The organism is Sphingomonas sp. 320_CC, from assembly GCF_059691795.1.
Genome location: NZ_JCAWAE010000001.1, coordinates 1,027,864 through 1,236,287, shown reverse-complemented (window position 1 = coordinate 1,236,287; position 208,424 = coordinate 1,027,864). Strand labels below are relative to the sequence as shown.

General features: G+C 65.9%; 197 protein-coding genes, 6 tRNA genes and 1 pseudogene (1 of these 204 running past the window's edge). 103 read left to right on the top strand and 101 right to left on the bottom strand.

What is annotated here, in order from left to right; all coding sequences use genetic code 11:
* Window positions 1–2 precede the first annotated feature (2 nt).
* A tRNA-Arg gene (locus AC59GX_RS05735) sits at window positions 3–76 on the bottom strand.
* 50 nt (window positions 77–126) lie between these two features.
* Window positions 127–203 (bottom strand) — tRNA-Arg (locus AC59GX_RS05730).
* 94 nt (window positions 204–297) lie between these two features.
* Here AC59GX_RS05730 and AC59GX_RS05725 point away from each other — a divergent pair.
* Window positions 298–807, top strand: a complete 510-nt coding sequence (locus AC59GX_RS05725; RefSeq protein ID WP_426280620.1) for a hypothetical protein — start codon at window positions 298–300, stop codon at window positions 805–807.
* 40 nt (window positions 808–847) lie between these two features.
* Here AC59GX_RS05725 and AC59GX_RS05720 read toward each other — a convergent pair whose 3' ends face one another.
* From AC59GX_RS05720 to hemB, 3 genes are read right to left on the bottom strand one after another with little or no spacing between them, the layout of a single operon-like run.
* Window positions 848–3,088, bottom strand: a complete 2,241-nt coding sequence (locus tag AC59GX_RS05720) for a spermidine synthase (RefSeq protein ID WP_426280622.1) — start codon at window positions 3,086–3,088, stop codon at window positions 848–850.
* The gene (locus AC59GX_RS05715) at window positions 3,081–3,620 is read right to left on the bottom strand and encodes a GNAT family N-acetyltransferase (RefSeq protein WP_426280624.1); all 540 of its coding nucleotides are present in this window, start codon (window positions 3,618–3,620) and stop codon (window positions 3,081–3,083) included. Before AC59GX_RS05715 ends, AC59GX_RS05720 begins: the two co-directional genes overlap by 8 nt.
* Complete coding sequence (gene hemB / locus AC59GX_RS05710; protein ID WP_426280625.1) at window positions 3,617–4,609, bottom strand: porphobilinogen synthase; 993 nt, start codon at window positions 4,607–4,609, stop codon at window positions 3,617–3,619. Before hemB ends, AC59GX_RS05715 begins: the two co-directional genes overlap by 4 nt.
* A 92-nt stretch (window positions 4,610–4,701) precedes the next feature.
* Between hemB and AC59GX_RS05705 the strand changes: the two genes are divergently transcribed.
* Window positions 4,702–5,586 carry a diacylglycerol/lipid kinase family protein gene (locus AC59GX_RS05705; RefSeq protein WP_056062698.1) on the top strand — a complete coding sequence of 295 codons (885 nt, stop codon included), beginning with the start codon at window positions 4,702–4,704 and terminating at the stop codon, window positions 5,584–5,586.
* A gap of 263 nt (window positions 5,587–5,849) precedes the next feature.
* Here AC59GX_RS05705 and AC59GX_RS05700 read toward each other — a convergent pair whose 3' ends face one another.
* Window positions 5,850–6,470, bottom strand: coding sequence for a peptidylprolyl isomerase (locus AC59GX_RS05700; protein ID WP_426280626.1), 621 nt, complete (start codon window positions 6,468–6,470; stop codon window positions 5,850–5,852).
* A gap of 114 nt (window positions 6,471–6,584) precedes the next feature.
* Here AC59GX_RS05700 and AC59GX_RS05695 point away from each other — a divergent pair, with 114 nt between their 5' ends.
* The 6 genes from AC59GX_RS05695 to AC59GX_RS05670 are packed head-to-tail and all read left to right on the top strand — an operon-like array spanning window position 6,585 to window position 11,721.
* Window positions 6,585–7,490 (top strand): ATP-grasp domain-containing protein, encoded by a 906-nt coding sequence (locus AC59GX_RS05695; RefSeq protein WP_426280627.1) that lies wholly within the window; start codon window positions 6,585–6,587, stop codon window positions 7,488–7,490.
* Window positions 7,490–8,506 carry an LLM class flavin-dependent oxidoreductase gene (locus AC59GX_RS05690; protein ID WP_426280628.1) on the top strand — a complete coding sequence of 339 codons (1,017 nt, stop codon included), beginning with the start codon at window positions 7,490–7,492 and terminating at the stop codon, window positions 8,504–8,506. The genes AC59GX_RS05695 and AC59GX_RS05690 overlap by 1 nt, the downstream gene beginning before the upstream one ends.
* Window positions 8,503–9,237, top strand: coding sequence for a methionine ABC transporter ATP-binding protein (locus AC59GX_RS05685; RefSeq protein ID WP_497301190.1), 735 nt, complete (start codon window positions 8,503–8,505; stop codon window positions 9,235–9,237). The genes AC59GX_RS05690 and AC59GX_RS05685 overlap by 4 nt, the downstream gene beginning before the upstream one ends.
* Window positions 9,234–9,896 (top strand): methionine ABC transporter permease, encoded by a 663-nt coding sequence (locus AC59GX_RS05680; RefSeq protein ID WP_426280630.1) that lies wholly within the window; start codon window positions 9,234–9,236, stop codon window positions 9,894–9,896. Before AC59GX_RS05685 ends, AC59GX_RS05680 begins: the two co-directional genes overlap by 4 nt.
* 22 nt (window positions 9,897–9,918) lie before the next feature.
* Window positions 9,919–10,713, top strand: coding sequence for a MetQ/NlpA family ABC transporter substrate-binding protein (locus AC59GX_RS05675; RefSeq protein WP_426280631.1), 795 nt, complete (start codon window positions 9,919–9,921; stop codon window positions 10,711–10,713).
* Between the two features lie 39 nt (window positions 10,714–10,752).
* Entirely contained in the window at window positions 10,753–11,721 is a 969-nt protein-coding gene (locus tag AC59GX_RS05670) for a magnesium and cobalt transport protein CorA (protein WP_426280632.1), read from the top strand.
* Window positions 11,722–11,998: 277 nt separating this feature from the next.
* On the opposite strand, the gene AC59GX_RS05665 is transcribed toward AC59GX_RS05670, so the two are convergent.
* Together AC59GX_RS05665 and AC59GX_RS05660 are read right to left on the bottom strand one after the other, a co-directional pair.
* Window positions 11,999–12,988, bottom strand: coding sequence for an NADP-dependent oxidoreductase (locus AC59GX_RS05665; protein WP_426280633.1), 990 nt, complete (start codon window positions 12,986–12,988; stop codon window positions 11,999–12,001).
* Between the two features lie 141 nt (window positions 12,989–13,129).
* Window positions 13,130–14,515: a DUF2171 domain-containing protein gene (locus AC59GX_RS05660; RefSeq protein ID WP_426280634.1), complete on the bottom strand. Its 1,386-nt coding sequence runs from the start codon at window positions 14,513–14,515 to the stop codon at window positions 13,130–13,132.
* 236 nt (window positions 14,516–14,751) lie between these two features.
* Between AC59GX_RS05660 and AC59GX_RS05655 the strand changes: the two genes are divergently transcribed.
* A tRNA-Ala gene (locus tag AC59GX_RS05655) sits at window positions 14,752–14,827 on the top strand.
* A 115-nt stretch (window positions 14,828–14,942) separates the two neighbouring features.
* A complete protein-coding gene (locus AC59GX_RS05650) occupies window positions 14,943–15,359 on the top strand; it encodes an HIRAN domain-containing protein (RefSeq protein WP_426280695.1) in 417 nt (138 codons plus the stop codon).
* A 22-nt stretch (window positions 15,360–15,381) separates the two neighbouring features.
* Here the strand turns inward: AC59GX_RS05650 and AC59GX_RS05645 are convergent, their stop codons facing one another.
* Complete coding sequence (locus tag AC59GX_RS05645) at window positions 15,382–16,140, bottom strand: competence/damage-inducible protein A (protein ID WP_426280696.1); 759 nt, start codon at window positions 16,138–16,140, stop codon at window positions 15,382–15,384.
* Window positions 16,141–16,191: 51 nt separating this feature from the next.
* On the opposite strand from AC59GX_RS05645, the gene map reads away from it, so the two are divergent.
* Window positions 16,192–17,019: a type I methionyl aminopeptidase gene (gene map / locus AC59GX_RS05640; protein ID WP_136189713.1), complete on the top strand. Its 828-nt coding sequence runs from the start codon at window positions 16,192–16,194 to the stop codon at window positions 17,017–17,019.
* 2 nt (window positions 17,020–17,021) lie between these two features.
* Here the strand turns inward: map and AC59GX_RS05635 are convergent, their stop codons facing one another.
* Window positions 17,022–17,420, bottom strand: a complete 399-nt coding sequence (locus tag AC59GX_RS05635; RefSeq protein ID WP_426280697.1) for a DUF1842 domain-containing protein — start codon at window positions 17,418–17,420, stop codon at window positions 17,022–17,024.
* Window positions 17,421–17,620: 200 nt separating this feature from the next.
* On the opposite strand from AC59GX_RS05635, the gene purL reads away from it, so the two are divergent.
* The 4 genes from purL (at window position 17,621) to bfr (ending at window position 22,940) form a co-directional block, all read left to right on the top strand.
* Window positions 17,621–19,849 carry a phosphoribosylformylglycinamidine synthase subunit PurL gene (purL, locus tag AC59GX_RS05630; RefSeq protein ID WP_426280699.1) on the top strand — a complete coding sequence of 743 codons (2,229 nt, stop codon included), beginning with the start codon at window positions 17,621–17,623 and terminating at the stop codon, window positions 19,847–19,849.
* A 969-nt stretch (window positions 19,850–20,818) separates the two neighbouring features.
* Window positions 20,819–22,069: a DUF418 domain-containing protein gene (locus AC59GX_RS05625; RefSeq protein ID WP_426280700.1), complete on the top strand. Its 1,251-nt coding sequence runs from the start codon at window positions 20,819–20,821 to the stop codon at window positions 22,067–22,069.
* 81 nt (window positions 22,070–22,150) lie between these two features.
* Window positions 22,151–22,321 carry a (2Fe-2S)-binding protein gene (locus AC59GX_RS05620; RefSeq protein ID WP_426280701.1) on the top strand — a complete coding sequence of 57 codons (171 nt, stop codon included), beginning with the start codon at window positions 22,151–22,153 and terminating at the stop codon, window positions 22,319–22,321.
* A 103-nt stretch (window positions 22,322–22,424) separates the two neighbouring features.
* The gene (gene bfr / locus AC59GX_RS05615) at window positions 22,425–22,940 is read left to right on the top strand and encodes a bacterioferritin (protein ID WP_426280702.1); all 516 of its coding nucleotides are present in this window, start codon (window positions 22,425–22,427) and stop codon (window positions 22,938–22,940) included.
* A 69-nt stretch (window positions 22,941–23,009) separates the two neighbouring features.
* Here bfr and AC59GX_RS05610 read toward each other — a convergent pair whose 3' ends face one another.
* The 10 genes from AC59GX_RS05610 to secG form a co-directional block, all read right to left on the bottom strand.
* Window positions 23,010–23,450, bottom strand: a complete 441-nt coding sequence (locus AC59GX_RS05610; RefSeq protein WP_426280703.1) for an Hpt domain-containing protein — start codon at window positions 23,448–23,450, stop codon at window positions 23,010–23,012.
* A gap of 84 nt (window positions 23,451–23,534) precedes the next feature.
* The gene (locus AC59GX_RS05605) at window positions 23,535–23,744 is read right to left on the bottom strand and encodes a sulfurtransferase TusA family protein (protein ID WP_497301186.1); all 210 of its coding nucleotides are present in this window, start codon (window positions 23,742–23,744) and stop codon (window positions 23,535–23,537) included.
* 14 nt (window positions 23,745–23,758) lie between these two features.
* Window positions 23,759–25,144, bottom strand: coding sequence for a ribosome biogenesis GTPase Der (gene der / locus AC59GX_RS05600; protein ID WP_426280705.1), 1,386 nt, complete (start codon window positions 25,142–25,144; stop codon window positions 23,759–23,761).
* A 194-nt stretch (window positions 25,145–25,338) separates the two neighbouring features.
* Entirely contained in the window at window positions 25,339–26,664 is a 1,326-nt protein-coding gene (locus tag AC59GX_RS05595; RefSeq protein ID WP_426280706.1) for an outer membrane protein assembly factor BamB family protein, read from the bottom strand.
* Entirely contained in the window at window positions 26,661–27,401 is a 741-nt protein-coding gene (locus tag AC59GX_RS05590; RefSeq protein WP_426280708.1) for a tetratricopeptide repeat protein, read from the bottom strand. Before AC59GX_RS05590 ends, AC59GX_RS05595 begins: the two co-directional genes overlap by 4 nt.
* Window positions 27,402–27,473: 72 nt before the next feature.
* Complete coding sequence (gene panB, locus AC59GX_RS05585; RefSeq protein ID WP_497301183.1) at window positions 27,474–28,334, bottom strand: 3-methyl-2-oxobutanoate hydroxymethyltransferase; 861 nt, start codon at window positions 28,332–28,334, stop codon at window positions 27,474–27,476.
* A gap of 48 nt (window positions 28,335–28,382) precedes the next feature.
* Window positions 28,383–28,817, bottom strand: coding sequence for a hypothetical protein (locus AC59GX_RS05580; RefSeq protein WP_426280711.1), 435 nt, complete (start codon window positions 28,815–28,817; stop codon window positions 28,383–28,385).
* Between the two features lie 199 nt (window positions 28,818–29,016).
* A complete protein-coding gene (locus AC59GX_RS05575; protein WP_426280712.1) occupies window positions 29,017–31,458 on the bottom strand; it encodes a TonB-dependent receptor in 2,442 nt (813 codons plus the stop codon).
* Window positions 31,459–31,580: 122 nt separating this feature from the next.
* Complete coding sequence (pyrG, locus tag AC59GX_RS05570) at window positions 31,581–33,215, bottom strand: CTP synthase (RefSeq protein WP_060526950.1); 1,635 nt, start codon at window positions 33,213–33,215, stop codon at window positions 31,581–31,583.
* 85 nt (window positions 33,216–33,300) lie between these two features.
* Window positions 33,301–33,696 (bottom strand): preprotein translocase subunit SecG, encoded by a 396-nt coding sequence (secG, locus tag AC59GX_RS05565; RefSeq protein WP_056050855.1) that lies wholly within the window; start codon window positions 33,694–33,696, stop codon window positions 33,301–33,303.
* A gap of 246 nt (window positions 33,697–33,942) precedes the next feature.
* On the opposite strand from secG, the gene AC59GX_RS05560 reads away from it, so the two are divergent.
* The 8 genes from AC59GX_RS05560 (at window position 33,943) to eda (ending at window position 41,311) form a co-directional block, all read left to right on the top strand.
* On the top strand, window positions 33,943–34,275 hold the full coding sequence (locus AC59GX_RS05560; protein WP_136191419.1) for a MarR family transcriptional regulator: 333 nt from the start codon (window positions 33,943–33,945) through the stop codon (window positions 34,273–34,275).
* Window positions 34,250–34,621: an SH3 domain-containing protein gene (locus AC59GX_RS05555; RefSeq protein WP_426280713.1), complete on the top strand. Its 372-nt coding sequence runs from the start codon at window positions 34,250–34,252 to the stop codon at window positions 34,619–34,621. Before AC59GX_RS05560 ends, AC59GX_RS05555 begins: the two co-directional genes overlap by 26 nt.
* Window positions 34,618–35,541: an N-acetyl-gamma-glutamyl-phosphate reductase gene (argC, locus tag AC59GX_RS05550; protein WP_426280714.1), complete on the top strand. Its 924-nt coding sequence runs from the start codon at window positions 34,618–34,620 to the stop codon at window positions 35,539–35,541. The genes AC59GX_RS05555 and argC overlap by 4 nt, the downstream gene beginning before the upstream one ends.
* Window positions 35,542–35,586: 45 nt before the next feature.
* On the top strand, window positions 35,587–37,050 hold the full coding sequence (zwf, locus tag AC59GX_RS05545) for a glucose-6-phosphate dehydrogenase (protein WP_426280715.1): 1,464 nt from the start codon (window positions 35,587–35,589) through the stop codon (window positions 37,048–37,050).
* A gap of 48 nt (window positions 37,051–37,098) precedes the next feature.
* A complete protein-coding gene (gene pgl, locus AC59GX_RS05540; RefSeq protein WP_426280716.1) occupies window positions 37,099–37,803 on the top strand; it encodes a 6-phosphogluconolactonase in 705 nt (234 codons plus the stop codon).
* Between the two features lie 2 nt (window positions 37,804–37,805).
* The gene (gene edd, locus AC59GX_RS05535) at window positions 37,806–39,620 is read left to right on the top strand and encodes a phosphogluconate dehydratase (RefSeq protein ID WP_426280718.1); all 1,815 of its coding nucleotides are present in this window, start codon (window positions 37,806–37,808) and stop codon (window positions 39,618–39,620) included.
* 117 nt (window positions 39,621–39,737) lie between these two features.
* Window positions 39,738–40,706 (top strand): glucokinase, encoded by a 969-nt coding sequence (gene glk, locus AC59GX_RS05530; RefSeq protein WP_056486103.1) that lies wholly within the window; start codon window positions 39,738–39,740, stop codon window positions 40,704–40,706.
* Complete coding sequence (gene eda, locus AC59GX_RS05525; protein WP_426280719.1) at window positions 40,703–41,311, top strand: bifunctional 4-hydroxy-2-oxoglutarate aldolase/2-dehydro-3-deoxy-phosphogluconate aldolase; 609 nt, start codon at window positions 40,703–40,705, stop codon at window positions 41,309–41,311. The genes glk and eda overlap by 4 nt, the downstream gene beginning before the upstream one ends.
* Window positions 41,312–41,462: 151 nt before the next feature.
* On the opposite strand, the gene mltG is transcribed toward eda, so the two are convergent.
* The 6 genes from mltG to fabD form a co-directional block, all read right to left on the bottom strand.
* Window positions 41,463–42,431, bottom strand: a complete 969-nt coding sequence (mltG, locus tag AC59GX_RS05520) for an endolytic transglycosylase MltG (RefSeq protein WP_426280720.1) — start codon at window positions 42,429–42,431, stop codon at window positions 41,463–41,465.
* 71 nt (window positions 42,432–42,502) lie between these two features.
* The gene (gene fabF, locus AC59GX_RS05515) at window positions 42,503–43,765 is read right to left on the bottom strand and encodes a beta-ketoacyl-ACP synthase II (protein WP_333921841.1); all 1,263 of its coding nucleotides are present in this window, start codon (window positions 43,763–43,765) and stop codon (window positions 42,503–42,505) included.
* A 121-nt stretch (window positions 43,766–43,886) separates the two neighbouring features.
* Window positions 43,887–44,123 (bottom strand): acyl carrier protein, encoded by a 237-nt coding sequence (locus tag AC59GX_RS05510; RefSeq protein ID WP_031393971.1) that lies wholly within the window; start codon window positions 44,121–44,123, stop codon window positions 43,887–43,889.
* A gap of 77 nt (window positions 44,124–44,200) precedes the next feature.
* Entirely contained in the window at window positions 44,201–44,938 is a 738-nt protein-coding gene (gene fabG, locus AC59GX_RS05505) for a 3-oxoacyl-[acyl-carrier-protein] reductase (protein WP_426280721.1), read from the bottom strand.
* Window positions 44,939–44,941: 3 nt separating this feature from the next.
* The gene (locus AC59GX_RS05500; RefSeq protein WP_426280723.1) at window positions 44,942–45,370 is read right to left on the bottom strand and encodes a GxxExxY protein; all 429 of its coding nucleotides are present in this window, start codon (window positions 45,368–45,370) and stop codon (window positions 44,942–44,944) included.
* 33 nt (window positions 45,371–45,403) lie between these two features.
* Entirely contained in the window at window positions 45,404–46,363 is a 960-nt protein-coding gene (gene fabD, locus AC59GX_RS05495; RefSeq protein WP_426280724.1) for an ACP S-malonyltransferase, read from the bottom strand.
* A gap of 200 nt (window positions 46,364–46,563) precedes the next feature.
* On the opposite strand from fabD, the gene AC59GX_RS05490 reads away from it, so the two are divergent.
* The 4 genes from AC59GX_RS05490 (at window position 46,564) to rplI (ending at window position 48,353) form a co-directional block, all read left to right on the top strand.
* Window positions 46,564–46,923 carry an RcnB family protein gene (locus tag AC59GX_RS05490; RefSeq protein WP_426280725.1) on the top strand — a complete coding sequence of 120 codons (360 nt, stop codon included), beginning with the start codon at window positions 46,564–46,566 and terminating at the stop codon, window positions 46,921–46,923.
* Window positions 46,924–47,083: 160 nt separating this feature from the next.
* A complete protein-coding gene (rpsF, locus tag AC59GX_RS05485; RefSeq protein WP_056050884.1) occupies window positions 47,084–47,518 on the top strand; it encodes a 30S ribosomal protein S6 in 435 nt (144 codons plus the stop codon).
* A gap of 2 nt (window positions 47,519–47,520) precedes the next feature.
* Window positions 47,521–47,745, top strand: coding sequence for a 30S ribosomal protein S18 (rpsR, locus tag AC59GX_RS05480; RefSeq protein WP_031393978.1), 225 nt, complete (start codon window positions 47,521–47,523; stop codon window positions 47,743–47,745).
* Window positions 47,746–47,756: 11 nt separating this feature from the next.
* Window positions 47,757–48,353, top strand: coding sequence for a 50S ribosomal protein L9 (rplI, locus tag AC59GX_RS05475; RefSeq protein ID WP_056050886.1), 597 nt, complete (start codon window positions 47,757–47,759; stop codon window positions 48,351–48,353).
* 397 nt (window positions 48,354–48,750) lie between these two features.
* Here the strand turns inward: rplI and AC59GX_RS05470 are convergent, their stop codons facing one another.
* From AC59GX_RS05470 to recR, 3 genes are all read right to left on the bottom strand, one after another.
* Window positions 48,751–50,202 (bottom strand): DNA recombination protein RmuC, encoded by a 1,452-nt coding sequence (locus AC59GX_RS05470; protein ID WP_107962929.1) that lies wholly within the window; start codon window positions 50,200–50,202, stop codon window positions 48,751–48,753.
* Window positions 50,203–50,651: 449 nt separating this feature from the next.
* Window positions 50,652–51,176: a peptide deformylase gene (def, locus tag AC59GX_RS05465; protein ID WP_426280727.1), complete on the bottom strand. Its 525-nt coding sequence runs from the start codon at window positions 51,174–51,176 to the stop codon at window positions 50,652–50,654.
* A gap of 46 nt (window positions 51,177–51,222) precedes the next feature.
* The gene (gene recR, locus AC59GX_RS05460) at window positions 51,223–51,819 is read right to left on the bottom strand and encodes a recombination mediator RecR (RefSeq protein ID WP_056052820.1); all 597 of its coding nucleotides are present in this window, start codon (window positions 51,817–51,819) and stop codon (window positions 51,223–51,225) included.
* Between the two features lie 53 nt (window positions 51,820–51,872).
* Here recR and fmt point away from each other — a divergent pair, with 53 nt between their 5' ends.
* Together fmt and truA are read left to right on the top strand one after the other, a co-directional pair.
* Entirely contained in the window at window positions 51,873–52,799 is a 927-nt protein-coding gene (fmt, locus tag AC59GX_RS05455; RefSeq protein ID WP_426280729.1) for a methionyl-tRNA formyltransferase, read from the top strand.
* Entirely contained in the window at window positions 52,796–53,536 is a 741-nt protein-coding gene (gene truA, locus AC59GX_RS05450; protein WP_426280730.1) for a tRNA pseudouridine(38-40) synthase TruA, read from the top strand. The genes fmt and truA overlap by 4 nt, the downstream gene beginning before the upstream one ends.
* 69 nt (window positions 53,537–53,605) lie before the next feature.
* Here truA and AC59GX_RS05445 read toward each other — a convergent pair whose 3' ends face one another.
* Genes AC59GX_RS05445 through ilvD form a run of 4 tightly spaced genes read right to left on the bottom strand, consistent with a single transcriptional unit; the run spans window position 53,606 to window position 58,395 of the window.
* Window positions 53,606–54,814, bottom strand: coding sequence for a class I SAM-dependent RNA methyltransferase (locus AC59GX_RS05445; RefSeq protein WP_426280732.1), 1,209 nt, complete (start codon window positions 54,812–54,814; stop codon window positions 53,606–53,608).
* Window positions 54,811–56,289, bottom strand: coding sequence for an NAD(P)H-hydrate dehydratase (locus AC59GX_RS05440; protein WP_497301175.1), 1,479 nt, complete (start codon window positions 56,287–56,289; stop codon window positions 54,811–54,813). The genes AC59GX_RS05445 and AC59GX_RS05440 overlap by 4 nt, the downstream gene beginning before the upstream one ends.
* Window positions 56,286–56,693, bottom strand: coding sequence for an invasion associated locus B family protein (locus AC59GX_RS05435; protein WP_426280735.1), 408 nt, complete (start codon window positions 56,691–56,693; stop codon window positions 56,286–56,288). Before AC59GX_RS05435 ends, AC59GX_RS05440 begins: the two co-directional genes overlap by 4 nt.
* Entirely contained in the window at window positions 56,674–58,395 is a 1,722-nt protein-coding gene (gene ilvD, locus AC59GX_RS05430; protein WP_426280736.1) for a dihydroxy-acid dehydratase, read from the bottom strand. Before ilvD ends, AC59GX_RS05435 begins: the two co-directional genes overlap by 20 nt.
* Between ilvD and AC59GX_RS05425 the strand changes: the two genes are divergently transcribed.
* Window positions 58,394–58,522 carry a hypothetical protein gene (locus AC59GX_RS05425; RefSeq protein ID WP_426280737.1) on the top strand — a complete coding sequence of 43 codons (129 nt, stop codon included), beginning with the start codon at window positions 58,394–58,396 and terminating at the stop codon, window positions 58,520–58,522. The genes ilvD and AC59GX_RS05425 overlap by 2 nt on opposite strands.
* Window positions 58,523–58,731: 209 nt before the next feature.
* On the opposite strand, the gene AC59GX_RS05420 is transcribed toward AC59GX_RS05425, so the two are convergent.
* The 7 genes from AC59GX_RS05420 to dapA form a co-directional block, all read right to left on the bottom strand.
* Window positions 58,732–59,082 (bottom strand): response regulator, encoded by a 351-nt coding sequence (locus AC59GX_RS05420; RefSeq protein WP_426280738.1) that lies wholly within the window; start codon window positions 59,080–59,082, stop codon window positions 58,732–58,734.
* A gap of 49 nt (window positions 59,083–59,131) precedes the next feature.
* The gene (locus AC59GX_RS05415) at window positions 59,132–61,507 is read right to left on the bottom strand and encodes a hybrid sensor histidine kinase/response regulator (protein ID WP_426280740.1); all 2,376 of its coding nucleotides are present in this window, start codon (window positions 61,505–61,507) and stop codon (window positions 59,132–59,134) included.
* Window positions 61,508–61,797: 290 nt separating this feature from the next.
* The gene (locus AC59GX_RS05410) at window positions 61,798–63,840 is read right to left on the bottom strand and encodes a M13 family metallopeptidase (RefSeq protein WP_426280741.1); all 2,043 of its coding nucleotides are present in this window, start codon (window positions 63,838–63,840) and stop codon (window positions 61,798–61,800) included.
* A gap of 145 nt (window positions 63,841–63,985) precedes the next feature.
* The gene (locus AC59GX_RS05405) at window positions 63,986–66,052 is read right to left on the bottom strand and encodes a M13 family metallopeptidase (protein WP_426280743.1); all 2,067 of its coding nucleotides are present in this window, start codon (window positions 66,050–66,052) and stop codon (window positions 63,986–63,988) included.
* Window positions 66,053–66,134: 82 nt separating this feature from the next.
* The gene (locus tag AC59GX_RS05400) at window positions 66,135–66,704 is read right to left on the bottom strand and encodes a DUF2062 domain-containing protein (protein WP_426280744.1); all 570 of its coding nucleotides are present in this window, start codon (window positions 66,702–66,704) and stop codon (window positions 66,135–66,137) included.
* A gap of 3 nt (window positions 66,705–66,707) precedes the next feature.
* Complete coding sequence (gene smpB / locus AC59GX_RS05395) at window positions 66,708–67,190, bottom strand: SsrA-binding protein SmpB (protein WP_055879372.1); 483 nt, start codon at window positions 67,188–67,190, stop codon at window positions 66,708–66,710.
* Window positions 67,191–67,577: 387 nt separating this feature from the next.
* The gene (dapA, locus tag AC59GX_RS05390) at window positions 67,578–68,462 is read right to left on the bottom strand and encodes a 4-hydroxy-tetrahydrodipicolinate synthase (RefSeq protein WP_426280745.1); all 885 of its coding nucleotides are present in this window, start codon (window positions 68,460–68,462) and stop codon (window positions 67,578–67,580) included.
* A gap of 102 nt (window positions 68,463–68,564) precedes the next feature.
* On the opposite strand from dapA, the gene AC59GX_RS05385 reads away from it, so the two are divergent.
* From AC59GX_RS05385 to AC59GX_RS05370, 4 genes are all read left to right on the top strand, one after another.
* Window positions 68,565–70,550 carry a lytic transglycosylase domain-containing protein gene (locus AC59GX_RS05385; protein WP_426280746.1) on the top strand — a complete coding sequence of 662 codons (1,986 nt, stop codon included), beginning with the start codon at window positions 68,565–68,567 and terminating at the stop codon, window positions 70,548–70,550.
* A 72-nt stretch (window positions 70,551–70,622) separates the two neighbouring features.
* On the top strand, window positions 70,623–71,099 hold the full coding sequence (gene greB / locus AC59GX_RS05380) for a transcription elongation factor GreB (RefSeq protein WP_426281102.1): 477 nt from the start codon (window positions 70,623–70,625) through the stop codon (window positions 71,097–71,099).
* 234 nt (window positions 71,100–71,333) lie between these two features.
* Entirely contained in the window at window positions 71,334–71,714 is a 381-nt protein-coding gene (locus tag AC59GX_RS05375; RefSeq protein ID WP_426280747.1) for a DoxX family protein, read from the top strand.
* Window positions 71,715–71,724: 10 nt separating this feature from the next.
* Window positions 71,725–72,489 carry an NYN domain-containing protein gene (locus AC59GX_RS05370; RefSeq protein WP_426280748.1) on the top strand — a complete coding sequence of 255 codons (765 nt, stop codon included), beginning with the start codon at window positions 71,725–71,727 and terminating at the stop codon, window positions 72,487–72,489.
* Between the two features lie 129 nt (window positions 72,490–72,618).
* On the opposite strand, the gene AC59GX_RS05365 is transcribed toward AC59GX_RS05370, so the two are convergent.
* The 6 genes from AC59GX_RS05365 to AC59GX_RS05340 form a co-directional block, all read right to left on the bottom strand.
* Window positions 72,619–74,016 carry an MATE family efflux transporter gene (locus AC59GX_RS05365; RefSeq protein ID WP_426281104.1) on the bottom strand — a complete coding sequence of 466 codons (1,398 nt, stop codon included), beginning with the start codon at window positions 74,014–74,016 and terminating at the stop codon, window positions 72,619–72,621.
* A gap of 588 nt (window positions 74,017–74,604) precedes the next feature.
* On the bottom strand, window positions 74,605–77,412 hold the full coding sequence (locus AC59GX_RS05360) for a valine--tRNA ligase (protein ID WP_426280749.1): 2,808 nt from the start codon (window positions 77,410–77,412) through the stop codon (window positions 74,605–74,607).
* Between the two features lie 135 nt (window positions 77,413–77,547).
* Window positions 77,548–78,123, bottom strand: a complete 576-nt coding sequence (locus AC59GX_RS05355; RefSeq protein WP_426280751.1) for a DUF2497 domain-containing protein — start codon at window positions 78,121–78,123, stop codon at window positions 77,548–77,550.
* A gap of 35 nt (window positions 78,124–78,158) precedes the next feature.
* Window positions 78,159–79,688, bottom strand: coding sequence for a TolC family outer membrane protein (locus tag AC59GX_RS05350; protein WP_426280752.1), 1,530 nt, complete (start codon window positions 79,686–79,688; stop codon window positions 78,159–78,161).
* A 10-nt stretch (window positions 79,689–79,698) separates the two neighbouring features.
* A complete protein-coding gene (locus tag AC59GX_RS05345) occupies window positions 79,699–80,352 on the bottom strand; it encodes a protein-L-isoaspartate O-methyltransferase family protein (protein ID WP_253072502.1) in 654 nt (217 codons plus the stop codon).
* 343 nt (window positions 80,353–80,695) lie between these two features.
* Window positions 80,696–81,718 carry a helix-turn-helix domain-containing protein gene (locus AC59GX_RS05340; protein WP_426280753.1) on the bottom strand — a complete coding sequence of 341 codons (1,023 nt, stop codon included), beginning with the start codon at window positions 81,716–81,718 and terminating at the stop codon, window positions 80,696–80,698.
* Between the two features lie 231 nt (window positions 81,719–81,949).
* Between AC59GX_RS05340 and AC59GX_RS05335 the strand changes: the two genes are divergently transcribed.
* Window positions 81,950–82,023, top strand: a tRNA-Cys gene (locus AC59GX_RS05335).
* Between the two features lie 622 nt (window positions 82,024–82,645).
* A complete protein-coding gene (locus AC59GX_RS05330; protein WP_056062442.1) occupies window positions 82,646–83,164 on the top strand; it encodes a general stress protein in 519 nt (172 codons plus the stop codon).
* Window positions 83,165–83,488: 324 nt separating this feature from the next.
* Here AC59GX_RS05330 and AC59GX_RS05325 read toward each other — a convergent pair whose 3' ends face one another.
* The 3 genes from AC59GX_RS05325 to AC59GX_RS05315 all read right to left on the bottom strand — a co-directional run bounded on the left by AC59GX_RS05325 (window position 83,489) and on the right by AC59GX_RS05315 (window position 84,451).
* Complete coding sequence (locus tag AC59GX_RS05325; protein ID WP_082441427.1) at window positions 83,489–83,716, bottom strand: hypothetical protein; 228 nt, start codon at window positions 83,714–83,716, stop codon at window positions 83,489–83,491.
* Window positions 83,716–83,907, bottom strand: coding sequence for a hypothetical protein (locus AC59GX_RS05320; protein WP_426280780.1), 192 nt, complete (start codon window positions 83,905–83,907; stop codon window positions 83,716–83,718). Before AC59GX_RS05320 ends, AC59GX_RS05325 begins: the two co-directional genes overlap by 1 nt.
* 139 nt (window positions 83,908–84,046) lie before the next feature.
* Window positions 84,047–84,451, bottom strand: a complete 405-nt coding sequence (locus AC59GX_RS05315; RefSeq protein ID WP_426280781.1) for a BLUF domain-containing protein — start codon at window positions 84,449–84,451, stop codon at window positions 84,047–84,049.
* Between AC59GX_RS05315 and AC59GX_RS05310 the strand changes: the two genes are divergently transcribed.
* A complete protein-coding gene (locus tag AC59GX_RS05310; protein WP_426280782.1) occupies window positions 84,438–85,049 on the top strand; it encodes a hypothetical protein in 612 nt (203 codons plus the stop codon). The genes AC59GX_RS05315 and AC59GX_RS05310 overlap by 14 nt on opposite strands.
* A 377-nt stretch (window positions 85,050–85,426) precedes the next feature.
* Here the strand turns inward: AC59GX_RS05310 and AC59GX_RS05305 are convergent, their stop codons facing one another.
* On the bottom strand, window positions 85,427–85,870 hold the full coding sequence (locus tag AC59GX_RS05305; protein WP_426280783.1) for a (deoxy)nucleoside triphosphate pyrophosphohydrolase: 444 nt from the start codon (window positions 85,868–85,870) through the stop codon (window positions 85,427–85,429).
* Window positions 85,871–85,901: 31 nt separating this feature from the next.
* Here AC59GX_RS05305 and AC59GX_RS05300 point away from each other — a divergent pair, with 31 nt between their 5' ends.
* Both AC59GX_RS05300 and AC59GX_RS05295 read left to right on the top strand, forming a co-directional pair.
* On the top strand, window positions 85,902–86,105 hold the full coding sequence (locus tag AC59GX_RS05300; protein ID WP_056486192.1) for a Flp family type IVb pilin: 204 nt from the start codon (window positions 85,902–85,904) through the stop codon (window positions 86,103–86,105).
* Window positions 86,106–86,231: 126 nt separating this feature from the next.
* Window positions 86,232–86,405, top strand: a complete 174-nt coding sequence (locus tag AC59GX_RS05295; RefSeq protein ID WP_426280784.1) for a Flp family type IVb pilin — start codon at window positions 86,232–86,234, stop codon at window positions 86,403–86,405.
* Window positions 86,406–86,505: 100 nt separating this feature from the next.
* Here AC59GX_RS05295 and AC59GX_RS05290 read toward each other — a convergent pair whose 3' ends face one another.
* The 4 genes from AC59GX_RS05290 to AC59GX_RS05275 are packed head-to-tail and all read right to left on the bottom strand — an operon-like array spanning window position 86,506 to window position 90,334.
* The gene (locus AC59GX_RS05290; RefSeq protein WP_253072144.1) at window positions 86,506–87,453 is read right to left on the bottom strand and encodes an acetyl-CoA carboxylase carboxyltransferase subunit alpha; all 948 of its coding nucleotides are present in this window, start codon (window positions 87,451–87,453) and stop codon (window positions 86,506–86,508) included.
* Window positions 87,454–87,484: 31 nt separating this feature from the next.
* Complete coding sequence (locus AC59GX_RS05285) at window positions 87,485–88,384, bottom strand: tyrosine-type recombinase/integrase (RefSeq protein ID WP_426280785.1); 900 nt, start codon at window positions 88,382–88,384, stop codon at window positions 87,485–87,487.
* Window positions 88,381–90,216 carry a serine/threonine-protein kinase gene (locus AC59GX_RS05280; protein WP_426280787.1) on the bottom strand — a complete coding sequence of 612 codons (1,836 nt, stop codon included), beginning with the start codon at window positions 90,214–90,216 and terminating at the stop codon, window positions 88,381–88,383. The genes AC59GX_RS05285 and AC59GX_RS05280 overlap by 4 nt, the downstream gene beginning before the upstream one ends.
* Entirely contained in the window at window positions 90,200–90,334 is a 135-nt protein-coding gene (locus AC59GX_RS05275; protein ID WP_258191373.1) for a hypothetical protein, read from the bottom strand. Before AC59GX_RS05275 ends, AC59GX_RS05280 begins: the two co-directional genes overlap by 17 nt.
* 103 nt (window positions 90,335–90,437) lie before the next feature.
* Between AC59GX_RS05275 and AC59GX_RS05270 the strand changes: the two genes are divergently transcribed.
* From AC59GX_RS05270 to AC59GX_RS05260, 3 genes are read left to right on the top strand one after another with little or no spacing between them, the layout of a single operon-like run.
* Window positions 90,438–91,001, top strand: a complete 564-nt coding sequence (locus tag AC59GX_RS05270; protein WP_426280788.1) for a shikimate kinase — start codon at window positions 90,438–90,440, stop codon at window positions 90,999–91,001.
* Window positions 90,998–92,098, top strand: coding sequence for a 3-dehydroquinate synthase (aroB, locus tag AC59GX_RS05265; protein ID WP_426280789.1), 1,101 nt, complete (start codon window positions 90,998–91,000; stop codon window positions 92,096–92,098). Before AC59GX_RS05270 ends, aroB begins: the two co-directional genes overlap by 4 nt.
* A complete protein-coding gene (locus AC59GX_RS05260) occupies window positions 92,098–92,238 on the top strand; it encodes a DUF2256 domain-containing protein (RefSeq protein WP_121904050.1) in 141 nt (46 codons plus the stop codon). Before aroB ends, AC59GX_RS05260 begins: the two co-directional genes overlap by 1 nt.
* An 89-nt stretch (window positions 92,239–92,327) precedes the next feature.
* Here the strand turns inward: AC59GX_RS05260 and AC59GX_RS05255 are convergent, their stop codons facing one another.
* The 7 genes from AC59GX_RS05255 to radA all read right to left on the bottom strand — a co-directional run bounded on the left by AC59GX_RS05255 (window position 92,328) and on the right by radA (window position 98,140).
* On the bottom strand, window positions 92,328–92,654 hold the full coding sequence (locus AC59GX_RS05255) for a DUF423 domain-containing protein (RefSeq protein ID WP_426280791.1): 327 nt from the start codon (window positions 92,652–92,654) through the stop codon (window positions 92,328–92,330).
* Window positions 92,651–94,414, bottom strand: a complete 1,764-nt coding sequence (locus AC59GX_RS05250; RefSeq protein WP_426280792.1) for a cation:proton antiporter domain-containing protein — start codon at window positions 94,412–94,414, stop codon at window positions 92,651–92,653. The genes AC59GX_RS05255 and AC59GX_RS05250 overlap by 4 nt, the downstream gene beginning before the upstream one ends.
* The gene (locus AC59GX_RS05245) at window positions 94,414–94,845 is read right to left on the bottom strand and encodes an iron-sulfur cluster assembly scaffold protein (RefSeq protein ID WP_426280793.1); all 432 of its coding nucleotides are present in this window, start codon (window positions 94,843–94,845) and stop codon (window positions 94,414–94,416) included. The genes AC59GX_RS05250 and AC59GX_RS05245 overlap by 1 nt, the downstream gene beginning before the upstream one ends.
* Entirely contained in the window at window positions 94,842–95,408 is a 567-nt protein-coding gene (locus AC59GX_RS05240; protein ID WP_497301164.1) for a CvpA family protein, read from the bottom strand. Before AC59GX_RS05240 ends, AC59GX_RS05245 begins: the two co-directional genes overlap by 4 nt.
* Before the next feature lie 59 nt (window positions 95,409–95,467).
* Window positions 95,468–96,028, bottom strand: a complete 561-nt coding sequence (locus AC59GX_RS05235; protein WP_426280796.1) for a YkgJ family cysteine cluster protein — start codon at window positions 96,026–96,028, stop codon at window positions 95,468–95,470.
* 48 nt (window positions 96,029–96,076) lie between these two features.
* Window positions 96,077–96,409: a hypothetical protein gene (locus AC59GX_RS05230; protein WP_426280797.1), complete on the bottom strand. Its 333-nt coding sequence runs from the start codon at window positions 96,407–96,409 to the stop codon at window positions 96,077–96,079.
* Between the two features lie 360 nt (window positions 96,410–96,769).
* On the bottom strand, window positions 96,770–98,140 hold the full coding sequence (radA, locus tag AC59GX_RS05225) for a DNA repair protein RadA (RefSeq protein WP_426280798.1): 1,371 nt from the start codon (window positions 98,138–98,140) through the stop codon (window positions 96,770–96,772).
* 103 nt (window positions 98,141–98,243) lie between these two features.
* On the opposite strand from radA, the gene AC59GX_RS05220 reads away from it, so the two are divergent.
* The gene (locus tag AC59GX_RS05220; RefSeq protein WP_426280799.1) at window positions 98,244–99,395 is read left to right on the top strand and encodes a glycosyltransferase family 4 protein; all 1,152 of its coding nucleotides are present in this window, start codon (window positions 98,244–98,246) and stop codon (window positions 99,393–99,395) included.
* A gap of 136 nt (window positions 99,396–99,531) precedes the next feature.
* Here AC59GX_RS05220 and AC59GX_RS05215 read toward each other — a convergent pair whose 3' ends face one another.
* Genes AC59GX_RS05215 through AC59GX_RS05205 form a run of 3 tightly spaced genes read right to left on the bottom strand, consistent with a single transcriptional unit; the run spans window position 99,532 to window position 100,390 of the window.
* A complete protein-coding gene (locus tag AC59GX_RS05215) occupies window positions 99,532–99,825 on the bottom strand; it encodes a DUF2218 domain-containing protein (RefSeq protein WP_426280801.1) in 294 nt (97 codons plus the stop codon).
* On the bottom strand, window positions 99,822–100,247 hold the full coding sequence (locus AC59GX_RS05210) for a PadR family transcriptional regulator (RefSeq protein WP_404969304.1): 426 nt from the start codon (window positions 100,245–100,247) through the stop codon (window positions 99,822–99,824). Before AC59GX_RS05210 ends, AC59GX_RS05215 begins: the two co-directional genes overlap by 4 nt.
* 8 nt (window positions 100,248–100,255) lie before the next feature.
* The gene (locus AC59GX_RS05205) at window positions 100,256–100,390 is read right to left on the bottom strand and encodes a hypothetical protein (protein ID WP_426280802.1); all 135 of its coding nucleotides are present in this window, start codon (window positions 100,388–100,390) and stop codon (window positions 100,256–100,258) included.
* Window positions 100,391–100,642: 252 nt separating this feature from the next.
* Here AC59GX_RS05205 and AC59GX_RS05200 point away from each other — a divergent pair, with 252 nt between their 5' ends.
* The 4 genes from AC59GX_RS05200 (at window position 100,643) to AC59GX_RS05185 (ending at window position 103,266) form a co-directional block, all read left to right on the top strand.
* Complete coding sequence (locus AC59GX_RS05200; protein WP_426280803.1) at window positions 100,643–101,962, top strand: replication-associated recombination protein A; 1,320 nt, start codon at window positions 100,643–100,645, stop codon at window positions 101,960–101,962.
* Window positions 101,959–102,300, top strand: coding sequence for an MmcQ/YjbR family DNA-binding protein (locus AC59GX_RS05195; RefSeq protein WP_426280804.1), 342 nt, complete (start codon window positions 101,959–101,961; stop codon window positions 102,298–102,300). The genes AC59GX_RS05200 and AC59GX_RS05195 overlap by 4 nt, the downstream gene beginning before the upstream one ends.
* The gene (locus AC59GX_RS05190) at window positions 102,284–103,159 is read left to right on the top strand and encodes a hypothetical protein (protein ID WP_426280805.1); all 876 of its coding nucleotides are present in this window, start codon (window positions 102,284–102,286) and stop codon (window positions 103,157–103,159) included. The genes AC59GX_RS05195 and AC59GX_RS05190 overlap by 17 nt, the downstream gene beginning before the upstream one ends.
* Before the next feature lie 31 nt (window positions 103,160–103,190).
* Window positions 103,191–103,266: transfer RNA gene (locus AC59GX_RS05185), tRNA-Thr, on the top strand.
* Between the two features lie 171 nt (window positions 103,267–103,437).
* On the opposite strand, the gene AC59GX_RS05180 is transcribed toward AC59GX_RS05185, so the two are convergent.
* Window positions 103,438–106,458 carry a TonB-dependent receptor domain-containing protein gene (locus AC59GX_RS05180; RefSeq protein WP_426280806.1) on the bottom strand — a complete coding sequence of 1,007 codons (3,021 nt, stop codon included), beginning with the start codon at window positions 106,456–106,458 and terminating at the stop codon, window positions 103,438–103,440.
* A gap of 246 nt (window positions 106,459–106,704) precedes the next feature.
* On the opposite strand from AC59GX_RS05180, the gene AC59GX_RS05175 reads away from it, so the two are divergent.
* The 6 genes from AC59GX_RS05175 (at window position 106,705) to nagE (ending at window position 115,091) form a co-directional block, all read left to right on the top strand.
* Window positions 106,705–107,727, top strand: a complete 1,023-nt coding sequence (locus tag AC59GX_RS05175; protein ID WP_426280807.1) for a glycosylasparaginase — start codon at window positions 106,705–106,707, stop codon at window positions 107,725–107,727.
* Window positions 107,728–107,729: 2 nt separating this feature from the next.
* Window positions 107,730–108,524, top strand: a complete 795-nt coding sequence (locus AC59GX_RS05170; RefSeq protein WP_426280808.1) for a copper homeostasis protein CutC — start codon at window positions 107,730–107,732, stop codon at window positions 108,522–108,524.
* A gap of 81 nt (window positions 108,525–108,605) precedes the next feature.
* The gene (locus AC59GX_RS05165; RefSeq protein ID WP_426280810.1) at window positions 108,606–109,682 is read left to right on the top strand and encodes an SIS domain-containing protein; all 1,077 of its coding nucleotides are present in this window, start codon (window positions 108,606–108,608) and stop codon (window positions 109,680–109,682) included.
* Window positions 109,679–110,821 (top strand): N-acetylglucosamine-6-phosphate deacetylase, encoded by a 1,143-nt coding sequence (gene nagA, locus AC59GX_RS05160; protein WP_426280811.1) that lies wholly within the window; start codon window positions 109,679–109,681, stop codon window positions 110,819–110,821. Before AC59GX_RS05165 ends, nagA begins: the two co-directional genes overlap by 4 nt.
* Before the next feature lie 74 nt (window positions 110,822–110,895).
* A complete protein-coding gene (gene ptsP, locus AC59GX_RS05155; RefSeq protein ID WP_497301161.1) occupies window positions 110,896–113,391 on the top strand; it encodes a phosphoenolpyruvate--protein phosphotransferase in 2,496 nt (831 codons plus the stop codon).
* Window positions 113,388–115,091 carry an N-acetylglucosamine-specific PTS transporter subunit IIBC gene (gene nagE, locus AC59GX_RS05150; protein WP_426280813.1) on the top strand — a complete coding sequence of 568 codons (1,704 nt, stop codon included), beginning with the start codon at window positions 113,388–113,390 and terminating at the stop codon, window positions 115,089–115,091. The genes ptsP and nagE overlap by 4 nt, the downstream gene beginning before the upstream one ends.
* A gap of 140 nt (window positions 115,092–115,231) precedes the next feature.
* Here the strand turns inward: nagE and galA are convergent, their stop codons facing one another.
* Together galA and AC59GX_RS05140 are read right to left on the bottom strand one after the other, a co-directional pair.
* Entirely contained in the window at window positions 115,232–118,144 is a 2,913-nt protein-coding gene (gene galA, locus AC59GX_RS05145; RefSeq protein ID WP_497301159.1) for a beta-galactosidase GalA, read from the bottom strand.
* Window positions 118,145–118,163: 19 nt separating this feature from the next.
* Window positions 118,164–118,901, bottom strand: a complete 738-nt coding sequence (locus tag AC59GX_RS05140; RefSeq protein ID WP_426280815.1) for a GntR family transcriptional regulator — start codon at window positions 118,899–118,901, stop codon at window positions 118,164–118,166.
* Window positions 118,902–119,152: 251 nt separating this feature from the next.
* Between AC59GX_RS05140 and AC59GX_RS05135 the strand changes: the two genes are divergently transcribed.
* The 9 genes from AC59GX_RS05135 to AC59GX_RS05095 all read left to right on the top strand — a co-directional run bounded on the left by AC59GX_RS05135 (window position 119,153) and on the right by AC59GX_RS05095 (window position 133,667).
* A complete protein-coding gene (locus AC59GX_RS05135; protein ID WP_426280816.1) occupies window positions 119,153–121,474 on the top strand; it encodes a beta-N-acetylhexosaminidase in 2,322 nt (773 codons plus the stop codon).
* Window positions 121,474–124,059, top strand: a complete 2,586-nt coding sequence (locus AC59GX_RS05130; RefSeq protein WP_426280817.1) for a beta-mannosidase — start codon at window positions 121,474–121,476, stop codon at window positions 124,057–124,059. The genes AC59GX_RS05135 and AC59GX_RS05130 overlap by 1 nt, the downstream gene beginning before the upstream one ends.
* Window positions 124,056–126,590 (top strand): glycoside hydrolase family 3 C-terminal domain-containing protein, encoded by a 2,535-nt coding sequence (locus AC59GX_RS05125; protein WP_497301156.1) that lies wholly within the window; start codon window positions 124,056–124,058, stop codon window positions 126,588–126,590. Before AC59GX_RS05130 ends, AC59GX_RS05125 begins: the two co-directional genes overlap by 4 nt.
* Window positions 126,591–126,601: 11 nt before the next feature.
* Entirely contained in the window at window positions 126,602–128,032 is a 1,431-nt protein-coding gene (locus AC59GX_RS05120; protein ID WP_426281105.1) for a glycoside hydrolase family 125 protein, read from the top strand.
* The gene (locus AC59GX_RS05115; RefSeq protein ID WP_497301154.1) at window positions 128,029–130,326 is read left to right on the top strand and encodes a GH92 family glycosyl hydrolase; all 2,298 of its coding nucleotides are present in this window, start codon (window positions 128,029–128,031) and stop codon (window positions 130,324–130,326) included. The genes AC59GX_RS05120 and AC59GX_RS05115 overlap by 4 nt, the downstream gene beginning before the upstream one ends.
* Window positions 130,327–130,344: 18 nt before the next feature.
* Window positions 130,345–132,267 (top strand): alpha-L-fucosidase, encoded by a 1,923-nt coding sequence (locus AC59GX_RS05110; protein WP_497301152.1) that lies wholly within the window; start codon window positions 130,345–130,347, stop codon window positions 132,265–132,267.
* Between the two features lie 51 nt (window positions 132,268–132,318).
* On the top strand, window positions 132,319–132,612 hold the full coding sequence (locus tag AC59GX_RS05105) for a DUF1330 domain-containing protein (protein ID WP_426280821.1): 294 nt from the start codon (window positions 132,319–132,321) through the stop codon (window positions 132,610–132,612).
* 129 nt (window positions 132,613–132,741) lie between these two features.
* The gene (locus AC59GX_RS05100; protein ID WP_056062329.1) at window positions 132,742–133,038 is read left to right on the top strand and encodes a hypothetical protein; all 297 of its coding nucleotides are present in this window, start codon (window positions 132,742–132,744) and stop codon (window positions 133,036–133,038) included.
* Between the two features lie 77 nt (window positions 133,039–133,115).
* Window positions 133,116–133,667 (top strand): glycine zipper 2TM domain-containing protein, encoded by a 552-nt coding sequence (locus AC59GX_RS05095; RefSeq protein ID WP_426280822.1) that lies wholly within the window; start codon window positions 133,116–133,118, stop codon window positions 133,665–133,667.
* 142 nt (window positions 133,668–133,809) lie between these two features.
* Here AC59GX_RS05095 and AC59GX_RS05090 read toward each other — a convergent pair whose 3' ends face one another.
* Window positions 133,810–135,921, bottom strand: coding sequence for a prolyl oligopeptidase family serine peptidase (locus tag AC59GX_RS05090; RefSeq protein ID WP_426280823.1), 2,112 nt, complete (start codon window positions 135,919–135,921; stop codon window positions 133,810–133,812).
* 149 nt (window positions 135,922–136,070) lie between these two features.
* Between AC59GX_RS05090 and AC59GX_RS05085 the strand changes: the two genes are divergently transcribed.
* Window positions 136,071–137,465 carry an MFS transporter gene (locus AC59GX_RS05085; RefSeq protein ID WP_426280824.1) on the top strand — a complete coding sequence of 465 codons (1,395 nt, stop codon included), beginning with the start codon at window positions 136,071–136,073 and terminating at the stop codon, window positions 137,463–137,465.
* A 352-nt stretch (window positions 137,466–137,817) separates the two neighbouring features.
* Here AC59GX_RS05085 and AC59GX_RS05080 read toward each other — a convergent pair whose 3' ends face one another.
* Window positions 137,818–139,557, bottom strand: coding sequence for a DUF885 domain-containing protein (locus AC59GX_RS05080; protein ID WP_426280825.1), 1,740 nt, complete (start codon window positions 139,555–139,557; stop codon window positions 137,818–137,820).
* Window positions 139,558–139,682: 125 nt separating this feature from the next.
* On the opposite strand from AC59GX_RS05080, the gene AC59GX_RS05075 reads away from it, so the two are divergent.
* Complete coding sequence (locus AC59GX_RS05075; RefSeq protein ID WP_426280827.1) at window positions 139,683–140,507, top strand: alpha/beta fold hydrolase; 825 nt, start codon at window positions 139,683–139,685, stop codon at window positions 140,505–140,507.
* A 141-nt stretch (window positions 140,508–140,648) separates the two neighbouring features.
* Here AC59GX_RS05075 and AC59GX_RS05070 read toward each other — a convergent pair whose 3' ends face one another.
* Together AC59GX_RS05070 and eno are read right to left on the bottom strand one after the other, a co-directional pair.
* Complete coding sequence (locus AC59GX_RS05070) at window positions 140,649–140,975, bottom strand: FtsB family cell division protein (protein WP_055878455.1); 327 nt, start codon at window positions 140,973–140,975, stop codon at window positions 140,649–140,651.
* A 24-nt stretch (window positions 140,976–140,999) separates the two neighbouring features.
* Window positions 141,000–142,280 (bottom strand): phosphopyruvate hydratase, encoded by a 1,281-nt coding sequence (gene eno, locus AC59GX_RS05065; protein WP_426280828.1) that lies wholly within the window; start codon window positions 142,278–142,280, stop codon window positions 141,000–141,002.
* Between the two features lie 175 nt (window positions 142,281–142,455).
* Here eno and AC59GX_RS05060 point away from each other — a divergent pair, with 175 nt between their 5' ends.
* The 5 genes from AC59GX_RS05060 to AC59GX_RS05040 all read left to right on the top strand — a co-directional run bounded on the left by AC59GX_RS05060 (window position 142,456) and on the right by AC59GX_RS05040 (window position 144,447).
* A complete protein-coding gene (locus tag AC59GX_RS05060) occupies window positions 142,456–142,944 on the top strand; it encodes a hypothetical protein (RefSeq protein WP_426280829.1) in 489 nt (162 codons plus the stop codon).
* A gap of 4 nt (window positions 142,945–142,948) precedes the next feature.
* Window positions 142,949–143,302: a phage holin family protein gene (locus tag AC59GX_RS05055; RefSeq protein WP_243649696.1), complete on the top strand. Its 354-nt coding sequence runs from the start codon at window positions 142,949–142,951 to the stop codon at window positions 143,300–143,302.
* Window positions 143,299–143,571, top strand: coding sequence for a hypothetical protein (locus AC59GX_RS05050; protein WP_056062302.1), 273 nt, complete (start codon window positions 143,299–143,301; stop codon window positions 143,569–143,571). The genes AC59GX_RS05055 and AC59GX_RS05050 overlap by 4 nt, the downstream gene beginning before the upstream one ends.
* A gap of 104 nt (window positions 143,572–143,675) precedes the next feature.
* Window positions 143,676–144,155, top strand: a complete 480-nt coding sequence (locus AC59GX_RS05045; protein WP_497301146.1) for a hypothetical protein — start codon at window positions 143,676–143,678, stop codon at window positions 144,153–144,155.
* Window positions 144,156–144,219: 64 nt separating this feature from the next.
* Window positions 144,220–144,447, top strand: coding sequence for a DUF4170 domain-containing protein (locus AC59GX_RS05040; RefSeq protein ID WP_056051043.1), 228 nt, complete (start codon window positions 144,220–144,222; stop codon window positions 144,445–144,447).
* 388 nt (window positions 144,448–144,835) lie between these two features.
* On the opposite strand, the gene AC59GX_RS05035 is transcribed toward AC59GX_RS05040, so the two are convergent.
* The 5 genes from AC59GX_RS05035 to carA form a co-directional block, all read right to left on the bottom strand.
* Window positions 144,836–145,486, bottom strand: a complete 651-nt coding sequence (locus AC59GX_RS05035; RefSeq protein ID WP_426280833.1) for a rhomboid family intramembrane serine protease — start codon at window positions 145,484–145,486, stop codon at window positions 144,836–144,838.
* Between the two features lie 5 nt (window positions 145,487–145,491).
* A complete protein-coding gene (gene greA / locus AC59GX_RS05030) occupies window positions 145,492–145,968 on the bottom strand; it encodes a transcription elongation factor GreA (RefSeq protein ID WP_056052861.1) in 477 nt (158 codons plus the stop codon).
* A gap of 75 nt (window positions 145,969–146,043) precedes the next feature.
* Entirely contained in the window at window positions 146,044–149,376 is a 3,333-nt protein-coding gene (gene carB / locus AC59GX_RS05025; protein WP_426280836.1) for a carbamoyl-phosphate synthase large subunit, read from the bottom strand.
* Window positions 149,376–149,612 carry a hypothetical protein gene (locus AC59GX_RS05020; RefSeq protein WP_107961792.1) on the bottom strand — a complete coding sequence of 79 codons (237 nt, stop codon included), beginning with the start codon at window positions 149,610–149,612 and terminating at the stop codon, window positions 149,376–149,378. The genes carB and AC59GX_RS05020 overlap by 1 nt, the downstream gene beginning before the upstream one ends.
* A 3-nt stretch (window positions 149,613–149,615) precedes the next feature.
* Window positions 149,616–150,932: a glutamine-hydrolyzing carbamoyl-phosphate synthase small subunit gene (gene carA, locus AC59GX_RS05015; RefSeq protein WP_426280837.1), complete on the bottom strand. Its 1,317-nt coding sequence runs from the start codon at window positions 150,930–150,932 to the stop codon at window positions 149,616–149,618.
* 141 nt (window positions 150,933–151,073) lie between these two features.
* Between carA and AC59GX_RS05010 the strand changes: the two genes are divergently transcribed.
* From AC59GX_RS05010 to AC59GX_RS04980, 7 genes are all read left to right on the top strand, one after another.
* A complete protein-coding gene (locus AC59GX_RS05010; RefSeq protein ID WP_426280838.1) occupies window positions 151,074–151,541 on the top strand; it encodes a GatB/YqeY domain-containing protein in 468 nt (155 codons plus the stop codon).
* Window positions 151,542–151,603: 62 nt separating this feature from the next.
* Entirely contained in the window at window positions 151,604–152,089 is a 486-nt protein-coding gene (locus AC59GX_RS05005; RefSeq protein ID WP_426280839.1) for an endonuclease domain-containing protein, read from the top strand.
* On the top strand, window positions 152,080–153,942 hold the full coding sequence (gene dnaG / locus AC59GX_RS05000) for a DNA primase (RefSeq protein WP_497301141.1): 1,863 nt from the start codon (window positions 152,080–152,082) through the stop codon (window positions 153,940–153,942). Before AC59GX_RS05005 ends, dnaG begins: the two co-directional genes overlap by 10 nt.
* On the top strand, window positions 153,942–155,969 hold the full coding sequence (rpoD, locus tag AC59GX_RS04995; protein WP_056062280.1) for an RNA polymerase sigma factor RpoD: 2,028 nt from the start codon (window positions 153,942–153,944) through the stop codon (window positions 155,967–155,969). The genes dnaG and rpoD overlap by 1 nt, the downstream gene beginning before the upstream one ends.
* 145 nt (window positions 155,970–156,114) lie before the next feature.
* Window positions 156,115–156,975, top strand: coding sequence for a macro domain-containing protein (locus tag AC59GX_RS04990; RefSeq protein WP_497301139.1), 861 nt, complete (start codon window positions 156,115–156,117; stop codon window positions 156,973–156,975).
* A complete protein-coding gene (locus AC59GX_RS04985; RefSeq protein WP_426280842.1) occupies window positions 156,975–157,526 on the top strand; it encodes a TIR domain-containing protein in 552 nt (183 codons plus the stop codon). Before AC59GX_RS04990 ends, AC59GX_RS04985 begins: the two co-directional genes overlap by 1 nt.
* A gap of 16 nt (window positions 157,527–157,542) precedes the next feature.
* Complete coding sequence (locus AC59GX_RS04980; RefSeq protein ID WP_426280843.1) at window positions 157,543–158,082, top strand: pseudouridine synthase; 540 nt, start codon at window positions 157,543–157,545, stop codon at window positions 158,080–158,082.
* A 973-nt stretch (window positions 158,083–159,055) separates the two neighbouring features.
* Here the strand turns inward: AC59GX_RS04980 and rplS are convergent.
* Window positions 159,056–159,448: a 50S ribosomal protein L19 gene (rplS, locus tag AC59GX_RS04975; RefSeq protein WP_031395442.1), complete on the bottom strand. Its 393-nt coding sequence runs from the start codon at window positions 159,446–159,448 to the stop codon at window positions 159,056–159,058.
* The gene (gene trmD / locus AC59GX_RS04970; RefSeq protein ID WP_426280847.1) at window positions 159,445–160,176 is read right to left on the bottom strand and encodes a tRNA (guanosine(37)-N1)-methyltransferase TrmD; all 732 of its coding nucleotides are present in this window, start codon (window positions 160,174–160,176) and stop codon (window positions 159,445–159,447) included. Before trmD ends, rplS begins: the two co-directional genes overlap by 4 nt.
* A gap of 108 nt (window positions 160,177–160,284) precedes the next feature.
* Between trmD and AC59GX_RS04965 the strand changes: the two genes are divergently transcribed.
* Window positions 160,285–161,190, top strand: a complete 906-nt coding sequence (locus AC59GX_RS04965; protein WP_426280848.1) for an NAD(P)/FAD-dependent oxidoreductase — start codon at window positions 160,285–160,287, stop codon at window positions 161,188–161,190.
* A 27-nt stretch (window positions 161,191–161,217) separates the two neighbouring features.
* Here the strand turns inward: AC59GX_RS04965 and rimM are convergent, their stop codons facing one another.
* From rimM to ffh, 4 genes are all read right to left on the bottom strand, one after another.
* Window positions 161,218–161,721, bottom strand: coding sequence for a ribosome maturation factor RimM (gene rimM / locus AC59GX_RS04960; protein ID WP_426280849.1), 504 nt, complete (start codon window positions 161,719–161,721; stop codon window positions 161,218–161,220).
* Window positions 161,696–161,836, bottom strand: a complete 141-nt coding sequence (locus tag AC59GX_RS04955) for a hypothetical protein (RefSeq protein WP_165895105.1) — start codon at window positions 161,834–161,836, stop codon at window positions 161,696–161,698. The genes rimM and AC59GX_RS04955 overlap by 26 nt, the downstream gene beginning before the upstream one ends.
* Before the next feature lie 234 nt (window positions 161,837–162,070).
* Window positions 162,071–162,499 (bottom strand): 30S ribosomal protein S16, encoded by a 429-nt coding sequence (gene rpsP, locus AC59GX_RS04950; RefSeq protein WP_056062272.1) that lies wholly within the window; start codon window positions 162,497–162,499, stop codon window positions 162,071–162,073.
* Between the two features lie 67 nt (window positions 162,500–162,566).
* Window positions 162,567–164,108, bottom strand: a complete 1,542-nt coding sequence (gene ffh / locus AC59GX_RS04945) for a signal recognition particle protein (protein WP_497301134.1) — start codon at window positions 164,106–164,108, stop codon at window positions 162,567–162,569.
* 323 nt (window positions 164,109–164,431) lie between these two features.
* On the opposite strand from ffh, the gene AC59GX_RS04940 reads away from it, so the two are divergent.
* From AC59GX_RS04940 to AC59GX_RS04925, 4 genes are all read left to right on the top strand, one after another.
* Entirely contained in the window at window positions 164,432–166,057 is a 1,626-nt protein-coding gene (locus tag AC59GX_RS04940; RefSeq protein ID WP_497301133.1) for a putative bifunctional diguanylate cyclase/phosphodiesterase, read from the top strand.
* Between the two features lie 294 nt (window positions 166,058–166,351).
* Window positions 166,352–167,599: a tRNA (N(6)-L-threonylcarbamoyladenosine(37)-C(2))-methylthiotransferase MtaB gene (gene mtaB, locus AC59GX_RS04935; RefSeq protein WP_426280857.1), complete on the top strand. Its 1,248-nt coding sequence runs from the start codon at window positions 166,352–166,354 to the stop codon at window positions 167,597–167,599.
* Window positions 167,596–168,531, top strand: a complete 936-nt coding sequence (gene ftsY, locus AC59GX_RS04930; protein WP_426280859.1) for a signal recognition particle-docking protein FtsY — start codon at window positions 167,596–167,598, stop codon at window positions 168,529–168,531. Before mtaB ends, ftsY begins: the two co-directional genes overlap by 4 nt.
* A 182-nt stretch (window positions 168,532–168,713) precedes the next feature.
* Window positions 168,714–169,331: a septation protein A gene (locus tag AC59GX_RS04925; protein ID WP_426280860.1), complete on the top strand. Its 618-nt coding sequence runs from the start codon at window positions 168,714–168,716 to the stop codon at window positions 169,329–169,331.
* Window positions 169,332–169,449: 118 nt separating this feature from the next.
* On the opposite strand, the gene AC59GX_RS04920 is transcribed toward AC59GX_RS04925, so the two are convergent.
* The 6 genes from AC59GX_RS04920 to AC59GX_RS04895 all read right to left on the bottom strand — a co-directional run bounded on the left by AC59GX_RS04920 (window position 169,450) and on the right by AC59GX_RS04895 (window position 175,417).
* Window positions 169,450–170,064 carry a superoxide dismutase gene (locus tag AC59GX_RS04920; protein ID WP_107952266.1) on the bottom strand — a complete coding sequence of 205 codons (615 nt, stop codon included), beginning with the start codon at window positions 170,062–170,064 and terminating at the stop codon, window positions 169,450–169,452.
* Between the two features lie 101 nt (window positions 170,065–170,165).
* Window positions 170,166–170,963: an SDR family NAD(P)-dependent oxidoreductase gene (locus tag AC59GX_RS04915; protein WP_426280862.1), complete on the bottom strand. Its 798-nt coding sequence runs from the start codon at window positions 170,961–170,963 to the stop codon at window positions 170,166–170,168.
* Between the two features lie 13 nt (window positions 170,964–170,976).
* The gene (locus AC59GX_RS04910) at window positions 170,977–171,741 is read right to left on the bottom strand and encodes an SDR family oxidoreductase (RefSeq protein ID WP_497301130.1); all 765 of its coding nucleotides are present in this window, start codon (window positions 171,739–171,741) and stop codon (window positions 170,977–170,979) included.
* Between the two features lie 119 nt (window positions 171,742–171,860).
* Window positions 171,861–172,904 carry a phosphotransferase family protein gene (locus tag AC59GX_RS04905; RefSeq protein WP_426281107.1) on the bottom strand — a complete coding sequence of 348 codons (1,044 nt, stop codon included), beginning with the start codon at window positions 172,902–172,904 and terminating at the stop codon, window positions 171,861–171,863.
* Window positions 172,905–172,921: 17 nt separating this feature from the next.
* Window positions 172,922–174,004 carry a Zn-dependent alcohol dehydrogenase gene (locus tag AC59GX_RS04900; RefSeq protein WP_426280865.1) on the bottom strand — a complete coding sequence of 361 codons (1,083 nt, stop codon included), beginning with the start codon at window positions 174,002–174,004 and terminating at the stop codon, window positions 172,922–172,924.
* Between the two features lie 129 nt (window positions 174,005–174,133).
* Entirely contained in the window at window positions 174,134–175,417 is a 1,284-nt protein-coding gene (locus tag AC59GX_RS04895) for an acyl-CoA dehydrogenase family protein (RefSeq protein ID WP_426280867.1), read from the bottom strand.
* 156 nt (window positions 175,418–175,573) lie between these two features.
* Here AC59GX_RS04895 and AC59GX_RS04890 point away from each other — a divergent pair, with 156 nt between their 5' ends.
* Entirely contained in the window at window positions 175,574–176,818 is a 1,245-nt protein-coding gene (locus AC59GX_RS04890; protein WP_426280869.1) for a TetR/AcrR family transcriptional regulator, read from the top strand.
* 212 nt (window positions 176,819–177,030) lie between these two features.
* Window positions 177,031–177,315, top strand: coding sequence for a hypothetical protein (locus tag AC59GX_RS04885; RefSeq protein ID WP_426280871.1), 285 nt, complete (start codon window positions 177,031–177,033; stop codon window positions 177,313–177,315).
* Window positions 177,316–177,399: 84 nt separating this feature from the next.
* Here the strand turns inward: AC59GX_RS04885 and AC59GX_RS04880 are convergent, their stop codons facing one another.
* The 3 genes from AC59GX_RS04880 to AC59GX_RS04870 all read right to left on the bottom strand — a co-directional run bounded on the left by AC59GX_RS04880 (window position 177,400) and on the right by AC59GX_RS04870 (window position 180,813).
* Window positions 177,400–178,701, bottom strand: a complete 1,302-nt coding sequence (locus AC59GX_RS04880; protein ID WP_426280872.1) for a spinster family MFS transporter — start codon at window positions 178,699–178,701, stop codon at window positions 177,400–177,402.
* Between the two features lie 672 nt (window positions 178,702–179,373).
* Entirely contained in the window at window positions 179,374–180,105 is a 732-nt protein-coding gene (locus AC59GX_RS04875; protein WP_426280874.1) for a hypothetical protein, read from the bottom strand.
* A 93-nt stretch (window positions 180,106–180,198) separates the two neighbouring features.
* A complete protein-coding gene (locus tag AC59GX_RS04870) occupies window positions 180,199–180,813 on the bottom strand; it encodes a glutathione S-transferase family protein (protein ID WP_426280875.1) in 615 nt (204 codons plus the stop codon).
* A gap of 74 nt (window positions 180,814–180,887) precedes the next feature.
* On the opposite strand from AC59GX_RS04870, the gene AC59GX_RS04865 reads away from it, so the two are divergent.
* From AC59GX_RS04865 to AC59GX_RS04845, 5 genes are all read left to right on the top strand, one after another.
* Complete coding sequence (locus AC59GX_RS04865) at window positions 180,888–182,465, top strand: class I adenylate-forming enzyme family protein (RefSeq protein WP_426280876.1); 1,578 nt, start codon at window positions 180,888–180,890, stop codon at window positions 182,463–182,465.
* Window positions 182,462–183,238 (top strand): thioesterase family protein, encoded by a 777-nt coding sequence (locus tag AC59GX_RS04860; RefSeq protein ID WP_426280878.1) that lies wholly within the window; start codon window positions 182,462–182,464, stop codon window positions 183,236–183,238. The genes AC59GX_RS04865 and AC59GX_RS04860 overlap by 4 nt, the downstream gene beginning before the upstream one ends.
* A 126-nt stretch (window positions 183,239–183,364) precedes the next feature.
* Complete coding sequence (locus AC59GX_RS04855; RefSeq protein WP_426280879.1) at window positions 183,365–183,877, top strand: EF-hand domain-containing protein; 513 nt, start codon at window positions 183,365–183,367, stop codon at window positions 183,875–183,877.
* A gap of 67 nt (window positions 183,878–183,944) precedes the next feature.
* The gene (locus tag AC59GX_RS04850; RefSeq protein WP_497301345.1) at window positions 183,945–184,664 is read left to right on the top strand and encodes a response regulator; all 720 of its coding nucleotides are present in this window, start codon (window positions 183,945–183,947) and stop codon (window positions 184,662–184,664) included.
* A gap of 24 nt (window positions 184,665–184,688) precedes the next feature.
* On the top strand, window positions 184,689–186,053 hold the full coding sequence (locus AC59GX_RS04845; RefSeq protein WP_426280880.1) for a sensor histidine kinase: 1,365 nt from the start codon (window positions 184,689–184,691) through the stop codon (window positions 186,051–186,053).
* A gap of 121 nt (window positions 186,054–186,174) precedes the next feature.
* Here AC59GX_RS04845 and AC59GX_RS04840 read toward each other — a convergent pair whose 3' ends face one another.
* From AC59GX_RS04840 to AC59GX_RS04825, 4 genes are all read right to left on the bottom strand, one after another.
* On the bottom strand, window positions 186,175–187,470 hold the full coding sequence (locus tag AC59GX_RS04840) for an MFS transporter (protein ID WP_426280882.1): 1,296 nt from the start codon (window positions 187,468–187,470) through the stop codon (window positions 186,175–186,177).
* A complete protein-coding gene (locus AC59GX_RS04835) occupies window positions 187,470–189,608 on the bottom strand; it encodes a M3 family metallopeptidase (RefSeq protein WP_426280883.1) in 2,139 nt (712 codons plus the stop codon). The genes AC59GX_RS04840 and AC59GX_RS04835 overlap by 1 nt, the downstream gene beginning before the upstream one ends.
* Before the next feature lie 103 nt (window positions 189,609–189,711).
* Window positions 189,712–189,891 (bottom strand): hypothetical protein, encoded by a 180-nt coding sequence (locus AC59GX_RS04830; protein ID WP_497301125.1) that lies wholly within the window; start codon window positions 189,889–189,891, stop codon window positions 189,712–189,714.
* Window positions 189,892–189,947: 56 nt separating this feature from the next.
* The gene (locus AC59GX_RS04825; protein WP_426280886.1) at window positions 189,948–190,664 is read right to left on the bottom strand and encodes a Crp/Fnr family transcriptional regulator; all 717 of its coding nucleotides are present in this window, start codon (window positions 190,662–190,664) and stop codon (window positions 189,948–189,950) included.
* 131 nt (window positions 190,665–190,795) lie between these two features.
* Between AC59GX_RS04825 and gntA the strand changes: the two genes are divergently transcribed.
* On the top strand, window positions 190,796–191,482 hold the full coding sequence (gntA, locus tag AC59GX_RS04820; RefSeq protein WP_056051135.1) for a guanitoxin biosynthesis heme-dependent pre-guanitoxin N-hydroxylase GntA: 687 nt from the start codon (window positions 190,796–190,798) through the stop codon (window positions 191,480–191,482).
* Entirely contained in the window at window positions 191,475–192,062 is a 588-nt protein-coding gene (locus AC59GX_RS04815) for a DUF1989 domain-containing protein (protein WP_426280887.1), read from the top strand. The genes gntA and AC59GX_RS04815 overlap by 8 nt, the downstream gene beginning before the upstream one ends.
* Window positions 192,063–192,066: 4 nt before the next feature.
* Here the strand turns inward: AC59GX_RS04815 and AC59GX_RS04810 are convergent.
* From AC59GX_RS04810 to AC59GX_RS04800, 3 genes and pseudogenes are all read right to left on the bottom strand, one after another.
* Window positions 192,067–192,552: pseudogene (locus AC59GX_RS04810) on the bottom strand (cell wall hydrolase).
* Window positions 192,553–192,825: 273 nt separating this feature from the next.
* Window positions 192,826–192,910: transfer RNA gene (locus AC59GX_RS04805), tRNA-Leu, on the bottom strand.
* A 66-nt stretch (window positions 192,911–192,976) separates the two neighbouring features.
* Window positions 192,977–194,485, bottom strand: a complete 1,509-nt coding sequence (locus AC59GX_RS04800; protein ID WP_497301123.1) for a YifB family Mg chelatase-like AAA ATPase — start codon at window positions 194,483–194,485, stop codon at window positions 192,977–192,979.
* A 122-nt stretch (window positions 194,486–194,607) separates the two neighbouring features.
* On the opposite strand from AC59GX_RS04800, the gene AC59GX_RS04795 reads away from it, so the two are divergent.
* The 10 genes from AC59GX_RS04795 to dapE all read left to right on the top strand — a co-directional run bounded on the left by AC59GX_RS04795 (window position 194,608) and on the right by dapE (window position 202,973).
* A complete protein-coding gene (locus AC59GX_RS04795; protein WP_497301121.1) occupies window positions 194,608–194,919 on the top strand; it encodes a hypothetical protein in 312 nt (103 codons plus the stop codon).
* Window positions 194,920–195,006: 87 nt separating this feature from the next.
* A complete protein-coding gene (gene rpmH / locus AC59GX_RS04790; protein WP_031393806.1) occupies window positions 195,007–195,141 on the top strand; it encodes a 50S ribosomal protein L34 in 135 nt (44 codons plus the stop codon).
* A gap of 5 nt (window positions 195,142–195,146) precedes the next feature.
* A complete protein-coding gene (gene rnpA / locus AC59GX_RS04785; protein WP_426281110.1) occupies window positions 195,147–195,554 on the top strand; it encodes a ribonuclease P protein component in 408 nt (135 codons plus the stop codon).
* Between the two features lie 204 nt (window positions 195,555–195,758).
* On the top strand, window positions 195,759–196,004 hold the full coding sequence (yidD, locus tag AC59GX_RS04780) for a membrane protein insertion efficiency factor YidD (RefSeq protein WP_056062193.1): 246 nt from the start codon (window positions 195,759–195,761) through the stop codon (window positions 196,002–196,004).
* Entirely contained in the window at window positions 196,001–197,710 is a 1,710-nt protein-coding gene (gene yidC / locus AC59GX_RS04775; protein ID WP_497301119.1) for a membrane protein insertase YidC, read from the top strand. The genes yidD and yidC overlap by 4 nt, the downstream gene beginning before the upstream one ends.
* A gap of 59 nt (window positions 197,711–197,769) precedes the next feature.
* The gene (gene yihA / locus AC59GX_RS04770; RefSeq protein WP_056052878.1) at window positions 197,770–198,387 is read left to right on the top strand and encodes a ribosome biogenesis GTP-binding protein YihA/YsxC; all 618 of its coding nucleotides are present in this window, start codon (window positions 197,770–197,772) and stop codon (window positions 198,385–198,387) included.
* Window positions 198,388–198,588: 201 nt separating this feature from the next.
* Window positions 198,589–200,019, top strand: coding sequence for a S41 family peptidase (locus AC59GX_RS04765; protein WP_426281111.1), 1,431 nt, complete (start codon window positions 198,589–198,591; stop codon window positions 200,017–200,019).
* 146 nt (window positions 200,020–200,165) lie between these two features.
* Window positions 200,166–201,179: a phosphatase PAP2 family protein gene (locus tag AC59GX_RS04760; protein WP_426280894.1), complete on the top strand. Its 1,014-nt coding sequence runs from the start codon at window positions 200,166–200,168 to the stop codon at window positions 201,177–201,179.
* A gap of 10 nt (window positions 201,180–201,189) precedes the next feature.
* The gene (locus tag AC59GX_RS04755) at window positions 201,190–201,861 is read left to right on the top strand and encodes a glutathione S-transferase (protein WP_426280895.1); all 672 of its coding nucleotides are present in this window, start codon (window positions 201,190–201,192) and stop codon (window positions 201,859–201,861) included.
* Window positions 201,858–202,973, top strand: coding sequence for a succinyl-diaminopimelate desuccinylase (gene dapE, locus AC59GX_RS04750; RefSeq protein ID WP_497301116.1), 1,116 nt, complete (start codon window positions 201,858–201,860; stop codon window positions 202,971–202,973). Before AC59GX_RS04755 ends, dapE begins: the two co-directional genes overlap by 4 nt.
* Before the next feature lie 220 nt (window positions 202,974–203,193).
* On the opposite strand, the gene AC59GX_RS04745 is transcribed toward dapE, so the two are convergent.
* From AC59GX_RS04745 to AC59GX_RS04735, 3 genes are read right to left on the bottom strand one after another with little or no spacing between them, the layout of a single operon-like run.
* Entirely contained in the window at window positions 203,194–203,820 is a 627-nt protein-coding gene (locus AC59GX_RS04745) for a Smr/MutS family protein (protein WP_497301114.1), read from the bottom strand.
* The gene (gene mltA, locus AC59GX_RS04740) at window positions 203,795–205,156 is read right to left on the bottom strand and encodes a murein transglycosylase A (RefSeq protein ID WP_497301112.1); all 1,362 of its coding nucleotides are present in this window, start codon (window positions 205,154–205,156) and stop codon (window positions 203,795–203,797) included. The genes AC59GX_RS04745 and mltA overlap by 26 nt, the downstream gene beginning before the upstream one ends.
* An 11-nt stretch (window positions 205,157–205,167) precedes the next feature.
* Entirely contained in the window at window positions 205,168–205,812 is a 645-nt protein-coding gene (locus AC59GX_RS04735) for a Tim44/TimA family putative adaptor protein (protein ID WP_426280902.1), read from the bottom strand.
* Window positions 205,813–205,980: 168 nt separating this feature from the next.
* On the opposite strand from AC59GX_RS04735, the gene secB reads away from it, so the two are divergent.
* The 3 genes in view from secB to trpS are tightly spaced (at most 26 nt apart) and all read left to right on the top strand, a layout consistent with a single transcriptional unit that may run on beyond the window.
* Entirely contained in the window at window positions 205,981–206,493 is a 513-nt protein-coding gene (gene secB / locus AC59GX_RS04730) for a protein-export chaperone SecB (protein ID WP_056062172.1), read from the top strand.
* Between the two features lie 26 nt (window positions 206,494–206,519).
* The gene (gene murJ / locus AC59GX_RS04725; protein ID WP_426280903.1) at window positions 206,520–208,085 is read left to right on the top strand and encodes a murein biosynthesis integral membrane protein MurJ; all 1,566 of its coding nucleotides are present in this window, start codon (window positions 206,520–206,522) and stop codon (window positions 208,083–208,085) included.
* A gap of 9 nt (window positions 208,086–208,094) precedes the next feature.
* A protein-coding gene (gene trpS / locus AC59GX_RS04720; protein ID WP_426280904.1) for a tryptophan--tRNA ligase crosses the window boundary here: on the top strand, window positions 208,095–208,424 show its start. 678 nt of this gene lie beyond the right edge of the window; the window shows 330 of its 1,008 coding nt (coding positions 1–330); it begins with the start codon at window positions 208,095–208,097; its stop codon lies off the right edge, out of view.

Sequence of the window (208,424 nt, the reverse complement as noted above, 5' to 3'; positions counted from 1 at the left end):
GGTGCACCCAGAGCGATTCGAACGCCCGACCCTCAGATTCGTAGTCTGATGCTCTATCCAGCTGAGCTATGGGTGCATCGCCGTCCGGTGACCGGTTCGACAAGCCCGCCGTGAAGCGGAAAATCCTGGTGCACCCAGAGCGATTCGAACGCCCGACCCTCAGATTCGTAGTCTGATGCTCTATCCAGCTGAGCTATGGGTGCACTGGAGGGGCGCTGATAGCAGGCATTTTCGGGGGCGCAAGGGTTTGCCGCGATAAAGTTGTGTCGGGAGGCGCGGACGCATAGAGCGGCGGGCATGAAACTCGCCGCTCCGCTCCGTTCGCTGTCGCTACTCGCCCTGCTCGCGGCGTCCGCGTGCAGCAAGGATACCACCGCCTATCCGTCGCTCGGCCTGCGCCCGGTCGAGAAGCTCGGATTCGCCGAGCCCGAGGTGAAGTCCGCGGTAGCCGCCCCCGATCCGGCGCTCGATGCGGATATCCAAACGATCTCGGCCAAGCTCGATGCGATCGCCACCGGCTTCACGCGCGATGCGGCCAAGACCGAGGCCCTCGCACGGACCGCACGCGGCGGCGCGGTTGGCAGCGACGCGTGGCTCGCCGCGCAGACCGCTCTCGCCGGACTCGACGACTGGCGCGCGCAATCGTCGGCGCTGGTGACCGACATAGAACAACGCGCCACCGACCGCGCCGCCAAGCTGCAGCCCGACTATCCGGCACTGGCCGCGATCCGCGACAAGGCACAGGCAGAGAACGATCGCCAGGGCGCCACGATCACCCGCATCCAGGCTAGCCTCCCCGCCGCCTGATCCGCTGCTGATCCTCGCCCGACAGGGGAGGATCAGACGGCTAGAACCCCTTCAGCAACGGCAGGATCGTCGAATAATCGTCCGTCCATGCCGTGAAGCCCTTGCGCGGCACCAGCGGTGCCCACTCCGGATCACCCGACTGCAACGCAGCGATCGCACGCGGATCGCGCGACAAAGCCACCCAGTCCGACGCCGACGCCCGATCGACCAGCACGCTCGACGGACGGTATTTCAGCTCGACCGCAGTCCACCCGCCCTCGCGCGCCGCCGCCGCGATCACCGGCTCCAGATCGATGAACCGGTTGGAAATATGCACCAGCAACAGGCCGCCCTGCGACAGCACCCGGCCATAGGTCGCGAACGCCTCGCGCGTCATCAGGTGCATCGGCACCGAATCCGAAGAGAACGCATCGAGCGCGAGCAGGTCGAGACTATCCGCCGCATCATGCGACAGCGCGATCCGCGCATCGCCCATCCGGATCTCGGACTTGGGCAGGCACCGGGACAGATAGGTGAACTGCCCGGTATCGCGCGCGATCCGCACCACCGCCGGGTCGATCTCGTAGAACCGCCAGCGCTGCCCCGGCCGCGCATAGCAGGAGAGCGTCCCCGTCCCCAGCCCGACCACACCGATCCGCGCCTGCGGGCCGTATAGCGCGGGCGCGGCTTGCATCGCCTGCCCGACGCCCGATCCTGCCGCGTAATAGGTCGTCGGCGTCCGCTCGCGCTCAGGGGAACCGCGCAACTGGATGCCATGCACCGTCGTCCCATGATCGAGCTCGCGCGTGCCGCCGTTCGGCCCCGGCTCATCTCGCACGGTATAGACGCCGAAATAACTCCGCACCCGCGCGCCCGGATCGAGCGAGAACTCGAGCGACCGATACCCGCCGAACAGCACCAGCGCCCCCGCCAGCACGACCATGTACGGCCGCCGCGCGCCGATCGCGACGAATCCGATCGCGGCTATCACCAGGAACACGAGGCCCTGGCGCCCCTCGCCGAACACGCCATCGGGATTGCCGATTCGCAATGCGGTAAGGATGACCAACGCGCAGACGATCGCGAGCAACGCGACGTGTTTCGCTGGCCCCTTGCCCATCCACAGCGCGCGGAACCGTCCGAACAGATAAATCTGCGGCACAAGCGCGCCCGCCGCAAGGATCAGCAGTGGATACTCATACGTCCAGTCGAACACCACGGGCGCCACCAGCGCAGCGAACACCCCGCCGAGCGCCCCGCCTGCCGACATCGCGAGATAGAATCCGGTCAATCGATCCGGCGCCGGCCGCTTGCGGTACAGCGTCGTGTGCAACGCAACCGAGATCATGAACAGCAACACCAGCGCGATCCCCGCGCTGAAGAACGGCCGCTCGTTGACCCCGCCCATGATGATCCCGCCGAACAACAAAATCGTGATCGGCGCGATCCGCGTCAGCAGGTCGGCAAGCCAGCGATCGTTTGCAAACGCCACGCTGAAACTCAGCAGGTACAGCCCGAGCGGGATCACCCACAGCAGCGGCATCGCGACGATATCGGTGGTAATATAGGTCGACGTCGCCAGCATCATCCCCGACGGCACGAGCGCCAGCGCAATCCAATGCGCGATCCGCCGCGCGCCCGGCGGCGCGCTGGTTGCGGCAACATGATCGACTGCTGCGGTCTTCGGCAGACGCGTGGCGCAGGCGAGCACCAGCACGATCAGCAGCAGATACCCGCCGCTCCACAACAGGCTCTGGCCGTGCACCGCCATCAGCGGCTCGACCAGCAACGGGTACGCGATCAGCCCCGCAAAACTGCCGAGATTGGACGCGGCATACAGCGCATAGGGATCGCCGCCGCCACTCGCCGCGCTGAACCAGCGCTGGATCAGCGGTGCCTGCGCGGATACCGCAAAGAACAACGGCCCGATCGACAGCCCGAGCAGCCACGGCACCCAAAGCGCAGGCAACGCGTCCGCCGGAAGGTCCATCGCGATCAACCCGATCGGCAACCACAACGCCGCGACGATCAGCACGCCCAAATGGATCGCCGCCTGCGCCCGCGGCCTCACCCGCCCAAGCCAATGCGCATACGCATAGCCCGCGAGCAGCAGCGCCTGGTACACGAGCATCGCCGAGTTCCACACCGCCGGCGCGCCACCCAGCCGCGGCAACGCCATCCGCGCGACCATCGGCTGGACGAGGAACAGCAGGAAAGATCCGGTCAGGATCGTCGCCACGAACATCGTCCGGCACCAGCGCGCCATCAGCGGCTGGTCTTCGATCGATACGGTCTCAGACATAAGCGGGGCGGTCGATCCGGTAGAGAATATGGCGGCGAAGCGGGTCGCCAGCGGTGAGCTTCGGATGATCGAAATCGCCATCGACCACGCGGGTCATTCCGAGCCGCTCCATGAGCGCGCGGCTGGCCGTGTTTGCCGGGACGGTGATCGCCCAGACCGTCGGCAAGTCCATCTCACGCCAACCCCAGGCGAGGGAAGCCTCCGCTGCCTCCCGTGCATAGCCCTGCCCCCATTCGCTCTGGACGAGACTCCAGCCAATCTCGGGTTTCCCCTCGATCGGCGTACCGACCGGGCCCGGCTTGATCCCGCACCAGCCGATGAACGCGCCGGTATCCCGTCGTTCGAGCGCCCAGAAGCACGCGCCATAGTCGGCGAACATCGCCTTCTGGCGTGCCACCACCGCGACGGAGTCGGCCAGCGTCGGCGCCGGCCCGAGATACGCCATCACCGCCGGGTCGGCGCACATTGCATGATGCAAGGCGGCATCGTCATCACGCCAGCCGCGCAAGATCAGCCGTTCGGTCTGGATCATCCGCCGAGCAATTTTGCCGCATGCGCCGCGTGATAGGTCAGCACGCCCGAGCAGCCTGCGCGCTTGAACGACATCAGCGTCTCCAGCACCATCACGTCGCGCTCCGCCGCACCCGCCGCGACGGCGTGCTCGATCATCGCGTATTCGCCCGACACCTGGTACGCGAACACCGGTACCTCGAACGCCTGTCGCACGCGGACGATGATGTCGAGATACGGCAGGCCGGGCTTGACCATCACCGTGTCGGCGCCCTCCGCCAGGTCCATCGCGACCTCTCGCAAGGCCTCTTCGGCGTTGGCGTTGTCCATCTGGTACGTCTTCTTGTCGCCCTTCAGCAGACCGCGCGAGCCGACCGCATCGCGGAATGGACCGTAGAACGCGCTGGCGTACTTGGCGGCGTAGGACATGATCTGGACGTTGTGGTGCGACTCCCCCTCCAGCGCGCTGCGGATCATGCCGATCCGGCCGTCCATCATGTCCGACGGCGCGATGATGTCCGCGCCCGCGTTCGCCTGGTTGAGCGCCTGCGCGACGAGCATCTCGGCAGTCGTGTCGTTGACGACATAGCCCGCCGCGTCGACCAGCCCGTCATGGCCGTGGCTGGTGTACGGATCGAGCGCGACGTCGGTCAGCACGCCGACCTCGGGCACCGCGTCCTTCAGCGCGCGGATCGCCTGGCACATCAGATTGTCGGGGTTGAGCGCTTCGCGACCGTCCTCGGTCCGGCGATCGACCTGCGTGTACGGGAACAGCGCGATGCACGGGATGCCGAGGTCGCGCGCCTCGCGGCCGCGCGCGACGATCCCGTCGACCGACCAGCGCGACACGCCCGGCAGGCTGGCGATCGGTTGCTCGACGCCGGCTCCTTCGGTGACGAACAGCGGCCAGATCAGGTCGGCGGGAGTCAACACGGTCTCGGCATGGAGGCGGCGGCTCCAGGCGGAGGCGCGGGTGCGACGGAGGCGAAGCGCGGGATAGCTTGCGGTCATGCGGCGGGCTTTGCGGGATGCGCGACGACGGATCAAGTTTTACGGGCAAAGCGTTACGGGTGCGAAACCGCATGCCGTGCGTTGGGGGCCTTATGTCGAACGATACGATCACGTCCGCCGCGCTCGTCGTCAACGCCAAGTCGCGCAAGGGCCAGAAGCTGTTCAAGCGCGCATGTGCGGCGATGTCGGGGCTGCCCTATGAGGTCGACGCGCATGCGGTCGAGGACCCCAAGGACCTCGAGGCGACGGTGCTAAGGGCGCTCGCGAAGAAGCCGGACTTGCTGATCCTCGGCGGCGGCGATGGCACGGTCAGCGGGCTGGTCGACCTGATGGTCGGGCACGACGTGATCCTGGGCGTCCTGCCGCTCGGCACCGCCAACAGCTTTGCGCGCACGCTTGGCATTCCGCTGAATATCGAGGGCGCGGTGGAGGTGATCCGGACCGGCAAGCCACGTCGCATCGATCTCGGCATGATCGACGGCGATTATTTCGCAAACTGCGCCGCGATGGGCATCAGCCCGAAGATCGCCGAGACGGTCCCGCACGGCCTCAAGAAGGTCTTCGGCAAGGTCGGCTATCTGGCGTGGGCGACGTATCAATACATGCGCTTCCGCCCGTTCACGCTGATCGTCGGCGAAGGCCCGACCGCGGTGAAGATCCGCGTGGTTGAGGTGCGGATCTCGAATGGGCCATATCATGGCGGCACCGAACTGGTCGACGCAGCCGCAGTCGATTCGGGCGAGATCGTGGTGCAGGCGGTGATGGGGCACGTGAAGCGGCGGCTGGTGCAGAACTGGTATGCCAGCGTGTTCCGGCTCGAGTCGCGCCACGAGAAGGTGCGGGACTTTCGGGGCAAGAGCCTGAAGATCAACACGATCCCCCCGCTGCCGATCTCGATCGACGGCGAAGTGCTGGCGAAGACCCCGGTGACGGCGAAAGTCGCGGCCGGAATCATCCGGGTTATGGCACCGGCCTGAAGGCGCGCACGACTAGCCGCACCGCCCGGTTACTTGTTCTCCCGCGAAGGCGGGAGCCCAGTCTGGGTCCCCGCCTTCGCGGGGAAACAACATTGGGTCGCGATAAGCCGCCTCACCAGCCACCACCCCGGCGAAGGCCGGGGCCCAGTTGGAAAGGTCGCAGTAACGACGCGCAGCGCTCAGTTGGCGACGTCCCCCAACTGGGCCCCGGCCTCCGCCGGGGTGGTCGATGAGAAGCGTGATTGCACTCTATCCGACGCCCGTTACTTCACTCGCCGCACGGTCAAAATCTTAACCGGCGCAGCGATCATCTGCCCCTTCATCACCCCCACCCCGGCAGTCGGCGAGGTCGGCGCAGCAAGAATCCGCTTCACAACGTCCATCCCCTCCACCACATGCCCGAACGCCGCAAACCCCGCCGTATCCCCACTCCCCGCCGGATTAGCATCGAGCGACAACACCGGCCCGACGGTAATGAAGAAGTCCGCCGTCGCACTCCCCGGCGCAAACCTTGCCATCGAGATCGTCGCGTCGACATGCGACAACCCGGTCTGGCTAGTCGGCTCGTGCTTCACCGGCGGCAACAGACGCTTCACCTCGCCCTGCGGCCCGCCCTGGATCAACCCGCCATCCGCCCCGAGCTTCATCGCGCGGTAGAACGTCACCCCGTCGAGCCGCTTCTGGTCGACATAGCGCAGGAAGTTCGCGGTCGTCAGCGGCGCGCGCTCCTTCTCCAGCGCCAGCGTGATCGGCCCCTCGCTCGTCGTCATCACGATCGAGACCGTCGCCGGGACGACAGGCGAAGGCGCCGGCGGAGCCTCCTGTGCCGAGACGGAAACGGCGCCGAGAACGGCAAGAGCGAGCGTGACGAATCTGGAGATCATCCGCCACGCTACCGCGTCCTCCCCTCGCTGTCAGCGGCCCCGCGACGCGATATTGCGCGCGGCAAAGTTTTGCTTGGGTTTGCACGCCCGCACGCAATGCGTATCCGGTGAGCGATGACCGATCTCGCCATTCTCTACGAGCACCCGCTCTGGTTCGAACCGCTGTTCGCCGCCCTCGACCGCCGGGGCGTCGCGTTCACCCGCGCGACACCCGACGGCTTCTGGAACCCCGCCGACCAGAGCGCCCCCGCCCCCGCCGTCTTCAACCGCATCGCGATGTCGAGCTTCCTGCGCAACGACGAGCATCCGATCTTCGACACGATGGCGATGCTCGATCACTGGCACCGCACGGGTGCGCGCGTGGTAAACGGCACCGACGTTCTCGCGATCGACGCCTCCAAGGCGCGGCAATTGTCGCTGATCGCCTCGCTCGGCCTCGCGATCCCCGAGACGCGCGTCGTCCACCGCGCCGCCGACGTCGTCCCCGCCGCGCAGACGCTCCGCTTCCCGCTGGTCGTGAAGGCGAACATCGGCGGATCGGGCGCGGGCATCATCCGCTTCGACAGCCTCGAAGAATTGCGCACCGCAGTCGCTGACAGCGGCCTCCCAAACAGCGTCGACGGCGTCCTGCTGGTCCAGGAATACGTCCCCGTCCGCGACGGTGCGATCACCCGGATCGAGACGCTAGACCGCAAGTTCCTCTACGCGATCGATGTCGCGGGCGGCGGCGCGTTCGATCTCTGCCCGGCGGATGCGTGCGTCGTCCCCGGCTCGGGCATCAGGATGGCCGCGGTCGAGCCCTCGCAGACCTTGAAGGACGCCGCCGAAGCGATCGCCCGCGCGGTCGATCTCGACGTCGGCGGAGTCGAGGTCATGATCGACGACCGCGACGGCGTGGCACGCTTCTACGACATAAACGCGCTGTCGAACTTCGTCGCCAAGCCCCTCGAAATGCTCGGCTGGGATCCGCACGACCGCCTCGTCGATTACCTGATCGAACAGATCGAGAAGGCCCGCTGATGCGCTATGGTTACTGGACTCCCGTCTTCGGCGGCTGGCTTCGCAACGTCCCCGACGAGGGGATGGAGGCGAGTTGGGCGTACACCAAGGCGCTCACGCAGAACGCCGAGCGCTGGGGCTATGACCTGACGCTGATCGCCGAGCTGAACCTCAACGATATCAAGGGCATCGAACAGCCCGCGCTCGATGCGTGGTCGACCGCGGCCGCGCTCGCGGCGGTGACCGACAGCATCGAGCTGATGGTCGCGGTCCGCCCGAACTTTCACCACCCCGCACTGTTCGCCAAGGCCGCGGCGAACATCGACCGGATTTCGGGCGGGCGGCTCGCGCTCAATGTCGTGTCGTCCTGGTGGGCGGACGAAGCGAAGCAATACGGCCTCCAGTTCGACCAGCACGACGATCGCTACGCGCGGACCGCCGAGTGGCTGACCGTCGTCGATGGGTTGTGGACGCAGGAGCGCTTCGACTTCGCGGGCCAGTTCTACACCACCGAACAGGCGATCTGCTCGCCCAAGCCCGTCAAGCGCCCAACCGTCTATGCCGGCGGCGAAAGCGAGAAGGCAAAGGCGATGATCGCCGCGCAGTGCGATGCGTACGTCATGCACGGCGACCCCGCCGACGCGATCGCGCCGAAGATCGCCGACATGGCGGCGCGACGCGAAGCCGCTGGCGGCGCGCCGATGCAGTACGGCATGGCCGCCTACGCAATCGTCCGCGACAGCGAGGCGGAGGCCAAGCGCGAGCTCGACCGCATCACCAGCGTCACCGAACTCCCCGCCGGCTATGCGAATTTCGACCAGTGGTTGTCGGGCACGCAGCTCGAACGCGAATTGAAGATCCAGGAATATTCCGTCTCCAACCGCGGCCTGCGCCCCAATCTGGTCGGCACGCCCGAGCAGTTGAAGGAGCGCGTCGCCGAGTATGAAGCGGCCGGTCTCGATCTGCTGCTGCTCCAGATGAGCCCGCAGGCCGAGGAAATGGAGCGGTTCGCCGCGCAGGTCATGGGCACCGCATGATCCGCCTAACTGACGTCGTTAAAACCTACCCGGCAAGCGACGCGGCTGCCCTCGACGGCGTGTCGATGGAGATCCCGGCGCGCGGCGTGTTCGGGGTCATCGGCCAGTCCGGCGCAGGCAAGTCGACGCTGATCCGCCTGATCAACGCGCTAGAACGCCCGACTTCGGGTCGGGTAGAGGTCGATGGCGTCGACGTAGCCGCGTTGTCCGCGGCGGACCTGCGCGCGCTGCGCCGCCGGATCGGCATGATCTTCCAGAACTTCGGCCTGCTGTCGTCGCGCACGGTCGCGGCAAACGTCGCGTTCCCGCTCGTGCTCGCGGGTGTATCCAAAGCTGAGCGCGAGACGAAAGTCGCCGCACTGCTCGACCGCGTAGGCCTCGCCGATCACGCCACCAAATACCCCGCCCACCTCTCCGGCGGCCAGAAACAGCGCGTCGGCATCGCCCGCGCGCTCGCCACCGACCCCGACATCCTGCTCTGCGACGAAGCCACCAGCGCGCTGGATCCCGAAACCACCCGCTCGGTCCTGACCCTCCTCCGCAACCTCAACCGAGACCTAGGCCTGACGATCGTCCTGATCACGCACGAAATGGACGTCGTTCGCTACGTCTGCGACCGCGTCGCCGTGCTCGAGCGCGGCCGCATCGTCGAGACCGGCGAGGTCACCGATATCTTCGCCAACGCCGCCCACCCGGCAACGCAGCGCATGCTGGCGGCGCTGGCGGCATGAGCTTCTTCGCGAACATCGACTGGTCCGACATCGGCCAGGCGTGCCTCGACACGCTGATCATGCTCGGCGGATCGCTGATCCTCACGATCGCATTCGGCCTGCCGCTCGGCGTCCTGCTCTACCTCACCGGGCAGGGCCGCCTGTCGCAGAACCGCGTCGCCAACGCTGTGCTCGGGATCATCGTCAACATCCTCCGCTCGGTGCCGTTCATCATTTTGCTGATCGTGATGATCCCGCTCACCGTGATGCTCGTCGGCACCTCGCTAGGCGTTGCCGGCGCGATCCCCCCGCTCGTCGTTGGTGCTGCGCCGTTCTACGCGCGCCTCGTCGAGGGATCGCTCAAGGAAGTCGACCGCACCACGATCGAGGCCGTGCAGGCGATGGGCGCCACCACCCGCCAGATCGTCACCGGCGCGCTGATCCCCGAGGCGCTCCCCGGACTGATCGCCGGCGCCACCGTGACCGCGGTCGCGCTCGTCTCGTTCACCGCGATGGCGGGCGTGGTTGGCGCAGGCGGGCTCGGCGATCTCGCGATCCGCTTCGGCTATCAGCGCTTCCAGACCGACGTCATGGTCGTCACCGTCGTGCTGCTGGTCGTGCTCGTCCAGATCATCCAATATGCCGGCGACGCGCTCGCCCGCCACTTCACCCGCCGCTGATCTAACGCCGCTAGGAACCGCCATGAACCGCCGCATTTTGCTCGCCTCGTTCTCGCTGCTCGCGCTCGCCGCCTGCGGTGGCACCAAGACCAACGACGGCAAGACGCTGACCGTCGCCGCGACGGCGGTCCCGCATGCCGAAATCCTGGAATCGATCAAGCCGACGCTCGCCAAGGAAGGCGTCGACCTCCAGATCCGCGTCTTCAACGACTACGTCCAGCCTAACCTCCAGGTCGAGCAGAAGCAGATCGACGTCAGCTATTTCGAGACCAAGCCGTATCTCGACGAGTTCAACGCCTCGCGCGGCACGCATCTGGTGACCTATGCTGGCGTCCACGTCGAACCGCTCGGCGCCTATTCGCGCAAGTGGAAGTCGATCGCGGAGATCCCCAACGGCGCTACCGTCGCGATCCCGAACGAGCCGAGCAACGGCGGCCGCGCGCTGCTGCTGCTGCAAAAGGCCGGGCTGATCACGCTCAAGAATCCGACCAACCCGCTTGCGAGCCTCAACGACATCGCCACCAACCCCAAGAACCTGCAGTTCAAGGAACTGGAGGGCGCCACCCTGCCGCGCACGCTCGGCGAGGTCGATCTTGCGCTGATCAACACCAACTACGCGCTCGACGCGAAGCTCAACCCGGTCCGCGATGCGCTCGCGATCGAGGACAAGAACAGCCCCTACGTCAATTTCGTCGTCGGCCTGCCCGGCGGCGAGAAGGATCCGCGCGTCGTGAAGCTGATCGCCGCGTTGCGCAGCCCGGCGACCAAGACCTTCATCGAGCAGCATTATCGGGGTGCGGTGCTCCCGGCGTTCTGATACCGGCGCGAGCCCAGTAAGCGTAATCCTCGAGGCTCCATGACGGTCGTCGCCGCGTATCTCTATCGCCATGGCAAGCGCGTCCGCGCGGTCTCGATCGACGAAAAGGTCGATTGTCCCGCGGATCGCTCCGAGTTCGTCTGGATCGGCATCTGCGACCCGACCGACGCCGAGATGCGGACGCTGAAGGAGCAGTATAACCTGCACCCACTGGCGGTGGAGGATGCGATCAAGGCGGACCAGTTGCCCAAAGTCGACGTCTATGGCGACCAGTTGTTCGTCGTCGCCCGCACCGCACAGCTGGAGCAGGACAAGATCGCATACGGCGAAACCGCGATCTTCGTCGGGCACAGCCACATCATCAGCGTCCGCCACGGCTCGGCACGCTCGCACAAGGCGTTGCGCGAACAGCTCGAAGCCGCGCCCACCTTGCTGATCAACGGCGTCGATTACGTCCTCCACGCGATCCTCGATTACGTCGTCGACGGCTATCTCCCGATCGTCGAGAGCATCGAGGACGAGGTGCTGGCGATGGAGCAACGCACGATCGACGCATTCCTGGGCCGCGACGAGATCGTCCGCATCTTCGGGCTCCGACGCGAGATGATCCGCTTCCAGCGTATCTTGGGGCCGATGGGCGAGGTCGCAGGCAAGATCGTCCGCCTCGACCTGCCGTGCATCGACGCCGAGGCGAAACCGTATTTCAGCGACGTGCTCGACCACGTCCGCCGCGTGCAGACGATGGTCGAGGGCCTGCGCGAAGTCCTGACGTCGGTGTTCGAATTCAGCAACCTGCTCGAACAGCAACGCACCGGCGCGATCACCCGCCAGCTCGCCGCCTGGGCCGCGATCCTCGCCGTGCCTACCGCGATCGCCGGGATCTACGGCATGAACTTCGAGAACATGCCCGAGTTGAAGACGGAGTACGGGTATTTCGTCGTGCTGGGCGTGATCGCGGTCGTCTGCGCCGCGCTGTACGTGAAGTTCAAGCAGGCCAAGTGGTTGTAGCGGAACCGATCACCCACTCCGTCATGCCGGGCTCGTTCCGGCATCCACCGATCCGCATACTCGCCAGCCGTCGATACGCGGCACGGTGGCCCCCGGAACTAGTCCGGGGTGACGCGGGAATGCAGCCGTCCCTCTACTGCATCCTCCCCCGCCAGGGGGAGGTGGCTGGCCCTTGCCAGACGGAGGGGGAGGTAAGGGATAACTGTGGTTGCGCGTTCCTCCCCCTCCGTCACCTTCGGTGCCACCTCCCCCTGGCGGGGGAGGATCGAAGAGCAGCTCAAACCTTGACGAGCATCTTCCCCGTATTCCCACCCGAGAACAGCCCCAGGAACGCATCCGGCATCGTCTCGAGCCCCTCGTGCACCGTCTCCTGCCGCTTCAGCGTCCCCGCCGCCAGCATCCCGCCCATGTCCTTGTAGAACTCCTCGGCGCGATTCATGTAGTCGCTGACGATGAACCCGCGGATCTGCACGCGGTTACCGATCAGTCGCGCGAGGTACTTCAACTGCGTCGCCGCGCCGCTGTTGTACACGTCGATCATCCCGCAAACCGCGAACCGCGCATGCATCCGCGCATGCGCCAGCGCCGCGTCGAGATGCTCGCCGCCGACGTTGTCGAAATACACGTCGATACCCTTCGGAGCAGCCTCGCCGAGCGCCTTCACCACCGGCACGTCGCTCTTGTAGTCGATCACCGCATCCGCACCGAGCGACTTCACCCACGCGCATTTCTCCGCGCCGCCGGCCGAACCGATCACCGTCATGCCCTTGGCCTTGGCGACCTGCACCACGGTCGATCCGACCGCACCCGCCGCCGCCGATACGAACACCGTGTCGCCAGTCTTGGCTTCGGCAACCTGGAGTAGCCCGAAATACCCGGTCATCCCCGGCATACCGAGCTGACCCAGAAACGCCTGCGGAGGCACGTCGAGCGCGGGCAGCTTCTGCACCTGCGCGGCCGGCACCACCGCCTCGTCGCGCCAGCCCGCCATATGCAGCACCATGTCGCCGACCTTGATGCCGTCGTCGTTGCTCTCGACCACTTCGCCGACCGCACCGCCCTGCATCGCCTCGCCCAGCGCGAACGGCGGGACATAGCTCTTCACGTCGTTCATCCGCCCGCGCATGTACGGGTCGACCGACAGCCAGCGATTGGCGATCCGCACCTCGCCGGCGCCGAGCGTCGACTGGTCGAGATCGATCATGGCGAAGTCGGTATGCTTCGGCATGCCTTGCGGACGTGCCTTCAGGCTCCATGCACGGGCCATAAACTTGCTCCTGTCTTGATTATTCGTGTTGCGGGTATGGCGAAACGCACACCCAACGCAACCTGCAAAAAGGCCCGGACGTTTCCGCCCGGGCCCCTTTCCGGCTGACATCATGCGACGCCAGCCAACGCTTTCAACCAGTTAGTACGTGGTCGAACCCGACTTGCCGAGCGTGTCCGACGTCGTACCAGTGGTGGTGCCGCCGGTCGTCGTGCCCGTGGTCGATGCCGTGCCAGTACCCGATGCCGTGCCGGTCGCCGTGCTGCCCGTCTGCGAGCTCGAAGCATAACCGCTGGTGCCAGCATCCTTCTTGTCGCCGCCGGTGCGATCACCGTACTCGAACATCGCCGAGTTGCGCTCTTCTTCCTTCCACGCCGCCTTGGCTTCGTCGGCCGACTTCGACAGCGTCACCTTGCCGTCGACGGTCTTGATCCAGCGCGACGGGATCGAGTGGTGCACGCCGCCTGCATCGCGGTCGTTCTTGGTCAGCAGGATCCGGTCGCCCTTCACCTTGTCGACCGTGCCGACATGGCTGCCGTCAGACCCGACGACTTCCATATGCTCGGTGACCTGCGACAGCGAACTGCGCTGGCCCTGGCGCTCATTGCGCCACGACGAGAACTCGGTCTCGAACTTCGAGCGGTTCTCGTTCCGATACTCGTCATAGTCACGGTCGAGCGCCGCGATCTGCGAGCTCCGCCAGCCATGATAATGGTCGTCATGCGTGTTCGACGAGCGATTGCCGAACGCACGATTGTCCGAGTTGCCATAGGACCGCTCGTCATAGCGTGCATCGGCTTCGCGGCGACGCTCCGCCTCGTCGTCACCGAACCACGAGCGAACTTCGTCGCCTGCGCGCGCGATGAAACCGCGATCGTCATAATCATAGCCCTGTGGCTGACGACCATAGTCACGCCCCTCGTTCCGGCTGCCGCCACGCGAAGAGTTGCGGTTGTCGTCATCGGCATCGCGGTTGCGACCGACGTCCTCGAAGCGACGGCCATCCGATGCATAGCTGCCATGATATTCGGTATCGCCCGAACCCTGGCTGCGCTGGCCGTAGGACTGCTGGCCATAGCCCTGTCCAGACCGCTGCTGGCCGTAACCCTGCTGACCGTAACCCTGCTGGCCGTTACCCTGCTGGCCGTTACCCTGCTGGCCGTTACCCTGCTGGCCATAACCCTGCTGGCCATAACCCTGGCCCGATCCCTGGGCGTAGCGCGACTGGCCGTAGCGATCGCCGCCCGATGGCTGCGAGCGGTCATTGTGGCCGCCATAATAATCACGACCGCCCTGCTCGCGACCATATTGGTCGCCGCGTCCCTGGTCGTCACGCCCCTGATATCCCTGGCCGCGGCCGCTGCGGTTATCGTCGCGGTCATATTCGCCGGCGGCTTCATATTCGCGCGCGCTGGAACGACCATAGCCGCCACCGTCCGCGCGGAAATCGCGACCATAATCGTTCGAGTTCGGCCGACCGTAATAGTCGCCCGACTGGCGATCTCGGGTGTTGCGTTCGTAGACCATAGGAACCTCCTAATTGCTGTCCTGCGGTTGCCGGGTTCGTCGATAGCAAGCCCGTACATTCCGAAGTCTACAAGCGCCAAACTGGCGGAATGTTCCTGCGATCGCGGCGACTTGACGGCGACCCGACGCTCCGTTGCGACGACGCGCCGGAGGGAAGTTCGAGCCGTCTCACCAACCCGGTTGCAAGGCCCAAATCGAGCCGCTAGATCACCATCTTGGCCTATGGCCAACCGCGCGGGGCCGTAGCTCAGATGGGAGAGCGCTGCAATCGCACTGCAGAGGTCCGGGGTTCGATTCCCCGTGGCTCCACCACGCGGCATAGCAACAGTAAGTCGACGAGCATCCAACACGTCGCGGGCGTAAGCTTCACGCCGCGTCTGCCATGCGTGCGCCTTTCATGCGCGCAGTTGCCACGCTATCGTGGGGCATGGACGAATTGACGTGCAACGTGGTCGGCATCGACTTCCCCAACGCGGACAAGAGCAAGAGCAACCGCCGCATGGAATTGATGCTCTGCGCTCCCGGCGAACCCGTCGACGTGCGTCGCGAACCGAAGAACCCGCATGATACGAATGCGGTGGCGGTGTTCAGTGGGCGCGGCGTGCAGATGGGCTATCTGTCCGCCGAACGTGCGCCGCTGATCGGACGACGGATGCAGGAGGAGGAGCATGTCGCCATATTCCAGGCTCTGGTCGGCAGCTACGGCTATGTCCGCATCCGCTTCGGCGGCGGCGCACCGAGACTGCCGGATCCCGAAGCGCCCACGCCGTCACAGCCCCGCCCGACGTCGTTCGATCCCGACGCGTTCTACCCCGACCCCGAGGGTCCCGAATGGGGCGCGTGACGCATCCCTCCAATGAGATTAACTAGATACCCTGTGCGGTGACCACGCGACCCGTCGCTTCCAGATCACGCGTCAGGTCCGCGAGGCAGCGATCGACCAGCGCCTCGTCCGAACTCCGCACCACGAAGTTCGCGCCCGTCTTGCCATCGCGAAAGAACGGGTAACTCCCGATCGCGACGCCTTCATGCGTCTTCTCCGCATCGCGCAGGATGTCCGCGACCTCGCTCTCCGCGACCCAGCACCCGATCGTCTTCGACACCACCGGCCGCCCCCCCTCCAGCGTCCCCGTCAGCGCATCGAGCATCCCCGCGGTAATATGCGGCACACCCGCCATGATGAAGATGTTGCCGATCTTGATCCCCGGCGCACCGGACACCTTGTTGTCGATCAGATCCGCCCCGACCGGCACCCGCGCCATCCGCGCCCGCGCTTCGGTCAGCCCGCCACGCGTCGCATAATACGCCTCCAGCACCGCCATCGCCCGCGGATGATGCTCGACCGCGACGCCCAGCGCCTCGGCGATCGCGTCCACCGTGATGTCGTCGTGAGTCGGCCCGATCCCGCCGGTCGTGAACAGGTAATCGTTGCGCATCCGCAAGATGTTGACCGCCTCGACGATCGCCTCGGTCTTGTCGGCGACCACGCGCACCTCGGCGAGGCGGATGCCCTGCACGTTGAGCCAGGCCGCGATCTGCGCGACGTTCTTGTCCTGCGTGCGGCCCGACAGGATCTCGTCGCCGATGATCGTCAGCGCGGCCGTCCAGATGCGTTCCTCTACCATGCCCCTCGCATAGCCTCGCAAAACCGCGCCCGCCACGCTATATCGCGTTGCATGACCGAATATGTAACCGTCACCTCGGACCAGCCCGACGCGCGCACCGGCGCCATCAAGCTGCACGGCCCCGCCGCGTTCGCCGGCATGATGAAGGCGGGCAGACTCGCCGCCGAGACGCTCGACATGATCGTGCCGCACATGGTGCCGGGCGTGACCACCGCCGAGATCGACCGGCTGATCTACGACTTCATCGTCGCCGGCGGCGGCGTCCCAGCGACGCTCGGCTATCGCGGTTACACGCACAGCGTCTGCATCTCGATCAACCACGTCGTCTGCCACGGCATCCCAAGCGAGAAGACGCTGAAATCGGGCGATATCGTCAACGTCGACGTCACGCCTTTGTTGGACGGCTGGCACGGCGACACGAGCCGAATGTACCTGATCGGCGACGTGCCGATCAAGGCGCGCCGCCTCGTCGAAGTCACCTACGAGTGCCTGATGATCGGCATCGAGCACGCCAAGCCCGGCAACCGCATGGGCGACGTCGCCAACGCGATCCAGCGCCACGCCGAAAAGCACCGCTACGGCGTGGTCCGCGATTTCTGCGGCCACGGCGTCGGCCGCCTGTTCCACGACGCCCCCGAAGTCGTCCATGTCGGCAAGCCCGGTACCGGCCCCGAGCTTCGCCCCGGCATGATCTTCACGATCGAGCCCATGATCAACATCGGCCGCCCCGACGTGAAGCTGCTCGACGACGGCTGGACGGCGGTCACGCGCGATCGCTCGCTGTCCGCGCAGTTCGAACATTCGATCGGCATTACGGAAGACGGCTGCGAGATCTTCACGCTCAGCCCCAAGGGCTACACGCAGCCGCCTTACGTATAGCGTCAGCCTGCGGACACGTTCTTCACCGTACAGTCGGTGATGACGTGGCCGCTATATTCGAACGAACCCTTGCCGTTCCAATCCTTGGCCACGGCCAGCGCGGCGCTGAAGTGGGCGAGATACGATCCGATTCCGGGTGGTGGTACCGAAACAACATATTGGCCGGCGACGTGCACGAGCAAGGTGTCGTGCCCGAACCCGGTATGCAGGATCGCACCCGTGACATGGGGAATGACGGTCGTGCCGTAAGGTGGCGGCAATGCTTGCGTGATTTGCGCCGATCCGGAGATTTGTCCGGTCGGGGCATTCACGCCGAGATCGAGATGAAGCGTCGGCGCGCCTGCAAATCCGCCATGCTTGACGTCCAGCTTTACTTGGTAATATCCAACCGGCTCGGTCATGAGTATTTCCTCCTCCGGATCCATCCTGATCCGTTACTGGAGTTCCTCACGGGACGACTGTCGAGTCCAGCGGGATTGGGTCCGAAACGAACCGGTCGAGACGTGTATGGACTGACCCCGAAACCTTTTACGCGGCTCCGCCACAGGAATCTGACGTACAAAGGGTGACGCGGACCGCCGTCACCGCTATCTGCCGCCCCATGACCGAGATCACACCGCAGATCGTCGCCGACCACGGCCTGTCCCCCGAAGAATATGAGCGCGTCCTGCGCGCCATCGGCCGCGAGCCGAACATGGTCGAGCTCGGCATCTTCTCGGTCATGTGGTCCGAGCATTGCAGCTACAAATCCAGCAAGATCCACCTGATGAAGCTGCCCACCAAGGGCCCCCGCGTCATCTGCGGCCCAGGCGAGAATGCCGGCGTCGTCGATATCGGCGACAACCAGGCGGCGATCTTCAAGATGGAGAGCCACAACCACCCGTCCTACATCGAGCCCTATCAGGGCGCAGCAACCGGCGTCGGCGGCATCCTGCGCGACGTCTTCACGATGGGCGCGCGGCCGATCGCCAACCTCAACGCACTCCGCTTCGGCCGCCCCGATCACCCCAAGATGCGCCACCTGATTTCGGGCGTGGTCCACGGCATCGGCGGCTACGGCAATTGCGTCGGCGTTCCGACCGTCGGCGGTGAAGTGAACTTCCACTCGGCATACGACGGCAACATCCTGGTCAACGCGATGACCGTCGGGATCGCCGACCAGGACAAGATCTTCTATTCGGCAGCTTCGGGCATCGGCAATCCGATCGTCTATGTCGGCAGCAAGACCGGCCGCGACGGTATCCACGGCGCGACGATGGCGAGCGCGGACTTCGGCGAGGATTCGGACGCCAAGCGCCCGACCGTGCAGGTCGGCGATCCGTTCACCGAGAAGCTGCTGATCGAAGCGTGTCTCGAACTCATGGCCACCGACGTGATCGTCGCGATCCAGGACATGGGCGCCGCCGGCCTTACCTCGTCCGCGGTCGAGATGGCGTCGAAGGGCGGCGTCGGCATCGAGCTGACGATGGACGACGTGCCGCAGCGCGAGACCGGCATGACGCCGTACGAGATGATGCTCTCGGAATCGCAGGAGCGCATGCTGATGGTCCTCAAGCCCGGCCGCGAAGCCGAGGCCGAGGCGATCTTCAAGAAGTGGGAGCTCGATTTCGCGGTGATCGGCCGAGTCACCGACACCGGCCGCATGGTGCTGAATTTCAAGGGCGAGACCGTCTGCGACATCCCGCTCGGGCCGCTCGCCGACGAGGCGCCGCTGTACGACCGCCCGCACGTCCCGACGCCCAAGCCCGCGCCGCTCGCCAACGCGCCGCACAGCAGCGACATCGCCGCCGACCTGCTCACGTTGATGGGCTCGCCCGATATCGCCTCACGCCGCTGGATCTGGGAGCAGTACGATCACATGGTCGGCGCCGACACGGTGCAGCGCCCGGGTGGCGACGCCGCGGTCGTCCGCGTCCACGGTACGCAGAAGGCGCTGGCGATGACCACCGACTGCACGCCGCGCTACTGTTTCGCCGACCCGGTCGAGGGCGGCAAGCAGGCGGTCGCCGAAGCCTGGCGCAACCTGACCGCGGTCGGCGCGCTGCCGCTCGCCGTCACCAACTGCCTGAACTTCGCCAACCCGCAGCGCCCCGAGATCATGGGCCAGATCGTAGGCTGCCTCGAAGGCATGAGCGACGCCTGCATCGCGCTCGATTTCCCGATCGTCTCGGGCAACGTCTCGCTCTACAATGAATCGAAGGCCACGGGCGGCGGCTCGGCGATCTTGCCGACCCCGGCGATCGGCGCGATCGGGTTGCTCGCCGACTGGCAGAAGAATGCGACGATCGCGTTCAAGGGCTCGGGCGACATCATCCTCGCGGTCGGCACGCGCGGTGGCCATCTCGGCCAGTCGCTGTGGCTGCGCGAGTGCCACGGCCGCGAACAGCTCGACGCCGGCCCGCCGCCGCCGGTCGATCTCGCTGCCGAGCGCCGCGTCGGCGACCTGATCCGCGAAGCGATCGCGTTGGGCCAGCTGACCGCGGTCCACGACGTGTCCGACGGCGGCATCGCGGTGACGCTCGCCGAGATGGCGCTGGCCGGCGGAATCGGCGCGATGATCGACCGGAAGCAGCCATTCGACTGCGCGCGCTCGTTCTTCGCGGAGGACCAGGGCGTCTACATCGTCACCGTCGACGATCATTCGCTGCTCGACTTCCTCGGCGCGGCCCATGCAGCGGACGTCGAGGCCGAACCCCTGGGTCGCACCGGCGGCAAGCGCCTGATCTTCGAACGCCCCGACCGCGACGACGTCATCGCGTTGGATGCGCTGCGGACTGCGCACGAGGGGTTCTTCCCGAAGCTTATGGGGGTCGACGCAGCACTGGCGTGATGGGTTCGGCCGCGGTGGCCTACCGTTCCTAGATCGCCCCCGCCCCGCTCCGCCCCAACGCAAAGCAAAGCAAAGCAAAGCAACCACCCCGGCGGAGGCCGGGGCCCAATTGGGATGGCCGCAGTAACGAAGCGATGCCCGCAGCCATGATCGTCCCCCAATTGGGCCCCGGCCTTCGCCGGGGTGGTCGCCCTTCTGGATGAGGCACGAATACGAACCACAGTATGTTTCCCCGCAAAGGCGGGGACCCAGTCTGGGCTCCGCCTTCGCGGGAGGACAAGGAGCGGAGAGATGTCGTTCGATCAAGCTCAAGTAGGACGCGGCGACCCCCCCCCTCCGTCATCCCAGCGAAAGCTGGGATCTCCCGCACCGGGCTGCAGCGGCAGCAAACGGGGATACCCCAGCGTTCGTTGGGGTGCCGGGGCGGATCGGCTTCAGGGGCGACACCCGAGGAGGACAACAAGCGAGGTATTGCGCAGGGACGACAGGTCAAGCAGATGTCCTACCGGCTGGCCCACGCACCAAGCCGCGAGGCTTCTGACGCCGAGATGCCCCTCAAAGCGGACTGTCCTACACCACCCCGATATGCCAGCGTCGAACCATGACCGAAGCATTCCAAACCTACAGCGCTACCAAGACGCGTCGACCCGGTCCAAGCGTCGATCGAGCACCACCTGTATCGGGCCGGCCCGGCCGAGGCAGCCACGCTTGCAACGCCGCCGAGCGCGATCATGCCGTCTTCCAGCGTGTACGACGGCCTCACGAAAATGCTGCGCGAGCGTCTACACTTCCTATACTTCACTTTTCCCGCAGCCCCCCCGCCCCCGCCAGAACCGCCACGCTCGACCTCATCCGTGGCGTCGCCGTCACCAGCAAGCCCGCCGTTAGGATTGCCTCAACCCAAGCGATACGACGCTCTCACGAAACGCCGCGCGAGCGCCTGTACTTCCTATACTTCACTCTGCCCGCATGACCCCCGCGCCCACCAGAATCGCCACGCTCGACCTCATCCGTGGCGTCGCCGTCATGGGCATCCTCGCCTCAAACATCGCCGCATTCGGCTTCCCCGAATTCGCCTACATGACCCCCGCCTCGATGGGCGCGCCGAGCACGCCCGACCTGATCGCCTGGACCACGACCTTCATCGTCATCGACGGCAAGATGCGCGGGTTGTTCTCGTTCCTGTTCGGCGCGTCTATGCTGCTGGTCATCGACCGGGCCGAGGCGAGCGGCGAAGACCCGGCGACCGTCCACCTGCGCCGCATGGCGTGGCTGTTCGTGTTCGGCATCGCACACCTGTACCTGCTGTGGTGGGGCGACATCCTCGCGCACTACGCGCTGGTCGGCGCGCTCGCGTACATGTTCGCGCGGTTGCCGGTCCGCTGGCTGATCGGCGTCGGGCTCGCCTGCATCGCGCTCCAGACGGTCGAGCTGACGACGCTCGTCGCCTACACGTTCGACCTTCACGCCGCCGCGCACCGGCCGGGCGCAACGGCGCGGGTCTTCACGAACTGGCAGCTGTTGGCGGATCAATTCGGCCAGCCCTCCCCCGCCTCCGTCACCCGCGAACTTGCCATCGGACGTGGCGGATGGCGCGATCTGGTCGCGTGGCGTTGGACGCACGGCGCTGGGCCGATCACGTCCCTCACCGCCACTGGTCCGGAGACGCTAGGCTTCATGCTGTTCGGCATGGCGGGGCTGCGATCGGGGTTCCTGACGGGGGAATGGTCGCGGCGACGCTACACCGTGATTGCGGTCGTCGGAATCGGACTCGGCTGGATCTGCTATGCGGCCATCGCGGCGTTCGACATCGCCCACGGGTTCGACGCGCGCTATGTGGCGCTGTCGTGGCTCGCGCTCGCAACCCCGCTTCGGCCACTGACGATCATGGGGTACGCCGCGGCAATCATCCTGCTCGCACGGCCCGGCGGCTGGTTGACGGCCCGAGTCTCGGCGGCAGGTCGAATGGCATTCTCCAACTATCTCGGCACGACCGTCCTCTGCACCACCCTGTTCTACGGGTACGGCTTCGGGCTGTACGGCACATTGTCGCGAGCCCAGCTCTATCTGGTCGTCGTACCGGTTTGCCTGCTGATGCTTCTATGGTCGAAGCCGTGGCTCGACCGGTTCCGCTACGGTCCGCTCGAATGGCTATGGCGCAGCCTCTCCCGCTTCGCGTGGCAGCCGATGCGCGGTTCGGCATTCACGGCCAGCCGATGACGCTATTTGCGAATAAGACGCAAAAGGGCTTGCGAGTGGTTCGCATTATCCGTATCCCGTGCTTACAGCTAGGGAGTTCCCATGGTCGTCTGCGTTTGCAATGCCATACGAGAATCCGACGTTCGCAACTGCGCACGCGGCGGTTGCACTACACCGTGCCAGGCCTTCCGCTCGATGGGTCGGAAACCCAAATGCGGCCAGTGCACGTCGATAGCGCGAGCGATTATCGACGACGAACGCGCCGCTGCATAAGCGTCGCAACAGCTAGAAAAGCCCGGAAAACTGCCATTTTTTGGGGTTGTGCTAATCTGTGTCAGCCCGCTACATGTCTGTCAGAGGTGACGGAGATATGGCCATGCGCGGCGACCCCCAAGTAATCGAATTCCTGAACGAGGCGCTCAAGAACGAGCTGACCGCGGTCAATCAATATTGGCTCCATTACCGGATGCTCGAGCATTGGGGCGTTTACAAGCTCGCCCAGTACGAGCGGATGGAATCGATCGACGAGATGAAGCACGCCGACTGGCTGTCGGAGCGCATCCTGTTCCTCGACGGCCTGCCGAACTTCCAGCTGCTCGGCCGCCTTCGCATCGGCGAGACCGTCGAGGAAGTGCTGAAGTCGGATCTGGCGCTCGAAGTCGAGGCCACCGTCCAGCTCAAGGGCGCGATCTCCTACTGCGAAGAGGTCAAGGACTATATCAGCCGCGACCTGTTCGCCCGCATCCTCGCCAGCGAGGAAGAGCATGTCGATACGCTCGAGCGCCAGTTCGAGATGATCGCGCGGATGGGTATCCACAACTACATCCAGCTCAACTCGATCTCGGAACATGATTCGCCCAAGGCGGGCGCGGCGCCGCATCTGAAGGGCTGATTCACCCCCCTGTCATCTCGCTGAAAGGTGAGATGACAGGGCTGCATTATCCGTCAGTCTGGCGACGAATTATTCCCCTCCGAACCCAGTCGGTACGGCACGACGCCCAAACCCACCGCCCGCAACGGGCTTGCGCACTGCGACCGGGTTGGCCTCGCGCTCCAGCAGCGTCAGCGTCTCGACGAAAAGCGGCCGTAACCGGACGATATGCTCCAGCGCCTCGTCGGGCGTGTCCTGCATTTCCAGGCAATCGCGCGCAATCGTCTCGATTGCCTCCGCCAGATCGGCAAGCGGCTCCGCCCCGAACTGCCGCGCTTCACCCTTCAGCGTATGCGCGGGTATCACCATGGCTGCAGCATTGAGCGTACGCATCGCCGCCTCGATCGCAGCAACCGACTTCACGCCGTCCTCACGAAAATATCCGAGGATGCGGCCAAATCCCGCGCCGAGTTCGTTGCGCGCCTGCACGAACGCGGGCCAATTGATCAGGGTGCTTCCCTCGAACGCCACTGTCGCCTTCTCCCGTTAAGCAAATAGCGCCATGAAGGTCAGAGCCGTATCATACATAACCAAGGTAAACACAGTGTTGAAAAACTAACGACAAGTTACGACAAAGACTGAAATAGATACATCCAAAACGATTTCTATTGTTGCATTGGCGGACGCCGCGACCGCCGCGAGTTCGGTCGGGGCTTGAGGGTCATCCGCTGTCACCTCGACGCGGGTCGCACCATTCCGTAACGCGCGGGCGAGCCGCATCGCAGGCCAAGGACAACGCATGCCCCTGGCGTCGATACGGACCACGCCCGACACCACGCCTAGTGGCCGCCGCCGCCCTTGCCGTCGTCGTACGGATTCTTCGGCGCGCGGAACATCAGGCGCACCGGCACCGCGCCGAAGCCGAGATCCTTGCGCATCGAATTGACCAGATACCGCTCGTAGCTTGCCGGCAGCTGATCGACGCGCGTGCCGAAGATGACGAAGCTGGGCGGTCGCGTCTTGACCTGCGTGACGTAGCGCATCTTGATCCGCTTGCCACCGGGAGCGGGCGGCGGGGTCGCTTCGATCGCGCGCTCGAACCAGCGATTGAGTTCGCCGGTGCCGACACGCTTCGACCACGCGTCGCGCGTGTCGAAGCAGGCCTGGAGCAACTGGTCGATGCCCTTGCCGGTCGCGCCGGACACGGTCATCACGGTAACGCCCTTGACCTGGCTTAAGCCGTCTTCGAGAGCGCGCTTGACGCCGTTGAACAGCGACGATGCGCTCTCGGCGATGTCCCATTTGTTGAGCGCGATGACGAGTGCGCGGCCCTCCTGCAGCACCCTGTCGGCGATGCGGAGATCCTGCGCCTCGAGACCCAGCGTCGCGTCGAGCAGCAGCACCACGACCTCGGCGAAGTCGACCGCATGCAGCGCGTCCTCGACCGACATCTTCTCGAGCTTGTCCTGCACCTTGGCGCGCTTGCGCATGCCCGCGGTGTCGATCAGGCGCACTTTCCGCGCCTCGCCACCGGTCGGATGCCAGTCGTAGTCGACGCTGATCGAATCTCGCGTGATGCCGGCTTCGGGGCCGGTGATCATGCGATCTTCACCGAGAATGCGGTTGACGAGCGTCGACTTGCCCGCGTTCGGGCGGCCGACGATCGCGAGCTTCAGCGGGCCCTCATATTCATTGTCGGGCTGTTCCTCGGGCGGCTCTTCCTTGCCTTCGAGTAGCGGGAGCAGGCCTTCGAACAGGTCGCCCATGCCTTCGCCGTGCTCGGCCGACAGCTGGACCGGGTCGCCGAAGCCTAGCGCGAGCGATTCGAGGATACCGTCTTCGCCCGCGCGACCTTCGGCCTTGTTGGCGACGAGGATCACGGGGACGTCAGCGGTGCGCAGCCAGCGCGCGATCTCTTCGTCGAGCGGCACGATGCCAGCGCGCGCATCGAACAGGAACAGCGCGACATCGGCTTGTTCGACGGCGGCTTCGGTCTGCTGGCGCATCCGGCCGGGCAACGTCTGTGCGTCGTGGTCTTCATAGCCGGCGGTGTCGATGATGCGGAATTCAAGACCGATCAGCGACGCATCGCCTTCACGGCGATCGCGCGTGACGCCAGGCCGGTCGTCGACCAGCGCGAGCTTCTTGCCGACGAGGCGGTTGAAAAGAGTCGACTTGCCGACATTTGGGCGGCCGACGATCGCGACCACGGGGAGTTTGGACATGGCGTGCCCTTAGCGCGTGTCGCGCGAAAGGTCACCTAGTCCCTCGCCCTCCGGGGAGAGGGAGGGAGGAGCCTTAGGCGACGGAAGGGTGAGGGGTAGTTGGGGCAGGTGATCCTAGCCTCACTCCCCTCACCCTTCCCACCGCAAGTGCGGCGGGCCCCTTCCCTCTCCCCGGCGGGGAAAGGGGGTTTCGGTTACCTGTACGCGGTGACCTTGCCCTTCTGGTCGAGCGTGTAGAGCGTCGAGTTCGCGACGATCGGCGGCAGCGAGAACGGGGTCTTCGTCTCAATCGTCGAGCTTACCGTGCCGTCCGTCGGCGAGACGAAATTGATCTCGCCGCGCGAGTTGGTCAGGACGAGGCGGTTGCCAGCCAGGATCGGGCCGAACCAAGTGACGGCGTTGCTACGCTTCTTCTCGTTCTGAAACCGCTTCAACTGGGCGATCCAGCGAGCCTTGCCGTTCGAACGAGACAAGCAGACCAGCTTGGCATCGTCGGTCACCACGAACAGCCACTCGCCCGCGATCCAGGGGGTCGAGATGCCGGCGAAGTTCTGCTCCCACAGACGCTGTCCGGTCGACAGTTCGAGTGCGACCATGCGGCCGCCTTGCCCAACGGCATAGACGCGGCCGCCATCGATGACCGGTGCGGCGTCGATGTCCGACAGGCTCGACACCGACGTCGTGATCGAGGTGCGCGACAGCGCGTCCTGCCACAGGATACGGCCGTTCTCGTAGCGATACGCGCTGAGTTCGCCGCTGGAGAAGCCGGCGACCACGGTGCCCTGGCTCACGGCGGGTGCCGCGACGCCGAACACGCCCTGCGTCTCGAGCGTGCCCGACTGGACCCACTGAACCTTGCCGTCGGCCTGGTTGAGCGAGAAGACCTGATTGTCCTGCGTAAGGACATAGACCGCGCCATTGGCAACCGTCGGCGAGCCGCGGAGCGGCGCGCCGGGCTTGGCGCGCCAGAGAATCTTGCCGTCCGCCGCGCTCATCGCGACGACGTCGCCGACACCGTCGGTGGCGTAAAGCTTGCCGTCGTCATAACTGACGCCGCCGCCGAAGCGTGCCGCCTTGTTGAGCTTGCCCTCGGTGATCCCCGCGCTCCACAGCGCGGCGCCGGTGTCGGCGGTGAAGGCATGGATCGTCGCGGTGACGTCGGTGACGAACAACTTGCCGTCGGCAACGACCGGGGCTGCGCCGAGACGTTCGCGGTTCGAGCCACCGTCGATACCGGCCTGCCAGAGACGCTTGGGCTGGTCGCCGAGCGCGAGCTGACCCATCGACTTGGCGGGGTTGCCGCCGGGCTGGGCCCAGGCGTCGTTGACCGCAGGCGCCGGCAACAGGACCTGGACGTCGGCGATCGTCTTGTCGGTCTCGACCTCGTTCTCCGACACCAGGATCGACACGCGGTCGCCGAGCGTCGGCGTCTTCTTGTTGCCGCCGCCCTTGAAAATCCCGCAACCGCTGAGCGCCACCAGCGCGGCAACGGCCACCGTCACCCGATATGTCTTCATCATTGCGCCTTGGTATCCTCGTTTGATGCAGCCGGAGTGATAACCCTGGCAGTAGCGCCCGTGCTGGCAACAGCGTCCACACCCAGTACGCCAGCCATCTGAACAGCGCGTTGACGGATCGTCTCGGGCACGCCGGTATCGCGCGCGATCTGGCCGAACATAGTCCCCGCCTGCTGGCGCTGGTTCATGCGGAGATAGGAGATCGCAACCATCTCACCCGCGCTACCGAGCCACGGACCGCCGGGCACCGCCAGCGGACGAAGCCGCTCGACGACGACCTGCGGCTTCAGCGTATCGAACTCGGCCGACGTCTGGCGAACCAGCGCGAGATCGCGGAACGGCTTTGCCAGCGACGTATCCGCAGCGATCGAACCGAGCTTGGCAGCAGCCCCCTTCAGGTCATCCTTCTGAAGAAGGACATCGGCCTGCGTGAACAGCGCGAGTGCGCGGTAGCCGTCGCGGTTCGACTTGGCGAGTTCGGCCAGCGGCTTCGACGCAGCCGCGGCGTTGTTCGCACCGAGCGAATCGTAAGCGGCCTGAAGCTGCTCGCCCTCGACACCAGCGGCCTCGCTGTTGTGATGCTGCCAGTACAGGAAGCCAGCGAGTGCGGCGAGTGCGGCGACGACGCCAACCACGACCCATTTGCCCCAGTTCGTCCAGAACCCGGCGAGCTGGTCGCGTCGGAGTTCTTCGTCGACCTCACGCAGGAATGCTTGATCGGTTTTCGGCGGGAGGGCCAAGGAATGCTCCGGAAATAGTGAGGGGGTGGGCGGCGCGGACCTTAGCCGCGCCGGAACCGAAACGGAAGCGGATCAATCCTTGGGCGCGTAGACCTGCTCGGCGCCCGGAAACGCGCGGCTTCGCACATCGTCGGCATAGGTCTGCGTCGCGGACGAGATCGTATCGGCGATATCGGCGAACCGCTTCACGAACTTCGCGGTACGCTCGAACATGCCCAGCATGTCCTCGGTCACCAGCACCTGGCCGTCGCACTGCGCGGATGCACCGATGCCGATCGTCGGGCAGGCGATGGTGTTGGTGATCTCGATCGCGATCGGCTCGACCACGCCCTCGATCACGAGCGAGAATGCGCCCGCCTCGGCGATGCCCTGCGCGTCGGCGACGATCTTGGCGGCTTCCTCGGGCGTTCGACCGCGCGCGCCGTAGCCCCCGAGCACGTTGACCGCCTGCGGGGTGAGGCCGACATGGCCCATCACCGGAATGCCGCGCTCGGTCAGGAACTTGACGGTAGGCGCCATCGCGATACCGCCTTCGAGCTTCACCGCCGCTGCGCCCGTCTGCTTGAGCAGATACGCCGCGCTCTCGAACGCCTTTTCGGGCGAAGCTTCGTAGCTGCCGAACGGCATGTCGATCACCACCACCGCGTGATAGCTGCCGCGTACCACCGCAGCGCCGTGCGCCGCCATCATGTCCAGCGTTACGGGCACGGTCGATGGCAGGCCGTAGATCACCTGCCCCAGGCTGTCGCCGACCAGCAGCATGTCGCAGTGCGGGTCGAGCAACTGCGCTGTCCGCACGGTGTAGGCGGTGAGCATGACGAGCGGCGTCTTGCCCTTCTGGCGGCGGATCGCGGGGATCGTCAGGCGCTTGAGCGGCGCGGGCGTCGGGTTGGCGCGACTCGTCGCGGTGTCGAGGGTGTAGGTCGTGGACATAGCGGCGCTAATAGCGTGCGGCGTCGCGCTCGCCCAGTGTCGTGCGCGTCATACTGCCCAGCCCTTCAGCCGCGCATGGCCGACGAGCCAGAGCGTGAACGCCGCGACCGCGATGATGACGAAGGGCAAGCCCAGCGTCTCACTCGCGCCCTTGTGCGCGACGATGTCGGTCGAGGCGAACAGCCAGCCGAACTGCGCGATCGTCGCCACCAGCGACGCGATCAGGAACGGACGCGCACTGGCGCGGCGCATGAACAGCAACACCGCGCCGACGAGCCCCGTTAGCACCGCGACCGCGAACAGTGGGTCGTACCAGTTGGGCAACGCTGCATAGAGCGCGCGGTCATAAGCGCTCGCCTGCCCCATCGCATCCGCGCCGAGCCTGAGCTGTTGCAGGCACATGAAACATCCGACGAGTCCCCAAAGAACGAGCACGCCTGTCGTCATGCGAAACCACAAGGGCCCCTGTCGTACGAAGAACATGTCGCCGCCCCTGCCTGTTACTGGTCGACAGACTGCGCTCCGCAGAGGCCGTGCGCAAGAGGTCGCCGATACGCGGCAAGATGCCGTAGATCCGGAACCGGAGGGACATCGGGAGCTTCCGACTGCGACGTCCCTCCGGGCCGTATTCGAGAGGTATCGCGCTCAACCTGAACGCGTCGTGACGACAGACGCGCGGCGATCAGAAAGATCGCGACACGGTCAGGCCATAGGTGCGCGGATCCCCGGGCTGTCCCACGACCAGGCCTGTGCTGCCGGACTGGAGCGCGAGCACTTCGTAATAATTATGGTCGAACGCGTTACGCACCCAGCCGAAAACGTTCCAACTGTCCTTCGCCTTGAATCCCAAGCGGAAGTTGCTGAGCGCATAGCCCTTGATGTCGGTGTACAGCGATCGCGACGGGTTGGACGAGAAGGTCGACCGATAGCTGCCGTCATAGCCGAGATACAGCTGGCCATCGACGCCGCCAATCGTGGCTGGCAGATCGTATTCGGCGCCGTAAGAGAAGGCCCATTTCGACACGCCGGGCAGGCGCTGACCGGAGATGTCGCAATTGGCCGGGCTGACCGTCCCCGTCCCTGCCGGACCAGGCAGGCTGGTCGCGGTAGGGGCAGAGCCTCCCGACAGCTCAGGCGGGCACGGCGCATCGACGAACTTCACGTATTTCGCGTCGGTATAGGCTCCGTTGGCGTAGACGCTGAACCGGTCGGTGGGGCGGAAGGCCGAATCGAACTCCAGACCGCGAGTCCGCACCTTGCCGGCATTGGCGAGATAGCCGCGCAACACGCCGAGCTGGCCGTTGGTGACGGTCGCTTGGTAATCGCTGATCTCGGTCCAAAAGCCGGCGAGGTTGAGCGTCAGTCGGCGATCGAGGAACTGCGTCTTCAGGCCCAGCTCGTAGTGATTGACCTTCTCGGGTTTCACCGTGGCGGCCGATAGGATCGGATTGTTGCTGCCGTCGAGCGGCAGGCCGGACAGGTTGATCCCGCCGGATTTGTAGCTCCGCGCATAGGTCGCATAGGCGTGGATGTCGGAAGTCACGGTGTAGGCCGCCGTAATGTCGCCCGACAGGTTCCAATTGTCGAAATCGGGCTGATAGCTCTGCGGCGCGAGCACACCGCGCTGGTCGTTGAATCTTGCATCGCTGGTGACGAGTTCGCCGGCACCGGTCGTCACGACCGAGACGTAATCACCCTTCTTCTTGTCGTAGTTGAGCCGCAGGCCCGGCGTGATCTGGAACCGGTCGCTAACGTTCCAGGTCAGCTTGCCGAACAGCGCCGCGCTGGTGTTCTTGAAGCCGATCGTGTTGCGCGCGGTCAGGCCGTTCAGCGTCGCCGGATTCTTCCCGCCCGTGCTGGTCGGGTTGAGCAGGAAAGCGCTGGCCGCCGGCCCCTGGACCTGAAGCCCTTGCGTATCGATCGTCTGGTAGAAGTAGAATGCGCCGAGCACGTAATCGAGCGTGTGCTTGCCGTTCGAGGCGATCCGCAACTCCTGGCTGTACTGCGTCTGCTGCGACGGATTGGCAGACACGGTGGTGATCGGCAGGCCGATAAAGTCGCGATCGTTCGACGGATCCCAATGCCAGAACCGCCATGCGCTAACCGACGTGATCGTGGCCGCGCCCAAATCCAGATTGCCGAGCAACGAGACGCCACCCAGTTCCTGCTTTGCACGCAAGGGCGTATCGACATCGGTCACCCGGTCGAACGCGTTGGTCGATGGTACGACATAGCCCTGCGCGGCAGCGAGCGCGGCATATTGCCGGATCAGCGGCCGCTGAGTCGCGCCGGTGCGAACGTAATATTGCACGCAGCAATCGGGGTTCTGCTGGCCGTAATCACCCGACAGGGCGAAATCGAGCGTCTCGGTCGGCTTCCAGTAGAGCTGTCCGCGGACGCTCTTATTGTCCTGCGCGTTGAGGTTCTTGCCGGTCACGACGTTGTGGATCGTGCCGTCGCGCTCGGTCACCGAGGCGGACAACCGGATCGCGAGCTTGTCGGGGATCAGCGGGCCAGACACCGACGCCTTGGCCTGGATGAACTGATAATTGCCGGTCGTGAGCTCGATCCGCGCCTCGGGCGTGAAGCTGGGTTTCCGCGTCGTGATGTTGATCGCGCCAGCGGTGGTGTTCTTGCCGTAGAGCGTGCCCTGCGGCCCGCGAAGGACCTCGATCCGCTCGGTATCGGTAAAGTCGAACGTCGCCGAGGCGATCCGGCTGTAATAGACCTGGTCGACATAGATGCCGACGCCCTGCTCGATCCCGTCGTTGGTCAGGCCGAACGGTGCGCCAAGGCCGCGAATGTTGGCGGCGGAATTGCGCGGGTTCGTGGAGTAGAATTGCAGCGTCGGCTGAAGCTGCGTCAGGCGGCTGACATTGTACGCGCCGGTCTCGGCGAGCGCGGTGCCACCGATGACGGACATCGCGATCGGCACGGTCTGGATCGTTTCGGCGCGACGGCGCGCGGTAACGACGACGTCCCCGCCCCCGCCCTGCTGCTGATTGCCGAGGCGACCGTTGGCCTGTGCGTCAGCCTGCTCGCCGGCGGGCGTCTGCGGCGGAACGGCCGGCGTTGATACGGTAGCGGCCTGACCGGCAAGCAACAGAGCAAGCGTTAGCGACATGAATGTTTCCCCTAAACCTTGCCGCGCAAAGTCTAGTAATTCAGGGGATATTCAATGCGAGCATGTCTTGGGAGGCGGAAAGCGTGACTTGTCCCCCTCCCTCGCCGGGAAAGGAGCGGTGTTCAGACCAACCGGCTCTGCTTGACCGCGGCCTCGATGAAGCTCGCGAACAGGGGATGCGGGTCGAACGGCTTGGACTTCAATTCCGGATGGAACTGAACGCCGACGAACCAGGGATGGTCGGGACGTTCGACGATCTCGGGAAGCGTGCCGTCGGGGGACATGCCCGAGAAGACGAGGCCGCCCTGTTCGAGCGCTTCCTTATAGCCGGTGTTGACCTCGTAGCGGTGACGGTGACGCTCCGAAATTTCGGTGCCGCCGTAGATCGACGCGACGACGCTGTTGCCGTCGAGCTTCGCGTCATACGCGCCGAGCCGCATCGTGCCGCCCATGTCGCCTTCGGCCGCACGGGTTTCGAGGCCTTCGCGGCCCATCCATTCGGTGATCATGCCGACCACGGGTTCGTCGGTCGGGCCGAACTCGGTCGACGACGCATTCGGGATGCCGGCAAGATCGCGGGCACCTTCGACGCAGGCCATCTGCATCCCGAAGCAGATCCCGAAATACGGGATCTTCCGCTCGCGGGCGAACTTCACGGACGCGATCTTGCCTTCCGCGCCGCGTTCGCCGAACGCGCCGGGGACGAGGATCGCGTCGCAGGGCTCGAGCTGGCCGGCGATGTCGCTTTCGGCGTTCTCGAACAGCTCGGCGTCGATCCAGCGGACGTTGACCTTCACGCGATTCGCGATGCCGCCATGGACCAGCGCCTCGTTGAGCGACTTGTACGCATCCTGGAGCCCGACATATTTGCCGACCACGCCGATCGTGACTTCGCCTTGCGGATTGGTCAGGCGGTCCATGATCTCGGTCCAGCGCGACAGGTCGGGCGCCTCGGCGGGCTCGATCCCGAACGCACGGAGCACTTCGATGTCGAGGCCTTCGCCGTGATACTGGAGCGGCACCGCGTAGATGCTCTTCGCGTCCAACGCGGGGATGACCGCGCTGGCGGGGACGTTGCAGAACAGCGCGATCTTGGCGCGTTCCGACGGCGGCAGCGGATGCTCGCAACGGCATACGAGTACGTCGGGCTGAACACCCAGCGCCGCGAGCTCGCGGACCGAATGCTGCGTCGGCTTGGTCTTCAGCTCGCCGGCGGCGGCGATGTACGGGACCAAAGTCACGTGGATGCTGATCGCGTTGCCGCGGCCCTCCTCGTTCTTGAGCTGGCGAATCGCTTCGATGAACGGCAGCGATTCGATATCGCCGACGGTGCCACCGATCTCGCAGAGGATGAAATCTATGCCGTCGGTCTCGGCGCGGGCGAACGCCTTGATCGCGTCGGTGACGTGCGGGATGACCTGCACGGTCGCACCGAGATAATCGCCGCGACGCTCGCGCGTGATGATCTGCTGATAGATTCGACCCGAGGTCACATTGTCCGACTGGCGCGAGGGAACGCCGGTAAAGCGCTCGTAATGACCAAGGTCGAGATCAGTCTCGGCGCCGTCGTCGGTGACGTAGACCTCGCCGTGCTGATACGGCGACATCGTGCCGGGATCGACGTTCAGATACGGATCGAACTTCCGAATCCTGACGGTATACCCGCGTGCCTGGAGGAGAGCGGCAAGCGATGCCGCCATGAGACCTTTACCGAGCGACGAAACCACGCCCCCGGTGATGAAAATGTACCGAGCCATGGGAAGAGTCTCGTAGCGTGTGTTGGGGACGAACGACAAGAGCCCCGCGGATCACGCAGGGGCCTTTTATCGGCGAATGGAGTGTTTAGTTGGCTAGCGGGACCGCGCCGTTGTCGGCCGGCTTGGTCGTGCCGGCTGGTACACCGGCATTCTCGGCGCCACCGGCGAACGGTGCCGCGTCGCCCTTGGGCTGCGCGGTCGGAACGGCCGTTGCCGCCGCCGGGGTGCGGGCGAGCGACGTGTCGATCGTGGTGGTGCGGTGATTCGCCGCGAGGACCGCGAGCAGGATCGAGAACAGCACGAACATCGTCGCGAGAACGCCGGTCGCGCGGGTCAGGAAATCGGCTGCGCCGCGTGCCGACATCAGGCCCGACGGACTGCCGCCCATGCCCAGACCGCCGCCTTCCGAGCGCTGCATGAGGATCACCGTGACGAGGGCGGCCGCGATGATCGCGTGGATGACGAGCAGAAAGGCGAACATTGCGCGGAAAACCCCGGAACTTTTGCGAAGGCGCGCACATAGGCGACGTCGCGGTTTCGATCAACCGGGCGATCGACCGCGGCGCCGGCTCCGCATATCGCAAACCAATCGCAAAGCTACGGAAACATGACGTCCGGGCGGCGTTGAGACCCCGTAATGACGCTCATGACTGGGTATCGTGCACATAAATTCAGATGGCGGATCAACGCTGTGGCATCAATGGCAGCCAATACCTTATCGACCTGGATGACCGCTCTGGTGGATTATGTCCGCTCGGGCGAACCCGATCTGACCAATCGTCAGATGGCGCTTCTTCTGCTCGTATATCTCAAACCGGGGCCGCATACGGTGCGCGGCCTGGCCCGTGCTCTGAACGTATCGAAGCCAGTCGTCACGCGCGCCTTGAACAGATTGGGTGCCCTCGGCTATCTGCGCCGTCAACGCGACGATAGCGACAAGCGCAACATCTTCGTCGCGCGCACGACCGAAGGGGCAGATTTTCTTGAAGAGTTCGGGCAATTCATCGGCGACGGCCCCGCCCCAGCCAGCTCCAATGGGCGCGCAGCCGCTCACGCTTGAGCCGTTCGACGACCAGGCCCGCACGAGCTTTTCGCTGACGGGCCGCTCGGTCGACCTCGACCCGCGCACCCATGCGGTTCGCCGCGATATCGCCGACATTCGTCTCGCCGAATACGTATTCGCTCCACACTATGCCGTGCCGATGATACGGCCCGTCACGCGCACAGCTTTGTTGCGCAGCGGACGAGACGAAGCGAGCGATACGATGGTCGACCTCAACCCTGGCGACAGTTTCGAAGTGCTGGAGATTGCTGGCGTTTCTGCCTGGGGCGTTGCCCGTCCTAGCGGGCTGGTCGGCTATGTCGCAGCCGAAGCGCTCGATCTTTCGGCGACGGACGCGGCATGACCACGGTCTTCATCGATGGCGCGGTCGGCACCACCGGGCTCGAGATCCGCGAGCGGCTTGCCGGGCGGACCGACATCACGCTGGCGCTGCTGCCTGAGGATCGTCGGAAGGATCCGGCGGCACGGCGCGAGGCGCTGAACGATGCCGATTTCGTCATCCTCTGCCTGCCGGACGAGGCGTCGCGCGAAGCCGTCACGCTGATCGACAATGCGCGCACCCGCGTGATCGACGCATCGAGCGCACACCGCGTCGCTGCCGGCTGGACCTACGGCTTCCCCGAACTGCCTGGTCAGGCCGAGAAGGTAGCGACCGCGATGCGCGTGTCGAACCCCGGCTGCTACCCCACCGGTTTCCTCGCGCTCGTCGCGCCTCTGGTCGCGGCCGGTCTCATCCCCGCCGACCTCCCGCTGAGCGTCAACGCGACCTCGGGTTACTCGGGCGGTGGCAAGGCAATGATCGCGGCGTTCGAGAATGGCGAGCCGGCGACGGCCTTTCGCGCCTACGCGCTAGGCCTCGCGCACAAGCATATCGCGGAGATGACGCAGCATGCGGGTCTCGAGCACGCGCCGATCTTCGCGCCCGCTGTCGCCAACACCTACCGCGGCATGGTGGTCGAAGTGCCGTTGCACCTCCACGCCCTGCCCGGCCGGCCTACGCTCGCGGCGATCGAAGACGTACTGCGCGCCGCATTCGATGGCTCGAAGCTCGTCTCGGTTGCCCCCGGCGATAGCGGCTCGGTCGATATCGAGGAGAATGCAGGGACCGATCGACTGACGCTGCGGGTCTGCGGCAACGATGCCGTCGGCCATGCGCGGCTGGTCGCGACGCTCGACAATCTGGGCAAGGGCGCCGGCGGTGCTGCGGTCCAGAACCTCAACATCATGGCCGGGGTCGATCCCGTAGCCGGCCTCGTTTTCTAGGACCGGCGTTTTCCGCCCGGTCCATCGCCAAATCCAGGAGCTTCCATGCACCGTAATCCCGTAGCCAAGCTGCTCCTGTTCGGCGCGACCGGCGATCTCGCGCAGCGCATGCTGCTGCCGTCGCTCTATGGCCTGCACGCCGACGGGTTGCTGCCCGAGGAACTGACGATCACCGGCGCCGCGCGTCACGAGCATGACGACAAGGATTACCGCAAGTTCGCCAAGAAGGCGCTCGACGAGTTCCTGCCCGAGGATCGCAAGGACGAAGGCGCGATCGGGACGTTCCTCGACCGGATCTTCTATCAGCCGACCGACCTATCGGACCCGGCGAGTTTCCAGCCGCTGGCGGACAAGATCGGCGATATCTCGGGCGGTCTCGCGATCTATCTGTCGACCGCGCCCTCGCTGTTCGAAGCGGCAATCGAGGGACTGCACAAGGTTGGGCTTGCTGGCGAGACCGTACGCGTCGGGCTCGAGAAGCCGCTTGGCTACGACCTGGAGACGAGCCGCGAGATCAACGACTCGGTGGCGAAGGCTTTTCCGGAGGACCGGACCTATCGGATCGATCATTATCTCGGCAAGGAGACCGTCCAGAACATCCTCGCGCTGCGCTTCGGCAATTCGTTCTTCGAGCCCGTCTGGAACGCGCAAGGGATCGACAACGTCCAGATCACGATCTCGGAGACCGTCGGGCTGGAAGAGCGTGCGGGCTATTACGAAACCGCGGGTGCACTGCGCGACATGGTCGCCAACCACATGCTGCAGCTGCTCGCGCTGATCGCGATGGAGCCGCCCGCGCGCTTCGAGGGTACGGACGTCCGCGACGAGAAGTCGAAGGTGTTTCGCTCGCTGCGCATGATCAAGCCCGAGGAAGTTCCGCACGTCACGGTCACCGGCCAGTATGGCGAAGGCGCGGTGAAGGGGAAGTTCGTCAAGAGTTACTCGGACGAACTCGGCCAACCGTCGACCACCGAGACGTTCGTCGCGATCAAGGCGCATGTCGACAACTGGCGCTGGCAGGGCGTGCCGTTCTATCTGCGCACCGGCAAGCGCATGGCGACGCGCCGCAGCGAGATCGCGATCCAGTTCAAGGCGGTGCCGCATTCGATGTTCGCGGGGCGTGGCGGGCTGTTGCAGCCCAACATGCTGATCATCCGCCTGCAGCCGGAGGAATATATCCAGCTGCTGGTGATGGCGAAGGAGCCGGGGCTCGATCGTGAGGGCGTCCGCCTGCGCGAAGTGCCGCTGAACCTCAGCATGGATGCCGAGTTTGCAGGATCGCGTCGGCGGATCGCGTATGAGCGTCTGCTGCTCGACCTGATCGAAGGCGACCAGACTCTGTTCGTGCGGCGTGACGAGGTCGAGGCGCAATGGACCTGGATCGACGCGATCCGCGATGGCTGGAAGGCCAACGCGATGAAGCCCAAGAGCTACGCGTCGGGCAGCTGGGGTCCGTCCGCCGCGATCGCGCTGACCGAACGCGACGGCGTGACCTGGCAGGACGACTGAGTTTTCGGGGAGGGAACACCCCTCCCAAAGGTTTCAAGGAAAGATCGAATGACCGAAATCGAATGGTGGGAATATGACGACGCGGGCGAGCTCGCCAACGCGGTCGCAGGCGATATCCAGTTCGTCATCGAGAGTGCGCTCGACGCGCGCGGCTCGGCGGTGATCGCGCTGGCGGGCGGCAAGACGCCGTTCGTCGCATATGAGAAGCTTGCGCAGGCGAAGCTCGACTGGAAAAAGGTCACGATCATCCCCGGCGACGAGCGGATCGTGAAGCTTGGCGATCCATTGTCGAACGTGACAGCGCTGGCGAAAATCTTCCTCCCCAAGGGCGCGCGCGTGAAGCCGATCGTTCCCGAGGCGATGTCGGACTACAAGGCGGCCGGTCGTTCGGCGGATGCGCTGATGCAGGACCTGCACTGGCCGCTCGACTTCTGCCTGCTCGGCATGGGCGGCGACGGGCACACCGCGTCGATCTTCCCCGGCCCCGATTACGATGAAGCGCTGAGTGGTCCGAAGGAACGTCGCGCGCTTGGCGTGATGCCCGATCCGCTGCCGCCAGAGGCTCCGCTGGCGCGCGTAACGTTGTCGGCGGCGGCGATCGCATCGTCGAAGGCACTGATGATCATGATCACCGGCGACGCGAAAAAGAAGGTCCTCGAAGTGGCGATCGAACAGGGCCCGTCGTCGTCCTACCCGATCGGCCGCGTGCTGGCCGAAGTCGAACTGCCGGTCGACGTGCACTGGGCGCCGTGACGATGCTGAACGCCGTCGTCTCCACGGTTACCGACCGGATCATCGAACGGTCTCGCGACAGCCGTGCCGCCTACCTCGCGCTGATCGAGCGCGAGGCGGCGGCGCAGGTCCGGCGTCCGGGCCTGGGCTGCGCGAACCTCGCGCATGCCTATGCCGGGACCGAGGAAGACCGCGATGCGATGAAGGCCGATGCCGGCATGAACATCGGCATCGTCACCGCGTATAACGACATGCTGTCGGCCCACGCGGTCTATTATCGCTACCCGGAGCTGATGAAGATCTGGGCGCGCGAAGCGGGTGCGACGGCGCAGGTCGCGGGCGGCGTACCGGCGATGTGCGACGGCGTGACGCAGGGCTATCCGGGCATGGAGCTGTCGCTGTTCAGCCGCGATACGATCGCGCTGAGCACGGCAATTGCGCTGTCTCACGGCACGTTCGAAGGCGCTGCGCTGCTCGGCATCTGCGACAAGATCGTGCCGGGTCTGCTGATGGGGGCGCTGCGCTTCGGGCATCTGCCGATGGTGCTGATCCCCGGCGGGCCGATGCCGACCGGCTTGCCCAACAAGGCGAAGGCCGCGGTTCGCGAGAAGTTCGCGGAAGGGTTGGTCGGGCGCGACGAGCTGCTCGAGGCCGAGATCGGCGCGTATCATTCTAAGGGCACGTGCACCTTTTACGGCACCGCAAACACCAACCAGATGATGATGGAGGTCATGGGCCTCCATATGCCGGGCGCGGCGTTCGTCAATCCAGGTACCAAACTGCGGCAGGAACTGACGCGGGCGGCGGTGCACCGGCTGGCGAAGATCGGCGCGCGCGGCGATTCGTATCGACCGCTCGGGCACTGCGTCGACGAGAAGGCGATCGTGAACGCCGCGGTCGGCCTGCTCGCGACGGGGGGCTCGACCAACCATTTGCTCCACGTGCCGGCGATCGCTCGCGCGGCGGGGATCATCATCGACTGGGAGGATTTCGATCGCCTTTCCTGCGCGGTCCCGCTGATCGCTCGGGTCTATCCCAACGGCTCGGCGGACGTGAACGCGTTCGAGGCTGCCGGGGGCATGCCCTATGTGATCCGCGAACTGCTCGGCGAAGGGCTGTTGCACGGCGACATCATGACGATCGGTGGCGAAGACCTGTCGGCCTATGCGAAGACCGCGGTCGTCGAGGGCGACACGCTCGGCTGGCGCGATACGCCGGACAGCGGCGACGAGACGATCCTCCGTCCCGCGACGGCACCGTTCTCGCCGGATGGTGGCATGCGGATTCTCGCGGGCAATATCGGCCGTGCGTGCATCAAGGTGTCCGCGGTCGAGCGCGAGCGGTGGATCGTCGAGGCGCCCGCGATGGTGTTCGACGACCAGCTCGACGTGATCGAGGCGTTCAAGCGCGGCGAGTTGGAGAAGGACGTCGTCGTCGTCGTCCGGTTCCAGGGGCCGCGCGCAAACGGCATGCCGGAGCTGCACAAGCTGACGCCGCCGCTGGGGGTGTTGCAGAATCGTGGATTCAAGGTGGCGCTGGTCACCGATGGCCGAATGTCGGGTGCGAGCGGGAAAGTGCCGTGCGCGATCCATTGCTCGCCCGAGGCGCTGCTCGATGGCGCGATCGGGTTGATCCGTGATGGCGACATGATCCGGGTGGATGCGGTCAACGGTACGCTTGAAGCGCTGGTCGACGCGGACGAGTGGGCGACGCGCCGGATGGTCGCGATACCGCCGCCGGTGAGCGGTATGGGCCGCGAGCTGTTCGGCATGTTCCGTGGGCTTGCCGACGAGGCTGAAAAGGGCGCGTCGGCAATGCTGGCGGGGGCGGGGCTTTAGGATCCTTACCGACCGTTCGTCCTGAGCGAAGTCGAAGGACCGCCCGCTTGGGGCCATGTCCTTCGACTGCGCTCAGGACGAACGGATACTAAGATATCGAGGATCGGGAGAGATGACATGGAAATCGTAGCGGCAGATATCGGCGGGACGCACGCCCGCTTCGCGATTGCCGAGGTCGAGAACGGCCGCGTCGTGTCGCTCGGCGAGCCGGCGACGCTGAAGACCGCGGACCACGCATCGCTCCAGACCGCGTACCAGGCGTTCGAGGCGGGGCTCGGACGCCCCCTCCCCCGCGCGCTCGCGATCGCGGTCGCGTCGCCGGTCGCGAACGACGTCATCCGGCTGACCAACAACCCGTGGATCATCCGCAAGTCGCTGATCACCGAGCGCTTGAAAGCGGACCAATGGGTGGTCGTCAACGATTTCGGCGCGGTCGGCCACGCCGTCGCGCAGGTGCCCAGCAGCGACTTCATCCACCTGTGCGGACCCGATACGCCGCTGCCGTCCGAGGGCATCACGACGATCTGCGGCCCCGGTACCGGGCTCGGCGTCGCGCAATTGCTACGACGCAAGGACGGGTATCAGGTTCTCGAAACCGAGGGCGGTCACATGGACTTCGCCCCGCTCGACGGGATCGAGGATGCGTTGCTCAAGCGGCTGCGCAAGACCTTCACGCGCGTATCCGCCGAGCGCGTCGTCGCCGGGCCAGGCATCGTCGCGATCTACGAGACGCTTGCCGCGCTGGAGGGCCGCGCGGTCCCCAGCCATGACGACAAGACGATCTGGACCGAAGCGATCGACGGCACCGATTCGATCGCGCTCGCCGCGCTCGACCGGTTCTGCCTCGCGCTCGGCGCGGTTGCGGGCGATCTGGCGCTCGCACAGGGCGCCAAGGCGGTCGTGATCGCAGGCGGGCTCGGCTTCCGGATCAAGGATCGCCTGATCCGCTCGGGCTTCGACCAGCGCTTCGTCGCCAAGGGTCGCTTCCAGGGCATGATGGCGGCGATGCCCGTCAAGCTCATCACCCATCCCCAGCCCGGCCTGTTCGGCGCCGCGGCCGCCTTCGCACAGGAACATACCCAATGACCGCAACTATCGCAGACATCATGCAGACCAGCGCCGTCATCCCGGTGCTGGTGATCGAGGACGCGGCGCTTGCTCGCCCGCTCGCGGAAGCGCTGGTCGCCGGCGGCCTGCGCGTGCTCGAAGTGACGTTGCGCACCGGCGCCGCGCTGGAGGCAATCGCCGAGATGAAAAAGGTACCGGGCGCGATCGTCGGTGCCGGTACCGTCGTCAACACGCAGCAGTTCGCGCAGGTCCGCGATGCGGGTGCGGAATTCATCGTGTCGCCGGGGCTAACCGAACGCCTCGCCACGCCGATCATCGAGAGCGGCATTCCGTTCCTGCCGGGAATCGCCAACGCGGCGGATATCATGACCGGGCTCGACCTGGGTCTGTTGCACTTCAAGTTCTTCCCGGCCGAGGCGAATGGCGGGTTGAAGGCGCTCAAGGCTCTGGCCGCGCCGTTCTATCAGTGCAGCTTCTGCCCGACCGGCGGGATCACCGAAGCGAGCGCGCCCGAGTGGCTGGCGTTCAAGCCTGTGCTCTGCGTCGGGGGTAGCTGGGTGACCGGCGGGACGATGGCCGAGATCGAGATCAAGGCGCGGGCGGCTAACGCTTTGCGGGGGTAAATCCTCCCCGGCACGGGGAGGGGGACCGCGACGCGTAGCGGCGGGGTGGAGGGGGAGTGCCACGAGCGTACCTAGTCGCCACTCCTGGTACGCTCGCGGTGAGCCCCCTCCACCATCCTGCGGATGGTCCCCCTCCCCGTTCCGGGGAGGATTACATCTCGCCGCGGGCTTTGCGGATGGCGTACCACTTCTTCACGTTGGCGTTGTGTTCGGCCAGCGTGTTCGCGAACACGTGGCCGCCGGTGCCATCCGCGACGAAATACAGCGCCTGGGTCTGCGCCGGGTCCAGCACCGCGTCGATCGAGGCGCGGCCGGGGTTGGCGATCGGGCCGACCGGCAGGCCGGCTTCGGCATAGGTGTTGTAGCCGTTCTTCGCGTGCAGCTCCGAGCGCAGGATGCGGCGACCTAGCGGGCGGCCCTTGGTGATCGGGTAGATCACGGTGGGGTCCGCCTGAAGCGGCATGCCGTTGCGCAGGCGATTGCCGTAGACCGCGGCGACGGTGCGGCGTTCGGATGGCTTGCCGGTTTCCTTCTCGACGATCGAGGCTAGGATGATCACCTGTTCGGGCGTCGTCACCGCTATGCCGGGCTTGCGCGCGGCCCAGGCGGTGGCGAGGTAAGTCTTCATCGCCGTCTGCATCCGCGTGACGACCGACGCGCGGGTGTCGCCGGCCTGGAAGGCGTAGCTGTCGGGGAGTATCGAGCCCTCCGCCGGAACGGGCACCGAGCCGGTCAGACCGTCGGCCTTCCCCAGCGCATCGTGGACGAGGACCGAAGGATAGCCTTCGGGGACGACGACGAGGCGCTGGACGACCTTGCCGCCCTGCATCAGCTTGAGGATGTCGGACTGGCTGGCGTGCGGTGCAATGCGGTATTCGCCCGCCTTGATCGGATCGCCCGAGCCGAAGGCCCGCGCATACAAGCGGAAGCGGCGGGCCGAGGGGATCGCACCGGCCTTTTCGAGTTCGGTGGCAGCGCCGGCCAGCGTGCTGCCTTCGCCGATCTGCACGGTCAGCGTGCGCGGGGCCGGGCCTGCCCCGCCCCAGCCTTGTACGACCAGGAACAGCGCTACGACTGCCGCCAGGCCTAAGACGAGTCCGAAACAGCCGACCTTGCGCATTGGTACTCCTTGGATCCCCGCGAAGGCGGGGACCCAGACTGGGCCCCCGCCTTCGCGGGGGAACAAGGTTTTTAGCGGACCTTCGTCATGACCAGCGACGCATTCGTGCCGCCGAAGCCGAACGAGTTGTTCAGCACCGCGCGGACTTCACGCTTCTTGGCCACGTGCGGGACTAGGTCGACCCCCACGCAGCTGTCGCTCGGATTGTCGAGGTTCAGCGTCGGCGGGACGATCTGGTCGCGCAGCGCGAGGATGCAGAAGATGCTCTCGACCGCGCCGGCACCGCCAAGCAGATGCCCGATCGCGGACTTGGTCGACGACATCGACAGACCCGAGATCGCATCACCGAACAGGCGGCGGACCGCGCCGAGTTCGAGCTCGTCACCCAAAGGCGTCGAGGTACCGTGTGCGTTGATGTAGTCGATGTCCTCGAGCTTGAGGCCCGACTTCTTGATCGCCATCTGCATCGACCGGAACGCGCCATCGCCCTCCGGATGCGGCGCGGTCACATGGTATGCGTCGCCCGACAGACCGTAGCCGATCACCTCGGCATACATCTTCGCGCCACGTGCCTTGGCGTGTTCGTACTCCTCGAGCACCAGCACACCCGCGCCCTCGCCCATCACGAAGCCGTCGCGGTCCTTGTCATAGGGACGCGAAGCCTTTTCGGGCGAGTCGTTGAAGTTGGTCGACAGCGCGCGGGCCTGTGCGAAGCCAGCGATGCCGAGCGGGCAGACCGTGCCCTCCGCGCCGCCCGCGAGCATCACGTCGGCGTCGTCCATCGCGATCATCCGCGCTGCATCGCCAATGGCGTGCGCGCCGGTCGAGCAGGCGGTGACGACCGCGTGATTCGGACCGCGCAGGCCGTATTTGATCGAGACCTGACCGGAGATCAGGTTGATCAGACGACCATGAACGAAGTGCGGCGAGACGCGACGCGGGCCCTTGGTGTGGAGCACGATCGATTCGCTCTCGATGCCCGGCAGTCCGCCGATGCCCGAGCCGATCGAGACGCCAGCACGCCAGCTCTCTTCGAGCGTCATCTCGGTCAGCCCGGCGTCCTCGAGAGCCTGGCCGGCAGCGTCGATGCCGTAGATGATGAACGGATCGACCTGGCGCTGGACCTTGTGATCGACGCGCTTGGCCGGATCGAAGCCATACTCGTGGTCGGCCGGTTTCACCTCGCAGGCGATGCGGCACACCTGGTCCGACGCGTCGAAGCGCGTGATCGGGCCCGCTCCCGACTTGCCGGCGAGAATATTCGCCCAGGCCGTTTCAACATCCGCCCCCAGAGGGGTGACCAGGCCTAGCCCGGTTACGACGACACGCCGCATGGCTTCAAACTCCGTCTGCTCTCAAAACGAAACGGCTCCCCGCCCTCTTTGCCCAAGGACGGGGAGCCGCTCAAATCACACCCTTCAGGGCAGGTCCAAAGGTTTGAACCCTAGACCCTGATCAGGCCTTGTGCTCATCGATGTAGGTGATCGCGTCCTTGACGGTCGCAATCTTCTCGGCGGCATCATCCGGGATCTCGACACCGAACTCTTCCTCGAACGCCATGACGAGTTCGACGATGTCGAGGCTGTCTGCGCCCAGGTCGTCGATGAAGCTCGCGTCCTCGGTCACCTTGTCGGCTTCGACGCCGAGATGCTCGACGACGATCTTCTTCACGCGGTCAGCTGTCTCGCTCATGGTAGTTCCCTCTTCAAATCTGGGGGTTTTCGGTATTTCCTGAACGCACCTAGAACGCGGTAGTTCAGCGCGCAAGTTCAGATCATCGCCATCCCGCCGTTCACGTGCACGGTTTGTCCCGTGACGTACCCGGCTTCGCGGCTAGCGAGGTACACGATCGCCGCGCCGATGTCTGCGCCTTCGCCGAGGCGGCCGGCCGGAATCTTTGCGGTGAGCGCGGTCTTCTGCGCGTCGGGCAGCGCGTCGGTCATCGGCGAGGTGATGAAACCGGGCGCGACGCAGTTGACGGTGATGGCGCGGCTGGCGAGCTCCTGCGCCATCGATTTCGACATGCCGATCAGGCCGGCCTTCGATGCGGCGTAGTTCGCCTGGCCGGGGTTGCCGGTGACGCCGACGATCGAGGTGACCGAGATCATCCGGCCGAAGCGTGCCTTCATCATCGGCTTGGCGGCGGCGCGCATGAGGCGGAACGCGGCTTCGAGATTGACGCGGATGACGCTGTCCCACTCGTCGTCCTTCATCCGCATCGCGAGATTATCGCGGGTGACGCCGGCGTTGTTGACGAGGATGTCGAGCTTGCCGAGCTTCTCCACCGCCTGGGGGACGAGCGCGTCGACGGCAGCGGCGTCGGAGAGGTTGCAGGGGAGCACGACGTGGTCGCCGTTCAGGGTGGCGCGGAAGGCTTCGAGCTTGTCGGCGTTGGAGCCGGATACGGCCAGGCGCGCGCCTTGGGCGGCCAGGGCTCTGGCGATCTCGGATCCGATCCCGCCGGATGCCCCGGTGACGAGGGCGGTCATGCCTGTGAGGTCGAACATTGGTCAGTCTCCAAGAAGGTTGTTCACGCGGAGACGCGGAGCCGCGGAGGGGCGATGATCATTTACGATCCGTCGCACGCCTTCTTTTAGCGTTGCGCCACCGAAGTTGATCAGCAGCCCTACGGGCTGCCTGGTAAGGCGGAGATATGTCAGCAATTGTTTGCCGTGGACTGCGTTCAACTGCTCTACCGATTTGATTTCAACGAGAAGGCGTTCATCGACCAGCAGATCGATCCTGAAGGCAGCTTCGAACCGCATGCCATCGAATTCGATGTCTACCGGTCGCTGCCGCGCCACGTGGTAACCCAGACTGGCAAGCTTACTTGCCAAGACCAACTCGTAGACGCTTTCGAGGAGACCCGGACCCAGCTCGCGGTGGATGCGAAGGGAGAGATCGAGCACATCGCCGCTGATCTGATCGATCTCTCTCAAATTTTCTCTCCGCGGCTCCGCGTCTCCGCGTGATCACATCTTCTTCACGAGTTCCTCGATGTCGTCCATCGTGATGACGCTTGTCGTCTCGACGTCGGGGGTGATGCGCTTGATCATCGGGTTAAGCACCTTTCCGCCGAATTCGACGAAGTGCTCGACGCCCACCGCGTGCATCGCCAACACCGATTCGCGCCAGCGGACCATGCCGGTGACCTGCTGGACCAACAGGTGACGGATCGCACCAGGGTCGGCGACGGCAGTTGCGTCCACGTTGGCGAAAACCGGGACCAGGGGCGCGCGGAGGTCGGCATCCAGGAGGGCTGCTTCCATGGCTTCGGCGGCTGGCTGCATCAGGGGGCAGTGAAAGGGGGCGGAGACGGGGAGCAATACCGCGCGCTTGGCACCAAGGTCCTTGGCCAGCGCGATCGCCTTTTCGATGGCGAGGCGGTGGCCGGAGATGACGACCTGCGACGGGTCGTTGTCGTTGGCGACGGTGCAGATCAGTTCGGGGCCGCCTTCCGCGAGGATAGCGTCGACCGCGGCGCCGGCAATGATCTGCGCCTTTTCGAGGTCGGTGCCGAGCAATGCGGCCATGGCGCCCTCCCCTACCGGGACTGCGGCCTGCATCGCCCGGCCGCGAAGTTTCAGGAGACGCGCGGTGGTCGAGAGGTCGAGCGCACCGGCGGCGCACAACGCGGTATATTCGCCGAGGCTGTGGCCGGCGACATAGTCGGCTTTGTCGGCGAGGCGGAGGCCGCCTTCCTTCTCGGCGACGCGCAGGGTGGCGATCGCGTTCGCCATGATCGCGGGCTGCGCGTTCTCGGTGAGGAGCAGGTCGTCCGCGGGCCCTTCGCTCATCAGGCGGAACAGGTGCTGGCCGAGCGCCTCGTCGACTTCGGCGAACACCTCGCGGGCGGTGGCACTGGCGTCGGCGAGCGCCTTGCCCATGCCGACAGACTGGCTCCCCTGGCCGGGGAAGATGAACGCGCGCATGGCCTCTCCTCTGTGTTGGGTCTTCGTTCGAGCGCGGGGCCTATAAAGGTGCGCGTCGAGTTGCAACCTGAACGAACCCTGCGAGCTTGCGACAATATGCGACCATTTCCCTGGCCTTGCGACAATCGCCTGCGACAATCGGCTCCCAAATTATGGAGGACGCCGCAGCAACGGCGCCGTGTTTCAAACGGGAGATTATCATGAAGAAGTTCATCCTCAGCGCGCTTGCCGCTACGCTCGTCGCCAGCCCGCTGGTCGCCGCAGCCCCTGCCGAAGCGCAGCAGCAGCGTCGCGAAGTGACCACCGTGCGCCACAACGACAATGGCCGCACCGTCGTCACCAAGCGCACCGTCGTCCGCACGCCGCAGTATCGCAACTGGCGCGCCGGCCAGCGCTTCGATCGTCGCCAGGCGCAGAACTACCGGGTGATCACGACGTACCGCAACTATCGTCTCGCACCCCCGCCCCGCGCGCATCAGTGGGTCCGCTCGGGTCGTGACGCGATCCTGATCGACGGTCGCGGCAACGTGGTCCAGGTTCGCGGCGGCGCGTTCCGGTAATACCTACCATTACCTTGCCTTTCCCCGATAAACGGGTAAGGCCCTCTGCAACCGGGGTGAGAGATTCGCGTCTCTCGCCCCTGTTTGCATTCTAGACGACAGCCGGAGGGGTGCACGCATGGGGCGTGTATCAGCGATCGGCCAAGACGAAGGACAAGACATGGCTCTTTACGAGCACGTGTTCCTTGCGCGCCAGGATCTGGCACAAGCGCAGGTGGACGCACTGGCGGAAATCGCCACCAAGATCGTGAACGACAACGAAGGTCGGGTCGTAAAGACCGAGAACTGGGGCCTGCGTTCGCTGGCGTACAAGATCGCCAAGAACCGCAAAGCGCACTATGTCATGCTTGAGATCGATGCCCCGGGCAGCGTGATCGCAGAGCTGGAGCGCCAGACCCAGATCAACGAAGACATCATCCGTTACATGACGGTCAAGGTCGACACCCTCGAAGAGGGCCCGACCGTGATGATGCGCAAGCAGGATCGTGACCGCGAGCGTCGTGGCGACCGTGAAGGTGGCCGTGAGGGCCGTCCCGATCGTGGCGATCGTCCGGACCGTGGTCCCCGTCGTGACCGCGAAGAGGGAGCTGAATAATCATGGCACGTCCATTCTTCCGCCGCCGCAAGAGCTGCCCGTTCTCCGCCAAAGACGCTCCCCGGATCGACTATAAGGACGTCCGGTTGCTGCAGGGCTTCGTGTCCGAGCGTGGCAAGATCGTCCCGTCGCGTATCACTTCGGTGGCCGCAAAGAAGCAGCGCGAACTGGCTCAAGCCATCAAGCGTGCGCGTCATCTGGGCTTGCTGCCCTACATCGTTAAGTAAGGAGCGCCCACATGGACGTCATTCTGCTTGAGCGCGTCGAAAAGCTTGGTGCTATCGGCGACGTGGTGAAGGTCAAGGACGGTTACGCGCGTAACTTCCTGCTTCCCAACAAGAAGGCGCTTCGTTCGAACGAAGCCAACCGCAAGGTGTTCGAGTCGAACCGTGCGAAGATCGAATCGGACAACGCATCGCGTCGCAGCGATGCCGAGACCGAAGCGAAGACCTTCAACGACGCGACCGTGACCCTGATCCGTCAGGCGTCGAACACCGGTCAGCTCTACGGTTCGGTCGCGGTTCGCGATCTGGTCGATGCGCTGGTGGCCGACGGTCACAAGGTCGGCAAGTCGGCGATCGTGCTCGACAAGCCGATCAAGGCGATCGGTGTCTACACCGTCAAGGTATCGCTGCACCCCGAGGTGTCGGTGGCCGTCAAGGTCAACGTCGCCCGTTCGCCTGAAGAGGCCGAGATGCAGGCTTCGGGCGTCGACGTGATGTCGTCGATGTTCGAGCGCGACGAGGCTGGCTTCGTCGAGGATTACGATCCGAACGCAGAGCCCGGCGCGACCGCCGAAGCACCGCGCGATCAGGAGGAAGAAGCGCAGGGTTGATCCCTTCGCTTCCCTTTTAGCCGATACAGAAAGGCCCGCCCGGAGTGATCCGGGCGGGCCTTTTCTTTTGTGCTTTTGCGGTGCGTGTCAGGGGCAGGTTACGCAGGCGCCGATCATTGCCGCGAAGGGGATGAGGGCGCAGAGGATGGGGACTAGGTGTTTCATGACCGGGTGACTCTTGGGGGTGTTATCCGGTTAATGCGCAGGATGTGGAAAGGTTGCCGGGAGGTGAACGAATTTTGTACCGATCGGTTTTCGGTGCGGGAGAACACCAATCCCTACCACCCCGGCGGAGGCCGGGGCCCAGTTGGGAAAGCTAGAGTAACGGATCGCAGCGCCCATCATCCGCGTCCTCCAATTGGGCCCCGGCCTTCGCCGGGGTGGTGGTAGTGGAAGGTCAGCTTTCGACGTTTTCCGGCTTCTCGATCAGGGCAGGCCCCTCGCCTAACGCCAGCGCATCGACCGACGACACATCTTCCAAGTCCCGCGCGCCAGTCTCGATGTTCAGGTCGCGGAACTTGCGCCCCGTCACCATCAGGCGGCCGTTGAACGAGTTGGTGAAGCCGTTGAAGTTCTTCACCGCGCTGTTGAGACCTACGCCGACCTTGCGCAGATCGTCCGCCACCTTTGCGAGGCGATCGTGCATTTCCTTGCCGAGTTCGCCGATCTTTCGTGCTTCGTTGGCGAGCTTTTCCTGGCGCCAGACCGCCGCTACCGTCCGGGCGATCGCGATCAGGTTGGTCGGCGTTGCCAGCAACACGCGCTTTTCGAAGGCGAAGTCCCAGAGCGTCGGGTCGTGTTCGAGCGCGGCGGAGAGGAAGTGTTCGCCGGGGACGAACATGATGACGTAGTCGGGCGTGTCGGCGAACTGGCTCCAATAGGCCTTGTTGCCGAGGCCATTGACGTGCGCGCGCATCGAGGCCGCGTGGGCGGCTAGGCCGATCAGGCGCTCGGCGTCGTCGACCGCGCCGAATGCGTCCTGGTACGCGTTAAGCGAGACCTTTGCGTCGATCACCAACGCGCGGCCGCCGGGGACGCGGATGATCGCGTCTGGACGCAACCTTGCGCCGTCGTCGCCGACCGCGACTGAGACTTCCGTCTGGAAATCCGTATGCTCGCTCAGGCCACAGGTTTCGAGGACGTTCTTGAGCTGCTGCTCGCCCCAGCGGCCGCGCGACTTTGGGGCGTTGCGGAGGGAATTGACGAGCTTGGCGGCTTCGGTCGAGACCTTTTCCTGGCCGAGGCGCATCTGTTCGATCTGGCCCTTGAGATCGCCGAACGCGTCGCGGCGCTCGGCCTCGACCTTTGCGACGCCCTCTTCGTAGCGTTGCAGGCGGTCGCTGACGGGTTGGAGCATCGACTTGAGGTTGAGGCCGGCTGACTCCTCGGACTGGCGGAAGCGGGCGTCGGCGCGTTCGAGGAAGGTCTTCTGCGCGTCGCTCAGCAGCTTGTTGGCGACGTCGCCGAACTGCGCGGCCATGACGTCCTTCGCCTCGCGGAGTTCGAGCAGGCGCGCTTCGAATGCCTCGCCTTGGGCTTTGAGCGTCGCGATTTCGGTGCGGGCGGCGTCTCGGTCGGCGCGGATCGTGGCGAGGTCGAGGCGCAGGCGATCGGTGTCGGTGGCACGTTCGGCGTTCTGCGCGCGGAGCGTGGCGAGGTCCTGCATCGCGGCGTTGCGTTCGCGTTCGACCGCATCGCGCGCGGTGCGGATGAGGTCGGCGTCGGCGACCTTGGTCTGCGCGACGGCGAGTTCGCTGGCTAGGGTGGCGGCTCGGCGGGAGGCCAGGAGCCAGCCGAGGAGGATGCCGGCGGCTAGCGCGAGGACGGCGATTATGGCGAACTCAGCCATTTTGCACCGGCGAATTTAGCTGGAAGTGCACAAAGTGCAGACGCTGGCGCAGCAATTTCTCAGGGGAGAATGTGCGCATCGGCGAGCGGGTTTGGGAAGGATATGGAGCCGTCATGCGTGGAACATACGTCGAACGGCTGATGTAGGACAATCGGAATATGTTGTTCTCCCGCGGAGGCGGGAGTCCAGGGTTACGGGCGGTGGCGCTCGTGGTCCTGGGCCCCCGCCTTCGCGGGGGAACTAGAGGGCGGGCGACACCTTCTCCACCAGCGCCACCCCGGCGGAGGCCGGGGCCCAGTTGGGAGACGTCGCTAACTGAGCGCGGCCCGTAGTTACTGCGAACTTTCCAACTGGGCCCCGGCCTTCGCCGGGGTGGTCGCGTGTTGGGCGAACGAGCCGCACTTTCAGGCGCCCACTCTCGGCACACACAGCGCCGACACCCACGCCCCTCACCCCAGCTTGCGCTGCTTCGCCAGCTTCTTCATGACCATGTCGCGCTTCAGGCGGCTGATGTGGTCGATGAACAGCACGCCGTCGAGATGGTCGATCTCGTGCTGCATGCAGGTCGACAGCAGGCCGTCGAAATCCTCCTCATGCGCCGCGCCGGTCTCGTCGAGCCACTTCACGCGGCACCGCGCCGGGCGCGCCACCTCGGCATATTGCTCCGGGATCGAGAGGCAGCCTTCGTTGTAGGTGGAGACCTCGTCGCTGACCGACAGGATCTCGGCGTTGATGTACGCCTTGGGGTTCTTGATCGGCTTGTCGTCCTCGTCCTTCTCCTCTTGGAGATCGATGACGAGAACTCGCTTCTGCACGCCGACCTGGGTCGCGGCGAGGCCGATGCCGTTGAAGTCGTACATCGTCTCGATCATGTCGGCGACGAGCGTGCGGGTGGAGTCGTCGACCGTCTCCACCGGCTCGGCGACGAGGCGCAGGCGGGGATCGGGGACTTCGAGAACGGTCATGACGGTCATAGCGCGTCCGCTAAGGTACACGTGCCGGGTGCGTCAAGCACCTGGCTCAAGCCATCGGACGTCGTGCGCGCAATGCCTGCGCCAGCGTGCCCTCATCGAGATAGTCGAGTTCGCCCCCTACTGGGAGGCCGTGCGCGAGTTGCGTGACGCGGACCGGGAAGCGTTCGATGCGCTCGGCGATGTAGTGCGCGGTGGTCTGGCCTTCGAGCGTGGCGTTCATCGCGAGGACGACTTCGTCGATGCCGCCGGCTTCGATGCGGCGGACGAGGCTGTCTATGCTCAGGTCTTCGGGGCGGATGCCTTCGAGTGCGGACAGCCGCCCGCCGAGGACGTGGAAGCGGCCGGGGAACAGCCGCGATCGATCGAGCGCCCAGAGGTCCGCGACTTCCTCGACCACGCACAGCGAACGCTGGTCGCGGCGCGGGTCGGCGCAAATTGCGCAGGGGTTGGTGGTGTCGACGTTGCCGCAGGTCGAGCAATTCTCCAGCCGCTCGTCGACCGCGGTCAGCGCCTCGCGCAACGGACCCAGCGCCGCATCGCGCTTCTTGAGCAGATGAAGCACGGCACGACGTGCGGACCGGGGGCCGAGGCCGGGGAGCCGGGCCAGCGCCTGCGTCAGCGCCTCGATCTCGGGGGATGCCATAGGGAACAGATAGGGGGTTGCGCGGCTCCCCGCCAGCGTGTTCGAGAGGGGCCATGCGGATCATCTTCATGGGAACGCCGGACTTCGCAGTGCCGGTGCTGGAGGCCCTCGTCGCGGCGGGGCATGAATTGGTGGCGGCGTATTGCCAGCCGGCTCGGCCGGGCGGGCGGCGTGGGCGAGAGCTAGTGCCGTCGCCGGTGCAGCTTCGGGCCGAGGCGCTGGGGATCGATGTGCGGACGCCGGTGTCGTTCAAGGCGTCTTTGCCGGAGGGGCTGGAAGCTCGCGAGGCGTTTGCGGCCTTGGGCGCGGATGTGGCGGTCGTTGCGGCCTATGGTCTTATTCTGCCGCGCGCGGTGCTGGAGGCGCCGCGGTTCGGGTGTCTGAACGTGCATGGGTCGTTGTTGCCGCGGTGGCGCGGGGCGGCGCCGGTGCAGCGGGCTATCCTCGCGGGCGATGCCGAGACGGGCGTCGGGATCATGCAGATGGAGGCGGGGCTGGATACCGGGCCGGTAAGGCTCGAGGGACGGACGCCGATTGTCGGCAAGACTGCGGGGGATCTGACGTCCGAACTCTCCGCGATGGGAGCTCGGTTGATGGTCGAGGTGCTGGGCGATCTCGACGCCTACCCTGCCCGGCCGCAGCCCGAGGAGGGCGTTACCTATGCGGCGAAGATCGACAAGGCGGAGGCGCGGATCGATTTCGAGCGATCCGCGGTCGAGGTCGAGCGGCTAGTGCGGGCGATGAACCCGGCGCCGGGGGCGTGGTTCGAGCATGCCGGCGAGCGGGTGAAGGTACTGGCCGCGGACGTGTTGCCGTTCTCGTTTCTTGGGTGCGAGGGGCTGACGGTGAATGCCGAGCTGACGATCGGGTGCGGCGACGGGGCGATACGGCCGACCCTGGTGCAGCGGGCGGGGCGCGGCGTCACCTCTGCCACGGAATTGCTCCGGGGGTTTCCGATCCGGTCGGGGACGCAGCTTTGACGCGGTTCGCGTTGACGGTGGAGTTCGACGGGCGGCCGTTCATGGGCTGGCAGCGACAGAAGCACGGGCCGAGCGTGCAGGCGGCGCTGGAGGCCGCGGTGTTGAAGATGACCGGGGAGACCGCGTCGGTGCAGGCGGCGGGGCGGACCGATGCGGGCGTGCACGGGATGGCGATGCGCGCGCACGTCGACATCGCGAAGCCGCTCGCCGCGTTTCGGTTGATGGAGGGGCTGAATGCGCTGGTGAAGCCCGCGCCGGTGTCTGTGCTGGCGTGCGAGGTGGTCGACGACGATTGGCATGCGCGGTTTTCGTGTGTCGGGCGGTCTTATGAGTACCGGATCGTCAACCGGCGATCGCCGTTGACGTTCGAGGCGGGGCTGGCTTGGCAGGTGCCGCAGTTGCTGGATGCAGACGCGATGGCGGAGGCTGCGGGGGCGCTGGTCGGGCGGCATGACTTCACGACGTTCCGGTCGGCGCATTGCCAGGCGGATAGTCCGGTGCGGACTCTCGATCGGCTCGAGGTTGTGCGGGAGGGGGAGCGGCTGTTTGTCTATGCGGCGGCTCGGTCGTTCCTGCATCATCAGGTGCGCTCTATGGTCGGGTGTCTGGCGCTGGTGGGTATGGGGCGATGGGCGGTTGGCGATGTCGCCAAGGCGCTGGCGGCGAAGGATCGGGCGATGTTGGGGCTGAATGCGCCGCCCGATGGGTTGTTCTTCGTGAGTGCGGCTTACCCCTAAGCTTGTTCCCCCGCGAAGGCGGGGGTCCAGTCTGGGCCCCCGCCTTCGCGGGGGAACAAGCTTTTTCGGTTAGCGGACGAACTTTGCGGCTAGCTCGACATGCGTCGACCAGCGGAACTGGCCGACCGGCTGGACCCAGTCGATCCGCCAGCCTGCATCGCACAGCTCCTTGGCATCGCGCGCGAAGCTGGCCGGGTTGCACGAGACATAGGCGATCACTGGCGTCTTGCACTCCGCCAGCGCGGTCGCCTGTTCGCGCGCGCCCGAGCGGGGCGGATCGATCACCACGGCGTCGAAGCGATCGAGTTCGGCCACCGTCAGCGGGCGGCGATAGAGATCGCGGTGCTCCGGGTAGACCGGCCGCTGGGTCCGGTGCGCGGCGGCCTTCAGCGAGCCGAGCGCGTCGCGTGCGCCTTCGGCCGCGTAGACCTTGGCGGGGATTGCCAGTGTGAAGGTGCCGAGGCCGGCGAACAGGTCGGCGACCGTCGCTGGCTTGCCGATCGCTTCCAGGACGGCGGCGGTGAGTGCGGCCTCGCCATCAGGTGTGGCCTGGAGGAACGACGCGGGCGGGAGCGGTACGGGGACGCCGCCCAAGGTGATCGTGACCGCGTCGGGTTCCCAGCGCGTCTCGGGGCCAAGGCCGTCGTCGAAGGCTACGCGGGCGATCTTGTGATCTTCGCAGAATTTGGTGAGCGCTTCGGCGGCGGGGAGGCCTTCGGGGGCGAAGCCGGTGATCAGGATGTCCGCGCCCTGGTCGGCGAGCGTCAGGTGGATGTCCGCGCGGCGGCGGAAGTTGAGGCGCTTGAGCAGCAAACGCAACGGCTGGACGAGCGCGAACAGGCGCGGATCGAGGATCCAGCATTCCTTGATGTCGACGATCGTGTGCGCCTTCTCGGCGGTGAAGCCGAGCGTGATCTTGCCGCCCTTGGCCTCGGCGTGGAGCGTCGCGCGGCGGCGGCTGCGCTCGGGAGAGATGTGCGGGGTGCGGATCGGGGCGGACAGGTCCTGGCCGTCGAGCGCGGAGGCGATGCGGTCGGTGACGAACTCGGCATAGGCCTGGTCGTCGAGATGCTGGAGCTGGCAGCCGCCGCAGGTCGGGAAATGGACGCAGGGGGGAGTCTGGTGGTGTGGGCCGGGGATCACGGTGCCGTCGGCGGCGAGCGTGTCGCCGGGGGCCGAGAAGGCGGCGTGGCGGCCATCGGCGGTCATGCCGTCGCCGCGGGCTGCGACGCGGATGATCGTGTCGATATTCGATTCAGAGGTCGAGTCAGTGGTCATGGGGCCGCTCTGGCCGACCGGAGCGCTTCCGCCAAGTCGTCGGCGATGAAAGCCGCGCCCAATCGGCGGGCAGCGTCACTGTGGAGCCACACTCCGGCACAGGCTGCGTCGAGCGGATCGAGCCTGGCGGCGAGCATCGCGCCGATCGCGCCGGCGAGCACGTCGCCGGTGCCGGCCGTGGAGAGCCAGTCGCTGGACCCTTGCGCGATGCGGACGCGGCCGTCTGGGGCGGCGATGACGGTGTCGGCGCCTTTGAAGACAACGATGGCGTTGGCGCGGGTGGCGGCGTCGCGGGCTCGGGTGATCTTGTCGGCTTCGGATTTGCCGAAGAGCGCGTCGAACTCGCCGGCGTGCGGTGTGAGGATGACGGGGACCTCGAGCGCTTTGATTCGGTCCGGATCGAGCAGGCGGAGGGCGTCGCCGTCGATGATAAGGGGATGGCCTGTGTTTAGCGCCGCTTCAAGAAGCGCCTTGGCCGTATCGTCGCGCCCGAGACCGGGGCCGATGACGAGCGCACCAATCCGGTCGTTGGCGAGTGCATGGTCCGAGAACCGCGTGCGAACGAGCGCATGCGGCGGGCCTTGGCTGTCGCCAAGCAGCGTCACGTAGCCGGCGCCTGCGCGCATCGCAGCGAGGGCTGCAAGGTCGGCGGCGCCAGACATGGTGCCGGCGATGATCGCGACCATGCCTCGGGTGTATTTGTGCGAGTCTGGGCCGGGGGCTGGGAGCGAGGGGGTTTTGAGAACCTCGACTTGGCTGACGGTGGGAACGCCGATGTCAAGGAGACGGATCTGGCCGCAATAACGCGCGGCGGGTTGGAGAAGGTGCGCTGGTTTTACCGCGCCGAGCCCGAGGGTGAGGTTGAAGACGGGCGGCGTGCTGAGCGCCTCCCCTGAGTCGGTGGCGAGGCCGCTGGGGAGGTCGATCGCGATGCTGAGTTGAGCGGCGTTCGCGAGGGAATGGAGACACTCGACCACAGACCGTTCCCCCGCGGACGCGGGGGCCCAGGATAGGCCGCTAGATGAGCCCTTGGGATTTAGCTGGGCCCCCGCGTCCGCGGGGGAACTGCTTGAATACGAAGCGGTGGCGCGCGGTCGCGTAAGGCCGGTGCCGAACAGTGCGTCTACCAGGATCGCCGCGAGTTTCGCCTCCGCCAGCGTGTCGACCGGGCCGGACCACCCTGCCCTCGCCGACTTCGCCGCATCCGTCTTGGGTTCCGACAGCGCCGCGACACGAACCGAAACACCCATTTCCGCCAGCACGCGGGCCGCGACGTAGCCGTCGCCACCGTTGTTGCCGGGGCCGCAGAGGATCAGGACGTCGTTGGCACCGGCCAACCGGCGGACCGCGTGTGCGACCGCGGTGCCCGCGCGCTCCATCAGCGTATCCACCGAGACGCCGGTAGCGATGACCGCGTCCTCCGCTGCGCGCATTTCGGCGGCGGTGAGGACCGGCTGGCCTTCGATCCCAATCATGACGGCTTCGTCGTACCCTTGACGGTGGCCGGGAGGCGATAGCGGTTGCCGCCCAGTGCGACCTCGATGCCGTCCGTGCCCGTGATCGTGACCTTCGCCACCTCCGCGCCGTCCGCCGCGATCACCCCGCGGCCGTCCTGCGTTACCAGCAACCGACGGAAGGCTCCGTCGGGATGGCGGATCGTCAGGATCAGGCCATCCTTGCCTTGCGCCTGCTCAATCGTGCAGGTCGACGCGAACGCGGCTCCACCCTGCGCACAGGCGATACGGCTGTCCCCGGCGGTTTCAGTGCGCTGCTTTGCCGCGACCTGTTCGCTGCTCGGCTGCCCCCGCCCGCACGCTGAGAGCGGGAGCGAGAGAAGCGCGGCAACCGTCAGTAATCGTTTAGATATCCGCGTAGACATGGGTTTCGGCTGCCGCTCCAGGGTGCGTGACGGCACCCTTGTACGCGGGGCCGACGGTCTTCGCATAGCGCCAGAGTGCGCCAGAGCCGTAATCGTTGGTGCGCGGCACCCACGCGGCGCGACGCTCCGCCATGACGTCCTCGGGAACGTCGAGGTCGATCGTGCCGGCCTCGGCGTCGATGTGGATGATGTCGCCGTTCTCGACCAGCGCGATCGGGCCGCCGTCCGCTGCTTCGGGGCCAACATGGCCAATGCAGAAGCCGCGCGTACCGCCCGAGAAGCGCCCGTCGGTGATCAGCGCGACGCTCTCACCCATGCCGAGGCCGTAGAGCGCGGCGGTGGTCGACAGCATCTCGCGCATGCCGGGGCCGCCCTTGGGACCTTCGTAGCGGATGACGATGACTTCGCCCTCGTTGATCTGGCGATTCTCGACCGCGGCGAAGGTGTCCTCCTCGCAATCGAACACGCGCGCCGGGCCCGAAAACTGGAGGCGGTGCATGCCGGCGACCTTCACGATCGCGCCATCGGGGGCGAGGCTGCCGCGCAGGCCCACGACGCCGCCGGTGGGCGTCAGCGGGGTCTTGATGTCGTAGATGACCTTCTGGTCGGGGTTCCACGTCACTTGGTCGATGTTCTCGCCCAGCGACTTGCCCGTCACGGTCAGGCAATCGCCGTTCAAGAAACCACCGGCGAGCATCGTCTTCATCAGCATGTAGACGCCGCCGGCCTCGTACATGTCCTTGGCGACGTACTTCCCACCGGGCTTGAGGTCAGCGATGTACGGCGTTGTCTTGAAGATCTCGGCGACGTCGAACAGGTCGAATTCGATGCCGGCTTCGGACGCCATTGCGGGGAGATGCAGCGCGGCGTTGGTCGAGCCACCGGTCGCAGCGACGACGCGTGCGGCATTGATGAACGCCTCGCGCGTACAGATGTCGCGGGGGCGGATGTTGTCGGCGAGGCACTCCATGACCTGCGCGCCGGCCGCCACGGCGATCTGTTCGCGCGTGGTGTAAGGAGCCGGCACCATGTTGCTGTTCGGGATCGACAAACCGATCGCTTCCGCGACGCAGGCCATCGTGTTGGCGGTGTACTGGCCGCCGCATGCGCCGTGGCCGGGGCACGCGACCTTCTCGATCGCGTGGACTTCGGAGAGCGGGCACGCGCCGGCGGCGTATTTGCCGACGATCTCGAACACGTCGACGACGGTGACGTCGCGGTCTTGATACCGGCCCGGCAGGATCGAGCCGCCATAGACGAACACTGACGGGATGTTGAGGCGGAGCATCGCCATCATCATGCCGGGCAAGGACTTGTCGCAGCCGGCGAACCCGACCAGCGCGTCGTAGCAATGGCCGCGGACTGAGAGTTCGACCGAGTCGGCGATGACTTCGCGGCTCACCAACGAGGCCTTCATGCCCTGATGGCCCATCGCGATGCCGTCGGTAACGGTGATCGTGTTGAACCGGCGCGGCATGCCGCCGCCCTGGATGACGCCGGCCTGCGCGGCATCGGCCTGCGCGTCGAGCGTGGTGTTGCAGGGCGCCGAGTTGTTGCCGGCGGACGCGAGCGCGACGAACGGGCGCGCGATCTGCTCCTCGTCGAGACCCATCGCGTAGTAATAGCTGCGGTGCGGGGCGCGTTCGGGGCCGACGGAGACGTGGCGGCTCGGCAGGCGCGATTTATCGAATGTGCGGGTCATGGCGAACGCCTATGTCGCGGGAGGGGGTATTTACGCAAGAGAGTTGCGTCGATTTTTAGCGGAGGGGGACCGCTTCAATCTCGTCATCCCCGCGCAGGCGGGGATCCAGAACGGCAACGGTTCATGATATTGTTAGTGAGGTCTGCCAGTATGGGTTCCCGCCTTCGCGGGAATGACGAGGCTTAGCGGGATTACTCCCCTCCCTGGAAGGGAGGGGTTGGGGGTGGGTTGGCCTGTTGGCTGACGTCGCCCTGCCCAATCGGCCGACCCACCCCCGGCCCCTCCCTTTCAGGGAGGGGGGCAGAAGGGGGGCGCCTGGCGCTCTATCGATTAGTATCAGAGGCCTTCGAGTGCCTTCGCGACGCCGTCCATCGTGAAGGGCTTCTGCAACCGCGGACGGTCGCGGAATTCCGGGGCGACGCCGTCATCGCCGCCACCGGTGGCGAAGACGAACGGGACGCCTCTTGCCGCCAATGCCTCGGCGACTGCGGTGCTCTTCTCGCCGCCACGCAGGTTCACGTCGAGGATCGCGCCATCGACGCCGCCCTGTTCGATCCGCTTCAAGGCATCGGCGACGGTGTCGACCGAGCCCGCGACTCCCTTGTCCAATACCTCGAGGAAATCCTCCAGCATCATGGCGATCAACGGTTCGTCCTCGACGATGAGGATCTGTTGGGTAGCGGTCATATTTCTCGCATAGTCGGGATTGTTACGACTTGCCAACATCTTGTTCGAGTCAGCGTGCGGCAAGCACGTCTCGTGCCGCTTCGGCTAATTCCTGCACCGAGAACGGCTTGGGCAGGAACGCGACGTTGTCCAGATCGATCGACTTGCGCAGCTGCTCCTCGGCATAGCCCGACATGAACAGGATCGGCAGGTCGGGGAATTTCTCCCGCGCGTGGCGCACCATCGTCGGGCCATCCATCTGCGGCATGACGACGTCGCTGATCAGCAGATCGGGGCGGCCGTGTTTCTCCAGCACTTCCAGCGCGATCTCGCCGTTTTCCGCGGTCAGCACTGTGTATCCTTGCCGCGTGAGCGCGCGCTCGGCGACGGCGCGGACCATGTCCTCGTCCTCGACCAGCAGGATCGTGCCCGTGCCCCACAGGTCGACCGGCTTCGGTGCGGGCTTGATCACCACGGGTCGAGTCGCGGCGGGCGCCGAATGGACCGGCAGGTACATCGAGAAGGTCGCGCCCTGCCCCGGCTTGCTGTCGGCGAAGATGTAGCCGCCGGATTGCTTGACGATGCCGTAGACGGTCGAGAGGCCGAGCCCGGTGCCCTTGCCGAATTCCTTGGTAGTGAAGAACGGCTCGAAGATCTTGGGGAGCACGTCGGGGGGTATGCCGGTGCCGGTGTCCTGGACGATCAGCGCGGTATAGTCGGCGACGGGCAGGATATCGGACGCCATCTCGCGCACTTCGGCTGCGGGGACGGCGCGCGTGGTGATCGTGAGCACGCCGCCGCCGCGCGCGTTCGCCGAGACGATCGCGTCGCGCGCGTTGACCGCGAGATTGACCACCACTTGCTCGAGTTGGCCTGGATCGGCGCGGACGGGCCCCAAATTGCGGCCGTGCGTCATGTCGAGGCGGACGTTCTCGCCCATCAACCGCTTGAGCAGGTTGGACACCTCCGAGACTACGTCGGGGAGCTGGAGGATTTGCGGGCGGAGAGTCTGCTGGCGCGAGAAGGCGAGCAGCTGGCGGGTCAGGCTGGCGGCGCGGTTCGAATTGGTGCGGACCTGCTGGATGTCGTCGTAATCGCTGTCGCCCGGCGAATGGCGCATCAGCATCAGGTCGCAGTGACCGATGATCGCGGTCAGGATGTTGTTGAAATCATGCGCGACGCCGCCCGCGAGCTGGCCGACCGCCTGCATCTTGGTGGCCTGCGCGACCTCGCGCTTGAGGCGGGACTCCTCACTATTGTCCTTGAGGCTGAGCAGCACGGCCGCATCGCCAAGGCCACGCGCGCCGGCGATGGTGAGCGCGACCGGCTCGTCGGGGTGATCCTTGAGGCGGACCGCCATGTCGGCGGAGTGCGTCGCGCCGTTCGCGAACTTGCGGATCGCGTCGGCGACCGCGGCCTTGTCCTCGCGGACGACGAGGTCGCCAGGATAGAGCGGCGGCGCGACCGCGTTGACGCCGGCGGCACGCAGGAACGAGTCGTTCATCTGCAGGAAGCGGCCGTCGCGATCGACCAGCGCCATGCCGAACGGCATCATGCTGACGAGGCTGCGGACGTGGGCGGAGGCGCTGGCGCCGAGTGCGGGGGCGTTCTCCTCCTCGTCGAGCAGCGCGACCAGCACGGGCGCGTCGTCGCCGTCGAGGAACGGGATCTGAAGGACGCGGAGCGGCGTGCCTTCGAGGCCTTCGCGCTCGAAGCGGACGAGGCCGCGGCTGTCGGTAATCAGGAAGCGGGCGAAGTCGCGACCTTCGATCGTATCGTATTCGTCGCCGCACGCCCGCGCGCGGAGGACACGGTTGGCAGTGCGGACGCGACCGTCGGGCGAGAGTAACGCCGCCATGATGCCGCTGCCGCCGAGCCGGTCGCCGGTCGGGCCGGTCAGCAGCGCGGCGAGCGTTTCGGCAAGGTCGTGTTCCTGCGCGGTGACGAAGCGCCAGACGAGCATGTCGGCATCGTCGCCGGCGCGCGCGATCTGGGCGGAGAGGCAGACGTTGCGGGCGTTCAGCCGCTCGACCTGCGCGGTGCCGTCGCGCCAGGCGGAGCGGCCGGCGTCGGCGAGTGCTGCGTTGCCGGCTTCGTCGAGCGGGAGGCCGGGGGGTGTCGGGAAGCCTTCGAACAGCGCTTCGTAGGCGTCGTTCGCGCAGACGAGCCGCCCGGCGCGGTCGGTGATCGCGAGTGCGTCGGTGCCGGCTTCGGCGACGGTGCGCGTGAGGTCCCAATCTACCGGCCGCGGCGCGTCCCGGGCGACGGGGTTGAGCAGGCGCCACGCGATCAGCGCGCCGATGACGATGATGGCGGCGGCGAAGAACCCGGCGGCGGCGATCCAGCTGCCGACGAGCAGCAGCACGATCGCGGCGGCGGCGACGCCCGAGGCTATGGCGACGAATGCTGCGTTGCGGGCGGGGGTGGGTAAAGCGAGCGATGCCATTGGGGGGAGTCATCCGCTGTTGCGGGGTTGGGCGTCAAGCGGGTTGCGGGATTGTTGGGGGCGATCACCCTTGATCCCTGCGACGCTCCCAAAAGGAAACATCACCCCGGCGGAGGCCGGGGCCCAGTTGGAAAGGTGGTCGTAACGAAGCGCCGTCCGTCGTCAGTAACGTCCCGCAACTGGGCCCCGGCCTTCGCCGGGGTGGCGGCTATGATAGGTGGGTCACAATCAACATCGCCCCTGCCGTTCCCACGCGGAGGCGGGGGAACCCGAAGTGTGCGATCCGTCCCTTACCAGATCCGGACGCGCTGCTCCGGCGTGAGGTACAGCTTCTGCCCCGGCGTCGGCTTGTATGCCGCGTACCAGGGGTCAAGGTTGCGCACGACCCAAGCGCGCTGCTGCGACGGGGAGTGAGGATCGGTCAGCAAGCGGTTGCGGAGATTGGCTTCGCGGTAGTTGCGGCGCCAGACCTGCGCCCAGCCCAGATAGAAGCGCTGGTCGCCGGTGAAGCCGTCGAGGACCGGTGCGGTCTTGCCGCCGAGCGCGGTGTGGTACGCGTCGTACGCCACCGTCAGGCCGGCGAGATCGGCGATGTTCTCGCCCATCGTGAGCTGGCCCTTCACGTGCATGCCGGGGAGCGGTTCGTACGCGTCATACTGCGCGCCGAGCTTGCCGGTGAGCGCCTTGAAGCCGGCGATGTCCTTGGCCGTCCACCAGTCGGTGAGCTGGCCCTTCGCGTCGTATTTCGAGCCCTGGTCGTCGAAATGATGGCTCAGCTCGTGGCCGATCACCGCGCCGATGCCGCCGTAATTGACCGCGTCGTCGGCCTTCGGGTCGAAGAACGGGGGCTGCAGGATGGCGGCAGGGAAGACGATCTCGACCATGCCGAAATTGGCATAGGCGTTGACCGTCATCGGCGTCATACCCCATTCCCAACGCTGCAACGACTTGCCGAGCTTGGAAATATTATCCTGGTGCTGCCATTCGTTGGCGCGCCATTCGTTGCCGAACGCATCGCCCGACGTGATCGTCAGCCCCGAGAAATCCTTCCACTGGCTCGGATAGCCGATCTTGGGCGTGAACGCGGCGAGCTTGGCGTGCGCCTTCACCTTCGTCTCGGGCGCCATCCATTCGAGCTTGTCGATCCGGCGGCCCATAGCGGCGAGCACGTTCTTGACGAGCTTGTCGGCTGCGGCCTTGGTCTCGGGCGGGAAATACTGCGCGACGTAGAGCTTGCTGACCTCGTCATCGAGCGCGCCCGAGGTGAACTGGACGCCGCGCTTCCAGCGGGCTTCCTGCTCGGGCGTGCCGCCGAGGACGGTGCCGTAGAACGCGAACTGCTCGGCGTCGAACGCCTTGGGGAGGACGTCGGCATAGCCGTCGAGCGAGCGGAGGATCAGCTGGTCCTTGAGGACGCCGATCGGCGCGGTCGAGACGAGCTTGGCGATGCCGGTGATCGCGGAGGGCTGCGCGACGATGACGGTCGGCACGGGCGTGCCGATGCCCTTGAAATACGCGGCGAAATCGAAGCCGGGCGCGCGCTTGGCGAGATCGGCGACGGTCATCTTGTTATAGGTCTTGGTGGCGTCGCGGCTGTCGACGCGGGTCCAGCTCACCTTGGCGATCTCGGTCTCGAACGCGAGCAGCGCAGTGGCACGTGCCTCGGCATTGGGTTCGCCGGCGAGGGTGAGCATCTTGACGATGTGGGCGCGGTAGGCGTTGCGCGCCTCGACCAGTTTGGCGTCGGTGCTGAGGTAGTAATCGCGGTCGGGGAGGCCGAGGCCGGACTGGCCTAGCGAGAGCGCGTATTGCTCGGGCAGCTTGTCGTCCTGGCCGACGCCGCCGCCGAACGGGCCGCCGATGCCGGCGCGGTCTGCCTCGGCGAGGAGGGCCGGATAGCCTGCGCGGTCGTTCAGCGCGGCGATCTTGGACAGCCAGGGCTTGATCGGGGCGAGGCCCTTGCCTTCGATGGTGCCGGTGTCGAGGAACGTCGCATAGGCGCGGCCGATCTTCGAGTTGGGGTCCTTCGCGGCGGTGTCGAGGATGCCGCGGGTGCGCGTCTCCGACAGGTCGGACAGGAGGTTGAACGAGCCGTAGTTCGACTTGTCGGCGGGGATCGGGGTGTTCTTGGACCAGTTGCCGTTGGCAAAGGTGTAGAAGTCGTCGCCGGGCTGGACGGACTTGTCGATGCCCTTCTCGTCGAAGCCGAAACTGCCGTATTGCGCGCCGGTCGGGGCGGGCGCTGGCTTTGGTTCAGAGGTTTGCGAGATGGCGGCGGTGACGCCGCTGATGGCGGTTGCGGCGAGTAGGCCGGCGACGATGAAGGACTTCATGGGGTTCTCCGGGAGTTTCAGATGCGCTGTGTCAAACTCACTCCGTCACCCCGGACTCGTTCCGGGGTCCACCGTTCCACGTAATCACGTCTCTCGATTATGCGGAACCGTGGATGCCGGAACGAGCCCGGCATGACGGAGGGGGTTACCAGATACGGACGCGGTTGGCGGGGGCGAGGTAGCTCTTCTCGCCGGGCTTGGCGCCGAATGCGGCGTACCAGGGATCGAGGTTGCGGACCGTCAGGACGCGCTGGTGGCCCGGCGAGTGCGGGTCGGACAGCAACGTCTGCTGAAGCGCGGCGTCGCGGAACTTGGTGCGCCAGACGCCGGCCCAGCCATAGTAGAAGCGCTGGTCACCGGTCGTGCCGTCGATGATCGGCGCCTGCTTGCCGCCGAGCGACTTGTGGTACGCGTCGTACGCCACCGTCAGGCCGGCGAGATCGGCGATGTTCTCGCCGAGCGTCAGGCCGCCCTGGATGTGCTGGCCGGGGAGCGGTTCGTACGCGTCATACTGCTTCACGAGCGCGTCGGTGAACACCTTGAAGCGCGCGACGTCCTGCGGCGTCCACCAGTCGGTAAGCTTGCCGTTGAGGTCGTATTTGCGGCCCTGGTCGTCGAAATGGTGGCTGATCTCGTGACCGATCACCGCGCCGATGCCGCCGTAATTTACCGCCGGGTCCGCCTTCGGATCGAAAAACGGCGGCTGGAGGATCGCGGCCGGGAAGACCACCTCGTTCATCGTCGGATTGGCGTAGGCGTTGATCGTCATCGGCGTCATGAACCACTCAGCCCGATCGATTGGCTGGCCGAGCTTCTTCAGGTCGCGATCATATTCGAACGCGTTGGCGCGCGACACGTTACCGACGAGATCGCCGCGCTGGATCTGGAGCGCGGAATAATCGCGCCACTTGTCGGGATAGCCGATCTTCGGGGTGAAGGCGGCGAGCTTGGCGAGCGCCTTGGTCTTGGTCTCGGGCGCCATCCATTCGAGGTTCCGGAGACGCTCGCCCATCGCCGCGATGACGTTCTTGACGAGATCGTCGGCGGCGGCCTTCGACGCGGGCGGAAAATACTTTGCCACGTACTGCTGGCCGATCGCCTCGCCCATCGCGCCCGACACGGTCGAGACGCCGCGCTTCCAGCGGACCTGCTGCTCGGGCGTGCCCGACAGCGTGGTGCCGTAGAAGGCGAAGTTGGTCTTGTCGAAATCGCTCGACAGATACGGCGCGTACGAGCGCAGCACCTTCAGCATCGCATAGTCCTGCAGGACGTTGATGGGCGTGTCGGCGAACACCTTCGCCTCGCCGGTCACCGCGCTCGGCTGTGCGACGAGGTAGAACGGACGACCGGTGACGCCCATCGCGGTCATGTACTGCGCCCAGGGGAAGCCCGGCGCCTTTGCCGCGAAGTCGGCGGCGGTCCATTTGTTGTAGGTCTTGTCGGCGTCGCGGCTCTCGATCCGCGTCCAGTGCGCGGTGGCGAGGCCCTTCTCCATGTTGAAGACGGCGGCGGCGCGAGCGGCTGCGTTAGGCTCGCCGGCGAGCGTGAGCATCCGCGTCAGATACGCCTGGTACGCGGTGCGGATCGTGGCGAGCTTGGCGTCGTCCTTGAGGTAGTAATCGCGATCGGGGAGACCGATGCCGCTCTGGCCGAGGCTCACGACATAGGTGGTCGGATCCTTGTCGTCCTGCTGCACGCCGACGCCGACGAGGCCGCCGACGCCCTGGCGCTGGAGCTTGGCGATCTCGGTGACGAGCGCGGTCTTATCCTTGGTCGCCTTGAGCGCGGCGAGCATCGGCTTGACGGGCGTCGCGCCCTTCGCGTTGACCGCGGCCTCGTCCATGAAGCTGGAATAGAAATCGCCGACCTTGTCGCCGGGCGTCTTGGCGGAGACGTCGAGGATCGTGCGGGTGCGTTCGAGCGACAGGTCCTGGAGGACGTGGAACATGCCGTAGGACGAGCGATCGGCGGGGATCGGCGTGGTCTTCACCCAGCCGCCGTTCGCGTAATCGAAGAAGTCGGTGCCTGGCGTCACGCTGGTATCGCGGCCCGCCATGTCGAAGCCGAATTCGCCGATCTGCGGCTTGTTGGCGTCCTTGGCGGCGACGGGGCCCTTCGCAGCTTTGGCGAGGGTCGGCGACGGGGCACTGGTTTGGGCGAAGGCCGATGCGGCGGACGCGAGCAGGATCACGGTAACAATCGACTTACGCATCAAGAACCTCGGAAAAGATCTTCAGGATGCGGTGTGTTCTACGCCGATAGGACGGTCCGTCAATTCCAACCGGTGTCAAATGTTACGAAACATGACCGTGGCGATTGTCGTGGCGGTGCCGCCACTTGCGCGCGATCCACAGCCGCCAGCCGAGCGCGCTGAGCGCGTAACCGCCGACCGAACACACGACCGTGATGACCAGCAGACCGAGCGCGGTAGCGGGCCCCGCCTGCATCAGCCACGGGATCCATTCGGTGCGCGCCGCGGCATCCGCGACGGGCTGGCCGGGGACGTGCGCGTCGAGCCGCAGCAAGGACGAGCCGATCCAATAGGCCGCGATCCAGAGCGGCGGCGTGGTCAGCGGGTTGGTGATGAAGGTGGTCAGCGCAGCGGTCGGCACGTTGGCGCGGAACGGCAGCGCGAAGATCGCCGCGACCGGCGTCTGCGCGACCGGGATCAGGATGCCCGCGACCATCCCGAGCGCGACACCGCGCGGAACGGAACGGCGGGTGAAACGCCAGAGCTCGGGCGCGAGGACGCGGTGCGCGACCGGGCGGAGAAGACGGTTCCGCTCCATCGATTCGCGGGTCGGCAAGTTGCGATGCGACCACGCCGCGAGGCGCCCGAAGATACTGCCCGGCGCCTTCGACACAGGCTATCCGCGATCCCGCATGATCCGGCCCTGCTCCCGCTTCCAGTCCTGTTCCTTCACCGAATCGCGCTTGTCGTGGTTCTGCTTGCCCTTGGCGAGCGCCAGTTCGATCTTCGCGCGGCCCTTTGAATTAAAGTAGATCATCAGAGGCACGAGCGTCATGCCCTGGCGCGCGACCGCGCCGAACATCTTGTTGATCTCACGCTCGTGGAGCAGCAACTTGCGCGGCCGCTTGGGCTCGTGGTTGAAGCGGTTCCCGTGGCTGAATTCGGGGATGTTCGAATTGACCAGAACGACGTTCTTGCCCTTCACCTCGGCATAGGCCTCGGCGATCGAGCCCTCGCCGCCGCGCAGCGCCTTCACCTCGGTGCCGGTGAGCGCGATGCCCGCTTCGAACACCTGCTCGATGTAGTAGTCGTACCGCGCGCGCCGGTTCTCGGCGACGATCTTGGTCTTCTCGAAGGTAGGGGGTTTGGGACGTGCCATGGGACGCGCGATGTAGGAGGTCGCGAGGCTTAGGGGAAGCGGTGGGGTGCTATTGGCGCAAACAAACGCCGTTCTCCTGCCAACGCAGGAGGCCAGGGTTACACGCGGCGGTATTCGTGACCCTGGGCTCCTGCTTTCGCAGGAGAACGGCAGTTAAGGTCAAACCAGACCGGTGTGCGCCAACGCCGCATCGGCCACAGCCCGCAATGCTTGGGGGAAGCGGTGGTGGTGACTTCTAGTTGGTCCTGCCCTCCTCTTCTTCGCCCATCCCTGGAAGGGAGGGGTTGGGGGTGGGTCCGCTTCCTCGTGTCCTAGGGTCGGTGGCTCGAGCTGGCCAACCCACCCCCTGCCCCTCCCTTCCAGGGAGGGGGGACCGTTGCGGCCTGGTCAGATGAGGCGGGCGTGTTCGAGCGCTGCGTCGACGGCCGCGCGCGATGCTTCGCCGGCTGGGGTCATCGGTAGGCGCAGGGTCTCCGGGAAGCCCGCCCGCACCTTCGTCATCGCGTACTTCACCGGGCCGGGCGAGGCGTCGGTGAACAGCGCTTCGTGCAGGGGATAGAGCTGATCCTGATAGGCCAGCGCCTTGACGAAATCGCCCGCCTGGCACGCCGCCTGGAACTCCGCGCACAGCTTCGGCGCGACGTTGGCGGTTACCGAGATGCAGCCGGTGCCGCCCATGACGTTGAACGCCAGCGCGAGGTCGTCATTGCCCGACAGCTGGCAGAAATCCGGGCCGCATGCCGCGCGGTGCTGAGAAACGCGGGCGAGGACGCCGCTGGCATCCTTCACGCCGACGAACACGTTCGGGAACGCTGCCACGATCCGCGCGAGAGTCGCGGGCTGGATGTCCGTTACCGTCCGTGCGGGGACATTGTAGAGGATGATCGGCAGCGGGGTCGACGTCGCCAGCGCCTCGAAGTGGCGGAAAATGCCCTCCTGCCCCGGCCGGTTGTAATAGGGCGGCACCATCAGCGCGGCGTCGGCGCCGGCTTCCTTCGCGGCGCGCAGGTTTGCCGAGGCAACGCGCGTGTCGTTCGAGCCTGCACCGGCGATGACGGGCACGCGGCCCTTCGCCTGATCTACGCAGACGCGGACGACGTGGAAATGCTCGTCATACGACAGGGTGGCCGCCTCACCCGTGGTCCCGCACGCGACCAGCCCCGACGAGCCCTCGACGATCTGCCATTCGATGAAGTCGCGGTAGGCGGGTTCGTCGAAGCTGCCATCGGCGGCGAACGGCGTGACGAGCGCCGGAATAGATCCTGAAAACATGCGGTGGCCTGCGGTCCTGTTGCGCCGGATGTCTTGCAAAATCCGGATTTCGTTCAGGACAGATACGGGTTCGGGGCGTATGCTGTCCACATGGTAGCATCGATGTTTAAAACGAGCCTTCTCCTTGCAGTCGTGGCGGGGACGGTCGCCGCGTCGGGAGGCGGCCAGCAGACGCTGGATCGCTACAGCACGCAATTGGCCAATATGGGGCCCAATGCGCAGCCGATGGCAACGGATGGCGCGATCGCCTCGACCATCGCGCAGTGGCGGGCGTTGCAGCAGACGGATGCTCTGCCGTTCGACAGCTATGCGGGCTTCCTGATGGCGCACGCCGGTTGGCCGAACGAGACAGCCAACCGGCGTGCGGCGGAGCGCAAGGCGGCGACCGGATCGCCGACGAGCGTCGTCGCGTTTTTCCGTCGTTATCCGCCGCAGTCCGCGTCGGGCGGTGTCGCGTATGCGCGGGCTTTGCAGGCTACCGGCGCGCGGGATCAGGCGTATGCTGCGGTGCGGACGGCATGGCGGAGCAGCGGCCTGACGCCGACCGACGAGGCGATGGTGGTGTCGGGCTTTCCGGGTGCGCTGACGCCGGACGATCAGGATGCGCGGATGGATGCGCTATTGTGGGCGGGCCAGACCGGCGCGGCACAGCGGCAACTGGTGTGGACGAGCGCGGCGCGGCGGCCGATCTTCGAGGCGCGGTTGGCGTTCCGGACGAATGCGCCGAACGCGTCGGATATCTCGGCTTCGACGCAGACACTGTATGCGAACGACGCGGGCTATGTCGCGGACCGGGCGCAATGGTTGCGCAATTCGGGCGCCAGCCCTTCGGCGCGGTCGTGGCTGGCGCGGCCTCGGTCATTGGTGACGCGGCCGGGCAATGCCGCCGAGTGGTACGAGGTGCTCGTCACCAACGCCAATGGCGCGGCGAACGACGGGCAATACCAGGTCGCCTACGACATCGCGCGGCAGATCGACGATGCGTATCCGTATGGCGCGGACATCGCGGCAAAATCCTATGCCGAGCGCGACGAATATACCAATCTCGCCTGGCTCGGTGGACGGGTAGCGATGAAGCAGCTCGGCCGGCCGGCGGATGCGATGACGCTGTTCGACCGGTACGCGCGCGGCTCGCGCTCGCCGCAGGTTCGGTCGAAGGGGTATTACTGGGCGGGGCGTGCGGCGGAGGCGGCCGGGTTGGCGCCTCAGGCTGCTGCGTTCTACGGCCAGGCGGCGGGGTACCGCGATCAATATTACGGACAGTTGGCTAACGAGCGGACCGGACGAGCGCTGGTCGCGCCGCCTTCGGTTGCTTCCGTCGCGATCGATCCGGCGACGCGTGCGGCGTTCGATCGGCGCGAGACGGTGCGCGCGGTCAAGTTCCTCGGGCAGATCGGCGACTGGCAGGACCAGACCGCGTTCGTCCGCCAGATCGCAGCGGATGCGACGACCGACACCGATCACTTGCTCGCCGCCGAACTGTCGAAGAGCATCAACCGGCCGGACCTGGGTGTGATGGTCGGGCGGAGTGCGCTGGCGAATGGGCTCAGCGATTATTCCGCGGTCGGTTTTCCGATGGTGTCGGTGCCGGCGGGGTATGAGGACAACTGGACGATTATCCACGCGATCTCGCGGCAGGAGAGCCAGTTCGATCGCGCCGCGGTGAGCCACGCGGGCGCGCGTGGGCTGATGCAGTTGATGCCGGCGACCGCGCGCGAGCAGTCGGGGAAGATCGGCCTCACGTATAACCAGGCTGCACTGACGACCGATCCGAACATGTCGATCATGCTGGGGTCCAGCTATTTCCAGCGCGTGTACGCCAATTACGGCAGTTATCCGCTGGCGGTGGCGGCGTATAATGCGGGCGGCGGCAACGTGAACAAATGGCTCCGCACGAACGGCGATCCGCGGACCGGGGCCGTGGACATGGTCGATTGGGTCGAGGCGATCCCGTACCAGGAGACGCGCAACTATGTGCAGCGCGTGCTGGAAAATGCGGTGGTGTACGATTTGATGAACCCCGCGCGGGCGAAGAGCCGGGGCGCGGCGCGGCTGTCGTGGTATCTGGGGAAGAACCGGCCGGGTTGAGGCTGTTCTCCCGCGAAGGCGGGTGTCCAGACTGGGCTCCTGCCTTCGCGGGAGAACATGGTAGGCAAGCGCATGGATCGCCCCAACTACATAACCCCCGCCGGCTACGCCGTACTCCGCACCGAATACGAGCAACTCCTGTCGACCGAGCGCCCGGCCTTGGTTGAAGTCATCTCGTGGGCGGCAGGCAACGGCGACCGGTCCGAGAACGGCGATTACATCTACGGCCGAAAGCGCCTGCGCGAGATCGACCGTCGGCTCGGCTGGCTGTCGAAGCGGATGAAGGCGGCCAAGGTCGTCGATCCCGCGCAGCAGGAAGACCGTTCGCGCGTGTGGTTCGGCGCGTGCGTGACGGTCGCGGACGAGGATGACGTCGAGCGTGTCCTGACGCTGGTTGGTGACGACGAGACTGACGCGAGCAACGGGCGGATCGGCTGGAACTCGCCGTTTGCGCGCGCCTTACGCGGCGCCGCGATCGGCGACGTGCGGCGCGTGGATTTGCCAGCTGGCGAACGCGAGTACGAGGTGATCGCGATCTCCTACCCCTGACGTTGCGATCCTCCCCCGCTAGGGGGAGGTGGCTGGCGCTTGCCAGACGGAGAGGGAGGTAAGGGAAACCGCTGTTCCGTTTCCTCCCCCTCCGTCACCTGCGGTGCCACCTCCCCCTTGCGGGGGAGGATCGTGAGAGTGCGCCCGTCAACGATCCGTTTCGATCTACGCGAATTGACCTCGCGCCGCCCCCGTGTGACGTTTCGCCCACGCAACGACACTCGAGGATACCCCATGCCGATACCCGCCACCTGGTCCGCCCGCCTGCTCAGCGTCATGCGCATCGTCGTCGCGCTGGTATTCTTCAGTCACGGCATCTCGAAATTCTTCGGCCTGCCGCCCTTCCCGATGCCGATGAACCCGCTGCTGTACGCCGCGGGCGGTCTCGAAGTCGTCGGCGGCGCGCTGCTGATCATCGGCCTGTTCACGCGGCCGGTTGCGTTCGTGCTGTCGGGCATGTCGGCGGTCGCGTATTTCATGGCGCATATGCCGAAGGGCCCCTTCCCGATCGCCAATGGCGGCGAGGCGGCGGTGCTCTACTGCTTCGTGTTCCTGTACCTCGCCGCAGCCGGTGGCGGTGTCTGGAGCGTGGACGCGCAGCGCGGGCGCGGCTAACCTTGCGCGCATGATCGATACCACAACGCGCAACGTCGCCCTCCTGATCGACGCGGACAATGCGTCCGCGGCGACCCTCGACCCGGTGCTGACCGTCCTTGCCGAGCTCGGCACGGTCAACGTCCGGCGGGTCTATGGCAATTGGTCGAAGCCCGCGCTGAAGGCGTGGAGCGACATGTCGATCAAGCACGGCATCGAGCCGCAGCAGCAGTTCGACCTGACCAAGGGCAAGAACGCGACCGACATGAAGATGACGATCGACGCGATGGACCTGCTGTTCCGCGGGCGCATCGACGGCTTCGGGATCATGTCGTCGGACAGCGATTTCATGCCGCTCGCGACGCGCATCCGCCAGGATGGGATACCGGTGTATGGCTTCGGCACGAGCCGCACGCCGGAAGGGTTTCGGCAGGCGTGCACGCGGTTCATTGACGTCGGCGCGCTGAACGAGACGTCGCAGGCGATGCCCGCGCCAGTGCCTGCTCCGGTGGCTGGCGAAAAGCCCGCTGCCCCGGCGCCAGTCGCTCGGCCGAAGACCGCGCAACCGATCGACGAGCAGGTGATCAAGCTGCTGATCGACGCGTATAACGCGGTGAAGCGCGACGAGAAGGGCTATGCGAGCGTCGCCGAACTCGGCCAGCTCGCCGGCAACCGCTCAAGCTTCGACGCGCGCAATTACGGGTTCAACCGGCTGTCGGACCTGATCGAGACGATTCCGAACTTCCAGCATGAGCGGCGCGAAGGTGGGCGGTCTTTCGTCAAGCGGCTGCGCTAAATCTTCCCCCCCCTCCCTGGAAGGGAGGGGTCGGGGGTGGGTCGGCTTCCGCATAACCGAACCGGGACGACACAAGCCGGCCTACCCACCCCCAGCCCCTCCCTTTCAGGGAGGGGAGCGCGGTTCGCCTCACCCCGTAGGCTGCAACCGCCCGCCCGGCTCGCTCATGCCGTGCGCCTGTTCCTCGCTGTCGTCGGGTACGATCAGCGCGCCTTTCCGCCAGTTGCCGTAGCGATAATACCACGCCGCGATCGCCAGCGTCGCGAGCGATCCCAGCGGGAAGCTCCACCACAACGCATCCGCCCCAAGCCACGGCTTTGCAAGCAACGCAAAGCCGATCCGCACCGGATACAGCGCGACGATCAGCGCGATCAGCGGCGCGATCACTGCGCCGTTCGCGCGGACGGTCGAGAACAGCACCATCGTCGCGCCGAACAGGATGAAGTTCCAACTCGCGATCAGCTGGATATGCCGCGCGATCGGCAGCGCGGGGCTCGCGCCGCCGATGAACAACGTCATCACCGGACGATCAAACAGGAGCACCACGCCGACCATCGCACCGGTCAACGCGACATTGAAGAGCAGGCCGTACTTCGTGATGTCGCCGACCCGGTCCCAGCGACCCGCACCGATATTCTGTGCCGCCATCGAACTGACCGCTGCGCCGATCGCCAGCGCGGGCATCTGGATATAGGTCCACAGTTGCTGCGAGACGGCATAGGCCGCCGCGGTATCGACGCCGAGCCGGTTGACCAGCCCGACCATCGCGAGGCCGGCGGTCGACATGACGAGCATCTGCGCACCCATCGGCAAGCCTTTCCGGACGATCGTGCCGGTCAACGCGCGCTCGGGGATGAGGTAACGGAGTTCGTTGCCGCGTAGCCGCAATGGCAGGTCGCGCTTGTAAATGTAGACGATCAGCCCGAGCAGCGAAACGTGGCTCGCGACCAGCGTCGCCATCGCCGAGCCCGCGATCCCCATCTGCGGGAACGGTCCGATACCGGCGATCAGCAACGGGTTGAGCCCGCTGTCGAGGATCGCGCTGAGCAGCATGAACCAGAGCGGCGTCATCGAATCGCCGGTCCCGCGGAGGCCCATCATCAGCAGCACCATCATCATCGACGCGGGCAGCCCGAGGAAGATCACGCGCAGATAGGCGAGCGCGAGCGGCATCGCGTCGCCGGGGGTGGCGAGCAGATGCAGAATCTCGGGCGCGAACACCCAGCCGAGCGCGGCGATCACGATCGCTCCGCCGAGGACCAAGCCGACCGCGGAGCCGAACGCCCGGCGTGCGCCTTCGAGATCGTGGCGGCCGAAGCTCTGGCCGACCAGGATGGTCGCCGCCATGCCGAACCCGAACACCGCGCCGAACGTCAGGAACATGATGATGTTGGCGTTGGAGGTCGCGGCGAGCGCGCCCTCGCCGAGATACCGTCCGACCCAGATCGCGTTGATCGAGCCGTTGAGCGACTGGAGGATGTTCGAGCCGAGCGTCGGGAGCGCAAACGCTAGGAGCGTGCGGCCGATGTGTCCGGTGGTGAGGTCGCGCTGGCCTGGCTTGCCGCGCGGGCGATCGAGATTTGGGCTTAATGGCGCGCGTGGGTCGGCGCTGGTCTCGACGTCGGGTGGAAGGTCGCTCACACAGTCTCTCCGTCAGGCCGAACTCGGTCCGGCATATACCGGTGAACGGGCAGGCGCCCTGTTATGTCGAGTGCCTAGCCGCGGATTGAACTCCGGAACAAGCCGGTAGGTCCCGAGCCGGGAGCGAAGCGTATTTTGTTTCCCCGCGAAGGCGGGGGCCCAGACTGGGCTCCCGCCTTCGCGGGAGAACAAGATGACAGGGACATACCCTACGCCGTAGAGCCGCCCCTCCCGAACCGTCACCCCAGCGAAAGCTGGGGTATCCCGTTATCGGCCGGCCGGTGTAGTAACTCGCTGGGATACCCTAGCTTTCGCTGGGGTGACGGACTTTGGTTGGAGCGACGAGGTCTTCAAGCACTTATTCCCCTCCCGCCTGCGGGAGGGGTCAGGGGAGGGCGCGACGTACGTACTGGCGTCTGGCTTCTTGGGGCACGCCCCTCCCCCAACCCCTCCCGCGAGCGGGAGGGGAGCAGGTTAGCCCAAGCGGCCGAGTGCAGCCTGCAACCGGGCGGCTTCGGCGGCCTTGTCGGCGTGGTCGGCCTTGGCCTTTTCCACCGCTTCGGGCTTGGCGCGTTCGACGAAGCTCGCATTGCCCAAGCGGCCTGACAGCGCGTCGCGCTCCTTCTCCGCCGCCGCGATCGCCTTGGTCAGGCGGGCGCGTTCGGAGTCGAGGTTGATGACGCCTTCCAGCGGCAGGACGAAGGTCGCTTCGTCGACCACGACCTGCGCCGCGCCACCGGTGGCTTCGCCCTCGGCATGCGTGACGCGGGCGAGACGCGCGAGCGCAGGTGCTTGGCGCTCCAACCGCGCCAACGTCGCCGCATTCGCATCGCGGACGTGGAGCGGCAGGCGCGCGCCCGGTGGCACGTTCAACTCATTCCGCGCGGTGCGGATTTCCTGAACCAGGCGGATCAGCCAGTCGACTTCCTTGCTCGCCTCGGGATCGAGCGACCGCGCGTCCGCCATCGGCCATTTCGCGACGATCAGGTCGTGATCGCGCGGGCCCATCGCGTGCCACAGTTCCTCGGTGATGAACGGCATGAACGGGTGGAGCAGGACCAGGATCTGGTCGAGCACCCAGCCGGCCACGGCCTTCGATTCGTCGTCGATGACACCACGCTCGTCGCCGACCATCTGCGGCTTGATCAGTTCGAGATACCAGTCGCAGAACCGGCTCCACGCGAACTGGTAGATCGCGTTGGCGGCGCCGTCGAAGCGGTAGTCGGCGAGCGCGAGGTCGACCGTCTGGACGGTCGCGATCGTCTCGGCGATGATCCACTTGTTGACCGCCAATTCCGCGCGCGGCGCCTCCAGATTGGTGCTGGCGACGATGCCGTTGGCTTGCGCGAACCGGGCGGCGTTCCACAACTTGGTGGCGAAGTTGCGATAGCCCTCGACGCGCTTCTCATCCATCTTGATGTCGCGGCCCTGGCTCTCCATCGCCGCCATGAAGAAGCGCAGCGCGTCGGCGCCGTAGGTGTCGATCAACCCGAGCGGGTTGACGACGTTGCCCTTCGACTTCGACATCTTCGCGCCGTCCGCCGCGCGGACGAGGCCGTGGAGGTAGAGCGTGCGGAACGGCACGTCCTTCATGAAGTGCAGCCCCTGCATCATCATCCGCGCGTTCCAGAAGAACAGGATGTCGAAGCCGGAAATGAGGACGTCGTTGGGGTAGCGACCGCCTAACTGGCCTCCCCGCCCGCTTGCGGGAGGGGATTGAGGGGTGGGCTCGCGCTCGCCTTCGGGCGTAGCGTTCGAGGTAAGCGCGTGCCCACCCCCGGCCCCTCCCGCTTGCGGGAGGGGGGAAGAACCGTCCCAGCCGAGCGTGGCGAAGGGCCAGAGGGCGGACGAGAACCAGGTGTCGAGCACGTCGGGGTCGCGCGTTAGCGTCACGCCCTCACCCGCAAGAGCCTGCGCTTCGGCCTCGGTCTCGGCCACGTACGGCGTACCGTCCGGACCGAACCACGCCGGAATCTGGTGTCCCCACCAAAGCTGCCGCGACACGCACCAAGGCTGGATGTTGTCCATCCAGTTAAAGAACGTCTTCTCCCAGGTCTTGGGCACGATATCGATCGCGCCGGTCTGGACCGCCTCGATCGCCGGCTGCGCAAGCGTCTTTGCGTCTACATACCATTGGTCGGTCAGCCACGGCTCGATCACCACGCCCGAGCGATCGCCATACGGCGTCTGGATCGTGCGCGGCTCGGCGTCGTGCTCTTCGCCGTCCTTGTCGACGTGCGCGATCAGGAAGCCTTCTTCCTTGAGACGCGCGACCACGGCCTTCCGCGCCTCAGCGGTCGTCAACCCAAGCAGCTCCTCAGGGATCAGCCCGTCGGACACCTGCACGACGCGCGCCTTGGCATCGAGCATGTTGAGCATCGACCCGGCGGCCATCCCTGCCCGCTTGCCGACCTCGAAATCGTTGAAGTCGTGGCCCGGCGTGATTTTGACAGCGCCAGATCCCAACTCAGGATCGGCATGGTCGTCGGCGATGATCGGAATCAGTCGCCCGGTGATCGGCAGCTTCACCTGCTTGCCGATCAGCGCGGTGTAGCGCTCATCCGCGCCGTTCACTGCTACCGCCATGTCGGCGAGCATCGTCTCGGGCCGCGTGGTCGCGACCTCGATGAAGCCCCCCTCTTGTCCAAGGGCGCCGTCTTCGAGCGGATAGCGCAGGTGCCAGAAGCTGCCCTTGATCTCGCGCGTCTCGACCTCGAGGTCGCTGATCGCGGTGCCGAGGCCCGGATCCCAGTTCACGAGGCGCTTGTCGCGATAGAGGAGCCCCTGCTTGTGGAGGTCGACGAACACTTTCAGGACGGCCTTCGAGAAGCCCTCGTCCATCGTGAAGCGCTCGTTCGCCCAGTCCATCGAGCAGCCGAGCCGGCGGAGCTGTTGCGTGATCTCGCCGCCGCTCTCTTCCTTCCACGCCCAGACCTTCGCGACGAACTCCTCGCGAGTCATGTCGGTGCGCTTCTGCGGCGGGGTAAGCGCGCCCATCTGGCGCTCGACCACCATCTGCGTCGCGATGCCGGCGTGATCGGTGCCGACCACCCACAAGGCGTCCTTGCCCTTCAGGCGGGCGTGGCGCGTGAGGATGTCCTGCAGCGTGTTGTCGAGCGCGTGGCCGATGTGCAGCGAGCCCGTGACGTTGGGCGGCGGGTTGACGATCGTCCACGGCTCGGCGTTCGGACGGTCGGGGCGGAACTGGCCGCTTGCCTCCCAATGCGCGTACCAGCGCGATTCGATGGAGGCCGGGTCGAAGGTTTTGGGAAGCTCGCTCATGCCAATGGCCTTAGCGAGCGTGTCGGGGCTAGGCCAGCCTTTGGGGAGCGTGTGGGATTTGGAATTGGCGTCGGGGCGCGACAACCAGCCTACCCACCCCCGGCCCCTCCCTTTCCGGGAGGGGGGCAGGTTGGTTTAGGGCTGCTGGTTCATGATCTTGGCGATCTCACGCGAGACCATGTCCTCGACCATGTTGGGAAGGTTGGCATCGATCCATTCGCGCAGCATCGGCCGGAGCATCTCGCGCACCAGGCCCTCAAGCGTGCCGTCATTGCCGGTTTCGGGTTTTACCATCATCCGCGTCAACGCCTCGAGCGGCGCGCGCGTTGCAGCGGCGGTGTGGCGCGAGACGATCGGCTCGGCCGCGGCATCGGTGGCCGGCTGCGGCTTGGCACTCGGCGCGGGCTTTGGCGATGTCATCTGGGGGGGCATTTGCGGCGCGACGTGGCGTGGTTCGGGCGGGGTATCAGCGGCGCTGAGCACCGGGGACTTGGGCGGGCGCGGCGTACGATCGGGCATGGGGTCGCTCAGTTCGAGAATCTCATCGTCGTCATGGTCGCCGTCGAAATAGGCCGGATCGAGATCGACCGGCGCGGACGTCGCACGCGCAGGGCGACGCGACCGGCCCGGCGTGTCGCCCTCTTCCGCGATGATGCGTTTGATCGACGAGAGGATTTCCTCCATCGACGGCTCGCCGTTGACATCCCCCATCCGGACCATCCCAAACCCCGTTGCCCCGCGCGCCCCTATTGGCGGCTCGGCGCGTCCTTACCTGTCGTCAAGGCGGGGTTCCTGTCAACCGGCGTATCGAGCAAGGGGTCGGACTGCGCCTGAACCGTGGCGTTCTGCGCGGGCGACTGCGCGGTGCGAGTGGCGACCGGCACGGGCTCGCCGTCGCCGCCGAAATCCCAGATCTTGCGGCGGACGCGGTTGTAGTTCGCGACCGGATCGTAGAGCACGCCGCCGTCGAGCCCCAGGTCTCGCGCCTCGGCCTGGCCCATCGCGGCCAGCAGCGCGAAGCCCGCGACATACGCATCGCGCCGCGCGGTCACGAGCGTGACCTGGCTGTTGAGCAATTCCTGCTCGGCGTTGAGGATGTCGAGGATCGTGCGCGTGCCGACGCTGTTCTCGGCGCGGACGCCTTCGAGGCTCAGCTTGTTGGCGTTGACCGCGGTTTCCGACGACTGGATCACCTGCTCCGACGAGCGCCAGATGGCAAAGGCGGAGCGCGCCTGCGCGATGACGTTGCGCTCGGTCGCGGTGACGTTCTCGATCGCGCGCGACTGGTACGCCTCGGCCTGGCGAACCTGCGCGGCGGGGCGCCCGCCCTGGAACAGCGGCAGCGTCAACGACAGCCCGGCTTGCACCGCCTTATTGGCGTTGGGGATGCGGTTGACGTCGTTGGGCACCGACGCGATCGAGCCAAGATAATTGGTGTAGCTCGCGCCCCCGACCGCACTGATCTGCGGAAGCCGGCTCGCGCGGGCAACGCCGACATCGTAGCGGCTCGCGTCCCGCTCCTTGGCGGCGGCGATCAGCACCGGGTTGTTGTCGATCGCGACGGTCACGGCCGAGGCCGGGCTGTCGGGCAGATGCGGCAGCGTCGGTGGCGTGTCGAGCGTGCCGGGTGGTGTCCCGACGAACTGGATATAGCTTTCGCGGCTGGATATCAGATTGGCTTGTGCGGACTGGAGCTGTGCGCGGGCAAGCGCGAGCCGCGCTTCGGACTGGGCCACGTCGGTGCGGGTCAGGTCGCCGACCTGGAAACGGTCGCGGCTGGCCTGGAGGTTGACGTCGAGAACGCGGACGTTCTGCGTGTTCAAGCCGACGATCGCCTCGTCACGGATCACGTCCATGTACGCTGCGACGACGTTGGTGAACAAATCGGCTTCGGTACTCCGCAACGTCGCGCGGCCACCCTCGACGCGGGTTTTCGCTGCGGCAACCGAATTGCGGACCTGCCCGCCCTGATACAGCGGCACCGACACGTTCGCCCGCGCAACGCCCTGACGCGGCGGCGCGAGAAAGTTGTTTTGGCCGGTGACGAGGAATTCGGTGAGATCGCCAGTCGCGTTAGCCGACGGCAGCCCCGCCGCGCGGGCGATCGGCACGTTCTCATCCGTCGCGCGCAGGGTAGCGCGCTGTGCCGTGATCGTCGGGTTGGTGTTGTACGCCTTGACCAGCGCCTCGCGCAGCGTCTCCGCATGGAGTGGTGCAGCGCTATACGTCAGCGCAACACTCAGGAGCAGACTGCGGAGAAGTGCGGCGCGGGCCATGGTTTTCTGCTCAGAACCGGAAGGGTTTGGGGGCGTCGAAGCCAGGCAAGCTCACGCATTCGACATCGACGAACGCCGACAGCGCAAACCCGCCATCGGTCTTGCGGCCCGATGCGAGCCGGGTCAGTCCGCGCTCGGCGATTCCTGCGGTCACACGGCCACCCGACTTGACCTGCGTGATCAACGCGTCGGGCACGGTCTCGACCGCGCCATCGACGATCAGCACGTCATAGGGCGCGCCGGCGGCGTGGCCGTCCTGCATCGGTGCCTCGACGAGTTCGACATTACCGGTCCCGGCGAGTGCCTCGCGGGCGATCGCCAGCAAGGCAGGATCGCTCTCGACCGCGACGACCGAGCCAACGATCTCGGCCAGCACCGCCGCGGTATAGCCGGTCGCGGCACCGATCAGCAGGACACGGTCGGTCGCGGTCAGATAAGCTTCGGTGAGCAAACGGCCGGTCGCCATCGGCAGGTTGGCATAGCGTCCGCGTCCCAACGGGATCGTCGCGTCGCGGTATGCAAGTGCGCGGACGTCGGCGGGCATGAACGCCTCGCGCGGCACGCGTGCCATCGCCGCGACGACGCGCTGGTCGTTGACTGCGTTGGTGCGCAACTGGCTCGCCACCATCGCGTGACGCATCGTGTCGAACGTTGCGGGAGCCATGGACACGGTAGTCCCGCCGATCTCATGGGTATCGGCTGCGAGCGAAGGAGTATCGAGAGTCGTCGTCGTCATGGCGCATCCTGTCGCACAACTGTTTTAGCCACGCAATACACTAGTTTCGGATCGCTCCGATATCGCGCGGCCGGATATAGTGCGTCTGTTATCGCGTGGGCGCGGCGACGCCAAGCATCGGTTGGTCGGATTTCGCCACGATTCACGCGGGCGTCGGCAGCGCGCCTGCGGGGGACCGGGAGACGCCCCGCCCGCCCGTGTGACACCGAGATGCCGCGAACGGGGCGTCGAGGGCGCACGAGAAATCCCGGCAACACCTCTGCGCCTGTCCTTAGCACCCGATCGCGGAACCGTCCCGCGAAATGACCCGCTGTTGCGTCGCTCGGGTCGAGTCGCGCGGCAGCGCATCGCGCGCCGGCGCCTTTTCGATGTCGTGCAGCACCTGCGTCGGCGATCCCAGCACTGCATTCCGCGCCCGCAGGCTTGCCTTCAGGAACGGCTTGGTCAGCGCCATGAAACGCCGCGGGGTCATTCCCAGGAACGTCGCCGAGTCGCGGAGGAAATGCGACGCATCGAAATAGGAGCGGTCGATCGTCGTATAATCCGCCTCGCCGCCGGCCATCATCAGCCGGACGAACGATCGCAGGAACCGCGCGCGCAAGAGGAGCATCTTGGGCGGAAACCCGAAATGGCGCACCGACAATCGCCGCAACGCGTGCGTCGGTATGTCGAGTTGCGCAGCGGCGGACGCGATGTCGGTCGGGCCATCGGTCGCGAGTATCTCCATCAACTGCCGGATCTGCGGCGCATCGGCATGCGGCGGCCCCAGCCGCGCGAGCAACATCGCATCGAGGATCGGCGCGACGGCGGCATCATCCGGCGCGCCCTGCAAGCCCGCTACCAGATCGCGCGTGAACGCCTTCCCGAGCACGTCTTCCAGCGGCACGATGCGGTTGCGGAAGTCGCCGGCCGATCGCCGGAACAATCGTGCCCATCCCAGCGCGCTGATCCCGAAGCCGATCATCACGCCGCCATGCGTCACCGCCTTCAACGCCTGGTTGGTCGGCCCGAACAGACTGGCCGCAGGCAGCGGGTCGTAGGTCCGCCGGCCAATCGAGACCGCGATCGGCCCCGCATCGATCGCGATCCGCACGTTGGCGGTCGCCGGCAGGAACCAGTCGACCTGCCCCGCTTCGCTACCCGTGTCGGTTCGATAGACGTGATAGCCGGTGATATAGTCGGCGAGCGCGGCGGCGGGCCGGTCATACCGGATTGCCATGCCGGACGGCATCGCGAACACCTCGTCATCGACACCCGTCGTATTCGTGCCGCCCGCAATCCTGTCCGTCTTCAAGCGCCCGCCCCTAAAAGCCATTAACGTCCTTTCACTTAACCCTAAGCAAAGACGCTGACGTGTGCGAGTCACGATACGAGGCCAGGGACGAGGCCGGGGGCGGTAGCGCGTGACGCTCACCGCCTGCGGCGACGTGCGAGTCGAGGAAACCAGATTATTCCGTTGTCGGCGGCAACTGCAGGTTGACCGCAGCGGAAAAACGAAGCATTTGCGCCGCCTTCACGCAATCGGGGCCCGATGGCGGAGTGGTGACGTAGAGGACTGCAAATCCTCGCACCCGGGTTCGATTCCCGGTCGGGCCTCCAGTGATGAATGCCGGTTTTGATCTCGGGCTGCCGAAGATTTCATAACGAGAAATGCCGCCCCTCACCCTGGTGCCGGGGGCGATCGTCCAGACAGCGACCTCACGGCCCTTGTCGTTTTAAAATGCCCGCACTCCGGCACCCAGGACCGGCGGCCCCAGCGGAGCGTCGTGCGCAGCGGCGTCTCGACCTGAATGAACCGCAAAGTTTGTCCTGTTGTTCGTGCCGCAGCCTGAGCGACTTTCAGACAGTATGGCTGAGCCCAAAAGCTTGGCCGCGCGTTGAACTGGCAAGGAGATGACCATGATCGACGATCCGAAAACCGACGACTCAACCCCCGCTGACGAGGCAGAGGAGATGGAAAAGGTACAGGAGGACGCCGCCAAGGAGCGTGAGGAAAACGGCGGGTACCAATAGGCTTCGACACACTGCCGGCAATCGCCTTACCCTCCCTGGGCGGCGATTGCCTCTGCCCGATCCGTGCAACTCACAGACGCGATCCTAATCGGCCACCTTTACCGCACCATTCGAAGTTAACGGTCCGCTAACTCTCAATTGCCGGAACGTTAGGCCTTCGATGCGGCTTCTACGCTCATCTACAACCTGTCCCCGACTGGAACTGATGATGAGCACGAACCTGGTGTCCGCGGTTTTCGATAATCATGCAGACGCCGAGCGCGCCGTGGCCGAGCTTCGCGCAGCCGGTATCAACGACAGCGCGATCTCCATCGTTGCCCAGCATGACGGCAAGAACACGACCACGGACGGCAACGGCGACACGCAGGAGTTCGTCGGCAAGGTCGCGGCCGGCGCCGGGATCGGCACGCTGCTCGGCATCGCCGCCCTCGCCATCCCGGGGGTCGGTCCCCTCGTTGCCGCCGGCGCGATTGCATCCGCCGCCATCCCAGGCGCTGCGATCACGGGCGCGGCGCTCGGTGGCGCCGTTGGCGGACTGGAAAAGGTTATGACCGATCACGGTGTCAGCCGCGTCGATGCCAGCTACTATGAAGGCCGCATCAATGAAGGCGGTGTGTTCGTTTCCGTCGATACCAGCGCTGCCGGGATCAATGCTGAAGATGCCGCCGACGTCCTCTATCGCTCGGGTGGGCACACATCCACGCGGACGAAGGTCTCGATGGCGTAATCGCCGACGTCTCAAACACCGATCTAGCCGAAGGGGCGTTCCGATAGCGGGACGCCCCTTCTGTTTTCGCTTGATAGATCGGTCACTCTACCCTGCCCCAGACGCATTCTTGCGCCCTCGGGGCAACTGCTGACGTGCCGAATCGTTGGAACACTCATCGCATCGGATTGATGTTCCTGCAATGTTCTTACGAATCAAACTGGATCAGATTTAGCCAAATACAGGCCACGACCGGCAACCCGATAAGCCCAAAGGAAAGCTGCGGTCGGAGATGCGGTCCCCGGCGCAGGCGACCGACATCTCCCAAGTCACCTCGGCGTGCGCCTAGTTCACACCCTGTTTGCGCGCGCCGACAATCATGCCCTTTGCGATCTTGCGCACGGCTTCGTCGTCCTTAGTACCGTCAGTCGCCGGATCGCCGAGGTGGTCGAGGCTCTGTTCCATGAAGTCGAGGAGCCCGGCGTGCCGCGCTTCGACATATTCCATGAGCTTGAACAGCAGATGCTCCGTGGCAATCTCGCGCTGGCGGGTCTGTGTCGCGTCGTCGGACATCACGACGCCTCCGTTGGCGTTGGCGCGCCTAGTTTCTGCGCGACTCGCGCGACTTCTTCGTCTTTCGGCTCCTCCGGCAGCTCTTCGCCCGGCAAGAGTGCGTCATCGGGAATGCCCGAAGCCGTGCCGGCAATCGGTTCGTCGATGGCGCGCTCGTTCGCACCGTCCGTGATCTTCTCTCTCGCTACCATGTCCGTCTCCTTCGTTGCGCTCAAACGCACAACAGACGGTACGGAGCCACGTCATGACCAAGGAACGTAGATAACGCAGGTTGAGAGATCGATGGCTTGGCGCCGCCGGCGCAGCCCTGAACCGCCGGCATCGGGCGCGTCAGGCGGCGTGCTTCTTGGCGAACTCCGCAAAATATGCGTGCATGGTCGGATCGGCGATCGGCGCGATCAGCCTCGCCACATCGTCTGCAACTGCACCGTCACCGCGCAAGGGTCTGCTAGGCTGATGGCCCATTGCCCAGTCGGGAAAGCTGCGCTCGGCAATCGGGCGATTGTCGAGTGTCACGGCGGCGAAGTGGCGTCCGTCGGCCTTGATACGGTCGTATGTCTGCACAACCGCATCCGCCGGTCCTTCGAGCGCCTGCAGGAACCGACGTCCGCCGACAACCAACAAGCCCGTCACGCCGACCGCCGCATTGTTACGCCGCGACGCGCGCAGCACGCCCTCGAGCTCAACCGCCGACAGCTCGGCGCGGGCGGTACTGATGTAGATGAGACGTATCAACGCGAACTCCTTCGAGTCCGACGTAACCGCCGAATCTAAACGTCAAATTAAACAGGAATTGCTGCGGTGTGTTCGGGATCGATCAGCGCATTTGCCAGTGGAAACACCGCCCCCGCACCCTCATCCAACCCACCGGACATGGTCGCTGGCGATCAAAACCGCGTATCGACGACGCCGCGAATGGATGTTTCTCGGTATCACGCCAAGCTCGAGACGATACGCGTCGCATGGCCTCATCCTTGCTTTTGATGCCGATCTCGGCTGTTGCCCGGCGATGGATATTCCCGCGCTGTATCATTCGGTTATTCTCTGGATCGGAGACGGGACCGGCCTGCCCGACGCGATCCTCCATATCCATGCCGGGCTCATCATCCTCATGCTCGTGCGGCTCGTCAGCGGCCGGTCGTTGGGAACGCTTATCCCCTTGCTGGTCGTCGTCCTGGCGGAACTTGGCAACGAGACGCTCGACTACCTCAACTACGGCATGCGCTGGGCCGACACGCTTTCGGATATCGGCAACACCATATTCTGGCCCCTGATCATCAGCCTGAGCGTGAGATTGCGTCCCATGGTGCGACGAGATCAGACCGTGCAATGAAAACGCGGGGGTCAAATCCGCCGGTGCGTCGCGGTGGTTGGACCAAAGTAGATGCATGGAGCCGGATCGTTCGAGCTCAGTGTTCCGTCATCGACGGAAACGGCTCGCTCGAGAAAAGGGAATAACACGCGCGAGCCGCAGTCCGGATGGCCGGATACGGTCTTGGGACGTAGCCGGCTCGGATTTCATGCGCCTGCAAACGTCCGGGATCAAGCGCTTTTTTGAACTCGGAGTATGCCGACCCGCCTTGGTGACGAGCCAAAGATTAGGACGAGCCGACATACCCGCGCATCAACCAACGGACGGGCATGTCGGGCGCATTGTTCGAGACATCTGAACGCGTTGCGGCGGAGCCCCTTATCGAAGGCGCGACACAATCAGATCAGCGCATCCAAGAGACCGATCAGCGGGCGATCGGCGGGCGGCATCGGCAGGGAGTGCATCTCGTTCGGCCTCACCCAGCGCAGCGCGGTCGCTTCGAGCGCACGCGGCACGCCGGTCCATTTGCGCGTGATGTAGAGCAACAACAGCAAATGGCGATCGCCGAGCGGCGCGCTGGCGAACGTCGCGGGCGCGAGGCAGGCGTGCGGCACGACGATCGCCAACTCCTCCTCGAGTTCGCGAATCAGGGCCGCCTCGGGGGTCTCGCCAGGCTCGATCTTGCCGCCAGGGAACTCCCATAGACCCGCGAGCGACTTGCCTTCCGGACGTTGCTGCAAGAGCACGCGGCCTTCGAGATCGACGAGCGCGGCCGCTACGACGGGCAGCAGCAAAAACGGCGCAGCGGGCATCGGTCCCGATACGGACGGATCGTTGGTCATTCCTTAATTTCCCCGCGATTAAACCGCACCCATGAGCCCTATATCCGTCGCGACGCATGCCGTCATCCGAACGATCGCGCGCGTGCTGCGCGAAAGACGGGGGGCGACCGCGATCGAATACGGGCTCATTATCGCGCTGGTCGTGATCGCGATGATCGCCGGCCTCACCGCGCTTGCCGATACGACGACGGGCATGTGGGGCAACGTCAACTCGAAGGTCGCCAACGCGCGCTGATCCGCAAAAGAAACGGCGCCCACCTTAAACCTTTCTCAACCAACCACTTGTATCCCTCAAATCGCTGATCCGGTCCGTCCGGTGCAGCCGGGTGACACAGACGCAATCGAAACGATGGAGACCGGAATGAAGACGATCCGCAAGTTTTTCAAGAATTCCAAGGGTGCGACCGCAATCGAATACGGCCTGATCGCCGCGCTGATCGCCGTTGCCGCGATCGCCGCGATGCAGGGCCTGGGTTCGAGCCTGACCAAGACGTTCAACAACGTCTCGACCAAGCTGAACACCTCGACCACGTAATCATCGCGCTGGAGAGTGGCGCAACCGCGACCGCTCTCCGGCACGACATGCGAGTCGAAAGGGCGGCGGAACCTCGGTTCCGCCGCCCTTTGTGCGTGGGTCAGAGACGGCCCATCTTGAGGAACTTGGCCTGGCGGTCCTTACGAAGTTCGCTAGGTGTGAGCGGCGCGAGGTCTCTGAGCGCAGACGACAGCGCATCGGCCAGCGACTCGATCGCGGCCGCGCGGTCGCGGTGCGCGCCACCCAGCGGCTCGGGGACGATGTCGTCGATCACGCCGAACGACTTCAGGTCTTGCGCGGTGATGCGCATAGCTTCGGCTGCTTCGGGCGCCTTGTCGGCGGTGCGCCACAGGATCGAGGCGCAGCCTTCGGGGCTGATCACCGAATAGATTGCGTGTTCGAACATCAGCACGCGGTTGCCCGCGGCCAGCGCGACCGCGCCGCCCGAGCCGCCTTCGCCGACGATCGCCGAGACGATCGGTACGCCGGCGTTCAGACACGCTTCGGTCGAGCGGGCGATCGCCTCGGCCTGGCCGCGCTCTTCGGCCTGGATGCCGGGGAACGCGCCGGACGTGTCGACCAACGTGATGATCGGCAGGCCGAATCGGTTGGCGAGTTCGACCAGGCGGATCGCTTTCCGGTAGCCCTCGGGCTTGCCCATGCCGAAATTATGGCGGAGGCGGCTGGCGGTGTCGTCGCCCTTCTCGTGGCCAAGCACCATGATCTTGCGACCCCGGAACGTCGCGAAACCGCCGATGATTGCCTGGTCGTCGCCGAAGGCTCGGTCGCCCGCGAGCGGGACGAACTCGTCGAACAGCGCGGCGACGTAATCCTTAAAGTGCGGGCGCTCGGGATGACGCGCGACCTGCGTCTTCTGCCACGGAGTCAGGCGCGCGAACGTGTCCTTCAGCAGCTTGTCGGACTTCGCCTGCAAGCGGGCGATGTCGGTGGCAAGGTCGACGCTGCCTTCGGCGGCGGTGTCGCGGAGTTCGTCGATCCGGCCCTGGAGTTCGGCGATCGGTTTCTCGAAGTCGAGGAAGCTTGGCATCAGCGGCGGTTACGGCGCGGGATCGCTCGCGTCAACGCGGGGGCATATCCGCGAGCGGGTGACGCGTGTTGACGAGTTCGACGAGGCGGCTCGAATCGACGTGCGTGTAGATTTCCGTGGTGGCGATATCGGCGTGGCCGAGCATCGATTGCAGTGCGCGCAGGTCCGCGCCGCCGGCGAGCAGATGCGTGGCGAAGGCGTGACGCAGCACATGCGGGCTGACGCGGTCGGGGGGGATGCCTGCCTCGGCAGCTATTGCCTTCACGAGTTGATACAGGCGGATGCGTGACAGATGGCCCTTGCCCGAGGGGAACAGCCAGAGTCGGTCGGTCGCGACGTGGGTGCGCCAGATCGCGACGGCGGCGCGCGCTCGGTCGGAGATGGGAACTAGCCGCTCGCGCCCGCCCTTGCCGCGCAGGATCAGGAACGGGCGATCGGGATGGACCGCGTTACGCGGCAGGCTAACCAGTTCGGTCGCGCGCAGGCCCGAGCCGTAGAGAAGCTCGAATAATGCGGAAAGACGGAGGTCGTTGGGGTCTAGCGGATCGCGTGCGGCGCGTTCGGCGATCGCGGCGAAGAGCCGGTCGACATCGGCGTGGCTGAGGATTTTCGGCAAGGTGCGCGCGGTACCGGGTCGGGGCAATGCCTTGCCGGGATCGTCGGCGCGGTGGCCTTCATCGGCGAGGAACGCGAAGAAGCGGCGGAGCGAAGCGGACTTCCGGCCGACGGTCGAGCGGGACAACGCCGACCACTCGTCGGCGAGCCTGCCCAGCGCGTCTGCATCCGCGTCGACCAGTCCACCTTCCAGCGTCTGGGAGGCAAGCGTCAGGTCACTACGATACGCCGCCACCGTGTTCGCCGCGGCACCGACCTCCGCAGTCATCATTTCGAGGAACCGGTCGATCAGCGCGCGATCGCGACCGTGGCTCACGCGCGCGCGATCGCCTCGGCCGCGATCATCCGCGCTTCGCCGTCGAGGCCGACGCCGCGCAGTGCGCCGACGATGCGGTACAACGCTTCCGGGGGGATGTCCTTCCAGCTCACCGCCTGCATGCCGACCGCCGCCAGCAGGACGACCGTCCCGGCCTGGCCGTCGCGCGCAGCGCGATCGAGCGCCCGCGTCCAGGCATTGTCCGCGCCGATCCGAACGCCGAGCGACTGTGCAGCACGCTCGATGTCGCCCTGGTTGAGGCGACCGAGACCTGCCAACCCCGCGAACAACATGCGCTGCTTCAACGCCGAATCGCCCTCGCCACCGGTATAGGACGCAAGGTCGGAATAGCTGAGGCGGCGATACGCGTCGGGATCGCTGAGCATTATCATCGCCCAGGCGTCGCTGCCGGCGGGTACCGAGCCCAGCCAGCGTGCCGCGGTGCGATCAAGCCCGGCGGACAGCATCGATGCGACCAGCAGATCCGCGTCAGCCTTTGCCAGATTGGGGTTCAACCGGGACGCCGCCCGCGCGGTCAGCACCAGCCGCGCATAGTTCGGACGCGCATTCGCACCGCCCCACAGCTGACGCAGTGCGGTGAGCCGCGAATCAGGGTTGCGATCGGCATAGGCGGTCTGGAGATCGTTGGCGGTCGCGGTCGCGCCACTCTGCGTATCGTCGTCGGTCGCCGCCGCCGCGTAGAGATCGACGAGCGCGGCGCTGGACAGCACCCCCTGCCCCGCGGCAGCCTCCGCCGGGGCCAGCCGATCGCCGAGCGCAACGGAGGGCGACAGCGCCTGCCAGTATTTCACCTGCGGGCCCGCAGTACCGTACAACTCGTCCGGCACCGCGACGCCGGTCGCCATCGCGAGCCCGAACCGCCACGCGGTCAGCCGGTCGACGCCGTCCCATTCGATCGTCACGGCCTGGCGCCCCTGCGCGCCGGCGCCGACGACTTTCTGCGCGAGCAGCAGGTCGACGCCGCTGGCGACATTGCGACGCTTGGCGGTCGCGATCAGCGGGCTCGCCTGCGCGGGATTGCCCGACAGCCCGGCGCACATCGCCTGCGCCATCGTCCAGCCGCGCGCCGGGGCGTAGCGCATCGCACCCGTCACCAGCGGGCACAGGCCAGCCGGATCGCCCGTTGCCAACGCGGTATTCATCGCGACCTGATAGAGCTTCGGCGTGTAATTGTCGGTGTCGACGTTCTGCGCGACCGCACGCGCGGCAACCGATTCGCCCATCCGCAGCAACAGCCACGCGCGCTCAGCGGCGAAATCCGCACCGTTGGTGCGGCTGGGCGTATCGACATGCGACACCAGTGCGCGCCGCAACAAAATCGACATCCAGCGTGACGGGAGCGGCGCACTGAGACGGCGCATCAGCGTCTCGACATATTGGCCGTCCGCCTCACCGAAGGCATCGGTATCTAGGCCGCCTTCGCTTGCCGTGACCGGGCCGACTGTCGCAAGCGACCGACGCGCGGACGCCGGCATCTCGTACTGCGCGAGCACGGCCGGATCGACCGGCGCAGGCGTCGCGACAGGTGGCACCAGCGGCGCGTCGCCCGGCGTAGTGGGCGGCAAAGGCTGGATCATCGCGCCCGGCTGTGCGGGTGCGTTCGCCGGAGCGGTCGGTTGCGCGGGATCGGTCGGACGGGTCGGCTGCGTACCGGCAGGCGGCGTGGGTCGCGGTGCGGGCGCAGGCGTCGGCTCGCCGAACCCCGGCGGCAGGATCGATTCGGGCCGATCCTGGCCGGTTGCGGGTGCCAGCGCGACCAAGGCTCCGACGGCAACCGCCGCCGCTACGGATGCCTTAAGAGAGGTTCGCAAGCGTCACGGCCTTTTCGACGTGGCTCTGCGGACGCTCGGTCGCGCGGCCTGCCAGCAGGAACAGGCCGCCGACCACGACCACAAGAACGACGACGACCGAGACGATGAAACGGGACATACGACGTAACCTTGTAGTGGACGGGTGTAGTGGACGATCGGCGAAATATCGCGCGCCAAGAGCTTTTGCCCTCGCGCGGTGCCGCTGTATAGCGCGGGCTACGATGTTGCAAAGCCACAACCCTTCCGGCGGACCCTCGGGCGGTCGCCGCCCTGCCCCGATCAATCGCCCGATCGTGCTCGTCGGGCTGATGGGCGTCGGCAAGACCACCGTCGGCCGCCGCCTCGCGCTGCGCATGAACCTGCCGTTCGTCGATGCCGACCACGAGATCGAGGCCGCATCGGGGATGACCGTCGCCGAGATCTTCGCCAAATACGGCGAGGACTATTTCCGCGATGGCGAACGCCGCGTGATCGCGCGGCTGATCGACGGCACGCCCAAGATCATCGCGACCGGCGGCGGCGCGTTCATCAACGACGACACGCGCGCGCTGATCCTGCGCGATGCGGTGTCGGTGTGGCTCAGCGCGCATCCCGACATCCTGGTCGAACGCGTCGGCCGGCGCGACACCCGCCCGCTGCTCCGCAACCGCGATGCGGGGAAAGTGCTCGCCGAACTGGCGCGCGTGCGCAACCCGATCTACGCGCAGGCGCACATCCATATTGTCAGCAACAAGACGCCGCACGAAGCGACCGTCGCCGCAATCCTGAGAGCGCTTGGCCGATGAAGACCGTTACCGTCGAACTGGGTTCGCGAACCTATCCGATCCATATCGAGGCGGGGATTCTCACGCGGGCGGGCGAGTTCCTTGCGCCGCTTGCTAAGGGCCGTCGCGTGGCGATCGTAACCGACGAGAATTTGTCGGTTCACCTCGCGACGTTGCAGACTTCGCTGACTGCGGCGGGGATCGCGTCGGAGGCGATCGTGCTGGCACCAGGTGAGGGCAGCAAGAGCTGGGCGACGCTGGAGATGCTCTGCGACCGGCTGCTCGAACTCGGTGTCGAGCGCGGCGATCACGTCGTTGCGCTGGGCGGCGGCGTGATGGGCGACCTGATCGGGTTCGCCTGCTCGATCCTGAAGCGCGGGTGCAACTTCGTCCAGATCCCGACGAGCCTGCTTGCGCAGGTCGACAGCTCAGTCGGCGGCAAGACCGCGATCAATACGAAGGCCGGCAAGAATTTGATCGGCGCGTTTCACCAGCCGGTGATGGTGCTGATCGATCCGCAGGTGCTCGACACGCTGCCGATCCGGGAACTGCGCGCGGGTTACGCCGAGGTCGTGAAATACGGCCTGATCGACGACTTCGCGTTCTTCGAGTGGTGCGAGGCGAATGGCGCAGCATTGCTAGGCGGCGACATCGGCCTGCGCGAATACGCGATCGCGCACAGCGTTTCTGCCAAGGCGCGGATCGTCTCGGCGGACGAGCATGAGACGAACGGGACGCGCGCCCTCCTCAATCTTGGTCACACGTTCGGGCATGCGCTGGAGGCCGAGACCGGGTTCTCACAGGCGCTGATCCACGGCGAGGGTGTCGCGGCGGGTTGTTCGCTCGCGTTCGGTTTTGCCGCGGCGCAGGGGATCTGTTCGGGTCAGGATGCGGAGCGCGTTGCCGCACACTGGCGCGACGTCGGGCTGCCCGACGGTCTCGCAGCGGCGAAGATCGGCGCGAGCGGTACGCGGCTCGTCGATCACATGCGGCACGACAAGAAGATGGCGGCGGGCACCCTCCCCTTCCTGCTCGCGCGCGGGATCGGCCAGACGTATCTCGACAAGACGGTCGACCTGGCCGACGTCGAGACCTTCCTCGACGCGCAGCCCCGCTGATGCCCAACGGTGTCGCCAAGCAGAACCTACCAACCAAGATGTGTCCGGCATGCGAGCGGCCGTTCACGTGGCGGAAGAAATGGGCGCGCGACTGGGACAGCGTGATCTACTGCTCGGACGCGTGCCGGAAGAAACGGTAGCGTCCGAAGACCAGCAAGAAGTTTGTTCACCCGCGAAGGCGGGTGCCCAAACTGGGTCCCCGCCTTCGCGGGGAAACAAGCTTTGTTTGTTATCCCCGGGCGCTCCAAGCCAGCCACAACCACCCGCCGATCAGCAACGCGCCGCCGATCGGCGTTATCGCGCCGAACCAGCGCGGCGCGCCTAAGGCCATCGCGTACAACGTCAGCGCGAAGATCGCCGCGCCGACCACGAACAGCCACGCCGGTCCCCGCGCCTCCATCCGGATCGCGACCAGCGCCGCGACGACGTGGACCAGCTGATACTGCGCGCCGGTCCGCAACCACTCCGCCGCCGACCCGCTCGCGCCGTGCGCACCGAACGCCCCCGCGGCAACTGCGATCGCGCCCGACAAGGCCGCAAGAATGGCGATAATCATTGCGTATCATTCCCCCAGGGAAAGCGTTTGGCGGTCTCGGCACGTGCCGCGCGCATGTCACCGGAATCGATCTGCAACTGCAACCGCTCCTTGTCGCGCGACCGGTATTGCTCCTCCGCGCGGTCGATATCGGTCGGCGACACGTCCAGCCCACGCAGCGCCAGCCGCGCCATCTTTACCGCGGACTCCATCACTTCGCGTACCACCGCCGTCGCCGACGTGTTCTTGAGCTTCACCAGCGCACGGCGATCGAACGCGCGGACGTAGATAGCGGCGTCCGGGAATGCCTCGTGCACGCCCTCGATCGTGTCGGGGTCGAGCTGGTCGCCATCCATGCAGAAGCAGATGATCTCCGCCTCCGCCGCGCCCGCCTGCCGCAACAGGTCGAGCCGCGTGCCGTCGCCGTAATAGACCTTGGCGCCGAACTCACCGGCGATGTCGATCATTTCGATATCGGTGTCGATCAGCGTCACCGGAATATCCTGCGCGAGCAGTATCTGGCCGACCGTCTGGCCGAACCGCCCATAGCCGACGATGATCGCATTCGCGCCGTCGACCTTGGGGCCGTCGCGCTCCTGCCCTTCGGCAATCGGTTCGGTGCGGAAACGCCGGGTAATCCCCATCAGGAACGGCGTGGTCGCCATCGACAGCGTGATGATCGCGCCGAACAGGCTGGCCGCCTGCGGTTCGATCAGCAGCCCCGCCTGCGCCTGCGCGAACAGCACGAAGCCGAACTCGCCGCCCTGGCTGAGGAGCAGTCCGAGCGCGAACGCCTGCCGCCACGTCATCTTGAACGCCATGCCGATCAGCATGATGACGCTCGTCTTGGTCGCGATCAGCGCGGCAGCCATCGCCATCACGAACACCGGCCGCTCGGCGATCGCGTTGAGGTCGAGCACCATGCCGACCGCGAGGAAGAACAGCCCAAGCAGGATCGAGCGGAACGGCTCGACATCGGCTTCGAGTTCATGCCGATACGGGCTGTCCGCCAGCATCACGCCAGCGATGAATGCGCCGAGCGCGGTCGACAGCCCGAGCCATTCCATGATTGCCGCGCTGGCGATGACGGTGAAGAGGCCGGCGAACACGAACATTTCGCGCTCGCCGAGATTGCCGATCAGCCGGAAAAACGGGCGCAACAGGAAGCGCCCTGCGACGACGAGTCCGACGACCGCGAGCACCGTGTAGATCGCGAGCAGCCAGCCGGGAGGCGCATTCGCGTCGGCCGGATTACGGCTCATCGCCGCGACGATCGTGATCAAGGGCACGATCGAGAGGTCCTGGAACAGCAGGATCGAGAACGCGCGCTCCCCGAACGGGGTCTTCATCCGCCCCGAAGAGCGCAGCATCGGCAGCACCTGCGCGGTCGACGACAGCGCGAGCGGCAGGCCGAGCGCAAGCGCGGCGGGGAGCGAGAACTTCGCCCCGACCCAGACGATCGCGGTGATCGCCAGGCCGCAAATCGCGACCTGGAGAAGGCCTAGACCGAAGATCTCCTCCTTCATCTTCCAAAGGCGTGACGGGTTCAGTTCGAGCCCGACGATGAACAGCAGCAGCGTGATGCCGAGTTCGGCGAACCCGAGCTTCGACTCCGCATCGCCGACCAGACCCAGCACATGCGGCCCGACGACGGCGCCCGCAACGAGATACCCCAGCGTCGCACCGAGCCCGAGCCGGCGGAACAGCAGCACGAACATCAGCCCGAACCCGAGCAATACGACGCCGTCGCGGAGCAGCGACGGTGCCGTGCCCTCCGCCATCAGACCTTCGCCTTTGCAGCGGTATCGGCAGCCTCGGCCGCGGCTTCGAACGCGAGCCGGATCGAAGGGTGGCGCGCGGTGTAGTCGAGTGCGGGGGTGAAAATATCCATCCCCGGCCAATCGGGCGCATCGCCCTCGCGCGCAAGCCACGCCGTCAGCGCGTCGCGCGCGGCGGCGAGTTCGGCGGGGGTGCGGCCGAGGATATTCGACGCAAGCAACGACGACGACGCCTGGCCGAGCGCGCAGGCACGGACCAGCAGGCCGACCTCGCTAACTTTGCCCTCATCGTCGACCGCGACATCGATCGTCACGCGGCTGCCACAGATCGGCGAGCGTTTCTCCGCGGTCGCCATCGGCTCAGTCAGACGTTCGTGATGCGGGATCGTCGCGGCAAGGCGCAGGATCTCGGCGTTGTAGAGGGGCGCGCTCATGATTTCGGCTCGCTTGCGTTATCGGATCGGGAAGGCGGCGTGGTTGCGCCGAAAACGGGTTTGCCGCGGCGGCGGCGGTCGACGAAATCGGCAATTCCCGCGCTCGTCGCGTTGAGCAGCGGATAGGTGCGCGATGTCGTCATCCAGCCGGGCCGGCGCGACGGTCCGCCGCTCATCGTGTCCATGACGAGCGTCGCGAGCAGGAAGACGAGGCTGGCGAGGATAAGCCCTTTCAACGCGCCGAACCCGAAGCCGAGCGCGCGGTCGACCGGCCCGAGGATCGACGTCCGCGTCCGCGCGCCGATCGCGTTCGCGACGAGACGCCCGCCGATATACGTGACGCCGGTGATGATCGCGAACGCGAGCACCGCGGCGCCACCAACGGTCCCGACCATCGGCGACAGCGCGGCGGCAAGCGGGATGTGGAACAGCTTCAACATCGCCACCATCGCCACCCAGGCGAACATCGACAGCACTTCGGTGACGAACCCGCGCACCAGCCCCAGCACCGCGGACCCGGCGACGGCGATCAGGACGACGATGTCTAGGGCGGTGAGGATCATGGCTTCTGGAATAGGGACGCGCGGCGCGAACCGCTAGTGCGCGCGGCGATCGACGCGCTCTAGTGGTTCAAACCGAACACACCGTAGCGCTCGCGCCACGCGGCGACTTCGTCCTGCAGATGCGCGGGTGCAGCCTCGCCCGATAGGACGAAGCGGGCGACGTCGGTGTCGGGATGCATCAGCATTTTCTTTGACCCGTCGCTGAACCAGACCGGGACCAGCTGGTCGCACACGCTGTCGAGCACCGCGGCCGCCATGCCGTTCGCGATCGCGTCGCTGCCGGCGAGGACGCGGACATTGATCGAGACGCCTTCGAGGCAGTTCTGCGGTTCCTTGACGAAATTGAGCGACACGAGAAGCCCGGACCGGTCGGGCCGTGCCTCGTCGGGCAGGCTCGCGACCCGGCGCCAGGCGCAAAACCAGGTCCGGCAGATGCGCGGGCGGACGGCGTGGATTCCGCACCCCTTATTGGAGAGGTGGATGCACGGCGTTCCCGCGGGTTTGCCGAACTCGGGGGTGTCCACCGTCAATTCGGTGCAGCACGCGGTGCAATCTCCGCACTCTCGATCGGGGAGAATCGGCCCCAGCAGCGCGGTTTCCACGTCGGTATGGGGTTGCATCCGCGTGCGCGCGTCCGTCGGAGGCGGAGTTTCACGCCGATCCACGGTTCAATTCCCTTCGGAATCTACCGTGAAGACCATCGGCTTGCCCCGCGACATCGGCTCCCACCCCGCGGCCAACGCCGCCCGCACGCCGCGCGCGATCGTCGCGTCGTCGATCTGGAGCCGCCCGCGCGGCAATCCCTTCAACAGGCGTTTCGGCGCGGGGAATTCGAGCAGAGCTTCGCGTTTGGCGTCGTCCTGCAACAGCGAGATCGTCATGCCCTTCCAGCCTTCGGCATCCGTGTGTTGCGGTTCGCGCTGGAGGTGCCAATCGTATCGGGTGCCGTCGACCTCGACGGTACCGGTATTGCTTTTCGTGTTCGCCATGCGGGCGGCCATAGCATGGCTGTCGCGAGAGGCCATGCGTTCGGGGTGGCGGATTTGCAGGATGCAGTGCCGTTGCGTGCGGTTTGATTGACCGGTGATCGGAAACACCCCACCGCCCCACCCCGGCGGAGGCCGGGGTCCAATTGGAAAGGTCGAGGTGGCTACGCGCAACGATTGCCAGCAGCGTTTCCCAATTGGACCCCGGCCTCCGCCGGGGAGGTGACTAGCCGGGACGTTAACAACGAACCGAAGCTATCCCCGTCCTGCAGGTACGCCTGGCCCAGTACCCTCACTAACGCTGCCTTGTTCTCCCGCGAAGGCGGGAGCCCAGTCTGGATCCCCGCCTTCGCGGGGAAACAAGGTTTCGGGTGCCTACCCCCGCCCCATCATGTGATCGACGAAAGAGGCTAGCGTCTTGAACCCCGACAGCTTCATCCCGCTCTTCTCCCCCGTCATCGACGCCGGCACCAATGCGCGTTCGAAGCCGAGCTTGCTTGCCTCCTTCAACCGCAGCGGACCATGTGCGACCGGGCGGATCTCCCCCGACAGCGCGACCTCTCCGAACGCCACCGCGTCGACCGGGACCGGACGCTCCGACATCGCCGAGATCAGCGCCGCCGCCACTGCGAGGTCCGCCGCCGGATCCTGAACTCTGTAACCGCCAGCGATGTTCAAATACACTTCCGCGTTGGAGAAGCTCAGCCCACACCGTGCCTCCAGCACCGCCAGGATCATCGCGAGCCGCCCCGAATCCCAGCCGACCACGGCGCGCCTTGGTGTGGCCCCCGACGCTAGCCGCACGGTCAGCGCCTGAATCTCGACCAGCACCGGCCGCGTACCCTCCAGCGCCGGAAACACCGTCGCCCCCGTCATCGCGTCATCACGGTGCGTCAGGAACAGCGACGACGGATTGCCGACCTCCGCCAACCCCTCGGTCTGCATCGAGAACACGCCGATCTCGTCGGTGCCGCCGAAGCGGTTCTTGATCGCGCGGAGGATGCGGTATTGGTGGCTGCGCTCGCCCTCGAACGACAGCACCGTGTCGACCATATGCTCGAGCACGCGGGGGCCGGCGATCGAGCCGTCCTTGGTGACGTGGCCGACCAGAACAACGGCCGTACCGCGCTCCTTGGCAAACCGGATCAGTTCCTGTGCCGAGGCGCGCACCTGGCTGACCGTGCCGGGCGCACCCTCGATCAAGTCGGAGTGCATCGTCTGGATCGAATCGATCACCAGCATCGCGGGCGGCTTGGTCTGCAACGTCGTCAGGATGTCGCGTGTCGAGGTCGCCGCCGCCAACTGAACCGGCGCGTTGCCCAAGCCCAGCCGCCGCGCGCGCAAGCGCACCTGGTCCGCCGCTTCCTCGCCTGAGACATACGCGACCGACTGCCCCGCCAGCGCCATCTTCGCCGCCGCCTGCAACAACAGAGTCGACTTGCCGATACCCGGATCACCGCCGATCAGCGTTGCCGACCCCTCGACGAACCCGCCCCCCAGCGCACGATCGAGTTCAGCGATACCGGTCGCCATCCGGTCCGGCAGCTTGATCTCCGCATCGAGCCCGACAAGCTGGATCGCGCGGCCGCCGGTCTGGAGATTATGCTTGGAATGGAACGGCGTGGCGGCGGTGTTCGCCTCCTCGACCATCGTATTCCACTCGCTGCAGTCGGCGCATTGCCCCGCCCAGCGGTGCGATACCGATCCGCAGGCCTGACATACGTAACGCTTCTGGGGTTTCGCCATACTGCCGATGTACGAGAACGATACGGGAACATCAATGGCTGGCGGCCGGCCTATGTTGCGGATTTAGTGGCGCTTGGCGGCGCACGGCGTTATCCGCGCGACGATGCACGCCACCGACCTGCGCATCGCCCTGTTCAGCGGCAACTATAATTACGTACGCGATGGCGCAAACCAGGCGCTGAATCTGCTCGTCGGCCATCTGCTGTCGAAGGGAGTGACGGTGCGTGTCTATTCGCCGACGAACGCCAGGCCGGCCTTCCCGCCGACCGGCGATCTGGTCGCGGTGCCCTCGCTGCCGCTGCCGGCCGGGCGTGGCGAATACAAGATGGCGCGCGGGCTGCCCGCTGCGATCCGCCGCGACCTCGATGCGTTCGCACCGAACATCGTCCATGTGTCGGCGCCCGATTTCCTGGGGCATCGCGCGATCAGCTATGGCCGCCGCAACGGCATCGCGACGGTCGCCTCGCTGCACACGCGGTTCGAGACGTATTTCCGCTATTACAGGATGGCGTTCTTCGAGCCGATCATGGTGAATATCCTGACACGCTTCTACAACCGGGTCGACGAAGTGCTGGTGCCGGGGCGCGGCATGGCGGAGATCGTCCGCGACTGGGGCGTGACGACGCCGACCGCAATCTGGTCGCGCGGGGTGAACCACGATCGCTTCACGCCGACGCGCCGCGATCTCGAATGGCGGCGCGCGCGCGGAATTGCCGACGGCGAGGTTGCGGTCGGGTTTCTTGGGCGACTGGTGAAGGAAAAGGGGCTCGACGTCTTCGCCGACGTGATCCGCGAGCTGGAGCAGCGCGGCGTGCCCCACAAGGTGCTGGTAATCGGCAAGGGGCCGGCGCGCGAATGGTTTGCGAGCCGGGTGCCGGGTGCTGTGTTCGCAGGGTTCCAGTCGGGCGACGATCTTGGCCGCGCGGTCGCATCGATGGACGTGTTCTTCAATCCGAGCGTGACCGAGACGTTCGGCAACGTGACGCTCGAGGCCATGGCGGCGGGCGTTCCCGTCGTGGCCGCCCGCGCGTCGGGCGCGGTCGGGCTGGTCGATGACGGCGTCACGGGGTTTCTGGTGCCGCCGACGGATATTGCCGGGTACGCGGATGCGATCGGGCGGATCGTATCGGAACCGGGCCTGCGCGAGACCATGGGCTGGGCCGGGCACGACAAGGCCGCCGGGTATCTTTGGGATACGATCAACCAGACGGTGCTGGACACGTATCTCGAGGTGATGGCGCGGCGGGGTAAGTGATGCCCTGACCTGCCCCCTCCTTGGAAGGGAGGGTTGGGGGTGGGTCGGCTTCCGCATGTTCAGGCGTAGATGGCTCGAACCGGCCTACCCACCCCCGGCCCCTCCCTTTCAGGGAGGGGGGCAGGTTGCGCTATGCTCAGGGCGCCGTGACCCAGTCGAACGTCAACGGCGCCTCGCGGAAGGCGAAGCGGTCGAGGTGGCTCGACACAACCTCGCGCATCCGGTCCACGTCCTCCCCCTCCGGCACCGTCAGCGCGACGTCCAGCGTTTCGCTGTCGGCGCGCATCTCCAGAACGGCACCGTTCGGAAACGCGATGCGGCCCTCTTCCTCCGAGAAGGTGACCTCCATCTTGTGGCTCCAGTGTTTGGCGAGCTGCTGGAGATATTTGCTCGCCGAATGCGTCGGCACTCTTGCGACCGAGACGCTCACTTCAAGCGCTCGATCTTCTGCGCGGCTTCGTCGAGCAACGCCGCGACTTCGTGCAGCGTATCCTCGTTGACGTCCTCTCGCATCAACCGGTGCTGGAGCACCTGCCGCAGATTGCCCATCGCACGCCGGATCGGCGCGCCATCGGTCCGCTCGGACTCCGCCCCGACCGCCGCCAGCCGCGCGAACAGCCCGTCCACCACGGCCGCATTCTCGGCCAGATGCGCGCGACCCTCGTCGCTCGCCGCAAAGCGCTTCTTCGCGCCCTCCGACTGTTGCTCCTCGATCAGCCCCATTTCGTCGAGCATGCTGAGCGTCGGGTAGACGACGCCCGGGCTCGGCGCATAGCCACCCCCGGTCAGCCCCTCGATCTCGCGGATCAGGTCGTAGCCGTGGCGCGGTGCGTCCGCGATCAGCTTCAGCATCACAAGCTTCAGCTCGCCGCCATCGAACAGCCGCCGCCGACCACCGGGGCCGCCGCGTCCGTGTCCATGTCGACCATGACCTTCGTGACCCGGCCGACCCCGACCTTCGCCATCAGCCCGCGGGCCACCGGTCCAGGCTCCATATCCCATACCAAAACGCATTTGAGTGTTCTCCGATATATCTTCATTCATGAGGTGCGATATATCGCAGACTGTTTCTGGTTCAAGTGGTGGGTGAGAAAAATTCGTCACCCCGGACCTGTTCCTGGGTCCACTGGTCGGCAAACTCGCCGTCGAGGAGTATGCGGACCGGTGGATGCCGGAACGAGCCCGGCATGACGGAGAGTAAGTGGCAACGGATGGGCAAACCGGCCGCCCGCCCCTATCTTCTCGGAATGGCCGATCTCTTCGCGGGCTTCGAACCCGCCGCCCCCACTGAAACGCATCCCGAAAACGCGCCGCTTGCCGACCGCCTGCGTCCTCGCACGCTGAACGAGGTGGTCGGGCAGGATCACATCACCGGCCCCGAAGGCGCGATCGGGCGGATGGTGTCGGCGGGGCGATTGTCCTCGATCATCCTGTGGGGCCCGCCCGGCACCGGCAAGACCACCATCGCGCGGCTGCTCGCCGACGCGGTCGACCTGCGGTTCGTCGCGATCTCGGCGGTGTTCTCCGGCGTCGCGGATCTCAAGAAGTCGTTCGCCGAAGCACGCGAGCACGCCAAGATCGGCAAGCGGACCTTGCTGTTCGTGGACGAGATCCACCGCTTCAACCGCGCGCAGCAGGACGGTTTCCTTCCCTATGTCGAGGACGGCACGGTGACGCTGGTCGGCGCGACCACCGAGAACCCCTCGTTCGAACTCAACGCCGCCTTGCTCAGCCGCGCGCAGGTGCTGATCCTCGAACGGCTCGGCCGTGGCGCGCTCGAACAATTGCTCGACCGCGCCGAGACGGAGATGGAGCGCCCCCTCCCCCTCACCCCGCCCGCCAAGGATGCGCTGATCGCCAGCGCCGACGGAGACGGCCGCTTCCTGCTCAACCAGGCGGAGACGCTGTTCTCGGTGAACCTTCCCGAACCGCTTGATCCGGCCGGGCTGTCGAACTTCCTGCAACGCCGCGTCGCGGTGTACGACAAGGATCGCGAGGGGCATTACAACCTGATCTCCGCGCTCCACAAATCGATCCGCGGGTCGGACCCGCAGGCCGCGCTCTATTATCTCGCGCGGATGCTGACCGCGGGCGAGGAACCGCTGTTCCTGCTGCGCCGCCTGACCCGCGCCGCGGTCGAGGATATCGGCCTCGCCGACCCGCAGGCGCTGGTCCAGTGCATCGCCGCCAAGGACACCTACGACTTCCTCGGCAGCCCCGAAGGCGAACTCGCGATCGCGCAGGCCTGCGTCTATCTCGCCACCGCGCCCAAATCGAACGCAGTCTACAAGGCGCAGAAGGCAGCCTGGAAATCGGCGCGCGAAACAGGCTCGCTGATGCCCCCCGCGTCGATCCGCAACGCGCCGACCAAGCTCATGCGCGATATCGGCTACGGCAAGGGCTATGCGTACGATCACGACGCGGAGGATGCGTTCTCGGGCTCGGATTACTGGCCTGACGAGATGAGCGCGCAGACCTTCTATACGCCGACCGAACGCGGGTTCGAGAAGCGCCTGTCGGAACGGCTCGCCTATTGGGATGGCCTGCGCGCGGAAAAGAGGTCGTGAAGGATTGGGCTGCGGTCGCACAGTATGCACTGTCGCTGCCCGAGACCCAGGCATCGACCTCGTACGGCCAGCCCGCGATCAAGACTTGCGGCAAGATGTTCGTCAGCGCCGGCCATGTCGATGGCAGCTTCCACGTCCGCAGCCCGCATGACGAGAAGGCCGTCCTGATCGCGACCGATCCCGACAGTTTCTGGCAGACGGCGCATTACGAGACCTGGCCCGGCCTGCTGGTCCGCTACGGAACGCATGATCCCGAGCGCGTTGCCCACGTGATCGCCCGCGCGTGGTGGGATCAGGCATCGGCCAAGCAGCGAAAGGCGTATGGCGATCGCCCCTGACCGCTTCGGCCATTTCGCCGCGATCGACTGGTCGGGCGCGGTCGGTCCCCGGCAATCGGGGATCGCCGTGGCGATCTGCGCGCGCGGGGCCGCTGCACCGACATTGGTCACAGCCGAAGGCGGCTGGTCGCGCACCGCCGCGCTCGATTGGCTGGCGAACGCGATGCCGCCGGATACGCTGGTCGGGCTCGATCTCGGGCCATCGCTTCCGTTCATCGACCAGGACGCGTTCTTTCCCGGCTGGGCAGAGAGTCCGGCAGATGCGCGCACGTTGTGGGCGCTGGTCGAGCGGATTTGCGCGGACGATCCGCATCTGGGGGCCAGCAGCTTCGTCGATCATGACGAGGTTGCGCGGCATCTGCGTCGCCACGGCGGGCGCAAGGGCGAGTTCTTCGAAGGGTCCGGCCGGCTCCGCGTGACCGAGGAAGCACAGCGGCGGCAGGGATTGAGCCCAACCAGCAACCTCAACCTCGTCGGCGCGGCGCAGGTCGGCAAGTCGAGCCTGACCGGGATGCGCGTGCTGCACAGGCTGGCCGGCCACGTGCCGGTCTGGCCGTTCGATCCCGTACCGTCCGAGGGTTCGGTGATCGTCGAGATCTACACCACGATCGCCGCGCGCGCCGCCGGCATTCGCAAGGGGCTCAGCAAGATCCGCGACGCCGCCGCGCTCGACGTGGCACTGGGCGTGATCGGCAGCGCCTCGCACGCACCCCTCGCCCGCTACGACGACCACGCCACCGACGCGATCCTCACCGCCGCTTGGCTCCGCGCCTACGCCGATCGCCCCGAACTCTGGCACCCGGCAGCGATGACATCGCATATCGCGCAAACCGAGGGCTGGACCTTCGGCGTATCTTGAAGCATGGGGCGATTACGCCTGACGCGAACGGGCCGGTTTAGCTCAGTTGGTAGAGCGCCAGTTTTGTAAACTGGATGTCGCGGGTTCGATTCCTGCAACCGGCACCATTTCCGACTTCTGATCAACGATGTGCAGCCACCTGCGTAGCATCGCTCGGTAGCGCTCGAGCTCGAGCTCCAACACCAGCATCCCCAGACAAAAAAAATCCCCCGCGCCCGAAGGCACGGAGGATCTTCGGCGTCCGTGGCTCGCGTCGACCGACACGAGCCAGCGTTGGATCAGAACCGGACGGTCGCACCCACGGCCAGGTTGCGGCCGAGCGAGTCGTAGCGCTGCGGGATCGTGTTCGTGCGCGCGAGGGCGACGTTGTACGAGTCCGGAACGATCGGCGCGCTCTTGTCGAGCAGGTTGTTCGCGATCAGGCGGAGCGAGAACTGCTTGTCGATCGCGAAGTTGAGCGCGAGGTCGAAGTAGCTCTTCGGCGAAACACGGTAGTAGCTGGTCCGTGCGCGCGCGTCCGTGCCGCCGATCGCCTCGTCGCCCGAATTGTCAGCATTGGTCAGCGAGCCGACATAGCGCCAGTTGAACGAGGCGCTGAAGCCGCGGTCGAGCGTGGTGTAGGTCGCGCGCAGGCCGTGCGACCATTTCGGGATCAGCTGGCCACAACCGTTGCCGTAATACCCGGCGCAGTTGCGCTCCGGCTGGACCGGCGAGTCCTGGCCGCCCGCGAACGTCGTCAGCGACCCGTTGAAGTTCCAGTCGATCTTGCCGGCGCTGGCGAGGTCGAGCGTGTACTGCGCCTGGAAGTCGTAACCGCGGGCGATCGACGTGTAATAGTTCGTCGTGCCCTGGCGAATGAAGCCGGTGGTCGGGTTGCTCCCGGCCGTCGAATACAGCGTACCCGTACCCGGATTGCGGACGATACCCTGGCAGAAGAACGCGTCGCCGTTCGAACGCTGGCAGCCATCGGTGTAGTAGCTGTAGTCGTTGTAGCCGAGCGAATCGTTGATCTTGATCTGGTAGCGATCGACCGAGAACACCAAGCCCTTCACGAACCGCGGCTTCACGATCAGGCCGTAGGTCTGCGTGTAGGCGGTCTCCGGATCGGCGGTGTAGCCACCCGAGCGCACGGTGCATGCCGCCGAGCCGTTAGGCGCGGTGCCGTTGCTGCACAGCAGGGTCTGGCTGCCGTAGAGCGCATCGGACAGGCCGGTTGCACGGCACACTTCGCGCGACGCGATCGGCGCGCCGTAGGTCACGCCATTGGCGCCGTTGACGACCGTCGGTGCGCAGAAATCGTTGAACGTGCCAGCGCCGCCCGACGCGAAATCGACGTTGGTCGCCTGGCGGATTTCGGTCACCGTCGGCGCGCGCTGCGCCTTGTTGAACGAGGCGCGGAACGTCAGGTCGCTGACGGGGGCGTAGATGCCCTCGACCTTCCAGGTGTTGAACGTGCTCGGGTTGCTGCTGTACTTCGACACGCGGTAGCCGCCGTTCACCTGCAACAGGTCGGCGAAGCGCTTGTGCTCGACCAGCGGCGCCTGGACCTCGATATTGGCCTCCCAGACGTCCTGCTTCAGGTAGCTGTCGGTGCCGCCCAGGCCTGCGCGATACACGCTGTCGGCGGTCGATTTGAGCGTATCCTTGCGATATTCCGTGCCCAGCGCGATCGCGACGCCCTGCTCGGCGAACGGCGAGGTGATGCCGTATTTGCCGAGGTCGCCGGTGACGTTGGCCTGTACGTCGTACAGCGTACCGGTGGTCGCCGCCGTGCCCTGGTCATACAGATAGTCGATGAGGGCCGGATTGGTATTGCCCGCGCTGAACGCGTCGAAGGGAACGCAGGCAGGATCCGTGGTCGTTGCGCAGGTCGGTGCGGCGCGCGTGCCACCGACGTTGATCGAGTTTCGCAGGTTGGTCGCGTTGACGAAGCTCGGCGTGTAATCCTGGTGGTTGCGGGCATAGACGCCGCCGACGTCATAGGTCCACGCGCTGCCGACCTTGCCGCGGACGCCGCCGGTCAGGCGAACACCGGTGTTCAGATACGCGTCGGGCTGATCGTTGCCCTCACCAAGACGATAGCGAAGATCGATCGGTGCCGTCGCCACCGTGCCAGCCGCAGCACCGCAGATCGCGGTCGCCTGCGCACCCGACAGGAACGGGTTGTTGCAGTTCACCTGGACGGAGCCACCGGCGATCGCCGGATAGTTGTTGTACGACTTGTCGCGGAACCAGATGCCCGACGCATACAGCTCGGCGTCGGGTGCGATGTCGAGGCTGACGAAGCCACCGGCGTTCACGCGCTCGGATGGGCGCTGATACGCATAATTGCTGAAATAGTTCGAGGCGTTGCCGGCACCCGGACCGAACGGCACAAAAGTACGTGTGACGTTCGGGTTGTTGACGAGCTGCGCGTTGGCGTTCGCACCGCTGAGCGGCGTGATGAGGCCGCTTGTCGAGCTGCTCGGCGTGAGGCCGCACGACAGCGGCGCGTTCAGGCTGGTCTGCGTCAGGTAGCAGCCCGAGTTGGACCGAGCCGACAACAGCACCTCGTCGGTGTGCTTGTAGTTGACGAAGCCGTTGATACGCAGCGCGCCGTCGAACAGCTTCTTGCCTGCGGTCAGCGTGACGTCGGCACGACCGCCATCGTTGGTCAGGCCGCGCGGGCTGCTGAAGCCTGACGAACGCGCCAGCGACGACACGACGGTGTCCTTGTTGTTGTGGTTGTAGAAATTATAGTTGCCGTCGAGCTGGATGCCTTCGAAATCCTTTTTCAGGACGAAGTTGACGACGCCCGCGACTGCGTCCGAGCCGTAGACCGACGATGCGCCGCCGGTCAGCACGTCGACCCGCTCGAGCAGCGACGGCGGGATGATACCGACGTCCTGGCCGTTCTGCGTGCCGAGGCGCTTGCCGTCGATCAGGACCAGCGTGCGCTCGAACCCGAGGCTGCGCAGCTTGATGCGCTGGCGACCGTCGGAGTCGTTATAGGTCTGCTGGCTGTCCGGCGCGATCTGCGGCAAGCGGTTCAGCACGTCCTCGACGTTGACCGCCGCCTGTGCGCGGATGTCCTGCGCGGTGACCGAGGTGATCGGGGCGGCCGACGTCATGTTCGGACGCTGGATGCGCGATCCGGTGACGACGATCGTGTCGTCCTTCGTGTCGGGATCGACGGCAGTGGTTGCGGTGGTGGCATCCGCCTCGACCTTGGCTTCGGCGGGCGTGCTCGCGGCAGCCTGGGCGGGCGTCACGGCCTGCGCGGGCACGTCCTGTGCGAATGCCGTGGTAGCGGAAAACACGAGAGATCCGACGAGCGCGATCCGCGAAACAGAATGGCCGAAGTTCATACCTACCCCTAAAAAAGCCCGGTTGCGTGATAGCGCTATACCGGTTGCCCGTACTGGTTTGGTCAAAACACGTCGTCAGTCAATGCCGAAGCAATACCGGTCTAGAACATTTGCGTTGGAATGTTGCAAATCGGCGTCACTACTGGCGGTCGACATCTCGTTGCGATAGCGTGCACACAAGAACGCAAGGGGGATCTGATGGAGAACACGCGACGGTCGTTGCTCGCCGGCTTGGGCGGCCTGGGCATGATACCATTCGTAGCGACTCGGGCCTCTGCCCGATCGGGTGCCGCGACGGACGCTTCGGCGACCGGGGCCATGGTCCTGTCGACCTGGGACTTCGGCGCCGCCGCCAACACGGTGGCCTTCGCGGAACTCGCCAAGGGTGGCTCCCTGATCGACGCGGTCGAGGCCGGCGCGATGGTACCCGAGGCGGACCCTACCAATCATAGCGTCGGCTATTCCGGCTATCCCGATCGCGACGGCCACGTCACGCTGGACGCCGTCATCATGGACGATGTCGGCGGCGTCGGGGCCGTCGCCGCGCTGGAGAACACGGTGCATGCGATTTCCGTCGCGCGCCGCGTCATGGAGCGAACGCCGCATACCTTCCTCGTCGGCGAGGGCGCGACGCGGTTCGCGCGTGACCAGGGATTTCCGCAACAGTCGCTGCTCACCCCGGAATCGGAAAAGGCATGGCGCGACTGGCTGAAGACCGCGAAATACCAACCCGAAGCCAATAGCGAGAACCGCATCACCCGGACGCCCGGCGGCGCGCTCGACCATGACACGATCGGCCTGCTCGCACGGACGGCCGACGGGCGGATGGCGGGCGCCTGCACGACCTCCGGCATGGCGTTCAAGATGCGTGGCCGGGTCGGCGACTCGCCACAAGTCGGGTCGGGACTGTACGTCGAGGCAGGCGTCGGCGGTGCCACCTCGACCGGGCTCGGCGAGGAAGTGACCCGCGTCGCTGGCTCGGCACGCGTCGTCGCGTCGATGCGCGGCGGGTCGACGCCGCAACAGGCATGCGAAGAGGTGGTCCGGCATATCGCCAAGCTGCGCGGCGACGCGATCCGCGGCGTCCAGGTCGGCTTCCTCGCGCTCGACACGAAGGGCAATGTCGGCGCGTTCTGCCTGCTGCCGGGCTTTACCTATGCAGTCACCGACGCGCGCGGCAAGACGACGGTGCTGAAGGCGCGGTCGCTGTTCCAGGCGTGAGCGTGCCGAAAGACATGGTGCGTGGTACCCGAACGATGCTCGAAGTCTGCGTCGAGGATCTGCACGGTATCGACACGGCGATCGCTGGCGGTGCCAATCGCATCGAACTGTGCGCGGCGCTCGGCGTCGGTGGGCTTACACCGCCCGCGTCGCTGATCCGGGCAGCGGCGGCGTCATCGGAGGTCTCCGGCGTACCCGTCCACCTCCTGGCCCGGCCACGCGAAGGCGGCTTCGTCTATACCCCGCGTGAGCAGGCGTTGATCGCGGACGACATTCGCACCGCGGCCGAAGCCGGATTGGCGGGAATCGTCATCGGCGCGCTCGATGCCGACCACCGGCTCAACCTGCCTGCGCTTGCCGCCTGGGTCGCCCACGCCAAGTCGTTGGGAGTAGCCCGCGGACGTCCACTCTCGCTGACGCTGCACCGCGCCTTCGATCTGTGCCGCGACATGCCCGACGCGATCGAGTCCGCCGTCACGCTCGGCTTCGACCGGATCCTGACCTCGGGCGGCGCCCCCAAGGCGATCGACGGCGTCACGATGCTGGCGGCACTGCACCAGCAAGCCGCAGGACGGATCATCGTGCTAGCAGGAAGCGGGGTCTCGCCAGAGACGTTGCCCGCGATCCTCGCGACCGGTGTCCGCGAAGTCCACGCCTCGTGTCGCACGGCCATGACGACCGCCGCCGATCCCGCCGAACTACGCTTCGGCTTCGCCTCGCCGGGGCGCGCAGCGACGAACCGCGACGCGGTAGAGCGACTGGCGAACATGGTGGCTGGACATCCGGCGCTTGAATAATACCAATCCATAACTTACTCAAACCGGTCTGGGTCGGGGGGCCTCTCGCTCCTCGCCGAACGCCAATCGAAGCGAGCCGCCATGCACGACGCCACTCCGCCTCCGCTAACACCCCCGCCGATTGCGGAAACCGCGACGCTGATGTTCCGCGAGGCTGCGGAATCGTCCGAGGCCGTCGCGCGGATGCTCGCGACCAACGCCGCGGCGTTCGCGGCGCTCGGTGCGCGTCTTCGTAGCGCCCCGCCCGCCGTCGTCGTGACCTGCGCGCGCGGCTCGTCGGATCACTCGGCGGTGTACGGCAAGTATCTGATCTGGACGAAGACCGGTATCCCCGTCGCCGCCGCGGCGCCTTCGATCGTGTCGATCTACGACGCACCGCTCGGCGCGCGGAACACGCTGTGCATCGCGGTATCGCAGAGCGGTCGCAGCCCAGACCTGCTCGCCGCAGTCGCCGCGCAGAAGGCGGCCGGCGCGCATGTCGTCGCGTTCGTCAACGACGAGACCTCGCCACTCGCCGAAACCGCCGATACGCTGATCCCGCTGTATGCCGGACCGGAAAAGTCGGTCGCGGCGACCAAGTCCTATATCTGCTCGCTCGCCGCCTTCGCCGCTTTGACTGCGGAATGGGCGGACGACGATGCGTTGCGTAGCGCGGTTGCAGCGCTCCCCGCAGACCTCGCACGCGCCTGGGCGCTCGACTGGTCGGCCGCCGTCGCACCGCTGCGTACGGCGACCAATCTGTTCGTAATCGCCCGCGGCATGGGCTTCGGCATCGCCAACGAGGCGGCGCTGAAGATGAAGGAAACCTGCGCGCTACACGCCGAATCGTTCAGTTCGGCCGAGGTCCGCCACGGCCCGATGCAGCTGGTCGAGGACGGCTTCCCGTTGTTGGCTCTCGCGACCTCCGATGCGGCCGGGGACGGCGTGCGCGATGCGGCGCGCGAGTTCGCCGAGCGTGGCGCAGGCGTGTTGCTCGCCGACGCCGGGCTCGACGGCAGCAGTGACGACGGCGTCCTGCCCGCGCTAAAAGCGCATCCGGCGATCGAGCCGATCCTGATGATCCAGAGCTTTTATCGCATGGTCAACGCCCTCTCGCTTGCTCGCGGGTTCAACCCCGACGCACCGTCGCATCTCAGCAAGGTGACGCGCACGTTATGACGATCTTCCGGTTTTCGAATGGCCATGTGGTCACCCCCGCGGGCGTCCTGAACGACGCGACGATCGTCGTCGAGGACGGGCGGATCGCCCGGATCGACAACGCAACCTCTGACCAGGCCGTGGATCACGCAGTCGATCTCGACGGTGGCTGGCTCATGCCCGGCTTCGTCGATACGCAGGTCAACGGCGGCGGCGGCGTGCTGTTCAACGATACGCCCACGGTCGAGGGCATCGCCGCGATCGGCGCGGCGCATCGGCCGTTCGGCACCACCGCGTTCCTGCCGACGCTGATCAGCGACACGCCCGACGTGATCGCGCTCGCGCTCGACGCGGTCGACGCGGCGATCCTCGCAGGCGTGCCCGGTGTGCTCGGCATCCATATCGAGGGCCCGGTGATCAGCCCGGCACGCAAGGGCATCCACGACCCCACGCGCTTCCAGGACCTCGATGACGCGCTGCTCGCGCTGCTGACTCGCCCCCGTCTCGGCCGGGTCATGGTGACGCTCGCACCCGAGCGCGTAACCGCGGCACAGATCGCGACGCTGACCGCCGCCGGCGTGCTGATCAGCATCGGCCATAGCGATGCGGACCACGCCACCGCGAGTGCCGGGATGGCTGCCGGGATCACCGGCGTGACGCATCTGTTCAACGCGATGTCGCCGCTGGTCCATCGTGCCCCAGGCGTGGTCGGCGCGGTGCTCGACGACCAGGCGGTGTATTGCGGGATCATCGTCGACGGCTTCCATGTCGACGACGCAGTGCTGCGGATCGCGTTGCGCGCACGGCCGCACGACCGGTTCATGCTGGTATCCGACGCGATGCCCTGCGTCGGTGCGGCCGAGAAGTCTTTCGTGCTGCAAGGCCGCGAGATCCATGTCGAGAATGGCCGCTGCGTCGGCGCCGACGGCACGCTGGCAGGCTCCGATCTCGACATGGCGGGCGCGGTCCGCAACACCGTAGACCGCCTAGGCGTCGCACCCGAGGTCGCCGCGGCGATGGCGGCGACCTATCCGGCGGCGTTCCTGCGGCTGTCGCAGGAGCGCGGCACGTTGCAGGTCGGCCGTACCGCCGACTGGGTCGTGCTCACCCGCGACCTCCATCCAGTCGGCACATGGATCGGCGGGGCAAGCGCGGCCTGACCGCTTCTACCCCGCTTTTGCCCCCCTCCCTTTCCGGCATCGAGCCCTCCCCTTCTGGCATCGAGAACGCACCCATGGCCTCCATCCTCCTGACCGCGCCGATGCAGGGCTGGGCAACGCCGATCGACGAAGTCCCCGACGCCGTGTTCTCGGAGCGGATGCTGGGGGACGGCGTCGCGATCGATCCGACCGGCGACTGCCTCTACGCTCCTTGCGCCGGCACCGTGCTGACGCTGCTGCCGAGCGGCCACGCGATCACGCTCGCCACGCCCGAGGGTGCGGAGATCCTGATCCACATCGGGCTCGACACGGTCGCGCTCGGCGGACGCGGGTTCAGCCCGTGCGTCGCGGTCGGCGACACGGTCGAGCGCGGCGCGCCGCTGATTCGCTTCGACCTAGACCTGCTGGTGCGCGAGGCCCGCGCGGTCGTCACGCCGATCGTTGTCGTGAACCCTGACCGGTTCAGCATCGTCCACGCCGTCTCCAGCGAACTGGTCGCGGTCGGCGATCCGCTGATGACGCTCGAACCCAGCGACGCGGTCGCACGTCGCGAAACGAACCGAGACGGCGCGACGCACGAGCGCACGGTCGTCGTGCCCCTCCCCCACGGTATCCACGCTCGCCCCGCCGCCCGCCTAGCGGCCACCGCCAAGCGCTTCGACGCCGACGTGACGCTCGCATCCGGCGACAAGACCGCCAACGTCCGCAGCCCGATAGCCCTGCTCGCCCTGGCAATCCGCCACAACGAGACGATCATCGTGACGGCAGCCGGCGCCGATGCCTCTGCGGCACTCGCTGCCATCTGCGACCTGATCGAGAGCGGCATGGACGAGCCGGCCGAAGCCCCCGTCCGCACGCCCGCCGTCGCCGCCTCGCCATCCCGCCCCGCAGTCGACGGCGCGCTGACCGGCGTCACCGCGGCACCCGGCCTGGCAATCGCCCGCGCCCGCTGGTTCCGTCCCGCCGACATCGTCGTCCCCGAACACGGCGAAGGCATCGCCGTCGAAGAGGCACGCTTCGATGCGGCGGTCACAACGCTATCGACCCGGTTCGCCGAGCGCGCCCGCAGCGCAACCGGTCCCGAACGCGCGATCGTCGAGGCGCATGCGGCCATGCTCGACGATCCCATGCTCCACGAAACGACGCGCAGCGGCATCGCGCGCGGCGAGGGCGCCGGTCATGCCTGGCGTAACGCGATCCGCCCGCAGGCCGACGCGTTGCGCACCAGCACCGACCCGCGGCGCGCCGAGCGCGCCGACGACATGCTCGATCTCGAACGCCAGTTGCTCGCGCTAATCGCCGGCGTCGAGACCATGCCGCTGTCGTTCCCGCCGGACACGATCCTGCTCGCGGACGACCTGCTGCCGTCGCACGTCCTGTCGCTCGACCGCGCGAACATCGTCGGTTTCTGCGTCGAGCGCGGGGGCCCGACCTCGCACGTCGCGATCCTCGCCGCGACGATGGGCCTCCCCGCGCTGGTCGCGATCGGCGCGCAGTTGAACGCCGTCACCGACGATACGCCCGTGATCCTCGACGCCAGCGAAGGCCTGTTGCGGATCGATCCCGACGCCGACACGCTCGTCGCCACGCAGGTGCGGATCGTCCAGGCGCAGGTCCGCCGCACCGAAGCCCTCGCGCGGGCGAGCGAACCCTGCCGCATGGCCGACGGCACCCGGATCGAGGCGTTCGCCAATCTCGGCGCGCTCGGCGATGCGCACCTCGCGGTCGATAACGGCGCGGAAGGTTCGGGCCTGTTGCGCACCGAATTCCTGTTCCTCGAACGCGATGCCGCGCCGACGGTCGCCGAGCAGACCGCCGATTACCAGGCGATCGCCGACGCGCTCGACGGCCGTCCGCTGATCGTCCGACTGCTCGACATCGGTGGCGACAAGCCCGCGCCGTATCTGCCGATGGCGCCGGAAGAGAACCCCGCGCTAGGCCTGCGCGGCATCCGCGTCGGCCTTGCGCACCCGCAGATCCTGGAGGACCAGGTTCGCGCGATCCTGTCGGTAAAGCCCGCCGGGCAATGCCGCATCATGGTGCCGATGATCGCCAGCCTCGACGAACTGCGCGCCGTCCGCGCGGTGGTCGACCGCGTCGCCGCCGAGATCGGCATCGGCGATCGCGTGCCGGTCGGCGTGATGATCGAGACTCCCGCCGCCGCCGTCACCGCCGACCTGATTGCTGCGGAGGCCGATTTCCTGTCGGTCGGCACCAACGACCTCACCCAATACACGCTGGCGATGGACCGCGGCAACGCGGCCGTCGCGAGCGGGATCGACGGGCTGCACCCCGCCGTCCTCCGGCTGATCGCGCAGACCTGCAAGGGCGGCGTGGTACATGGCCGCTGGACTGGGGTATGCGGAGGGCTCGCGTCCGACCCGCTCGCCGTCCCCATCCTGATCGGGCTCGGTGTTACCGAACTCTCGTCCGCACCGGCGCTGGTGCCCGAGATCAAGGCGCTGGTCGCCACGCTGACGATGGAGGCGTGCCGCACGCATGCCGCCGCCGCGCTGCAATGCGGGTCCGCCGCCGACGTCCGCTCGCTCGCCCGGGAGTTCACCGCATGAAATCGATCCTCGAAGCCCTCCAGCCGCTCGGCCGCGCGCTGATGCTGCCGATCGCGGTGCTGCCGATCGCCGGCCTGCTGCTCCGCCTCGGTCAGCCCGACCTGCTCGACATCGCCTTCATCAGCGCGGCGGGCGACGCGATCTTCTCGCACCTCGGCCTATTGTTCGCGATCGGCGTCGCCACCGGGTTCGCGCGCGATGGCAATGGTGCCGCGTGTCTCGCCGGCGTCGTCTGCTTCCTGGTTGCGACCGAAGCGGGCAAAGTCCTGATCACCGTCGCACCCGATGTGTCCGCAGGGCTGACCGGCGTCTCCGCCGACCTCGCGATCGCGGCGTGGAAGGCCAAGGCGATGGCGCGGCTCGACGTGCCGATCGGCATCCTGTCGGGGCTCGCGGGCGGGACGCTCTACAATCGCTATTCGACGATCAAGCTGCCCGAATATCTCGCCTTCTTCGGTGGACGCCGGTTCGTGCCGATCGTCAGCGGCGTGGCCGGCCTCGTGCTCGCGGCGGTATTCGGCTTCGGTTTCTCGCTGCTGAGCCAGGGCGTCGACCAGTTGAGCGTCGCGATCACCGGCAGCGGCGCGATCGGCGTGTTCGTGTTCGGGCTGCTCAACCGCCTGCTGCTCGTCACCGGGCTACACCATTTGCTCAACAACATCGTCTGGTTCGTCGCCGGCGATTATCACGGCACCTCGGGCGATCTGCGCCGCTTCTTCGCAGGCGATCCGTCGGCGGGAATCTTCATGGCCGGCTTCTTCCCGGTGATGATGTTCGGCCTGCCCGCCGCGTGCCTCGCCATGTACCATTCCGCCAAGCCCGAGCGCCGGAAAGCGGTCGGCGGCATGCTGCTCAGCCTCGCGCTCACCTCGGCGCTGACCGGCGTCACCGAGCCGATCGAGTTCAGCTTCATGTTCCTCGCGCCCGTGCTCTACGCGGTGCACGCGGTGCTGACCGGCCTGTCGATGGCGTTGATGGACCTGCTCGGCGTCAAGATGGGCTTCGGCTTCTCGGCGGGGCTGCTCGATTACGTGCTCAACTTCGGCAAGGCGACGCGACCGCTCGTCCTGCTCCCGGTCGGCGCGGTGTATTTCGTGCTGTATTACGGGCTGTTCCGCTTCTTCATCCGCAAGTTCGACCTCGCGACGCCCGGACGTGAAGCCGAAACCGTCGCCGCGGTGGCCCCCCCCACGGCAGGCGGGCGCGGTGCGGCGTTCGCGCAGGCGCTCGGCGGCGGGGCGAACCTGACCACGGTGAGCGCGTGCACGACGCGATTGCGGCTGATCGTCGTGGACCAGTCCGCGGTCGACGATGCCGCGCTGAAGGCACTCGGCGCCCGCGGTATCCTGCGCCCGTCGAACTCCGCACTCCAGGTCGTACTCGGGCCGATCGCCGACGTCGTCTCGATGGAAATTCGCGATGCGCTGGCGCTGGGTGGCGATGTGGCGATCAAGCCTGCCGCGCTCATCGTGTCGGACTCGATCGCCCTCTCATCCGTAACCGAGCGCGCACTCGGTGGGGCAGCAAACGTCTTGGCCACCAGCCGTCACACCGGGCGACTGCGGGTCCAACTGGGCGATCTCGCGCTTGTGGACGATGCGGCACTGGCAAAGCTCGGTATCCGCGCGATCGCCCGCCCCGCGCCAGGCCAACTTCACGTACTCGCGACCGACGCAGTACTGACGACGCTGGCCTGCTAGACCACTGATCCTCCCCCGCCAGGGGGAGGTGGCTGGCACTTGACAGACGGAGGGGGAGGTAAGGGAAACGCCTGTTCCGTGTCCTCCCCCTCCGTCACCTTCGGCGACACCTCCCCCTGGCGGGGGAGGATTTAGCCGCATCAGCGCGCCCGCGGTTCCAGCGACACCGGACCGACGACACCCGAAACGCCATCCGCAGCCGCTTCCACCACCAGCACGATCTGGCGCACGCCGCCGCCCGCCGGCAACGCCGCCTCGAGCGGCCCCGCCTCTGCGCCGGTCTTCGACGCTAGCCGCCGGCCATCGACCCACAGCTCGGCCTTCCCCGCGATCGCGGCGAACCGGATCGTGCCGCCCTCCGCACCGATCCGCCGCCACGGCGTCACGCTCGCACGGTAGAGCCGCCAGCGACCCTCCGCCGCAGCCTGGACCGGCGTGCCGCTACGCACGAACGCCCAGCTATTATTGTCCCCATCGATCGGCGCCAGCGCAGGATCGGGGCGCGCGGCGAACGCCGGCGAGCGACGCCACTCGCGGATAGCCTGCCCACCATAGGTCGCGGCCATTTGTGCGCGCGGTGCGATCGCCGCCCGGTCGATCACCAGCCGCGCCGGCTTCAATCCTGGTGCAGTCGCGGTCATCACGATCCGCCCTCGGCCCGTTCCCGCCTGCACGATGACTTGCGCCAGCCCGTTGAACAACGACCGCGCATTGCCCTTCTCCGGCTCATGGCTGTTCGGATCACCATTACCGACACCGATGATCGCCGCGCCATCTACCGAGAACTGCGTCGGCAGGTTCGCGGTAGGTACGTGGCGCCCGGCGGCATCGACCGCATCGATCGTCACCGGCTGCGTATCCTCGTCGTCGCCCGCCATCACGGTCCGCGCCGGGGTCAAGCGCAGCGCAACCGGCTTGCCGACGGTCTCGTGCGCGGCTGTCGAGACGACCTTGCCGCCGCGCAACGCGATCACCTCGATCCGCCCCGGCGCATAGGGCACGCTGAACTCGTTGCCCATGATCCGGTCGACCGCCTGCTCGCCGAACTTCCGCCCGTTAAGCCGCAACGCGACGCGCTCGGCGTTGCTCATCACCAGCACCACGACCGGCTGCCCCTCGCGTCCCGGCCACGTCCAGTGCGGCGTCAGGCCGACGACCGGCACGTCATCGACCCAGTGCGCGCGGTGGATGTCGAACGCAGTCTTCGGGAACCCGCACAGATCGAGAATGCCGAAGAAACTGGAGATCGTCGGCCATTCGTGCGGCGTCGGTTCGCCGTGATAATCGAACCCGGTCCACACGAACCCGCCCGCGACGAACGGGCGATCGGCGATTTTCTTCCACGTCGCGCGGTGCGTATCGCCCCAGCTCGCCGCCTCGACGTCGTAGGACGACTGGACATGCGCGGCCGGATCGCTCGCGAAGGCGCCGCGCGTTTCATAGGCGCTGGTATCCTCCGAGCTCGTCATCGGCTTGGTCGGGTTGAGCTGGTGGAACCGGTCGTAGTCGCCCTGGTAATAGTTGAAGCCGACCACGTCGAAAATGCTCGACACGTTGATCGGATCGAAGAACGCGCCGTTCATCGCGCCCGTCACCGGTCGGCTGTCGTCGAGCGCATGCGCCGCGTGCGCCATCCGCCGCAGCATCTCGACGCCCGCCTCGGTGCCCTGCATCGGCTCCTCGTTGAACACCGACCACAGGATGACGCTCGGATGGTTGCGATCGCGGCGGACCATCCATTCGAGCTGCGCCATGTAATCGGGCGCGGGATTGAACTGGCGGTTCTCGTCCATCACGACGAAGCCCATCGCGTCGCACAGGTCGAGCAGTTCGGCGGCCGGCGCGTTGTGCGAACAGCGGATCGCGTTGCAGCCCATCGCCTTCAGCCGCTCCAGCCGCCAGCGCAACAGCGCATCGGGGATCGCGGTCCCGACGCCGGCGTGATCCTGGTGCAGGCACACGCCCTTCAATTTCACCGACCGGTCGTTGAGCAGGAAGCCGCGGTCCGCATCGAACCGGATCGTGCGGAAGCCGACCGGGATACGCCGCTCATCGACGATCGCCCCGTCGCGCAGGACGTGCGTCACGACGGTATAGAGCGTCGGCGCCTGGATCGACCAAAGGCGCGGCGCAGCCATGGCCAGCGTCAATGCCGCAGTCGCGCGCTCCAGCGGCAGCACCGTCGCAGCCGCCTGCGCCCCCGCCACGCGCTTGCCCTCGGGATCGAGCAGCGCGACATCCACCGTCACGCCGACCGCCACGCGATCGATGCTGCCGAGCTTCACTTCAACCGGCACGCTCCAGGCGTCACCCGTGCCGCGCCTCGGATCGCAGTGAACGCCGTCGGTCACGATCGCCACTGATGCGCGGCGGATCAGCCACGCATGGCGATAGATCCCCGCGCCTTCGTACCACCAGCCCTCCATCGCCTGCGCATCGACGCGCACCGCGATGACGTTGAGGTCGTCGCCGAACCGCGCGAACGGCGTCAGGTCGATCTCGACGCTGTTATAGGCCGACCAGTTGTGCGCGACGACGCTGCCATTGACCCAGACCGTGGCGTTGGTCGCGATCCCGTCGAACTGCAGCCCGATCGTCTTGCCGCGGTCCGCCGGATCGAGCCGCAGCGTCCGCCGGTACCAGCCGATTCCCCGCGCGCGGAAGCCCTGCGACACGCTTGCGGTCTTCACGAACGGCTGCGCGGAGGCCCAGTCATGCGGCAAGCGGACCGACTGCCAGTCGGAATCGTCATACGCCATCGCCGCAGCACCGAGTGCGTTGCCCGCCTTCACGCTCAGATACGTCGCGTTGTGGCCTTCGGGCGGTGGCGCGATCACATCGCCCTCGTGGAACAGCCACCCGCGCTCGATCAGCGTCCGCGACGGATCCTGCACCAGCGCGGGCGACGGCAAGGTCCGCGTCGGCTGCGGCATGGGCAGCGCGCCGGCACTGCCCTGCGCCTTGACGCTAGCCGCAAACCCGGCCTCGATCGGCCCCACGACCAGAGAGGCACCGGCGCCCGCCGTGCCAACAAGAAGCTCACGTCGGTTCATCGAATGCTCTCGGTAAAGGTCAGATATCGGCGAGTTCGGCGACGAAGTCGTACGCATCGCCGCGGTAATAAGAGCGCGTGAACTCCGCGGCCCGGCCATCGCGCAGGAAGCCCCGTCGCTCGATCAGCAGCCCGGCATGGCCCGCATCGACGCCCAGCATCCGTGCATGCTCGCCCCCGAACGGCACCGCACGCAGGCGTTGCAGCGCGCGCACCGGCCGGCTCCCGGCGTTCTCGAGCGCGGTGTAGAGCGAGTCATCGACCACCTCGACCGACGGCAGGCAATATCCCGCGATCGTCGAGAATTCGAGCGCCATCGCCTCGTCGTCGGCATAGCGTATGCGGTTGAAGCGGAACACTGCCGCCCCCGGCGACAACCCCAACGCCATCGCCTCCTCCGGGTTCACCTGCCCCGCCGAGCGCGAGATCCAGCTGCTGCTCGACGTGCGGCCCCGCGCCGCCATGTCCTCGCTGAACGACGACAGCTTCGAGAAGCTCTTCTCGACGCGCCCGGCGACGAACGTCCCCGCGCCCCGCCTGCGCGTGAGAAGCCCCTCCTCGACCAGTCCGCCGATCGCTTTGCGCACGGTGATCCGCGATACGTCGTACTCGATCGCGAGATCGCGCTCGGCCGGGATCGCATTGCCTTGCACCAACAGCTTCTCGCCGATCGCGTTGCGGATCAGTTCCTGCAACTGGAGGTAGAGCGGCGATGGATTTCCCTTGCGAAAGCGTCCGATGTCATCGGAAAACGCCATGTATTCCCCCTCCGACCGGCAGCTCAAAGCGAGCCTTGCCGCGTCCCTTATGGTAGCGTAGCCAAGGACCGCGTGGTCGGCAACCAGACTAAATCCATGGGCCATATTGGTATGTCCCCCGACCGCCCCACGTCCGATCTCCTGTCAGAGCAGGACAAGCTTGCTGTCAAATGACGGGGTTGTGTCTGGACTTATATTGGTTACATTCCTCGACCAGCGGCCGTTAGGAGCCGATACAGGGAGCAGTCGACATGCGTGCAACCGCGAACCGAAATGCCGGGCGCTGGCTGACGGCGACGGCGCTGCTTCCTGCCGTTCTCTGCGCGATCCCGGCCCAGGCGCAGGACCGCCTGCCACTGGTACCGCAACCTTCCGCAATCACGCGTACCGCCGGCAGCTTCACGATCGCCAACGGTGCGACGATCGCAGCCGATCCTTCCGACACCGGTGCCGCCGCCGCAGCGCGCCTGCTCATCGCGCACGTGAAGACCGAGCGCGGGCTCACTCTCCAGACGTCGCCGAACGGCAATATCCGCTTCGTCCGCGACGCCGCGATCAAGGGCGTCGAAGCGTACCGGCTGATCGTCGACGCTTCGGGCGCGAAGATCACTGCGTCGGGCGACGCTGGCCTCCTCTACGGCGCGATGACGCTGGCCCAGCTCATCAGCCCCGATCGCGCGTTCGGCCAGCCCGTGCGCATCCCGGCGGTGACGATCGACGACGCCCCCCGCTTCGGCTGGCGTGGGCTAATGGTCGACACCGCGCGGCATTTCCAGTCGCTGCCGTCGATCTACGCGATCGTCGACCAGATGGCGTCGGTGAAGCTTAACACGCTCCACCTCCATCTGTCGGACGATCAGGGCTGGCGCTTCGAGGTGAAGGCCTATCCCAAGCTCACCGAGATCGGCAGCATCCGTACCAGCCCCTCGACCGGCGAAGCACCCGGCACGCGCGTCGGCGGTTTCTACACGCAGGACGAACTGCGCAAGCTGGTCGCCTATGCCGCCGAGCGCGGCATCGTGATCGTCCCCGAGATCGACCTGCCCGGCCATGCGCAGGCACTCGTCGCGGCCTATCCCGAGCTCGGCGTGATCGGCGACACGCCTGAGGTCAGCAACGCATGGGGCGTCAACCCTTACCTCTTCAACCCCGGCCCCAAGGGCATCGCCTTCGTCAAGACGGTGCTCGACGAACTCATGGCGGTGTTCCCCGGCACCTATATACATCTCGGCGGCGACGAGGCGGTCAAGGACCAGTGGGAACGCAGCCCCGAAGTGCAGGCGCAGATGGCGAAGCTCGGCATCAAGGACGAGAACGGCCTGCAAAGCTGGATGATCGACCAGTTCGGCACCTATCTGGCCAGCAAGAAGCGCCGCCTGATCGGCTGGGACGAGATCCTCGAGGGCGGCCTGCCCGCGTCGGCTTCGGTGATGTCGTGGCGCGGCGAGAAGGGCGCGGTCGATGCCGCCAACCAGAACCACGACGTCGTGCTGTCGCCCGCACCGACGCTGTATTTCGACAATTTGCAAAGCGACCGGCGCGACGAACCGCCCGGCCGCCTCGCAATCCAGTCGCTCGCAACCGTTTACAATTACGAGCCGATGCCGGCGGGCATCTCGGCGGACAAGGCGCAGCACGTGCTCGGCGCGCAGGCCAATCTGTGGAGCGAGTACATCGTCACCCCGTATCAGATGCAGCACCTGATCTTCCCGCGCGCCGCCGCGCTCGCGGAGATCACCTGGTCGGGCAAGGACAAGCGCGATTTCGCCGGCTTCCTCGACCGGGTCCAGCCGCAGATCCGGCGCTGGCGCAAGTCGGGGCTGGAGGTCGCGGACAGTGCGTTCGCGGTCGGCTACACGCTCGACGGCACGCGCGGCGATGCGCTCCGCACCAACCGCGCGAAAGTCGTGCTCGCCACGCAGGCGCCGTACGGCACGATCCGCTACACGCTCGACGGCAAGGTGCCGACCGCGCGGTCGCCTGCCTACACCGCGCCGCTTTCGATTAAGCCCGGCGTGTCGATCCGCGCCGCCGCCTTCGATGCGAGCGGCCAGTCGGTCGCCGAGCCGCGGCTGTTCGAGACCGGGCGCCAGGCGCTGCTGACGCGCACCGCGTCCGACATGATCGCCTGCCCTGCCGGTTCGCTCATCCTCCGCCTACCGCTGACCTCCGAGGCACAGACCAACGCGCCGGTGTTCAACGCCGACATCTTCGATACCTGCACCGCCTATCCCGCCGCGCCGATGGATGTCGCCAAGAGGTTCACGATCGATATCGCTCGCCTGCCGCGCAACTGGGGCCTCGCGCACGACGTCACCAAGGTCCGCCAGCATTACAACGTGACGCCGCACGGCGAGCTGATGGTGCTGGTCGGCTGCACCGTAAAGGGCGCAAAACCGGTGATCGCCGGCACCTTCCCGCTGCCCGATCCGAAGACCGCGCCGACCCGCTTCAGCGTGAAGGGGACGTTGCCGACGATCACCGGAGACCGCGACATCTGCCTCCAATTCACCGCCCCCACGTCCGACCCGTTCTACGCGGTCGAGCGCATGACCCTGTCGGAGACACGCTGATGCGTCGCTGGTTCGTTCTTCCCCTGATCGCGCTCGCCGCGCCGGCCATCGCCTCGCCCAAGACCGTCGTGCCGCTCGACGGTGCGTGGCAGGTGCGGATCGATCCGACCGACACCGCCGCGACCGCCGCGCACAAGCGCGAGGCCACGTGGCTGCCAGCGGCCGTCCCCGGATCGGTGCAGCAGGACCTGATCGCGGCGCATCGCGTGCCCGATCCGTTCAAGGGCACAAACGAGGCGGCGATCCAGTGGGCCGGGCTGACCAAATGGCAGTTCCGCCGCGTGTTCGACGTCACCCCGGCGATGATGCAGCGCAATCACCTCGACCTTGTATTCGACGGTCTCGACACGTTCGCGACGGTCAGCGTCAACGGCACGGTGCTGCTGACCACCGACAACGCGCACCGGCGCTGGCGCGTGGATGCGCAGCCCGTGCTGAAGGTGGGTCGCAACGAAGTGCTGGTGACGATCGCCTCGCCGATCCGCACGCTCCAGCCGATGGTGCTCGCCGAGAAGAACCCACTGCCGGGCGAATATGACAGTGCGTTCGGCGACGAACCGAAGGGCAAGCAGACCTCGCCCTATATTCGCAAACCCAAATATAATTACGGCTGGGACTGGAGTCCCCGCATCGTCAACACCGGTATCTGGCGGCCGGTGCGACTGGAGATCTGGGACGACGCGCGGATCGACACGCTCCGCGTCGACCAGGAGGCGCTGACGCCGACTGAGGCGCGGCTGTCGGCCAAGCTCGACCTCGCCGTCGAGACGCCCGGTGTCGCGACGATCCGCGCCGCGGTCACCGGGCCGGACGGCAAGACGGTCTCGGTCGACCGGACGGTGACGCTCGTCAAGGGCACCAACGCGGTCTCGATCCCGCTGGCGATCGCCGACCCCAAGCGTTGGCAGCCGGTCGGTTACGGTGCGCAGCCGCTCTACACCGTCACCGCATCGCTGGGCGGCGCGGAGCCGACGCCCGAGGACAGCGTGACCAAGCGGATCGGCCTCCGCACGGTCGAGCTGATCCGCAAGGACGGCAGTTTCGGGTTCAAGGTCAACGGCACGCCGATCTTCGCCAAGGGCGCGAACATCATCCCGTTCGATAGTTTCCCGGCGCGCGTCACGCCCGCCTACATGGAAACGATCCTGAAGGGCGCGCGCGACGCCAACATGAACATGGTCCGCATCTGGGGCGGCGGGACCTATCTGGACGACGCGTTCTACGACATCGCCGACCGCATGGGCCTGATGGTGTGGCAGGACTTCATGTTCGGCGGCAGCGTCACGCCGCCCGACGCCGCCTTCCGCGAGAACGTCCGGATCGAGGCCGAGGAACAGGTCGCGCGGATCGGATCGCATCCCTCCGTCGTGCTGTGGGCCGGTGGCAACGAGGTCCTGTCGGGTTGGGAAAACTGGTCCGACCGGAAAGCGTTCAAGAAGGCGGTCGGCGCCGACGAGCAGGAGCGCATCGGCGCCGGCATGGCCGTGCTGTTCGACCGCGTCCTGCGTGAAGCCGTGACGCGCAACGCCCCCGGCACACCCTATTGGCCCGGCTCGCCCTCGACCAATTACGAGGGTCCCGTGGATACCGACAAGGACGGCGACCGCCATTTCTGGGACGTCTGGTCGGGCTCCAAGCCGGTCGAGAACTATCTCGACAGCTGCCCGCGCTTCATGTCCGAATACGGCTTCCAGGCGATGCCGGACCTGTCGACGATCCGCGAGTTCGCCGGCAAAGGCACGCTCACCGCCGACAGCCCGGTGATGAAGGCGCACCAGAAGTTCCTCGCCGGCGAAGGCAATGAGCGGCTGATGATGTACCTGCGCGATCGGTTGCGCCCCGCGCGCGATTTCGCCGATCTCGTCTACCTTACACAGGTCAACCAAGCCGAGGCGATCCGCATCGCCGCCTCGCACCACCGCGCCTGTCGCCCGGTGACGATGGGCTCGCTCTACTGGCAGCTCAACGACGTCTGGCCTTCGATCAGCTGGGCGAGCATCGATCATGCCGGCCGGTGGAAGCTGCTCAACTACGCCGCCCGGCGGTTCTTCGCGCCGCAAGCGATCGTCGCCGAGCGGAAAGATGGCGCGACGCGCATCTCGCTGATCTCCGACGCGACCACGCTGGTCGACTCACGCTGGCGAGTGCGGACGATGACGATGGACGGCAAGGTGTTGAAGGACACCACCGCCGCACTGATGCTCGAGCCGCTCTCGTCGAGACTGGTCGCAACGCTGTCCGACGACGCGCTGTTCGGGGCTGCGGCCCCCACCGGCAGCTACGCGGTCGCCGATCTGCAGCTCGATAACGGCAGCACGAGCCGGGCGATCATCGAACGCGCCCTGCCCAAGGACATGGCGTACCCCGACCCCGGCCTCAGCGTTCGCTGGACCGGCACCGACGTCAAGATCACCGCCACCAACCTCGCTCGCGCGGTGATGCTCGATTTCGGCGCGGTCGCGGCCCAGCCCTCCGACGACGGCTTCGACCTGTTGCCGGGCGAGAGCATCACCATCCATGTCGTCTCCGACGCCTCCGCCGCAACGTTGCGAAAAGCGCTTACCCTGAGGACCCTCGCCCGATGATCTGGCTCCTGCTCGCCTCCGCCGATCCGGTGGCCACTGCCGTCGCGCAAATGTCGCTCGAACAGAAAGCGGCGCAGTTGCAGAGCACCGTCCCCGCCGATCCGAAGGCCGGCCTGCCCGCGTACGACTGGTGGAACGAGGGTCTCCACGGTCTCGCGCGCAACGGCCACGCGACCGTCTTCCCACAGGCGATCGGCATGGCCGCGACCTGGGACACCGCGCTGGTCGCGAAGATCGGCGACGTCGTCGCGACCGAGGCACGCGCACGCTTCAACGCGCAGGACGTCGGCGCGAACCGCAAGATCTACGAGGGGCTCACGATCTGGTCGCCCAACATCAACATCTTCCGCGATCCACGCTGGGGCCGCGGCCAGGAAACTTACGGCGAGGACCCGTATCTCACCGGTCGCCTCGGCGTCGCGTTCATCGGTGGGTTGCAGGGTCCCGACCCACTCCACCCCAAGGTCATCGCCACCCCCAAGCATTTCGCGGTCCACAGCGGCCCCGAAGCTGGACGCGACAGCTTCGACGTCGATCCCAGCCCCTACGATCTGGAAGCGACCTACTTCCCCGCGTTCCGCCTCGCCGTCACCGAGGGCAAGGCGCAGTCGCTGATGTGCGCGTACAACTCGATCCACGGCGTCCCCGCCTGCGCATCGTCGGCGTTGATGATCGACCGGCTGCGGCGCGACTGGGGGTTCAAGGGCTTCACCGTGTCGGACTGCGACGCGGTGTCGAACATCAGCCTCTACCACCATTACCGCCTCGACGCCGCGGGTGCCGCCGCCGCCGCGATCCGAGGCGGCACCGACCTCAATTGCGGCAGCGCCTACGCCGCCCTCCCCGCCGCGGTGCGCCAGGGTCTCGTCACCGAAGCCGAGGTCGACACCGCGCTGATCCGCTCACTCGAAGCCCGCCGCGCGCTCGGCACCGTATTCGGCGCCGCCAACCCGTGGCGCAGCATCGGCACCGACCAGGTCGACACCCCCGCCCACCGTGCGCTCGCGCTCGACGCGGCGCGCAAATCTATCGTCCTGCTGAAGAACGACGCCAACCGCCTCCCGTTGAAGCCCGGTATCCGGATCGCGGTGATCGGCGCGGACGCCGACGATCTCGGCGTGCTGCAAGGCAATTACCACGGCACCGCGGTCGCCCCCGTCACCCCGCTGGAAGGCATCCGCAAGCAGTTCGGCGCCGCCAACGTCCGCTACGCGCAAGGCTCGTCGCTCGCCGATGGTGCAGCCGTACCCGTCCCCGAAACCGTCTTCGCCCGCGGCCTGAAAACCGAATATTTCGCCGCCCAAGCCGGCGTCGGCGCGCCGACCCTGACGCGCACCGATCGCCACATCGACATCGACCACAACCGCGCGAGCCCCGCGCCCGGCCTCGCCAAGACGTTCGGCGTCCGCTGGACCGGAACCTTCACGCCCCCCGCCGCCGGTACCTATCCGCTGGTCGTCGACGTCCCCGCCTGCTGGAAGGATTGCTCGACACACGACGCGGTCCGGCTCTGGATCGGTGATCGCCAGCTCTCGGCGGGCGAGGTCAAGAAGGGCCGCGTCGAGGTCACGTTGACCAGCGACGGCAAGCCCGTCCCGTTCCGCCTCGAACTCGATCACCGCAGCGACGACGAAGGCGTCCGCCTGCTCTGGAGCCCACCCTCACAGCCATTGCTCGACCAAGCCGTCGCCACCGCTCGTGACGCCGATGTCGTGGTCGCGGTGATGGGCCTGTCGCCCGATCTGGAAGGCGAGGCACTCTCGGTCAGCGTCCCCGGCTTCGTCGGCGGCGACCGCACCGACATCGGCCTGCCTCCAGCGCAGGTCCGCCTGCTCGAAGCGCTGAAGGCGACCGGCAAGCCCATCGTCCTCGTCCTCACCAGCGGCAGCGCGGTCTCGGTCGATCCGGCATCGGCCGACGCGATCCTCGCCGCCTGGTATCCGGGCCAGGCCGGCGGCACCGCGATCGCCGAGACGCTGGCGGGGCTCAACAACCCGTCGGGCCGCCTGCCCGTCACCTTCTACAAGACCACTGGCGACCTGCCCGCGTTCACCGACTACACGATGAAGGAGCGCACCTATCGCTACTTCACCGGCACGCCGCTCTGGGGTTTCGGTCACGGCCTGAGCTACACCAACTTCGCCTACGCCGCGACCAAGCCCGCCCTCAGCGTCGTCGCCGGCCAACCGCTGACCGTCACCGCCAAGCTGTCGAACGCCGGTAGTCGCGCCGGTGAAGAAGTGGTCCAGGCCTATCTCGTAGCACCCGCCGCCAAGGCCGACGGTCCGACCACGCCCGTCCTCCAGCGCCAGCTCGTCGGCTTCGGCCGCGTCGCGCTGAAGCCCGGCCAGTCGCGTACCGTACCGATCACGATCGATCCGCGCTCGATGAGCAGCGTCGCGCGCGACGGCACGCGGACGATCGTCCCCGGCGCCTACCGTCTCTATATCGGTGGCGGCCAGCCCGGCGACGGCGCGGGCCAGTGGAGCGACCTGACGATCACCGGCGCCACGGTGGAGTTGCCCAAGTGACCGCCACGAGCATGGACCGCCGCACCGTGATGGCCGGCGGTGTGGTCGGTGGCCTCGCGCTCGTGGGCACGCCCGCCTTCGCCGCCCGCCCCTCGCTCCCAAGCAAGCGCCCCGCGCTCGCTGACCGCAACTTCACCAGCCGCTCGGTCGAACGCGAGATCGCGCGCGTCTCCGCCCGGATCGGCGACCCGAAGCTCCGCTGGATGTTCGGCAACTGCTATCCGAACACGCTCGACACCACCGTCCGCATGTCGACCATAGGCGGCGCCCCAGACGCGTTCGTCATCACCGGCGACATCCCCTGCCTGTGGCTCCGCGATAGCTCAGCGCAGCTTCGCCCGTACCTTCATCTCGTCCGCGAAGACCCTGCCCTGCGCACGCTCTTCCGCGGGCTCATCGCACGCCAGTCGCGCTCGATCCTGATCGACCCCTACGCCAATGCGTTCATGGAAAGCCCCACCGCGAAGACCGACCTGAGTTGGGCGCTGAAGGACCAGACCGAGATGAAACCCGGCGTCGCGGAGCGCAAATGGGAGATCGACTCGCTCTGCTATCCGATGCGCCTCGCTTACGGCTATTGGCAGGCGACGCGCGACGCGACGCCGTTCGACGCAATTTGGGCCGAGGCCGCCCGCGCGAGCATCCGCACCTACCGCGAGCAACAGCGCAAGGACGATCGCGGCCCCTACAGCTTCCTGCGATCCTCGAACCGCAACACCGAGACGATGGCGCTCGAAGGCTGGGGCAATCCCGCCAAGCCCAACGGCCTGATCCAGTGCGGCTTCCGCCCCTCGGACGATTCCTGCGTCTACCCGTATCTGATCCCGTCCAACCTCTTCGCGGTCGCCACCCTGCGCGAACTCGCGGTCGTCGCGAACGAAGCGCGTCAGGACACCGCGCTCGCCGCCGACGCGACCGCGCTGGCGAACGAAGTCGAGGCGGCCCTCGTCGCGCACGGCCGGATGCGCCTGCGCGACGGCAACGAGGTCTGGGCTTTCGAAGTCGACGGCTTCGGCAACGCGGTCTTCATGGACGACGCCAACGTGCCGTCGCTCTCCGCGCTCGCCTATATGGGCTGCGTCCCCGCCACCGATCCGCTCTGGCGCCGCACGGCCGATGCAGCCTGGAGCGACGCCAACCCCTATTTCTTCAAGGGCACCAAGGCCGAGGGCATCGGCGGACCGCATGTCGGGCTCGGCCAGATCTGGCCGATGTCGCTGATCGTCCGTGCGCTGGCGGGCGCAGACGACTCGACTGTCCGCGCGTGCCTGCGGATGCTGCGCGACACCGACGCCGACACCGGCTTCACCCACGAGGCGTTCGACAAGGACGATCCCGCCAAGTTCACCCGCTCCTGGTTCGCCTGGGCCAACGGGCTGTTCGGCGAACTGATCGTTCAGCTTGCGAACACCCGCCCCGCACTATTGGCGAGCGCCCTATGAAGATCACACGACGCGCCCTGCTCGGCTCCAGCGGTGCGCTGGCGATCACCGGCGCGATCCCCGCCATTGCACGATCTCCAAAAGCAGCGCCCAACCTCTGGATCGGCACCGGCGGCGACGGCCATACCTATCCCGGCGCGACGATGCCGTTCGGAATGGTTCAGGTCAGCCCCGACACCGATACCGAGAAATGGGCCAACTGCTCGGGCTACCATCACGGCGACCCCACCATGATGGGCTTCTCGCACACGCATCTGTCGGGCACCGGCATCGCCGACCTGATGGACGTGCTGGTCGTCCCCAGTCGCGGCGTGGTCAAGCTGCTGCCCGGCGCACCCGACAAGCCCGGCGAAGGCTATCGCCAGACTTACACGCAGGAGATCACGGAGCCCGGCTATTACGCCGTCACGCTCGGCAACGGCGTCCGCTCAGAACTGACCGCCGAGACTCGCGTCGGGTGGCAGCGTCATCACTTCCCCGCCGGCCCCGGCCACCTCCTCGTCGATCTCGGCAACTACCGCGACAGCCGCCCCGGCGAAGGTCCGCTGATCGACGAGAGCCGGATCGAGCTCGACACCGACGGCACGCTCACCGGCAGCCGCCGCACGTTCCGCTGGGCGAAGGGCCGCCGCATCCATTTCGCGATGCACGTGTCGCCAAAGCCCGACCGGATCACGCTCTACGCCGACACGCAGAGCGTCAACGGCGCGATCGTCACCGCCGACCGCGTCCGCGCGGTGCTCCACTACGACAATGCGGGTGCCGCACCGATCGTCGTTCGCACCGCCGTCTCCGCGGTCGACATGGCCGGCGCGCGCACCAACCTCGCCGCATCCTATTTCCGCGAGTTCGACGTCGCGCGACGCCAGGCGATCCGGAACTGGGCGGACACGCTGAAGGTCGTGAAGGTCGAGGGCGGCACCGAGGATGCGCGTGTCATCATGACCACCGCGCTCTACCACGCGATGATCGCGCCGACGCTCTTCTCCGATGTCGACGGCCGCTATGTCGGGCTCGATCGCGAGGTCCACAGCGTCCCCGCCGGCGAGCAGGCGTACAGCACCTATTCGACCTGGGACACGTATCGCACGCTCCACCCGCTGCTGACGCTGGTCGCACCCGATCGCGCGAAGTCGCTGGTCCGCGACCTGATTCGCCAGACGCAGCAAAGCGCGTACGGCCCGCCGTGCTGGCCGCTCCAGGGAGTCGAGACCGGCACGATGATCGGCTGGCACTCGGTCGCGATCATGGCCGAGGCCGCGGCAAAGGGCATCGACGCCGACTATGCCGCCGCATGGCCCGCGATCCGAACCCGCGCGTTCGATCCCGCCGCGCCAGATCTCATCAACAGCCGCGGGCGGGGCACGTATATCGAGCGCGGTTATTTGCCCGCGGACACGGTCGACGAGTCGGTCAGCCGAACGCAGGAATATGCCTATGACGACTGGGCAATGGCGACGCTCGCGCGGAAAGCCGGCGCGAAGGAAGACGCCGATCGCCTGCGCCTCCGCAGCCGCAACTACCGCAACGTGCTCGATCCCACGATCGGCCTCGCGCGGCCCAAGCTCGCCGACGGCAACTGGCTGACGCCCTACGACCCGATCCAGCTCGGCCACACCAAGCGCTATCGCGATTTCACCGAAGCGAATGGCTGGCAGACGACGTTCCTGAACCAGCACGACCTCTACGGCCAGATCGCGCATTTCGGCGGCGACGCGAAGTTCGCCGCCAGGCTCGATGCGCTCTTCGCCGCTCCGTCGGCCATGCCCAAAGACGCGCCGCCCGACATCTCCGGGCTGCTCGGCCAATATGCGCACGGCAACGAGCCCGACCAGCACGTGCCCTATCTCTACGCCTATGTCGGGCAGCCGTGGAAGACGCAGGCGCTGGTCCGCAAGCTACTCGACACGATGTACCGCAACGCGCCGGACGGGATCATCGGCAACGACGATTGCGGCCAGATGAGCGCGTGGTTCGTGATGTCCGCGCTCGGCTTCTACCCGGTCGATCCGGTCGCGGCGGTGTACGTGTTCGGCTCGCCGCTGTTCACCCACGCCGAGGTCCGCGTCGGCAAGGGTCGCAAGCTGGTCGTCGACGCCCCCGGCAACCGCGCCGACACGCCCTACGTCGCGGCGGTCCAGTGGAACGGCAAGCCGTGGACCAAGAGCTGGATATCGCATGCCGATCTCGCGGCCGGCGGCACGCTCCGCTTCACCATGTCCGCCACGCCGAACCCTGCATTCGGCGCGAAGCTCGCCGACCGACCGCCCTCGTTCGGCCAGCCCGCTGCCTGATACCTCCCGGAGACGATGATGACCGAAGTTTCTCGCCGCCTGCTGCTCGCCTCGGGTCTAGCCGCCACCGCCACGCCTGCGATCGGTGCCGGTCGTGACACCGCGCCGAAGCCTTGGGGTGCGACGCCCTCGAAGCGCCAACTCGCTTGGCACGCGCGCGAGCAATACGCGTTCGTTCATTTCTCGATCAACACCTTCACCGATCGCGAATGGGGCTATGGCGACGAGGATCCGAAGCTCTTCGACCCGACCGATTTCTCGCCAGACCAGATCGTCGCCGCGGCTAAGGCAGGCGGCATGCGCGGCATCATCCTGACCGCCAAGCATCATGACGGTTTCTGTTTGTGGCCAACGATGCTGACCGAACACTGCATCCGCAACAGCCCCTACAAGGACGGCAAGGGCGACATCGTCGGCGAGATGGAGCGCGCCACGCGCCGTGCCGGGCTCGATTTCGGCCTGTATCTCTCGCCCTGGGATCGCAATCACGCCGAATATGGCCGCCCGGCCTATGTCGAGTATTTCCGCAAGCAGGTCGTCGAGCTCTGCACGCGTTACGGCACGCTGTTCGAATTCTGGTTCGACGGCGCGAACGGCGGCGACGGCTATTACGGCGGCGCGCGCGACACGCGGAAGATCGACGCGCCGAAATACTATAACTGGCCGTCGATCGTCGCGCTGGTTCACGAGCATCAGCCGATGGCCTGCACCTTCGACCCGCTCGGCGCGGACCTGCGCTGGGTCGGGAACGAGGACGGCGTCGCCGGCGATCCGTGCTGGCCGACCATGCCGAACCATCCCTATGTCCAGTCCGAGGGCAATTCGGGCGTGCGCGGTGCGCCCCTTTGGTGGCCCGCCGAGACCGACGTCTCGATCCGGCCCGGCTGGTTCTACCACGCCGACGAGGATTCGAAGGTCAAGACACCCGCGCGCCTGATCAAGCTGCACGACGAATCGGTCGGTCGCGGCACCAACCTCAACCTCAACCTGCCGCCCGACCGCCGCGGTCGCCTCGCCGACATCGACGTCGAGACGCTGAAGTCGTTCGGCAAGGCGCAGGCCGCGACCTTCGCCACCGATCTCGCCAAGACCGCGGTCGCATCGGCCAGCCACGTCCGCGGGAAGACCTATGCGGCCAGCACGGTGCTAGACGGCAACCGCGACACCTATTGGTCGACGCCCGACGCGATCATCACGCCGACACTGACGCTGGACCTCCCGCCGGGCCGATCGTTCGACCTCATCCGCCTCCGCGAGTATCTCCCACTCGGCATTCGCGTCACCCGCTTCGCTATTGATGCGGAGATCAACGGGCGATGGGAAAAACTCGCCGAGCATTCGGGCATCGGCCCGCAACGCATCGTCCGCCTGGACACGCCGATCGCCCCCCGCCGCCTCCGCCTGCGCATCCTCGAAGGCACCGCCTGCCCCGCGATCAGCGAAGTCGCGCTGTTCCGCCAGGTCGCGCCCGCTCCCGTCGCCCCGGTCCGGAACACCGACACCACCACCGTCGTCACCAGTCGCTGGTCGATCGTCACCGCGACCGCGCCGGGTGCCAAGGCGCTGCTCGACGACGACAGCGCGACCGCCTGGACCCTGCCCGCGCCTGCGCCCGGGACGCCCGCTTCGGTCACGATCGACCTCGCCGCGACCGAGACGCTCGCCGGCTTCGTCCTGATCCCGTCGCGCGCGGTGATGGCGAACACCGCCCCGCCCAAGGGCTACAAGGTCGAGGCAAGCACCGACGGCAGGACCTGGCAGGATATCGCCAAGGGCGAGCTCCCCAACATCGCCTACGCGCTCGCCGCCCAGCGTATCGCCTTCGCCCGACCGACCACCGCGCGCTACCTGCGATTCTCGTTCGCCGAGACCGCGATCCCCGCACAACGGCTGGCGATCGCGGGCCTCGGCGCGTTCAGGCCGAAACCAGGCGCATATTGACGGGCATAGGTATATTCGCTGCCACCCTGCCGCCGCAGAAGGAGAATCTAGATGACCGCCTATGTCGTATTCGTGCGCAACGAAGTCACCGATGCCGAAGAGATGAAGCAGTACCAGGCAAAAGCACCGCTGGCCCGCGAAGGCCGCACGCTGAAGCCACTGGCGTTCTACGGTGCCGTCGAGACGCTCGAAGGTCAGGCTGTCGAGGGCGCCGTGATCCTCGAATTCCCGGACATGGCCGAGGCGCACGCCTGGTATGACAGCCCGGCCTATCAGGACGCGTTGCAGCACCGTCTCAAGGGCGCCGACTACCGCGTGTTCGTGATCGAGGGGCTCCCCGGCTAACATAGGGCTAACCGATCCCCGGCTGGCGCGTCCAACCTGTACGCCAGCCAACAACCCCGTTCAGGAACGATGTCTCTCGATAGCCGTATCAACGGCGCATCCCGATTGTCGGGTTCGAGAGGACATCTCATGAAGTTTACGCATCTCATCGCTGCCGGGTTGGCCTTCGCGACACTCGGCCTCGGTGCCGCCGCTCCCGCAGAGGCACAGCGCGGGTACAGCCAGCAGTATCGCGACAACGATCATCGCGGCGACCACCGTGGCGACCGCGGCGACCGCCGCGATTATCGCCACAACGACCATCGCGGCGATCGTCACGACGACCGCCGCTATCGTGGCCGCGATCATGATCGTCGCAACTGGAACAACAACCGCCGCTGCCGCACCGAATGGCGCCACAACCGCCGCGTGCAGATCTGCCGCTGATACGACTTGAAATCGAGGGGGCGGTGGCGCGATGCTGCCGCCCACTCTCGTTGTGACCTTTTAGAAGGATCCGGATCATGAAGCGTTTTCTCGGTACGGCTGCACTGATCGCCGCTACCTGCCTTTCCGTTGCAACGCCGGCGCTAGCGCAATCGCAGGCCGACGATGCGCGCTTTGCCGCCGCCCAGGCACGGCTCGACAGCGAATTGCAGATCTTCCGCACGGAATTCGATCGCTACCAGTCGGTACGCGGCAACCGTGGCGGCTATGCGCCACAGGGTGGCTATCGCACCGCACCGGATCGCAGTGGCGGCTATCAGGAAGCGTATCCGGACGAGCGCGACGAGGGCAATTACGACCCCTCGCGCTATTACCGCGCAGGCCCGAACTACCAGGAGCGCACGCTGGCGACCAACGACCGCGTCTATGCCGGCCAGGACGGCAAATATTACTGCAAGCGCAACGACGGCACGACCGGGCTGATCATCGGCGCGGCGGGCGGCGGCATCCTCGGCAACGTGATCGACGGTGGCCGTTCGCGGATCGTCGGCTCGCTGCTCGGTGCAGCAGCCGGTGGCTTGGCCGGGCGTGCAGTGGAGCAGAGCAACAGCCAGGTCCGCTGCCGCTGATCGACGGTCGATCCTCCCCCGCCAGGGGGAGGTGTCGCCGAAGGTGACGGAGGGGGAGGACACGGAACCGAGGTTTCCCCTTCCTCCCCCTCCGTCAGGCGATGCCTGCCACCTCCCCCTTGGCGGGGGAGGATCACAGGTTTTACTTCGCCACCCCGACCAGCTTCTGCGTAAAATACGTCATCTGCAACGCCTGCAACCGAGCCCCCTGCTCGATATCCGCATCACCCGAATGGCCACCCGCCGTATCCTCATAATACAAATACGGCAGCCCATATTCCTTCAGCCGCGCCGCGAACTTGCGCGCATGCTGCGGCCCGACCCGGTCGTCCTTGGTCGTCGTCCAGATATACGGCTCCGGATACGCCACGCCCTTCTTGATGTTCTGATACGGCGAGATCGTCTCGAGAAACGCCTTCTCCTCTGGCACGCTCACCGAGCCATATTCGTCGACCCACGACGCCCCAGCCGCGATCCCTTCGTACCGGATCATGTCGAGCAACGGCACCTGGATCGTCACAGCCTTCCACAAATCGGGATGCTGGTTGAACTCGACGCCCATCAGCAAACCGCCATTCGACCCGCCATAAATGCCGAGCTTGGCCGGGCTCGTCAGTTTCCGCGCGAACAGGTCCTTCGCCACAGCCGCAAAGTCGTCGTAGATCACCTGCCGCTTGGTCTTCCGCCCGGCATCATGCCACTTGGGCCCGAACTCGCCGCCGCCACGGATGTTGGCGAGCACATACGAACCGCCCCGCTCCAGCCAAAGCTTGCCCGTGCTTCCCGAATAGCTCGGCGTCATCGACACCTGGAAACCGCCATATGCGGTCATGATCGTCGGCGTGGTCCCGTCGAGCGTGATGCCCTTCTTGTGGACCACGAAATACGGCACCTTCGTCCCGTCGGTGGACGTCGCCTCGAACTGCTCGACCACATCGTTCGACGCATCGAACTTCGCCGGCAGAGTCTTGATGGGCTTCGGCGCAGCCCCCGTCGCGGCATCCAGCGAATAGAGCGAGGTCGGCGTCAGGAACCCGGTCGACGTCAGATACGCGTCGTCGCTACGATCCGTCGTGCTCGCGACGTCGATCGAGGCATTGTCCGGCAGCACGATCGGCTTGGCAATCCAGCCATTCGCGCCATGCGTATAGACCGACGCACGACCACGGACGTTGTCCGACACCACCAGCAAAAGCTTCGACTTGGTCAACGCCATCCCGTCGACCGACTGGCGCGGCCCCGGTGCGAACACGATCGTCGGGTTGATCGTCCCCTTCTCCACCTCGGCAAGCGGCGCGGAGGCAACCGCCCCCTCCGGGATCTTGCCCCATGGGTCACTGGTTGAGAAGATCACCTGTCCGTCGATCATCCCCGCCGGAAACGTGCGATCGGGCAGCGCGAGCGGCCGCGTACCCGTCGGCGTCCACACCAGCTTGTCCGCACCGAAGAACGTCTTCCGCCGCTGGATCACCACCAGCCGGTTGCCCCTCTCGTCGGTCAGCACGTCCGCGCCGGTCGGCCCCTGGTCGGTCGCCGCGCCGCGATACACCTCGGTCGCGGCGGTCAGCGGCTGGCCGCGCTTCACCTGCTTCAACACGAACGCATAGCCCGACTGCGTCGTCGTCCCCGCGCCCCAGTCGCGCGCGACCAGCAGCGTATCCTTGTCGACCCAGCTCGCATCCTGCTTCGACTTCGGCAGCATGAAGCCGCCCTCGACGAACGCACCGGTCGACAGGTCGAACTCGCGGTACGTCACCGCATCCTCGCCGCCCTCAGACAGCGCGACCAGGCACAGCCGCTCCTCGGGCTGGAGGCAGGTAGACCCTTTCCAGACCCACTGCTTGCCCTCGGCCTTGCCCAACGCATCGAGGTCGAGCGCGGTGGTCCATTTCGGCGTCGCGCTCGCGTAATCGGCGGCACTCGTCCAGCGCCAAAGCCCATGCGGATGCTCGGCATCGCGCCAGAAATTATAGATCCGCCCGAACATCTGGTTCGGCATCGGAATGCGATCCTTCGCCGACGCGATCGCCAGCGCCTCTGCGTAGAAGGTCTTGTAGCGCGGATCGTTCTGGAGCCGCGGAAGGGTCTTCGCATTCTCGACCTCGACCCAGGCCAGCGGCTTTGCGCCATCCTTGTCCTCGAGCCAGACATACGGATCGGCGGCGGTGTTCGTTGTGGTCATCGGTGCGACTTGGGCAATGGCTGCAGTCCCCGCAAGCAGTGTCGCCGCCGTCGCAAACAAGATACCACGCATATACAACTCCCTACCGTCACCCCGGGCTTGTTCCGGGGTCCACCGATCCGCATAACAAATCCTGTCGATTGTGCGGCACGGTGGTCCCCGGAACAAGGCTCTCCTGAGGAAAGTTGAAGGATCCGGGGTAACGAAGCGAGTTCAAGAAAATGCAGGACGGCCTGCCCAAGCCCCGCCGCTTCGTCGCCATCGCCGCGATCTCGGCGGGCACGGCGCTCACGATCATCGACGGCGGCATCGCCACCGTCGCGCTCCCGACGATCGCGCGCGATCTGAACGTCGGCAGCAGCGCGGTGGTGACCGTAGTCACGGTGTACCAGCTGATCCTCGCGATGGCGCTGCTCCCCTTCTCCGGGCTCGGCGACCGGATCGGCCTGAAGCGGATGTACCAATACGGCCAACTGCTGTTCACGGTCGCGACGTTGCTCTGCTTCTTCGCTAAGAGCCTCCCGTTCCTGCTAGTCGTCCGCGCCGCGCAAGCCTTGGGTGCCGCAGCGGCGCTAAGCGTCTCGTCGGCGCTGATTCGCTCGATCTATCCGACAAAGCAACTCGGACGCGGGCTCGGCATCAACTCGGTCGTCGTCTCGAGTTCGGCAGCACTCGCCCCGACGATCGGCGGTCTAGTCCTCGCCATCGCCCCCTGGCCCTGGGTGTTCGCCAGCGCCGTACCGTTCGCGATCGCGTCGCTCCTACTCGGACGCGCGCTACCCGAACCGCGGAAACACGACGAACCCTTCGACGTGCTCGGCGCAGTAATGTGCGCAGCGATGATCGGGCTCGTCATCGGCGGCGCGGAAAGCGCGGTCCACGGCGACAGCCCGATCGTCTCCGCCGCGATCGTCCTGACCGGCGTGGTAATCGGCTGGTTCTTCGTAAAGCGCGAACAGGGCGAGACCAAGCCGATCCTGCCGATCGACCTGCTCGCGCGACCGGTGCTCGCGCTGTCGGCGATCGGTGCCTACACCGCGTTCATCGCGCAGATGACGCTGCTGCTCTCGACCCCGTTCCGCCTGACGCACGCCTACGGTTTTAGCGCGGCGGAAGTCGGCGCGGCGATCGCACCATGGCCGCTCGCCAACATGTTCGTCGCGCCGCTCTCCGGCTGGTTGTCCGATCGCTACCCGGCCGGACTGCTCGGCGGGATCGGCATGGGGGTGTCGATCTGCGCGCTGCTGCTGATCGCGTACATGCCCGCAGACCCCGGCTATTTCGATATCGCATGGCGGATGGCGTTGTGCGGCTCGGGCTTCGGGATGTTCATGGCGCCGAACGCGCGCCTCATCATCGGCTCCGCCCCCCGCGAACGCGCCGCAGCAGCAGGCGGCCTCGTCTCCACGGTCCGCCTGGTAGGCCAGACCACCGGCGCCACCCTGGTCGCGGCCCTCCTGGCGATGGGCGTAGGCGCCGGCATGACCCCGCCGCTCGTAGCTGCCGGCCTCGCGCTGGTAGCAGGCCTATGCAGCCTAAGCCGCCTCCGCCCCTCGATCCGCAACCCACCGACCGAAGAAACCCAAGACGTCCAACCGGCCTCCCAAGCAAGGTGACCTACTCCCTCTCCCCTCCGGGGAGAGGGTCGGGGTGAGGGGCTGCCCCAAACGCTGCACTGCTTGGCTCCCCCTCACCCCAGCCCTCTCCCCGGAAGGGGGAGAGGGAGCACGAGAAGAAGAAGAATGTTCACCCGCGAAGGCGGGTGCCCAGTCTGGGTCCCCGCCTTCGCGGGGACACATGCTTTTGGGAGGACCCAACAATCTCACCCAAGGGATACCACCCCGGCGGAGGCCGGGGCCCAATTGGAAAGGTCGGCGTAACGGAGGACTGCGCTTCGTTAGCGACGCTCCCCAATTGGGCCCCGGCCTTCGCCGGGGTGGATGGGAGAACGATCGCGATCCTCCCAAATCAAAACGCCGCCGTCGCCTTAGCCTTCCCCATCATCGCCTTCCGAACCAAAGGGATCGGCGGCCCCCCAAAACTCAAGAACTCGTCATGAAACGCCTTCCAAGCCTTCCTGCCACCCCGCGTCGCCGTCCAGTCCGCCCGCAGCTTCCGGATCATCAACTTACCCATCGTATAATTCAGATACGCCGGATCATACGTCCCCCGCGCCGCCTGCTGCTTGGCGTTCCCCTCGTCCTGGTAACACTCGTCGACGAACATCCGGAACGACTGCTCCTGCGTCATCCCCTTCGCATGCATGCGGATCGCCGAAAGATACCGGCAATCGCGCAACAACGCGTTCGAAATTTGCCCGACATGCGTCTCGGGATCGCCGTTGTTGAGCCCCGCTTCCCACATCATCTCCTCCGCATAATGCGCCCACCCCTCGGCAAACGCATACCCCACGAACAATCGCCCGAAGAGCGACGGCGAGCGGTTTGCATGCAGGAACTGGACGAAATGCCCCGGCATCACCTCGTGCACCGACGTGAACAGCAGGTCGTTCCTGCCCGGTACGAACGCGTCCTGCACCGCCTTGGTCCAGCTCGGGTCGGGCGGCGAGATGTAGTAGATCGACGGCACACCCTTATCGAACGGCCCCGGCGGATCGATATACGCCGAGTTCTGCCTGTTATACGGCGGCGACTCCTCGACCAGCGCCTGCTCCGTCCCCGGGATCGTCAGCAGGTCGTGATCCACGACGAATTTCCGCAAAATCGGAATCTGGCGCCGCGCCTCCGCCACCGGCCCGCCGACCGGCTTGTTCGCGTTCATCTTGTCCATGCACGCGAGGATCGTCTGCCCCTTGGCGAACACCCCGCACGCCTGCGCCAGCGCCGCCTGGTTGCGCTTCAGGTCGGCGACACCCGCCGCCTCGAGCTGGTCGAGCGGCGTATCGACGCCCTCGGTCATCGCCACCATCCGCGAAAACTTGTCCGCCCCCAGCGCAAAATCCTGCGTCGCCGTCGCGCGCTGGCCTCCTGTCCACGTTCCCAGATCGCGCATCGCCTTCGACGCCGCCTGCGCCGCATCGGTGAGCTGCTTCTGCGCCGCCGCGTCCTTCACGCCGGCAAACGCCTTCACCGCGTCGCCCGCATAATAGTCGGCAAAGCCGTTGAACGCCGCCGTCCCGTAATTGACGTAGCTCAACGGCATCGGCGTCTTGAGGTTCGCCTTGATGTTCCCCGCCGCCGCCGGGATCTTCTGCAGGAACGCGGTCAGCGCCTTCATCCGCGTCGGCGCATCGGCATAATTGCGCGCGATATACGTGTTCGGATCGAGCCCCGCGCTCACATACCAAGCCGGATTTTGATGCGGCTGGTCGGCATCCTCCAGCCAAAACAGCTTCCCCTTGGCGACCTGCACCAGATAGTCGCGCTCGAACGCCTCGGCGGGCTTCAGATCCTTGAACGCCCCCGCCTTGTCGATCGCGCCATGCAGGAAGTCCGCCTGCCGCTTCAGCCCCGCCGCGCTCCAGTCGCCCAAGCCGCCGTCATATTCGTGCTTGCCCTGATAGACCGCATTGGCCGGATCGATGTTGAACCAGCCGTCGATGAAGCCATCGCGGAACCCCGCCCAGTCGCCCGTCGCAGCGGTGGTCGGCGCGGCAGGAGCCTGCGTGTTCGCGGTCGTCTGCGCGGGGCCGCACGCGCTCAAGGCGAGGACTGCGCCGAGCGCCGTCGTCAAAAGTCCGATCCGCATCCTGTCTCCGATTCCGATTCGTCTGGCGCCATGCTGCCAGTCGAAGTCTTGGTACGCCAGCGTGCGGAACGGCGCGCGCGATGAGCCGTTGAACGTGCATCTGCAAAGACAGACCGGAGACTTGCATGCCCTACGTAAAAACCCGCGACGGTACAGACATTTACGTCAAGGACTGGGGCACGGGTCGCCCGGTGATCCTGACGCACGGCTGGCCGCTCAACGCCGACAGCTGGGACGCGCAGGCGATGGCGCTCGCCAACGCCGGCTTCCGCGCGATCGCGTATGACCGCCGCGGGTTCGGTCGCTCGGGCCAGCCCTGGACCGGCTATAATTACGACACGCTGACCGACGATCTGGCCGACGTGATGGAAGCCACCGGCGCGAACACCGACGCGACGATCGTCGGCTTCTCGATGGGTGGCGGCGAGATCGCGCGCTACATGAGCCGCTACGAGGGCAAGGGCGTGGTCGCCGCCGGGCTGATCTCGTCGGTCGTGCCGTACATGCTCAAGACCGATGACAATCCCGACGGCGTTCCCGAAGAGACGCTCGCCAGCATCGGCGCGGGTATCGAGGACGACCGCCCGGCGTTCTTCAAGACCTTCCTCCAGCAATTCCTCGGCGTCGGGTTCATCACCTCGCCGGTCAGCGACGAGGTCGTCGACTGGGTCTGGAGCCTCGCGATGCAGGCGGGCCTTCACCCGACACTGGAGTGCGCCAAGGCGTTCGGCCACACCGACTTCCGTCAGGATCTGGCGGCTTTCCGCGTACCGACGCTGGTCGTCCACGGGACAAGCGACAAGACCGTGCCGATCGACGCGACCGGCCGCGCCGCCGCCAAGGGCATCGCGGACTCGCAACTGGTCGAATATGACGGCGCCCCGCACGGCCTGACGATCACCGACAGCGATCGCTTCACCAACGACCTGCTGACGTTCCTGGGTCGGTAAACCCTGAAGCCGACCCCACTTCTTGCCCCTCCCTGAAAGGGAGGGGTCGGGGGTGGGTCGGCTTCCGCGTGTTCGATCGGTGGCGGCTCAAGCCAGCCAACCCACCCCCAGCCCCTCCCTTTCAGGGAGGGGAGCAGAAGATCAGTTCCCCAGCGGGACGATAACCTCGTCCGGATGCGCGACGTTCAGTTCCTTACGGACCATCTCGTCGACCATATCCGGGTTCGCATGATCCGGGTTCAGCAACGCCACCCGGTTCTTCAGCACCTCGCGCTTGCGATCGAGCGCGGCATAGTCCTGCTCACGCTTCGCCAACTGGCGCTTATAGTCGCCATACGCGAACATCCCGTTCGGCCCGAGCACGGCATACGCGCCGAAGAACGCCATCAGCGTCAGCCCCAGCGCCGGCCACGCGGCCTTGCGCATCGTCTTCCGCAACTTGCTGGTCTTCGTCGTCACGCGTGCCATGTCGTCCTCCGGTTTCCGAACCTATCAGCCCCCGATCAGGATGTCGCGACCCGCATAGCGCGCCGCGTCGCCCAGCTCTTCCTCGATCCGGATCAGCTGGTTGTACTTCGCCAACCGGTCCGACCGCGCGAGACTGCCCGTCTTGATCTGACCGCAATTGGTAGCGACCGCCAGATCGGCGATCGTCGAGTCCTCGGTCTCGCCCGACCGATGCGACATCACCGCGGTATACTTCGCGCGCTGCGCCATCGACACCGCCTCCAGCGTCTCGGTCAGCGTGCCGATCTGGTTGACCTTCACCAGCAGCGAGTTGGCGATACCCTGGTCGATGCCACGCTTCAGACGCTTCGGGTTGGTCACGAACAGATCGTCGCCGACCAGCTGGACCTTGTCGCCGATCAGGTCGGACAGCGTCTTCCAGCCCTCCCAATCGTCCTCGCCCATGCCGTCCTCGATCGAGAAGATCGGGTAGCGGCGCGTCAAATCCGCGAGATACTCCGCCATCTCCGCGCTCTCGAGGATCCGGCCCTCGCCCGAGATGTCGTACTTGCCGTTCTTGTAGAACTCGGTCGCCGCGCAATCGAGCGCGAGCATCACGTCCTCGCCGGGCTTGTACCCTGCCTTCTCGATGCTCGACATGATGAAGTCGAGCGCCTCGGTGGTGCTGCCGATGTTCGGTGCGAAGCCGCCCTCGTCGCCGACGCTGGTCGACAGGCCCTTCTCGCTCAGGCCCTTCTTCAGCGTGTGGAAGATCTCCGAGCCGCAGCGGACCGCCTCGAGGATGTTCGACGCGCCGACCGGCACGACCATGAATTCCTGGAAGTCGATCGGGTTGTCGGCATGCTCGCCGCCGTTGATGATGTTCATCATCGGCACCGGCAGCAGATGCGCTTGCACGCCACCGACATAGCGGTACAGCGGCAGGCCGCGCGCTTCGGCCGCGGCCTTGGCGACGGCGAGGCTGACGCCGAGGATCGCGTTCGCGCCCAGCCGGCCCTTGTTCTCGGTGCCGTCGAGTTCGATCATCGCGCGATCGAGGTCCGACTGGTCCTCCGCGTCCATGCCGAGCACGGTGTCGGTGATCTCGTCGTTGACCGCATCGACCGCGCCATCGACGCCCTTGCCGCCCCAGCGGGTCTTGTCGCCATCGCGGCGCTCGACCGCCTCGTGCGCGCCGGTCGAGGCGCCCGACGGCACGGCCGCGCGGCCGAAGCTGCCGTCTTCGAGCAGCACGTCGACCTCGACGGTCGGATTGCCGCGGCTGTCGAGGATCTGGCGTGCATGAAGGTCGATGATTGCGGTCACGTAACGATGCTCCTACAAATCCCGGTGCCGGGTCGTTCGCGCCGCCTCTACCGTCTCACGCCATATCGGGCAATCGCGCGGACATCCGAGAATAGTGTCGTGCAATCGCGCGACGGTTCGGGAACCGTGCTCCAACGACGGTGTTGAGGGCGTAACAATTCTGAAAGGGACCGTCATGGCCGACTCCAGCGTAAACGACACCGTCAACGACCTGAAAACGACCGCGAACGAGGTCGGGACCGAGCTCAGCAAGACGATCGAAAACGGCGATGTCTCGGCCAAGGCCGGCGACGCCAAGCAGGCGATCAAGGACGGTGCCAACAAGTATACCGCGCAGGCGACCGACAAGGTCCGCACCTTCGCCGAGGACGGCAAGGCACGTGCAAGCGGCGCCCTGGAGCAGGTCGCCCAGTTGCTGACCGACGCCGCAGGCCAGGTCGATGAGAAGCTCGGTTCGCAATATGGCGGTTATGCCCGCAGCGCGGCCGACAGCGTCTCGGGCTTCGCCGACCAAGTGAAGGCCAAGGACATCGACGAGCTGTTCGACGACGCGCGCGAGCTCGTGCGGAAGTCGCCAGCCATCGCGGTGGGTGCAGCAGCGGCCATCGGCTTCGTCGTCGCGCGACTGGTGCAGTCGGGCGTCGATGCCAATTCGAAGGTCTGACGTCTTGTCCGACCCACTGACGTTCGCGACCGGCGAGGACGAGAGTCTTGCATCCATCGTCGGTCGCCTGGCGACCGAGACGAAGAGTCTCGCGACCGCGGAAGTCGCTGTCTACAAGGCGAAGTTCGGCGAGACGGCGAGCGCGTACAAGTCGGCCGCGATGTTCTTCGCGGTCGCCGGCGTGCTGGCTTTGGCCGCGCTGATCGCACTGCTGGTCGGTGCGATCTTGACGGTGGCGACGCTGGTGGGGCCAGGATGGGCGACCGCCATCGTCGTGGTGGCCGTCCTCGCAGTGGCGGCGATCCTGGCGATGATCGGCAAGTCGAAGCTTCAGACGAAGAGCGAGCCCGTATCATGACATCCGCCAAAGTCGCCGCCGCAGAGATCGAATCGGCCCTCGCCCGCCAGCGCGTCATGATGACGATCGGGCAGTTGCAGGACCGGCTCAATCCGCGAAAGCTCGCGCTGAACGCCAGCCGCGACGTCGCCGATGCCGGCACCGCCGCGCTCAGCGCCAGCGTCGAGACCGTGAAGCGCAATCCGGGACCGACCGCGGGGTTCGCGGCGGTCGCCGGACTGTTCCTCGCGCGCCACCGGATCGTCGGACTGTTCCGCCGCGGGCGGTGACCGCCCCGACCACGGTCACCATATTGAAACCTAGAAGTCCCGGCTCGCGTTGAACCCTCATTGCATTGAACGGCGAGCAGCTTGCCACCAGAAGGACATTTTCCATGACCGACGCAAAGACCACCGCCAACGAAGCCGCCCACGAGACCGAGAGCCGTCTGCGCGAAGGCCTCGACACCGTCCGCGAGACCGCGTCGAAGGTCTATCACGACGCCGGCGACAAGGCCTCCGAGGTCCTCGAAGTCTCGCGCGAGAAGACCAAGCGCGTCGTCAACACCCTCGAATCCAACCCGGCCGGCATCCTCGTCGGCGGTCTGGCTGTTGGCGCGCTCGCCGGCGCGCTGCTCCCGCGTTCTGCACGTGAGAAGGAATTGCTCGCCCCCGTCGGCAAGCGCCTTAGCGAAACGCTCGTCGCAGCGACCGCGGCGGCAAAGGACGCAGGTCGTTCGGAACTCGGCGAACTCGGCCTGACCAAGGACAATGCACGCGACCAGGCCAGGGGTTTGCTCGAGGGTATCGTCAAGGCGGTCACGACGGCCGGTACCGCAGGTGCGAAGGCGGTTTCGCAGAAGCCTGCCGTCTAAGGGTTCAAACCGCGGGTCGAACACGCTAGGGAGGCGGCAACCCCCTCCCTAGGAAAGCAAGCGCATGAGCAAGCTCCACCTCGTATTCGGCGGCCGCGTCAGCGACCCGCGCACCCTGGATTTCAACGATCTGAGCAAGATCGAGTTCGTCGGAGTATTCCCGGATTATGCCAGCGCCGAGAAGGCTTGGCGTGCTGCGGCGCAGCGTACCGTCGACGATGCCGAGATGAAGTTTGTGGTGGTGCACTTGCACCGCATGCTCGAGCCGAACCTCGGCGCGACCGTAGCATAACGGCCGCCAACGACCGTCATTCCCGCGGAGGCGGGAACCCATACTGGCTGACGTAGCGATCTGATCGCAACGACATAGGCTATGGATCCCCGCCTCCGCGGGGATGACGGTTTGGCAATACCTGGCCGACAATCAGTTTCTAGTAAGGCCACGGGCTCCGTCCCTCTCCCGTTCGAAAGAAGGAAAGACGCCAAAGGCGGCGCACTCCTCTCCGTTCGTGCTGAGTAGAGACCGAGTAGGCTCGCAGAGCCGTATCGAGGGCTCGTATCGAAGCACAGGTCCCGAGCGCCAACCTGTCCTTCGATACGCCGCTTCGACAAGCTCAGCAGCTACTCGGGACGAACGGGGTGTGCGTGTATAGAGTGGCGGTAGGTAGGAGCCGGCAGGCTCAAGCAGCCCGGTAATGCCAGAGCAACAAAGGCCGAGCCAGCAGCAGCCCCGCCAAGAACCCACCGATATGCGCGCCAATAGCAATCGGCCCACTAGCCCCAACCGAAGCCCCAAACCCGGCCAGCCCCATCAGCAGCTGGATCCCGATCCACGCCGCAGCCAGCCAAACGACATGCACGACCCCAGCCGGCACCGGCCCGATCGCCTGAGCCCGCCGCTCGCCATACAAAAGCGCATAAGCCCCAACGACCGCCGAGATCGCACCGCTGGCGCCAATCATCGGCGCAGTGGAGTCAGGCCCGAACGCCCAATGCCCCGCCGCGGCGGCATACGCGCCCAGCACGTACAGCACGACCAATCCGACCGTCCCCAGCGCCTTCTCGACGAACTGCCCGCAATACACCAGCATCACGAGGTTCAGCGCGATATGCGCCCACCCACCATGGATCAACGTCGCAGTCAGCGGCGTCGCCCAGGACGGTACGACGAACATATGTTCGCTAGGAATACCGAGATCGGTCATCCGCAACGGGATGAACCCGGCGTTCACCGCCCAGTAGCCAAGCGACCCGCTCAGCACCAAGAATCCCGAGACGATGACCGTCACGATCGTGATGATCGCCGTCGCCCGCGTCTCGAAGAATTGCATAAGGCTCAGATGAACTCGATCTTGGAGACGACGTAGTAACGCTCGCCGGCCGGCACCGTGACCTCGACCTCTTCATCGAGCTTGCGCCCGATCAGCCCGCGACCCAGCGGCGAATTGTACGAGATCCGCCCCGTCTTCGCGTTAGCCTCGGTCTGGCCGACGATCTGATACTTCACCGGCTTGTCGTTCTCGTCGAGCAACGTCACCGTCGCGCCGAACACGACCTTGTCGCCCGACAAATCCTTCGGATCGATGATCTGCGCGCGGCTCAGCTTGTCCTCGATGTCGGAGATCGATGCCTCGACCTGGCCCTGACGCTCCTTCGCGGCATGATATTCCGCGTTCTCGCTCAGGTCACCGTGTGCGCGCGCCTCTTCGATCGCGTCGACGATCGTCGGACGTTCGGCTTTCAGGCGCTTCAGATCCGCGCTCAGCGTCTCATAGCCTTCCTGCAGCATCGGCATCTTTTCGACGGTCGCCATCATCTCGTCCCCAAATCCATTTCCCCGCGCGAGGCCCTGTACCAGCCCCGCCCACACATCATTCTCATGTCGGGATCAGTCGTGCGACTGCGAATAATAGGATTGCAGCGGCCGTACTTCAAGGCTGTGCGTCGAAAGCTTGGCGATCGCCTTCGCCGCTTCGAGCGAAGCCGGCGCGGTCGTGAAGTACGGAATGCGCTGGCCGAGCGCGGAAGCACGAATCGGCTGCGAGTCCTTCAGGCTCTGCCACCCCTCGGTGGTGTTGAAGATCAGCGCGATATCGCCGTCCTTGATCCGGTCGACGATATGCGGCCGACCCTGGGCGACCTTGTTGACCTTTTCGACCGGCAACCCGGCGCGCGCCAGATGATCCGCGGTCCCGCCGGTCGCGACGATCGAGAAGCCGGTGTCGACCAGCGCCTTCACCGCCTCGACGATCATCGCCTTGTCGCCGTCCTTCACGCTGACGAAGACATTGCCCTTGGTCGGCAGGATCGTCCCCGCACCCAACTGCGCCTTGGCGAATGCGATCGTGAAATCGGGATCGATTCCCATGACTTCGCCGGTCGACTTCATTTCCGGTGACAGCACCGGATCGACGCCGGGGAATTTGTTGAAGGGGAACACCGCCTCCTTCACCGCATAATAGTCGATGTGCCGGTCGATCTTCGGCAAGTTGACCAGCTTCTCGCCCGCCATCACGCGTGCGGCGATCTTGGCGATCGGCGCACCGATCGCCTTGGCGACGAACGGCACGGTCCGCGATGCGCGCGGGTTGACCTCGATGAGGTAGACCAGGCCATCCTTCACCGCGAACTGGATGTTCATCAGGCCGACCACCGACAAGGCATGCGCAAGCGCCACCGTCTGCCGCTCGATCTCGGCGATGATCTCCGCCGACAGCGAGTAAGGTGGGATCGAGCAAGCCGAGTCACCCGAATGGACGCCCGCTTCCTCGATATGCTGCAACACGCCCGCAACCACCACGTCGGTGCCATCGCAGATCGCATCGACATCGACCTCGATCGCGTCGCGCAGATACTGGTCGATCAACACCGGCGAGTCGCCCGACACCTGCACCGCGGTCGCGATATAATGCTCGAGCTGCCCGATCGTATCGACGATCTCCATCGCCCGCCCGCCGAGCACGTACGAAGGCCGCATCAGTACCGGATAGCCGATCCGCTCCGCCGCCGCGACCGCCTCGTCCCGGCTCCGCGCGAGGCCATTGGCCGGCTGCAACAGCCCGAGCTTGGTGATCAGCGCCGCGAACCGCTCACGGTCCTCCGCCAGATCGATCGCGTCCGGCGTCGTCCCCAGGATCGGAATGCCCGCCGCTTCAAGCGCCCGCGCAAGGTTCAGCGGCGTCTGCCCGCCGAACTGCACGATCACGCCCACCAAAGTGCCGTTCTGCTGCTCGACATGCAGGATCTCCAGCACGTCCTCGGCGGTCAGCGGTTCGAAATACAGCCTGTCCGACGTGTCGTAGTCGGTCGACACCGTTTCCGGGTTGCAGTTGACCATGATCGTCTCATAGCCCGCATCCGCCAGCGCGAAGCACGCATGGCAGCAGCAATAATCGAACTCGATCCCCTGCCCGATCCGGTTCGGCCCGCCGCCCAGAATCACGATCTTCTTGGCGGAGGTCGGCTCGGACTCGTTCTCGGGCTCGCCGAAGCTCGGCGCCTCGTAGGTCGAATACATATACGGCGTCTTCGCATCGAATTCGGCCGCGCACGTATCGATCCGCTTGAACACCGGCCGCACGCCGAGCTTCAGGCGATGCTGGCGCACCTCCTCCTCGGTCACGCCGCCGGTCATCGCCTTGACGACCTCGTGGATCAGCCCCGAGCCGCGCGCGATCCCGCGGTTCATGCCCCGCAGATTGGCGGATTGCAGCGCCAGCCACGCGAGCCGCTTGTCGCTGAACCCCATGCTCTTCAGACGCCGCATACCGGCCGCGTCGATCGGCAGGCCGTCCTTCATCACCTCGGCCTCGGCCGCGATTATCTCGGCGATCCGCTCCAGGAACCACGGATCATATTTGGCGATCGCATGCACCTCGGCGACCGTGAAGCCCTCGCGCAAAGCCTGCGCCGCGACCAGCAGCCGATCCGGCGTCGCGACGGCCAGCGCCGCCTCGATTTCCGCGCGCGGCGCACCGACCAAATGATCGACCTGGTTGAACCCCGACAAGCCAGTCTCGAGCCCGCGCAACGCCTTCTGCATCGATTCGTGGATGTTGCGACCGATCGCCATCACCTCGCCGACCGACTTCATCGCGGTGCCGAGCGTGTTCGACGCGCCCTTGAACTTCTCGAACGCGAACCGCGGAATCTTCGTCACGACGTAATCGATTGTCGGCTCGAACGCGGCAGGCGTTGCCCCCGTGATGTCGTTCTCGATCTCGTCAAGCGTGTAGCCGACCGCCAGCTTCGCCGCGACCTTCGCGATCGGGAAGCCGGTCGCCTTCGACGCCAGCGCCGACGAGCGCGAAACCCGCGGATTCATCTCGATGACGACCAGCCGGCCGTCCTTCGGATTGACCGCGAACTGGACGTTCGAACCGCCTGTTTCGACACCGATTTCACGCAACACCGCGATCGATGCGTTGCGCATGATCTGGTATTCCTTGTCGGTCAGCGTCAGCGCCGGCGCGACGGTGATCGAGTCGCCGGTGTGGACGCCCATCGGATCGACGTTCTCGATCGAGCAGATGATGATCGCGTTGTCGTTGCGATCGCGCACCACCTCCATCTCGTATTCTTTCCAGCCGAGCAGCGATTCCTCGATCAGCACCTCGGTGGTCGGCGACAGATCGAGCCCGTTGCGGACGATCGCGATGAATTCCTCGCGATTATACGCGATGCCGCCGCCCGAGCCGCCCATCGTGAAGCTCGGCCGGATGATCGACGGAAGCCCCGTCTTCTCAAGGCCTTCCAAGGCTTCTTCGACAGTATGTGCGATCGCCGAGCGCGCGCTTTCCAGCCCGATCCGGTCCATCGCATCGCGGAACTTCAGTCGGTCCTCCGCCATGTCGATCGCATCGGCATCCGCGCCGATCATCGTCACGCCAAACTTCTCGAGCGTACCGTCATGGAAAAGCGCCAGCGCGGTATTCAGCGCGGTCTGCCCGCCCATCGTCGGCAGGATCGCGTCAGGACGCTCCTTCTCGATGATCTTGGCGACGATCGCCGGCGTGATCGGCTCGACATAGGTCGCGTCGGCCAGCTCGGGATCGGTCATGATCGTGGCGGGATTCGAATTGACGAGGACGATACGATAGCCCTCCTCCTTCAACGCCTTGATCGCCTGCGTGCCCGAATAATCGAACTCGCACGCCTGGCCGATGACGATAGGTCCTGCGCCGATGACGAGGATCGAGGAGATGTCGGTGCGTTTTGGCATTACTGTCCTTGCGCGAAATGCGCGGTCCCGAGTTTCATAAGTTGCTCGAAGGCTTCCTTAGAAAGCCTCAAGCTCTGAGATCGCTTTCCGACAAACTTACGATCTTTCGATCCGTAGGTGTCGATCTGAACGAATTTCTCGCCTTCGAAATCTAGCAATATGATGGAGGCATCCACGTCGCCCTGCGGAGAGGAGCGCTCCGGCTCGTAAATTTTAAGCGCGCGGACAGTTGCCATCGGTCAGCTTCCCTCAATTTTCCGCAAAGAGCTCACAAAGCGCTCGAACAGATATAGGCTGTCCTGCGGCCCTGGGCTTGCCTCCGGATGATACTGCACGCTGAACGCGTTCCGGTCGGTCAGTTCCAGCCCCGCATTCGACCCATCGAACAGCGACACATGCGTCTCGCGGACGTTGGCCGGCAGGCTGTCGCGCTCGACCGCGAAGCCGTGGTTCATGCTGGTGATCTCGACCGCGCCGTCGGACAGGCGCTTGACCGGGTGGTTGGCGCCGCGGTGGCCCTGGAACATCTTGGTCGTGGTCGCGCCGACCGCGAGGCCGAGCAGCTGGTGGCCGAGGCAGATGCCGAACAGCGGCTTGCCCGTCTCCAGCAGCTGGCGGATCACCGGCACCGCGTATTCGGCGGTCGCGGCGGGATCGCCGGGACCGTTCGACAGGAAGATGCCGTCGGGGGCGAGCGCCATCACGTCGTCGAAGCTGGCGGTGGCGGAGACGACGGAAACCTTGGCGCCTGCCTCGACGAGGTTGCGGAAGATGTTGCGCTTCGAGCCATAATCGATCGCGACGACGTGCGGGCGCACCTTCTGCTCCCCTTCCGCGGAGCGGGAGGGGTCGGGGGAGGGCATGGCCTCAGGCGGGGTCGGCGCTGATTGGTCAGCCCCTCCCCCGACCCCTCCCGCAAGCGGTAGGGGAGCAGAAGCGCCCTCTCCTGCTGGCGAGCTGTTCCCGTAGCCGAAGCCCAGCTTCCAGACACCGCCGGGAGCATCCTCACCCCAGCCATAATGCATCTCGGTCGAGACGTCCTTGGCGAGGTCCATGCCCTCCAGCCCCGGCCACGCGCGCGCCATCGCCAGCAGCGCCGGCACGTCGAACTCGCCACTAGCCGAATGCGCGATCACGCCATTAGGCGCACCCGCCACCCGGATCCGCCGCGTCAGCGCACGCGTGTCGACCCCCGAAAGGCCGATCCGCGCATGCCGCTTCATCCAGCCATCGAGCCCCTCGACCGCGCGGAAGCTCGACGGCTGCGTCAGGTCCTCGCGGACGATGATGCCGAGCGCATGCGGGTCGTCCGCCTCGACGTCGTCGGGGTTCGCGCCGACATTGCCGATGTGCGGGAAGGTGAAGCAGATCATCTGCCCGGCGAAGGACGGGTCGGTCAGCACCTCCTGATAGCCGGTCATCGCGGTGTGGAAGCACACTTCGCCGACCGCACTGCCCTCTGCGCCGAACCCGCGACCCCAGATCACGTCGCCATTGGCGAGGATCAGGACGCCTGTTGCACCGGCAGGCATGGCTATAGGCTGGGCGTCGGCCATCAGGCTGGGCACTCTCTTTACGTTGACGATGTCGCTAAGTGGTGTCCGCTAAGGCCGGCGTGCCGCAGCGTCAATCTGTTAAACGGGCGGCGGACGCGCTATCCCGCCTGGCTACGCACGAACCACCTGAAAGACCAGTACATGATTCGCGACGACATCAAGGCTGCGCAGCTGACCGCCATGAAGGCCGGCGACAAGCAGAGCCGCAACGCTATCTCGTTGATCCAGGCCGCGATCAAGAACCGCGACATCGAAGCGCGTGCCCCTCAGTCCAAAGACGGCAAGGCCCCCGAGAGCGACGACGCGCTGGTGGTCGAAGTGCTGCAGAAGATGGTCAAGCAGCGCCGCGAGTCGATCGAGATGTTCTCGAAGGGCGGCCGCCAGGAGCTCGCCGATGCGGAAACGGCCGAGGTCGCAGTGATCGAGCGCTTCCTGCCGCAGCAGATGAGCGAGGCGGAAACGACCGCGGCGATCCTGGCGATCAAGGACGAACTCGGCGCGACCGGCATGAAGGACATGGGCCGCGTGATGGCGGAGCTGAAAGCACGCCACGCAAGCGAGCTGGACATGAGTAAGGCAAGCGGCCTCGTAAAGGCGGCGCTGAGCTAACTGCTCCCCTCCCGCTCGCGGGAGGGGTCGGGGGAGGGCAGTGCCCAAAAGGAGACGGAGCATTGGAACAACGCACCCGCATCCGAGACCTCCGCGCTCACCCGACGCGTGCAGAGAGCGCGCTGTGGCAGCACCTCGCCGCTCGCAGGACTTCGGGCGTGAGGTTCAACCGCCAAGTGCCGATCGGCCCGTTCATCTGCGATTTTGTCTCTCGCGGGTCCAAGCTCGTAATCGAGGTCGATGGCGGCCAGCATGACTGGCAATCCGACGAAGATGCGCGGCGAACGCGCTTCATCGAACACCAAGGCTACCGTGTGATCCGGTTCTGGAACAACGACGTGCTGGAGCGGATGGAGGGCGTGGTGGCCGAGATCGGGCGCGTGCTCGCGGAACGCCCCTCCCCTAACCCCTCCCGCAAGCGGAAGGGGGACTCTGTTACGCTCGCCGCAAACGCCGCCCCCCTTCTGCTCCCCTCCCGCCTGCGGGAGGGGTCGGGGGAGGGCTTGGCCGCGCAAACCACCCCCACCAAAGTCACCCCATGGCGCTAACCCCACAATTCCTCGACGAACTCCGTGCCCGCACCTCGCTCTCGGCCCTCGTCGGCAAGACCACCAAACTCACCAAGGCCGGTCGCGAGCACAAGGGCTGCTGCCCGTTCCACAACGAGAAGACCCCCTCCTTCTACGTTAATGACGACAAAGGCTTCTACCACTGCTTCGGCTGCTCGGCGCACGGCGACGCGATCAAGTGGATGACCGACCAGCGCGGCCTCCCCTTCATGGACGCGGTGAAGGAACTCGCGCAGGCCGCCGGGATGGACATGCCCGCGATGGACCGCCAGTCCGCCGCCAAGGCCGAGCGCGCCAAGGGCCTGCACGAGGTCATGTCCGACGCCGCCGACTGGTTCACGGAACAACTCAACGGCCTCCCCGGCACCGAAGCCCGCGCGCTCCTCGACCGCCGTGGCATCAGGCCCGAGACGGCGCGCGCGTTCGGCATGGGGTTCGCCCCCGACAGCCGCGGCAAGCTCAAGGCCGCGCTGAAGGACTATGGCGACCCGATGCTGGTCGAGTCCGGCATGCTCATCTCGGTAGAGGGCAAGGACCCGTACGACCGGTTCCGCGGCCGCCTGATGATCCCGATCCGCGACCCGCGCGGCCGGACGATCGCGTTCGGCGGGCGCGTGCTCGACGGCGGCGAGCCGAAATACCTAAACTCCCCCGACACCCCGCTCTTCGACAAGGGCCGCACGCTCTACAATCTCGACAAGGCCGCCCCCGCCTCGCGCAAGTCCGGCCGCGTGCTCGTGGTCGAGGGCTATATGGACGTCATCGCGCTAGCCCAGGCCGGCTTCGGCGAAGCGGTCGCGCCACTGGGCACCGCGCTCACCGAAGCGCAGCTCGAACGGCTGTGGCGCATGGTCGACGTCCCCCTGCTCTGCTTCGACGGCGACGGCGCCGGCCAGAAGGCGTCGCTCAGGGCCGCACACCGCGCGCTCCCGATGCTAGCCCCCGGCCGCAGCCTAGCCTTCGTCACGCTCCCACAAGGCCAGGACCCCGACGATCTGGTCCGCGCAGGCGGCCCCGCCGCGTTCGAGGCGTTGCTCAAAACCCCCGAACAACTCGTCGACCGGCTCTGGGCCTCCGAAGTCGCCGCCGAGGCGCTCGACACTCCCGAACAGCGCGCCGGCCTCAAGCGCCGCCTCCACGAACTCGCGGAGGGCATCGCCGACCCGTCGGTGAAGCAGCAATACCACGCCGAGTTCAAGAACCGCTTCTACGAGCATTTCAAACCGGTGCGCGCGCCCTTCGTGCCCCGCGGCGAGCGCCCCAAGGGAGGCTGGAAGCCCCCCGCCGCGCCCGTCACCGAAGACGCGAAGGCCTTCCTCGCGACCGGCATCGACCGGGTATTGGCCAAGGCCGTGCTCGCCGGCCTGATCCGCCACCCGGTCGAGATCGCGCGCCACATGGAGGTGCTCGGCTCGCTGCAAATGATCAACGGCGCGCTCGGGCGATTGTTCGAAGCGGTCGTAGATGTTGCACTTGAGGACCAGAAGCTTGATAGCGGGCGCTTGCTCACCATATTGGCGAGGTCCGGTTTCAATTCAGTCGCGAGTGACCTGTTGAGAGCCGATACGATGCCCTATTCGTTCACGCAGACCACGGCCGATCCAGCCCGCGTCCGTGCCGACCTCGACGAGGCGATCGCGATCATGGTCGCCCGCCCTGAGGTAGACGCGGCACTCAAGCAGGCGACCGCGGCGATGCAGACGCACTTCACCGAAGATGCGTTCGAACGACAAGTGGCTATGGTAAGAGAGAAACAGGCGTTGGAAGTCCGACTTGCAAATCTTGTACAGTCGAACGAAGACGCCCGAGCGTTGGGTACCGAGGGCGATTGATGGCTAAGGCGAACATGGCGGAACCCGCCGAGACGAACGAAACCGGCGATGCGCCGCTGATCGACATGAACGATGCGTCGATCAAGAAGGTCATCGCGCGCGCCAAGAAGCGCGGCTACATCACCTATGAGCAGCTCAACGAAGCGCTGCCGCAGGGCGAGATGTCGTCCGACCAGATCGAGGACATCAGCGCCGCGCTGAGCGAGATGGGCATCAACATCGTCGAGAACGACGAAGCCGGCGAGGACGGCGAGACCGAGCCCGCCAAGGACGACGAGGACGAGCCGGAGGCCGCCGACGCGGATGCCGACACAGGCCCCGCGATCGAGAAGAAGAAAGAGACCATCGATCGCACCGACGATCCGGTCCGCATGTACCTGCGCGAGATGGGCGCGGTCGAGCTGCTCAGCCGCGAGGGCGAGATCGCGATCGCCAAGCGGATCGAGGCGGGTCGCGACACGATGATCCTCGGCCTGTGCGAATCGCCGATCACCTTCAACGCGATCATCGACTGGTCGACCGCGCTGAACGAGGGCACGATGCAGCTGCGCGAGATCATGGATCTCGACGCGATGCTGTCGAAGGACCCCGCCCCCGAAGCGATGGCCGAGGACGGCGAAGCCGACGACGGCGAGATCAGCGAGAAGAACGCCGGCCCCTCGTTCAAGGAAGAGGCCGAGCCCGAAGAGCCGTCCGCCGACGAGGACGAGGACGGCGAGCGCCGTGCCCCGCGCGCATCGGACGACGAGGAGGAGGACAACACCCTCAGCCTCGCGCAGATGGAGGAACAGCTCAAGCCGATTGCGCTCGAGCGGTTCGCCAGCATCACCGCACTCTACAAGAAGTTCAGCAAGATCCAGCAGTCGCGCGTCGACGCGATGGGCATCGGCGGCGATTTCTCCGCGGCCGACGAGCGCAAGTACCAGAAGCTGCGCGAGGAACTCACGGCGGAGGTCGAGAGCGTCCAGTTCCACAACGCCAAGATCGAATATCTGGTCGATCAGCTCTATGCCTATAACCGTCGCCTCACCGCGCTGGGCGGCCAGATGCTGCGCCTTGCCGAGCGCCACAAGGTGCCGCGCAAGGACTTCCTCGATCGCTATATCGGTCACGAGATCGACGAGAACTGGCTGGCGACGGTCAACAAGGTCGACAAGAAGTGGACCGCGTTCGTCGCCAACGAGGGCGAGGCGGTCGAGCGCATCCGCGCCGAAATCGCCGACATCACGCAGCAGACCGGCATGGCGCTCACCGAGTTCCGCCGGATCGTCAACATGGTCCAGAAGGGCGAGCGCGAGGCGCGGATCGCCAAGAAGGAGATGGTCGAGGCGAACCTGCGGCTGGTGATCTCGATCGCCAAGAAATACACGAACCGCGGCCTGCAGTTCCTGGATCTCATCCAGGAGGGCAATATCGGCCTGATGAAGGCGGTCGACAAATTCGAGTATCGCCGCGGCTACAAGTTCAGCACCTACGCGACCTGGTGGATCCGCCAGGCGATCACCCGCTCGATCGCGGACCAGGCGCGGACGATCCGTATCCCGGTCCACATGATCGAGACGATCAACAAGCTGGTCCGCACCAGCCGCCAGTTCCTCCACGAGCAGGGCCGCGAGCCGACCCCGGAGGAGATGGCCGAGCGCCTCTCCATGCCGCTCGAGAAGGTGCGCAAGGTGATGAAGATCGCCAAGGAGCCGATCAGCCTCGAGACGCCGATCGGCGACGAGGAAGATTCGCATCTCGGCGACTTCATCGAGGACAAGAACGCGATCATCCCGGTGGATGCCGCGATCCAGGCGAACCTCAAGGAGACGGTCACGCGGGTGCTGGCGTCGCTCACGCCGCGCGAAGAGCGCGTGCTGCGCATGCGTTTCGGCATCGGCATGAACACCGATCACACGCTCGAGGAAGTCGGCCAGCAGTTCTCGGTTACGCGAGAGCGCATCCGCCAGATCGAGGCTAAGGCGCTGCGGAAGCTGAAGCATCCGTCGCGTAGCCGGAAGATGCGGAGCTTCCTCGACCAGTAAGGGTTGGGAATTGCTGATTGGACGAACGGGCCGCGGTGGAAACACTGCGGCCTTTTTTATATCTAGTAATCAGACCGTAGTTGCCTTGCTCCCTCCGAATGAATGCCCTCTAATAATTGTTGCGGGCTGAGCAATTGGGGGCGGTGTGAATAAAATTTACCAGTCGTTTGAGATTGGATTCAGGCGGCGATGGGCGCGCGGTCTTACGGCTGCGCTGAGCGTCCTCGGTACAGTCTGGCTCCTAACGGAGGTAGTCACCAGAGTATCAAAGGATACGAGTACCTGGCTCGACAGTAATGGTGCATTTTATTTAACTATTGCGGGCATCGTATCCGCCGCGGGCTTCTTAGTAGCGGTTTATGAGCGCAGAGAAGTCAGTTTTACTATCCCTACCACAGGGACAACCTTAAGCCTTAAATTCGGAAATATATTTGATGAAGCGACATACTGGATTGTCGCGGTTAATGAATACTTCGATAGCACTCTCGGCGACATCGTAGCATCGACCTCTCTGCACGGGCAGGTAATATCGCGAGTCTACGGCGGGAATGAGCAGAGTTTCCGGGCTGACGTAGACAAAGCGTTAGATGGCTATCAGGGCGTAACAGAGGCTAGAGCCAAAGGGCATCCGATCCGCTATCCACTGGGAACTGTCGCAGTCATCAAGAACGGCCCTCACAAGATTTATCTTATGGCGCTAACTAGGACCGACGCGGTGACGCACCGGGCAAATTCGACTGTACCTATCCTTTGGGATGCCTTAGGCGCCGCTCTTGCTGCGGTTGATCGAGCCGGTAACGGCGCTCCGCTCGCCATGCCCCTGATAGGCAATGGTCGTGCTAGCTTGAATATCGCGCCTCAGCATCTTCTCAGGCTTATCGCATTGAAGATCGTCGATGCATCAAGGTCGCACGATTTGCCACGGAAGATGACAGTCAACCTGTCCGATGATTGCTTTGAACATCTCGATATTGTCGAAATCAAGCGCGGCTGGAGCGTCGTCTAATGGGTTATCGGAACGGAACCTACATCGCCTTCCATGCTGAGGGTAAAGCCGATCCTACCGCTTCGGATATCAAGTACTATCGCATGTTGAAGGCTTGGCATCAGCACGATGATGTCGATTTTAAGTTTGTAAATAGCCATGATAAGGTTGCCGCTGTGCGAGACACAAGTTCTAGCCAAACTATCATGCGAAGCCTGCGTGCTAGGCTCGACAACTCCAAGAACATGGTTCTTATCGTCGGCCGCACCACCAAAAATGATACCGATTTTGTACCATACGAGATACAGTATGCTGCCGATACGTGCGGCATCCCAATCATAGTTGCCTATACCGGGTACGAGACAATTATGAACCCCGATGGTATGCGTTCAACTTGGCCCAAAGCTCTCGCTCTTCGGATTGATGCCGCCACTGTTCGCGCCGTCCATATACCCTTTAAGCGTCGCTTCATTGATACCGCGATCAAGCAATTTACTCTTTCGAGCCCTCCGGGTGACGGGCTAACCTATTATACTCGGCAAGCCCATATTAACATGGGTGCAACAATTTGAGAGCAAACGACATTTTGTGCCCCGGATAATCCTGTTCAACAAACCGTACGACGTCCTCAGCCAGTTCACTGACGTGAACAGTCCGACCCCGCGTGCGACGCTGTCGCAGTTCGTCGATGTGCCGGGCGTCTATCCGGCGGGGCGGCTCGACCGCGATAGCGAAGGGCTGTTGCTGCTGACCGACGACGGCCGCCTCCAGGCGCGGATCGCGGACCCGAAGTTCAAGCTGGCCAAGACCTATCTCGTGCAGGTCGAGGGCGATGCCGGCGAGGACGCGCTCGATCGGTTGCGGAGCGGCGTCCTGCTGAAGGACGGCGCTGCCCGCGCCGACGTCGAGCGGATCGCCGCGCCCGACCTCTGGCCGCGTGTGCCGCCGATCCGGGTCCGCGCGAGCATCCCCGATTGCTGGCTGAAAATCACGATCCGCGAAGGCCGCAACCGCCAAGTCCGCCGCATGACCGCCGCGATAGACCACCCCACGCTGCGGCTGGTCCGGTGGAGCATCGGCGACTGGACCGTGGCGGGTCTGGCGCCCGGCACGTGGCGCGACGTCTGACGGGCGCTTGAGGCGGGCTCACGGGTGCGTGGGGGGCGTACCTGTGGCGCGTACGCCCCACAGGTACGCCCATCAGGCGGGCAGCGTTCATTATTGCGGGCTGAGGGCCTCCTCACCCACGCCGTCATCCTGACGAAAGTCAGGACCCAGGATCACGAACGCCGCGCTACTTGGCTCTGGGTCCTGACTTTCGTCAGGATGACGGGACGGCGTTGGTTACGTCACGCCCGCCCAAGCCTCGTCATTCCCGCGGAGGCGGGAACCCAGACTGGCTGGCCTCGCACCATGATTACTGGCCCCCGAGGATATGGATCCCCGCCTGCGCGGGGATGACGATGCGTTGCGTGACGCGCGGGGTTTGCGTGATGGCGACGAAGGCGATGATGCCGATGGCAGCGCACGACGAAAACTCCCTCCCCTTCAGGGGAGGGTCGGGGTGGGGCATGCCACGCGAGCGCGCTCAATGTGGCAAGGCCTCGTGCGGTCCATACAGAGACCATCCCAATCCGCCAGCAAGACGTGTTTCCCCGCGAAGGCGGGGACCCAGACTGGGCTCCCGCCTTCGCGGGAGAACAAGGAAGCGGGCGCGCAAGAACAAGGAAGCGGCAATAGGCCTGCGAAGGAACGCGCGCGCCTGTCCGACCCGACAACCACCTCCGACGCCCAGGGCGGAGAGATCGCAGACACCACCGCCGTCGCCGCCGCCGGTCGACGTGCTAATCCGCTGTCCTACACGCGCCTCGGAGCGCACCCTCAGCGGATGCCCAACTCCGCCTATCCCGCATGCATCACCTCGGCCCAAAACGCCCCTATCGGCCCCCATATCGGGCCATGTGCAGAACGCTGTGAGACTGTGAACTTCGTGCACTTCCGCACTGCAGCATCCGCGCAAGACACTGATTTTACGCGCACAACGAAAAAGGGCGCGGGGACCATCGCCCCCGCGCCCCTCTTCAACGCAAACAGTCTCCGATTACTCGGCGGCTGCGGTGCCCTTGGCAGGGCGCATGTCGCGACGCTCGGCGATACGCGCTGCCTTGCCGGTGCGGCCACGCAGGTAATACAGCTTGGCGCGACGCACGGCGCCCTTGCGGACGACTTCGATCGAATCGACGTTCGGCGAGTAGAGCGGGAAGACGCGCTCGACGCCCTCGCCGAAGCTCATCTTACGCACGGTGAAGTTCGAGCCCATGCCCTTGTTCGAGCGCGCGATGCACACGCCCTCGTAGTTCTGAATACGCGTGCGCTCGCCTTCGACGACCTTCACGCCGACCTTCAGCGTGTCGCCGGGGCGGAAATCGGGGATCGTCTTGTTGGCCAGGAACTTCGCGATGTTCTCGGCTTCGATCGTCTGCAACAGGTTCATGTCTCGTCCTCGTGTCGCTGCGCGCCAGAGGGCGACTGGACCCGAACGCCCTCATGGCGCTCCCAAAGGTCCGGTCGCCGTGACCGTGTATCGATCTCCGCGCGGCGTTTGCGCCATGCAGCGATCTTCGCATGATCCCCCGATCGCAGCACCTGCGGGATCGCGCGCCCTTCCCATATCTGAGGTCGGGTATAGTGTGGATATTCGAGCAGCCCCGTTTCGAAGCTCTCGTCATCCCCACTAGAAGCCGCGCCCATTACGCCGGGGAGCAGCCGAATGCAAGCATCGAGCAGCACCAGCGCGCCCATCTCGCCCCCCGAAAGGATGTAGTCGCCGATCGAGACCTCCTCGATCTCCCGCGCCTCGAACAGCCGTTCGTCGAACCCCTCGAACCGGCCGCAGAGAATGGTGACGCCGGGGCCTTGCGCGAGTTCGCGAACCCGCTCCTGCGTGAGAGGCTTCCCCCGAGGAGTCATGGCCAGCACCGGCCGCCCATCGGCAACGCTATCGATCGCCGAGGCCACCACGTCGGCCCGGAGCACCATCCCAGCCCCGCCCCCCGCCGGCGTATCGTCCACCGACTTGTGCTTGTCCGTCGCAAAGTCCCGGATCTGCACCGGCGAACAGGACCACCGCCCCTCCCCAAGCGCCCGCCCAGCGAGCGACGTCCCCAGCGGCCCCGGAAACATCTCCGGATACAGCGTCAATATCGTGGCAGCGAAAGTCACAGCGTCCAGTTCTCTATACGTTTGCGCCAGCGTGCGGCGCCGAATGCGCCCAGCACCTATACGGATCGGCGCAGTGGAACAATTACGCTGGCGAAACGCTCGCGGCCAATGGACGATTGCATCATCATCGGCGCCGGCCCGGCGGGCCTGACCGCAGCCATCTATCTTGCGCGGTTCCACCTCTCGATCCGCCTGTTCGATTGCGGCAGCAGCCGCGCCGCGCTCATCCCCTGCACGCACAACCATGCCGGCTATCCCGAAGGCATCCGCGGCACGGACCTGCTCGCGCGGATGCTGGCGCAGGCGGAGAACTACGGCGCCGTGCGCGAGGGCGTGAGAGTCGATGCGATCGAGGTGGACGACGACGGCTTCACCGTACGGCTCGGCGATCGCCGCGCGCGAGCCCGGAGCGTGCTGCTCGCCACCGGGGTCGTGAACAACCGCCCCAACATGCCCGACGCCATCCACGACGAAGCGCTTGAGGCGGGGCTACTGCGCTACTGCCCGATCTGCGACGGCTACGAAGTCACCGACAAGTGCGTCGGCATCATCGGCACCGGCGACCACGGCATGCGCGAGGCGCTATTCCTGCGCGGTTACACAAAGGACGTGACGCTGATCGCGCCCGAGGGCGGCCACGATCTCGATCCGACATGCGAAGCGGCGCTAGACGATGCCGGGGTCGTCCGCGTCGGAGGCCCATGCGGCAACTACGCAATCGAGGCCGACAAGCTCGCACTCGACACAGTCGAGGGACGGTTGTCGTTCGACAGCATCTATCCGGCCCTCGGATCGGTAATCCGTTCGGAACTCGCCGTCGCAGCAGGCGCGCGCGCATCCGAGGACGGGTGCCTGGAAGTCGACTCCCACCAGCGAACCTCAATCCCCGGCCTGTTCGCAGCCGGCGACGTCGTGAAGGGGCTCGACCAGATCAGCCACGCAATGGGGGAAGCCGGCGTCGCCGCGACGACCATCCGCAACATGCTCGCCGAACAGCGACCACTTCGACGGTAATCGCTACTCAACTTGGGAGAACAAGGCTTACTCAGCCGCGAACGAAGCCTCGACAATGAGCCGGTCGGTATCCCATTCAGGAACGGCCTCGGGCCGCATCGGTATCATGAACCGCTTGCCGGGCTTGTCGTCCACCGGAAGGCGTTCGATCTCGATCACGTCGCCCGCACCGAAATTATCGATCGCAACGACCCTTCCTATCGCCTCGCCATCGGTCGAGACGACATCGAGCCCGATCACATCCGTGTGATAATATTCGCCATCTTCCAGCGGCGGCAGCGAAGACCGCGGTACCGTCAGTTCGGTTCCGCGCATCGCCTCGGCGGCGTTCCGATCGGCGACCTCGGCGAAGCGCGCGATCATGCCGTTGTTGCCGTTGCGGGCGGACTTCAGCGACAGCGCGCCGTTGTTGAAGCTCTTATAGCTGCCGAAATTCTCGGCGAAGACCTTCAGCCGCACCTCGCCACCGATGCCGTGCGCACCGATGACGACGGCGAGCGTCACGTCAGCCTTGCGCGGAGCCTTCGTCACGGCCGGGGGTGTCGTCGGAGCCTTCGGCGGGGTCGTCGGCGGAGACGCCTTGGTTGGTGGCATCTTCGATGTCCTCGGGTGCGGGGGCTGTGCGGGGGTCGGTTTCGGGGGCCATCATGCGCTCCTGTTCAGGGTTACCGACTGGAGAACGCATGAAGTCCGGTTCGGGTGCGGTTACGCACGCGTAGATGGAGGGGACACTCAGGCCCCGCTCCCTCACCGTCATCCTGGGCTCGACCCAGGATCCAGAGCAACGGAACGCTTTCGTCCGTGGCTCTGGATCCCAGCTTTCGCTGGGATGACGAGCAAAGAATGGATCGGCCCTATCGGAACCGATCCATCCGCTATCTTACGAAGCGGCTTCTTCGGTCTCGGCAGCGGCAGGAGCCTCTGCCTCGGCAGCAGGTGCTGCCTTCGCAGCTGCCTCAGCCTCGGCAGCTTCAGCCGCCTTGGTCGCACGCTCTTCGGCGCGCTCGGTGGCCTTTTCGCCGGGCTTGCCCTTGTTCGGGTTGTTGCGCGCCGAACGCTCGAGCACGCCAGCCTGGTCGAGGAAGCGCGCGACGCGGTCGGTCGGCTGCGCGCCGACGCTCAGCCAATGCTTCGCGCGATCGGCGTCGAGCTGCACGCGCTGCTCGTTGTCCTTGGCGAGGAGCGGGTTGTAGTTGCCGATCTTCTCGATGAAGCGGCCATCACGGGGCGAACGCGCATCGGCAACGACGATCTTGTAGTAAGGACGCTTCTTGGAGCCACCGCGCGCGAGGCGAATGTTGATTGCCATGATATTTTCCTTCGTTTTCTAATGGATTCTCCGGCGCGAGCCGAAGTGTCGTGGTTGGATAAGGAGGTTATTTCTTCTTCAGAAAATCGTCGAAACCGGCAGGCATCTGCGGCATCTTGGGGCCACCCAGCCCCGGCAGACCACCGCCGCCGCCCGGCAGGCCACCGGCGCCAGCCTTGTTGAGCATGTCGCCCATCTGCGGCCCGCCGATCGCATTGCCGATGCCGCCAAGACCGCCGCCCAGGCCGCCCTTGCCGAGCATCGCCATCATGCCCTTCATGCCGCCCATCTTCTTGATCTTCTTCATGGCGGTCGACATTTCGAGGTGCATCTTGAGCAGCTTGTTGACCTCTTGGACGGTCGTCCCGGAGCCCTTGGCGATGCGGATCTTGCGCTTGGCGTTGATCAGTTCGGGCTTGTTGCGCTCCTTGATCGTCATCGATCCGATCATGGCGTCCATGTGCACCAGCACCTTTTCGCCCCCGACCGACGCGACCGCGCCCTGCGCCTTCTTCATGCCGGGGATCATTCCCGCCAGCGCACCGAGTCCGCCCATCCGCTGCATCTGCGCCAGCTGAGCACGCAGGTCGTTCATGTCGAACTGACCCTTGGCCATCTTCGCGGCCATGCGCTCGGCGTCTTCGGCCTGGATCGACTCCGCGGCGCGTTCGACCAGGCTGACGACATCGCCCATGCCGAGGATGCGACCAGCGACGCGTTCCGGATGGAACGCCTCGAGCGCATCGAGCTTCTCGCCGGTGCCGGCGAACTTGATCGGCTTGCCGGTGACCGCGCGCATCGACAGCGCCGCGCCGCCGCGAGCATCGCCGTCCATACGGGTCAGTACGATACCCGTCAGCGGCACCTGGTCGCTGAAGTTCTGCGCGACGTTGACCGCGTCCTGACCGGTCAGCGAGTCGACGACGAGCAGGATCTCGGCCGGGTTCGCGACGTCGGCGACCGCCTTCATCTCGTCCATCAACGCCTGGTCGACATGCAGTCGACCCGCGGTATCGAGCATCAGGACGTCATAGCCCTGGAGCTTTGCCGCCTGCATCGCGCGACGGGCGATATCGACCGGCTGCTGACCCTGCACGATCGGCAGGGTCGCAACGTCGATCTGCGTGCCGAGCGTCGCCAGCTGCTCCTGCGCGTTCGGGCGATTGACGTCGAGCGACGCCATCAGCACCTTCTTGCGCTCGCGACCGGCCTGGCCGAAATTGGCCTGTCCCGCCGCCAGCCGCTTGGCGATCTTGGCGGTGGTGGTCGTCTTGCCCGAGCCCTGAAGACCGACCATCATGATGACGGCCGGCGGCGTGACGCCTAGTTCGAGCTCGACGGCATCCGAGCCGAGCATCTCGACCAGCGCATCGCTGACGATCTTGACGACCTGCTGCCCCGGCGTGACCGAGCGCAGGACGTTCTGGCCGATCGCCTTCTCGGTCGCTTTCTCGACGAACTTGCGCGCGACGGGCAGCGCGACGTCGGCTTCGAGCAGCGCGACGCGCACCTCGCGCATCGCCGCGCGCACGTCCGCTTCGGTCAGCGCACCCCGGCCGCGAAGGCGGTCGAAGACGCCGCCAAGTCGATCGCTCAGGCTTTCGAACATCGAAATACTCCCATACACCGTTACCAAACGCAAAAGCGCCGGCGGGCGAAACCTCGCCGGCCAGCGTGCATCCTTGGATGCTCGTCCAATGCGCCCCGTAACGGAACGTGGCTGGTCCACTACTGGAAACCGGGTGGAAGTGCAAGACCGGTGCCGGCTTGCCCTAATTCCTCCTTCACCCCGGACTTGTTCCGGCATGACGAATGCCCGCAGTCAATCGCGCCCGTGGCTCGCCCCGTCCCGCCTATACGGCTTCTTAACATATCCTACACGTGTCGCATGCCACACCGCCACCCAAGCAAGAGACCGAACAGGCCAACCCCATGACCGTAAAGTCGGCGGCGACATTTTCGCTCCGCAACATCAGTCGGGAATTCATGACCGGCGCCGTCACGGGCGCCGCGCTCCTTCTGTTCGTCGGCACCGCCGGCACCGCTGTCGTCAAGGCGCTAGCACATTGGCACGGCAGCGATGCGGTGATCAATCACGGCTTGGTCGCTGCGCTGTTGTTGAATGCGGCGCTGATCCTGTTCGGCTGGTTCCGATACCGGGCCCTATCGGAAGAGCTGAACACCCTGTCCGACGCCGGCCGCCACGCCCACGCGCTGGCGCAGCGCGATCCGCTCACCGGCTTCCTCAATCGCCGCAGCTTGTCTGAAGACGGCGCGGCACTGTTCGCCAGTACCCGCCGCCGCGGCAAGGCTATGGCCATGCTGACGATCGACATCGATCACTTCAAGAGCGTCAACGATCTGCACGGCTATGCGGTAGGCGACCTGTTGCTCGCTCATGTCGCGGAAACGATCGCAGCGATCGCGCCCGGTACCAGCCTGCTCGCTCGGCTGGGCGCAGATGAGTTCGCCTGCGCATTCGTCTTCGACTCCGCGCACGAGAACGTCGCCGACCGGATCGCCGAGCGCATGGTCGCTGGCCTCGCCTTGCCGTTCCGCACCAACGGCGTCGATATCCATACCAGCGTCTCGATCGGCATCGCCCGGTCCGATCGCGACTGCGCGTCGGTCGACGCCTTGCTGCGCAACGCCGACATCGCGCTCCACGCGGCCAAGACTGCCGGGCGCAGTCGCCATGCGTGGTTCGACACCTCGATGGAGCGATCGCTGCAACTCCGTGGCGAGCTCGAAGCAGGTCTCCGCAGCGCGATCCCGGCGCAGGAGGTCGTTCCGTATTTCGAGCAGCAGGTCGACCTGACCACCGGCCTCATCACCGGTTTCGAGGTGCTGGCGCGCTGGGAACATCCGACGCGCGGCATGATCGCGCCCGACGTGTTCATCCCGATCGCAGAGGAAACCGGGCTGATTGGCGACCTGTCGCTATCGATCATGCGCCAGGCGTTTGCCGCCGCGCAGGATTGGGACGCCGGGCTCACCTTGTCGGTCAACGTTTCGCCGCTGCAGTTGCGCGATGCGTGGCTAGCACAGAAGATCATCAAGACGTTGGTCGAGACGGGCTTCCCCGCCAGCCGGCTCGAGATCGAGATCACCGAGAGCGCGCTGTTCGACAACCTGCCACTCGCGCAATCGATCGTCGGCAGCCTGAAAAACCAGGGCATCCGCCTCGCACTCGACGACTTCGGCACCGGCTATTCGAGCTTGGCGCATCTGAGGGCGTTGCCGTTCGACCGGATCAAGATCGACAGAAGTTTCGTCTCGTCGATCCTCGATAATCCGGAGAGCATGGCGATCGTGAACACGATCGTGCGGCTGGGGGACAGTCTCAACCTGCCGACGACCGCGGAAGGGATCGAGGACGCGGCGATCGAGGAGCGGTTGCGCGGCATGGGATGCGCCAAGGGCCAGGGGTATCTGTACGGGCGACCAATGGGTGCGGCGCAGGTCCGGCGCTTGCTGGCGGAGAAACGCTTGCTGGCCCAGCGCCCCGACCGGAGCGTGCCACCGCCGCGCGGCATTGCGCCACGTTTGGCGGGCTAAGGCCCATTCACAAAACACCACCCCGGCGAAGGCCGGGGCCCAGTTGGGAAGGTTGCAGTTACAACGCACCGTCCTTCCCAATGATCGTTTCCCAATTGGGCCCCGGCCTCCGCCGGGGTGGAATAGGTAAATGGTCGCTCCCCGATCTGTTCTCCTGCGAACGCAGGAGCCCAGGACCAAGCAGCGCTCCGTCCGGTACCCTAGGCTCCTGCGTTCGCAGGAGAACACGATGTCGGCCGCCCCCCCACGAGCAAACCGTGGACTTCCCCCCCCGCCCCTCCTAAATCGCGCCGCATGCCATCTGCCCCGCAGCCAGAGGTCATCAGCCTCGGCTGCCGCCTCAACATCGCCGAAAGCGAGACCATCCGCGCGCTCGTCGCGGGGCGGGACATGGTCGTCGTCAACAGCTGCGCCGTCACCAACGCCGCGGTGAAGGCTACGCGCGTCGCGATCCGCCGGGCCAAACGCGATCGGCCGGACGCGCAGATCGTCGTCACCGGCTGCGCTGCTCAGATCGACCCCGCGAGCTTTGCGGCCATGCCCGAAGTGGATCGCGTTATCGGCAATGCAGACAAGCTGACGTATTCAGCTTGGAAGGCTGATGACGCAGTGGTGGTCTCCGACATCATGCAGGTCCGCGAGACCGCACCCCACCTGGCCGCCAGCTTCTCCGCGCACGCCCGCGCCTTCGTCGAGGTCCAGAACGGCTGCGACCACCGCTGCACCTTCTGCGCGATCCCTTTCGGCCGCGGCCCCAGCCGCTCGGTCCCCGCGGGCGCGGTCGTCGACCGGATCGCCGGCCTCGTCGACGCAGGCCACCGCGAGATCGTCCTCACCGGCGTCGACCTCACCAGCTACGGTCCCGACCTCCCGGGCGCGCCCACGCTTGGTCACCTCGTCGAACGCATCCTGCATCACGTGCCCGCGCTCGAACGCCTGCGTCTCTCCTCGCTGGACGGCATCGAGATCGACGACCGCCTCTTCGCGCTGCTGACGACGGAGCAGCGAATAATGCCGCACGTCCACCTGTCATTGCAGGCCGGCGACGACATGATCCTCAAGCGCATGAAGCGCCGCCATTCACGCGCCGAAAGCGTCGCGCTGGTCGATCGCCTCAAAACCGCCCGCCTCGACATCGCGATCGGCGCGGACCTGATCGCCGGCTTCCCGACCGAGGACGCGGCGATGTTCGCCAACACGCGCGCGCTGATCGACGACTGCCACATCGTCCACCCGCACATCTTCCCCTATTCGCCCCGCGCCGGCACCCCCGCCGCGCGGATGCCGCAGATCGAACCCGAAGTCCGCCGCCAGCGCGCCGCCCTCCTGCGCGAGGCCGGCGAAACATCGCGAGCGAACTGGCTGCAAACGCTGGTGGGAACATCGCAGGACCTGCTCGTCGAACGCCCCGGCGACCGCGGCCATATCGGCAATTTCGCAGAAGTCCTGCTGGACGAGCCCGCCATACCCGGCGACATCGTCCGCATCACGATCACCGGCGCCACGTCCGACCGCCTCAGCGCAACACGAGAACCAACATGAGCACCACCCCCACCTGGCACGACAAGCTGATCGGCGGCTTCAAGCGCACCTCCGACCGCCTCGTCGGCAACCTCGCCGGTCTCGGCGGCGCGCGGCTCGACGATTCGACGCTCGACGACATCGAGGAGGCGCTGATCGCCTCCGATCTCGGCCCAGAGACCGCCGGCCGCATCCGTCGCCGCCTGTCCGAAGGCAGCTTCGAGCGCAACATGGAGGAGCTCGGCATCCGCGTGATCGTCGCGGAGGAAGTCGAGAAGGTGCTCGCCACGGTCGCCAAGCCGATCGAGATCGACGCCTTCCCGCGCCCTCAGGTCATTCTCGTCATCGGCGTGAACGGCTCGGGCAAGACCACCACCATCGCAAAGCTCGCGCATTTGTTGATGGAGCAGGATTACGGCGTGATGCTCGCCGCCGGCGACACCTTCCGCGCCGCCGCGATCGGCCAACTTCGCACCTGGGCCGAGCGGGTCGGCGTACCCATCGTGACCGGCCCCGAGGGCGGCGACGCGGCGGGCGTGGTGTGGGACGCAGTCAAGAAGGCGACCGAGACCGGCATCGACGTGCTGATCGTCGACACCGCCGGCCGACTGCAGAACAAGCGTGAGCTAATGGACGAGCTGGCCAAGATCCGCCGCGTGCTCGGGCGGATCAACCCGGAGAGTCCGCACGACATCGTCCTGGTACTCGACGCGACGACCGGCCAGAACGCGCTCCAGCAGATCGAGGTCTTCAAGGAAGTCGCCGGCGTCACTGGCCTCGTGATGACCAAGCTCGACGGTACCGCGCGCGGCGGCGTTCTCGTGGCGGCGGCAGAGAAATACGGCCTGCCGATCCATGCGATCGGGATCGGCGAGGGGATGACCGACCTCCGCCCCTTCGATGCGAACGAGGTGAGCCGGGTCATCGCGGGCGTGGAAAGCGTTCGGAAGTAACACTCGGAACTGTCCTTCGATACGCCATCTCGACAAGCTCGACGGCTACTCGGGACGAACGGCATGAGCTGATAAACGCCCTCCCGAACCACTCCGTTCGTGCCGAGTAAGGATCGAGCTTGTCGAGAGCCTGTATCGAGGTACATGCCCGCACGCACCCGCCCCCAGGAAGCGAAAACCCAGTGACCCCAACCAAGCCCCCCCTATCCCCCGGCCTCCGCATGGCGGTCGACTACGGCCCGCTCGCAGTCTTCTTCGCGGTGAACTTCCTCACCCCCGGCCTGCCGATCGTCCGCGTCGTCGCCGCGACCACCGCGTTCATCATCGCCACGATCGCCGCGATGATCGTGTCGAAGGTCAAGACCGGCCACATCTCGCCGATGCTGTGGCTGTCGGGTGCGCTGATCGTCGTGTTCGGCGGGCTGACGATCTATTTCCACGACCAGCGCTTCATCCAGATGAAGCCGACGATCATCTACGCGATGTTCGCGGCGATCCTGACGTTCGGGCTCGTCACCGGGCGCCCGCTGCTCCAGTCGCTGCTCGCCACCGCTTACCCCGGTCTGTCCGCGGATGGCTGGCGCAAGCTGACGCGCAACTGGGCGGTGTTCTTCGTGTTCATGGCGGTGCTGAACGAGGCGGTGTGGCGCAACACGACCTGGGACTTCTGGGTCGGCTTCAAGCTCTGGGGTGCGATCCCGCTGACGTTGCTCTTCGCGTTCGCAAACATTCCGATGCTGCTGAAGCACGGATTGCAAACGGGCGACAAAGCCGTGACCGACCTGCCGCCCGAAGGGTGACCTACTCCCCTCCCGTTCACGGGAGGGGTCGGGGGAGGGCCTGACCAAACGAACCGGACGCCGGTACGTACGTCGCGCCCTCACCTAGCCCCTCCCGCAAGCGGGAGGGGAATTCAGGTCAGCCCGCAACCTTCGCGTAGCGCTCGCCGACGACGTCCCAGTTCACGATGTCCCACCAGGCCTTCAGATAGCCCGGACGATCGTTCTTGTACGTCAGGTAGTACGCGTGCTCCCAAACGTCGTTACCGAGCAACGGCGTGCCGGGCTCCTTGGCGTCGTCCATCAGCGGGTTGTCCTGGTTCGGCGTGCTCGTCACCTTCAGCTTGCCGCTCGCATCCGCGATCAGCCACGCCCAGCCCGAGCCGAACTGCCCCGCACCCTTGGTATTGAACTCTTCCTTCAGCTTGTCGAGGCTGCCGAAGTCGCGATCGATCGCCTCGGCGAGCTTGCCCGACGGTGCTTGGCCGTTCTTGGCCGCCATCGTCTTCCAGAAGAAGTCGTGGTTCCAGAAACCACCGCCATTGTTGCGGACCAGCGGCGGCTGCGACGAGATCATGCCGAGGATGTCCTCGATCGACTTGCCCGCCAGCGCAGAGTCCTTCTCGACGCCTTCGTTCAGCTTCGCGGTGTACGCCGCGTGATGCTTGTCGTGATGAAACTTCATCGTTTCCTGGTCGATCACCGGCTCGAGCGCGTCATAGGCGTATGGCAGCGGTGGGAGTTCGAAAGCCATGGGGGTTCTCCTTTATGGGGTCGGACGCTCAACGCCCGCGGGCTCCAAATGCTCCCCGTGAAGTCGTTACGCAAGCGTACCCGGCGTGTTCCGACGCAGGATCAGGCGGCGGTCCTGCCGTATTCCTGCCGTGTCACCGGGTGGCTCGACGAAAGACCGCCATCGACCGCGATGGCCTGGCCGTTGACGTAACTCGCGTCGTCGGAGGCGAGGAACAGTGCGACCTTGGCGAGCTCCTCGGGCTGCGCGCCACGGTGGAGCGGGTTGAGGCGACCGACGCGGTCCATCTTGTTCGCCTCACGTGCGTAATCGAACACGGGCTTCGTCATGCCGGTTTCGGTCAGGCCGGGGCAGATCGCGTTGACGCGGACGTTCGAGCCGGTGAGTTGTTGCGCGGATACCGCGGCGAGGTTGATGACGCCGGCCTTTGACGCAGAGTATGCGGGCGAGCCGGCGCCGGAGCGGATGCCGGCGACGCTGGCGGTGAGGACGATCGCGCCCTTCCCTCGCTCGGCGATGCGCGGCGCGGCATGCTTGATCGCGAGGAAGGGGCCAATCAGGTTGACGCGCAATACCTCGGTGATCAGCGCGACGTCGGTGTCGAACAGGTTCGCCATGCCGCCCGAGATCCCCGCGTTGGCGAACATCACGTCGAGCCCGCCGAAGCTGTCGCAGGCGAGCGCGATCGTGCGGATCACGTCGTCTTCGAGCCCGGCGTCGATGCGGATCGCCTTGGCTGTACCGCCGGCTTGCGTGATCAGGTGCGCGGTTTCGTCCGCGCCCTCGGTCTTGTCGGCGACGACGACCCTGCCCCCTTCGCTCGCGAACAGGAGCGCGGCGGCCCGGCCGATGCCCGAGCCTGCGCCGGTGACGATGATCGACTTGTTCTCGAAACGCATGCGAGTTTCTCCCTTAGATCGTGACGCCGCCGTCGATGACCATCGTCTGGCCGGTCATGAAATTGCTTGCCGACGACGCCAGGAAGACGACTGCCCCGGCGATCTCCTCGGGTTCGCCGATCCGGCGGAGGGGCACGCTGGTGCTTGCTGCCTCGATCCGCTGCGGGTTTTCCCACAAGGCGCGGGCGAAATCGGTCTTGATCAAGCCCGGCGCGATACAGTTCACGCGGACGTTGGACGGACCGAACTCGACGGCGAGGTTGCGCGCGAGCTGCATGTCGGCGGCCTTACTGATGCAGTAGGCGCCGATCACCGGTGAACCGCGCAGCCCGCCGATCGACGAGATGATGATTATGCTGCCGCTGCGCCGCTCCAGCATCTCGGGCGCGACCATCTGGATCAGCCAGTGGTTGGAAACGATGTTGTTGTCGAGAATCTTGCGGAACTGGTCGTCGGCGATGCCGGCTTGGGGGCCGTAATAGGGGTTCGAGGCGGCGTTGCAGACGAGGATGTCGATCCGGCCGAACTTGGCTCGCGTTTGGTCGACGAGGTGCTGGAGGCCGGCCTTGTCGGAGATGTTGGCGGCGATGGCGATCGCGGTGCCGTCGCCGTATGTGGCGTTGAGTTCTGCCGCGACGGTGTCGCAAGCGTCCTGCTTGCGACTGGAGATCACGATCTTCGCGCCGTGTTCCGCCAGTTCGCGTGCGGACGCCAAGCCGATGCCGCGAGACGATCCCGTGACGATGGCGACCATGCCGGTCAGGTCGAATGGCGACATTGTCTTCTGCTCCCCTTCCGCTTGCGGGAGGGGTCGGGGGAGGGCCCGATCTTTCCGCAACGTTTCATGCCGGGGAAGGTCAGCCCCTCCCCTAACCCCTCCCGCAAGCGGGAGGGGAATCAGGCCCCCGCCCTCACCGCGAACCCCCAGGCAGCATCCGCCAACCCGTGGATCTTCGCGACCGTCTTCTCCGCCTGAGCGCTAGAAGCAGTGCCGTCGATGATGCGCTTCTTGATGCCCTGGACGATGCCGGTCAGCCGGAAGAGGTTGTAGGCGAAATACCAGTTCAGATCAGGCACGCCGTCACGGCCAGTGGCGGCGCAATAGCGGTCTACAACCTGCTCGATCGTCGGAATGCCCGTCTCCGGCCCGGTCATCCCGAGTACGCCCGAGCGCCCCTCGGGTTCGGTCACCCAACTCATCAACAGATACGAGAAGTCCGCCAGCGGGTCGCCGAGCGTCGACAACTCCCAGTCGAGCACCGCGATAACCCTCGGCTCGGACGGCGCGAAGACCATGTTGTCGATGCGGTAGTCGCCGTGGACAATCGAGGTGCGCGTCTGCTCGGGCAGCGTACGCGGCAGCCATTCGATCAGGCGTTCGACCGAGTCCATATGCTCGGTCTCGGCAGCGCGATATTGCTTGGTCCAGCGGCCGACCTGGCGTTCGAAGTAATTGCCGGGCTTGCCGTATTCGCCGAGCCCGGCCGCCGCGTAATCGGTGTTGTGGAGCGCGGCGAGCGTGTCGACCATCGCTTCGTAATGCGCAGTGCGCTCGGGCGGGGTCGCGCCGGGCATCGCGCCGTCCCAGATCGTCCGCCCTTCGACCATCTCCATGACGTAGAAGGCCGAACCGATGACCGCCGCGTCCTCGCAGAGACCATAGGGCCGAGGCACCGGGAAGCCGGTGGGATGGAGACCCGCGATGACGCGGTATTCGCGGTCGACGGCGTGTGCGCTCGGCAGGATCGGGCCGAACGGTTTCCGGCGCAGCACGTAGGCGCGATCCGGCGTGTCGAGGCGGTAGGTCGGGTTCGACTGGCCGCCGGCGAACTTCGCGTAGGTCAGCGGGCCGGCATAGCCGGGCACGTTGGCGGTCATCCATGTGCCGAGCGTGTCGAGGTCGAGACGGTCCTTGTCGCCGACTTCGATCGTGCCGACCATGCTGGTCGATGCATCGCTCACGAGAAGGTGATCACGCTGCGTGTCGTGTCGCCGCGGCGGAGTTCGTCGAACGCGTCGTTGATGCGCTCCAGCGGCATCCGGTCGGCGATGATCGTGTCGAGATCGAGCAAACCGCGCATGTAGAAATCGACCAGCCGCGGGATGTCGACCGGGAAGCGGTTCGAGCCCATGAAGCCGCCCTGCAACCGCTTGCCCGACAGCAGGTCCATCGCCGATAGCCCGACCTTCTCGCCGAGCGGCATCATCCCGAGGATCGTCGCGGTGCCGCCACGACGCAGGACCTTGACTGCGGTCGCCGCCGATTGCGCACGCCCGACCGCCTCGATCGCGTGGTGCACGCCGCCCTTGGTGATCGCGACGACCTCGTCCGCCGCGGTGTCGGACAGCGCATCGATGCTGTGCGTCGCGCCGAGTTTTTCCGCCATCGCGCGCTTCTCGGGGACCGGATCGAGCGCGATGATCTTCCCAGCGCCGGCGATCTTGGCCGCGTTGACCGCCGCGAGGCCGATGCCGCCGCAGCCGACCACGCATACCGTCTCGCCCGGCGTCACGTCGGTGGTATTGAACACCGCCCCTGCCCCGGTGGTAATCGCGCAGCCGAGCAGCGCCGCACGGTCCATCGGCATGTCGCGGTCGATCGCGACGCACGCGTGTTCGTGGACCAGCATCATCTCGGCATAGGCGCTGAGGTTGAGCATCTGCGCGATCGGTCGGTCGCCGAGCATGAGGCGGGGGGCCGCACCCTTGGGACGGCGAACGCTGGCGTCGATACACAGCGACATCCGGCCGGTGACGCAGAATTCGCACTGACCGCAGAAGGCCGAGAGACAGGTCACGACATGGTCGCCGACCTTCACGCCGCGCACTTCGTCGCCGATCGCCTCGACCACACCGCAAGCCTCATGCCCCGGAATCGTCGGCATCGCGTGCGGATAGGCGCCGTCGACAAAATGCAGGTCGGACCGGCACACGCCAACCGCGACCGTGCGGATCAGGACTTCGTGCGCGGTCGGCTTCGAGATGGTTACATCCTCGATGCTGAGCAGGGTGTTGGCTTCGAAAAGGACTGCGGCTTTCATGGGTAGGGCGCTCCGAAACGAGACCGTCATCCTGACGAAAGTCAGGACCCAGAGCCAAGAGCGCTGCCCTTGTGGCTCTGGGTCCTGGGTCGAGCCCAGGATGACGAAGAAAGAAGGACGAACGAGGGTTTACCGGCTCACCCCGACATCCCCACTCGACACGCCGCCCTTGCGGAAGTCGCCGTATTTCCCGAACTCGTTGCGCGCGATCGAGCGATTGTGGACCTCGTCCGGACCGTCCGCGAACCGCAGCGTCCGCATCGCCGCCCAGTCGTGCGCCAACCGGAAATCGCCCGACACCCCGCCGCCGCCATGCGCCTGGATCGCGTCGTCGAGTATCCGCAGCGCCATGTTCGGCGCGGCGACCTTGATCATCGAGATCTCGATCTGCGCGGACTTGTTGCCCGCCTTGTCCATCATGTCCGCCGCCTTGAGGCACAGCAGACGAGTCATCTCGATGTCGATGCGCGCGGTCGCAATGCGCTCTTCCCACACCGAGAAGTCCGCGATCCGCTTGCCGAACGCGACCCGGTCGAGCAGTCGCCGCGCCATCGCCTCGATCGCGGTTTCGGCCACGCCGATGGTGCGCATGCAGTGATGGATACGACCCGGCCCAAGCCGCCCCTGCGCGATCTCGAATCCGCGGCCCTCACCGAGCAGCACGTTCTCGACCGGCACGCGGACGTTCTCGAGCACCACCTCGCCGTGCCCGTGCGGCGCGTGATCATAGCCGTAGACCGACAGCATGCGCTTGATCGTCACGCCGGGCGTATCCATCGGCACGAGGATCTGGCTCTGCTGCTGATGCCGCGAACCCTCGAACGACGTCTTACCCATCACGATCGCGATCTTGCAGCGCGGATCGCCGACGCCGCTCGACCACCATTTGGTGCCGTTGATGACGTAGTGATCGCCGTCGCGCACCATCGACGTCTCGATGTTGGTCGCGTCCGACGACGCCACCGCGGGCTCGGTCATCAGGAACGCCGAGCGGATTTCGCCGCGCATTAGCGGGCCGAGATAGGCCTCCTTCTGGTCGCGCGTGCCATAGCGGTGAAACACCTCCATGTTGCCGGTATCGGGCGCCGAACAGTTGAAGCACTCGCTCGCCCAGCCGATCTTGCCCATCTCTTCCGCACATAACGCATATTCGAGATTGGTGAGCTGCGTGCCTTCGAATTCGAACGAATCGTCGACGTGCCTCTGGCCCGAATGCGGCGGCATGAAGAAATTCCAGAGCCCGGCAGCCTTGGCCTTCTCCTTCATCTCCTCGATCACCGGAATCACCTTCCAGCGCTCGCCTTCATGCGCCTGCTGGTCGTAATCGGCCTGTCGCGGGCGAATATTCTGGTCGATGAAATCCCGGACCCGATCCCGGAAATACGTCTCTCGTTCGCTAAAGCTGAAATCCATGCGGGCTCTCCAATCGTCATCGCTTTGAAGGCGAGGTAGACCATACCGCACATTCGGTAAAGCGTGTGGAGGGGCCTGGAAAGCATGTTTTCAAGTCCGCCCTGAAAGCGCCTAAAAAGCACTGTATCTTCAAATCGAAGCTGTTAGGGTGTTTCGATGAAGGTTCCGGCAGAGGCCAGCGACGAGAGCGAACAGGGGACCAAGCGCTTCCGTGCGAAGCGTGACGCGATCCTCGCCGCGGCGGCAGAAGCGATCAACGAACAGAGTGCCAAGGGCATGACGTTCGCGGACGTCGCGCGGCGCGTCGGGCTCAACACGACGAGCGTTACCTATTATTTCAAGCGCAAGGAAGACCTCGCGGCGGCGGCGTTCGAGAACACGCTCGAATCGCTGATCGCGATGCTCGACGTCGCGGCGGAAGAAGCGACGCCGGAGGAACGCGTTCGGCGCTATCTCGCGCTCAACATGGACCGGCTCGGGCGGATCCAGCGCGGCGAGGAGAAGGCGTTTGCCGTCCTTTCCGATCTGCGCGCAACCGAAGAGCCGATGCGCGGCCGCCTGATGGCGGGCTGGCGCGAAGTGTTCCGTCGCACGCGGCTGTTGTGGGGGCCGACTTCGTCGCGCGCGCAGACCGATCTCAACGGCGCACGCGCGCACGTGCTTCTGGAAAACACGTTCTGGCTGCCGATCTGGCTCACGCGCTACGAGCCCGATCAGTACGGCCGGGTCGAGGAACGGCTGATGGACGTGTTCGCGCACGGCATAGCGGGCAAGAACGCCAAATGGTCCCCTACCCTGCTCGACCTAAGCCATGACGAGGCAGAGCCGGGCCGCGAGGCGTTCCTGCTCGCCGCGACGCGCCTGATCAACGAACTCGGCTATCGCGGTGCGTCGGTGCAGAAGATCGCGTCCGAGCTGAACGTGACCAAGGGCAGTTTCTACCACCATCTCGATGCGAAGGACGATCTCGTCATCGCGTGCTACCGCCGCAGCTTCGACACGATCGCCGATGCGCAGAGCCGCGGCGAGGCGGAGGGCGGCAGCTACTGGCACAAGCTGTCGAGTACCGTCGCGACCTTGCTCGACGTGCAGTTCGCCGAACGCGGGCCGTTGCTGCGCACCACCGCGCTGAGCGGCCTGCCGGTCGGCGTGCGCAACGCGATGGTCGATCGCTCGAACGGCATCGCGCGACGCTATGCCGGCATGATGATGGACGGGATCGGCGAAGGCTCGATTCGCGCGGTCGATGCGCTGATCGCGGCGCAAGCGTTGATGGCGCTACAGAACGCGGCGTTCGACATGCGGAAATGGGCCTCGACGATGCCGCGCGAACGGGCGATCGCGATGTACGCCTCGACGCTGATGTACGGCTTGTTCGACGATCGGATCGCGAAGGCCTAAGCGCGCTCCCCAGATCCGTGCGGGATGCAGCAGGAACGGTTTGATCACGCCGCGTTAACCGCCGACCGTCGATCCTAAGCCTCTACGGAGGCGGCATGCACACCATCACGACCGATCTGGCGACGGGAATCATCAAGGTCGACGCGTGCGGGTTCTGGACGATCGCGCGTGTCGAGGATTTCCTGCGTGACCTGGAGCGCTAGGGACTGCGCATGCTGGCGACGGGCAAGCGCCACATGCTGCTCTGCAATTTCTCCAAGTCCGCGATCCAGCCGCAAGAGGTGATCGCGATGCTGCAACGCGTCGCTGTGTCGATGCGGCTGAAATCGCGCAAGGTGGCGCTGTATACCGACGGCAAGCTCGCGCGGCTGCAGGTCAAGCGGATCGCATCGGTGCGCGACGACATGGCGGTGTTCGACGACCGCGAAACGACGCTGGCGTGGATGTTGGAGCAGGGTCGGTCCACCCGACGCAACCGCCGCCCTCCGTCATCCTGACGGACGTCAGGACCCAGAGTTACAAACGCCGTCCCTTGTGACCCTGGGTCCTGACTTTCGTCAGGATGACGAGGGAAGGGACAGTTACCTCGCAGCGTCCTCGGCACGCTTGAGCAGGACCCCGGCGCGCCAGTAGTGGAACAACGCCCACGGCGTCATCAACACGATGATAATCAGCGCATAACGTAATGAATCCTCTCCGAATCCGGGCTTCAACAGATCACTGAGCCAGCCGACCAACGTCGGCCCGAGCCCCAACCCGACGAGGTTGATCACCAGCAACGTGATCGCCGCCCACATCGCGCGAATCTGCAGCGGCGCGAGATGCTGGATCAGTGCAAAGCTTGGCCCGAGATACGAATTGGCGAAGATCAGCGAGACGAAATAGCTGCCGATCGCGACTACCGGCGCGTCGATCAGGTAGAAGGCGAGCGCGAACGGGAGCGACAAGCCCTTCATCACCAGAACCACCCAGGCCTGGACGTGGAGCCCGTGACGCTTGGCGAGCACGTCCGCGATCTTGCCGCCCGCCAACGCGGAGATTGCCCCGAACAGTGCGCCGGGCAACGCAATGTAGCGCGAAATGTCGAGCATCGAGATGCCGAGAGAGCGCTGAATGTAGCTAGGTCCCCAGCCGGTCAGCGCGTAGCCAATCATCGACGTCAGCGTGACGCCGACCACCAGATGACGCGCCGGGGCACTCGCCCACATCGACGCGAACCCTTGCGCCACGCTCGGCATCGGCATCGCCACCGCGCGCGCCGCATCGGAAAGGCCGCGGCGAGGTTCGACCATGAACAGACGGACGAGAACGGCTAGGACGATCCCCGGCAGTCCGACGGTCATCATCGCGATCCGCCAGCCATAGCTGTGCGCGACGACCCCGCCTATCAGCGTACCGAACCCTGCACCGAGCACCACGCCGAGCGAATACACCGCCATCGCACTCGCGCGCTTCTCGGGCGGGTACAGGTCGGCGATGATCGAATGGCTGGGCGGACTTGACCCCGCCTCGCCGATGCCGACGCCGATCCGGAACAGCATCAGCTGCGTGAAGTTCTGCGCAAGCCCGCACAACGCGGTCATCGCGCTCCAGATCGTGAGGCTGGCGGCAATGATGTTACGGCGGCTGGTCCGATCAGCCAGCCGTGCGACCGGAATGCCCAACGTCGCATAGAAGATCGCGAACACGAGTCCGGACAGCAGCCCGAGCTGCGTATCGGTCAGCAGCAGGTCCGCCTTGATCCGCTCGAGCAGAATCGCGAGGATCTGGCGGTCCATGTAACTGAAGAAATAGGTGAAGGTGAGCAGCGCGAGCGTCAGGCCCCGTCGCTTCATCGCCAATGCGTCGGCGATCTCGGGATGGGACTGATACGCTGCGGCCATCGGCAATACCTCAAAATCTAAACAGGCCTTAGGCTAGGTCAATTGAGGCGTACCAGACAAGCTAAAGCTGCATTCCTGGCCGACCTGCGACGAGCCAACGGCATGTGTATGACGAGCGACATTACCGCTACGAAGCAATGTCTTATGGGTTTGAAGGCGTTACCGGTGTTTCGTGAGAAGGACGGCGGAAGATGCGTCCTCGTTTGGGTCGCTCTTCCGCCTTATCCCCTCTCCAACGTCGTGGCCGGGCTCGTCTCCGCGTCACCAGTGGAGCGGAGCGTCCGGGCAATCTGAATACCGGGTATGCGGCTCCCCTCGCATAGATTCGCGACGTTGCAAAGCGTATTTTCCTTATCGCTCCCGCTAGGAATGGAATCCCTCGTGGCGTCCAGCTTGCCCGCCACCGCCCCTGCCTCGCCACCCACGCAACACGATCGCTGGAGCATTCCGAAGACTGACTTATTTAATCGGCCCCCGCCAAACGCGGCGAGATCCCACTGCTTCTAGAAGAAGCCGGGCCCGACCTCACGATCGCGGCGATTGCGGCGATTGCGGCTCGGCCGGCGGCGATCGCCGCGTACGAGATGGCAAGGCAATCGACGACAGCATCAAGCCCAGCGCCGACGAAGCGAAGAATCCGCTGCTCGGGCAGACGGCGGTGCAGGCCGGACGTTAGTCGCTGATCGTCCATCCCAGCCGCGGATCGCCACCGCGGACGGGTTGGGCGGCAGCCAATTTTTGGGCGAGACTGCCATCGGCTACGTAGGCTGGTGGAATGGCCATCGCGGTCGGTGGACTATAGGCCACGGTCGCGGAGGATGGCGACACTAAGGCCGGGCCTCGGGTAAAGGACATTGCCGGTGGCGTGTACCGGGCCATGCGTATCGCCGGGCGCGCGATACGGGTCGCCTCGCCGGTGAACGCGGTGAACTGGCGCCCTTCCTCGAACACGGCGTTGTGCCCAGTGACGAACGCCCCCGCGACGACGCCGCCGACGATGATGGTGCCGATCGTCTCGCCGGTCCGGCCATCTCCGGCGGCGTGATAGCGACCAACGACGGGCACGCTGCGACCAGCAACTTCGACCGAGCGCAGTTCGATATCGAGCTTGCCGGATTTGCCGAACGCGCCCTTGCCGGTCCTGAAGGTCACCGCACCAACGCCGGGGGCCCCGCGCGGGATCAACACCGCGCCATCGACGATCACGTCCCGCGCAACGGATACCGCGACGGGTTGTCCGACTCGTGCGCGATCCGACGCGATCTCCTCGTCCAGACGCAATACCATCTCGGTATGCGCCGGCACGACGATCGCCGCATCCGTCGGCGCATCCGTCGGCGCATCCTGCGCGGCTATGGCGGTGGGTAGCGTGCACAATGCCGCAAAGACGATCAGCTTGTGCACTCAATTTCTCCCCTGCGGGCACGGCCTGTCCCGCGCCGGAGATAGCAGAGGAAGGACTTCTATCGTGTGAAACGAGTTGGTTAACTGCGCCGGTTACGCTTGGGCACTCGGTCGGGCGGAAGCACGGGCATGCCATGCCCTCAGATGTTCGAGATCGTCGGGTATCGCGATGCCGACGAACTTGGCGAAGTCGATCGTCGTGAGCAGGACGATATCGGCGATCGTGTAGCGCTCGCCATCGAGCCAGTCGCGACCGGCGAGCGCGCGGTCGAACTCCGCCATTGCGGCGAGAACGCGCGGGCGCTGGCTTTCACCGAACTCGGTATATTGCGGCTGGACGATCCGTGCGGTCCAGGGATGCGTATGCAGCCAGACCATCGACAACGGCGTCATCAGCCGCAGTTCGATCCGCCGTGTCCACATGTCGATCTCCGCAATGTTGTGCGCGCCGTGGCCGAACATTGGCGGGTCGGGATGGAGAATCTCGAAGTAGCGACAGATCGCGACGCTCTCGGTCAGCACGCGGCCGTCGTCGAACGTCAGCGCAGGCGTCTGGCCGAGCGGATTGACCGCCAGGAACGGCTCGGCCTTGTGCTCAGCCTTGGGAATCGAGATTTGTGCCATGGGCACGCGGACATGCTTTTCGGCGAGGAAGATGCGGACGCGGCGCGGGTTGGGCGCGGGCAGTGCGCTATCGTAGAACAGCAAGAGCGTCTCCTCGGCATCTGTTTTCGAATATACCGTATGGCATTGCCGGACGCGTTCGCCTAGCGATGCGTCGCATGACGACCGCCGCAGACATGCTCGCCACGGGCTTCGCCACCCTCCCCGATTTGATCCGTGCGCACGCGCTGGAACGGGGAGATCGTGTCGCCGTTTCCGATGCGCAGGGTAGCATCGACTATAGAACGCTCGACGCGATGATGGACCGGATAGCGGCGGCGTTGCAGCGCGACGGGGTTGCGGCGGGTACGGCGGTGGCGATCGTTGCCGCGCCGACGACCGAGTATGCGGCGATATTCCTTGGTGCGGTACGCACGGGGTGCGTCGCGACACCGATCGCGCCGTCCGCTACGCCAGCGGCGATCACGGCGATGATTGCGGATAGTGGCGCGCCGGTCGTCTTCCTCGATGCGGAGAATGCTCGGGCTTTGAACGGGCAACCACTGTCGGCTCACGCTGTCGTGTTCTCCCGCGAAGGCGGGAGCCCAGGCTGGGCTCCCGCCTTCGCGGGAGAACAATCTTTTGATGCGTGGCTCACTCCTCCAGAGACCAAGCCAAACCCCGTCACAATCGCTCCCGAAGACCCGTTCAATATCATCTACTCGTCCGGTACGACCGGCATGCCGAAAGGCATCGTCCAGAGCCACGCCATGCGCTGGGCGCATATCGCGCGCAACACTGCCGCAGGGTTCGACACCGCCGTGACAATGATCGCGACGCCGCTCTATTCGAACACCACGCTGGTGAGCTTCCTGCCGACGCTCGGCTGGGGCGGCACCGTCGTGCTGATGGGGAAGTTCGAGGCGCGCGCGTATCTTGAACTCGCCCAGCGCTACCATGCGACGCATACAATGCTGGTTCCGGTGCAGTATCAGCGGATCATGGCGCTGCCCGACTTCGACGACTTCGACCTGTCGGCATTCCGCTTCAAGACCAGCACCAGCGCGCCCTTCTCGGCAGCACTGAAGGCCGATGTCGTCGCACGCTGGCCGGGGGTGCTCGTCGAATTCTACGGCATGACCGAGGGCGGTGCGAGTTGCGCGCTCAACGCAACCGCCAACCCGACCAAGCTGCACACCGTCGGCCAGCCGATGCCGGGCCACGAGATCCGGCTGATCGACGATGACGGCGTCGAGGTCGCGCCTGGCGAGATGGGCGAAGTCGTCGGTCGCAGCCCGGCGATGATGAACGGCTATCACGGCCGATCGGAGGCGACGCGCGACGCCGAATGGCATGACGCCGACGGCAACCGCTACATTCGCCACGGCGACGTCGGGCGGTTCGACGCGGACGGTTTCCTCACGCTGATGGACCGGAAGAAGGACCTTATCATCTCGGGCGGATTCAATATCTATCCTTCGGATCTGGAGGCGGTGCTCGCCCAGCACCCTGCGGTCGCGGACTGCGCCGTGATCGGCGTGTCATCCGAGGCATGGGGTGAGACGCCGGTAGGCTTCTACGTGCGACGGGATGGCGTAATCGAGGATGCCCCCGCGATCCTCGCTTGGGTGAACGGCCAGCTCGGCAAGACGCAACGCCTGTCCGCGCTCCATGTCGCCGACGAGCTACCTCGCAGCGCGATCGGCAAGGTGCTCAAGCGCGAACTTCGCGACAGGCTGGGAGCGGCCGCCGCATGACCAGTCTGAAACAGGCGATCGACGCACTGGAGCCGATCGAGGGCGGCTGGCGCGGGACGGTGCCCGAGAACTGGTTGCAGGGCCGCACCGCTTATGGGGGCTTCTCCGCCGCACTCGCGCTGCATGCCGCGCAGAAATCGGACGTCGATCTGCCGCCGCTGCGATCCGCGCAGGTATCCTTCATCGGGCCCCTCTCCGGTGACATCGTCATCCGCGCGACCCGGTTGCGGCGCGGGCGCAACGCCGCGTTCGTCCAGGCGGATGTCGAGAGCGAGGCCGGGCTCGGGCTACGCGCCACGTTCGTGTTCATGGGGGCGGTCGCCTCGCGCGTGGATCACCAGACCGGCAGCGCGCCCGACTTCCCGATGCCAGGCCCGGATACGCGGACGTTTCGCGGCACGAGTGCGGTCGCGTTCTCGCGGAACTTCGACCTGCTCGATCGGCGGGATGACGGCGTCGGGCCGGCGGAGTGGCTGCGGTGGGTGCGGCTGGCCGAGCGTGACGGGCTCGATCCGATGGTCGAGCTCGTCGCGGTGGCAGATTGCCTGCCGCCGTCCGCGCTGAAACTGCTCGGTGGCCCTGCCCCGCTCAGTTCGATGACGTGGCTGCTCAATATCCTGGGTCCCCAGCCGGTGACACGCGAGGGCTGGTGGCTGCTCCGCGCGACCACCGATTACGTGCGCGAGGGCAGTTCCAGCCAGCAGATGGCGATCTGGAACGCGGACGGCACGCCGGTCGCCGAACAGATGCAGAACGTCGCGATCTTCGCCTAGTCCGACTAGCACGCGCCTGACATATCTTGCGACACATTGGTGAAGGGGCGGCAAAACCCTGCGACAACCGGGGTTTAGAACGACGGTCATTCGATGGGAATTCGTCCCACTCCGCCGGAGACCGACATGCGCAAGACCGTCCTCACCTTGATGCTCGCCGCCAGCGCGATCACGTCCGCCGCCGGCGCGCAAACCGCCCCCGCGACACCGCGCCTACCGATGCGTCAGGATGCGAACCACGACGGCCTCGCCACGCGCGCGGAAGCGATCGCGCAGGCCGACGCCCGCTTCGCACAGATGGATACCGATCATGACGGCCGCGTGACCGGCGGCGAGATGCGCGCCTATCGCGAAGCGCTGCACGACCGGATGGTCGCCAGCGGTCGCGACGTCCCCGTGCCGCCGCCGGGCGGTCGCAAGCATGACGGCATGGGGCGCCGGATGGACCCGAACGGCGACGGCAGCGTGACGCGCGACGAATTCGAGGCGCGCGCGCTCAAGCGGTTCGACCGGATGGACGCCAATCACGACGGCACGATCGACGCGACCGAGCGCGCCAACGCCGCCGAGATGCGCCACGTCGACCGGCGCGAACGCCGCGACGGCGTGACCCCGCCCGCACCTGCACCTGCTCAATAATTGGATGAGGGGAAGCATCGGGCGTCGGTGCTTCCCCTGGACAGCCGCTATGCTAGACACTGCCCCGATGGGGGATATGCCGCACCTGCTGCTCGTCGACGACGAGCGCTCGATCCGCGAGCCGCTGGCCGTGTACCTCACCAAGCAGGGGTTTCGTGTCACGCAGGCGGGCGATGCTGAGGCAGCGCGGACTAGGCTGACGGCGTATGCGATCGATCTCGTCATCCTCGACATCATGATGCCGGGCGAGGACGGGCTGTCGCTGTGCCGCCACATCGCCGCGACCAGCGACGTACCGGTGATCCTGCTGACCGCGCGCGCGGAGGAGACGGACCGGATCGTCGGACTGGAAATGGGCGCGGACGATTACGTCGTGAAGCCGTTTTCGCCGCGCGAACTGGCGACGCGCGTGAAGGTTGTGCTGCGGCGCGCGACCGCGGGCGGATCGCGCCAGCATGCGCCACAGAGCAGTTCCTACGGGTTCGCCGGCTGGGTCCTGAAATCGGGCGAGCGCGCTCTAATCGATCGCGAGGGCGTCTCGGTGCCGCTGTCGACCGGCGAGTACAACCTGCTGCTCGCACTCGTCACGCGACCGCGCCAGGTGCTGACCCGCGACCAGTTGCTCGACCTGACTCAGGGGCGTGAGGCGGCCGCGTTCGATCGCGCGGTCGACAATCAGGTCAGCCGGTTGCGACGCAAGATCGAGACCGATGCCAAGACGCCCGAGTTAATCAAGACGGTCTGGGGCGGCGGCTATACGCTGGCCGCCGAAGTGACCCGCCTGTGATCGCGCGCCCGTGATCCTACGCTCATGACCCGCCCGTGGCCGCGCAATCTGGCCGGGCAGATGGCGTTGCTGATCGCGCTCGCGCTGTTCGTCGCGCAGGCGATCAACTTCGGTCTGGTCCTGCGCGATCGGATCGAGTTTCGCCTTTCGCAGGCGACCCGCCCGGTCGCGACCCGGATCGCCGATGCGCTCGACCGCGAGGCGCATGGCGGGCGTCCCCTGACCGCGGATCGCGGCCGCGTCCGCCGTCTTCCCGCCGATCCGATCCGACGGATCGGAGACGAGCGCCATCCCGAGGTCGCCGCCGAACTTCGCCGCCAGCTCGCGGATCAGGGCGTGACGGTCGGGCGGATCGATACCGGGCTCCAGCCCTCGACGCTCGACGACGACAGCGACCGCGACAATCGCCGCCGTGCGGGGATCCGCCGCGGCGAGCGCGATGGCGCCACGCTGTTGATCGCGGTCGAACAACCCGGCCGCGGCTGGCTGACGATCACCGCGCCGTGGCCGCAACCCGGCGCGCGTCTGCTGTTCGCGTTGCTGAGCCAGACCGCGATCCTCTACATCATCGTCCTGTTGCCGGTGCTGTGGATCGTCCGCCGACTGTCGCGACCGCTACGCGACCTGCGCGTCGCGGCGGAGCGGTTCCGACCCGGCGAACCCGGCGCGCCGATGCCGGCGGAAGGGCCCGACGACGTCGCCGCACTGATCACCGCGTTCAACGCGCTCAGGCTTCGTGTGACGGGCATGCTCGACGAAAAGGACCGCATGCTCGGCGCGATCGGGCATGATCTGCGCACGCCACTCGCCGCGCTGCGGGTGCGGATCGAGTCTGTCGAGGACGACACCGATCGCGCGAAGATGATCGATACGGTGGCGGAAATGAACCGGACGCTCGACGACATCCTGTCGCTGGCGCGGCTGGGACGGCCGAGCGAACCGCCGACCGATGTCGATCTGGCGGCGCTGGTCGATGCAGTGGTCGAGGATTTTCGCGACATCGGCAGCGAGGTGAGCTTCGTCGAGGCGGACCGCTTGCGGATGCGATTGCGGCCGTCGCTGATGCGCCGCGCGGTGCGCAACCTGATCGAGAATGCGGTGAAGTATGGCGTCTCGGCGGAGGTGCGGGTTGAGGCTGGAGCGCGGTCCGTCGCCATCGTGGTGGCCGATCAAGGCCCGGGCATTCCCGAGGACCGGATGGGCGACGTGTTCGACGCCTTCACGCGGCTTGAGAGCTCGCGCAACCGGGAGACGGGGGGAATCGGGCTGGGGCTGGCGCTGGCCCGCGCGATCGTGCGCGAGGCCGGTGGAGAGATTCGCCTGGTGAACCGCGCCCCGTCAGACCAGGCTGGCGGCGGCCTCGACGCGATCATCGAACTACCACGCTAACTCCTTCTACTCCCTCTCCCCTCCGGGGAGAGGGTCGGGGTGAGGGGCAGCCAAGCAGCGGTGCGCCTAGAGCAGCCCCTCACCCCAGCCCTCTCCCCGCAGGGGAGAGGGGGCAGTAAGTTCAATCCTCGACGATCTGGCTATGCATGCGCGTGTCCTTCATGCGGAGGTACACGATCAGCGAAACGCCGATCATCGCGGTCACGTACCAGTAGAAGCCGCGCTCCATGCCCTCGTTCTTAAGCCACAGCGCGACATACTCGGCGGTGCCGCCGAACATCGTGTTCGCCAGCGCGTACGGCAACGCCACGCCCAGCGCACGGACATGTGCGGGGAAGAGTTCCGCCTTCACCACCGCGTTGATCGCGGTGTAGCCCGTCACGATGAACAGCGAGGCCACGACCAAGCCGAACGCAAGATACGGATTGGTCGCCGTCTCCAGCACGGTGAAGATCGGCACCGTGCACAGCACGCCGGCAATGCCGAAGCCGACCATCAGCGGTTTCCGCCCGATCCGATCCGACAGCGCGCCCGCAGCAGGCTGGAACGCCGCATACAAGGCCAGCGCCGCGGTCATGATCAGCGTCGCGGACTCGCGGCTGAACCCGCTCGTATTGACCAGGAACTTCTGCATGTACGTGGTGTACGCATAGAAGGCGAGCGTGCCGCCGGCGGTGAGCAGCAGCACGGTGAACGCCTCGCGCGGATATTTGCTGAACAGCAGCCAGCCACTCGATTTCGGCGCGCCGTCCGACTTGGCGTTCTGATAGCTCTCGGTCTCGAGCAGCCCGCGACGGATGCGGAACACCACCAGCGCGAGCACACCGCCGATCGCGAACGGAATACGCCAGCCCCACGCGTCGAGCTGCGCCGTGTCGAGCGTCGACTGCAGCAGCAACAACACACCGAGCGCGAGCAACTGCCCCGCGATCAGCGTGACGTACTGGAAGCTGGAAAAGAAGCCGCGCCGCGACTTGCCCGCCATCTCCGACAGATACACCGCGCTTGCGCCATATTCGCCGCCGACGCTGAGCCCCTGCATCAGGCGTGCAAGGATCAGCAACGCCGGCGCGATCCAGCCGATCGTCGCAAATCCGGGCGTGATCGCGATGAGGAACGAGCCTGCGCACATCAGCGTCACCGACAGCGTCAGCCCCGATTTGCGCCCGTGGCGATCGGCGTAGATGCCCATCACCCACGCGCCGATCGGCCGCATCAGGAAGCCGACCGCGAACACCGCGGCGACACTCATCAGCTGCGCGGTCGCATTGCCCTTGGGGAAGAACACCGGTGCAAAATACAGCCCGAATGCCGAATAGACGTACCAGTCGAACCATTCGACGAGGTTACCCGCCGACCCGCCGAGGATCGATTTGAGGCGGTGGTTCTTCTCGGGCGCAATCGTCGTGCTCGCCATCACTGGGTTCCTCCCTTTGCGGGCTGCTGCGTTGCAAAGCCGCGCTTCTTGAGCAGCGCGTTCACGTCGGGATCACGCCCGCGGAACGCGCGATACGCCTCGGCGCGGTCGGTCTCGTTGCCGGTCGACAACAGGATCTTCGCGAACTTGTCCGCAGTCGGCTTGTCCCACGGACTGCCCGCCTCCTCGAATGCCGCGAAGGTGTCGGCGTCCATCGTCTCGGACCAGAGGTAGCTGTAATAGCCTGCCGAATAGCTGTCCGACGCGAACAGATGCTGGAACTGCGGCACGCGGTGACGCATCACCAGCTGCTTCGGCATGCCGATCTCGGCGAGCGTCGCGGCCTCGAACTTGTCGGGGTCGATCACGCCGTCGGGGACGGTGTGGATCTTCATGTCGACGATCGCCGACGACAGATATTCCGCGGTCTTGAAGCCTTCGTTGAACTTGCTCGACTGCTCGATCTTGTCGAGCAACGCCTGCGGCATCGCCGCCTTGGTCTGGTAGTGCCGCGCATATTTGTCGAGCACGTCGCGGGTCAGCAACCAATGCTCGTTCACCTGGCTCGGATATTCGACGAAGTCGCGCGGCGTGCCGGCGAGCCCCGAATAATAGACGTTCTGGAGCATCGCGTGGATCGCGTGGCCGAACTCGTGGAACAGCGTCTGCGCATCGTCGAGGCTGATCAGGATAGGCTCGCCTGGCGCGCCCTTGGCGAAATTGTTGTTGTTCGACGACAGCACAAGCTGCGCCGGGGCGAGGCCCCGCTGCCCACGATACGTGTTCGCCCACGCACCCGAGCGCTTGCCGGTCCGCGCGAAATCGTCGCGGTAGAACAGCCCGACATCCTTGCCGTTCTTGTCGGTCACGCTCCACACGCGCATGTTCGGCTCGAACACGGGAACGGTGCCGGTGATCTCCTTGAAGTTCAGCCCGTACAGCCGGTTGGCGGCGTACAGCGAACCCTGGATGATGTTGCCGAGCTCGAAATACGGCTTCAGCTGCGCCTGATCGAGGTCGTACCGGGCCTTGCGCACCTTCTCCTGGTAGAACCGGTAATCCCACGGCTCGATCGTCAGCGAGGTGCCGGCAACCTTCTGCATGTCCGCGACTTCCTCGGCCACGCGCGCCTTCGCGGCAGGCCAGACGCGCATCATCAGGTACATCGCCGCGGCGGGCGTCTTCGCCATCGTGTCCTGCATCCGCCAGTCGGCATGCGTCTTGAACCCGAGCAGATGCGCGCGGTCGGCGCGGAGTTTCACGATCTGCGCGATCGTCGCGTTCGTGTCGTTTGCATCGCCATTGTCGCCGCGGTTGACGAACGCGCGCCATACCTTCTCGCGCAGCGCGCGGTCGGTGGCGTAGGTCAGCACGGGATCGACCGCCGACCGCGTGTTGACGATCGCAAAGCCCGGCAGCTTCCGCTCCGCAGCGGCGGCCTTGGCGACCGCCTTCACGCTATCGGGCAAGCCGGCGAGCTGTGCTTCATCGCCGACCGCAATGGCGGTGCTCTCGTCGGCGAGCAGTTTCTCGCCGAACGTCGAGAACGCCGTCGCGAGCTGCTGGTTATACTGCGAAAGCTGCGTCTTCTGCGCGTCGGTCAGCTTGGCGCCCTGCCGCACATAGCTGTCGTAGATCCGCGTCACGAGCCGGATCTGCTGTGCATTCAATCCGCTGGAGTTGCGGCCTGCGTAGATTGCCTGGATCCGCGCGAACAGCGGCTTGTCGAACGTGATCGCGTCCGACGCCGCGGAGAATTTGGGCGACCATTCGCGGTCGAGCTTCTGATAGGCCGGGGTGTTCATGTTGCCGGTCATCACGCCGAACAGCGTCATCACCTGACCGTAGCGCTTGCCGGCCAGCTGCATCGGCACGATCGTGTTGGCGAAGGTCGGCTTGGCCGCATTGTCGGCGATCTTGCGATATTCGGCGGTCCGTTCGGCAAGCGTCGTCTCGAACGCCTGCGGGAACAGTTCGGGGCGAACCTTGTCCCACGGCGGCACTCCGCCCAGCGGACCGGTCCAGTCGGCCAGCAAGGGGTTCGCGGCGGGTGTCGTGGACGTCGCACCCGTCTGCGCGACGATCGACGTAGACGCCATCAGCGCAACGGCGCTGGCGGCGAGGTATAGAAACTGCACATGGATCTCCCGGTCAATGTACCGGGTAGCATAGTGATAAAGTTACGTAGCGGAAGGCGTACGCAGTGATCAGCGTGTAGCGCAGGTCGCACGGGCCGTAAGATCAGTCGCCGGATCGATCGTCGCGAGGCTGGCTCGCAGCGACTTCCGCGGCCGCAATAAGCCTGCGTCCCGTCTCCGCGGCGGCCTCTGGTGTGAAGGTGATTGCCAAGCCATCGACGCCGTCCAGCGTCACCAGCCCATTCTCGGCGGCGGCGATGCCTGCGAGGGTTTCCGGCGTCATCATGGTCTCACTCCCCCGACCGTTGATCCTGCCAGGGGTCATGCGCCGGGTACCCGTCACTCGCCCCTGGAACCGTAAAGATATTGTGGTTCGAATTCAGCAACGGCTGCAAGTGCTTTACGATCCACGATATTTACCTCGCCTGCCTTGAACGTCAGCAGGTTTTTCTCGCGAAGCGCTCTCAACACGCGGTTTACATGAACGCCGGTCAACCCGGTCGCCTCGGCCAGATCTGGCTGCGTCATAGGCAGTATAAAGCGTCCCTCCTCCGCCATCCCGATCATTTCCAGCCGCGCGTTCAATTCGCAGAACAGATGCGCGATCCGCCCTTCCGCGCCGAGCCGCCCGAGCCGGAAAATCCACTCGCGGTGCATTGCCGCATCGAGCAACGTGCTGAACCACAGTTTCTGCGTCAAATGCGGATAGCGCTCGGTGATGGACTGCAACGTACGATGTTCGAAGCAGGCGATCTTTACGGGCCCGAGCGTCGCGATATCGTGATCGAGCCGCTTCATCGGGAATGCGTGGAGATCGACGAAATCGCCCGGGACGTGCACGGCGACCAACTGACGCTGCCCCTCCCGGTCGTCCATGTAGCGGCACACGAACCCCTCGATCAGCAGCGTGCTCGTCTCGATGAGGTCGCCCGCACGGACGATCTGCTTGCGCCCAGGCACCTGCCGCACGGATTCGATGCCGTCCTCCAGCACCTGCTTTTCTTCGTTGCTCAACTCATGGCGACCACGGCCCATGAGGAATTTTTGCGAGATCATCGACACCCCTTCATCACCCGGCCTCGTACCGCCCTCCGCGATAGAAGAACAGATCGGGATTCGTACTGATCAATATCAAAGGTTATGTCGGACGCGAAACATTGCAGCGGTTCGCGGGTTCCTCCCCGACCATGTACCAGCCAATTTTCCAAAACGATCACCCACTCGCGCGCAAGTTCATCGAGACTGTGCAGGCGCCGCAATTTCCCTGCGTCGGTGCAAAATCGGCGCTCGCCAAGGGGCAGATGGACATTCTCGTCGCCCGCGACGTGCGATCCGCTTGGGATGACATGAGAATTTCTCCGGCGCTTGGCGAGACCGTCCGCAAATACCGCGAGGATCGCGCGATCTTCCGGACGCTTATCATATTGTTCGAAGCGCCTGCTTTGCTGTCGGAGGAGGAATTCGAGGCGCATCTTTGGGCGAGGGCTCAGTCCCTTAGCGACAAGGACGAGTGGCTCGGCTACCGCCCCGATCCGTCGGTGAGCAGCGATCCGGACGATCCGCATTTCTCGCTGAGCTTTGCTGGCGAGGCGTTTTTCGTCGTCGGCTTACATCCCAATGCGAGCCGTCCTGCGCGCAAGTTCGAATCGCCGGCGATGGTGTTCAACCTGCACGACCAGTTCGAGGTGCTGCGCGACCAGCAGCGCTACGACAAGTTGCGCTCGTCGATCCTGGCGCGCGACCTCGAATATGCCGGCTCTATGAACCCGATGCTGGCGCGGCACGGCGAATCGAGTGAAGCACGCCAATATAGCGGGCGCGTCGTCGACGAATCCTGGAAATGCCCTTTCAAGCGAGGCGAAGCCCGTGGCTGACATCAAGACGATCCCGCCGCGTTCGGGAGCCGGGTTCACGCTCGACAAGGGGCAGATGCTCACTGTGATCGATCCCGAGGGCTGCCAGGTATCGGACTTGCTCGCCTACAACCGCGCCGACGTGCGCGAGGCGATTTCGTCGGGGCGCACGCTCGATTATGCGAGCCGGTTGTACCTGACGACCGGCGACCTGCTCTATTCGAACCGCAGCAACGTGATGCTGGAGATCGTCTCGGACGATGTCGGACGGCATGATTTCCTGCTGACGCCGTGTTCGAAGGAGACGTTCTCGATCATCTACGGCGATACCGATCCGCATCGCGGCTGCTTCGGCAACCTTGCTGAGGCGCTCGCGCCTTGGGACATCGAGCCGGACCAGATCCCGGTCGCGTTCAACTGCTTCATGAACGTGCCGATCAATGGCGAGACGGGCACGTTCACGGTCGAACCGCCGCTAAGCAAGGCTGGCGACACGATCGTCTTCCGCGCCGCGATGGACCTCGTGATCGGCATGACCGCGTGTTCGGCGCTGCAATCGAACGGGGGCAGCTTCAAGCCGATCCAGTACCGGATCGGCTGAGCGCTCAGCGGCGCTGGTAGAAGATGTGCGACTCGACGGTCGCCACCTTGACTAGCGAACTGCGCCAGTACGGTACCAGCCAGTCGGTGTGGTAATGCGTCGCGCGGCCCACCTGCGTATAGACGTAGCCGTTCATCGCCCGCCGTGCCGCGTGTCGTGCCTGTTCCCAGCCGTCATGCTCGGGCCGCCGTGTCTACGAGCCGTCGCAGGTGAAGGAGAACTGGCACCCGGTCTTCCGGTTCGCGCCTTGGTAGACTACCCCGCAGACCGTCTTGGGGAAGCCACGCGCGCCGACCCGGTTGAGCACGACCTGAATGACGGCCCGCTGTCCGTCGCGATCGGTGCCGGCTTCGTAAAGAGCGACGGTAGCTAGGCACTCGGTTGCCTGAAGGCGAGAGGCCGGACCACCGCGGAAGCGGAACGGCTCTGCTCTTTTGCGCTTTTCGACCACAATCGGGACCAGGGCGTTCGATGCTCGTGCCTGAGCCATTGTCAGCCGGGGCTTGCGGTGATCTGTGGTAGTTTCGGTCGGCCAGGGCAGATCGGTCAGCGCCCCGAAGATCGCCGCGAACGCGACCACTGCGCCGAGCAGGAGAAGCCAATGCTCGGACGATGGTCTCAGCCCGGATCGATTGCGCCGCCGCGATGAGACATATTGGGCCGGTCGCTTCGCCATCCCGCGTCCTTACCGGCGAAATTTTCGCAAGGAAACGATCACTGTGCCGCTCGCCCCGAGGGTCGACGCGCGATCGTTGGAAAGAGATGGTGCCCCTGGCCGGAATCGAACCAGCATGCCTTGCGGCAACCGATTTTGAGTCGGTCGCGTCTACCAATTTCGCCACAGGGGCAGCGGCGGGTTGGCTAGACGAAGCTTTCGTTTGCCGCAAGCTGTCTTGATCGGAAAACGTGTCAGTTCAGTTTCTGGGCGGTTGGCGACGATAGCTGAGCGCTTCGGCGATATGGATGCGGCCCACGGTTTCGCTGCCGGCGAGGTCGGCGATGGTGCGGGCGACGCGGAGGATGCGCGTGTAGCCGCGCGCGGTCAGGCGCATCGCTTCGGCGGCCTGGGCGAGGAGCTTGCGACCGGCTTCGTCGGGCGTGGCAACGGAGTCGAGCAATGCGCCATCCGCCTCTGCGTTGGTGCGAACCGGGTGGTCGCGGTAGCGCTCAGTCTGGATTGCACGGGCGACGGCAACGCGTGCGGAAACCTCTGCCGAGCCTTCGGTCGGCGGCGGGAGAATCAGGTCGGCGGCACTGACCGCCTGTACGTCGATGTGAAGGTCGATCCTGTCCAACAGCGGACCCGACACCTTCGCCTGGTAATCCGCGGCGCATTTCGGGGCTCTCGCGCAGGCCAGGCTTGCGTCCCCGAGGTGGCCGCATCGACATGGGTTCATCGCGGCGATCAACTGTACGCGCGCAGGAAAGGTGACATGTGCGTTGGCACGGGCGACGCTTACCGTACCAGTCTCGAGCGGCTGGCGAAGCGAATCGAGCACGGCGCGTTGGAACTCTGGGAGTTCGTCGAGGAAGAGCACGCCGAGATGCGCGAGGCTTACCTCCCCCGGCTTCACCTTCAGCCCGCCCCCGGTGAGTGCAGCCATCGACGCGGAATGGTGTGGCGCTCTGAAGGGTCGCGTGCGGGTCAGGCGCCCCCCTGTCAGCGTACCAGCGACCGACTGGACCATCGACACCTCGAGCGCCTCGGCGGGGTCGAGCGGCGGCAGGATGCCGGGCAGGCACGAAGCCATCAGCGACTTGCCGGAACCCGGCGGGCCTACCATCAGCAAATTATGAGATCCGGCAGCTGCGATCTCCAGCGCGCGCTTGGCGGTTTCCTGCCCCTTCACCTGCCGCAGGTCCGGACCGTGGTCGGCGTGCTCGGCTATGCCGGGCTTGGGTGGGCTGAGCAGGCCGTGGCCCTTGAAGTGATTGAGCAATGACAGCAGGTCGGGTGCGGCGATGACCTCGATCTCGCCTGCCCATGCCGCTTCAGATCCTTGCGCCGCCGGACAGACGAGCCCCTTCCCCACTTCCGATGCATGCAGCGCCGCCAGCAGAACACCCGGCGATGCGGTGATCCGCGCATCGAGGCCAAGCTCGCCGACGATCACATAATCCGCCAGCGCTTCGGCATCGACGACGCCCATCGCCGCCAGCAATGCCAACGCGATCGGTAGATCGAAATGCGATCCTTCTTTCGGCAGATCGGCGGGCGACAGGTTCACCGCGATGCGCTTCGGCGGCAGCGACAGCCCCATCCCGGCGATCGCACCGCGTACGCGTTCGCGGCTTTCACCGACCGCCTTATCCGCCAGCCCAACCACGTTGAACGCAGGAAGTCCCGGAATCAGTTGGACTTGCACTTCGACCGCGCGCGCTTCCAGCCCAAGATATGCCACCGTCGCTACGATCGCCGCCATGCCCGCTCCCCCCGCGACACGACGTCACGCCTTATTCATACCCGATTTGCCATGTCTGCAAGGATGGACGCCCCGGAATACTCTAGGGTTGCCGTCTTGCGAACCTAATACACCGGACCCACATGCCCTCCGTGAAAGCAGTCCGCTCCCCCATTTTTCGCTTCGGCCAGTTGCTGCTCGGGGTCATCCTGATCCTGGGTGCGCCACTACTCGCGCCGCTGCCGGGGCCTGCGGGGATATTCCTGTTCGCGGGAGGTATGGTTCTCGTCCTGCGCAATTCGCGCTGGGCGCGACTCAAATGGGCGCGGCTGAAACGCCGTTGGCCACGGACAGGGCATTTCGTCGACCGGATGATGCGGCGGCAGAGCGCGATGCGCCGGCACGAGCGGGCCAAGGCTGCCAAAAACACGCCCGTCGCGACGGGTGCGAATTGACTTACCGCCGCCCTTTCCGTAAGCGCCCAGCCATCAAGGCCGTCCCCGTGGCGGCCGTTTTCTATTTGATGACCTAGGGAATGACCAATGAAGCGGACCTTTCAGCCGAGCAACCTGGTACGCGCACGCCGTCACGGCTTCCGCGCACGGATGGCGACGGTCGGCGGCCGGGCAGTGATCCACGCACGCCGCGCACGCGGTCGCAAGAAGCTGTCGGCCTAACCATTCTGGACAAACGCCGCGATTTTCTCGCGGCGAATGCGGGGAAGCGCGCACCGATGCCGGGATTCGTCCTGCTCATGCGCCCCCGCGATGACGGTGACGAGACGATGCGAATCGGCTTCACCGTCACCAAGAAGATCGGCAACGCCGTCGTCCGGAACCGCATGAAACGGCGGTTGCGGGCGTTGGCGCGTGAGCTGCTGGCGGAGCGCGGCGTTGCCGGGGCCGATCATGTGCTGATCGGGCGGAACGGTGGGGTCGAGCGGGATTACGCTTTGTTGCGGACCGAGCTCGGCAAGGCGTTCCGCAAGGTTACGCCTCAATTGCCTGCTACCTCGGTAGCGAACACCACCAGTGCTGCGAACCCCTCCACCCCGGCGAAGGCCGGGGCCCAGGTGGGAACGCGGCCGTGATGCAGGACCGCCCTTCGTTAGCTACGCTCCCCAACTGGGCCCCGGCCTTCGCCGGGGTGGTAGCAAGCGTGGGACAGCGCGGTTGCGAGTTCCAACTTACCGTTATCCCCTGCTCCTTGTTCTCCCGCGTAGGCGGGAGCCCAGACTGGGTCCCCGCCTTCGCGGGGAAACAATCTTGCGGCGTGGGTGAGCGTCAGTTTTGACATGCTAGCACGCCTCCTCATCCTCCTCGCACGCGGCTGGCAACTCGGCCCCTCGCTCGTCCTGCCGTCGAGTTGCCGCTACGATCCTTCGTGTTCCGCCTATGCAATCGAGGCCGTTGGGCGCTATGGCGCGCTCAAGGGGGGCTGGTTGGCGGCGAAGCGTATCGCGCGTTGCCATCCGTGGGGCGGGTACGGCCCCGATCCGGTCCCAGATATCGACAAGAAACTGAAAGACGCCGCCCTGTGAAAGACGACAAGCAGAATTTCGTGCTGTTCGCGGTGATCGCGGCGCTGATCCTGTTCGGATGGCCGCTGATCCAGGGCAAGTTCTTCCCGACCGCGAATCCGCCGGTCACGCGGATCGAGGGCGGCAAGACCAAGGCCGTCGCGAACCCCGCGGCCGATCCCGCCGCGGATGGTGCCGCCGCGATCGGCGATCGCAACGCAGTGATCGCCAGCACCCCGCGAATCCGCATCGAGACCCCCCGCGTATCGGGTTCGATCAACCTCAAGGGCGCGCGGATCGATGATCTCGTGCTCAAGGGTTATGACGAGACCGTCGCGAAAAATTCGCCGCCGATCCGCCTGCTCTCGCCCGCCGGCGCACCCGACGCGTATTTCGCGAGCTTCGGCTGGCGTGCGCAGGGCCTGACCCCGCCCGCCGCCGACGCCGTCTGGACGCCCTCGGGCGCGACCACGCTCACGCCGACCACGCCGGTCACGCTCGACGCGACCAACGCCACCGGCCAGCGCTTCCGAATCCAGATCGCGGTCGACCAGGATTACATGTTCACGGTCCGCCAGACCGTCCTCAACGCCGGCAACGCGCCCGTCCCCGTCGCCACCTATGGCCTCGTCAACCGTGTCGGCATCTCGAAGGATCCATCGTCGATGACGATCCATGTCGGGCCAATGTCGGTCGACAATGGCGGCGCGCATTACCGTCCGAACTACAAGGACATCGACGAGGCCGCGCAGAAGTTCACGACGACCGGCGGCTGGCTCGGCTTCACCGATAAATACTGGCTGACCGCGATCATCCCCGACCAGGGTCAGGCGTTCGACGGCCAGTTCCGCGCCGGCGCCAACAAGGCGTACCAGGCCGACTACGCGCTCCAGCCCAAGCAGGTCGCACCGGGCCAGTCGATCACGCAGGTCTCGCGCTTCTTCGCTGGCGCGAAGGAAGTCCGCCTGCTCGATCGCTACACCGACCAGGCCGGCGGCGTCGCCAAGCTCGATTATGCGATCGACTGGGGCTGGTTCCGGATCGTCGAGAAGCCGATCTTCTATTATCTCGACTGGCTGTTCCGCATGGTTGGCAACTTCGGCGTCGCGATCATCCTGCTGACCGTGACGATCCGCGGCTTGCTGTTCCCGATCGCCCAGCGCCAGTTCAAGTCGATGGCGGCGATGCGCGCCGTCCAGCCGAAGATGAAGCTGCTGCAGGAGAAGTATAAGGACGACAAGGTCCGTATGCAGCAGGAAGTGATGGCGCTGTACAAGGCGGAGAAGGTCAATCCGCTCGCGGGTTGCGCGCCGACGCTGCTCCAGATCCCGATCATGTATGCGCTGTACAAGGTGCTGATGCTGACGATCGAGATGCGTCACCAGCCGTTCGTCGCGTGGATCAAGGATCTGTCCGCGCCCGATCCGCTGACGCCGCTCAACCTGTTCGGACTGCTGCCGTTCACGCCGCCGCACATGATCGCGATCGGCGTCGTGCCGATCATCCTGGGCATCAGCATGTACTTCCAGTTCAAGCTGAACCCGACGCCGATGGACGACACGCAGAAGCAGGTCTTCAAGCTGTTGCCATGGGTGCTGATGTTCGTGATGGCGCCGTTCGCGGTCGGCCTCCAGGTGTACTGGATCACGTCGAACTGCCTGACCATCATCCAGCAGAAGCTGTTGTATGCCCGCCATCCGGGCCTGAAAGTGCCGGTGACCAAGTGAACGACGTTCCCAACTTAGGTCCCGACCTCGAGCAGACCGACGCGCCGTTCACGCCGGAAATGCTGGAGCATGCGCGAAAGCTTTTCGCGGGGCATGTGGGCTTCCTGAAGTCGGCGCCGACGCTTGAGTTCCTGCCCGACGCGTCGGTGCCGGAAGTGGCGTTCGCCGGTCGCTCGAACGTCGGCAAGTCGTCGCTGTTGAACGCACTCACCGGACGCAACTCGATGGCGCGCACGTCGAACACGCCGGGCCGGACGCAGGAGCTGAACTTCTTCGACGTCGGCGCGCCGCTCGCGTTCCGCCTCGTCGACATGCCCGGCTACGGGTTCGCCAAGGCGCCCAAGGACGTCGTCAAGAAATGGCGCTTCCTGATCAACGACTTCTTGCGCGGGCGTGACGTTCTCAAGCGCGCGCTCGTGCTGATCGACTCGCGCCACGGCATCAAGGACGTCGATCGCGAGATCCTCGAGATGCTCGACAAGGCCGCGGTCAGCTACCGCATGGTCCTGACCAAGGCGGACAAGATCAAGGCGTCCGAGTTGGTCGAGGTCACCGAGCGCACCGCGATCGAGGCGCGCAAGCGTCCGGCTGCACATCCCGACATCCTCGTCACGTCGAGCGAATACGGCATGGGCATTCCCGAGCTCCGCGCGGCGGTGGTCGAAGCGGTTAGCTAGCGGTCTGAGCCTTAACAGGTGCGCCCTTCCTACCCCGTCATCCTGACGATGCCGGGTTAGGCTGAGGGGTATACTGCCATCCGCCCCCTCAAAATTCGCCGATATTGGATCAGACCTCGATTTGCTGCTGGCATCGCCCGACTAATTCCGTAACCTTCGGGAAACGGGGGAGATGACGCGGTGCGGGTACGGTTCGGGACAATGCTGGCGATGGCTGCGATGCTGTCGGGCTGCGGAGGTAGCGACGGCAACACGAACTCGACCGGTGGTGGTGCCGGTGGCGCCATTGGCGTTACGCCGACACCCACGCCGACCGCAACCGCGGGCTGTTCGTTGCGCGAACGCCAGGACTGGGCTTCGGCGCAGCTTCGCGAATGGTATCTGTTCCCCGATACGCTGCCTGCGACCTTGAGCCCTGCGGGGTACACGACGGTCGATAGCTATATCGACGCGCTGACCGCGACCGCGCGAGCGCAGCGCAAGGATCGGTTCTTCACCTACCTGACGTCGATCAAGGAAGAGAACGCCTATTACGCCTCGGGATCGAGTGCTGGTTTCGGCATCCGGTTCGCGCTCGACCAGACCGGCCAGCGCCTGTTCGCAGCCGAGTCGTTCGAAGGCGCGCCCGCTCTTGCCGCCGGGATCGACCGCGGTGCCGAGATCCTCGCGATCGGTACCACATCGAGCAACCTGCGGACCGTCAGCGCCATCATCAGTGCCGAGGGCACTGCCGGGCTGACCACCGCATTCGGTCCCGACACGACCGGTACGGCGCGCGTGTTCCGTGTCTCGGACGCTGCCGGTACGCGGGACGTCACCGTCGCCAAGGCCGACTTCTCGCTGCTGCCGGTCTCGTCGCGGTACGGCGCGAAGATCATCGAGGATAGCGGTCAGCGCGTTGGTTACATCAACTTGCGTACGTTCATCTCCACAGCCGAACCCGCGCTGAAAACAGCGTTCGCGAATTTCCGCGCGCAGGGCGTAACGAAGGTCATCATCGACCTACGCTACAATGGCGGTGGCCTCGTCGCGACGTCGGAGTATCTCGGCGACCTCCTTGGCGGGGGGCGATCAACGTCCGAGGTGTTCGACTATACGACGTTCCGCACGGAGAAAGCCTCGAACAACGAGACGCGCTTCTTCGCACCGCAACCCGAGTCGATCGCGCCGACGCGGATCGCATTCATCGGCAGCGGCGGTACCGCATCGGCGAGCGAACTTTTGATCAATGCGTTCACCCCATATCTTCACGGCAATTCTGCGCTGATCGGAACCAACACCTACGGCAAGCCCGTCGGCCAGATCGCGCTCGACAAGCCCGCATGCGACGATCGCCTCCGCGTGATCGCGTTCGCGACGCAGAACGCCGCGCGCAACGGCAATTACTTCGATGGCCTCGCGTCGACCGTGGAGGCTACCTGTCGCGCGACCGATGATATCGGCTTCCCGCTCGGCGACGCGCGCGAGGCGTCCACGCGTCGCGCGCTCGACTTCCTGGCGGGCCGCACCTGCTCGGCGATCACCAGCGATGTCAGTGCGCAGTCGGCACGAACCACCGCGAGCACCCGTCAGGACCTGCTGATCCCCGCAGCGCCGACCACCGCGCAACGGATGGTCCCCGGTTCGTTCTAGAGCCGTAGGGTGCAAGTCGACGGCGCCTGTAGAGAAGCAGGCGTCGTCCTTGACGGGTCTTCGTTCGATACCGTTCAGCCAAGCGAAAGCTGATCCGGCCGACGGAGGTCGCTTGTTTCCCCGGATGTGATACGCGTTCGCCAACCATGAATGACGTTTCGATTACCGCCCCCCTGCCGCTCACCGATGATTACCGCGGGCCGCTCTCTGCAAACGTCAGGGTGCCCGATTACGGTTGGTGGATCGGCGGCGGGATGATCCTCAGCCTGGCGATGTTGACGGTGATGATGCACGTCGCCGGCCTGTCGATCGATCCGTACGACGCAGACAATATCCCGTTCTACTTTAGCGGAATCGTCCTCCTGGGGCTGCGCTTCGGACTCCGCGACCGACCTTGGCGACATGCACGTGCAGTCGCCGACTGCGCCGAGTATTACGGCGTCTTCACCCTGCTGGCACTGATGGGCGCGGTGGCGAGCTATCCGGTCGCGGCGCTGACACATGGGTTCCACGACGCCGCACTCCAACGGATCGACGCTGTGCTGCATTTCGACTGGCTCGCTTGGTATCGGCTCGTCGCCGCAACACCGATCCTGCAATCGCTTGGCCTTGCCGCGTATCGCAGCATTTACCTGACGCCCACGATCCTGTTCGCGACCTTCGCGTTGACCGGCGACCGGGTGGCGGCGCACCGGTTCCTCGCGACGTTCTGGCTGACCGCGATCGGCACGCTGATCCTCTACGCCTTCATGCCGGCGATAGGTCCATTTTCGTATCTGTGGCATCAACCAATCGCCTATATGCCCGAGAGCGAGCAATGGCAGCATGGGCTGATACCTGCACTACGCGATCACAGCGTGCGGGTGGTCGACCTCGGCCATTTGCGCGGCATCGTTTCGGCACCAAGCTTCCATGCCGCCGCCGCGACGCTCTACATCAATGCGGCGTGGCGCATGCCGCGGCTGCGCTGGCCGGTGCTTGCCCTGAACGCGGCTATGCTGCTGTCGACGCCCGTCGAGGGTACGCACTATTTGATCGACATCCTGCTTGGCACGATCGTCGCGATGGCGGCGATCGCGACACTGCATCACCTCATGCCGCGTAGCACCGCACGTCGAACCAACGCCAATGGCGTTGCCGCGCCCCGCCCGCCCCGCTAGTCCACACCCCATGAAACTGATCATCGGCAACAAGGCCTATTCGTCCTGGTCGCTTCGCGGCTGGCTCGCCTGCAAACAATCCGGGCTACCGTTCGAAGAGGTGGTCGTGCCGATGTACGACTCGGACTGGGAAAAGCGCCGCTCGGGTGACGAGTTCGCGCCGTCGTCGGGCAAGGTGCCGATCCTGTGGGATGGTGATGCGGTGGTGTGGGACAGTCTCGCGATCGTCGACTATCTGGCCGACAAGGTCGGGCGCGAGCGGTTCTGGCCCGAGGACAATGCCGCACGTGCGATGGCGCGGTCGATGGCTGCCGAGATGCATTCGAGCTTTGCCGCGCTGCGTCGCAAGCACAGCATGAACGTGCGCCAGGTGTTTCCGGCAAGCACGCCGGACGACGACGTGCTTCTCGAGTTGCAGCGGGTCATGGAGATCTGGGCACAGGCTCGCGCACGATTCGGTGGCGGCGGCGATTTCCTGTTCGGCCAGTTTGGGGCGGCAGATATAATGTTCGCGCCGCTGGTGACGCGGATCGTCACGTACCAGCTGCCGATAGCGCGGTTTGCGGCGGGGTATATGCAGGCGATGTTCGAGCATCCGTTCATGCAGGACTGGATCGCGGCGGCGCAGGAAGAGGAATGGGTGCTCGAGCAATTCGAGCAGCCGGTGCCCGCGACCGCATGATCGACCCGGTTGCGCTCGCGCAGGCGCTGCTCCGCGCGGATAGCGTCACGCCTGCGCGGGGCGCGGTGTTCGATGTGCTGGAGACGGCGCTACTCCCGCTCGGATTCGCGGTCGATCGGTTCACGGTCGGCGAGGCACCCGACGGCCCGGTCGAGAATCTGCTGGCCGTGCGCGGCGATGGACCGCGGCATCTGGCATTCGCCGGGCATGTCGACGTCGTCCCCCCCGGCAAAGGCTGGACCGGGTCGCCCTGGTCCGGCGAGGTTCGCGACGGGTTGCTCTACGGACGCGGCGCGGTCGACATGAAGGGCGCCGTCGCCGCGTTCGTCGCAGCCGCAAGCCGTAGCGATGCCGGGACGCTGTCACTCATCATCACCGGTGACGAAGAGGGACCTGCAACCTACGGCACCGTCGCGCTGATGGAGCGGATGGCAGCGCGGGCGATCGTGCCCGACCTGTGCCTGGTCGGCGAACCGACCTCGACCGTGCGGCTGGGGGATATGGTGAAGATCGGACGGCGCGGTTCGGTCAACATCTGGATCGACGTGCCGGGGCGGCAGGGGCATGTCGCCTATCCCCATCTGGCCGACAATCCGATCCCGCGGCTGATCGCGATCCTGGCCGAGATCGAAAGCGTGGTGCTCGATAAAGGCACCGACTGGTTCCAGCCGTCGAACATCGAGGTCACCGACATCACCGTCGGCAACCCGGCGCACAACATCATTCCCGCCAAGGCTTCCGCGCGGTTGAGCATCCGGTTCAACGATCGCCACCGCGGGGCGAACTTGATCGAGCATATCCGCGCGATCGCCGAGCGTCATGCACCGGGCGTGGTGGTGACCGGCAAAGTGTCGGGCGAAGCGTTCCTGACCGAGCCGGGTGCCTTCTCGGCGCTGTTGTCGGACGCCATCGTGGGTGCGACTGGGGTCACGCCGGAACTGTCGACCACCGGGGGCACGTCCGACGCGCGCTTCCTGTCGAAGCTCTGCCCTGTGGTGGAGTTCGGGTTGATCAATGCGACGATGCACAAGGTCGATGAAGCGGTTGCGGTCGAGGATTTGGGTACGCTGACGGACATCTATGCGGACGTGATCAGGCGGGCGGTCGACTAGCGCCCCTCCCTGAAAGGGAGGGGTTGGGGGTGGGTAGGCCCGCTTGAGCCGCACCGTAAGCATTCGCGGACGCCGACCCACCCCCGGCCTCACCCTTCCAGGGAGGGGGGAAGTAGATGTGCTGCGAAGTGCTCAAACTCATTGGCCTTGCGATCAGCCTGCAATTACCGAACTGAGGTAAGGATCGTGAGGCCCGGACCTCGCGAACCCGAACCCAGAGCTAGTCCCGTCCGCGGCGCAAGACGATATACAGCGCGCCCTGCCCGCCGTGTCGCGGATGCGCCCCGCGTACCGCAGCGATCGAGTCCGCGTGGCGCGAGCCGGCCAGCCAGTCGGTGACCGCCGACCGGATGGCGCCTCGCGCATGCGGGCGTTCGCTTTCGGGGCGGGGCGGCTTGCCCGTGACCAGCAGCAACACGCGGTCGCCGCGCGCTATCGCCCGGCCCAGGCCGACGTCGAGCAGTGCATGGGCGGACGCCAGCGTGTGGCCATGCAGGTCGATCGAGCTGTCGGGACTCACCACACCCTGCGTGAGCCTCTTGTCCCAGCCGCCATCGAGCGTGTTGGCCGTGATGGGTTTGGCTACAGGCCGCGCAACCACGGGCTTTGCCCCCGCGCGCGCCGCGTACGGCGTGACCACGGTACGGACGAGCGGCTTTACCCGCCCCATCGGCGCAGGCGGTGCGGGCACGATCTTGCCGTTGGGACCGATGATCGGCTTGGGTGGAGGCGGCAGCGGCGGCGCGCGCTCCGGGATACGCACGGCGACCACACGCATCGGACGCACGCTCGCCATCACGCGCGCCCAGAGCTGCGCCTCATCAGGGTTGAGCGGACGACCCGCCATATCGCGCCCCATTCGCTTGGCCGTTCAGGCGCGCCACGGTGCCGATCGGGAGCAGCAGATACGCGGTGCCGCGCCCGGCCATGCCGCCGGCGGTCGCTTCGGCCGCCGCGCCCGCACCCCAGAACGTGTCGAAACGATTGCTGCCCTTAATCGCGCCGCCGGTATCCTGCGCGATCCACAGACCGCTCGCGTCCTGCCGGTCGAGCGACAGGAACACAGGCGCGCCGAGCGGCACGAACTTGACGTCGGCGGCGGCGCTCACCTGCCCGGTGACCGGCAGGCCAAGTGCCCCCAGGGGTGCGCCCTCGAGTTCACGGAAGAACACGAAGCTCTTGTTCTCGCGCATGATCGCCTGGCCCTCGGCCGGGTGCGCGTGGAGCCATGCGACGATGCCCTGCATCGAGGTCTGACCCGGCTGCAGCAGCCCCCGCGACTTCATCAGCGCGCCGATACCGGTATAGTCGCGGCCGTTCTGCGTCGCATAGCCGATCCGCAGGATCTCGCCGTCGGGCAACCGCAGCCGCCCCGAACCCTGGATTTGGAGGAAGAACAGCTCGACCGGATCACGCGCCCAAGCGAGGATCGGCGCCTTGCCCGATAGCGCGCCCTGCTCGATCGCAGTACGATCGTAATAGGGCACCAGGTTACTGCGATCGACGCGACCGCGAATCTTCTTGCCCTTGAGGCTGGTCGAGAATGCGCCGAGATCGACGTCGATAAGGTCGTTCGGACGCGCATAGATCGGCGCATAGCCATCACGTCGCTCCAGCGAACCGGCGATCTCTGGCTCGTAATAGCCCGTCGCGAACGCCTTGCCGTCACCGATCTGTGCGGCTTCAAACCACTGCGCGAAGAATGTCCGAGCATTACGGCGATCGGTCGATGCCGCTGCGGTACAGGCCGGCTGCCAATCCGCGCCGCGCGTCAGCCCGGACGTGTCGTTACGACGCAACAGCGAAGGACAGCTCGTGACGAACGCCGCGAAAGCCGCTTGCGCCTGTACATCGTCGATCGGAAGGCTCGCGATCGGTGGACCGGAGATTACGCCCGCAGCGGCGGCATTCACAGGTTCGACCGCCGGGACGACCGGTGATGCTAGCATCGGCACCGCGCCGACGATCCGCGCCGGCGACTGGATACCGCGAATGTTCGGGGATGCACCGGTTTCACGCGACGGATGCACGCGAACGGGTTCGTTTGGTCGAACATCCGACCGATCATCTGTTCGATCGACCGGTGGCGGACCCGACTGTGGCGGTTCGACACCACCGACGCACGCGCTCAACAGCGTCGCCATCAGCATCGGCAGTCCCAGACCGCCGAGCCTTCCCACCATGCCCCGACCCATCAGGCTTCGTCGGTGTCCGCAAGCTTCCAGTTCGGATCGCTGCTTTTCAGCGTCCGAGCGAATGTCCAGACGTCATGCGTCTCGACCGCATCGGTCAGCGACCCCGCAAGGACATTGCCCTCCGCATCGCGCGTGACGGCCGCGATGTCCGCGTCGAACCGGACCGTGATACGCGCCTCTCGCCCCGTAAGGCTGGCGTCTGCGATCAGCGCGCGCTCGATCGACACGAGACGGTTGTCGAGCACCTCGCCGGCTTCGCGCCGCGCTTCGATCGCCTCGACGAACGCCGCACGGACATCGTCGACGGCGAGATCGGCCAGCGCGTCCTCGTCACCCTTCCAGAAGGCTTCGAGCACCATGCGGTACGCGGCCTGCGCGCCTTCGAGAAAGCGCGCGACATCGAAGCCGGGCTCGCCGGCAACGATCGCCCGCAGACCGGGCTCGGCCTTAGGCTCCAGGTTGCGACTGGCGACCTCGCGCGCATCGGAAACCGCCTCGACGGTTCTCGGCACGGCGGCGAGCGCAGGACGGTCCTCGGCCGCACGCGGCAAGGGCTGCTCATGCCCCGTCCGCTTGCCGAGCACGCTGTAGAGTCGCATCGCCAAGAAGCCTGCAACCATCGCGAGAAGAACTACGTAAAACAACCGTGCCTCCGATCTTCGCTTCAACATAGGGCAAACCCGCAGCTATTCAAACCCGCGCCCGTTGAAACGCCCCTTCGGCACTGCTACTCGCACCACCTCGATCGAACAGAACGCGCAAGCGGTCCGCTTCGGTCCCAATTTTCCGCTTATTCTCTAAGGACACGACGAATGGATGATCAGGACAACGGCTTCACCATGCCCGACCAGGCTCTCGCGAACGGTGAAGACACGGTCCCCGCTGCCGGGCTGATCTCGCAATACGTCAAGGACCTGTCGTTCGAGAACCCGAACGCACCGGCCGTCTACCAGAACCAGACCCCGCCGGCGATCGACGTGCAGTTCAATATCGGCGCGGCGCAGGTCGGCGACGAGGTGCATGAGGTCGTGCTGAAGATCGACGTCCGCGCCGAGAGCGAGGGCCAGGTCGCGTTCATCGTCGATCTTTCGTACGCGGGCCTGTTCGGGCTGCGCAACATCCCGGCCGAGCATGTCCAGCCGTTCCTGCTGGGCGAAGCACCACGCCTGCTGTTCCCGTTCGCCCGCCGCGTGCTGTCGGATGCGGTGCGTGACGGTGGCTTCCCACCGCTGCTGCTCGAGCCGATCGATTTCTCGCAGCTGTATCTCCAGCAGTCCGAGCAGCAGGGTATCCAGCCCAACGTTGGCGATTTCGGGCAGGCCTGATCGAACCGGGGGCGGAGCGCGCTTAGATGAATCTGACCAAGGCGCTGGGATCGGTCGGCGGGCTGACGCTTGCCAGCCGTATCCTGGGTCTCGTGCGCGACTCGCTGTTCGCGCGGTTCGTCGGCGCCGGCTTCGCGTCGGACGCGTTCCTGATCGCGTTCCGCCTCCCGAACATGTTCCGCGCCCTCTTCGCGGAGGGCGCGTTCTCCGCTGCGTTCATCCCGATGTTCAATCGGAAGGTCGGTGACAAAAACGGTCGTGGATTGCCGGACGGGATCGCGTTCGCCGAGGACGCGCTGTCCGTGCTGTTACCGACGCTGATCCTGATGACGGTGCTGTTCGAGCTCGCGGCGTGGCCGATGACGTGGCTGCTGACCTTCGGGTTCAATGGCGCGAGCGCTGAGCGGTTCGACTATGTCGTCCACCTGTCACGGATCATGCTGCCCTATCTGCCCCTGATCAGTCTTGTCTCGCTGCTCGGCGGCATCCTCAATTCGCTGCACAAGTTCTGGATCAACGCGGCCGCGCCGATCCTGCTGAACGCGACTCTGATCGCCGCGCTGCTGCTGTTCCACGAACACCAGCCGCTGCTCACCGCGCGCAACCAGGCGATTGCGGTGACGATATCGGGGGCGTTGCAGCTCGGATGGCTGATTTGGGCGTGCCGGGCGTCGGGCGTGAAGCTCCGGCTCAAGCGTCCGCAGCTCAACCCCGACGTGAAGAAGCTCATGTCGCTGATCTGGCCAGCCGCCGCGGGTGCCGGCGCGGTGCAGATCAACCTCGTTGTTTCGACCGCGCTTGCCGCTGCGCTGCTACCGGCCGGCTCCGTCTCGTACATCTATTTCGCTGATCGGCTGAATCAGCTCCCGCTGGGCCTGATCGGCATCGGCCTCGGCACCGTCCTGCTCCCTACCATTTCGCGTCAGCTCGGTCGCGGCGAGGACGCCGAGGCAATGGCGACGCAGAACCGCGGCATGGAACTCGCGCTGTTCCTGACGCTGCCCGCGACGGTCGCGCTGATCGTCTGCGGCACGCCGATCGTCGGCGCGCTGTTCCAGCACGGCAAGTTCGCGCTGCACGACAGCGTGCTGACCGCGCAGGCGCTCGCCGCCTTCTCGATCGGGCTGCCGTCGTACATCCTCGTGAAGGTTCTCACGCCCGGCTATTACGCGCGCTCCGACACCCGCACGCCGGTGCGGTATGCGACGATGTCGATGGTCGTGAACCTCGTCCTCAACCTCGCCTTCATCAAGCCGCTGGGCCATATGGGCCCGCCGCTCGCCACCGCGATCGCCAGCACGGTGAACGTCGCGATGCTGTACCGAACGCTGGTCCGGCGCGGGCACTTTACCCCCGACGCACGACTGCGGCGGCGGACCTGGCGGCTGCTCGTCGCGGCGCTGATCATGGGCGTCGTGATGTATTTCCTGAACGACCTGTTCCAGCCGTTCGTGACGGGTGCCAGCGTCGAGCGCTGGGGGGCGATGCTCGTGCTGGTCGCGACCGGCGGCGTCGTCTATGCGATCGCGACATTGCTCACCGGCGCGTTCCGGCTGGGCGACATCTCCACGCTTCTGCGTCGTTCCAAGTAAGGTTTTTCCATGCGCGTCGTCTCCGGCATCAAGCCCACCGGTAATCTCCATCTCGGCAATTACCTGGGGGCGGTGAAGCAGTGGGTGACGCTGCAGGACGACGTCGCCGCACAGGGCGGCGAGTCGATGTTCTTCATCGCCGATCTCCACGCGCCGACCGAATGGATCGCGCCGGCGGAGTTGTCGGCGCACACGATCGAGGTCGCAGCCAGTATGATCGCAGCCGGGATCGATCCGGCGAAGTCGATCTTGTTCAACCAGGCGCGCGTGCCCGCGCATAGCGAGATGGCGTGGCTGCTCAACACGGTCGCCCGCGTCGGCTGGTTGAACCGGATGACG

Excerpts from the sequence above, each read along its gene's own strand:
- dapA (WP_426280745.1), bottom strand. The coding sequence starts at position 68,462 with ATGTTTTCAGGATCTATTCCGGCGCTCGTCACGCCGTTCGCCGCCGAT.
- AC59GX_RS05660 (WP_426280634.1), bottom strand. The coding sequence starts at position 14,515 with ATGGTCTACGAACGCAACACCCGAGATCGCCAGTCGGGCGACTATTAC.
- AC59GX_RS05275 (WP_258191373.1), bottom strand. The coding sequence starts at position 90,334 with ATGTCCCGTTTCATCGTCTCGGTCGTCGTCGTTCTTGTGGTCGTGGTC.
- galA (WP_497301159.1), bottom strand. The coding sequence starts at position 118,144 with ATGAACCGACGTGAGCTTCTTGTTGGCACGGCGGGCGCCGGTGCCTCT.
- AC59GX_RS04800 (WP_497301123.1), bottom strand. The coding sequence starts at position 194,485 with ATGGCGGCGATCGTAGCGACGGTGGCATATCTTGGGCTGGAAGCGCGC.
- radA (WP_426280798.1), bottom strand. The coding sequence starts at position 98,140 with ATGGCGAAACCCCAGAAGCGTTACGTATGTCAGGCCTGCGGATCGGTA.
- AC59GX_RS05165 (WP_426280810.1), top strand. The coding sequence starts at position 108,606 with ATGCACGACGCCACTCCGCCTCCGCTAACACCCCCGCCGATTGCGGAA.
- rpsR (WP_031393978.1), top strand. The coding sequence starts at position 47,521 with ATGGCACGTCCATTCTTCCGCCGCCGCAAGAGCTGCCCGTTCTCCGCC.
- ilvD (WP_426280736.1), bottom strand. The coding sequence starts at position 58,395 with ATGACCCGCACATTCGATAAATCGCGCCTGCCGAGCCGCCACGTCTCC.
- secB (WP_056062172.1), top strand. The coding sequence starts at position 205,981 with ATGGATGATCAGGACAACGGCTTCACCATGCCCGACCAGGCTCTCGCG.
- AC59GX_RS05635 (WP_426280697.1), bottom strand. The coding sequence starts at position 17,420 with ATGACCGAGCCGGTTGGATATTACCAAGTAAAGCTGGACGTCAAGCAT.
- aroB (WP_426280789.1), top strand. The coding sequence starts at position 90,998 with ATGAAGACCGTTACCGTCGAACTGGGTTCGCGAACCTATCCGATCCAT.
- argC (WP_426280714.1), top strand. The coding sequence starts at position 34,618 with ATGACCACGGTCTTCATCGATGGCGCGGTCGGCACCACCGGGCTCGAG.
- panB (WP_497301183.1), bottom strand. The coding sequence starts at position 28,334 with ATGTCCACGACCTACACCCTCGACACCGCGACGAGTCGCGCCAACCCG.
- AC59GX_RS05685 (WP_497301190.1), top strand. The coding sequence starts at position 8,503 with ATGATCCGCCTAACTGACGTCGTTAAAACCTACCCGGCAAGCGACGCG.
- AC59GX_RS04915 (WP_426280862.1), bottom strand. The coding sequence starts at position 170,963 with ATGCGTTTCGAGAACAAGTCGATCATCGTCACCGGCGCAGGCTCGGGC.
- AC59GX_RS05385 (WP_426280746.1), top strand. The coding sequence starts at position 68,565 with ATGTTTAAAACGAGCCTTCTCCTTGCAGTCGTGGCGGGGACGGTCGCC.
- AC59GX_RS05235 (WP_426280796.1), bottom strand. The coding sequence starts at position 96,028 with ATGCAACCCCATACCGACGTGGAAACCGCGCTGCTGGGGCCGATTCTC.
- der (WP_426280705.1), bottom strand. The coding sequence starts at position 25,144 with ATGTCCAAACTCCCCGTGGTCGCGATCGTCGGCCGCCCAAATGTCGGC.
- AC59GX_RS05245 (WP_426280793.1), bottom strand. The coding sequence starts at position 94,845 with ATGAGCGCGCCCCTCTACAACGCCGAGATCCTGCGCCTTGCCGCGACG.
- AC59GX_RS05130 (WP_426280817.1), top strand. The coding sequence starts at position 121,474 with ATGCGTCGCTGGTTCGTTCTTCCCCTGATCGCGCTCGCCGCGCCGGCC.
- AC59GX_RS05445 (WP_426280732.1), bottom strand. The coding sequence starts at position 54,814 with ATGACCACTGACTCGACCTCTGAATCGAATATCGACACGATCATCCGC.
- AC59GX_RS05490 (WP_426280725.1), top strand. The coding sequence starts at position 46,564 with ATGAAGAAGTTCATCCTCAGCGCGCTTGCCGCTACGCTCGTCGCCAGC.
- bfr (WP_426280702.1), top strand. The coding sequence starts at position 22,425 with ATGCGCGGCGACCCCCAAGTAATCGAATTCCTGAACGAGGCGCTCAAG.
- AC59GX_RS05085 (WP_426280824.1), top strand. The coding sequence starts at position 136,071 with ATGCAGGACGGCCTGCCCAAGCCCCGCCGCTTCGTCGCCATCGCCGCG.
- AC59GX_RS05200 (WP_426280803.1), top strand. The coding sequence starts at position 100,643 with ATGGCCGATCTCTTCGCGGGCTTCGAACCCGCCGCCCCCACTGAAACG.
- AC59GX_RS05510 (WP_031393971.1), bottom strand. The coding sequence starts at position 44,123 with ATGAGCGAGACAGCTGACCGCGTGAAGAAGATCGTCGTCGAGCATCTC.
- AC59GX_RS05355 (WP_426280751.1), bottom strand. The coding sequence starts at position 78,123 with ATGGGGGATGTCAACGGCGAGCCGTCGATGGAGGAAATCCTCTCGTCG.
- fabG (WP_426280721.1), bottom strand. The coding sequence starts at position 44,938 with ATGTTCGACCTCACAGGCATGACCGCCCTCGTCACCGGGGCATCCGGC.
- secG (WP_056050855.1), bottom strand. The coding sequence starts at position 33,696 with ATGTTCGCCTTTCTGCTCGTCATCCACGCGATCATCGCGGCCGCCCTC.
- AC59GX_RS04895 (WP_426280867.1), bottom strand. The coding sequence starts at position 175,417 with ATGGATTTCAGCTTTAGCGAACGAGAGACGTATTTCCGGGATCGGGTC.
- carA (WP_426280837.1), bottom strand. The coding sequence starts at position 150,932 with ATGGCCGACGCCCAGCCTATAGCCATGCCTGCCGGTGCAACAGGCGTC.
- mltA (WP_497301112.1), bottom strand. The coding sequence starts at position 205,156 with ATGGTGGGAAGGCTCGGCGGTCTGGGACTGCCGATGCTGATGGCGACG.
- AC59GX_RS05595 (WP_426280706.1), bottom strand. The coding sequence starts at position 26,664 with ATGATGAAGACATATCGGGTGACGGTGGCCGTTGCCGCGCTGGTGGCG.
- AC59GX_RS05300 (WP_056486192.1), top strand. The coding sequence starts at position 85,902 with ATGAGCCCTATATCCGTCGCGACGCATGCCGTCATCCGAACGATCGCG.
- rplI (WP_056050886.1), top strand. The coding sequence starts at position 47,757 with ATGGACGTCATTCTGCTTGAGCGCGTCGAAAAGCTTGGTGCTATCGGC.
- AC59GX_RS05070 (WP_055878455.1), bottom strand. The coding sequence starts at position 140,975 with ATGGCACGCGTGACGACGAAGACCAGCAAGTTGCGGAAGACGATGCGC.
- edd (WP_426280718.1), top strand. The coding sequence starts at position 37,806 with ATGCTGAACGCCGTCGTCTCCACGGTTACCGACCGGATCATCGAACGG.
- AC59GX_RS04900 (WP_426280865.1), bottom strand. The coding sequence starts at position 174,004 with ATGAAAGCCGCAGTCCTTTTCGAAGCCAACACCCTGCTCAGCATCGAG.
- glk (WP_056486103.1), top strand. The coding sequence starts at position 39,738 with ATGGAAATCGTAGCGGCAGATATCGGCGGGACGCACGCCCGCTTCGCG.
- AC59GX_RS05410 (WP_426280741.1), bottom strand. The coding sequence starts at position 63,840 with ATGAAGTCCTTCATCGTCGCCGGCCTACTCGCCGCAACCGCCATCAGC.
- AC59GX_RS04880 (WP_426280872.1), bottom strand. The coding sequence starts at position 178,701 with ATGGCCGCAGCGTATCAGTCCCATCCCGAGATCGCCGACGCATTGGCG.
- def (WP_426280727.1), bottom strand. The coding sequence starts at position 51,176 with ATGACCGTCATGACCGTTCTCGAAGTCCCCGATCCCCGCCTGCGCCTC.
- AC59GX_RS05050 (WP_056062302.1), top strand. The coding sequence starts at position 143,299 with ATGACATCCGCCAAAGTCGCCGCCGCAGAGATCGAATCGGCCCTCGCC.
- AC59GX_RS05140 (WP_426280815.1), bottom strand. The coding sequence starts at position 118,901 with ATGGCGTTTTCCGATGACATCGGACGCTTTCGCAAGGGAAATCCATCG.
- AC59GX_RS05320 (WP_426280780.1), bottom strand. The coding sequence starts at position 83,907 with ATGGTAGCGAGAGAGAAGATCACGGACGGTGCGAACGAGCGCGCCATC.
- AC59GX_RS04755 (WP_426280895.1), top strand. The coding sequence starts at position 201,190 with ATGAAACTGATCATCGGCAACAAGGCCTATTCGTCCTGGTCGCTTCGC.
- AC59GX_RS04845 (WP_426280880.1), top strand. The coding sequence starts at position 184,689 with ATGACCCGCCCGTGGCCGCGCAATCTGGCCGGGCAGATGGCGTTGCTG.
- AC59GX_RS05555 (WP_426280713.1), top strand. The coding sequence starts at position 34,250 with ATGGGCGCGCAGCCGCTCACGCTTGAGCCGTTCGACGACCAGGCCCGC.
- AC59GX_RS05470 (WP_107962929.1), bottom strand. The coding sequence starts at position 50,202 with ATGGCTGAGTTCGCCATAATCGCCGTCCTCGCGCTAGCCGCCGGCATC.
- AC59GX_RS04890 (WP_426280869.1), top strand. The coding sequence starts at position 175,574 with ATGAAGGTTCCGGCAGAGGCCAGCGACGAGAGCGAACAGGGGACCAAG.
- fmt (WP_426280729.1), top strand. The coding sequence starts at position 51,873 with ATGCGGATCATCTTCATGGGAACGCCGGACTTCGCAGTGCCGGTGCTG.
- AC59GX_RS05110 (WP_497301152.1), top strand. The coding sequence starts at position 130,345 with ATGACCGAAGTTTCTCGCCGCCTGCTGCTCGCCTCGGGTCTAGCCGCC.
- AC59GX_RS05040 (WP_056051043.1), top strand. The coding sequence starts at position 144,220 with ATGAGCAAGCTCCACCTCGTATTCGGCGGCCGCGTCAGCGACCCGCGC.
- AC59GX_RS05270 (WP_426280788.1), top strand. The coding sequence starts at position 90,438 with ATGTTGCAAAGCCACAACCCTTCCGGCGGACCCTCGGGCGGTCGCCGC.
- hemB (WP_426280625.1), bottom strand. The coding sequence starts at position 4,609 with ATGACCGCAAGCTATCCCGCGCTTCGCCTCCGTCGCACCCGCGCCTCC.
- AC59GX_RS05090 (WP_426280823.1), bottom strand. The coding sequence starts at position 135,921 with ATGCGTGGTATCTTGTTTGCGACGGCGGCGACACTGCTTGCGGGGACT.
- AC59GX_RS04765 (WP_426281111.1), top strand. The coding sequence starts at position 198,589 with ATGCTGGCGATGGCTGCGATGCTGTCGGGCTGCGGAGGTAGCGACGGC.
- pyrG (WP_060526950.1), bottom strand. The coding sequence starts at position 33,215 with ATGGCTCGGTACATTTTCATCACCGGGGGCGTGGTTTCGTCGCTCGGT.
- AC59GX_RS05080 (WP_426280825.1), bottom strand. The coding sequence starts at position 139,557 with ATGCGGATCGGACTTTTGACGACGGCGCTCGGCGCAGTCCTCGCCTTG.
- AC59GX_RS04745 (WP_497301114.1), bottom strand. The coding sequence starts at position 203,820 with ATGGCGGGTCGTCCGCTCAACCCTGATGAGGCGCAGCTCTGGGCGCGC.
- AC59GX_RS05205 (WP_426280802.1), bottom strand. The coding sequence starts at position 100,390 with ATGGAGCCTGGACCGGTGGCCCGCGGGCTGATGGCGAAGGTCGGGGTC.
- AC59GX_RS05020 (WP_107961792.1), bottom strand. The coding sequence starts at position 149,612 with ATGGCAACTGTCCGCGCGCTTAAAATTTACGAGCCGGAGCGCTCCTCT.
- AC59GX_RS05310 (WP_426280782.1), top strand. The coding sequence starts at position 84,438 with ATGAGACGTATCAACGCGAACTCCTTCGAGTCCGACGTAACCGCCGAA.
- AC59GX_RS04865 (WP_426280876.1), top strand. The coding sequence starts at position 180,888 with ATGACGACCGCCGCAGACATGCTCGCCACGGGCTTCGCCACCCTCCCC.
- greA (WP_056052861.1), bottom strand. The coding sequence starts at position 145,968 with ATGGCGACCGTCGAAAAGATGCCGATGCTGCAGGAAGGCTATGAGACG.
- AC59GX_RS05720 (WP_426280622.1), bottom strand. The coding sequence starts at position 3,088 with ATGTCTGAGACCGTATCGATCGAAGACCAGCCGCTGATGGCGCGCTGG.
- AC59GX_RS05665 (WP_426280633.1), bottom strand. The coding sequence starts at position 12,988 with ATGGCCCGTGCATGGAGCCTGAAGGCACGTCCGCAAGGCATGCCGAAG.
- AC59GX_RS05100 (WP_056062329.1), top strand. The coding sequence starts at position 132,742 with ATGAAGTTTACGCATCTCATCGCTGCCGGGTTGGCCTTCGCGACACTC.
- rpsF (WP_056050884.1), top strand. The coding sequence starts at position 47,084 with ATGGCTCTTTACGAGCACGTGTTCCTTGCGCGCCAGGATCTGGCACAA.
- AC59GX_RS05095 (WP_426280822.1), top strand. The coding sequence starts at position 133,116 with ATGAAGCGTTTTCTCGGTACGGCTGCACTGATCGCCGCTACCTGCCTT.
- greB (WP_426281102.1), top strand. The coding sequence starts at position 70,623 with ATGGATCGCCCCAACTACATAACCCCCGCCGGCTACGCCGTACTCCGC.
- AC59GX_RS04920 (WP_107952266.1), bottom strand. The coding sequence starts at position 170,064 with ATGGCTTTCGAACTCCCACCGCTGCCATACGCCTATGACGCGCTCGAG.
- AC59GX_RS05350 (WP_426280752.1), bottom strand. The coding sequence starts at position 79,688 with ATGGCCCGCGCCGCACTTCTCCGCAGTCTGCTCCTGAGTGTTGCGCTG.
- AC59GX_RS05690 (WP_426280628.1), top strand. The coding sequence starts at position 7,490 with ATGCGCTATGGTTACTGGACTCCCGTCTTCGGCGGCTGGCTTCGCAAC.
- AC59GX_RS05105 (WP_426280821.1), top strand. The coding sequence starts at position 132,319 with ATGACCGCCTATGTCGTATTCGTGCGCAACGAAGTCACCGATGCCGAA.
- gntA (WP_056051135.1), top strand. The coding sequence starts at position 190,796 with ATGTACCAGCCAATTTTCCAAAACGATCACCCACTCGCGCGCAAGTTC.
- carB (WP_426280836.1), bottom strand. The coding sequence starts at position 149,376 with ATGCCAAAACGCACCGACATCTCCTCGATCCTCGTCATCGGCGCAGGA.
- AC59GX_RS04855 (WP_426280879.1), top strand. The coding sequence starts at position 183,365 with ATGCGCAAGACCGTCCTCACCTTGATGCTCGCCGCCAGCGCGATCACG.
- AC59GX_RS05625 (WP_426280700.1), top strand. The coding sequence starts at position 20,819 with ATGACCCCCGCGCCCACCAGAATCGCCACGCTCGACCTCATCCGTGGC.
- AC59GX_RS04985 (WP_426280842.1), top strand. The coding sequence starts at position 156,975 with ATGGGTTATCGGAACGGAACCTACATCGCCTTCCATGCTGAGGGTAAA.
- AC59GX_RS05210 (WP_404969304.1), bottom strand. The coding sequence starts at position 100,247 with ATGCTGAAGCTGATCGCGGACGCACCGCGCCACGGCTACGACCTGATC.
- dapE (WP_497301116.1), top strand. The coding sequence starts at position 201,858 with ATGATCGACCCGGTTGCGCTCGCGCAGGCGCTGCTCCGCGCGGATAGC.
- AC59GX_RS05415 (WP_426280740.1), bottom strand. The coding sequence starts at position 61,507 with ATGGCATCGCTCGCTTTACCCACCCCCGCCCGCAACGCAGCATTCGTC.
- AC59GX_RS05220 (WP_426280799.1), top strand. The coding sequence starts at position 98,244 with ATGCACGCCACCGACCTGCGCATCGCCCTGTTCAGCGGCAACTATAAT.
- AC59GX_RS04955 (WP_165895105.1), bottom strand. The coding sequence starts at position 161,836 with ATGGCCCCCGAAACCGACCCCCGCACAGCCCCCGCACCCGAGGACATC.
- AC59GX_RS05175 (WP_426280807.1), top strand. The coding sequence starts at position 106,705 with ATGGAGAACACGCGACGGTCGTTGCTCGCCGGCTTGGGCGGCCTGGGC.
- AC59GX_RS05675 (WP_426280631.1), top strand. The coding sequence starts at position 9,919 with ATGAACCGCCGCATTTTGCTCGCCTCGTTCTCGCTGCTCGCGCTCGCC.
- ptsP (WP_497301161.1), top strand. The coding sequence starts at position 110,896 with ATGGCCTCCATCCTCCTGACCGCGCCGATGCAGGGCTGGGCAACGCCG.
- AC59GX_RS05260 (WP_121904050.1), top strand. The coding sequence starts at position 92,098 with ATGCCCAACGGTGTCGCCAAGCAGAACCTACCAACCAAGATGTGTCCG.
- AC59GX_RS05560 (WP_136191419.1), top strand. The coding sequence starts at position 33,943 with ATGACCGCTCTGGTGGATTATGTCCGCTCGGGCGAACCCGATCTGACC.
- AC59GX_RS05440 (WP_497301175.1), bottom strand. The coding sequence starts at position 56,289 with ATGATTGGGATCGAAGGCCAGCCGGTCCTCACCGCCGCCGAAATGCGC.
- AC59GX_RS05425 (WP_426280737.1), top strand. The coding sequence starts at position 58,394 with ATGGCGAACGCCTATGTCGCGGGAGGGGGTATTTACGCAAGAGAGTTG.
- AC59GX_RS05705 (WP_056062698.1), top strand. The coding sequence starts at position 4,702 with ATGTCGAACGATACGATCACGTCCGCCGCGCTCGTCGTCAACGCCAAG.
- AC59GX_RS05645 (WP_426280696.1), bottom strand. The coding sequence starts at position 16,140 with ATGGTAGAGGAACGCATCTGGACGGCCGCGCTGACGATCATCGGCGAC.
- map (WP_136189713.1), top strand. The coding sequence starts at position 16,192 with ATGACCGAATATGTAACCGTCACCTCGGACCAGCCCGACGCGCGCACC.
- AC59GX_RS05250 (WP_426280792.1), bottom strand. The coding sequence starts at position 94,414 with ATGGCGGAGGGCACGGCACCGTCGCTGCTCCGCGACGGCGTCGTATTG.
- AC59GX_RS04795 (WP_497301121.1), top strand. The coding sequence starts at position 194,608 with ATGCCCTCCGTGAAAGCAGTCCGCTCCCCCATTTTTCGCTTCGGCCAG.
- rpsP (WP_056062272.1), bottom strand. The coding sequence starts at position 162,499 with ATGGCAATCAACATTCGCCTCGCGCGCGGTGGCTCCAAGAAGCGTCCT.
- murJ (WP_426280903.1), top strand. The coding sequence starts at position 206,520 with ATGAATCTGACCAAGGCGCTGGGATCGGTCGGCGGGCTGACGCTTGCC.
- AC59GX_RS05420 (WP_426280738.1), bottom strand. The coding sequence starts at position 59,082 with ATGACCGCTACCCAACAGATCCTCATCGTCGAGGACGAACCGTTGATC.
- AC59GX_RS05650 (WP_426280695.1), top strand. The coding sequence starts at position 14,943 with ATGGACGAATTGACGTGCAACGTGGTCGGCATCGACTTCCCCAACGCG.
- AC59GX_RS05295 (WP_426280784.1), top strand. The coding sequence starts at position 86,232 with ATGAAGACGATCCGCAAGTTTTTCAAGAATTCCAAGGGTGCGACCGCA.
- AC59GX_RS05345 (WP_253072502.1), bottom strand. The coding sequence starts at position 80,352 with ATGGCTCCCGCAACGTTCGACACGATGCGTCACGCGATGGTGGCGAGC.
- ftsY (WP_426280859.1), top strand. The coding sequence starts at position 167,596 with ATGAGCACCACCCCCACCTGGCACGACAAGCTGATCGGCGGCTTCAAG.
- AC59GX_RS04825 (WP_426280886.1), bottom strand. The coding sequence starts at position 190,664 with ATGATCTCGCAAAAATTCCTCATGGGCCGTGGTCGCCATGAGTTGAGC.
- AC59GX_RS05435 (WP_426280735.1), bottom strand. The coding sequence starts at position 56,693 with ATGTCTACGCGGATATCTAAACGATTACTGACGGTTGCCGCGCTTCTC.
- ffh (WP_497301134.1), bottom strand. The coding sequence starts at position 164,108 with ATGTTCGAAAGCCTGAGCGATCGACTTGGCGGCGTCTTCGACCGCCTT.
- pgl (WP_426280716.1), top strand. The coding sequence starts at position 37,099 with ATGACCGAAATCGAATGGTGGGAATATGACGACGCGGGCGAGCTCGCC.
- rpoD (WP_056062280.1), top strand. The coding sequence starts at position 153,942 with ATGGCTAAGGCGAACATGGCGGAACCCGCCGAGACGAACGAAACCGGC.
- nagA (WP_426280811.1), top strand. The coding sequence starts at position 109,679 with ATGACGATCTTCCGGTTTTCGAATGGCCATGTGGTCACCCCCGCGGGC.
- AC59GX_RS05575 (WP_426280712.1), bottom strand. The coding sequence starts at position 31,458 with ATGTCGCTAACGCTTGCTCTGTTGCTTGCCGGTCAGGCCGCTACCGTA.
- AC59GX_RS05700 (WP_426280626.1), bottom strand. The coding sequence starts at position 6,470 with ATGATCTCCAGATTCGTCACGCTCGCTCTTGCCGTTCTCGGCGCCGTT.
- eda (WP_426280719.1), top strand. The coding sequence starts at position 40,703 with ATGACCGCAACTATCGCAGACATCATGCAGACCAGCGCCGTCATCCCG.
- purL (WP_426280699.1), top strand. The coding sequence starts at position 17,621 with ATGACCGAGATCACACCGCAGATCGTCGCCGACCACGGCCTGTCCCCC.
- AC59GX_RS05010 (WP_426280838.1), top strand. The coding sequence starts at position 151,074 with ATGATTCGCGACGACATCAAGGCTGCGCAGCTGACCGCCATGAAGGCC.
- AC59GX_RS05725 (WP_426280620.1), top strand. The coding sequence starts at position 298 with ATGAAACTCGCCGCTCCGCTCCGTTCGCTGTCGCTACTCGCCCTGCTC.
- AC59GX_RS05125 (WP_497301156.1), top strand. The coding sequence starts at position 124,056 with ATGATCTGGCTCCTGCTCGCCTCCGCCGATCCGGTGGCCACTGCCGTC.
- AC59GX_RS05375 (WP_426280747.1), top strand. The coding sequence starts at position 71,334 with ATGCCGATACCCGCCACCTGGTCCGCCCGCCTGCTCAGCGTCATGCGC.
- AC59GX_RS05405 (WP_426280743.1), bottom strand. The coding sequence starts at position 66,052 with ATGCGTAAGTCGATTGTTACCGTGATCCTGCTCGCGTCCGCCGCATCG.
- AC59GX_RS04760 (WP_426280894.1), top strand. The coding sequence starts at position 200,166 with ATGAATGACGTTTCGATTACCGCCCCCCTGCCGCTCACCGATGATTAC.
- AC59GX_RS05305 (WP_426280783.1), bottom strand. The coding sequence starts at position 85,870 with ATGACCAACGATCCGTCCGTATCGGGACCGATGCCCGCTGCGCCGTTT.
- AC59GX_RS05290 (WP_253072144.1), bottom strand. The coding sequence starts at position 87,453 with ATGCCAAGCTTCCTCGACTTCGAGAAACCGATCGCCGAACTCCAGGGC.
- fabD (WP_426280724.1), bottom strand. The coding sequence starts at position 46,363 with ATGCGCGCGTTCATCTTCCCCGGCCAGGGGAGCCAGTCTGTCGGCATG.
- AC59GX_RS04910 (WP_497301130.1), bottom strand. The coding sequence starts at position 171,741 with ATGTCGCCATTCGACCTGACCGGCATGGTCGCCATCGTCACGGGATCG.
- zwf (WP_426280715.1), top strand. The coding sequence starts at position 35,587 with ATGCACCGTAATCCCGTAGCCAAGCTGCTCCTGTTCGGCGCGACCGGC.
- AC59GX_RS04885 (WP_426280871.1), top strand. The coding sequence starts at position 177,031 with ATGCTGGCGACGGGCAAGCGCCACATGCTGCTCTGCAATTTCTCCAAG.
- AC59GX_RS05330 (WP_056062442.1), top strand. The coding sequence starts at position 82,646 with ATGAGCACGAACCTGGTGTCCGCGGTTTTCGATAATCATGCAGACGCC.
- AC59GX_RS05370 (WP_426280748.1), top strand. The coding sequence starts at position 71,725 with ATGATCGATACCACAACGCGCAACGTCGCCCTCCTGATCGACGCGGAC.
- AC59GX_RS05670 (WP_426280632.1), top strand. The coding sequence starts at position 10,753 with ATGACGGTCGTCGCCGCGTATCTCTATCGCCATGGCAAGCGCGTCCGC.
- AC59GX_RS05240 (WP_497301164.1), bottom strand. The coding sequence starts at position 95,408 with ATGATCCTCACCGCCCTAGACATCGTCGTCCTGATCGCCGTCGCCGGG.
- AC59GX_RS04905 (WP_426281107.1), bottom strand. The coding sequence starts at position 172,904 with ATGGTCGGCACGATCGAAGTCGGCGACAAGGACCGTCTCGACCTCGAC.
- recR (WP_056052820.1), bottom strand. The coding sequence starts at position 51,819 with ATGGCATCCCCCGAGATCGAGGCGCTGACGCAGGCGCTGGCCCGGCTC.
- nagE (WP_426280813.1), top strand. The coding sequence starts at position 113,388 with ATGAAATCGATCCTCGAAGCCCTCCAGCCGCTCGGCCGCGCGCTGATG.
- AC59GX_RS05715 (WP_426280624.1), bottom strand. The coding sequence starts at position 3,620 with ATGATCCAGACCGAACGGCTGATCTTGCGCGGCTGGCGTGATGACGAT.
- rplS (WP_031395442.1), bottom strand. The coding sequence starts at position 159,448 with ATGAACCTGTTGCAGACGATCGAAGCCGAGAACATCGCGAAGTTCCTG.
- AC59GX_RS05135 (WP_426280816.1), top strand. The coding sequence starts at position 119,153 with ATGCGTGCAACCGCGAACCGAAATGCCGGGCGCTGGCTGACGGCGACG.
- mtaB (WP_426280857.1), top strand. The coding sequence starts at position 166,352 with ATGCCATCTGCCCCGCAGCCAGAGGTCATCAGCCTCGGCTGCCGCCTC.
- AC59GX_RS05045 (WP_497301146.1), top strand. The coding sequence starts at position 143,676 with ATGACCGACGCAAAGACCACCGCCAACGAAGCCGCCCACGAGACCGAG.
- AC59GX_RS05360 (WP_426280749.1), bottom strand. The coding sequence starts at position 77,412 with ATGAGCGAGCTTCCCAAAACCTTCGACCCGGCCTCCATCGAATCGCGC.
- mltG (WP_426280720.1), bottom strand. The coding sequence starts at position 42,431 with ATGCGCAAGGTCGGCTGTTTCGGACTCGTCTTAGGCCTGGCGGCAGTC.
- AC59GX_RS05230 (WP_426280797.1), bottom strand. The coding sequence starts at position 96,409 with ATGGCCGCCCGCATGGCGAACACGAAAAGCAATACCGGTACCGTCGAG.
- AC59GX_RS05035 (WP_426280833.1), bottom strand. The coding sequence starts at position 145,486 with ATGCAATTCTTCGAGACGCGGGCGACGGCGATCATCACGATCGTGACG.
- dnaG (WP_497301141.1), top strand. The coding sequence starts at position 152,080 with ATGGCGCTAACCCCACAATTCCTCGACGAACTCCGTGCCCGCACCTCG.
- AC59GX_RS05695 (WP_426280627.1), top strand. The coding sequence starts at position 6,585 with ATGACCGATCTCGCCATTCTCTACGAGCACCCGCTCTGGTTCGAACCG.
- AC59GX_RS04965 (WP_426280848.1), top strand. The coding sequence starts at position 160,285 with ATGGACGATTGCATCATCATCGGCGCCGGCCCGGCGGGCCTGACCGCA.
- rpmH (WP_031393806.1), top strand. The coding sequence starts at position 195,007 with ATGAAGCGGACCTTTCAGCCGAGCAACCTGGTACGCGCACGCCGTCAC.
- yihA (WP_056052878.1), top strand. The coding sequence starts at position 197,770 with ATGCTGGAGCATGCGCGAAAGCTTTTCGCGGGGCATGTGGGCTTCCTG.
- AC59GX_RS04860 (WP_426280878.1), top strand. The coding sequence starts at position 182,462 with ATGACCAGTCTGAAACAGGCGATCGACGCACTGGAGCCGATCGAGGGC.
- AC59GX_RS05580 (WP_426280711.1), bottom strand. The coding sequence starts at position 28,817 with ATGTTCTTCGTACGACAGGGGCCCTTGTGGTTTCGCATGACGACAGGC.
- AC59GX_RS05115 (WP_497301154.1), top strand. The coding sequence starts at position 128,029 with ATGAAGATCACACGACGCGCCCTGCTCGGCTCCAGCGGTGCGCTGGCG.
- AC59GX_RS05120 (WP_426281105.1), top strand. The coding sequence starts at position 126,602 with ATGGACCGCCGCACCGTGATGGCCGGCGGTGTGGTCGGTGGCCTCGCG.
- AC59GX_RS05255 (WP_426280791.1), bottom strand. The coding sequence starts at position 92,654 with ATGATTATCGCCATTCTTGCGGCCTTGTCGGGCGCGATCGCAGTTGCC.
- AC59GX_RS04830 (WP_497301125.1), bottom strand. The coding sequence starts at position 189,891 with ATGACGCCGGAAACCCTCGCAGGCATCGCCGCCGCCGAGAATGGGCTG.
- AC59GX_RS05325 (WP_082441427.1), bottom strand. The coding sequence starts at position 83,716 with ATGTCCGACGACGCGACACAGACCCGCCAGCGCGAGATTGCCACGGAG.
- fabF (WP_333921841.1), bottom strand. The coding sequence starts at position 43,765 with ATGCGGCGTGTCGTCGTAACCGGGCTAGGCCTGGTCACCCCTCTGGGG.
- AC59GX_RS04940 (WP_497301133.1), top strand. The coding sequence starts at position 164,432 with ATGACCGTAAAGTCGGCGGCGACATTTTCGCTCCGCAACATCAGTCGG.
- AC59GX_RS05190 (WP_426280805.1), top strand. The coding sequence starts at position 102,284 with ATGGCGATCGCCCCTGACCGCTTCGGCCATTTCGCCGCGATCGACTGG.
- AC59GX_RS05620 (WP_426280701.1), top strand. The coding sequence starts at position 22,151 with ATGGTCGTCTGCGTTTGCAATGCCATACGAGAATCCGACGTTCGCAAC.
- AC59GX_RS05060 (WP_426280829.1), top strand. The coding sequence starts at position 142,456 with ATGGCCGACTCCAGCGTAAACGACACCGTCAACGACCTGAAAACGACC.
- smpB (WP_055879372.1), bottom strand. The coding sequence starts at position 67,190 with ATGGCACGTCCCAAACCCCCTACCTTCGAGAAGACCAAGATCGTCGCC.
- yidD (WP_056062193.1), top strand. The coding sequence starts at position 195,759 with ATGCTAGCACGCCTCCTCATCCTCCTCGCACGCGGCTGGCAACTCGGC.
- AC59GX_RS05680 (WP_426280630.1), top strand. The coding sequence starts at position 9,234 with ATGAGCTTCTTCGCGAACATCGACTGGTCCGACATCGGCCAGGCGTGC.
- AC59GX_RS04840 (WP_426280882.1), bottom strand. The coding sequence starts at position 187,470 with ATGGCGAGCACGACGATTGCGCCCGAGAAGAACCACCGCCTCAAATCG.
- AC59GX_RS04850 (WP_497301345.1), top strand. The coding sequence starts at position 183,945 with ATGGGGGATATGCCGCACCTGCTGCTCGTCGACGACGAGCGCTCGATC.
- AC59GX_RS05075 (WP_426280827.1), top strand. The coding sequence starts at position 139,683 with ATGCCCTACGTAAAAACCCGCGACGGTACAGACATTTACGTCAAGGAC.